The following is a 230686-nucleotide window of genomic DNA, read 5'->3' on the forward strand; positions in this document are numbered from 1 at the left end:
CCCTTGGCAGCCTGGTCAGCGGCATTGCCCATGAAATCAACACCCCCGTTGGCGTTGGATTGACCGCTGCCTCGCTTCTGGATGAGTCCATCAGCGAGCTAGAGGCTTGTTATGAGCGCGAAGACTTGGACTCCGAGACCTTCGAAAACTTCATGAGTGGCGCAAAAGAAACCATCCGGATGGTTCTGGGAAACATCGAGCGCGCTGCCGAACTGGTACGATCCTTCAAGAATATTGCCACCAACAGCTCCAGCGAAGAAATCCGCAAGGTCAATCTGAAGCAGCATATCAAGGATGTTGTTGTCAGCCTGACGCCACGAATCCGCCAGTCCGGGGTTCGCGTGGAAACGGATATTCCGGATGACATCAGCCTGTCCACACATCCGGGGCCATTGGGGCAAGTTATGACCAATCTGGTTATGAACGCCCTGACCCATGCCTTTCCCGAAAAGAAAGATGGCAACACGGTGTGGATTGCGGCCCGCCCGGAAACACCAAGGACCGGCATGACAGAGATCACCGTGTCGGATAACGGCATCGGCGTCAGCCCTGAACACCTGTCCCGACTGACCGAACCTTTCTTTACAACCAAGCGCGGCAGCGGTGGAACCGGGCTGGGGCTGCATATTGTCTACAACATTGTGACCGGAGCTCTGGGAGGGCAAATGCACTACAGCAGCCCACCCGGAGAGGGACTGTCTTTCAGGATTATCCTGCCGTCCCTGACCCCTCACGAGGAGGGCCATGTATCATGACCGGAAAATCCCCCATGCTCAGCCCCAAGTCCCCACGAAAGAAAAAGAAACAGGGGGCAGACGAGTCCACATCCACCGTTGCAAACGGCTGGCCGGTTCTGATTGTCGATGACGAGCCCGAGGTGCATCGCGTTACGGAACTGGCCCTGGCCGGATTCCGGTTCGCAGACCGCCCTCTTGAAATCATCAACGCCATGTCCGCAGCCGAGGCCCGCAAAATACTCGAATTGCGCAGCGATATCGCCGTTATCCTGCTGGATGTCGTGATGGAGACAGAGCACGCCGGCCTAGACCTGGCTCAATGGATCCGGAACGGGCTTGGCAATACCGATGTCCGGATTGTGCTGCGCACCGGACAGCCGGGACAAGCACCGGAACGGGAGGTTATCACCACCTACGACATCAATGACTACAAGGAAAAAACAGAGCTGACAGCCCGCAAGCTGCATACCCTGTTTTTTTCCTGTCTACGGTCCTGGAGAGATATCAAGACCCTGGAAGCAACCCAGCGCGGGCTTGACCTGATCCTGAACGGGGCCGGATCTCTGTTTTCCTATCAGCCGGCCAACCGGTTTGCAGAAACCGCGTTGCACCTGTTTCATGATCTTTTGCATCTACATGACACAACAGCTGAATCCCCCATGCACGGGCTGGTACTGAGCGTTCAACGCCGCACAGGGAAAATTGCCATCATGGCAGGGACGGGACGTTACAGCCCACCCCTGACCGGCCGGCTGGAAGACCTTCGCCCGGACCTGCCGGATGACCTGAAACGCCTGGAAAGCAAAATCCCGGAGAACGGTCATTTCGCCATGGATGGGACCATGGCACTGGCCAGTTTCCGCAGCTCGGTCGAGATCAAGAATATCCTGATGCTGGACGGTGTTGATGCCACGTCCATTCCCCAGCGACCCGTTCTTGATATCTTTTGCCGGACCATGGCCTATGCCATGGACAACTATAACTTGATAGATCTTGTGGAGCGTACACAGAAAGAGGTTGTCCAACGCCTGGGAGAAGCCGTGGAAACCCGGGCCATGGAAAGCAGCCAGCATGTGCGGCGTGTGGCGGAATACTCCTGGATTCTAGCACTGGCAGCAGGCATGCCGCGCCGGGATGCACAGGTTCTGCTGGCAGCCTCTCCGTTACACGATGTTGGCAAGATCGGCATTCCGGATGCCATCCTGAACAAACCCGGCAAGTTGACCGATGAAGAGTGGGAAGTCATGAAAACCCACGCCATTATTGGCGAGGACATGCTGATCCAATCTGACCTGGAAATCCTGAAATGTGCCGCCATTATCGCCGGCGGACACCACGAACGCTGGGACGGCACAGGATATCCAAGACGTCTGTCCGGGAAGATCATTCCCCTGCCCGCCCGCATTACGGCCATAGCCGATGTCTTCGACAGCCTTGCCAGTGACAGCGTGTACAAGAAGGCATGGCCACTGGAACGCATTCTACAATACTTCGAGGAGAATTCCGGAACCCAGTTTGATCCATCCCTGGTCCGTATTCTTTTCGAGAAGCTGCCGGACCTGCTGGAAGCCCGCGATCGATACCGCGACGATATTTTCTAGACGCTGCCTGTGCTTTCGACAGGAGGACCAAACCGGTCCTTGATCCGCTTGATCAGATCGTCACGCACCTGACGGTATGCATCCAGCCTCACCTCCCGCGATCCTTCAACAACAGAAGGATCAAACGTGTGCCAGAACTCCACATCACACGCCACCGTGCGGGTCAGCTCAACGGCCTTGTGCTGTGCTTCGGGCGACAGGGAAATCACCAGATCAAAGCTGTCATCATCCAGATCATCAAACGTTTTGGGGCTATGACGCGACACGTCAATACCGATTTCAGCCATGACAGCAACCGCAAAGCCATCCAGCTGGCCACAGCGAACACCGGCGGAATCAACGTATATTTTCTTTCCATACAGATGACGCAGGATGGCCGCAGCCATGGGAGAACGAATGGAGTTCATCGTGCAGACGAACAAGACAGCCGATGGATCGCTCCGCTCCACCCCTCAACTCCGCGCGTGCAGGACGCAGACCAAGGTGAACAAGCGGCGGGCCGTATCCAGGTCAATATCAATACCGGCATCGGAAAGCTGCTGGCGCAACATCGATGCTCCCTCGTTGTGGAGGCTCCGTCGCCCTGCATCAACCGCTTCGATACGCGACGGTGCAGCCGTACGGATAGCCCCGTAGTAGCTGTCGCAAACCATGAAATATTCCCGGATCACAGCCCGGAATCCTTTCAGGGACAGAAAAAACGTTTCAATTGGTACATCGCCTTCCGTCCGGACATCAAAATATAGTTTCTCTCCTTCAACGAAAAGGTGAAGACTGTACGGACCTTCATTCCCCGCACCCGACACACGGAACGTGTTGTCCTCGATCAGATCATAAATGGCGACCCGCCGCTCATGCTCGACCTCCGGCCTGCGGCTGCGAACGATTTTCTCATCCAGATAAACAGAGACAATCCTGTTCTTATCCACAGCAAGAACCGCCGGTGTCTTCACACCGTCATTTCCTGACCCCGGCATCAAGAGGCACAGCTCCCGGACAGGGTGAAATACCGTCCTGCATGAAACAATCGGCAAGCCATAGTCTCTCCCAAGAACTGCCAAGAATGGAGGTACTGGCCCGGCAAGGTTTGCCGCACCACAGCATCTTGTCAAGGCAGCACATGGAAAAGACCACGAAAGTTCTACCGGAACCGTACGTAGTACGAGATACCAAAGAACCCGAGACCCAAGGCGATGATCGCAACCAGAACAACCAGCACAATGGTCTGCAGGGCAGAAACAACAGCTCCGCCGCCGCTGTTTATGGCCGCGTTCAACTGATCCATACGTTCCTGGATAGGCTTTTGCATCGCCTTTTTCTTGCCTGGCGGCAAGGCGTTATACATCTCCTGCAGACGCTTCAATTCCTGAATATTCTCTGCACGAGACCCCAGCTTGGGCTTGGACTTGGGCTTGGCCATTAACCCCTCATCTCACCCGGCCCCGCGCCACGCGGATGCCACACACCGGCCTTTGCCGCTGCCCGACTATAGCACGCACCCCCGGGCAATAAAGGGGGGCGGGCCTTTCTGAAGCCGTGGTCTTTCCCGGTGGACGAGAATAAGACCACGACACAACACACAGTAAAGAATCAGCCACGTAAACGCTCTATATTGGCACCGCAGGCGGCAAGCTTGGCTTCCAGACGCTCGTAACCGCGGTCAAGGTGGTAAATACGGTTCACAATGGTCTCCCCTTCAGCAGCCAGACCGGCCAGAACAAGGGAAACAGAGGCCCTGAGGTCCGTGGCCATCACCGGGGCACCGGAAAGCCGGGGCATACCGCGCACAATGGCAGAAGCCCCGTGTACGTTGATTCTGGCCCCCATGCGGCACAGCTCCGGCACATGCATGAACCGGTTCTCGAAAATTGTCTCGGTAATCATTGACGCCCCGTTGGCCGTTGCCATCAGGGCCATGAACTGGGCCTGCATATCGGTGGGGAAGCCGGGATAGGGCTCGGTCATCAGATCAATGCCCCGGATCTCGGCACCATCAGCGCGGATACGAACCCCGCTCGAGGTTTCAATCACTTCAACGCCACATTCGTTCAGGGCAGAAAAGACTGCACCCAAGGCCGCAGAATTGGCACCGACCAGTTCCACATCGCCACGTGTAATGGCCGCCGCAATAGCATATGTCCCGGTTTCAATGCGATCGGGCAAAACCGAATATTCTGTCCCGTGCAGGGACGACACGCCCTCGACCCGCAAGCAATTGGTGCCAATCCCGGAAATCCTGGCACCCATCAGGGTCAGGCAATTGGCCAGATCCGCAATTTCAGGCTCCTGGGCCGCATTCATGATCACAGTCTCGCCCTCGGCCAGGCAGGCGGCCATCAAGGCATTCTCTGTTCCACCAACGGTGACAGCAGGGAACATGATGGTGCCACCGCGCAAACGGCCATTCAGGTCATCACGGATGCGGGCGTTGATATATCCCTCGTCCAGCGAAATCTCGGCCCCAAGTGCTTCCATCGCCTTCAGATGCAGGTCAACGGGCCTGGTTCCGATGGAACACCCGCCGGGCAATGAAACACGACATGCACCAAAACGCGCCAGCAACGGCCCCAGAACCAAAACGCTGGCCCGCATTTTCCGGACAAGGTCATAGGGTGCCGTCAGGCTTGTTATATCGGCAGCCTGCAACTCCAGCACACGGCCTGATGCACTGCCGAGACCGCCCTCACCCCCATTCAGGTGCATACTGGTCCCGTGCTGGGCCAGCAGGTGCGCCATGGTGGTGATATCCGCCAGATGCGGCAGGTTGGTCAGACGCAAGGTCTCCTCGGTCAGGAGTGCCGCCGCCATCAGGGGCAAGGCTGCATTCTTCGCACCACCGATCGGGATCGTTCCGCGCAGGGGCGTTCCCCCGACGATGCGGATGCGATCCATCCCTCCGCGCTGCTCCTGCCGGGGGCGCTCTACCGTCAGGCTGTCCGCTGTCGGGCGCTCTATCACAGCCGGGGCAGTGTCACGCCCTTCTGGCCCATGTACTTGCCCTTGCGGTCGCCATAGGAAGTTTCGCATTCGGGATTCCCCTTCAGGAAGATAAACTGACAAGCTCCCTCGTTGGCATATATGCGTGCGGGCAAGGGAGTGGTATTGGAAAATTCAAGCGTCACGTGGCCTTCCCATTCGGGTTCCAGAGGCGTGACGTTGACGATGATTCCGCATCGGGCATACGTTGACTTGCCAAGACAGATCACCAGCGTGTCACGTGGAATACGAAAGTATTCGACCGTACGGGCCAAGGCAAAGCTGTTGGGGGGAATAACGCAGACATCTGTCTTGCGGTTCACAAAGCTCTTGTCCGAAAATTCCTTTGGATCAACAACGGCGGAATCAACATTGGTAAAAATCTTGAACTCGTCGGCAACCCGGGCATCGTACCCATACGAAGAGACGCCATAGGAAATCACGCCATCCCGTTCCAGACGGTCGGTAAAAGGCTCGATCATACCGCGGTTACGGGCCATTTCACGAATCCAGGTATCAGGCATGACGGCCATGGGAAACAGTCTCCATCATTTGGAACCGGGGTGTTGCCCTGTGACACAACGGGGCGGAAACGGCACCTTGTAGCGCAGCACGCGCCAGACCACAACGGCGTGTTTTTGGTTTCAAGCCCGTTTTACGGGCATATCATCCCGTTTCATCCCGGGGCACGGCAGATGCTGACGGGCATGTCCCTGAATCATCATCGGAAATGGCCCGCGACCGGGTCTGCTGCTTGCGTCGCAACAGGTTCTCCCGCAGGGCCATGGCCAGACGATCCTGGCGACGATCCTTCGACGGTCGGGATCCACCGCCCTTCTCTTCCGAAACAACCGGAGTATCTGTCATCAGATAATTGCCTGTACAAAACAATCGCACATGATCCCGCTGCCAACAGGCCGGAACACTGGCACTGTGCGATGATCAGGTCATCACCGTCAACCCACTGGCCCACATTTTTATGCTTGCATGGGTCGATACGCTGTGCCATAAACCCGCCCACCCTGCGGGGTGCTCGAAAAGGCCTTGTCACAAGGTAACTTGGGCTGACAATTCAAGTCGTTGCTGCTGTAGCTCAGGGGTAGAGCACTCCCTTGGTAAGGGAGAGGTCGAGAGTTCAAATCTCTCCAGCAGCACCAGCCGGAACCCCCAGGAAAACCTGGGGGTTTTGTTTTTCCCGGACACACTGCCAGACGGTCTCGTATTGCATGCTTACCCCGTGCCTGCATGCCCCTTGATAAGGGCCGGCAAACCATGCCGCAGACACCACACATAGCACACCTCAGGATTATTTGATTTTATGATCGAACTATCTTAGGGTGATGAACGTCGGCAGGTTCCAAAAACCTGTCGATAGAGGCCCAAAAACCTCGTACATACCAAGAGCAGACAGTCGCCCATATTGCGCGGCGACTGTCTGTACGGTGACGGACTGATTCCTCGCGGTCCGTGCACGTGTATCATGGCGGGAGGGCGGCGAATAGAAAACCCGCAAGGGGAATAAGCCCGCCCGGTACCTCTGACTCTTGGCAGTGTTATTGGGTTTTTGGCCTCCCGCCACCACGTGTGTTGTCAGCGCATGCGGTGGCCGGCGTCTTCGTGCGCTGAACCGGGGACCCGGTGTGGTTTCCCCCCGATGGCCATCCTGTCTGGCTTCCTTGCTCCCCGCCGGACAGGGACATTGGGTCCCCGGTTTTTTATACGGCTCCACCCCAGACATTCCCATGGCAATACAGAGCTCCACATTCAAACTTCCCCATAAACGCGTTATATAACAAAACACTACAATGTCAGCGTGAGATAATATCGATAAAACATCATTAATTTCAGTGAAACGTTGACCACCCCACAAGCAACCCTGTATGCAAACAACAGGGAATATAACCTGTGCGTTTTCAGAAAGCGCAACAAATAAGCCTTTAATAAAATTCAGAGGGTGCCAAACATGTCCGTATTTACCGTATTCTTTTGTGGAACCGCCTCAACAAGATACGATGCCCACAATCCCAACTACCCTAACGGAGAACTGGTCTCAACACTGGCTCACAACTGCCTTGGCAGGGAATTTGCGGACTGGGTAATCATTGACGGGCCGGGAAGCGGGAATCTTCAGGAAGACCAGCTCTGGGAAGAACCCGGTGGTTACTACAACATAAAAGGAACCCTTTTTGGCGCAGGCTGGGAAGAAAATGTCGCCCATGCCGTTGCCCTGACAAAAGGAAAAGCCAACTGGAAACGCCAGCAACTGACCGAGCAGGAATACAACATCCTGAAAAAGGCCGGCATTCCGATACAGGACTCAGAAGCGGTAGGCTCCTACTTTTGGAGACGGTATGATTACGGTAACCGCACCATAACACCGCAAGAGTTACAGGAACTGATCATACGTATCTTCCGCAGAGGATCTCTGATACCGAAGCAAGTAAACTTGGTGGGATGGAGCCGGGGTGGCATCAGCTGTCACATGATGGCCAACGCCATGGCGGGCGATCCTGAACTCAAACATATTCCTGTCAACATATTCACTGTTGACCCCGTGCCAGGGACAGCAAACTTCCAGAACCACCGGACAAAAATTGGTGCCAACGTCAAGGAATACGTCGCTTTCTACGCCCGGGATGAGCGGTCCAAGGGCTTTGCCTGCGTCATTCCGGAGAGCACAGCCGACACACGCATGCATATTTTCCCCATGGCGGGCAGACATGCCACCCTGGTTGGAAATGGAGCCATCGACGGCGACGTGGGAAGACAACGGTGTCTGGAACCCGGTATCATTGTACGCCATGTTGCGGAAACGTGCCTGACCCGGTGGGGTGTTTCGCTATCCAACAAGCTTCTGTTGACGAACAAGAAGCTGGAGAATGCATACGCAGCCCTGTCAGCAGACGAGGACCTGTACATACAAATGCGTTCCAGCGTGTACACAATTCAAGAAAGCATTGGCGAGAACAAGGACCGCTACGTCTCTCACGGGAACAGGGGGCTTGCCTTCCACGATGTGCATGGCAACGCATTCTACAAAACCGATGGACTATCTGCCCGCATCGGGCCTGATAACGTTATCTCGCTGCTTGAGCAACAGCCTGCTCATGCCGGATAAAGCCATCGCATCACCACTTGGTCTGCAAAGAAAACGCCCGACAACAGGCCGTTGACCATACGTTCAGGCCAGATATCACAGGGGGACAGGGCCAAGCACCTGTCCCCTTTCTGATTAATGCCGTACCCCGGTATCGTGATCGGCGGGTACATCACACCCGGCACGGGCCAAGGCATCCAGAACAGAAACACGCGCAGCCCCGACAAGCAAAGCCGGCTCGCAATCTCCCCAACAGCGCAGCATCTCGACTTCCAGCTCTTCCAGGGCCGTCAGGATTTCTCTTCTTTTGGTTTCTTGCTGATGGTCCATGAGGCAACTTCTCCTGAAAAGTGAGAATGCTGAAAAATGCAGGGATTACGTTAGCATTTCACCCATATAGTTCTTTTTGTGTCCAGCCGTACACAAAATTAGCGACACACTAGCGTGCTATCTCATGGCCTTTGTCCTTGGTCCCGGTGTCCGGAAGTGACGCAGCACTATCCGGTGCCACATCATCTTCCACCAAGGCAGAGCACCCATACCTTTCGTCATCCAGAAGACCCTTTTCAAAACGGGCAACGAGCACAGGCACCAAAGCCTGACCGGTTACATTCGTGGCCGTACGCATCATGTCAACGACACGATCTACGGCAACGATATACCCGATAGCTTCCAGCGGCAGACCAACAGCACCCAGCGTCAGGGTCAGCATAACAATCGATGGCCCCGGAACACCCGCTGTCGCCAATGACCCCACCACACCAATGACAAAGACGGTCAACAGGGCACCAGCCGACAGCTCAACCCCCGTGTATTGGGCGATAAACAGGGTAGCAATGGCAGGAAAGATGGCCCCGCACCCATCCATTTTCATGGATGCCCCAAGGGGGACGGCAAAGCTGGCATAATCCTGCGCAACGCCCAAACGCCGCGTTGTACACGACAAGGTCAGGGGCAAGCTGGCAAAGCTGGACGCGGTCACAAACGCAACCTGCATGGCCGGGGCCACACCACGAAAGAACTTTCGCGGATCAAGGCCGTGCAGGGACAAAAGCCCGCCATACACAACAAACAAGTGGAACAGGCAAGCCACATACAGGGCAAGGATATAGTGCCCCAAGGGCAGAAGCGATTCTGCCCCTGATGTCCCCACCACCCAAGCAATCAGGCCAAATGTTCCGATTGGCGTCAGCTGCAGGACCAGACGAACAATCTGCATGACCGCCTCATTGGCCTGTGTCACGCATGAACGCAGCAGAGCAGCCCTCTCCCCCAGCACGGCAAGACTACCCCCGAAAAGGAGCGATACAAACAAGACCTGCAACACATGACCTTCAGCCATGGCTTGAAAAGGATTGGACGGCACAACAGACAACAGCACATCGACCGGCCCCGGAATAACGGGGGTACGGGCTTCACCAACCGCCAGCTGTCCGATGCCAATCCCGGGTTCCAGTAACAGGCCGGTTGCGATGCCGACCGCAGAGGCCAAGGCTGCTGTCAGAATAAAGTACAGAACCGTTTTTACCCCCAGACGCAGGGCACCACCAATGCTCCCCAATCCAGCAACGCTGGAAACGATGCTGGTCAACAGCAAGGGAACCACCAGCATCCTGATCAGGGTAATGTACACATCCCCAATCGGCTTGAACCAGACCGCCGCTTGCGGACCGGCCATATAGCCGGCAATTCCACCCGCAACAAAGCCCGCAACCACCTTCTTCCACAAAGCAACCCGCATCCACGCTGGCAACACAGGCCTCTCCTTACCTCTGAACGACACTTCCGTTGAAGATAGGGCGCGCCCCTGAATTATACAAATTTTTTGAGCTAAATTTTTTATTTAACATAGTATTTTTGTTAAATGTGGCATATCCGTTTGGCAGCCCCGCTCGCACCTATTTTTCTCTTGCGCCGGGCATCGTCCCCCTATATAAACCGCGCTCTCGATTGCGGGTGTAGCTCAGTTGGTTAGAGTGCCGGCCTGTCACGCCGGAGGTCGCGGGTTCGAGCCCCGTCACTCGCGCCATCGAGATCATGAAAGACCGACCATTCCCATGGTCGGTCTTTTTATAATGCACGGGATTATCTTTCCCGAACTATCTGCCAGAACACAAAAAAAGCTTGCCTAATCCGGTTCGCATGGCTATAAAGCACCCGCACATCACAGCGCGGGTGTAGCTCAGTTGGTTAGAGTGCCGGCCTGTCACGCCGGAGGTCGCGGGTTCGAGCCCCGTCACTCGCGCCATCAACAAAAGCCCTGAGCCACGGTTCGGGGCTTTTTTGCTATGACAGAAACCCCACTATCCACAAAATATCAGGCCTCAACCCGGATCGTACCCATCATCCCGAAGGCCTGATGCTCAATGATATGGCAGTGCACCATCCAGTCCCCGGGATTGTCGGCGACCAGAGCCACCCGCATACGCTCCTTGGGCAGCAAAAGCGCGGTATCCGTAAAATGACCGGTACGGATAGACCGGCGACTCGATGACAGCAGAGAAAAGGCCAGACCATGGACATGGATAGGGTGGAGGTGGGGCGTAAAGTTGTTCAGCTCCAGAATGTAACTGCGACCTTGCTTCAGCACAGCCAACGGCGTTCCACCACCACATACCGCAGCGCGCACCTCGGGGAAACTTTGCCCTAGCAGGACCGGCAAAGCCATTCCATCCCTTTCTTCAGGATACCGCTCTACCCAGGCCCGCTTGTTGATCGACCACAGGGCATCCTCTGCTCCACCTTCTCCAAGACCGGCATTGAAGTCCATGCGTATAACCTCTGCTCCATCAACAGAAGGCATGGACACAGGGTTGGGTGGAAGCGGAACAATCCCAGACAAGGAGCGGCGGCGCGATGTCCCCTGTGACACCAAGCGCATCATAACCCAGGGCGCGCTGGATGATACGTTGTGCAGCTCGAACACCTCCCCCGGGGTGTCGGGCATACGTACCACCACATCCATCCGCATACCGGGCCCCACCAGCTCACGCTGCAAAGGCTCGGGAACAACAAGCGGGTGGCCATCCACCGCGACCAGAACAGCTGGCGCCCCTTTCCCGACCACCTTGAAAACACGGGTCAGGTCAGCGTTGCACAGACGCAAGCGCACAAGACTACCCGAAGGTACCTGGTAATGCGGTTCCCGCTCCCAGTTTACCGTATGCCACCCCCCGAATGTACCGGCCCGTCCCGCTGCCTCGGAATCAGAGACAGGCAGCCATGCGCCCTTCTCGTCACGGCGCCAATCCCGGACCAGCAGGGGAATATCGGCATCATAGCCGGGATCATCGACTTCCCGGACAACCAGAATACCGGCCAGCCCGGCACCAATCTGGTCAAGGCTGGCATAGTGCGGATGATACCAGTACGTCCCCGCGTCAGGAGGAGCGAAACGATAGTGAAATGCCTCGCCCCTTGCAACCGGGTTCTGGGTCAGAAACGGAACGCCATCCATAGCAATGGGCAAACGAATACCATGCCAGTGAACCGTTGTTGGACGCGCCATGGCATTGTGGAAATGAACAGACAGGGTATCTCCTTGGCGTACATCCAGCACAGGAGGCAAGGCAGCCGGAGCATCCGGCGTCCGGGCATAGGACAGGACCGGAACAGGCTCTCCGCCCCCGGGTGTACCCGGCCCCTCTATGGCGTACAGAACTTCATCCCCTGATGCCGGAATGGCACGGTACAACAGACCAGCACTAACAAGACCGGCACCAACCGCACCAGCCCCAAGGAACGAACGACGGGATAACCCGGCCACAGGGACCAACCCTCCTCTTTCCTTACTTTCCGACACATAACTCTCCGGCTACAAAACCCGGGATAAAATCTGAACTTGTTTGCCAGCCAATGATAGTAATTATCATTGACAGAGGAAAGCACAAAGCGTAGCAGACCATTAAACAGTGCAGGCGTCGCCGCATTGCGCAAACCCACCCGGATATTCCCGTAAGGGACAGAGGGGATCTGATCACGATGAGAGCATTTCTTGCCACAGCAACATTCCTTGCAGCCGCAACATTGATAACAGCAGGCCCCGCCCTTGCTGCAAGCAAGGCGCAGGAAAAGGACGTGGTGTCCACCTATATCACACTTGCCCATGCCAAGTTCGAAGATGCAGAACAAACAGCCCGGGTTCTGCAGAAAGCGGTTGATGCGCTGATTGCCCACCCCGACGAGAGCAGGCTGTCTGCCGCCCGCAAGGCCTGGGTCGAGGCACGCGTTCCCTATATGCAGACCGAAGTCTATCGTTTCGGAAACCCTGCGGTTGATGACTGGGAAGGACGGGTAAATGCCTGGCCTCTGGACGAAGGGCTGATCGATTACGTTGATACCGCCAGCTATGGCGAGCATTCCGATGAGAATGCCTGGTTTCGTGCCAATGTCATTGCCAATCCGGTACTGGAGATCGGCGGGCAGACCATTGATGCCACCGTCATCAACAAGGATCTGCTGCAGAAACTACACGAAATTGACGAGATAGAGGCCAATGTGGCGACCGGTTACCACGCGGTGGAATTCCTGCTGTGGGGACAGGACCGCAACGGAACAGGCCCCGGTGCCGGCAACCGCAAGGCGACCGACTTCGACCTGAAGGCCTGCACCAACGGCAACTGCGACCGTCGTGCGGCCTATCTGAAAGCAGCAACAGATCTTCTGGTCGAGGATCTGGCCGAAATGACCGGCGCATGGGATAAAGACGGTGCCATTGCCAAGGATCTGCTGGCTTCGGAACCCAAGAAAGCCCTGACGGCCATGCTGACCGGAATGGGAAGCCTGTCCTATGGGGAACTGGCAGGGGAACGGATGAAGCTGGGCCTGATGCTGCACGATCCGGAAGAAGAGCATGATTGCTTCTCTGACAACACCCATGCCTCACACTATTATAATGCCATCGGAATCCGCAGCATCTACAACGGGTCCTACACACGCCCCGACGGGCGCACTGTATCGGGCAAGGGCCTGAAGATTCTGCTGCCACCAGCGGAACGCAAGGAACTGGGTGCAGCCTTGGACAAGAGCGTGGCAAAAATGCAGGTGCTGATGGATATGGCAGCAAAAGGTACAGCCTATGACCAGATGCTGGGCGAAAATAATCCTACCGGAAACAAGGCCGTGCAGGCTGCGGTTGACGCCTTGGTCGCCCAGACCCGCTCTATCGAGCGCGCCACGGCAGCCCTGGGCCTTGGTACCCTGGAGCTGGAAGGATCGGACAGCTTGGATGCTCCTGAAAAAGTCAGTGGCAACAGCTGATCATCCTTGATCAAAAACCGGGCCGGGTGGATGCTGCTGCACCGTCCGGCCCGTGTTGTTTGAGACCCAATGTTTCTCACAACCATTGTCCTTACCCCGTCAAAGCGATGTCTTGATGCCCCGCCGTTTGTATTCCCTGTTCACTGCCTTGGCCCTGCCTTTCCTTTGCACCGGATCAGCCCTGGCGACAGAACCGCGGCCTGACCAAGGCGAACAGGAACCACTTGATCGGCGGGCTTTTTCACGCTTTCTGCCCGGTCTTTCCGCTGACGAGAAAATGGGTGCTGCCGTTGGAAATGGCTTCTTCAAGCGGCTCTGGGTCAGCTCTCCCTCCTCGACCCAGGCATCAGATGGTCTGGGCCCCTTGTTCAACGCCCGGGCCTGTTCTGGCTGCCATGTCCGTAATGGACGCGGGCGCCCCCCCGATCCAGACAACGGATACGAGCACAGCCCATCCTTCTTCCTGCGCCTGAGCATCCCCCCCCAGACCGCACAAGACGAGCACGACAGACAAAGCGGCCGTCTCAGCGTCATCGGGGACCCGACGTATGGCACCCAGTTGCAAAGTGCCGCTGTTCCGGGGCTCAAAGCCGAAGGACGCGTTGGCGTAACATGGACCGAGGAAACCGTAACACTGGCCGGGGGAGAAAGCGTTTCCCTGCGCCGCCCGGCTTGGTCTGCCCGGGATCTTGCCTATGGCCCCTTGTCCCTGCAGATCATGCTCTCACCACGGCTGACCCCACAGCTTCCGGGGCTGGGCCTGCTGGAGGCTGTTCCCGATACAACCCTGCTGAACCTTGCCGACCCGGACGACCGGGACAACGACGAAATATCCGGACGCATCAACCGGGTATGGAGCGCACGTGAACACGCCATGCGCATTGGTCGTTTTGGCTGGAAAGCCGGCCAACCCACCCTGGATGACCAGAACCAGAGTGCCTTCAACGGTGACATTGGCCTGTCCACACCCCTGTTCCCGCAGGCTCATGGCGACTGTACCGCAGCACAACCGTCCTGCCTTGCCGCGCCCCATGGCAACAGTGCGCAGTTTGACACTCTGGAGGCCCCCAAGGCTGTGACGGATTCCGTTCTGCTGTTTGTTCGTGCCCTTGCACCCCCATCCCGGCGCAACCGCACAGATCCTGCCGTGATGGCCGGCGAACAGCTCTTCACGCAGATTGGCTGCAGCGGATGTCATCGCCCGCACCTGCGCACAGGCCCCTCGCCATACCCGTGGCTGGCGCACCAGGACATTGCCCCGTTCACGGATTTGCTGCTGCACGACATGGGCGATGATCTGGCCGACCTCCGCCCGGAAGCCCTGGCCAGCGGTCATGAATGGCGCACCCCTCCCCTGTGGGGCATTGGCATGACCAAGGCCGTCTCGGGCACAGAGGCCTATCTGCATGATGGGCGCGCCAGAACCCTGACCGAGGCTGTGCTGTGGCACGGCGGCGAAGCACGGCGGGCACGTGAAGCCTTCCGTGAACTTCCGGCCAAGGACCGGGCAGCCCTTCTGGATTTTCTCAGGTCCCTGTAACACCAGGATCATGGATACCGACCCGACATGACTGCACGCCTTGCCCTGACCGCCACCCTGCTTCTGCTCGCACTCCTGCCTGTGAGCGGACGTGCCGCTGACAGCCTGCGCCTGACAGCCGAGGCTGTTGACACCGTTATCCTTCCCGCTTTCCAAGCATTTGCCGAGGCAACCGCAGCCCTTGACCGCACACTGGACCATAGCTGTCCAGAACAAGACAGCAAATCCGCCTTTGCCACTGCATTCCTGGCCTGGCAAGGCGTGCAACATATTCGTATCGGCCCGTCACAAACAGAAAACCGACACTACCGTACCCAGTTCTGGCCTGACCCAAAAAACTTGGGGGCACGGCATGTGTCCACGCTGTTATCAGCCCCGGATACAGCCCTGACACCGGAATCCCTGTCCCGGGCCAGCATTGCGGTACAGGGATTCCCGGCACTGGAACGCCTGCTCTGGGGACATGATCCACTAACTGCACATGAATGCCGGGTTGCACAAGCAATTGGACGAAACCTGTCATCCATGGCCCAAGCCATCAGAGCGGAATGGACAGAGCCGGATGGCGGATTTCGGGCAATACTTCTGAGGCCGGGTGACAATAACACTCTGTTCCGCAACCCGGCTGAATCCTTGCGGGCCATACACGGGACACTGACCACCCTTCTTCAGGCTGCGCAGGACATGAAACTGGGCAGCCCGATGGGATCCAATCCGACAAAAGCACGCCCGGAACGAGGCGAAGCCTGGCGGGCGGACTTACCGCTACAGGCGCTTCTCGCCAATCTTGATGCAGCCCTTCAGCTTTACCAAGGCCCCGCAGGAAAAGATGGAGGACTCCGCGCCGGACTTCTGGAGCATGAAGACAGCGAAATCGTTGATATCAGCATCCTGCACGGGCTGACCGAAGCCCGCCGCCTGACGGCTGAACTGGCAACACGTCCCTGGAAAGATGTTCTTGCCGACCCTGCGGGCTATAGAACCTTGATGCTGATCAGGGCCAATATCGGTACCGCCCGCAGCATGGTGGAAACAGAAATGGCCGGCATGCTAGGGCTGGGCATCGGTTTCAATGCCCTGGACGGAGACTGACCCACCGTGGACAATCCAAACACCCCCCTTACATTATCCAGACGTTCCCTTCTATGGGGCGGCATGGGGGCCTTGGCAGCAGGCATGATCCTCCCCGCCACGTCAACACGGGCAGCCATCCATGGAACGGGAAACACTCTTCTCAGCTCTGCAAGGGATAACAGCGGACGTGATCATGCTGTGGCATGGTCCGAAGATCTTGGCATCCTATGGAAGACCCTCCTGCCCGGGCGCGCCCATGGTCCCGCCGTCTCACCAGATGGAACCCGAGCTTTTTTGCCGGCACGCCGCCCGGGGAACTGGGCCACAGCGCTGAACCTTACAAAGGGTACCATAGCCGCATCTGTAGAATGCCAACCCGGAAGACACTTCTTCGGGCATGCCGTTTATACAGCCGATGGCCGCCATATCCTGACAACCGAAAACGCCTTTGATCACGGCGAAGGCCGGATCGGCATTCGGGATGCCCACAGCTATGCCTGGATCGGGGAGTTCCCCAGCTTTGGAACCGAGCCCCATGAACTGGCCTGGATGCCGGATCAGCGGACACTGGTTGTTGCCAATGGCGGCATCCTGACCAGCCCTGAATCCGGACGAGCCAAGCTGAACCTGGGCATGACCGACCCCTCCCTGACCTATATCGACAGCAAGACCGGCACCCTTCTGGAGAAGCGAACCCTGCCGGCGGCATTGCGGGCCGTCAGCCTGCGCCATTTGGCCGTTGCCCCTGATGGAACCGTGATCGTGGCCTGCCAGTACCAGGGGGCGGCAACAGACCGTGCACCCCTTGTTCTCCTGCACAGGCGTGGACGCAACCTTGTTTTTCCGGCTCTTCCCGATGCCGTTGTCACTGGCCTGCGGCAGTATTGCGGCAGTGCCCTGTTCTCGCCGGACGGGGCCTATTACGTTGTCACCAGTCCGATAGGGGGCATTGCCATCCTGGGCACAACAAACATCCCCGGAACGGTCCGCACAATCCAGCTGCCCGATGTCTGCGGCGCCGCCGTGCTGAACGGGAACCTGGTTCTGACCAACGGCTTTGGCCAGATCATGGGCGGGGCGTTTGATGACTTTGACCCCGAACCCCGATCAGAGCCCCTGAAATGGGACAACCACGCCATCGCCTTTTCCAGCCCGTACACCTGAACACTTGCTGTTGGCACCGGTCCCGGCTAGAACCCGCCTATGGAAACTGACATCGTTATCATCGGGGCAGGTGCCGCAGGTTTAATGTGCGCCATGACAGCTGCCCGCCGGGGCCGCCGGGTTCTTGTTCTGGAACATAATGACCGTCCGGGGCGGAAAATCCTGATTTCCGGGGGCGGAAAGTGTAACTTTACCAACCGGAATGCTGGGCCGAACGGTTATCTTTCCAGCAACCCCCACTTTGCCCGCTCGGCATTGAAGCGGTATACACCGCAGGACTTTCTTGACCTGCTGGCGACCCATGCCATCCCCTGGCACGAACGGGATCACGGGCAACTGTTCTGTGATCGCTCTGCGGCTGATATCGTCAATGTTCTGGTTGAAGAGGCTGTAGCAACAGGGACCACTATCCAGTGTGGCGTCTCTGCCGGTCATGTTGTCCCGACCGGGGAGGAAGACCGGCGCTGGCTGGTGGAAACATCCGCCGGCCCTGTTCGCTGCCAGTCCGTTGTACTTGCAACGGGCGGCCTTTCCATTCCAAAGATCGGGGCCAGCAATTTTGCCCTGCGCGTGGCAGGGCAACTGGGCATCCCGGTTCTTGACCCCTATCCGGGCCTGGTACCATTGGTCTTTGGAGAAGACGACCTGGCGTTCATGCGCCCCCTGACCGGCATCGCCCTGGACGCCACAGCCACCTGTGGCAAGACCCGTTTCCGCGAAGCCCTTCTCTTCACGCATCGCGGCTTGTCTGGCCCGGTTATCCTGCAGATTTCCTCCTTCTGGAAACAGGGTGACGCAGTGCGTATCAACCTGTGCCCCGACAGGGATATACCGGCATGGCTGGCTGAACGCCGCGACAACCGCCCAAAGGCACGCCTGCATACGGTTGTCAGTGAAATCCTACCCAACAGGCTGGCGCAAAGCCTGTGCGAACGCGCCGGCATGCCCGACACCGTGATTGGGCAAACCGGCAACAAGACCTTGTCCATACTGGCAGACCAGATCCAGGCATGGACCGTCTACCCCACAGGGACCGAGGGATACCGAACCGCCGAGGTCATGGTGGGAGGTGTTGATACCAATGCCCTGTCTTCCCGGACCATGGAAGTCAAAACCAAACCCGGCCTGTACATCATCGGTGAGGCCGTCGATGTCACAGGCTGGCTTGGCGGCTATAACTTCCAGTGGGCCTGGGCCAGCGGCCATGCCTGTGGCGAATGTGCCTGAGACACAGGCTGCCAGCATAAGCCCTTGTTATGACCGCTGCAAAGGTGGCAGAAACGCGCTGACGCAAACAGGCACCAACCCGATAACCGCGCTGCGACTGCTGTGCCAGAAGGCAGACAACAGCAAAAGAGCAGCACCAATCCCGGCACTGGAAAAAGCAAACCCAAGGCCAACCGCGTCGCCGTGATCAAACAGGGATGCGAAAACATAAATAACGTATCCAAGAGCTGATACCATCAGCGCACGACGATCGACCAGAAGGGATATCAGGGCCAACACGGCATATAGCCCCATGACCAGAACAACACTCGCCAAGCCAACACTCTCCTCTCGCACCCCCAGGAAGCCAAACACCGGGTGCACCAGTAAAGGGGCAGCCAGAAGATGCAGCCAGAAAGCAACGTCCGAGCGACGGGTCTGACGGCGAATATCGGAGCTGTCCCAGCGCATTGCCAAGAAAAATACAGCCAAACCGCAGGCAAAAAGAGCAAGGTTGTCGTAGGCATCAAAGGCGGGAAGCAGACTCTTCAAAGTCGCCACACACGTCAGGACAAGACCGGCAACACCGGCTGCCACCGTGACCGGGACCCGGAAACGGACCCAATGCAGGGCTGCTGCCAAGGCTGCAACAAATCCTGCAATGCTTGCATCGGCACCACTGTCATACAGGGCCGCAAAGGCACACCCGCCCGAGCCCACGACAAACGCACCAAGCAACGCGATCGAGGGCAAAGCCATGCGGCGCTTGCGAGTAAAGAACTCCGCCAGAAGCCAAGAGACCACAGCAACAAGAGCCGGTCCAGCCCATGGTTGGAACGAAAACCCGATCCAGGCACAAGCCCCAAGCAGCAATCCACAAGCAATAACCACAAAAATATCATTGAAGCCACTGATCAGACGGAAATGCTCTTCATCCACAGCCAGCGTATTGCTGCGCTGTTCCATATACTCACGAAAAGTCGCAACCACGTCGGCAGACAAGATGCCGTCCGTCACGGCTCCATCAAGATCATCATCAGTATACATAAAGCATGAACCCTTGCGATATCATCCAGTGACGCATGCCTTACATAAGAAAGTGGCACAGGCATGACCTTGTATATCATTCATAATGGAAAGAGTATTTATAGTCAGAAGAACCCACACCAATCGGGAACACTATGAACATGCAACCAAAGCTTATAACACACATAATGGCCCCCGATAAAAGAGTCTTGTTTCTAGGATATACAAAAGAAAAAACATCCTTGATCGAAGAATTAGAGAAGGCCAATTGCGCAGTCTGGCACACCGATGATCATATTGAATGCATTAAAGATTTCGACGTTGTCATAAGTTTCGGATACAGACACATCCTCAAAAAGTCGGTCATCGAGAGTGCAAATGCCCCGATCATAAACCTACATACCTCATATCTTCCCTGGAATCGTGGCGCTCATCCTAATTTTTGGTCTTTCTTTGACTGCACGCCAAGCGGTGTATCCATTCATTTGGTTGACGAAGGAATTGATACAGGCCCCATTCTCTACCAACGTTACGTAAACTTTACCAAAGAACAAAAGACATTCTCCCAAACATACATGCAGCTCATTGTGGAAATTGAGAACCTCTTTAAAGAGAACATCCATGAAATTATACATGGTACCTATGAAGCTACCCCACAGCGCAGAAAAGGCTCTTGTCACAAAGTGGCAGACTTGCCGCCGCAGTTTCGTGGATGGGATTCCAACATCCAGGAAGAAATCAGAAGGCTGGATTCTTTAATGATCAACAGAGGTTGATAGACATGCTTGTTATATCAGGTCGGGAAGTATCGGAACATCAGCCCCCGTATGTCATTGCCGAGATTTCAGCAAACCACAATGGTTCGCTTGAACGTGCCAGACTGTCTATCGAAATGGCCGCAAAATCAGGGGCAAATGCCGTCAAAATACAAACCTATAATGCCGACACGATGACAATCGACTGCGACAAGAATGATTTTATCGTAAAGGGTGGCTTATGGAACGGGTACAAGCTGTACGACCTTTATCACGAAGCCTATACCCCCTATGAATGGCACCAGGAACTCTTCCGCTTTGCCCGTGAAATTGGGATTACGTTGTTCTCAACACCCTTCGATGAAACAGCCGTTGACTTGTTGGAATCCCTGAATACGCCGGCTTATAAAATAGCATCCTTTGAATTGACCGATTTGCCATTGATCCGCTACGTGGCAAAAAAGAAGAAACCCATGCTGATGTCTACCGGAATGGCCAGTGAGGGAGAAATAGCAGAAGCCCTGGAATGTGCCCGAAGTCATGGATGTGACTCCATTCTGCTATTCCACTGCATCAGCAGCTATCCCGCGCCTATTGAGCAAGCAAACATACGATCCATAACACAGCTGAAGAAAACGTTTGGTGTGACCGTCGGCTTATCCGACCACACGATCGGTAACATTGCAGCAACGGCTTCTGTTGCCTTGGGCGCGTCGGCTATTGAAAAACACTTTACTATCAGCAGGGCTGACAAAGGCCCGGACAGCGCGTTCTCAATAGAACCGGGCGAATTGGAGAAACTTGTAAAGGACGTCAACGAAACCTGGTCGGCCCTGGGAAAAGATGAATTGATCAGACCCAAGGCAGAGACCAACAGCAGGGTTTTCCGTCGCTCGTTGTACTTTGTTAATAATCTCAAGGCAGGAACACCCATAACACCCGGCGACGTAAGAAGGATACGCCCCGGGTATGGACTGCCGCCAAAGCATTACGATGACATCATCGGGAAGACCACATCAAGAGATGTGGAACGGGGTCAACCTGTCGGATGGGATGACATACAAAAAGATTAAACGAACCCTCACGCCCAGCCACATCCATGGGCTGACTGGGCATGACAGGGTCCTGCACCAGCCTGTCTACTCCCACTCAATCGTGCCAGGTGGCTTCGATGTGATATCGTACACAACGCGGTTCACACCCTTGACCTCGTTGATAATACGATTGGACAAACGGGACAGGAATTCATGATCAAAATGATAATAGTCTGCTGTCATACCATCCGTTGACGTGACAGCCCGCACAGCAAGGGCATAGTCATAGGTACGGCCATCACCCATAACCCCAACCGTACGCACGGGAAGCAGCACAGCAAAGGCCTGCCAGATGGCATCATACAGCCCGGCATTGCGAATTTCTTCCAGATAGATCGCATCCGCCTTGCGCAGAATATCCAGTTTTTCACGGGTAATGTCCTGCCCCGGAATACGGATAGCCAGACCCGGCCCCGGGAACGGATGGCGTCCGACCATTTCTTCCGGAAGCCCAAGTTCACGACCCAACGCACGAACCTCATCCTTGAACAGTTCGCGCAGTGGCTCCACCAGCTTCATGTTCATGCGCTCGGGCAGACCACCAACATTATGGTGAGACTTGATCGTGACGCTTGGCCCACCGGTAAAGGAAACCGACTCAATCACATCAGGATACAACGTCCCCTGGGCCAGGAACTCGGCACCCCCAATTTTGCCAGCCTCAGCCTCAAAGACATCAATGAAGGTTTTGCCAATGATCTTGCGCTTTTCCTCGGGGTCTGTCTTGCCGGACAGAAGGCCAAGGAACAGCTCCGAGGCATCCACATGCACCAGATTGATGTTGAAACGATCCCGGAAGACCCGCACCACCTGCTCGGCCTCTCCCTGACGCATCAACCCATGATCAACAAAGACACAGGTCAGCTGATCACCAATCGCCTCATGCACAATGGCGGCCACCACAGAACTGTCAACACCCCCGGACAGCCCGCAAATAACACGACCCGTCCCGACTTGGGCCCGGATACGGGCAATCTCAGTCTCGCGGAAGGACGCCATGGTCCAATGCCCGGAACAGCCGCAAATATCACGAACAAAGGTCTTCAGAAGCTGGGCCCCATGCGGGGTGTGCACGACTTCGGGATGGAACTGGACCCCATAGAAACGGCGTTCATCATCAGCAACAGCCGCAAACGGCGCTCCTTCAGAAGACGCAACAGCGCGGAACCCAGGAGCCAAGGCTGTCACCCGGTCACCGTGGCTCATCCATACCTGCTCGACCGCATCAGGAACCCACGTTCCGTCAAACAGGCGGCAATTCCCCTGCACACGTACAAAAGCCCGGCCAAATTCACGGTGGTCCGACCCTTCAACATGGCCACCCAGCTGAGCCATCATGGTCTGCTGCCCGTAACAAATCCCGAGAACAGGCAACCCCATGGAGAATAGCTCCTGCGGCGCACGCGGCGTACCCGTTCCTGTGACCGAAGCAGGTCCACCAGACAGAATAACCCCGGCAGGAGAAAAAGCCCGGATACTGTCGGCACTGACCCGATTGAACGGGTGTATTTCACAGTAAACACCAGATTCGCGCACGCGCCGGGCAATCAGCTGGGTAACCTGGGATCCGAAGTCGAGAATAAGAATACGGTCAGTCATGGGGTTCCGTACAGATACAGGGCCAGAATCGGCAGAACAGGGGCGGACCTTAGCGCAAAGCCGGCCCGGCCTCCACCATTGTTTCATTCCTGCCGTGAACACGTGGACATATTGCATGTCTGCGCGGGCATTACAGCCCCGTATCCGTTGTTCATCCCTATCCCTTAAAGGATAAAGTTGCAGGAACACCCGTTATGATCGGACAAGTATCATGTTTCTGAGAAAAGCGCGGATCGAACTCCAGCTGGGGCTTATTGTCGGTGCCATTGTCATCGGCTTCGTGCCCATGTGGGGCCTATCCCGTTGGCAGGAGCATACCATCCATGAAGCATCCGAGCGTCAAAACAACGCCAGATCAATCAGGGATGGTGTTGAGGACATACGGTACAACTTCCTGAACGCCCGACGGCGGGAGAAGGATTTCTTCCTGCGCCTGAATGAAAAAGAAGTCAGCAACCATGCCGCTATTACGGAAGAAATTCTTTCTGATTTCAAGAATCTGGAAGTGCAACTGGATCAAGAACAAGCAGCCAATGCCGCATCGGCTACTGAAAAGTTCAAGACGTACAATGCCAAGTTCCAGTCCATTGTTGAGATGTGGAAAACCGTTGGCCTGAAAGAAACAGAGGGCCTGCGGGGGGATCTTGAAAAACGTGCCATCGCGGCAGGCAGTGAAACAGCCATAAAAACCAGCGCCAGCCTGATGGCACGCTATCTGGACCTGCGACGCCTGGAAAAGGACGTCATGCTCTACAGCCGGCAAAGCGATATCGAGGAATTCCGTAAAGACGCAGCTGACCTGCTCACGGCCACAAACAACAGTGCCGTTATTGCAGACTGGCTGAAATTGTTTGATCAGTATGTTACCATCAGCAGCACCTTGGCCAAGGAAACGTCATCACTAAGCAAGCTGTTTGCCGAGGCCGAGCCTTTTCTGAATGCCCTGATTGAAAGAGCCCGCAACGATGTTGCAGCCGCACGTGCGGCCCAGGACGAAACCATGGCGACAAGCCAGCTTATATCTTCCATCACTATGCTGGTTATCCTGATAATAGTTGTTTGTATAACAATTATTGTTGCCCTGAGCATTTCCCGCCCTCTGGCTCAGATGACAACGGCCATGGAGAAAATATCAGGCGGGAACCTGAGTGTAGATATCCCGGCCGTTGGCTGGAAAAACGCCATTGGCCAAATGGCAGCGGCTCTGGTTGTTTTCCGTGACAATGCCCTGGAAGTAAAACGCCTGAATGCCATGGCTGAAAGCAGCCGTGTCCGTACGGATTCAGAGCGGCGCGCCATGATGGAAAAGCTGGCAGAAGAGTTCCAGGCCACAGCCGGTGCCATGGTTGAAACGATGGTCAGCATGATTTCCCAAATAGGAGACCAGATCCGTTCCGTAGCCAGCGATGCCAAAATGGTTCTGGAGCGGGCGGATGCATCCAGTCGCTCAGCCGGGTCTGCCAGCCACAATGTCGAGGCCGTGGCCGCAGCCACCGAAGAGCTGACCGCATCAATCGGTGCCATATCAGAGCAAGTGGAGCGTTCTGCCGAGCTGGCACACAAGGCATCAGACAGCGCCCGCATCACAATCCAGCGCGTAGAAAGTCTTTCAAGGGCTGCCGTGAGGATTGGCGAGGTTGTCAGCATGATCACTGCGATTGCTGACCAAACCAACCTGCTGGCCCTGAACGCCACAATCGAAGCCGCCCGCGCCGGCGAGGCCGGAAAAGGGTTTGCCGTGGTCGCCAATGAAGTCAAGGGCCTGGCAACCCAGACCGGCCGCGCTACCGAGGAAATTGTCCGCCAGGTAGGAGCCGTACAAGCCGCAACAGAAGAAGCCGTACAGGCCATTAACGCCATTGCCGGCAATGTGCACAATATCAACGATAATATTGCAGCCATTTCGACCGCTGTCAGCGAGCAAGGTGCCGCAACCCGCGAAATCTCGAACAACGTGATCAATGCGGTTTCGGCAACCAGCGAAGTGTCTGATAACATCCGCGAGGTGGCCAGCCTGGCCAACACAACCAGCAAGGCCACCCATACCCTTGACGGAACCATTATAGACCTGCGGAGCAAGGCCTCGGCATTGCAAGACAGCGTAACCCAGTTCCTGGGCTATGTGCGGGGCGACAAATAAGGCTATGCCCCCGACGGCTCCGCACGTTCCAGCACGGCAACGAAAAACCCGTCGGTATCGTGCTCCAGCGGATCAAGCCGTAAAAAAGGACCTGTCGCAGGGCAAGGAGCCGTGCCCACAAGGTCGGACCACAGGGTCCGGACATCCAACACACGAAAATCCGGCGAAGACGCCAGAAACCGTTCTATACGTGCCTCGTTTTCCTGAGGCAGCAGGGAACACGTGGCATAGACAACCCTCCCGCCAGACCGGACCAGACGGGATGCGCTGTCCAGAATATGCCCCTGTAGCTCATCCAGGGCCTGCACACTCTGACGATCCAGCCGCCAGCGAGCATCGGGGTTGCGACGCCAGGTCCCGGTTCCACTACAGGGAGCATCAATCAGAACCCGGTCAAAACGGCCAGCAGAGCGCTTGACCCACTTGTCCCGTTCACCGGACAAGACATGTCGGGTCACATTGTGAACCCCGGCACGCCGCAAACGGACAGCCGAACGTTCAAGGCGCCCCTGTGACACATCACAGGCAATCAGCCGCCCCTTGTTCTGCATCCCCGCAGCCATAGCCAAGGTTTTGCCACCCGCACCGGCACAAAAATCAACCACGGCCATTCCCGGACGGGCATCAACCAGCAGACCGACCAACTGCGATCCCTCGTCCTGCACTTCGACCAGACCTTCACGGAAGGTCTCGGTTGCAGGCAGGTTGGCACGCCCCTCCAGCCGAAGAGACAGCGGCGACAACAGACCGGGACGGACCGTAATACCTTCACTCTCCAGGCGGGCGATACCCTCGGCCACATCCGCTTTCAGGCTGTTGACCCGGATATCAACCGGGGCCTCGCGATTGAGCGCCTCAAGGAGCGGCATAACCCGATCACCGTAACAAGCCGCCAGGTCCGGGATGATCCATTCCGGAACCTCTCCCTGCACCCAGTCCGGCTGATCGCTGTGGGTCAGCCTTTGCCCCCGCAAAGCACGGATCAAAGCCTTTTCCCGCTCGCGCAGACGATGCGGGCAAAATTTATCCCCCGAACAGAGGAGATCCAAGTCTGACAGACTGTATCCCGCAACCAGCACACGATGGGCCAGAACCCGCAGACGCGGCGGAACATCGTTCCACTCCGGAGCCTCGCCCGGCAAACCAAGCTGGCTGTGCAACCGACGGATCCACCAGCCAACACGCGCCCATGTACGCAAAAGGCTCCACACATCATCAGCGATAAAGCGGCGATCTTTCGAGCCAATATAACGACGCGCCCGGAAAAACTCCGATGCTGTGCCATCCGCCGGACGGGGGGAGGAGACAACAGCCTCCAGAAGATCAACAGTGGCTTGTAAACGGGCAGCAGGAATCACGATTGCAATCTTTTCATACTAGGCAGGAACCAGGGACAAGCCCCCAAGAAACCGGAGCCGATGGCAACCCACCGGCTCCGGAACAAGGTATCAACAAAGAAAACCAGATACCCTTACGCCCCTACACGGTAGTTCGGCGCTTCATGGGTAATGGTCACATCATGGACATGGCTTTCACGATAGCCGGCGGTCGTAATGCGACGGAACGTACACCGCTGCTGCATTTCGGCAATGGTACGGTTCCCGGTATAACCCATGGCGGCTTTCAACCCGCCAACCAGCTGATGCAGGATATTGCCCGCCGCACCCTTGTAAGGCACACGCCCCTCGATCCCTTCGGGAACCAGCTTGAGATCATCCCGGACTTCTTCCTGGAAATAGCGGTCAGCTGATCCACGCGCCATGGCGCCAACAGACCCCATACCACGGTAGTACTTGTAGGAACGCCCCTGATACAGGACCACCTCCCCGGGAGCCTCGTCCGTTCCGGCCAGCAGGCTGCCGATCATGCAGGAGTCAGCCCCGGCAGCAACAGCCTTGGCCAGATCACCGGAGAACTTGATCCCGCCATCAGCGATCAGGGGAATGCCGTGGCTGTGGGCCACGGCACTGACCTCAAGGATGGCAGACAGCTGGGGCACACCAACACCGGCCACAACACGGGTTGTACAGATCGAACCCGGACCAATCCCGACCTTCACGGCATCAGCCCCGGCTTCTGCCAAAGCTGCCGCTGCTTCCGGGGTTGCAATATTGCCGGCAATAACCTGGGCCGCCGGATAATTCGACTTGATATCGCGAACAGCCTGAACCACCCCGGATGAATGGCCATGGGCCGTATCAACAACCAGCACATCAACCCCGGCCTCCAGAAGGGCCTCGGCACGCTTCATACCGTCACGGCCCACACCTGTTGCCGCAGCAACCCGCAACCGTCCATGATCATCCTTGCAGGCCAGCGGGTAATTCTGGGCTTTTTCCATATCGCGGACGGTCACCAGCCCCACACACCGATAGGCATCATCAACCACCAGCAACTTTTCGATCCGGTGGCGGTGCAACAGAGCCTTGGCCTCATCCTGACCAAAGCCCCCGGTCACGGTAACCAGGTTGGTATCGGTCATATAGGACGAGACCGGCTTGGACCGGTCATTGGCAAAGCGCACATCGCGGTTGGTCAGAATACCGACCAGGCGACCTGTGCCACGATCAACAACGGGGATACCGCTGATGGAAAACTGCTCCATCATCTTCAGGGCATCGGCAAGAGGCTGGTCAGGATGAATGGTCAGGGGATTGACAACCATCCCGGACTCAAACCGCTTCACACGCCGTACTTCCTCGGCCTGCTCGGCAATACCAAGGTTTTTATGGATGACGCCAATACCGCCTGCCTGAGCCATCGCAATGGCCATCGGGCTTTCCGTAACCGTATCCATAGCTGAAGACAAAAGCGGAATTCCCAAGGACACACCACGGGTCAGACGCGTGGAAACATTGGCCTGGGCAGGCAGAACATCAGAGGCTGCAGGAACCAGCAGCACATCATCAAAGGTCAGGGCTTCAGAGAAATTCATTAATTTTGCACCTTACGACCGGCAGCAGCATATTTCGGGGTGCGCGCCATCATACACAGAAAGTTTTCTGTGCCAAGCAACAGAATTGCAGCCCCGCACCCTGAAAAGTGCAACCCGGAACACCTATAGACAGCAAATCCCCTAGCCCCGGAACCCCCGGGCGACCAGATACAGCTCCGGGCTCTCCTTGCGGCTGGCCGGGGGTTTTATGTGCTTGATGCTGTCAAAGCGGGGCTTGAGAATTTTGAGCAGATCACCCGTCGCCCCACCCTGAAACACCTTGCACAGAAAGGTTCCACCGGGGGCCAGAACCTCGGCTGCAAAGTCCCAGGCGACTTCCAGCAACGCAATAATCCGCAAATGGTCTGTACGGGGATCCCCGGTTGTCGGGGCCGCCATATCGGACATAACCACATCGGCGGTCCCGCCAAGGGCGTCTTTCAGGGCCTGCGGGGCAGCCGGGTCAAGAAAATCCAAGGTAATACAGTGCGCCCCGGGGATTGGACCCCATTCCAGGATATCGATCCCGACCACGGTTCCGCCACGGGGCTGATCAGCCCGTGTCCGTTCTACCGCAACCTGGGTCCACCCACCGGGCGCAGCACCAAGATCGACCACTTTCTGACCGGGCCTCAGGAACGCCAGCTGCTGGTCCATCTCAACCAGCTTGAAGGCAGCCCGGGACTTGTAGCCCTGCTGACGCGCAGCCACCACATAAGGGTCATTCAGCTGGCGCTGGAGCCATTGCACAGACGACGTACTGCGCCCACGGGCAGACTTGACCCGTACAGACGTCATCCGTACCGATACCGCCGACCGGTTCGACGCAGACGGTACGCGACGACCGCTTTTTTTTCCTGGTGCTCGTGCCATAACAACCGAAAGATTAGTATACTTGAGAAATACACTCCATGCCAAAGTCGGCCGGAGTATTACGTACCCCCATAAGCCCCATAAGCAGCCCTTCGCGCAAGCCCCGATCTGCAATCGTCAGCGAACCACCGGGCCACAGGCTGAAAACAGCCTCCAGAATGGCACACCCGGCAATGACCAAATCAGCCCTCTGGGGGCCAATACACGGCGAATCTGCCCGTTGCCGGGCCGTCATACCTATCAACCGCTGCCCTGCATCAAGAATGGCCGCACACGATACGTCAAGCCCATCAACCAATGCGCGATCATAGCGCGTCAATCCAAGATGAAAAGCGCCCAAGGTTGTAACCGTCCCGGACGTACCCAGTACCTGAATCTGCCCAGCGCTCACACGCTCTGCAAGATTATGGTATCCACCAAAGGGCTGGACCATGGAGCGAACGCGGGCGCACACCTCCCGGTATGTGCGATACGAGAAGTCCCCCCCTCCACAGGCATCCGCAACGGTCACAACACCGAAGGGAAGAGACATGAAACCCTCAACCCGTAACCCCGATGCGCCTTGCGCAATCAAGACCAACTCGGTCGACCCACCGCCAATATCAAACAGAAAGACAGAACTGGACCCGGCAGAAAAAAGCCCCGAGCACCCGACCAAAGCCAAGCACGCCTCTTCTGCGGCGGAAATACACTCTACGGTCAAGCCCGTCTCGCGGTATACGGTCGCCAGAAATTCCAGCCCGTTTCCAGCGCGGCGGCACCCTTCTGTTGCAACATGGCGCGAACGGACCAGACCAAGCCGGCCAATCTTTTCGGCACAGCTGCGCAAGGCATCAAGCGTTCGCTCCTGCGCAGCAGCAGACAGAACTCCCGTTTCAGCCAACCCTTCCCCCAGGCGGGTTATGCGCGAAAAGGAATCCACAATCCGGAACCGCTCTCCGTCAGGACGGGCAATCAGCATACGGCAGTTGTTTGTTCCCAGGTCGATCGCCGCATACGCAGATGCCAAATCTGTCAGGCCACCACCGGAACCAGCAGAGCATCGACGCCCCTCCAACGGCGCGTTTACCGCAAGATCTGCCATACCGGCCCCTCCCATGCCTTTACCTTGTCAACCATACATACCCATATAACCATATCCCAGAGGGTTACAAACGGGGAAGCATGCTCCACGACAGCACGAATGAAAGTTAAAAAATATAATAAAGGGGGTTCACAGCATGGAAACAGAAGGATATAAGGGCGCCCGCCTGCTGGCTCTGTCGATAAAGAGTGACTAGGCTGACTGTCCTGTTGGGGGATAGTTTAATGGTAGAACAGCGGACTCTGACTCCGTTAGTCTTGGTTCGAATCCAGGTCCCCCAGCCAAAAACAAAACTCCCCGCACAGATATGCGGGGAGTTTTGTTTTCAGAACAATGGAAACAAGGGCCGGATAACACCAACCCCTGCCAAGCTATCCACCTGTCATGCCATAACCATGGACTTTGCGATATAGGAATCCACGGTCGATACAACCGTATCAATATGGCCGGAGAAGAAGTGGTCTGCCCCGGGAATGGACACATGATCCACACTGATATTCTTCTGGGCCTGTAGCTTGTCTGCCAGCTTCTTCACAGACTCAGCGGAAACAACCCTGTCAGCCGCCCCATGCACGATCAACCCGGGAGAAGGGCAAGGCGCCAAGAACGAAAAGTCATAGTGGCTGGCCGGCGGCGCAACGCTGACAAAACCTGAAATCTCCGGACGACGCATCAGAAGCTGCATCCCGATCCATGCACCAAAGGCAAAGCCTGCCACCCAACACTGCCCTGCATGCGGATTTATGGCCTGCATCCAGTCAAGGGCGGAAGCGGCGTCGGACAGCTCCCCCTGCCCACTGTCAAAAGATCCCTGCGAACGGCCTACACCACGAAAGTTGAAACGCAGGACCGAAAAGCCACGCTGGGCGAACACATGAGAGAGGTCAAAGACAATCCTCTGGTTCATCGTTCCGCCATGCTGGGGATGGGAATGCAGCACAAGCGCCACCGGGGCATTTGCGTTGCTGGAATGGTGATAGCGACCTTCCAGTCGGCCTTCAGGACCATTGAAGATGACTTCATGCATTGGCGTCTGTTTCTTCAGCAAGTTGGTTACCGGAATAAATGCGTGGAGCGAAATCGTACAGCAGGACCAGAACGAAACAAGGCGGCCCGGCGACAGTATAGCCCTGCCCGGACACAAAAAGCCATTCCCACGATACAGGGAAGAACGGAAACAAACCACGACTGACCACAATTTTATCATAAACGCAATGAAAAACACGTTTGTTCATGCCCGTGTACGACTATTTTACGTTGCACCGCCCCCAATTACTTGATCTTTCCTGTCAACTATCCTAGATTCACCACAAAAAATAAAAGGCCTTTACACAGGCTCGGAAAGCTGGAACATCCCAGATATCAGGACAGCGCAATGATTTTCAGTCGCCTGAAAGAAGACATAGATACGATCCTGGCCCACGATCCGGCAGCACGCAGCCGGCTGGAAGTGATCTTGGTTTACCCGGGCGTTCACGCCATCATTGCCTATCGTCTGGCACATCGACTCTGGAAAACAAACCTGCGCCTGCTGGCCCGCGTGGTGTCCCATCTTGCGAAAATGGTGACCGGCGTTGAAATTCACCCCGGAGCGACCATCGGACGTCGTGTTTTCATTGATCACGCAACCGGCGTGGTCATTGGAGAAACCGCTGAAATCGGTGATGACGTGACCTTGTACCAAGGCGTGACCCTGGGCGGAACATCTCTTGCCAAAGGCAAACGTCACCCCACCCTTGGCAAGGGGGTTATCGTCGGGTCGGGGGCACAGGTTCTGGGCCCGATCACCGTCGGCGACGGTGCCCGGATCGGGGCTAATGCCGTGGTGCTTGCGGATGTTCCTGCCAATGCGACTGTGGTCGGCATCCCGGCCCGACAGGTTGTTCCCCGTGCAAAGCACGAAGCTGAATTTTGTGCCTATGGTATCCCTGAACGGGATATGCCTGACCCACTCGAACGGGCCATAACAACACTGTGCGAACAGGTACGCACCCTGTCTGCCCGGATTGATACTCTGGAGAAACAGGAAGACTCAGCAACACCGACCCAGCCAGGAAGTAGTCACTCAGCCGTTGTTATTCCTACTCCCTTTGCCCAGCCCGGCCCGGCCCGGACCCCGGGTGATGACAATACCGAAGACGGCAAAGCCGCTTCAGGCCTTTAAGATCGGGAACCGAAAACCGTGAGACTGAGCACCAAAGGACGCTATGCGGTCATGGCCATGGCTGACCTGGCCAGCCAACCCGAGGGGAAGCCTGTTTCCTTGGCTGATATCGCCATACGCCAGGAAATTTCACTGTCCTATCTGGAACAGTTGTTCGGGCGGCTCCGCAAAGGCGGGCTGGTCAAAAGTGTTCGTGGACCGGGCGGTGGCTACCTGCTGGCCCGCACCGCCGGGCAAACGCGCATTTCCGATATCATCCTTGCTGTGGATGAACCCATTCAGGCCACACGCTGCACGCCGGGCAGCCCCGCTGGCTGTCACAACAACCGTGGACGCTGCCTGACCCATGACCTGTGGGAAGAGCTGGGAAACCAGATCTACCTTTACCTCAGCTCCGTTTCCCTGGAGCAAGTGATCAACCGTACGGTTCTGGGAACAAGCGGGCATCTGCCGGCAACAACCACAGCCGGAACCTGAGACAGACAAGAACAACACGACCTGCCTGAAGAATGAGCACGCAAACCGTCTATCTGGACTACAACGCAACGGCACCGGTCAGACCCCAAGCTGTGGATGCCGTAACACGAACGCTACAGCTGACCGGAAACCCGTCCTCTGTCCACAATCCAGGGCGCAAAGCCAGGGCCATTGTAGAAGATGCACGGGAGGCCGTTGCACAACTGGTCGGCGCTGTTCCGTCCCAGGTCATCTTTACATCCGGCGGAACGGAAGCCTTGGCCCTTGCCCTGCAAGGATCCCCGCCCGGCCCCCGGCTGGTCTCTTCCATAGAGCACCCCTGCGTACGGGTTGCCACACCGGAAGCCACGGACATTGCCGTAACACAGGGTGGCATTGTTGATCTGGAGCATCTGGAAAACCTGCTACGAACCATCCCTGCCCCCGCACTTGTGGCGGTTATGCTGGCAAACAATGAAACCGGCGTAATCCAGCCTGTCCGCGATGTTGTGCGGATAGCTCATGCTACCGGCGCCAAGGTTGTCTGCGATGCCGTACAGGCTGTTGGAAAGATACCCGTTGATTTCCAGAGCCTGGATGTGGACACACTGGCCCTGAGTGGCCACAAATGGGGCGGCCCTCAAGGCATTGGTGCCCTGATTACCCGCACACCGGAACAGCTTGTCCCCCTTTTCGCCGGAGGAGGACAGGAACGCGGAAAACGGGGTGGCACCCCCAATACCCCGGGTATTGCCGGGCTGGGCGCAGCTGCCGAGGCTGCCCTGAACCAGGGACAGGCCGAACGGGAGCGAATCCTCCGTCTCCGTAACAACCTGGAAAGCCGGATCGCCGCCTTGGCTCCCGGGGCGAGAATCTGGGGCCATGCGGAAAACCGCCTTCCCAATACAACCTGTGTTGAACTGAAGGGGGTCAACCAGCAACGCCAGATCATGACCCTGGACCTTGCCGGCATTGCCGTCTCTGCCGGATCGGCGTGTTCGTCCGGGAAAACAGCACCCAGCCCGGTTCTGGCCGCCATGGGGGCCAGCGAGTCGCAAGCCCGTGACACGATCCGCATCAGCCTGGGCTGGAACAGCCAGGAATCCGATATTGAAGCCTTCCTGACAGCCTGGTCTCCCCTGGCGCGGGCTGCTGCGTAGGACAACGGGGACCAACCGCCTGTTTCCTGTAAAAGGCCTTGCCCCAAAGCAGGACAGGGGCTATCCATTCCCGCACGTGTAACCATAATCTGTTATCATGGAGAGCTGTCGGCATGCCGAAGATGACCTTCCTCAGCCCTGATGGAACCCGACTCGAGGTCGAAGCCCCGGAAGGCCTGTCTGTACTGGAAATTGCCCATCGCAACGACGTTGATCTGGAAGGCGCGTGCGAAGGGTCTCTGGCATGCTCCACCTGCCATGTCATCATCGCTCCGGATTGGTTCGACCGCCTGGAGCCACCGGCAGAGGATGAGGAAGACATGCTGGACCTCGCCTTCGGGCTGACAAAGACCAGCCGGCTCGGGTGCCAGATTATCATGAAGCCGGAACTGGATGGCCTGACCGTGCACCTGCCGGCAGGAAGCCGCGGGGCAGCGGGGAGCTGACATCCCCGCACAACCCGCCCAGAACAGAACAATTTCGCCAAAAACCTCCGGATACCGTTTTTGCTATGCCGATGATGTCCCACGCCCCGATTGATCTGGATATTCCCGGCAACCCGGCTGATACACGGGTTGTTGTTGCCATGTCTGGCGGCGTTGACAGCGCGGTGGCCGCAGCCATCCTGAAGGATGCCGGTTACCAAGTCATCGGGATGACCATGCAGCTTTACGATGCCGGCATAACGGTCGGACGCACCAAGACCTGTTGCGCCGGTCAGGATATCTATGATGCGCGGCGGACGGCAGACCATCTGGGTATCCCCCACTACGTGGTGGATTACGAAGCGACGTTCATGAAAGACGTCATGTCCGCCTTTGCCGATTCCTATATTGCCGGCGAAACGCCTGTTCCCTGTGTGTTGTGCAACCAGACAGTCAAATTCCGGGATCTGGTTCAGGCCGCGCGGGATCTGGATGCCGCAGCCTTGGTGACCGGGCACTATGTCCGCCGGGTACCAACCCCGCAAGGGCCAGAGCTGTGGCGCGGCGCCGACCACGGGCGGGATCAGAGCTATTTCCTGTTTGCCACAACCAACGAACAGCTGTCATATCTGCGCTTTCCCCTGGGTGCCCTGGACAAAGATCAAACCCGCGCCATTGCCCGCAGGCACGGACTGGCTGTTTCCGAAAAGCCCGACAGCCAAGATATTTGCTTCGTCCCCGATGGCAACTATGCCCGCGTGGTGCAGGAACTACGACCGGAATCCACCATGCCCGGTAACATTGTGCACATAGATGGCACTGTCCTGGGGCAGCATGAAGGCATTATTCACTTCACGGTCGGTCAACGCCGTGGACTGGATATCGGCGGAACGGCAGAGCGGTTGTATGTTATACGCGTGGAACCAACGTCCAGACGCGTCATCGTCGGTCCACGTTCAGCACTGGGCAGGGATCGCTTTGCTCTGCGGCATGTCAACTGGATGCCCGACAAGGGAATCCTGCCCACCGAAGGAGCTGCCGTCAGCATCAAGGTGCGCAACAGCGTCCATCCCGTTTCTGCTACAATATACGGGCGCCCGGATGGATGGGCAGAGGTCATTCTGGATAACCCCGCCGATGGAGTATCCCCCGGTCAGGCCTGTGTTTTCTATATAGGGGAACGTATGGCCGGTGGCGGATGGATTGCACGAAACGCACCGTGGGAGCAGGATAGCTGAAAGCCTGATAGCTTCCTGTGCAACGCAAGAAATAGCCCAACAAAAACCCCGCCATGATCTGGCGGGGTTTTGCACATAAACACCTTGTGAAACGGGACCTATCGCTTCCACCAGCCCCGGCGGGGAGCAGCGGCAGCATCGGATTGCACAGCACCCGCCATGGCAAGCTGCTGCTGGGCAGGCTCCGTTGAAGGAGGTGCCTGACGATCATCGGTTTTCACGCTGGTCTCCTTGACAGACACTCCATCGGCATCAGCCACAGAGGTCTCAGTCTTGCGGGAAACACGACGCTTTTTGGGTTTCGGATCAGCCGCTTCCGCAACAACCAGATCGGCTTCAACAGCGACTGCTGCACGGGAACGGGATGTCCGCTTGCGAGCAGGCTTTTTCACGGGCACCGCCTCTTCTGCCCCAGAATGCTCAACCACATCCGCCACAACAGCGGCCGGAGCAGCATCAACCCGATCCAGAACAGCCACAGCATCCCCGGTCCCGGCGACAGCGTCTACTGATGCCATCAGTGACAGGTTATCAACAACAGGATCAGGTTGACCGGGATCTTCGTTCCGACGAACCCGTCTTACACGGCGCAGAGGAGACCGTACAACAGCATCGCCGGAAATGCCCTCTGTTGGTACATCCGCCTGAACAGCATTGCCGCTCGCAGGCAGCGCCACCTCCAGATGATCGCCATGATCCGCCAAGGCCGAGCCTACCACATCAACACCCTGCTCCGCGGGCCGACGGCGACGACGGCCACCACGCCGGGAACGGCGACGGCGCTTGGCATCACCCCCCTCATCATCAGGCGCATCAGCCGTAACGGCGATACCCTGAGCCTCATCAGAAGGGTCATCGCCATCAACCGCGACAACCGCATCATCAACACTCATATCCCCGGACACGGCAACATCACTGCCTGACGGCTCCACAGGCATCACAGCTCCGTCACGACGCCGACGCCGACGCCGCTTGCGCCGCTTGCGAGGATCCCCCCCTTCTCCCTCGACCGGTTCCCCGCCTTGGGAAACAACAACGGAGACAGGCTCACCCACAGCGGCGACTGGAACTTCAGCAAGCACCTCATCACCGGAAACGGGCAGATCGTCCTCTTCCTCGTCCAGATCGGGCTGAACAGAAATCGGTACAGAACGAACACCAACAGCAGGAAGCGGTACGGCAGGTTTCAGTCGCTCGATCCGACATTCTGGCGGAATCAGGCTGTCATCACCCTTCAGGAAGGCCGTCAGGGCGTAACGCTGTTCAATCTCGGTCAGAGCCGCACGCTTGTTGTTCAACACATACAAGGCAACCGGCGTTGCAACATGAACCACAACCTCGGAAGCACGACGGCGCACGCCCTCTTCCTCAATCACCCGCAGAATATGAACGGCCGCACTTTCAACAGAACGCACCATGCCCGTCCCGGCACAACGGGGACAGGGCTGGAAACTTGTTTCCATAAGGGAAGGGCGCAGACGCTGGCGTGAAAGCTCCAGAAGGCCGAACATGCTGATCCGGCCCACCTGAATACGGGCACGATCCAGCCGCAGGGCTTCTTTCAGACGCCGCTCCACCGCTACGTTGTTGCGGGGTTCTTCCATATCGATAAAGTCGATGACCACCAGACCGGCCAGATCCCGCAGCCGCAACTGACGGGCCACTTCCTCGGCCGCTTCCAAGTTCGTCTTCAGAGCCGTTTCCTCGATGTGACGTTCCCTGGTGGCACGCCCGGAATTGACATCGATGGCAACCAAGGCCTCTGTCTGGTTGATGACAACATACCCGCCAGACTTCAACTGTACTGTCGGGTTGTGCATGGCATCCAGCTGACTGTCCACCTGGAAACGGTGAAACAGCGGCATGGACGGATCGCGGTAAGGCTGAACACGACGCGCGTGGCTGGGGGTCAGGATTTTCATGAAATCCTTGGCAACGCGGTATCCGTCCTCACCTTCCACCAGCACTTCATCTATATCGGTAGAATAGATATCACGAATGGCGCGCTTGATCAGATTACCTTCCTCATGCACCAAGGCCGGGGCACAGGACTGCATGGTAATATCCCGTATCTGGACCCAGGTGCGAATAAGATATTCGTAGTCACGCTTGATTTCGGCACGGGACCGTTCCTGCCCGGCTGTACGCAAAATCACTGCCATCTGGGACGGAACATCCAGATCGCTCATGATTTCCTTCAACCGCTTGCGGTCAGCCGCGTTTGTAATCTTGCGGGAAACACCGCCCCCACGGGCCGTATTGGGCATCAGCACACAGTAACGCCCGGCCAAAGACAGGTAGGTTGTCAGCGCGGCACCCTTGTTGCCCCGCTCTTCCTTGACCACCTGCACCAGCATAATCTGGCGACGCTTGATCACTTCCTGAATTTTATAGGACTGCAACAGGGATGGACGCCGGGAACGATAGGCCGGAACATCGCTGCCTTCCTCGACGGCTCCTTCAAGCTCTTCCTGCTCTGCGGCAATGCTTTCGCGTTCGGCTTCTTCCGCTGCGCGGGCAGCCTCTTCGGCCAACAGGGCCTGACGGTCAGCAACCGGAATCTGGTAATAGTCCGGATGGATTTCACTGAAAGCCAGGAAACCATGCCGCCCGCCGCCATATTCGACAAAAGCAGCCTGCAAGGATGGCTCTACACGAATAACTTTTGCTAAGTATATGTTTCCCTTTATTTGTTTCTTTGTTGAGGTCTCGACATCAAACTGTTCGAGCCGTGTCCCATTCAAAACCACAACCCGTGTTTCTTCCGGGTGGGTCGTATCGATCAACATGCGCTTGGCCATAAGCCCTGAAACTCCGTGTCACCGCCGGCATCCCCCGAACGTGGGGCAGCCTTTGGGAAATCGTGCCGACAAGGCTTCCGGCGCCACGCATCATGTCACCAAGGACACAGCCACCACGCACCGCGCCGGCTTCCCGACCGCGGAGCGAAAAAGATAACTGTGTTACATCCATGGTGACGTGGGGCTGCACAAAAGCCTCGAATCTTTGTGGTTAATACCGTTTACCTTGGGTTAACCAACCTGCCGGATTGCTGCGGTGCGATACTCCCCCTTCACCACGAACCTTCTCTGAACCGGCTTGACCGGCCGCGTCCGTTGGTAAAGCACACACGCCACACAGCCTGTTCAGACGCTACCCCCGCCCCCTCCCGAGAATCCAGCAACGCAGGGCTTGTGAGGAGGTAAAAGAGTAATATGGCAGGAAAACTGTCCAACGCCTGTCTGGCAACGGTAACCCATCACCGATCACAATAACGGTCCGTGCCCCCGGGTACAAGATTTTGTTCAGCAATACCCCGCTATCACATCCCTTCGGCATCCGTCCGGGCATCGCAGATGCGCCGCAGCTTTGCTGTTGCAAGAAGGCTAGCACGTGGAGAAACTTGTCAAACTTGCGAAATAGCGCCATATGATCCGCACTGGATACCATACGCCAACACCATCCCGAAGCAGTGAAACGGGACAACACTCTACCCAAAGATGATTGGGACCACTAGAGAACACCTGCACACCACTGCTTGATACTTGTACACCCTGCCCTGGCTGACATTCCCTAGATACCGGATACCATGGACACGCCCAACACTCCTTCCAGAAATACACTTGCTGCTTTTGCTCCCGCCCGGGATGGCTTGGAATATCCCTGCCTGTCACGGCGGGCTATCCTGGCTGGCGCAGCCGGTCTGGCCGGGGTTGTCCTGTTCTCCAGCCACGGAGCAGGAGCGGTTGGCGCACGGAATGTACGCTTGGGCAACCACGGAACGTTTACCCGTGTTGTGATCGATGTGACCGGCGACGTCCCGTTCAGCGCCTTTTCCCTGACGAACCCGGCACGGATCATTATTGACCTTCCGGAAATTGACTGGCAGTTCGAACAGCCCACGGTTCCGGGAAAACCGGGCCTTCTGGTCAAGGCCATGCGTTATGGCCTGTTCCAACCCGGCAACTCGCGCATTGTCCTGGATCTGGCAGAACCTGCTGCCGTGAAGAATATGTTTGTCCTCCCCCCCGGGGAACAAACCAGCTGGCGTCTGGTGGTGGATCTGGCACCCGTTGACGAAGCTATGTTCCTGCGCTCTGCCGGACCAAGGAACCGAACCGGCACATTTCGCCCCAAGCATGGCCCACAGGATACGGAGCCAGCAACAACACAGGCCGACAACACTCCAACCCGCCAACCGATGACACCGGAAAAGCGCAAGGCCGCACCCTCTCCGGCCAAGCCTGTGATTGTCCTTGACCCGGGCCATGGAGGCATTGATCCCGGCGCCACCGGGGTATCCGGTATTTTCGAGAAAAACCTGACCCTGTCCACAGCGCGGGAACTCAAAGCCGCCCTGGATAAAACGGGCCGGTACACGGTACACCTGACCCGGGACCGGGATATCTTCCTGCAACTGAGAGAGCGCGTGGCCATTGCCCGCACGCACCGGGCCGACCTGTTTATTTCAATACACGCCGATGCCGGTGCCAAACCATCGATACGGGGCCTTTCCGTCTATACCCTGTCGGACAATGCCTCTGACGCCGAGGCTGCCGCCCTTGCCACATCGGAAAACAAGGCGGACATTATTGCCGGAATCGACCTGAGCCACGAGAGCAAGGAAGTCACCAACATCCTGATTGACCTAGCCCAGAGGGAGACCATGAACCTGTCATCCCGGCTGGCTGAAATTGTGATTGCCGAACTGCAGCGCGATGTCACGCTGCTGCCGCGGTCACACCGCTTTGCCGGGTTTGCTGTCCTGAAAGCACCTGATATTCCGTCATTTCTGATGGAAATGGGCTATCTGACAAACCGTGATGAAGAACGCCTGCTGCGAACCCGGGGCTACCGCAAGAAACTGGCATCAGCCATGGTCCGCGCCATAGACCGTTATTTCTCGGCCACCCAGAAAGCCTCTCTGCCATGAAACAGACACCAAACTTCGGTAGCTGGCGTGACCTTCCGCCGCTATAGTGTTCGGCTTCTCGGGCGTATAGGCATCTGCGGCAGCGGCGCCGTGAAACAAAGGTATACCCGCTCATGTCCAGGGTTCTGGTCGTTGTTTTCAGTTTGTTGCTTTTGTCCATTATTGTCGGGATCGCTGTTGTTGGCAGCGTTATGTGGCACTTTGGACGTGATCTGCCGGACTATCGGCAGCTGGCTGACTACCAGCCACCAATCACAACGCGCCTTTATGCCGGCGACGGGCGGCTGATCACTGAATATGCTGTCGAAAAACGGGTTTTTGTCCCTGTATCGGCCGTGCCTCGCCGGGTTGTCGACGCCTTCCTGTCCGCTGAAGACAAGAACTTTTACCAACACTACGGCCTGGATCTGACAGGCCTGGCCCGCGCGGTTATCGTCAATGCCCGCAATTTCGGTTCCGACAAACGCCCGGTTGGCGCCTCTACAATCACGCAACAGGTCGCCAAGAACTTTCTGCTGACCAACGAAGTATCCATAGAGCGCAAGATCAAGGAAGCCATTCTGGCCCTGCGTATCGAACAGGCCTTCTCCAAGGATCATATTCTGGAGCTGTACCTGAACGAAATCTATCTTGGCTACGGTTCCTATGGCGTAGCAGCAGCAGCCCTGAATTACTTCAACAAAACGCTGGATCAGCTCACCGTTGCCGAAGCTGCCTACCTGGCTGCTGTCCCCAAGGCCCCGAACAACTACCACCCGGTGCGCAAACACGCTGCTGCCCTGGAGCGACGCAACTGGGTCATCATGAGAATGCTGGAAGACGGCAACGTCAGTCCGGAAGAAGCCACCGCAGCCTTGGCAGACCCCCTGGAAACCAGGGACCGCGATGAAACAGAGTATGTCCGGGGTGCTGATTTCTTTGCAGAAGAAGTCCGCCGGCAAATTGTTGCCCGCTATGGCGAGAATTCCCTTTACAAGGGAGGCCTCGCCGTCCGGACAACACTGGACCCCATCTACCAGCACCTTGCTGAGAAAGCCCTTCACAACGGCCTTATTGCCTATGACCGCCGCCATGGCTGGCGGGGCGTTCTGGCAGAACTGGCCGATCCGGGTGCCTGGAAACAGGTTCTGGGCACATTCCGCCCCCCCCTTGGCACACCCGAGCATTGGGGACTGGCCGCCGTCCTGAAAGTTGAACGGGAACGGGTTGTGGTTGGCTTTGCAGATGGCAGCACCGGAACCGTTTCCTTTCAGTCCATGAAATGGACACGGGCGCAAAGCCCGGGCGCTATCGTCAAGGTTGGCGATATCATCCTGGTTGGGGAAACCAACCGGGCGCATGAATACAGTCTGGAACAAATCCCCAAGGTAGAGGGGGCCCTTGTGGCCATGGATCCCCACACCGGGCGCGTTCTGGCCATGGTGGGTGGATTTTCGTCCGAACGGTCGGAGTTCAACCGCGCCACACAAGCCCTGCGCCAGCCGGGATCGGCGTTAAAGCCATTTATCTATCTGGCTGCCCTTGAGTCGGGATTCAGCCCGTCAACCCTGATCATGGACGCCCCCTTTGTGTACGACCAGGGCCCAGGCCTGCCGCTCTGGAAACCTAAAAACTACTCTGGCCAATACTATGGCCCGACAACACTGAGGGTCGGGCTGGAGAAGTCCAGAAACCTGATGACCATCCGTCTGGCCCAGGCCACCGGCATGGACAAAGTTGCGCACACCGCTGAAATCTTCGGCATAGACCGGAAGTTCCCGCGCAATCTGGCCTCATCCCTGGGTGCCGGGGAAACCACGGTTCTGCGCCTGACAACAGCGTATGCCATGCTGGCCAACGGCGGAAAACGGATTACACCAACCCTGATCGACCGAATCCAGGATCGCAGCGGCACAACGGTATACCGGCATGACACACGTCCATGCCCGGATTGCCGTGATGTGTTCTGGACAGGACAGCCGATGCCGGAAATTCCGGATTACCGGGAACAGATCGCAGATCCACGCAGTGTGTACCAGATCGTGCATATTCTGGAAGGTGCGGTCCAATATGGTACGGCACGTCGCCTCGCGCCACTCGGGGTTCCCATGGCAGGAAAAACCGGAACCACAAATGACAGCAACGACACCTGGTTCGTCGGATTTACCCCGGATTTGGTTGTTGGCGCCTTTGTCGGGTTTGATGAACCCAAGTCACTGGGACAGCGGGAGACAGGCGCCAGTACAGCCCTGCCAATCTTCCACGATTTCATGAAAGAGGCCCTGAGAGGCAAACCGGTACGCCCCTTTGCTGTCCCACGCGGGATCCAGCTGGTCCGGGTGGATCACCGCAGCGGCCGCCTGGCCATGCCTGGTGACAGCGATGTCATCCAGGAAGCGTTCAAGGTCGGCAACAGCCCGGGATTTACCACCGGCACCGTTGTTGACGGATCGGCAGCCATGGCAGAAAACGTTGAAAGCCAGGACGATGCCGTCATTACCGACGAAGACGCCCTTCTTGGTCCTGCCGATGTGTACCGCGAACCAGCCGATAGTGCAAAACGCCCCCCACCCCGGCAGGATGGCCAACCCCGGGCCGGCGGGCTGTACTGAATGCAGGTATGCCATGCCGCAGGGTTGATACCACGGGCAAGATGCCATAAAACCCTCCTCCGTCCGGTGCAATGCCGGACACGGACATAAAAGAGAACAGGAAAGACACGAAACTATGCGCGCCGAAGCACAGGCGATGGCCGACGAGATCAAGCAGGCAATGGCCCTGCTGAGGAGGCATCTTTGACTGGGATACAGCCCACCTCCGACTGGATGAACTGAACGCCCTGGCTGAAAACCCGGCCCTGTGGGACAAACCGGCTGAAGCCCAGAAGGTGATGCAGGAACGCACCCGCCTGGAACAAGCCCTGACCAGCTTCCGCAAGCTGGAAGAGGAATTTGAGGACGCCTGCACCCTGGTCGAACTTGGCGAGGCTGAGGGTGATGAGCCAACCGTCGAGGAAGGACTGGCCGCCCTGCGCCAGGTTCACACGGAAACCGAGAAGCGCCAGCTGGAAAGCCTGCTTTCCGGTGAAGCAGACGCCAATGATGCCTATCTGGAAATCAATGCCGGGGCTGGCGGTACCGAAGCCCAGGACTGGGCCAACATCCTGATGCGCATGTATACCCGCTGGTGCGAGAAACACGGCTATACCGTCGAGATTCTGGAAGAATCGGAAGGTGAAGAAGCTGGCATCAAGTCTGTCACCCTTCAGGTCAAGGGACACAATGCCTATGGCTGGCTGAAGACCGAAAGTGGCGTGCACCGGCTGGTACGCATTTCACCGTTTGACAGCTCGGCCAGACGGCATACCTCGTTCTCGTCGGTATGGGTCTACCCGGTCGTTGATGACAACATCGAGATCGAGATTGCCGAAAGCGATTGCCGAATTGATACCTACCGGGCATCAGGTGCGGGTGGACAGCACGTCAACAGGACCGAATCCGCCGTGCGTATTACCCATATACCAACGGGTGTTGTCGTGGCCTGCCAGACACAACGGTCGCAGCACCAGAACCGCGATGCCTGCTGGAAGATGTTGAAAGCCCGCCTGTACGAGCTGGAACTCCAGAAACGCGAAGCGGCAAGCCAAGCCGAGCAAGACGCCAAGACAGACATTGGCTGGGGTCATCAGATCCGTTCATACGTGCTGCAACCCTACCAGATGGTCAAGGACCTGCGGACCAGCCTTGAAACATCCGATACCCAGGGTGTTCTGGATGGCGATCTTGATCCGTTCATGGCAGCATCACTGGCACAGAAGATCAAGGGATACGCCGACACGGCGAACAGCGGGTAGGCAATGAACAACCTGATCAACATAGCAGGGACAACACTGGGCATTGGCATTGCCCTCTATGTTCTGGTTGTTTTTGGCATGTTCGCTTTCCAGCGTCACCTTCTGTATAAACCGGAAGGAATACCGGCCCCGCCAAAGGCCAATGATGTGCCGGAAATGCGTGAAATCCTGTTCCGCACAACCGACGGACTGGCTCTTGCGGCCTGGTGGTCCCCACCCCCGTCGGAAGAAGCGGCAACCGTCATCATCTTTCATGGCAATTCGGGAAACCGGGCATGGGTAGCCCGCAAGATCCGCCTGTATCTGGATGCCGGTTTTGGCGTCATGGCACCGGACTATCGGGGATTTGGCGGAAATCCCGGCTCTCCCAGCGAAGACGGCCTGCGGATCGATGCGGTAGCGGCTCGCAACTATGTTCTGGAAGAAGGCGTGCGTGAAAATCGCCTTTTCTATCATGGTGAGTCGCTGGGAAGCGGCGTAGCAACTTGGCTTGCTACCGAACATCCGCCACGCGGACTGATTCTGGAGGCCGCCTTTACCAGTATCCCGGATGTCGCCCAAGGGATTTATCCATGGCTTCCAGCCCGTGCTGTCACTCTTGACCGCTTCACGTCACTGCGCCGTATCAGTCAGGTACGGGCACCGGTTCTGCTTCTACACGGCGAGAAAGATGAAACGGTGCCTCATACACACAGCCAGGAACTTCTGGAAGCACACCCCGGCCCCAAGCAAAGAATTACGTTCCCAGACGGCGAGCATGCCAATCTGTATGACCATGGTGCTGGCGTAATTGCCATAAGCTGGATACACGACCAACTTTATTCACGGGAGTCCGGATCCGCTGCTTCGGGCTCAGGGTCACTGCCTACGCCGGAGCACTTGTAATAACTGCGATGCGGTGTCGCGACCGAGCATTGCCAGCGCGCCGTATGGGAAAACAGAGCTGTCCGTCCGGTTCTGCGGCACTGCGCATCGGCCATGTCCTGCAGAACAGCGGAATCTTCATCCGAAACGTGGCAGATCACAATGCGATCCATGGTCGAAGCCCCAACCTGCTTGCCGGGGGCTCCAGCCTCACGTCGACTGTCAACCCATGGTGCCCCGGTACAACCGGCCACAAAGACCGCCAGCAAACATACGGAACCCAGAACCATCGCTTTCCAACACACAGACCGCACAGTATTACTCCTGCCTGTAAAAGAATGTCCTTCTTACCCCTCAAGACAAGATGGAGCAACAGGGACGCCATCTCCCCTTATTGATATTAGTTATCATTATCATAAATGATGTGGATTCCGGGTCACAACAGCCCTATAGTGAGCGTGTCCCTGTTCGGTTCTGCCTTCCCGGAGCATGCCTGATGTTTTCCGACAAAACCCTGACCCCGCGCGAAGCCGTACGCTTGTGTATTCTGGGAACTGTATACCAGAGTGCCATGCATTACGCTGATCTGGCCTCCTCTGCACGGCTTTTTATTACGCGGCTATCCGGTCCATCGCTGGAGTTGATGGGAACGTCAGTAGAGCTGCTGCGCTACGAAGGGCTGATTGAACCTCTGGATGGCAAGGGCATGGAAGACAACGCGCGTGTTGCCATAACAGAGGCCGGCCGGAATGCATTCCGTACCCTGATGACAGCCCCTCTGCGGCCTGCCAGCGATCTGTCCAAGCTTGTCACTGCACTGAAGTTCCGTTTCCTCCACCTCCTTCCCCCGAAAGATCAGCGTGAACAGGTTGATCTTCTGGTGGAAACACAGGAAACAGGCTTGGCCCGGTTGGCTGATCTACGCGATGCAACAGCCATGGATTCCGGCTACATGACACGCTGGCTGGATGAAGAAATACTGCGGGCAGAACAGAGACTGTCATGGCTACAGGGCCTGCGCGACCAGGTTGTCCCCTGAAAACACGAACAGGACACCTGCATTTTTGCGCCATAAAAAAAAACAGCGCCCACATCGGGGCGCTGCTTCGCGGAAAGACGCGGATCAGAATGCCGGAACAATCGCTCCCTTGAAGGTATCCCGGATGAAGGTGCGGATGTCCTCTGCCTGATAGGCAGCAACCAAGTCCTTGACCCAACCCTCGTCCTTGTCCTTTGACCGGACGACAACAATATTGGCGTACGGACTGCTGGCATCTTCAATCACAATGGCATCTTTCAACGGATTGAGACCCGCCTCCAAGGCATAGTTTGTGTTGATCGCTGCAATATCAACATCATCCAAGGAACGTGGAAGCTGAGCGGCATCCAGTTCTATGAATTTCAGCTTTTTCGGATTACCGGTCACATCCGCCGCACCCGGCGTCATGCCGGCAGACGGATTGACGGTTATCACGCCCTTGGCTGCCAACAGGAGCAACGCCCGACCACCATTGGATGGATCATTGGGGATAGCAACCTTTGCCCCCTCTTTAAGGTCGGACAGGGACCGCACCGTGCGCGCGTAAACACCCATTGGCTCGACAAAGTTTGTCCCGGCCACGGCCAGATCAACCCCCAGCCCCTTCTTCTGCTGTTCCAGATACGGAACATGCTGGAAGCTGTTGGCATCAAGATCACCGTTGGCCAAAGCCTGGTTGGGCAGAATATAGTCGCTGAAGGTGATAATCTTCAGGGTATGCCCTTTCGTCTTGATCAGCTCGGCCACCTTCTCGACAACCTGTTCGTGCGAGCCTGGTGTCACGCCAATACGGATCTCCTTGGCTTGGGCAAGCGAAATCAGGGTACCTGTGATAACAGCGGCCGCAGCCAGAACACCATACAAACGCATTGTAGAACCCCTTTATAATCTGCGTATCCGGTTACTGGATATTTCGTTTGTCAGCCTTGCGGGCCAACCAGTCCCCCAGTGTCTGGAGCCCCTGCACCAGAGCCACCAGGACCACCACCACGGCAATCATCACATCCGGACGGAAGCGCTGATAACCGTAACGGATTCCCAAATCCCCAAGACCACCCCCGCCAACGGCACCCACCATGGCGGAGTACCCAATCATCGCCACCAGGGCGAGGGTAATACCGTGGATCAAACCCGGCAGAGCTTCGGGGAGCAATACCTTGAACACCACCTGCAAGGGCCTTGCCCCCATTGCCTGGGCGGCTTCAACCAGACCGGCATCCACCTCGCGCACAGCCCCCTCGACAATACGGGCCAGAAAGGGCACCGCGGCGACGGTTAACGGAACAATTGCAGCCGTCGTGCCAATAGAGGTCCCCGCCACCAAGCGTGTAAACGGAATAATAGCAACGGCCAGGATGATAAAGGGCACCGACCGGGCGGCATTAACAGCCGGCCCGACCACAACCTGGAACCAGGGCATCTCGAACAGCTCACCCCGACGGCTTGTAGCCAACAGGACCCCAAGCGGAGCACCAAGCAGCACACTCAGGAACAGGGACACCGAGACCATATACAGCGTCTGCAGGGTCGCCTCCCACAAGATGCCGATCGTGGCACTATCGAGCAGCAGTTCGTGAATCGAAGGCATGGCCGTTCTCCAGGGGAATCACATTACCGTCTTCTTCCTCGTGACCATGCGCAAGCAGCAAACGGGTCACCGGGTGACGGGGGTCAGCAAAAACATCGGCAGTCGTACCGCTTTCCACCACTTCACCGTGGTCCATGACGGCAACCTTGTCACACAAAAGGCGTACCACCTCCATTTCGTGGGTGATCACCACCATGGTCAGGTTAAGACGCCGGTTGATATCTTTCAAAAGGCGCAGGATCTGGCGTGTGGTCTCCGGATCAAGGGCCGAGGTAACCTCGTCGCACAGCAGAACATGGGGCTTGCTGGCCAAGGCCCGCGCGATACCAACCCGTTGCTTCTGCCCACCGGATAGCTCCGACGGATAACGGTCACGCTTGTCCGCCAGTCCCACCAAAGGCAGCAGTGGCTCCACCGCCGCTTTTATGTCGGCGCGCGAGGCCCCCGCCAGCTCCAGCGGCAGGGCGATGTTCTGGAACACTGTGCGCGAGGACAACAGGTTGAAGTGCTGGAAAACCATCCCGACCCGACGACGAAACAGGGGAAGCTCCCTCTTGCTCAGGGCCAGGACATCGATGCCATCAACTTCCACCAAGCCGCTGGTCGGGCGCTCAAGAACATTGATCGTCCGCAACAAGGTTGATTTCCCGGCACCGGAACGGCCGATAATACCAAAGACCTCCCCTTCCCCGACGGTCAAGGTGACACCCTTCAGGGCAGCATGAGGCAAAGTGCCCTTACGGGCGGGATATACCTTGCACAAATCAATAAGACGGATCATTCAGGATCCTCCGGGCAACAAAAAAACCGCCAAGCCTTGCGGCCCGCGGCGCTTTGGGTATTCCCGTGCACTCGCTTTAGCCGCATTTATTAAGCGCCCGCAAGCTGAGAAGCAAATCGGCGCTGTACACACACGTTAGCGGAAAGAAAGCATACAATCAAGCCCTAAAAGTGCAAAATATCCGGGAGGACAAAACCGTGCGGTTGGGTCCCCGCCAAAAAGCCGGAATCCAACCGCACCCGAAAGGCAGGCAATCAGCCCAGACGCACCAATGCGTGCTTCTTTTTGCCTGCCGAAAGACGCACAGCACCATCCACCAGATCCGTCCGCGTCAGACAAAAGGCCTCGTCCCCAACGCGGGTATCATTAAGGCGAACACCCCCACCACGCACCAGACGCCGGGCCTCGCCCTTGGATGCTGCCAACCCGGTTGCAACCAGAACATCAAGGACAGAAACGCCCGCGTCCAAGGCAGAACCATCCAGCGACACCGATGGCAGATCATCACCGGCACGGCCACGTTCAAACGTTTCCTCGGCGGTACGGCGGGCCGCAACCGCTGCCTCATCACCACGGGCCAAGGCGGTAACAGCATCCGCCAGAATCTTCTTGGCCTCGTTGATTTCAGCCCCCTGCAAAGACTCAAGACGTGCAATTTCACCCAGGGGCAAATCCGTAAACAGGCGCAGGAAACGCCCGACGTCCGCATCCTCGGTGTTGCGCCAGTACTGCCAGAAGTCATAGGCCGGCAGGCGCTCCTCGTTCAGCCATACAGCACCGCTGGCTGATTTCCCCATCTTGGCACCGGATGCTGTCGTCAGAAGCGGCGAGGTCAGGCCAAACACCTCACGATACGACTCTGTACCACCCTGCACACGCCGCGTCAGTTCCACCCCGTTGACGATATTGCCCCATTGGTCGGATCCCCCCATTTGCAGGCGCACCCCTTTCCGCCGGGCCAGTTCGCAAAAGTCATACGCCTGAAGGATCATGTAGTTGAATTCCAGGAACGTTAGCGGCTGTTCCCGGTCCAGACGTAAACGGACCGAATCAAAGGACAGCATCCGGTTGATGGTGAAGTGGACACCGTACTCGCGCAGGAACGTGATGTAATCGATACCGGACAGCCAATCATTGTTGTCCACCATCATGGCGTCGGTGGCAGCATCACCAAACGTCAGATAACGGGCAAACACCTTACGAATGCCGGCCATATTTGCCGTAATCTGCTCATCGGACAGCAGGCGACGGGCTTCGTCCTTGCCAGAGGGATCACCGATACGCGTTGTACCGCCGCCCATCAGCACCACTGGCTTGTGCCCGGTCTTCTGAAGCCAGCGCAGAAGCATGATCTGGATCAGGGAACCAACGTGCAAACTGTCGGCCGTGCAGTCAAAGCCGATATAACCCGGCACGACCCCGGCGCACAGGGCATTGTCAAGGTTTGCCAGGTCGGTACACTGGTGAAAATAGCCCCGCTCGCTCACCACCCGAAGAAATTCAGAGCGGGGGGTGTAAACAGCGGTATTCATCGACAGGTTCCTTTTGTACAGCAGTCAAAACAGGGGTAGAAATCAGGTCAGGGGGCAAGCTTTAGCATACCTGCCCAGACACGACAACGGAGCCGGAACCGCAATGCTTCACCTGCCCTGCCGCGCCTTGGGACTGATGAGCGGCACGTCGCTGGACGGTGTGGATGCCGCCCTGATCGAAACCGATGGTGAGCGGGTCCACGCTTTTGGCCCTTTCCTGACCCAACCCTGGCCGGATGGTTTCCGCGATACACTGCGCGGGATTCTGGGGGAGAAAGACAACACGGAACAGGTCCGGCTTGCAGAAAAAACCTTGACCGACGTACACGCACGGGCCGTATCGGCCCTGCTGGAGAAAGCCGGGCTAAAGGCGCAGGACATCGGGATTATCGGCTTTCACGGCCAAACCATCCTGCACCGGCCCCAGCAACGACAAACCCGGCAGATCGGGGATGGTGCGCGACTGGCAGCCCTGACCGGTACACCGGTTGCCTTTGACTTCCGCAGTGCCGATGTCGCTGCCGGAGGACAGGGGGCGCCACTGGTACCGGTCTATCATCAGGCCCTGCTGGGATCTGTGGCCGATACAACGGTGGTGCTCAATATCGGCGGGGTGGCAAATGCCACGGTCATCACGCCCCATGGGCCCCTGATGGCGTTTGACACCGGGCCGGGCAATGCCCTGCTCGACGATTGGGCCCAGCGCCATACCGGCATACCGGCTGATACCGACGGTACCCTGGCCAAGGCCGGAACCGTTGACCACAAGGCCCTGGCCACCATGCTGGATGACCCATGGTTCCACAAGCCACCCCCCAAGTCCCTGGACCGGGACGATTTTTCGGGCATGATGCACCACGTTAACTCTCTGGGTGCAGCTGACGGCGCCGCAACCCTGACAGCATTCACCGTTGAAAGTGTCCACCTCGCACTGCGCTGGATGCCGACACCGCCAGCCCGATGGCTGGTCTGTGGGGGAGGACGCCACAACCCCGCGCTGATGTCCGGGCTGCGGGCAACCCTTGGGAACGTTGATCCGGTTGAAGCTGTCGGATGGAACGGCGATGCCCTGGAAGCGCAGGCTTTTGCCTTTCTGGCCGTACGCCACATCAGAGGATTGCCGCAAAGCTTCCCCGGCACAACCGGCTGCCCCCGCCCGATGACCGGAGGGCGCCTTGCCTTTGTACCGGCGCACGAGAAACCCGGCTGAGCAACAGCCCGGCCGGGTTCCCGCAACATAAAACAGGGGCCTATTCGCTACGGCGTCCGATCAGCAGGCCATAACCGGCACCGCGACTGTCCGCAGCCACACGACATGAGCCGGGCCAAGGCGGCAAGCCGCGCTCACAATGCAGGGCAGAGACCAGTGCCGGACCAGGGGCTGACGAAGAGAGTGCCATTACGGATTTCGGCAGGACATCATCCCCGCCTTTCCCCAGCACGGACGACAAGACGGCAACCGCATTCCCGGCGGCCCCGGCACCCGCCGCCGCAATACCGGAACGGAATTCGTTGACATGGTCATTGATGGCCAACGCAACCGCCAGAGGCGTATCGCCACCGGACGCAGGTGTCAGGAAGCTTCCAAAACCGGGGACCATCCGCCCGGTTCCGAACGGCTTGCGCATGGTCAACGCACAGGCCACGGCTGAGCCGGACGGATCAACCACCACAAAACCGGTACCACCGCTGTTCAGACCAGAAACGGGCGCAACGGCACGCTTGGTCCAGGCATCATGAATGCTGCCACCGGCACCGGACATCGGAGGTGTGTACAGAGTATCGTGCCCGTTCACGATAGATTCCGGGGTGACCCAGCGCGGCTTCCATGACCGCATATGCTCAAGGGTCAATGAAGCCCCGGCTCGCCTGGATGCGGCAACAAACTCACGCCCCAGGACGCCACCATACAAGTCAGCCGGATTCCGGCGCAGCCGCCCAATAAAGGCCGCCAGATCCATTTGGGTCAGATGATCGCCAGCCCGCACCGGCTCGCCGGTACCCCGGGCAAAAACCTGACGCGCTGCTGAATCGTGAACCAGACCGGCGCCATACGTGCCCAGATCAACAGCCAGCGCCCTGGAAACAGGTTCCCCGAACCGGGCCAGTTGCTCCGCCGGGCCAAGAATTTCTTCCCACCGCATACGGCCATAGCGGGCATGCAGGGCAAACAAGCCACGCGGCAGGGCTGGCACGGCTGCAGAAGACTGTCCGGGCAGGAAGTCCAGCACCTCTGTTTTGCCTTGGGCCCGGTCGTGCACCACGCAGATGCCACCCCCGCCGATACCAGCGGATGACGGCAGGGTTACAGCGAGCGAGAAACCCGCAGCAACAGCGGCATCAACCGCTGACCCGCCGGCTGTCAGCACATCACGCCCGACCAGAACAGCCCGCGGCTCATCTGCCACAATCCCGCCTGCAAAACCTTTTACATAACCCACTGTTCCGGTTTTCAGGTCACGGGCAGGATCCCAACATCCGGACAGGGCCGGAACCAGGGCTGTCATGACCATCGCCACAAACAGCCCCCGTTGACGGGGAAACATCCCCGCCCTACGCTTTGTTTCTCTTTCCGGGGTCAAGACTGTGCACATATTCTTCTCGATCACTCGCATGTTCCGATACGCTGTCCTGGCATTGTCCGCCGTGGCGGTTGTTCCGGGGAATGCCCTGGCCGGACGGGGTGGAGGCATCCTGCGGGATGCCGAAGTAGAAAGTATCATTCGTTCCTATGCCGATCCACTGTTCCGAGCCGGCGGCATTCCACCGGCCAGTGTCAGGATACGGGTGATCAATGACCCGTCGCTGAACGCCTTTGTTACATCCGGATCACGGATGTACATTCACTCCGGCCTTCTGGAACGTACCGAAAACCCGGAACAGCTGATTGGCGTCATCGCCCACGAAACAGGACATATTGCCGGAGGGCATATTGTCAACCGGATCGATGCCTTGGAAAAAGCCGGCATATCCAGCCTGGCAGCCCTGGCAGCAGGTATTGCCATCGGTGCCGTATCAGGCCGGGCGGATGCTGGGCTGGCCGTCACATCACTGGGAACCAGCGTGGCAACCCGGAACTATTTCTCTTTCTCCAGAACACAGGAAGCTTCAGCGGATGCCTTTGCCCTCAAGGTCCTGGACAAGACCGGGCAAACCGCAGAGGGGCTTCTGGAGTTCTTTCATATTCTGGAAGGTCAGGAATACCTGGCCTCGGCCAACCAGGATCCCTATGTCCGGACACACCCTCTGAACGCAGAACGCATATCTGCCGTTGCCGCTCATGTGGAGCAATCGTCTGCAACAACGCATGCACCAACGGCACAGATGGCCGCACACAAGAGAATGGTGGCCAAGATGTTTGCCTTTCTGCAAACTCAGGGCCGCACCCTGCAGAAATATCCGGAAACAGACCAATCTGTCGCGGGACGCTATGCCCGCGCCATCGCCTACTTCCGCCGTGGAAATACGGCCAAGTCCCTGCCCCTGATTGACGGCCTTCTGAAAGAGTATCCGTCCGATCCCTACTTTCATGAACTGCGCGGGCAAATGCTGGTGGAAAATGGGCGTGTTGCCGAAGGGCTGCCAAACTATCGCAAGGCTGTCTCGCTGCTGCCCAATGAACCCCTGATCGCCACAAGCTATGGCCATGCCCTGATTGAAAGTGGATCACCCGAAGCTCTGAAAGAAGCGGCACAGGTCTTGCGGACAGCCCTGGCCCGTGATCCGGAGAACAGTTTTGGCTGGAGACTTCTTGGCACAGCATGGGGACGCACCGGGAATGAAGGCCAGGCATCGTACGCCCTGGCCGAATATGCCCTGCAAACCGGTGAGCCATCGCAGGCATCCTTTCATGCCGGCAAGGCCGAAAAGCTGCTGGGGCAAAGCCATCCCCTGTGGCTGAGGCTTCAAGACATCAAGATGGAAGCCCAGAACCAGCTTGACAAGAAGTAGGCCTTTCCACTCTGCTCACGCACCGAAACACAAATCCGGAGAGCGCCCCAGTGCCCCTGTACCCGTTCCTTCGTCGCCCTGCCCTTTGCCTTATCGGCCTGATCGCCGTGGGCATTGCCTTCCCGACAACCACCTGGTCCTCTTCCCAGATCGACAGGACAGAGCTGCACCGGGAAATCCGGTCCTATCTGCTTGAACATCCGGAGGTCATTACCGAGGCCATAGACGTCTTGCGGGCACGTCAGGCAGAACAGGCAGAGACCGAACTGCGCTCCGTCCTGGAAACCCGCCGTTCCGAGCTGGTGGCCTCAACAGCCGATCCGGTTCTCGGCAACGCCAAGGGTGACGTAACAATCGTCAGCTTCTCCGATTATCAGTGCGGGTACTGCAAGCGGATGCTCAAACCCCTGATGGAGGTGCTGAAGCAAGATCCGAATGTGCGGATTGTTTTCAAGGAACTTCCCGTTCTTGGCCCGATGTCCACAAATGCGGCCGAAGCCGCTTTGGCTGCACACATACAGGGTAAATACCGGTCGTTCTATACAGCCATGATGGAGCACCGCGGCGTCTTGACCGAAGCCATCATCCGTGACACAGCGCAGAAAGCCGGGCTGGACATGAAGCGCCTTGACCGGGACATCAAGCAAAAGTCCATTGCCGGAACGCTGGAGAAGAACATTGCCCTGGCAACGGCACTGGGTATTCGCGGCACACCAGCTTTTGTCGTTGGCGACCGGATTCTACCCGGGGCCGTAGACACCAACACGCTCATGACGGCCATAAAAAGTGCCCGGGAAGCATCCTGATCACGTACTTCTGATCGCACATGGCTTGCGGGCCCCGTGGACATATCCTGTATCATCGTTCTTCAGGGCACATCTTATCCCGTAACCGGCCCGGATTCGGGCCCTTGCCTGTCGGGGAACGATGAACATACGCCACGCAAGATTCGAAATTGGCCAGATTGTCCGGCACAGGATCTTCCCGTTCCGCGGGGTGGTTTATGATGTAGACCCGATTTTCTCCAACACCGAGGAATGGTGGCTGGCCATACCGGAGGAGGTGCGCCCTCCGAAAGACCAGCCCTTCTACCATCTTCTGGCAGAAAATACCGAAGGCCCCTATCACGCATACGTTTCCGAACAAAGCCTGATCGAGGACAACAGCGGTGACCCCGTTGAACACCCGGACGTTGACAGCCACTTTGTCTGCCTGCGTGACGGACACTATGTTCCGCGCCATGGAACCCCGAATTGACTGTTTCTGCTTGACCCCGGCCCGGAACGCTCTATGGTCCGGTTCGCCAGATGGCCGGATGGTCGCCCCTTGCCACCTTTGATGATGGCGGGGGGAGGAAAGTCCGGGCTCCACGGAAAAACGGTGCCGGATAACGTCCGGCGGGGGCGACCCCAGGGACAGTGCCACAGAAAGCAGACCGCTGCGGCCTTGGCAGCAGCAAGGGTGAAAGGGTGCGGCAAGAGCGCACCGCGCCCCTGGTAACAGGGGCGGCATGGTAAACCCCACCGGGAGCAAGACCAAGTAGGGACGGCAGCCGCACCAAGCGGCAGGCACTTTTCCGGGCCGCCGTCCGGGTCGGTCGCACCAGGTGTCCGGTAACGGGCATCGCAGATGAATGACCATCCAGCGCACAGACCGTGCGTGGACAGAACCCGGCTTACAGGCCATCTGGCACTTCCCCCCTGCCGTTCAGGCGCATAATCCACAAAAAGAAACCCTTGCGCGATAAAATGCGTCGCGACAAAACCTGTACGCTCATGAAAAAGGTCAGCGTTCGTGCGGGATGCGGCCTTTTATTCCCCGGTGGCCAAATCCCGTTATCACAGGGTAGGTGTCGTTGACACCCATGTGATCCCATGACATACCATGACATACCATAATTGCTTCCCGCCCAGCACGGACTCCGGCCACCGGCTTCACTGTCGCTCAGGGCGTATCCAAGGCGGAAAGCGTTGCTCTTGACACACCTGCGGTGCTGGTCACACCGCCCAACCATGGGAAGGCCCGGGAAGCGATGTCGCTTTTCGTTTCCACGATCATCAACAAGATTGACCGGAAGGGACGGGTGTCTGTTCCGGCACTCTGGCGATCGTCCCTGACAGGGCAAGGTTTTGCCGGTGTTGTCTGCTACCCGTCGTTCACGACATCCTGCTTGGATGGCATGGGCATGGATCGCCTTGAAAAGATTGCCTCCAGCCTGGATCGGCTGGATATTTTCTCACCTGAACAGGATGAAATGGCCCAGCTTGTTTTTGCATCTGCACGCCAGCTCGCCTTCGATACCGAAGGCCGGATCATGGTCCCCGAGGATTTGCTCGAACATGCGGGGCTGTCGACTGAGGCTGCTTTTGTTGGTCGGGGGCGCACATTCCAGATTTGGGAACCATCCGCCCTGAAGAAGGCCGAAGCCGAAATCCGGCGCCGGGCAGCGGAACGCCGCCCGTCCCTGCACCTTGGCAGCGGGGACTGAACCATGACAACAGAAACAGCCCTGCATATCCCGGTTATGCTGACCGAAGTCCTGGATGGCTTGCAGGTACACCGTGGCGGAACATACGTTGACGGCACATTCGGTGCCGGTGGTTACAGTCAAGCCATTCTGGAGGCTTCAAGCGATACATGCGTTGTCGCCATCGACCGCGACCCCGAAGCCGCACCGCGCGCAGAGGATCTGGCCTCCCGCTATCCCGGCCGCTTCCTGTTCCTCCCCGGCCGCTTTGGTGACATGGCCTCCCTGCTGCAACAAGCCGGCGTTGGCCTTGTCGATGGTGTCACCCTGGATGTCGGGGTCTCGTCCATGCAGATCGATACCCCGGGGCGAGGGTTCTCTTTCATGCGCGAGGGTCCCCTGGACATGCGGATGGAAAAGGCCGGTCTGTCTGCTGCAGACATAGTCAATACTTTTGAGGAAGAGGATATTGCCTCGATCCTGTATCGCCTTGGCGAAGAGCGGCATTCGCGCCGCATCGCACGGGCCATTGTACGGGAACGCCACAACGGCCCACTGCAGACAACCCGCCAACTGGCCGAGATTGTCCGCTCTGTCGTGCACAAGGGCAAGGATACGATAGACCCGGCAACGCGGACATTTCAGGGACTGCGCATCTTCGTCAATGATGAAATCGGTGAACTGCGCCGCGGTCTGGAAGGGGCACAGTCCATACTGGCCCCCGGCGGACGACTGGCTATTGTGTCCTTTCACTCCCTGGAAGACCGCGAGGTGAAGGCCTTCCTGTCAGAACGCTCTGCAAAAAGCGTCTCACGGTTGTTACCAGGCGAAATACCACCCCCACCCGCAACCTTTGTCGGGTCAGGACGCAAGGCCGTACAGTGCTCGGCTGCCGAGGCACAACGGAATCCCCGGGCCCGCTCCGCAAAGCTGAGAGTGGATACCCGAACCAATAGCCCCGCACAGGATGGTGCAGCATGATCCGCGGCACCACGGCACTATGGGTTTTTCTTGTGCTGGCCGTCAGTGTCGGCATGTTTCTGATGAAATTCCAGGTCCAGAACCTGGAAGACCGACTGGCCGGACTCAACCGGGATATCCACAAGACGCACAACGAGATTCGCGTTCTGTCTGCCGAATGGGCTTATCTGAACGATCCGGCCCGTATTGCGGACCTTGCGTCGCGCCTGCTGGGCCTTGGTATCCTGGATGGACAGGCCATGGCCCAGATTACCGACCTGCCGCTGCAACAGCCCGAAAATCCTGCACACCGGGGAACCTTCTCCCCGACACTGGCCAACCATTCCAGTCCGGACGTGACACCATCACATACACCACGGTCCCGGGCTTCCTCCAGAACAGGGAAGCCATAGCATGATGGCCCGCCTGTTCCCGCATCGTCGGAAGGCCGCACCTTTTCTGTACCCGGGGGAAGAGCTTGTTCCATCCGCCGGCGTTGACCGGAAGGGAACCCACGTGGTCCTGGAAGGAGAAGTCAAACAAGCCTTGGAAACCGGGCGCGTCCGCATGCTGGTTACAGCCAGCCTGTTTGCTCTGGCTTTCTGCGGAATCAGTGTCCGGCTGTTCGACGTCATGGTCCTGGGGGCTGTTGACCACCCAATCTCGCACAGGGCCAGGGCCGTGGCGAGAACCGATGTTATTACGCACACGCGCGCAGACATTGTGGACCGGAACGGGCTTCTTCTTGCCACAAACCTGCCAACCGTCAATCTATATGCCGACAGCCAGAAACTGATCAACCCGGCCGAGGCGGCAGACAAACTGGTTGCTGTTCTGCCTCACCTGAACCGACACGACGTATTCAACCGTCTGACATCTGGTCGGCGCTTTGTCTATCTTGACCGGAACCTGACGCCACGCCAGCAGCAAAGCGTCAATTCCGAAGGTATTCCCGGGCTCTTCTTCGAGAATGCCGAGCGGCGCGCCTATTTGCAGGGTTCATTGTTCAGCCACGTCCTTGGCGCCACAGACCCCGACAACAACGGCATTGCCGGAACCGAACTGACCTTCAACGAAGCCCTGCGCCAGAACCCCTCCATCCCGCTGCGCCTGACCGTGGATGCCAGGGTCCAGCATGCCGTCCGCCACACTCTGTTGCGCAACATGGAAAAGTTCAGCGCCACAGCGGCAAGTGCCGTGATCATGGACGTACGCAGCGGAGAAATCGTGTCGCTGGTTTCACTGCCTGACTACCAGCCTGAAAACTTCGGGGCATCTGATGCCAATGCCCGCTTCAACCGGGTCACGTTGGGCGTTTATGAAATGGGCTCCATCTTCAAGCTGTTAAACACGGCCATGGCCCTGGAATCCGGTCAGATCCGCCTGCAGGACAGTTACGACACGATCAATCCGCTGAAAGTGGCACGCTTTACCATACGCGATGTACATCGTGAAAACCGCCGGCTGAATGTCGCCGAAATTCTGACCCGCTCGTCCAATATCGGTTCGGCACGGATGGCCATGCAGCTGGGAACCGAATTCCAGAAGAAATTCCTTGGCAGGCTGGGCATTCTTGATGCAGCCCGTATCGAACTTCCTGAAACGGGCCACCCGCTGTACCCTCAGCCATGGCGGGACATCAATACCATGACCATATCGTTCGGCCATGGCATTGCGGTCACGCCGATCAGCATGATCAGGGGGCTGGCTCCCTTGGTCAATGGCGGCTACATGGTTCAGCCCACCCTGCTGCCACGCGATGCCGGTGATCCGCAACCGCAGAAAGTCCTGCGCACGGAAACCTCCCTGGCCCTGCGCAAACTGATGCGGACCGTCATTACGGATGGCACGGCCCGCAAGGCCGAAGTTCCCGGCTATATGGTCGGTGGCAAGGGAGGAACAGCCGAAAAGATCTCTGCATCCGGTGGATACAACCGCAAAAACAACATGAACAGCTTTGCCGGTGCCTTTCCCATGGATGATCCACGCTATGCGCTGGTTGTCACACTGGACGAGCCAAAAGGACTGAAGTCCACATGGGGCTTTGCAACATCGGGATGGAATGTTGTTCCAACAGCCGGCGAGATCATTGCTGAAATTGGCCCCATTCTTGGTATACAGCCCCGTGTCAATGGCCAACCGATTGAAGTCAGGGCCATGAAAGCTGCCCAGGCCCGGGTGGCCAGAACAGCGGTTGTGGAAGAGGAAGGTATTGATGTTGCTCGGTGACTTGGCAGAAAAAGCTGGCATACAGAAGCCGGATGAAAGGGCTTGCCGGACAGACATCCTTGGCATTACGGCCGACTCGCGGCTTGTAAAAGGCGGTTTCCTGTTTGCTGCCATGCCCGGAACCCGGTCCAACGGGCAGGATTTTATTGCCGATGCCCTTCAACGGGGGGCCGTGGCGATTCTTGCCGCACACGGCACCGCCGCACCTCGTGAAGCATCCCGCATTCCTGTTCTTGGAACCGACAACCCCCGGCGCGATCTGGCTCGGCTGGCCTCTGCCTTCTATGCACGCCAGCCCGAAACAACAACCGCTGTCACCGGAACAAACGGGAAGACATCAACGGCTGTCTTTTTCCGCCAGATCATGACCCTTCTGGGCAAAAGGGCGGCCAGCTTGGGTACGCTGGGGCTGACCGGTCCTGACTTTGACTGTACAGAAGGCATGACTACCCCTGACCCGGTCAGCCTGCATCGCCTTCTGGCCATGGCGGCGGATCGGTCCTGCTCTCTCCTGTGCCTGGAAGCATCCAGCCATGGGCTGGATCAGTTCCGCCTGGATGCCGTGCGACTCAAGGCCGCCGCTTTTACCAACCTGTCCCGCGACCATCTGGACTATCACGGATCGATGGAAGCCTATCGGGCCGCAAAGACACGCCTTTTTACTGAGGTACTGGAGCCCGGTGGCCTTGCTGTCCTGAATGCAGACAGTCCGGAATTTGGTGCCTTGGATGCCGCAACCCGTAACGCCGGACGCAGAGTCTGGAGTTATGGCAGAAACGGGCATGAAATCCGCTTGCTTGAAAACCGGGCCAGCCCACGCGGACAAGCCCTGTCGCTGGATGTCCTGGGTAACAGGATGGATGTTGACCTGCCCCTGACCGGGCATTTCCAGGCGATGAATAGTCTTGCTGCACTTGGGTTGGTCCTGGCCTGCGATCGCTCCATCACACCGGCAGCAGCGGTGGCTACACTCCCCCGCCTGACCGGGGTGCCGGGACGGCTGGAATATGTAGGCAGCTGCGCTGATACAGCCACTGTATATGTGGACTACGCCCACACACCGGATTCCCTGGAACAGGCCATACTGGCCCTGAGGCCCCACACACAAGGGAGATTGATCGTTCTGTTCGGGTGCGGTGGTGACCGTGACCCCGGCAAACGCCCCCTGATGGGTGAGGTCGTACATCGCCTGGCCGATGGTGTCATCCTGACAGATGACAACCCGCGCACCGAAGACCCGGTCACCATCCGGGCTGCCGCACGAACCGGGTGCCCGGACGCTGTTGAAATCGGTGATCGCGGCGAAGCAATCCGCACCGGCATTGCCATGCTGCGTGCAGGCGACGTGCTGTTGCTGGCAGGCAAGGGGCATGAAAGCGGGCAAACCATCGGCGCAATCACGCTTCCTTTTGATGACCGCCACATTGCCCGGGAAGCCCTGAAAGCCCGCATGCTACAGGAGATGACACCATGACCCTATGGACATCATCGGACATTGCCAAGGCCGCCGACGGCAAGAGCAGCGGAACATTCCCGGTCACGGGCCTGTCGATTGACAGCCGGACAACAGCACCCGGTGATCTGTTCATCGCCCTGAAAGGCCCCAACTCTGATGGACATAACTGGGTAAGGCAGGCTCTTGAATCCGGTGCGGCCGGCGCCTTGGTCCACAAAGCGGTACCAGACGTCAATCCAGACCAGCTGATTATGGTCTCCGATACCTTTACGGCTCTGCATGCCTTGGGGCAGGAAGCACGGAACCGTTTTGGTGGCCGCGTGATCGGCGTGACAGGCAGTGTCGGCAAAACATCAACCAAAGACATGCTGGCGCACATCCTGGGCAATTTCGGTCCCACACATGCCGCCTTCGGGAGTTTCAACAACCACTGGGGTGTTCCGGTTACCTTGGCACGGATGCCTGCCGATGCACGCTACAGCATCGTCGAGATGGGGATGAACCATGCCGGCGAACTCCGCGTCCTGACAGCCCTCTCCCGGCCCGACATTGCCGTAATCACCTGGGTATCGGATGCCCATCTGGAATTCTTCCGTGATGTCTCTGAAATTGCTGACGCCAAGGCCGAAATTCTGGAAGGCGTACAGACTGGCGGCACAGCCATCCTGCCCCGCGACAATCCGTTCTACGAACGCCTGGAAACGCGGGCGCGGGATCTGAACCTGAACATCCTGACCTTCGGACAACACGGCGAGGCTGATGTGCGTCTTCTGGACCTGGTGATCGGGGCAGAGCAGACCGAGGTCTCTGTACGGCTTGACCGGGAAGGACTGAATTATACCATCGGGGCACCGGGTGCACACTGGGCCCGCAACAGCCTGGCCGCTCTTGCTGTTGTCCATGCGTTGGGGCTGGATACGACGCAGGCCGCACGCACACTGGCAACGCTGGTCCCCTCACAGGGACGGGGTCGGACCCGGATCATCCCCCTGCCCGATGAGCGTGGGTGTATCACGCTGATCGATGAAAGTTACAACGCCAATCCGGCATCGGTCCGTGCCGCTCTTGATGCTCTTGCCGTTGCAAAACCCGGACCGGGCGGACGACGCATTGCCGCACTGGGGGACATGCGCGAACTGGGCCCAACCGGTCCGGAACGGCACGCCGCCCTGGCAAAGGAAATTGTGGAACTGGGGATAGAGCAGGTGTATACCGCTGGACCCCTGATGATGAACCTGCATGAAGCCCTTCCCCCCCCGATCAAGGCCGCCCATGCCGTTGACAGTGCAACGCTGGCGTCGTTGATTGCCCCGGCCCTGAAAAATGGCGACGTTCTGATGGTCAAGGGATCATTCAGCACCCGGATGGGGCATCTTGTCTCCTTTCTGGAGGCCATGACCGACAGTGTAAGCGAAGCGACCTGACCGGAAACCCCCGCCCGTTTCCTCTTGCTACCCAAGGATCACAAGAAGACCACACGATGCTCTATTATCTATCCCAGCTGTCCGGCGATCTCAGTATTCTCAACCTGTTCCGGTATCTTACGTTCCGGGCCGGGGGCGCTGTGCTGACAGCCCTGCTTGTGGCCTTTGTCTTCGGGCCGGCTATCATCCGCTGGCTGAAGCACAAACAGAAGCAAGGGCAACCGATCAGGGAGCTGGGACCGGAAAGTCATCTCCTGACCAAAAAAGGGACGCCGACCATGGGCGGGATGATGATCCTGCTGGGATGCACGGTCTCTACCCTGCTGTGGGCGGATCTGGCCAATTCCTATGTCTGGGCTGTCCTGCTGGTCACCATCGGCTATGGCCTGGTTGGCATGATCGATGACCTTCTGAAAGTCACCAAGCGAAACACAAAGGGCGTTCCGGGCAAGATAAAACTGGTCGCACAATGTGCTGTCGGCGGGGTGGCAACATGGTGGATCATGTCGATCACAGACCCATCCATTGCATCGGCACTGACCATTCCATTCTTCAAGAATGTGCTGATCCAGATGGGTTGGTTCTATCTTCCTTTTGGCATGGTTGTCATTGTCGGCTCGTCAAATGCCGTTAACCTGACCGACGGGCTGGATGGGCTTGCAACGGTCCCGGTCATGATAGCCGCCGGCGTCTTTGCGTTGATCGCCTATTTCGTGGGATCAAACCTGTACGCAACCTATCTGGGGATCCAGCACATTCCCGGATCGGGCGAACTGTCGGTCTTTCTGGCCGCCCTTATCGGTGCATGCCTGGGATTCCTGTGGTTCAATGCTCCGCCCGCGATGGTTTTCATGGGTGATACCGGGTCCCTGGCCCTTGGTGGCGCACTTGGCAGCGTGGCTGTCGTGACCCGCCATGAGATTGTCCTTGCCTTGGTGGGGGGGCTGTTTGTGCTGGAAACCGTTTCTGTCATTGTCCAGGTTGTCAGCTTCAAGCTGACAGGGAAGCGGGTCTTCCGGATGGCTCCCTTGCACCATCACTTCGAGAAAAAAGGCTGGGCCGAGCCAACCATCGTGGTCCGGTTCTGGATTATTGCCACTATTCTGGCCATTCTGGGCCTGTCTACCCTCAAACTGAGATAAGGAAGCCGGCGAATGCACCCAGCGCTGCATTACCTGAAAAGTCGCGTCGCCATCCTGGGACTGGGCAAGTCCGGGCTGTCAGCGGCGCGTGCTCTACAGGCTGTCGGAGCAACGGTGCTGGCGTGGGATGACAATCCCGAATCCCGCAACAAAGCCGCACGCATGGGTATTTCCATTGCCGAGCCATCAGAGAAAAACTGGGTTGGCCTGAAATCCGTTATCTGGAGTCCGGGTATTCCAAGTGTCCTGCCCTCTCCCCACCCGGCGGCACTGCTGGCACGCCGCATGGGCATTCCCCTGGTGTGCGACGTTGATCTTTTGTGCGAGGCACGAACAGACGCCTTTGTCATTGCCATCACCGGTACAAACGGAAAATCCACAACCACGGCCCTGATTGGTCATATCCTGGAACAGGCTGGGCTTCCCGTTGCTGTTGGTGGCAACATCGGGGTTCCGGCCATGGACCTGCCAGACATGGACTGGCGGGGAACCTACGTCCTGGAACTTTCAAGCTATCAGCTGGAGTTGATGCCGCACCTGAAGGCAAACGTGGCCGTATGGCTGAATATCAGCCCCGATCATCTGGATCGCCATGGCGACATGGATGGTTACGTCCGTGCCAAGACAAGGATCTTTGCTGATCAGCCCGCCCATGCCACCAGCATTATCGGCGTTGATGACCCCGACAGCGCCCGCATTTACGAAACGGTATCACGGCACGCCCTGCATAATGTCATTCCCGTACGTACGGGACGGGCGGTCACCGGTGGTATCTTTGTTGCCGACGGCATCCTGTTCGATGCCAGCGAAGGCACGCCCGTTGAAATCTGTGACCTGCGTCCGCTGAAGCGCCTACCGGGGATCCACAACGGACAGAATATTGCCTGCGCTTTTGCCGCAGCCAGGGCACGGGGTGTTGCCGTCCCCGTTATCATAGAAGCGCTGCGCACCTTCCCCGGCCTTCCACACAGGCTGGAGCTGGTCGAGGACATAGAGGGCGTACCCTTCATCAACGACAGCAAGGCAACCAATGCCGAAGCCACAGCCCGCGCCTTGGCCTGCTACGACCGTGTTCTGTGGATCGCCGGCGGGCAGGCAAAAGAAGGCGGCATTCAGGCCCTGCGCCCACTGTTTCCACGCATTCGCCATGCCTTTCTGATTGGAGAGGCTCAAGACCTGCTTGCACAGGAGCTGGGGCAGGATGTGCCCTGGACCAAGTGCTCCGACCTACAGAATGCGGTTGAACGTGCAGACGAAATTGCCGACCACGGCGATGTGGTCCTGTTCTCCCCGGCCTGCGCATCCTTTGACCAGTTCCGGAACTTCGAGCACCGGGGCGAGGTCTTCCGCCGGATTGTTCAGGAACTGGCCGAAGAAGAGTCCGAGGACGTACCCGAAGGAGAAGAGGCAACATGACCCTTCTTCAGTTCACCCGTACCGACACATCGATTATCGGCCGTTGGTGGTGGACCGTGGACAGGGTTTTGTTAACGGTTACACTGCTGCTGGTCATCATCGGGGCTATCCTGCTGATGGCAGCCGGACCGGCCGCCGCAGGACGCATCCATGCCGAACCGTTCCACTTTGTCCGGCGCCAGTTTGTATTCCTTCCCCTGGCCGTGGGCCTTATGTTTGCGGTGTCGCTGCTTTCGCCGCGCTGGGTCCGTCGTGTGGCCCTCGCGGGCTTTCTTGCATCGGTGGCCCTGATGATCGTGGCACCGTTCAGCGGGGTGGAAATCAAGGGCGCAACACGCTGGATCCATCTGGGTGGCCTGTCGATCCAGCCGTCCGAGTTTCTCAAGCCAACCTTTGCCATCGTTGCCGGGTGGATGTTTGCCGAAGGCCGAACATCCGAAGCGTTTCCAGGGTTCCGGGTTGCCAGTGCCCTGTTCCTTGTTGTTGTCGGCCTGCTGTTGATCCAGCCTGATTTCGGGCAAGCTATGGTTGTCACCGCCATGTGGAGCACACAATTTTTCCTGGCCGGGCTGTCCTTGTTCTGGGTTTTCCTGCTGGTTGCGGTCAGTCTTGGCGGGGCGGCAGGGGCCTATTTGATCTTTCCGCACGTACAAAGCCGCGTTGACCGGTTCCTGAATCCGGACGGCGGGGATACCTACCAGATCGAGAAAGCACTTCAGGCCTTTCGCAACGGTGGTATTTTTGGCCGTGGCCCCGGGGAAGGACGGGTCAAGGAGCAGCTTCCGGATTCCCACACAGACTTTATCTTTGCTGTTGCCGGGGAAGAATTCGGGGTTCTGTTGTGCCTGTTGATCGTGGGACTGTTCGCGGTTCTCGTACTACGTGCCATGAGCCGAACCCTGCAGGGCAACAGCCTCTTTGTCCTGATCTCTGTCGGCGGGCTGGCCGTTCAGTTTGGCCTTCAGGCCATTATCAACATGGCTTCCAGCCTGCATATGATGCCAACAAAAGGGATGACCATGCCTTTTGTGTCCTACGGGGGGTCATCCATGCTGGGATTGGCCTTGGGGATGGGCATGGTTCTGGCACTGACCCGACGCCATCTTGCCCTTGGCCCGGGGGGAATACTGCCATGAATGGACAGGTAACATCCCGTGGGCACATTGTGCTTGCGGCCGGGGGCACAGGCGGGCACGTGTTCCCGGCCGAGGCGCTGGCTACAGAACTGTCAAAGCGGGGTTGGTCCCTGACCTTGATCACCGACCAACGCGGGTGCGCCTATGGGGGAACTCTGGGGCAGGTCGAAACATTCGGGGTGTCATCGGCCCAGGTTCTGGGGCAAAGCCCCCTGGCCCGCATCGCCGCCCTTGCTGCTCTGCTGCGTGGAACCTGGCAAGCCCGGCGCATCCTGCAGCAAATACGCCCCAAGGCCGTTGTCGGGTTTGGCGGCTATGCATCGGTTCCAGCCATAGCTGCAGGCACACAGCTTGGTATCCCGGTTCTGATTCACGAGCAAAATGCCGTTCTGGGGCGGGCCAACCGCCTGTTTGCAAAACGGGTTCAGGCTGTTGCCACTGTTTATGACGCGATCCGCTTCCTGCCACCACAGGTTCCGGCAATCCGTGTTGGCATGCCGGTCCGGAGTGGCATACAGGACATTGCAGGAACCCCCTATATACCACCGGGCCCCGATGGCCCCGTTGAACTTCTGGTCTTGGGTGGCAGCCAGGGCGCTCGCATCCTGACCGATGTTGTTCCCGCAGCCCTTGCCTCCCTGCCCGATGCCATACGCACGCGCATTACCGTCAGCCATCAGGCAAGGCCTGAAGATCTGGAGCGTGCCCGCCATGACTATGGCCGTGCCGGCATTGCGGCAACGGTCAACTCTTTCTTTGATGATGTGCCTGAACGTCTGGCACGCGCACACCTGCTGATCGCGCGCGCCGGTGCCTCGACCGTTGCCGAGGTAACCGTCGCCGGCCGGCCTTCTGTTCTGATCCCCTATGGCGCGGCAGCCGATGATCACCAAACGGCAAATGCACGGGCTGTAGAAATCGCCGGTGGCGCGACGGTCATACCCCAGGATTCCTTTACACCCTCGACCCTGACCCATACCCTTGTGCATCTTCTGTCCGCCCCCGAGCATCTGGCTGCCATGGCACGGCACGCCGGCGCGTGGTCCATACCGGATGCTGTTGTCCGCCTGGGCGATGCGGTCGAGAACCTTGCCTGTACCCCGGAGACTGCCTGACCATGCGTGCGATTCCCCTTGATATTGGCCCCCTTCACTTCACCGGCATCGGCGGCATCGGCATGTCCGGTATTGCCGAGATCATGCATAACCTGGGATACGCTGTTCAGGGATCGGATGTTGCCGAGAATGCAAACGTTCAAAGACTGCGGGCGATGAATATCCCGATTTCCATCGGTCACGATGCCGCAAATCTGGGGGATGCAAAGGTTGTTGTCGTCTCTTCGGCGATCCAGCCTGCCAATCCGGAAATCGAAGCCGCACGCACACGCCATCTTCCAATCGTACGCCGCGCTGAAATGCTGGCCGAACTGATGCGCCTGAAGTGGGCCATTGCTGTTGGCGGCACACACGGCAAAACCACAACCACCAGCCTGATTGCCGCCTTGCTGGACACAGCCGCCATGGATCCAACCGTGATCAACGGCGGTATCATCAATGTCTGGGGTACGAATGCCCGCTTGGGCACGGGTGACTGGATGGTTGTAGAGGCTGATGAATCTGATGGCACCTTTACCAAGCTGCCCGCAACGATTTGCGTGGTGACCAACATCGACCCCGAGCATATGGACCACTATGGCCGTTTCGAACGGCTTCAGGACGCGTTCCACACCTTTGTCACCAACATCCCGTTTTATGGCTTTGCCGCCCTGTGCATTGATCACCCGGAGGTGCAGACCCTGATCGCCCGGGTGGCAGACCGGCGCATTGTAACCTATGGCTTCAGCCCGCAGGCCGAGATACAGGGGATCAATGTTGAGGGCGGTGTCAACGGGGCCCGCTTTGATGCCGTGGTAAGAAATGGCGATCCTCACGCATCACGTACGATCGAGAATATCCGCCTTCCCATGTTCGGGGAGCACAATGTGCAAAATGCCCTGGCAACTGTTGCTGTCGGGGTGCGCATGGGGCTGACGGATGACATCATCCGCCGGGCCTTGGTCACGTTCGGTGGCGTCAAACGCCGGTTTACGCGTACAGGCGAAAGTGACGGGGTCACCGTCATTGATGACTACGGACACCATCCGGTGGAAATTGCTGCCGTTCTGAAGGCCGCACGCCAGGCAACACGTGGACGTGTGATTGCTGTGGTGCAGCCGCATCGCTATTCACGCCTGAGGGACTTGTTCGAAGGATTCTGCACCTGCTTCAATGAAGCAGAGGAAGTCATTGTCGCCGACGTCTATGCAGCCGGAGAGGCACCCATCGAAGGCGTTGACCGCATGGCTCTGGTCAACGGCCTGCGCGATCACGGACACCGCAGCGTCCATGCCCTTGAAGGACCAGAACATCTGGCATCGCTGGTCAAGTCCCTGACCGCACCGGGCGATCTTGTTGTATGCCTTGGGGCCGGCAATATTACAACGTGGGCACAGGCCCTACCCCGCGAACTTGATGCCCTGTCCACCTCGGCCGGGAAAGTAACAGCCTGATGACGGAAAGCGCACGAACCATGACCCGAACAGCCGGAACCCATCTGCTGGAGCGCCTGCGCCCCCTGATGGACGGGGTTCGCGGACAGCTTCGTGCCGATTACGATCTGTCACGGGTTACATGGTTCCAGGTTGGTGGCTTGGCCGATATTGTTTTCAAGCCTGAGGATGATGCGGATCTGGCGCATTTCCTGTCCGTGCTGCCAGACGATGTTCCCGTAACCGTTATCGGTGTCGGCTCCAACCTTCTTGTACGGGATGGCGGCATTCCGGGGGTCACCATCCGGTTGGGACGGGGATTTTCCGCTGTCGTATCCAGCGAGGAGCACATCCTGAAGGCCGGCGCGGCAGCCTTGGATGTTCATGTTGCCCGCTTTGCGGCCACACAGGGTTTGTCCGGTCTGGAATTCCTGAGCGGTATCCCCGGAACCCTTGGCGGTGCCCTGCGCATGAATGCCGGGGCCTATGGATGCGAAATGGCCGATATCCTGCTGTCCGCCACCGCCATCGACCGCAGCGGGCACTCTCACACCTTGGACCGGGAGGCCATGGGACTGTCCTATCGCCACTGCGCGGTTCCGGATACCTGGATCTTTACCCATGCCACACTCCGGGGAACACCGGGCTCCAGCCAGGCCATCCAGTCGCGGATGGACGAGATCGCGCAATCCCGCGAAGACACACAGCCAGTCCGGACCCGAACCGGCGGCTCCACATTTGCCAACCCGGACGGCCACAAGGCATGGGAATTGATTGATCGCGCCGGCTGCCGTGGCTTGCGCCATGGCGGGGCACAGGTCTCGGAGAAACACTGCAATTTCCTGATCAATACCGGCAGTGCCACGGCACGTGACCTCGAAGAACTGGGAGACATTGTCAGGCATAAGGTCTGGACCAGGTTCGGTGTGGAACTGCGTTGGGAAATTCGTCGTATTGGGGTCGAAAAACGGACGCCTGCCGGAGACAGATCATGAACCTGGACTTCACCAGCACAACAGCCGCACAACCTGTCAATGCCGCAGCCGTCGAAGAGGTTACACGGCTGCGCGCAAACCGGCGCCACAGGAAGGTGACTGTCCTGATGGGGGGTTTCTCGGCAGAGCGGGAGGTTTCTCTCAGCTCGGGAGCTGCCGCTGTCAGGGCCCTGGAAAGTGTTGGTTATGCCGTGCAGGCGGTGGACGTCTCACGCAATGTCGGGGCCTTGCTGCATCATCTGGAACAAACCAGCCCGGATGTTGTGTTCAATGCCCTGCACGGGCGTTACGGCGAGGATGGCTGCATCCAGGGCATGCTGAATGTTCTTGGCGTGCCCTACACCCACTCGGGTTTGATGGCCAGTGCCTTGGCCATGGACAAGCCAATGGCAAAGAAATTGTGTGCCAGTGCCGGCATCGCCGTCGCACGGGAAAAGATTGTCACGCGGGAGGACTTGATCGCGGGCGATCCCATTCCGGTTCCCTATGTTGTCAAACCGCACAACGAAGGTTCATCAGTCGGTGTTGCAATCATCACCGACACAAAAACCCCACGGCCTTTTGCCACCCACTGGCCTTATGGCGAACGCGTCATGGCAGAAGAGTTCATCCCCGGGCGTGAACTGACAACAGCCGTCATGGGGCACCATGCCCTGGGGGTTACCGAGATCACAACCAGCCACAGTTTCTATGACTACGATGCCAAGTACGCGGCGGGTGGGTCTGCGCATACCTTGCCCGCCAACCTGCCTGCCGATATATACGCCGAAGTACAGCGTCTTGCTGTCGTGGCCCATCATATCCTGGGATGCCGGGGCGTATCGCGCGCGGATTTCAGGTATGATGGAAAACGGCTGGTGATTCTGGAGGTCAATACCCAACCCGGTATGACACCCACATCACTGGTGCCAGAGCAGGCTGCCCTGTCCGGGATTTCGTTTCCCGACCTCTGCGCCTGGATGGTGGAGAATGCGCAATGCGACACATGACCATGGCCATCCCCTTTCTGATCTCCCTACCCGGTACCCGGGCCCGAAAATGGCTGGCAGCAGGTACCATGACCACGGCCTTGGTCATGGCGGCCTGGATGTCTGGTGCCATCGCATGGACGCAGAACATGTTGCGCGATGTAACGCTGGACGGCCTGATGGATATAAGCGCAGACGCCGGCATAAAGCTGCGCCAGATTACCGTAACCGGACGGGGGCGCACAGACCCGGATGACCTGCTCGGTGCCGTGGACCTGCCGCGGGGTGCGCCGCTTCTGGAGCTGGATCCGGCAACCGTCCGGACACGGCTTGAACAGTTGCCATGGGTCCGGCTGGCGACTGTTGAACGGCACCTGCCCGATGAACTCCACATCACGCTGGTGGAAAAAACACCCATTGCCCTGTGGCAGAACGGAAGTGATTTCCGGATGGTCGATGCAGACGGCAGCGTCATCGGCCCCATGTTGCCGGAATACAGCCATCTGCCCCTGATTGCCGGTCGGGGTGCGCCCGATGCTGTCAGCGACCTGTTGACCCTTTTGTCCGCAGAACCCGATATCATGCAGCGGGTCCGGGCAGCGGTCCGGGTTGGATCCCGGCGCTGGGATTTGTGGATTGATGCTGTCGGCGAGGGAGGCACAGAAGTCAAGCTGCCTGAATTTGATACCGGCACGGCCCTGTCGCGACTGGCTGCCATGGACCGTGAGCAGAAACTTCTGGAACGTGGGCTGGAAATGATCGACCTGCGTGTCCTGGATCGTATGATCGTACGTGCCGCACCAACCACGCAGACACGCAGCACACCTGCGGGCAAGGGGCGTACCCGGCCCCCCGCACTGCCGGCAACCGGTCCGGCACGGAATGCCTGACGTTACTAAAACAAAAAAACAGATAAACACATAACAGAGTGCACGGAGACTACAGTATATAATGGCAAGAAACCGCCAACGTAATGATCCTGTTACTGCTCTTGACGTGGGCACGACAAAAGTTGCCTGCTTTGTTGCAACAGCGGATGAAAATGGTGACCTGCGGGTGCTGGGCGTGGGGCATCATCGGTCACGCGGTATGCGCAACGGACAGGTTGCGGATATGGCCCAGCTGGAAGAATCTGTCCGCGCTGCGGTTGATGCAGCTGAACAAACAGCCGGCGTCCGCGTTGGGGATGTTTGCATCAATGTCACTGGCGGAGGCCTGCACTGCCGCAATGTGGATGCAGAGGTCTCTGTTGCCGGTCACGCCATCCGCGACAACGATGTACGCCGCATCCTGGAACAGGGGCACCAGTTCCTTTTGGCCGAAGGTGGCGACCGGGAGCTGATCCACTGCATCCCGACGGGTTACACCATTGACGGGACCGACGGCATTGTTGATCCACGCGGCATGTATGGCGATCGCCTGGGCGTGCGCATTCACATGGTTGCTGCGGGTGGCGGTGCCCTGCGTAACCTGGCCAATGTCATCGATCGTTGTCATCTGCGCATTGAAAGCCGCACGGCAAGTGCCCATGCCTCTGCTGTGGCCTGCACCGTGGATGACGAAAAAGAGATGGGCGTAACCGTCATCGACATGGGCGGCGGGACAACAAGCATCTCTGTATTTCTGGATGGACACCCTGTCTTTGCCGATGTCGTACCGGTTGGCGGGCATCATGTCACCAATGACATCGCCCGTGGCCTGTCAACACCGGCCGGAATGGCAGAGCGCCTGAAAACCGTCTGGGGCACGGTTCACAGCGCACCGGCCGATGCACGGGAACTGCTGAAGGTTCCGCAAGTCGGCGAAGACGAAGACGCAGGCGCCCAGGAAATTCCGCGCTCCGAACTGGTCCGTATCATCAGACCCCGGATCGAGGAAACATTTGAACTGGTCCGCGCACGGCTGTCCACGGCAGGAATGCTGCATGCAGCAGGTCGACGGGTCGTGCTGACAGGTGGTGCAAGCCAGTTGCAGGGACTGCGTGAAATGGCCGAGCTGGTGCTTGACAAACAGGTGCGCCTTGGACGGCCGCGACGGATCCGGGGGGTCCCCGAGAACGCTCTTGGTCCCGCATTTTCCGCCTGTGCCGGATTGCTGCGTTACGCCATACGCGACCAGGCATTCCGGACCGCACCCGCCGATGCCGACATGGCCGGATTGGTGGAAAGAAACGCGCGCCCCAGTCGCGGAATCGGTCGTGTCTTTGGATGGCTGAAAGAAAATCTTTAGGAAAAAGCGCCGGGCCTCTTCCAACGTGGCTCAGGATTATGTACCAAGGAATGTCAAGATACGTAAAACAGAAACCTGACATAATGTAGCGGGATCAAGAACGGTATCAGTACCGCATCCGCACTTTCGTCAAAGGCACTGAACAGAAGCAGAAGCGATCAAGCCCGGAGGCCCACGATATGATAAACCTCACTGTTCCACAACAGGGTGAGCCCCTGCTCAAACCCCACATCACGGTTGTTGGCGTTGGTGGTGCCGGCGGCAACGCGGTCAACAACATGATTGCAGACAATCTGCAAGGTGTTGACTTTGTCGTTTCCAATACAGATGCACAAGCCCTGACCATGGCGCGGACCAACCGCCGCATTCAGTTGGGGGAAACCACGACCCAGGGACTGGGAGCCGGTGCACGTCCGGAAGTGGGACGGGCTGCCGCCGAAGAAACGGTCGAGCAGATCGCTGCAGAAATCCAGGGATCGAACATGGTGTTCATCACCGCCGGCATGGGCGGTGGGACCGGAACCGGTGCTGCACCCGTCATTGCCAGGGTAGCCCGCGAGATGGGCATTCTGACCGTTGGTGTCGTGACCAAGCCGTTCCAGTTCGAAGGCGCCAACCGCATGCGGCTTGCCGAAAGCGGTATCGAAGATCTGTCGCAGTACGTTGATACCCTGATCATCATCCCGAACCAGAACCTGTTCCGGGTTGCCAACGAGAAAACCACTTTTGCCGATGCATTCAAGATGGCAGACAACGTTCTTCACCAGGGCGTGCGCTCCATCACCGACCTGATGATCCTGCCTGGCCTGATCAACCTTGACTTTGCCGACGTGCGCACCGTCATGAGCGACATGGGGCGTGCCATGATGGGAACCGGCGAAGCCACAGGGGAGCGGCGCGCACTGGACGCCGCCGAGGCTGCCATTGCCAACCCCCTGCTGGAAGATACCTGCATGAAGGGGGCACGGGGTGTTCTGATCAACATCACAACCGGCATGGACGTGACCCTGTTCGAAGTTGATGAAGCCGCAAACCGCATCCGCGACGAAGTGGAAGGTGAAGCGCATATCATCTTCGGCTCGTGCTTTGATCCAAGCATGGAAGGCACCATGCGTGTTTCTGTTGTTGCGACAGGCATCAACAGCGAAGCGGCCTGCCTGCCTCAAGCCGCACCAATGCGGCCGGCTGTCCAGCAACAGCCGCAGCCCCAGATGGTTCAGGTTGTGCAGGCTCCCCGTGTTCCGGAACCTGCGCCTGTTCATGCCCCACCCGCCTTTGCCGCACCGGCTCATGCCAACCCTGCAGCGGTCCAATCACCGATACCGGTTCCGGTGCAGGCAGCCCAGACGACAGCGCAACCTTCGTATCAGGCCATGCCCGCACAGGTTTCTGTCAGTGCAACAGCCCAGATGCCACCCAGAAGAGAGGCCGATACCTTTATTCCTGCACAGTCCGCAAGCCATGACCCCTTGGCGTATCAGATGCCACAGCAGCATGGCTATACCTCTGGTGCGGCGGCTCATGCCCAAGCTGCGGCGGTAGCTCCGGCTGCGGCGGTGGAACCCGTTCTATATGCAGAAGAGCGTACAGCCCCGGCCAGCGCACCACGCAACAACCTGTTTGCCCGGCTCAGCCGCCTGGCACATCGGGATGAAATGGCCCCGGCCGAAGCCCATGTCGAGGCTCACCCGGCGGCAGCTGCCCCTGTAGCAGCACAGGCCATGCCGGTAACCCGGCGTGAGGAAGATGAGCTGGAAATTCCGGCGTTCCTGCGCCGCCAGGCCAACTAGTGGCTTTTGTGCTGGATTGCTTCACCCACAAAAGGCCCGGTGCATAGTACCGTTTGCCTGATGTGGCAGAAACGTGCCAACCTGACAGGGAGAGCTTCGGCTCTCCCCTTTTTTCATATATTTGGCAACGCGTTATGCAGGACTAGACTGCACGCTTGAGAAGAAGAATACACGCACTGCAATCAAAATATCCCGCCCCGGGGCGCCCGGGATGAAACATTTCGCAACAATCATTGATTTGCCCTGTTGTCTCCGGGTTGCTAAGCCTTTACCGGTTAAAAAGTTTGATGGCCCGCCTCTATAGGCCGGATGCACTTTGTATCTTGTTCAGATTGTGCCCTGTGGAATCGGATTGTACTGATGATGTTTGATGGACTGGCTGACACCTCTGTTGCCCCCCATGCGGTTGACACCAAGCGGGTGTCCCGTCGTGCCGGAGGGAAAGGGGCCGTCTCGTCGTCATCCCTGTTGCGACAGAGAACACTCAAAAGTACCATATCCTGCACAGGTATCGGGCTGCACAGCGGCATCAAGACCCGCATAACGCTGGCACCTGCCGCCCCGGATACGGGTATCGTTTTCCGCCGCACGGATATCGCAGGCAGCGCAGCCGTAATCCCTGCAAACAGCGATCATGTCCGGGATTCCCGCCTGTGCACGGTTATCGGTGACACTGCAGGCAATACCGTGGCAACGATTGAACACCTGATGGCCGCACTGGTCGCCATGCAGGTAGACAACGTGGAAATCCAGATCAATGGCCCGGAAGTACCGGCAATGGATGGTAGCGCCGCCCCCTTTGTCTTCCTGACAGAATGCGCCGGGATCGTGGAGCAGGATGCCCCGCGCCGGGCCATACGGGTTCTCAAGCCTGTAAGCGTCAGCGCACATGGGGCCGAAGCATCCCTGCACCCGGGGCGAGGCTTCAGCATCGACTTTACCGTTGATTTCCCTGCAGCGGCCATTGGGCGTCAGTCCTGCTCGCTGGACGTAACAAAAACATCTTTCAAGGCTGCCCTGTCACGCGCCCGTACGTTCTGCCTGATCGAAGATCTGCCGAAAATGCGTGACATGGGGCTGGCGCTGGGTGGGTCCCTGGACAACGCCGTTGTGGTCAACGGGGCCGATGTCCTGAACGATGGTGGTCTGCGTTACGGCAACGAGTTCGCCCGTCACAAAGCTCTTGATGCCATCGGTGACCTGGCCCTTGCCGGCCGGCCCCTGCTGGGTCATTACAGCGGCCTGAAGTCCAGCCACGCACTGAACACTGGCTTGGTCAAAGCCCTTCTGGCTGATCCTTCAGCATGGGAAGAGATTGCCATGACAGAAGAAGATCTTGTGCCCAACCGCACCCCTCTCTTCGCAGCCTCAGCCTGATCTCATGCTTTAAGGTTGTTGCCTCTGAAAAAACACGGCTCCTCTGGGACCGTGTTTTTTTGTGCTGGCGCCCGCGGCCAAGTTCTTCCAGAATTCTAGGCAGGCTAGAAGCCAAGGAAACCAGAAAAGACCATGCCGAGGATTATTCCAGTACTGTGCGGCCTTGCCGTACTTCTTCTTGTCCTGGTCTGGACAGAACAACAGGTGCGTGCCGCAGCTCCGGTCTCGCTGGACGGGATTTGGAAAGCCAGCAACCGGCCCGATGTCCTGTGGGTGGAGGCACCCTATTACACGGTCTATCAGATGACCGGCCCCACAACCCTGATCCGCAAGCGGGGTATGGTTGATGACCTGCGCCGCGATGCTTCCGTTATTTCACGGCAGGGCGCCGATGAGCTGATGATCACCAAGGGGGGGGATCTGGTTCCCGTACGTTACCAGCTGGCTGATGATGATACCGTGCGCCGTATCAAGGACCGATCAGTGATGGAGCCGGCACGGGGAACAACCCTGACTCCTGATCTCAATACCATGGTCTTCTTGATGCTGCTGGCCAATTCCAACCGTTCCGAGGAAAGCCCCAACCTGAAGGAACAGGCCGCAGCCATTCTGGAAAACCTGCCCACAGCCAGCATACATGGTTCGGAACTTTTTACCCGCCTGTGCACAGCCTTGGTCGAAAGCGGCGACGACCTGGGCACCATGGTCCGCCCTGACGGGGTACTCTGTGAAGCTGCCCCGTCATCAGCGGGCACGATGCTGAGCCTGTGGAAACAAGCGGGGGGTGCATCCGGTGATACAAGTGATGCAACCAGCCTGGAAGCCTTGCGCGGGGCGTTTATTGCCCATATGAACCGCACCATGCTGGGCGGAAAGGCTGTCTTCAGTGCCCGGGGACGCATTGTAAGGGGAAAACTGGACGATGGATCGGCCTGGCTTGGGGTTCTTGACCTGGAAGGCTTGTCCGAGGAATCAGGGGCCGTTAGAAACACGCAGGTCCTGATCAATGCCCTGAGCGAAGCCCTTGATGATCTGAAAACAGCACCAAGACTGGTTTTGGACCTACGCTTCTCCACCGGAGGAGGATTGTCGACGGGACTGGAACTGGCCAGCCGCTTTACAGATGCCACGCGTGTTGCGTTTCTGGTTGCCCCGGCAAGCCCGCAGGCCGGACTAACCGATGCAGAGGAAATTTACGTAACACCCAGCCTGCGCAGCAGCTGGTCCGCGCCCGTCGCCGTCCTGATCAGCGACCTGACAGCAGGAGCCGCCGAAGCCGCTGTTCTGGCCATGCATGATGTCCCTGGAATTACCCTTGTCGGGGACAACACCCGTGGCGAGCTGGCCGAATCCCATGACTGGGTTCTTCCCAACAACTGGCGTGGCACCCTCAGCGCAACCCGCTTCCTGGCCAGCGACGGCACGGCCTATCAAAAGACCGGCATTCCTCCCGCCGTCAGAACATCGCCGGGCAGCGCCGATACCTTCCTTGATGACCTGGTAGCCGATATCAACCTGGCAATAACACAAATCCCGGCCCTGCCCCGCTAAACAAACGGGTTGGTTGCGGGCGTCGTGTTTCTTCGTCATGGCACAGAGTATCTCTTGCCCCGCAGCCGGACCTGCGTGATATAGTCTGCCGACCTTCAAGACAGGGTGAACCGGATTATACCATGCTTCTGCTGCCCAACCCGCAGACACTCCGTTATCTTCTCCGCCACATGGCCACCGTCTCTGTGGTTGCGCTGCTTGCCGCCTGCGCCGGAGACAAGGACCAGGAATACGTGGAACGCCCGGTCGGCGAGCTTTATGGCAAGGCGATCGAGGAACTCAACGACCGCAACTACGTTGAAGCCGCCCGGGCTTTTGATGAAGTGGAGCGTCAGCACCCGTATTCGACGTGGGCTACAAAGGCCCAGTTGATGTCAGCCTATGCGTATTACGAAGATGCAAAGTACGATGATGCCATCATTGCCTTGGACCGCTTCATCCAGCTGCATCCCGGCAATGTCGATACGCCATACGCCTATTACCTGAAGTCCCTGTGCTATTACGAACAGATTAGCGATGTCGGTCGTGACCAGAAAATGACTGATATGGCCCGCTCTGCCCTGGAAGATGTCGTCAACCGTTTCCCCGGCACATCCTATGCCCGGGATGCGCGCCTGAAACTGGATCTGACCCTGGATCACCTGGCCGGCAAGGAAATGGAGGTCGGGCGCTGGTATCTGCGGCATCAGAAATACCTGGCCGCCATAAACCGGTTTCTGGTTGTCATCAACCAGTATGATCGGACATCCCATGCCCCGGAAGCCCTGTACCGCCTGACCGAATCCTATACGGTGCTTGGCCTGAAGGATGAAGCCAAAAAGACAGCCGCTGTGCTGGGGCACAACTATCCTGGCAGTGACTGGTACGACGACGCCTATGACCTGGTCGAGCGTGGCGAGACAAATCCCGAGGCCAACAACGCAGCCCTCGAGGAAGGCAGTGAAGGCTGGTGGGACAGCATCACCAACATCTTCTGAGAACGGCGGCCCCTGTCTCCGTATGAACACAAGGAGAGCATCCTCTCATGCTTGTACGGCTGTCCATTCGTGACGTTGTTCTGATCGAACGTCTTGACCTGACGTTCGGAGCTGGCCTTGGCGTGCTGACCGGTGAAACCGGGGCAGGCAAGTCAATCCTGCTGGACAGCCTGGGGCTGGCGCTGGGGGAACGGGGTGACAGCGCATTGGTCCGTAATGGAAGCGATCAGCTGTCAGTCACGGCCGCGTTCGACCTTCCCGCTGCCCATCCCGCCCTGCTTCTGGCCCGTGAACAAGGGCTGGACAGCCCGGACGGTGAGGAGCTGGTCCTGCGTCGCACCGTGTCACGGGACGGTCGGTCCCGGGCCTTTGTCAACGACCAGTCCGCCAGCATCGGCCTGTTGCGCCAGCTCGGACGGGCCCTGACGGAAATCCACGGCCAATTCGATGCCCATGGCCTTCTGGATCCGTCAACCCACCGGGGTGCGCTTGATGAATGGGCGGGCACAGGCCAAGCCCGCCGGATATGCCAGCAGGCTTGGCAAAGCTGGAACACAGCCCGCACCAACCGCCTCCGGATACAGGAAGGGCTGGACGCCGCCCGACGGGAAGAGGATATCCTGCGCCACCACGCGGAGGAACTGGCTGCCGTTGCCCCCAAGGCCGATGAAGAAAACAGCCTGGCCGAACAACGACAGTTGTTGATGAACCGCGAGAAGCTGGCAGAAGGTCTGGAAACAGCCTTGCGGTCCCTTGCGGCGGGTGGAAGCGGGGTCGATGCCCTCTTGCGGTCTGTCTCACGGCAACTGGAACGCTTGGCCCCCATGGCCGGGGAGGTCTTTCACCCCGTTATCGAATGCCTGGACCGGGCCGCTCTCGAAACGACTGAGGCCCACGCGACGCTTGAGCGGATCAGCAGCGCCCTGGATCTGGATCCCGGACAGCTGGAATATCTGGAAGACAGGCTGTTCACACTGCGCAGCCTAGCACGCAAGCACCATTGCCGGGTTGATGATCTGCCTGCTGTGCTGGAATCTCTGCATCAGAAGTTGCGTGCCCTTGATGACGGGGGGGCTGATGTGGCGCAATGGGAGGCTGAAGAACGGCGTGCACGCGAGGCGTACCAGCATGCCGCACAAACCCTGTCGAACGTGCGTGTCAAGGCCGCCGGACAGCTGGACAAGAAGGTTGCCGCAGAACTCCCCCCGCTGAAACTGGATCGTGCCCGCTTTGTGACGCGGGTTGAGGAACTGCCCGAAAACCGCTGGGGGCCGGACGGAACGGATCTTGTCACCTTTGAAGTGGCGACCAATCCAGGGGCAACTCCTGGTCCGATCGGGCGCATTGCCTCCGGGGGTGAACTGTCACGCTTCATGCTGGCCCTGAAGGTTGTTCTGGCCCGTTCGTCCACCATCCCCACGCTTGTGTTTGACGAGGTGGATACCGGTATCGGCGGTGCCACCGCGGCCGCTGTAGGGGAACGACTGGCCCGGCTGGCGGCCGATGTCCAAGTTCTGGTTGTCACCCATTCCCCCCAGGTCGCCGCACAGGGAACCCACCACTGGCGTGTGGTCAAGACAGTCCGGGGCGGAAAGACAACAACCGGGGTCGAACTTCTTGACGAAACAGCACGGCGCGAGGAAATTGCCCGCATGTTGGCTGGCGAAACCATAACCGAACAGGCACGTGCCGCCGCCGACAGCCTGATGCATTCCATCTGATCCGGACCGTGTGGATGAAAGAAATTGCTGCCCTTTCCCGACAGGAAGCTGTCGCGGAGATCGAAGCCCTGTCGGTCGAACTGCAACGACACGACACCCTGTATCACCGCGATGACGCCCCGGTTATCAGTGATGCGGATTATGACGCCCTGAAACGGCGCCTTCTGGCTTTGGAAGAACAGTTTCCCGATCTGCGCCGTCCCGACAGCCCGTCGCTGCGGGTCGGGGCTCCGGCTGCAACCGGCTTTGGCAAGGTGCGGCACAAAGTCCCCATGCTGTCTCTCGACAATGCTTTTGATGCAGAGGAAACCGCCGAGTTCGTGGCCCGGGCCCGCCGCTTCCTGTCCCTGCCTGAAGACACCGTCCTGGATATCCTGGCCGAGCCCAAGATCGATGGGCTGAGTTTCTCTGCGCGTTACGAAGATGGTGTTTTCGTTCGTGCCGCAACCCGCGGCGACGGACAGGAAGGAGAGGACATCACAGCCAACCTTGCAACCGTTGCTGACCTGCCGGCACGGCTGAAGACATCCACCCCGCCCCGCATTCTTGAGGTCAGGGGCGAAGTGTACATGCGCCGCGATGATTTTGCGGCACTCAACAGCCGGCATAGTGCGCGTGGTGGCAAGGTCTTTGCCAATCCCCGCAATGCAGCCGCCGGGTCCCTGCGTCAGCTGGATGCCAAGATCACGGCATCGCGCCCGCTACGCCTGTTCTGCTATGCGTGGGGAGAGCTTGACAGTTTCACGCCGGAAACCCACAAGGGCTGGCTGGACCAGCTTCAGGCCTGGGGGCTGCCTGTCAATCCGGAACACCGCCTGTGCCAAACGCTGGGGGATGTAGAACGCTTCGCAGCCGATATCTACGCACGGCGGGCCGATCTTCCCTATGACATCGATGGGCTGGTGCTGAAAGTCAACGACGTCGCACTACAGAAACGGCTGGGCTTTGTTGCCCGTGCACCCCGGTGGGCCATTGCCCGCAAGTTTCCTTCGGAACAGGCGCAGACACGGCTGCGGTCCATTGAAATACAGGTCGGACGGACCGGGGTTCTGACGCCGGTTGCTCATCTGGAGCCTGTCACGGTTGGCGGCGTGGTTGTCAGCCGGGCGACCCTGCACAACGAAGACGAAATCCGCCGGCTGGATGTGCGCGTCGGCGACCTGGTCACCCTGCAGAGAGCTGGTGACGTGATCCCCCAGATCCTCGGGGTTATAACCGGGCAACGCCCTGCAAACAGCACCCCGTTTGTGTTTCCCCATACATGCCCGGAATGCGGGGCTACCGCGACCCGCGAAGACGGCACCGTCGCCTGGCGCTGTACAGGCGGCCTGACCTGCCCGACCCAGGCAACCGAGCGCCTGAAACACTTTGTTTCCCGCAATGCCTTTGATATCGAGGGGCTGGGCGGGAAGCACATCGAGGCATTCTTTGCCGATGCCCTGATCCGCACACCGCAGGATATTTTCACTCTGGAAGCACGCGACAAGGCAAGCCTGTCCAAACTGAAGAACCGCAACGGCTGGGGCCCGGCCAGTGCCGAGAGACTGTTTGATTCCATCAATGCCCGCCGCACCATTACCCTGGACCGTTTCCTGTTTGCCCTTGGCATCCCACAGGTTGGACAGGCCACCGCCCGCCTTCTGGCCCGTCACTATGGATCTTTGGGCAATCTGCTGGATACCCTGGACGCAATCCCCGAACCGGATGAAGACGTTCGCCTCAGCGAGGCATGGCTCACCCTGACCGGTATTGGAACCATTGGCCCAGCCGTTGCTCAGGAACTTCTGGCTTTTGCGCGGGAACCCCACAACCGCGATGTGCTGCGGGCCCTGCAGGCTGAAATTACCATTTCGCCTGTCGAGGAACCGGATACAACCCACTCCGCGATTGCCGGCAAGACTATCGTTTTCACAGGAACCCTGACCCGGATGGGACGGGCCGAAGCCAAGGCCAAGGCCTTGGCACTGGGGGCAAAGGTCGCAGGATCGGTGTCATCAAAGACTGATCTGGTTGTTGCCGGGCCAGGGGCGGGATCAAAACTGAAGCAGGCCGAGGCGCTGGGGGTCACCGTCATGGATGAGGACAGCTTTTTTGACCTTGTTTCCAACATGACCTGATGCCACACGAGACGATCGTTTCCCTGCTCTCTGGCCCGGGCAACGGAAACCTGCCAGAATTCACCTGCTTTCCCTGTCCCTGCTTGCGGATTATGCCCTGATGAATGCCTCGCCCCTTCCCTGGATGACACTGGCCGACTGGCTTGGTCTGGCCAGCTTCTTTGCCTTATGGACAGGTTATACAATCTTTGCCGATATCAGCCCGGCACGGCATCGATCGATTGCAACCTTGATGGCCAGCAGACGGCGGGCTTGGTTCATGGAAGCCACGCGACGGGATTTGCGCATTGTTGATGCCAATATTCTGGGCAACCTGCTGCAGGGCGTCAGCTTCTTCTCCTCCACCACGATCTTTGTTATCGGGGGCTTGATGGCCATGCTGGGGGTTACAGAAACCGTGGCCCATGCCATCGGGCGCCTTCCGTTTGCCGAAAATGGAAGCATCGATGCCTTGGAAAGCAAGATCTGCTTTCTTCTCGCCATTTTTGTATACGCATTTTTCAAGTTCAGCTGGGCATTTCGGCTTGCCAACTACTGCTCCATTACAGTAGGTGCACTGGGCCCGGCAGCGGATGCTGACAGTGAACGCTCCCGCTGTATTGCAGAAACGGCTGCGGTCCTGTCCTCGCGCTCGGGACATCACTTCAATCGTGGCCTGCGGGCTTACTTTTTCGCACTGGGAGCGTTGGGTTGGATGGTCAACCCCTTCCTTCTGACGGCCGTAACCGCCGGGGTTGTCGTAACCCTGTACCGTCGGGAGTTTCACTCCCTGGCCCTGCAATCCCTGTCGCACCTGAACGCGATCGATCCGGCACCTCCGACAAGGCCCGGCCAATAATCACGCCGCAGCCCCAGGGTGGGTGATATTCCCGCCCCGGAACGCGTACATCAATGACGGGAAGAACGGTGTCCGCTACGCACCTTTGCTTCAACCACAGCACGGTGGCGCAGGGCGGCAGCAGCCAGAACAGCGATACACAGAGAAGCCCCAAAGATGGCTATAAATGATGTCATAGGCCCTGCCCCCGTCCTGAATAATGACGATGACTCTATAGTGAGGAGACCCGCACGGGGCCGCAAGGGAGCCGTAGGAACCATAGGCTCTTTTTTCCGGACGGGAATATTCATAAAGCCCTTGATTGTATCTACAGACACAAGAAACCTCATGGCTGCTGGCCAGGGCCCCGGCTTTCACAGACCTTGGGCACGGCACGCAAACAACATTGCACGCAGAGCTACCGGATACCCTTACCGCACCGGATTACCCCGAACGGCGAATCCACCCTGCCGGGCAACACGAGGGAGGAACCTCCTCTCCTGGAAAAAAGTCTTCCACGCGCTGTAGTTCTCCAATCCCAATAATAAACGCCCACACTCCCCCCAAAGCCAAGGCGATGAAAGACGCAAAACCGGAGCCGATTGCCCAACGTCTGCAAGAATCACCACGCTCAAAGAATTCACCCGTATAAGCTGATTGCGAAATATAGGACAGAAATCCACAGAGCAGTGAAAGAGTGAACCCAGCAGAAAAACAAATCAGGGGTCCGGAGTACAGCCTGAGCGTAGCCCCACTCTTGAAGGTAACAAGCGCAGCAATTGCCGCCAAATTCCCTGTAATCAGCCCATGAATAATCGTTACACCATAGTGGACTGTGGCACCCAAGCTGGCAGCGGCCAGCGCAATTCGCTCTTGCTTATCGTACACGCCGCTCATCTGTTAGCGCCCCCCTGAACACACAAAGAAAATGCCTCTATTAGGGATAATGGAAAAAGAATAAACAATCTTTGATAATCATTGACATCAGACAGGGATGTGAAAATTTCCGATAAATATAAGTATGTTATGTTGATATAATGGAGCGAACCGATGCTCTTCACTACTCAAACGGCAGTTGGTCCTTATTTCGCAATAAAAAAGACCTCAGCACATCGTAATATGTGAAGAGGTCTTCTGAATTTGGTAGCGGAGGAGGGATTTGAACCCCCGACCCCAGGATTATGATTCCCGTGCTCTAACCAGCTGAGCTACTCCGCCATCGCGCTGGGAGCGCTGTGTTTATCTGTTCTCCCATTTTGTGTCAAGCTGGATCTTCAACAATATATTCACCACCGCACAATCACGGATCATGGACAAATGGCGGCCAAAACAGCATGGTTTGGTCGCCTTGTTGTTTATACCGGATCCTTGCCACAATGCCTGCCCGCTGCCTTCTGCTGATACCGCTAGCCCCTTCTATAGGATTTATTGCCCCGAAAGGCCTGTGGATTCTGCTGATGCTGACAGCACTGTGGGGTTTGTGGCACATGCGCCCCTCGATCAGGGAACTGTGGTCATATAACCCTTGGCTCTGGTCGCTCTTCCTTACCGGGCTGGCACTTTCCCCCCTGTCCCTGATACCGGGCCACAGCGCTGTCGTCGCCCTGCGTCTTTTGCTGCTGACCCTGTGCGGCACCGTGATCGCCATGGCAATGATGAAACTGGACACACGCCAGCGCGGCACACTCGCGCTGGTAACATTGGGGATGGCAACAGGGATCGGTGCCCTGGCTCTGCTGGATATGCAGACAGCCGGCATGCTGAGCATCCCATGGCGCAAAGCGGTACATATCGATGCCTTGGTTGTGGGTGTTCCCTACAGCCGTGGGGCAGCTTTTCTGGCACTGCTTCTGCTCCCTTGCGCATTTGCCAGCTGGCAGGGGGGATGGCGGTACAGCAGCATAACCATCACATTCCTCGCACTCGCTGTTCTCAGCCAACACTCCAGTGAAACAGCCATAGGGGCTGTTCTTCTGGGTGGAACCGCGGCAGCAATGATCCGCGTCCTGCCTGCCTTATGGCGGTTGGTGCCTGCTGTTCTGGCAAGCGGCCTGCTGCTCATGCCCCTTCTGGCCCCATCCCAGAACAGCCCAGCCTATTGTTTCTTCGTTGAACAGGTACCATCCATGGCCCACCGCATGATGATCTGGACGTTCACAACAGGGAAAATCCAAGAACAGCCACTCATCGGATATGGCTTGGAGGCAGAGCGCGTCATCGAAGGGGGAAATAACACCATAGCCATGACCCGGTGTCATGATGGGGCAACGCTTGGCCATCTTGAAGCCATGCCACTGCACCCGCACAATGGTCCTCTTCATATCTGGCTTGATCTGGGACTTTTCGGGGCCGTTCTGGCTGCGGCAGCACTTTTCTTTGCCCTGCACCGCATTCCCCCTGGAACGCCACGGGTAGCGGCCACAGGTGGAGCCGTTACCGCCTTTGTCATTGCATCGCTGGGCTATGGGCTATGGCAAACGTGGTTTGTGTGCGCCCTGTGGATTGCCCTGTTGTTCCTGATCCCCTTGCAACAGGAAAACCGCACGGCCCCGGAAGAAGGGAATCTTGATACAGCTGCGGCATCATGAGACCCTTTCGGGGGGAAATTTGGGGGTGGGCCTGTCTGAATGTCAACGGTTCTGGTTGCAACACCGTCCAACGCCGCACTGTGGGCAGACCTGCTGCAACGGGCCTGCCCCGGAAGAACCATCTCCTGCTATGACAAGACAGCCCCGCTTGCCCGGTCAACCGATGACCTGATCCTCTGGAAGCCAGATAAAGACCTTTTTGACAATGTTGTGGTGAGACGCTCCATCTTTTGTCTTGGAGCCGGCGTAGACGCCATTCTGGCGCTCCCCAACCTGCCCCGCACCGTTGACCTTTTCCGCCTGGTTGATACCGGCATGGCACCACAGATGGCAGCATGGTGCAGTTACGCCGTGCTTCACTTCTTCCGTGACATGGATGCCTATCAGGACAGCCAAAGGGAAAAGAGGTGGCACCCGTTGCCATACCGGGCACCCGCAGACTTTCCGGTTGGCATTCTGGGGGCCGGTACATTGGGAACAGCGGTTGCCCTAGCCCTGTCCGGGTTTGGCATCCCCGTGACCGGCTGGCGTCGCACTGCCTCCGGACAGGTAACCGATTTTCCCTGTGTGTATGGCCCGGAAGGACTGCACACCCTTCTTGCCAGCAGTATGGCCGTCATTTGCTTGCTGCCCCTGACACCAAAAACCCGAAGCCTGATCGATGCCGGCTTCCTGGAACGCATGCGCCAAGGTTCCGTCTTGATCAACGCATCACGCGGGGATCTGGTCGTGGAAAAGGATCTGCTCAACGCGCTGGAACAAGGACATCTGCGCGGTGCTTTTCTGGATGTAACCGCACCTGAACCACCGCCCCTTGATTCACCCCTGTGGCATCACCCCGGCATCCGGCTGACACCGCACAGCGCAGCTGCAACCATACCCGAAACGGCTGTCGCGCAAATAGCCGCTGCACTGGAACAGCTTGACCGGGGTGAGCGGCCAGCCGGGTACGTTGATCCCGATCAGGGATACTGACGATCAGCGGAACACGACCCTGTCGTGGCTCAGCCACAGTATAGCCCCACTGTCAGTTCTCACCTGATGATACAGCGCACCTGCTTTACGCATCCCGGGATCAGACACAAGCACATGCCGGGAATCAAGTGGACCGCTGACAATGGTTCTGGGGTGCAGAATGCGGCACCCTGGGCCAGTGACAACCCGACTGGCTTCTGCATGCTGATGCATGCCCAATGCGGCATGATAACGGCGCAGAAGCTCGGGGCTGATACAGGCATACCCCTGCTGGCGAACCATCCCCTGTCCGGACTCCAACACAGGCGATGACGAAAGCCCCGCATCAATAAGGGTGGCAAGAGCACGTACAGGCGCCGCATCATCCCCGTCACCAGCCCGATAATAGTTTGCCAATGTCAGAAGATCACGGGGAACAAAGCCAAGCGACTGGTATACACGTGACCCGTTGCCATCGCCCAAACGGTCCAGGCGTTGTTTCCACTCGCTGAAACGGCAGCATGCATCAAAACCAACCCGGTGAAATTCCGGATCATGCCGGAATGTCTGCAGCTCGCCGTACAGCGCCTTCAATGCAGCACCATGATCTGCTTCTATCGGTGAATCCGGAAACCCCGTACGGCCAGTACTCGCAGATGCAGACGTATCATGATCAAAATACCGGGGGAGAAACAGCGCGCACAGGATAACAAGGCATGCAAACAGGGAGGTCCGGACAACACGTCGTCGTACTGTCGGACCAAAGCGTACGCACGACCGCATCGCCGCACAGGCCATGGCAACAAACAGAATAAGGGACAGGACAAACGTGATTTCCTGCATGGTTTCCACCTTGTCCGGAAGCACAACGCTGACAAGTCCGGATTGCAGGATACATTGTCCTCCCTATACTAGGATTCAGGACAGAGAAGAACAAAACTCCGGCAAAACACATACGACTAAAATCGTACAAAGAGCACGTAATAAGCCATACACGTTGCATGCTGACATATGACCATCCGGAAAGATAGTCTTTACAAAAAGTCCCCGGGATTTCCCCGGGGACATAACCATTTCTTACACGACAGCCAGGTCAGAATTGCATTTATGCAAACTCTGGAGCCGGAATAGCAAACAAACCACCGGTTATCAACGTATAGTCTGTCACGTCAGATGGCATAAGGTGCACAATTCCCATCATGGTGATGGCCATTTCATGCGTCTGGACATCACCATCCACATCCCCGTACAGGATCAATCCACTTCCATCCTGTGCACGCTGATACCAGAGGGAATGGGCTGTCGGCGTCTGCCCGGAGAAACCGAACAGCTGCTCTCCCGGCTGCAGGATGTTGGCATCAATATTCATCAAACAGACACGGTCACCATCCGCGCGGCTGAAATCAACAATGATGTCGCCGAATGTCTCGTCCAGGGACCAATACTGGAACGCATCCGATGACTCTCCACCGGTCAGGGTATCGGCTCCCTGCCCACCTGTCAGATAGTCAATGCCATCTCCGCCCTTCAGGCGATCGTTCCCGTCTCCTCCCACCAAGGTATCGGAACCATCCCGCCCGACAAGAAGGTCATCACCACCGCGACCATGAATCCTGTCATCCTCCGAACCACCAAACAGCAGATTGGCATTGTCTGTGCCCAGAACGACATTGCTCACGCCATCTTTGCCGACAAATGTACTGATGCCTGCAAAATCAGGCGTCTCCAGATCTGCATGTATTGTACCGTTCTGAGAAGACAAGAATGTCAGAGCCGAATCAAGCATATCAGCCCCAAGCCCGGATGAAGAGGCATTACGCACACGGACAGCCTCCTGCAGAATCGCCGCAGGAGGTAACAATGCTGGCAAAACATCTGGCTGGCCCAAGTCTGCAGGGGGCACCGTGTCTCCGGGCAACAAAACATCTTTGCGCACCACGTTATCGACACCATTCAGCCGGACCTGAAGCTCATGTGTTGATGCATCGCCATCCCCGTCAACAGACAGCAGAAGATCACCCCCATCACGAGTAAACCAGGCTGAATACGGAGTTGCCACCTCGCCTGCAAAGTCAAGCCGTGGCGCCAACCCGGAAAGATCAATGCGATCACCCTCCTCACGATTGAAATCACGGACGGTATCTCCAGGTACGGGGTCAATCGCTGAAAAAACAAACAGATCGGCACCGGGGCCACCAATCAAAATGTCTGCACCGATCCCACCATCCAGAACATCATCACCAAAGCCACCCGAGAGAGCATCATCACCAAAGCCACCACGCAGCACATTCGGCCCCGCATCGCCAAGCAAAACATCGTTACCCATGCCCCCGGTCACATTCTCGACATTGCGTATGATATCGCCCGGCACACCACCAATCCAGACTGCGCTGCTGTCATGGCCATGCAACTCAACCCACAAAGACGGGAACTGCCCTTTGTAAAGAACCGTATCTCTACCCTCTCCTCCATCCAAAATCCGGTTCCCGCCCAGACCAGCGAGGACATCGTCCCCTGGTCCGCCATACACGCGACTGTTCCCGGATGCGACCAAACGGTTATCGGCAGCATCTCCGATCACAGTACCTAATACAGGAGACATCAATGTAATATTTTTGACATCCTCCATACCAGACACCGTCAAGTCGACAACCAGTTCAGGGCCGCCAACAGCCGGCTGCATGTGCATCACACGACCGCTCTGACGAACGACAAGATCAGAGCCAGGATCTTTCTCTGGCTGTAGGAACTCAATGCTACACAAGCCATTTACGCCTTCCTGGATCACGTCGCGAACTTGGCCCAGAACGCGCCCGGCCTCACGGCCGAAATCCGGAATCTCCACCTTCTTGATCGCGTCAACGCTATCTTGGATCACATCACTAACCTGATCCAGAACGCGCCCGGCCTCACGGCCGACATCCGGAATCTCCACCTTCTTGATCGCGTCAACGCTATCCTGGATCACATCGACAATATGATCCAAGGCATCCCGACGAGCTTCTTTGTCTTTGAAAAATCGAGACCATTTGATCTTCATGGCAGATTCCTTCCTGCACCTTGATAACTATGAATCATAAGTGCGCTTTTTTCTCCATAAATATCAACCTTAGATATTTTCTTCTCTATACAAACAATCTTTAATAAATCGGCGAAACCACCGTAGAACCAAAAGCCACGGATACTACACAAGATCGGCCAGAAGCCCTTGGTCGAAGGAGAGAGGAGACATGCCCTGCAAGAAAATATTAATTTCACAGCTGTTGAAATCTCCATCAACATCACCCTCCAGCCAGAGTGGCTTGCCGGCACCACTGACCGTATACCACAAGGCATGGGGCGCAGGTTTCTCACCGGAAAGAACGAAGGGCTGCTCACCGGGCCTGTCCTTATCTGCATCACCCAGCAAGGCGATCTTCAACTCCATAGAGACACGCGTTTTCTCGGCTACAGAGCGATCAAGGGGTACGCCGTGCCCCTCGAATGCGTTCGATGCAAAGACATACATGCCCGCTTTCTGATGATCCGCCAGCGCAGAGAGAAGCGTAACGGACTCAGAAGACATTGCTTCGGCATGGCTGTAGAAGCAAGCTGAACCATAATGATCAACGATCAGAAAAAGGGGGGACGAAACCGTTTCCGGCATTTCGATAAACCCCTGAACCTCTGGTCCGGACTCCGGATCTTTCAAAGGGTAAAAAATATCATTCATGAACAGGTTGACTTCCTGGGTCTCCACATTCCCGTCCGTATCCCCCCTGAGGGCGATAATCCCGTTTGATTCATCCAGCCACAGGGACCAGGGAAAAGAATCAGAGCCACTGAAAAATAACCCCTCCCCCGTACCAGAAAGATGGAAGACCTGACCGTCATCAGTATGAAAGTCTGTTACGATATCGTCGCCGTCATACCCCTCTGTCACATAAGACAGCTGGTCCGGTACAGACGTATGCAGCGTAAGATCCAGCATGGTGTCGGCAAAGCCCTCAATATCCATCGGGCCTGCGGCATGAACAAACGAGCGTTGTACATCATATGTCACGATATTCCCCCCTTCATACGGTTTCTGACCGCAACCGCATCTCCCCCTGCATCATCCAGAACAAGAATGCGGGGTGACAGCCAACGGTGCAAAACGAAACCGAAGATAACAATCTTCAGGGGCTAGGCAATCCCATATTGAAAGATAACATCGGAGGGCTGTAGTTCGGTTACGCCCCGCAGAACGATCTGTATTTCCTGCGTGTCCACATGCCCGTCCGTATCCCCCAGAAGGGTCAAATCCTTGCGATCATCGGAAACGCAGTACCACAGGGCATTGGCCCCCGGCTCTGTTCCGTGAAAGGACAAGGGCAAGGGGTGCTCGGAATCGGGCTTGAATCCATCCTGAACAGACGCCGGCAAAAGGGTGTCCGCAAACACAAACTGAATAACATCCCCCTGATCGTGACTGAAATCTGTGATGATATCCCCCCGGGTTTCAGACGCGCTGCTGTACAAGAAACGGTCAGCACCCGAACCACCGGTCAACAGGTCAGCACCCGAACCGCCGGCCAGCGTATCACGACCCGGGCCACCATCCAGAACATCTGGTCCGCCACGACCACGCAACCAGTCATCACCATCCATCCCCTGCAACCGATTGGGACGCCTGTCCCCGGCCAAACTGTCCGGAGCATGCCCCCCGATCACACCCGATGCATACCGGACTGTTGATACCTGCTCTCCCCCAACGAAGACAGGGGTGGGAGCACTCTCCTCCAACGAAACAACAACAGATCTGTCGGCACCGCTATAATCCAGCACCTTGTTCTTGGAAGAATATCTCCATGTTACTTCGGCAGCGGCCAAAGGGCTTGGCAAGGAACGCATGGTGCCTCACATGATAGTCGAGGGAAGATCGCGAGCAGACGCTACACCCCTTGATTGTATTTACGCAAGTACCAAGCTGGCTGGGAACAACCAACCCCTTGGGCACAGGCTTCTTTATTTGGCCGCAAAGAAATGAATTCAGTACAAACAAAGAGAACCCCCCGGAATCTACGACACCATAGATTCCGGGGGACCTGTTTAGACAAAAGATACTGGGGCGCGCCTTATACCCAGTATTCAAACACAAAGTCTGAACTCTGAAGGCTTGTCACACCTTGCAGGGTCATGGAGATTTCGTGCGTGGCAACCTGACCGTCCGTATCACCAAACAGATGCAGGTCCTTGCCATTTTCGGCAATCTGGTACCACAGGGAATGAGGCGCCTCCGCTGTCCCGTTCAGGGGCATGGGCATGGGTTGCTCGGGATCAGGCACATACCCCGGCTTCGGGTGGTTATGGGCATACTGCTCTTCTTCCGTAAAAATGAAATTGATGATATCGCCCTGGCCATGATTGAAGTCGGTAATCACATCTCCTTGGGTATCGGATGCTCTCCAGTACACAAATTTGTCGGCACCCGGACCACCCGTAATGGTATCAGCGCCTTTTCCTCCGATCAGAAAGTCATTGCCCGAACCACCGGCCAAGGTGTCATCACCTTTGCCACCACTTAGCAGATCATCGCCACCAAGCCCGACCAGAACATTGTTATGGCTATCACCGTGAATGTTGTCTGGCGCCGACCCACCGATAACATTACGGACTCCATCCACCCACACAGAGGGATTCTGCCCTTGCACTGCGGCATAGGACTGCTCCATCGAAACAACAACCGACCTGTTCTCACCGGCATAATCAACTGTATCCTGTGTATTCAGGCCATACATATTCCGGATCATAAATGAACTCATTGGAGAAACTCCCAAAGTAGAGTGGACAATGACAGGATCACAAAGACCTGCCGGCAGGACGCAGACCACCGCTCTGATTTGCGGCACAACGCCACATCAGGGATGATTTGCGGAAAAGTGGGAAAAATCAGGACAATGCCCGAAGTAACTCTCAGGTATAGTAGGTAAAATAAACGTCAGAGTCCTGAATGTGGGTAACACCCTGAAGGGTTACCTCAATCTCATGCGTTGACATATCGCCGTCACTATCCCCATAAAGCACCACATCCCGCCCGTTCCCGAACAGCGTGTATCACAAGCTATTGGGGGCCGGCGTGGCCCCAGTTCAGGAGTAGAGACGTTAGCCTTTCCGGATCCTGGACATATCCGGGTTGTGACGCCGCATAACTGACCGAATCATCAAACGAAAAATCGATCCGGTCTCGCGAAGATCCCCCAATAACACTCTTGTCGTAGCCGATGGATCCAATGCGCTCACCACCAACAATGATGGGCGATACAATACCAAACCCCTTGATCTGTACAAAAATGGGCTGATCTTGGTTGCTGAGATCGCGGGTTCCCTCCATGAGGACAGGCCGCTTGTCACGGGCCACATCACCTTCCGCGTTCAGCCCGGCTGCCCCGGAATGTTCTACTGATGCCGTCATCGTCAACATCCTTCCACGCAAGACACAAAACATCCATAACGAACCGTACATAGACAATCACACTCAGAGATAGAGTCAAGGTAATTTTGACAATTAAAATCATGTAATTATTCATTAAAAAGACAAAAATATGTGCATCTGCCATGGCAATGCAGGCCCGGTATCAAACAAAAAAGCAGGGCCCCGCAAAGAGCCCTGCACCAAGTCCCCCCAGCAAAGGAAACAGCACGCAGATCCTTATTTCATGCAACAAAATCATATGGATAAAGAGATGACACACCGGGAATGGACAACGTCACCTCCCACGTCTCAACATCACCATCACTATCACCTATCAGAACCACGCCATCTTCATTATCAACCAAGTGATACCAAAAAGAATGAGGCGTGGCTGTCACACCAGAGAACTCAAAAGGCTGCCATCCGGTGCGATCAGGATTCGCATCAAAACGGTGGTACAGCCAAATCCGGTCTCCTTGCGCACGATTGAAATCCGTTATCGTATCGCCGCGCATATCCCACAGGCGGAAGTAACCAAACATATCAGCACCAAGACCACCGGTCAGGGTATCTGCCCCTTGCCCTCCGAAAAGGGAATCATGCCCTGCTCCCCCATCAAGGATATCCTCACCATCTCCTCCATACAGGGTATCATTCCCACCCTCACCACGCAGCACATCCCTGCCGCCCTGGCCGTGAAGCCAGTTATCCCGATTATCTCCGGTCAGCTGGTCATTTCCTGACCCAGCCTGTATCTGCTCGATATTACGCAAGCTGTCCTCAACGAGGCCCCCAATACGAACATGAGCATGTGTCGATCCGTTCAGGGTCACGACAACATCGCCCGTCCGGTTGCTGTACAGCACGCGATCAACCCCGACGCCCCCATCCAGAACATCACGGTCGGGACCCCCATCCAGAACATCATCGCCGGAACCGCCAAACAAAAAGTCACGGCCGGCCCCACCAGACAACTGATTATCACGGTCGTTCCCGATCAGATGATCATGCCCCGCACCCGTGACAATATTCTCAACACTGCGCAGAAGGTCTTCGTGCATCCCGTTGACATGGGCGAGGCCATCACCGGAATCATTCAACAGGATATAAACAGAGGCCGCACCACGCCGGGTATACAACGCCGTATCATCACCGACTCCCCCGTCCAGGACGTCGTTACCCTCACCACCGTCCAGCAGGTCATTCCCCTCCCGCCCCATCAGGACATCATTTCCCCCATTGCCCCAGAACATATTATGGCGGGCGTCCCCAACCAAGACATCGTGACCGTCACCACCTTCAACGTACTCGATATGGCGGAGCGTATCTTCAGCAACACCCCCGACGTAAACAACCGTGTCCGCGCTGTTATCAAGGCTGACAACCACGGCCTCGTTTTTCTCCCGGTAGATTGCCGTATCGCGTCCCCCTTCACCGCCATCGATCAGATCTTTTCCCTCGCCACCGTGCAGATGATCATTCCCGCCTCGCCCACGCAGCGTGTCATCTCCCTTTCCCCCACACAGGTAGTTGGGTTCATCATCGCCCACCAGAGCATCAGCCCCATCACCGCCTTCCAGACTCTCGATATTCTTCAGCGTATCTTCCGGCCGCCCCCCAACGAAGACAACGCTCTCCAGCGGCCCCATCAGGACAGCCAGAACAGGTTCCTGCCTGTCACTGTAAGACGCTGTATCGTACGGCCCCGATCCACCATCAAGCCGATCTGCTCCTGTGCCGCCACGTAAAATATCATGGGACAGCGGACTTCCGATCAGAAGGTCATCACCATGACCACCGACCAGATCCACGGCATGGTGAATCTGGTGGCTGGCATCCAGAACATTGGAAAAGTGCAAAGCCCCATCAACGGTCGAGATGGACGCCATGGATGCATCACGCCAGTCCACAGAAACGGGGGACGATGCCTCAGCAAGATTCAAATGACCATTGCCGGCTGTCAGAACCAGACCAAGATCATCGGCCGATATACTTTTCACATCCAGCAAGCGGTAGCGGGCTTCAACGGTGCGCAGGTCTCCGTCGGCATCAATAAAAATATCAAGGTTGTTCGCGTCACGTGAAAACCAGACCCCATACCGGAATGGATCTTGCCCGCTGAACACCAATACGGAAGAAAAAGGAGACAACATAGATCTCAGGGCCTGCAGGGCATCAAGCCCATTTCCTGACACATCCGCGTTCTCCCTTAACACGACATGGACAGAACGTTCTTGATCAAGAGTACGCATGGCACCCCCCTCCCAAAAGAAAAGAGATGAAACCATAAGGTTAAAATGGTTGCAGGTCCATCATCATCCCGCAATATAATATAAGCATATATTATACATGCACATTATACTGAATCAGTTATTGCGGCGTAATATATGTGAATACCCAATAAAATTCATAATGCTCAAAATATTATTATAAAATTATATTTACTGGAGAACATCCTGCACGGCGACAACAAGGTCAAACTCCGCAGGATTCTGGATACCATCAGCATCCATCAAACGAACCGCAAAACGCAGAAGGGTCCGGCAGGCCAAGACATCAGCAGCAAGGGAACGCAGTGCGCTGTCGACAGCCTCACGCTCCGGGCGCAAGCGCCGGATCCATCCGGCAAGCACGGAACAGCTGTTGCTGGACAGTTCTCCCCCGCCCACTTCTATCACGTTGGCTGCATAATCAAGCATAACACCGACCTCGGCATCGTCCATCAAGCCATCCGCATGGGCAAGGCCGGCCAAGACCGTCAGACCATCCCTCAGCACTTTTCCAGAGGGACCGAAGGCAATCGCGCCTAAAAAAGACAGCGTCGACGCATGTGGATCCTGCACCGAGGAGACCGGCACCGTTACATCCACCCCCAATTCCGTAAAGAGGAAAAGGGCAGGGTTATCGTGAATAACGCCGTCCATATCCACGACACACCGTATACGGTCACACACAAACGTCCTGAGCGCCCGCCTTTCGTGACAGAAGGCTTTCCAGACAACACGCCCCCCGTCATACACCGAGACCCGGCGCAGCGTAATGCGACGGCTTGTCTCTTGCTCCTTGGCATCAACGTAATCAATTGCAACAGCAACGCCCACCAGCTCGATATGCCGAACGCCCTCTCCCAATACGCTGGACACCATGGCGGCATCATCGTGCACATCAACTGGACATTGGACCAGAAAGCCCGGAACAGACGGTGCATCATCCGCAGTGCGGCGCACATGGCAACGGACATCATCAAGGCTCTGCATCTGCTCCTCCCACGATATAATGTCAACTGATGTAATAAATCTCTTGATTGCATCAATCAAGGCAAACAATTCATGAGTGAAATCCAGTGCGCAGGCACTCTTCGTCAAACAAAACGGCAAGACCGGGAAACAAACAAAAAAACCGACCTGAAAGGCCGGGTTTTTTTGTATTGGTGGGTGCACAAGGACTCGAACCTTGGACCCGCTGATTAAGAGTCAGCTGCTCTACCAACTGAGCTATGCACCCAATAGACTGTTTTTACGGAAGAACCGTGAAAACCTCCCCCTGTCGGAGAGGGGCGTTTTATAGCCCTCACCCTATGGGATGACAAGAGAAAAATACGTCCCTGCCATTCACGCGCTCTATCAGCCAGACCCTACCCATCATCAAAGGCCCCGCCGCGACCAATGTGAACATCGCGGTGCACATGCACACTCATCAAAATACCAAATCCCAGCATCAGGGTAATCATGGCCGTACCGCCATAGGAAATGAGGGGCAAGGGCACACCGACCACCGGAATCAGCCCCATCACCATGGCAGTGTTGATGAAAATGTATAAGAAGAAGTTGCACACAATGCCTATGGCCACCAGCCGCCCGAACTGGTGGCGGCAACGCAGGGCAATGGCATATCCATAGGCAATAACCAGAATATAAAGGCCCAGAAGCCCTATACCGCCCAGCATGCCGAACTCTTCACCCAGCATGGTAAAGATGAAGTCTGTCTGATGCTCGGGCAAAAAGTTCAAATGGCTCTGGGTTCCCTGCATATACCCCTTTCCCAGCACCCCCCCGGAGCCCAAGGCTATCTTGGACTGGGTAATGTGATAACCCGCCCCGAGTGGATCACGCGAAGGATCCAGAAACGTCAGGACGCGGTTTTTCTGGTAATCGCGCAACATGCTCCAGGCAACAGGAATAAAGGCCACCCCTGATACACCGCCAACAATAAAGATCCAGATCCGTACCCCGGCCGCAAACAAAAGCGCAACCGCGCCCATCATCAGCAACAGGGCGGTCCCCAGATCGGGTTGCTTGAGAACCAGAACCACCGGCGCCGCAACGATCAGCACCGGGGGCACAAGAAAGGTCAGGCTGCGCACCTCATCGTGATCAGCGCCATGGAAATACCGGGCCAGACACAGAATAACCGCAATCTTCATAATTTCCGAAGGCTGGATCTGGAAGACCCCCAGATCAATCCAGCGCTGTGCCCCCATACCGATCTCGCCGCGCACCTCCACCCCGACCAGCAGGATCAGACCAACAGCATACGCTACATAGGCATAACGCATGAACTGGCGAATATCGATCACCGCGCAAGCCAGAAGGAACAACAACCCAACTCCGAAGCGGACAATCTGCCGATCCGCCCAAGGCGACCAATCGCCCCCCGCAGCTGAATACAGCATCATGAAACCAACAGAAGCCAGCAGGACAAGCAGCAGGATCAGGGACCAGCTGACATGCCACAGCTTTTCGCCTACAGGCATGTCGCCACGCCGGCGGCGCGTACCGGAAAGACCAAGGGACATCAGCCGCCCCTCCCGTTCTGGGTTTCAACATCAAGCGAGGGCATCTCGTCCGGTTCAACCGGGAACGATTCCTCGGGAACCGATGTGGCCTGTGCGGTTACGGGCTGTGCGGAACGCGCCGGATCCAGGCGCAGGGTTTCCGCCATGACCGAACGGGCAATCGGAGCCGCCGTGGCAGCCCCCCCACCGCCATGTTCAATAACAACGGCCACAGCATAACGGGGCGTGGACACCGGTGCATAACAGACAAACAGCGCGTGATCGCGGCGTTCCCATGGCAGATGCTCATTCTTGATCACACCGGTTTCCCGCTCTGCCCGCGAAATGCGCCGCACCTGGGCTGTCCCCGTCTTGCCTGCCATTTCCCCAAGATCCGATGGCAGCCTGGCCCGGCGTGCGGTTCCCCCATCAGCATTCACAGCCTCCCACATCGCCCTCTGAACCAACTGCATATGGGCCGCCGGAATACCCATATCCGGCCCCGGCGTCGGCACACGCGGCACCAAACTGCCCTGACTGTTCACCGTGACCCGCGACAGGGTTGGATGAACAGCCAATCCCCCGTTGGCAATACGGGCCGTCATCATCGCAAGCTGGAGAGGTGTTGCGGTTATATACCCTTGGCCGATGGCAGCCACCACACTCTCGCCCGGATGCCAGACATCCCCCATAACGGCCTGTTTCCAGCCACGGTCCGGTATCAGACCGGGTTTCTCCCCCGGCAGGTCAATACCGGTCAGGGTTCCAAGACCAAAGCGACGGGCCATGTCGGCAATACGGTCGATCCCCAGACGACGCCCCACTTCATAGAAATACACGTCACAGGAATGACGAACAGACCCGACCATATCAACATGGCCATGCCCCTGCTTGCGCCAACAATGAAACTTGGCCGTACCCAAGGTAAAGCTTCCCGGACAGTACACCGTCTGCTCAGGGCGAATGACACCGGCTTCCAGGGCTGCCAGCAAGACAACCATCTTGAAGACGGACCCCGGAGCATACTGACCGGCAATGGGCTTGTTTGCCAAAGGCCCCTTGGGATTACCGGTCAAGGCTTTCCATTCTTCAGCCGTAAGTCCCCGGCTGAACGCATTGGGGTCATAGCCTGGCTGTGATGCCAAGGCCAGAAGCTCTCCGGTCATGACATCCATCACAACGACCGTTCCGCTTTCATCCCCGATCGCCTTGCAGGCAAAATCCTGAATCCTGGAGTCGATGCTCAGGGCCAGTTCTGACCCGGTCTGGCCATCAACCCGCGCCAGTTCACGGATAACACGGCCAACCGCGTTTACCTCCACCTGCAAGGTACCGCCTGTTCCGCGCAGGGCACGATCAAACTGGCGTTCGAGTCCGGCCTTTCCAATCCGGAAGCCGGGCAGATCAAGCAAAGGATCCTCGGAGCCGACAAGATCCTCTTCCGAGACAGCCGCAACATAGCCCAGGACATGCGAGGCCTCGGCACCAAAAGGGTAGTAACGCGCCAAACCTTCGTCAATGAAAACGCCGGGCAAGTCCGGCGCATTGACCTGGATCCGGGCCATTTCCTCCCAAGTCAGGTTTTCACGAACCGGCACCGGCACAAACCGGCGCTTGCGGCGTACTTCGCGCAGAACCCTTGTCTTGTCACCCTCACCCAATGGAACAATCCGACCGAAACGTTCCAGGGTTCCGGCCAGGTCCGGTGTTTGTTCAGAAATGATCAGGGCGCGGAAGTTCTGCTGGTTCACGGCCATGGGCACGCCGAACCGATCAACAATCTGGCCACGGGGAGGAGGAAGCAAACGCAGGTTGATGCGGTTTTCTTCGGCCAGGGTGGCATATTTCTCGGCCTCGACCACCTGAAGAAAATACATCCGCCCGACCAGGGTTGCCAGAAGAGCGGCCTTGCCAGCCCCCAGAACAGCAATCCGGCGCGTAAACAGCCGGGTCAGATCCTGTTCCCTGCGCGCTCCGCCCAGTGTACTTACAGCCACTCAGACCTCCCGCAGAAAAGCCATCTGCAGTCGCCCGAAAATCCATGCGACCAGAGGATAAAAGGTGACGGTCATGAAGAACGTTGCCAGCGCCAGAGGCGGATCAGACACCATACCTTGGGCAAGACCGGAAAGGGCCCACCGCACAACCGTGGCAAAAGCCGCAACCACCAGAAAAGCCCACCACGTTACGATAAAAGACCGATTGCGGAAGAAGCGTTCCTGGGTCAGCACGATCATCAGCGACAGCATCAGGGTCAGCGAACCAACCCCCAGAGGCGTTGCGCCCAGAATATCCTCCAGAAGGCCAACAAAGAAAGCCGTGCCGTATCCGGTGATATCCGACCTCTGGACACCCCAGTAATAAATACCGACCAAGGTCAACATCGGCGATATACTGGCAAAACCCGGCACATGCGTGGGCGTGGCCTCAACCAGCATCAGGGCAAGACACAGAAAAAACGGCAACTGGTGCCGGGCAAATATATCCAGCCTTTGCAACAGGGATGGCTGCATGTCGCTCCTCCGCGCCCCTCAGCGGTTCTTTTCTGTCCGGGATTGCCCTGCCGCACCATCAATGGACGGCGATGCAAGGTCACTGATGACATCGGATACACCATAGTCAACCACCCGGACATATTCCAGACGGTCACGCTGGTAATAAGGCTTGATGCGGATCTCGCCATCGTTGACAGATGCCACAACACCCACCGGCAAACCCGGCGGAAAAACACCGGCCACGCCTGATGTGGCCACACGATCACCAGGCACCACCGCCATCTGCCCGCGGGAAAACATCAACCGCGGCCGGTCGGTATTATCGCCAGCCAGTATGGCGCGCTGCCGGGCATTGCCGATCGCAACGGGAATCCGGCTGTTGATATCAGTCAGAAGCAAAACGCGCGAAGCACGCCGCCCTGTTTCGATCACACGACCGACCAATCCCTCACCGGAAACAACGGCATGACCCTTTGACACGAGCTCACGGGCACCGGCCGTCACCAGGACAGAATGCGCAAAAGCACCGCCGGTATCAGCCACAACGCGCGCGGATACAAATGTTGCCTGGGGACCAGGAACAAAATGCATCAGCTGGCGCAGGGATTCGTTCTCTGTCTCCAACACCCGGGCTGCTGTCTGCCAGCGCAACAACCGCGCATTCTCGTCGCGCAAGCGGGCGTTTTCTTCCCGAATGGCCGCCAACTCGCGGATATTGGCAGTCACGGCCGTGATAAAAGACGCAGGCTGGGACATCACGTCCATAACCGGAACCAAGGCATCGGCTACCCAGATCCTGACACTGCGGACAGCAACCGTATCCGCCTTGCCAACAAGCATCAGGGCAAACGACAGGATCACCAGAACGACAAAGGCAAAACGCCCGAACAAGGTGCGCAAATGGCTCAGCCGTGTTGACGTCGGCGCAGATTGCTTCACGTTCGGTCAGCCCCTGTTTGTGTTGCCGGCAGACTGTGGAAGTATAGCACAGCTTCCCGGAATAGCACGACCAGAGCGCTCAGTACATCGACGTCAACACATTGCGCAGCTTCTTCAGCTCCTCCAGGGCCCGTCCTGTTCCCAAGGCAACACACGACAAGGGATCATCGGCAATGGAAACCGGCAGCCCGGTGGACACACGCAACACGTAGTCCAGATTCTTCAGGAGGGCACCACCGCCGGTCAGGACAATACCCTTTTCAACGATGTCAGCAGCCAGTTCCGGGGCGGTATGTTCCAGCGCAACCTTGACGGCCTCCACAATATTGGCAACAGGTTCCGCAAGGCTTTCCGCAATTTGCCGCTCCGAAATGACCAGCTCTTTCGGGACACCGTTCATCAGGTCACGCCCCTTGATCTCGATGGTACGCCCCTCACCCTCATAAGGGGGGCAGGCACACCCAATATCTTTCTTGATGCGCTCTGCCGATCCTTCGCCAACAAGCAGATTATGATTGCGCCGGATGTAAGCGATGATCGCCTCGTCCATTTTGTCGCCACCGACACGAACGCTGCGGGCATAGACGATTCCACCCAGTGACAGCACGGCCACTTCTGTGGTTCCGCCACCGATGTCAACCACCATTGATCCGGTTGGCTCGGTCACGGGAAGCCCTGCACCGATCGCAGCAGCCATCGGCTCCTCGATCAGATAGACCCTGCGGGCACCAGCGGCTTCGGCTGATTCCTGGATTGCGCGTCGCTCGACAGCCGTTGACCCGGATGGAACGCAGATGATGACCATCGGGCTGGCAAAAGAACGACGGTTATGCACCTTGCGGATGAAGTGCTTGATCATCTCCTCGGCGACTTCAAAGTCGGCAATGACACCATCGCGCAAGGGGCGTATGGCCTGGATATTGCCCGGCGTGCGGCCCAGCATCTGCTTGGCCTCGTCCCCGACGGCCAGAACCTGCTTCTTGCCCTTAACCTCGGCGATGGCAACCACCGACGGTTCGTTCAGAACGATACCGCGCCCCTTGACGTACACCAGTGTGTTGGCGGTACCAAGATCAATAGCCATATCGGCGGAGAGCCAGCCGGTCATCCTAGAAAGCATCTTGCCTCACTCGTCCTAAACGGGGTCGTTGCCTGGCGCCGGAAACGGCGGAACAATCTTTTGTATCGACTATCCGGGAACGCCCGTACCCAACGGCGGGGCCTGCTTTTCCCGAACATTTGCGACATTGCTGCACACACTGTTGCGCATCGCTGCCGCATCACCGCTGCCTGTTCGCTCAAACAACAGGTGACCGTGTGTTTATCTTCTGCCGCACGGTGAAGTTCAAGGGGAAACGATGCAGCGGATCATTCTTTTTCTCGCTTTCCACACCAATATCCTCCACAGTGCCGCTCTATATAGGCTGAACAAACCTGTTCACACGTTATCATGCTCCAGGTTTTCGCTGCTGCCGATGCTGCACAGGGATCCGACACCCTTTTGACAAATATGACTTAATACCATGCCCCGGTTTATCACATGACTGTCTTGTCTATCACACTTGCCCTGCGTCATACCCTCCAGGCGACAGCCCACGTTCCAAACCTTCTGGCGCACCTGATGCTGCCGGCGCTGGCTGTCGCAATCCTGTCCGCTGGAATGCGGTTCAGTTTCGAACAGGAACACCCGGCGCTTGTAATCCCAAGCCTCCTGGAACTGTGGCTGGGGATCACACTCAGCGCCAACATGGCTCGCCTGGCTGTCCTAGGGCCCGATGACCTGACAAATCCCGGTCGTGCGGCTTGGCATCTGGGCAGACGGGAACTGGTGGTTCTGGTGATGAACATGTTGGTTGCCGCTCCCTTCTTCGTCAGCCTGGCTGTATTTGGAGCCATAGGAGCAGGGTCAACCAATGCAGGCCCCGCGATGGGCGTGCTCTTCGCCTTGGCTGTCGCTGGCGGTGCATGGGTTGCCCTGCGTCTCAGCCTGGCACCGGTTGCGGCTGCGCTGGATCTTCCGGCCCCGGCCAAAGTCAGCTGGCGCACATCGGATGGCATAGTCCTGAAGCTGTTTCTGCTGGGACTGGCCTGTACGCCCGTACATCTGCCATGGTTTCTTCTTCAGGTCACGGCACCGGACTCAGTCCTGGCTGGAATGCTGGCCGGTATCCTGCAGGTCATAGCCATGACATTCAGCTGGTTGGCCTTGGGGTTTGCCTTCCGGCAGGCCCGGGAAATGCAGACAGATCCCACCACATCCTAGACCCGGAGCATCGGCATTACCTTCGCAGCATTGTGGTTGATGCCATCTGCAAATGAATCTTCTTTTGATCGCTTTTGCTGCTTGAAAAGAATGACATTCAGGCCTAGAAACAACCCTGAATGAGAGGTATGGGGACTTTTCACTCTTCCATTGCCTGCAACACCTTGGCTGTAGCCTGATACAAGGCTGCGGCACCGTTGTCGTGAAGGATTGCATCATGCCGACACTGTCCGTATTCCGTGCGTTCTGCCAAGCCTTTCACACTATCAAAGACAACCCGGTTCTTGTGCTGCGCCTGATGATTCCGGTTGTTGTTGTGCAAACTATGTCTTTTATGCTCGGCATAGAGCCCTTGACATGGCTCGACGTCACCATAACCGCAACGGTAATGTGGCTTGCCGGGACGTTGAGCGTCAACATCATAACCCTAGCTGTCGCCGGCCCTGATGCCCTGCCCAATCCGGAACGGGCAGCATGGATTCCGGGCGTACTGGCACTCAAGGTCCTGGTTACACAGATTGCCCTGCTTCTGTTTACCTGGCTTGCTGTTGAAGGAATACTGATCGGCATATCCACGCTCGCATCACCTTTTATTATTTCACATTTCCTGGCTCCTGACTGGCCATGGATTATAGGCGGCACAGCCATTGGCATATTCATGGGGGGCTCCGCTATTTTTGTGGGCTTTCTCATGTTCCGGGCACGCCTGCGGCTGATCTTTGCGCCTGTCACCATGGCGTTGAGGCTTTCCGCGCCTCTGGATACAAGCCGCCATGCAGCACATGGTATTATCGGAAAGCTGTTCCTTTTGCTGTGCCTGGCCGGTGCGCTTCTGTACTTGCCCATCGTGCTTATTGTGCGACTGTATATCACAGATGCACTGGAATTACCGGCCTCATGGTCAGCCGCTTATCTTGTCCATCAGACAACCGAGTTCATTCAAACCCTTAATGTCAGTATGCTTCACGTCTATAATCTACAGTTAGTGATGCTTGTGATGTGGATTTTTACATCTGCGGCAATGGCCTGTGCCTTCCGGCAGGTCCGGGACCGGGATGCACAGGCGACATCCTGACAGCATGGCGTGTGCCTCGGGCATGCGCCTGGGACCTTAAATACCATCACAAGGGGGCCTGTTTTGGGGCACAAGACCATACTCAGCCTGGCGGGAATTTATCTCGTTATTTTCATCGACAGCCTGGGGGCCAGCCTGATCATCCCGATGCTGACACCCATAGCCCACGACCCGGATATCGGGTTGATGGCCTCCGGGACAGAACAGTACCGCAATATCATGTACGGCGTGGCTCTGGGGGCCTTTTCCTTGGCCATGTTTTTTGGCTCCCCCTTGCTTGGTTCGCTGTCAGACAGCCTGGGGCGCAAAAAGACCCTGCTGATCTGCCTTGCCGGGCTGGCTGCCAGCTATAGCTTGATGACCTTTGCCATCATGCTGAAAAGCGTGTGGTTGTTCATTGGTGGGCGGCTGGTCGGTGGGTTTTTCTCCGGCAGCCTGCCGGTTGCCCAGGCCGCCATTATTGATGTCACTGAACCGGATCACCGCGCCCGCTTTATTGGCTACATCATGTTTGCAGTCTCCCTGGGGTATGTGATCGGCCCGCTGGTCGGCGGCTGGCTGAGCAATCCGGATATTGCAGACGGGTTCAGCCTGACAACACCGTTTGTGTTTGTTGCCATCCTGTCCGTGATCAACCTGCTGGCCCTGATGCTGGCCTTCAAGGACAGAGGCGGCACAAGACCCGACCGCGTACCGTACCAAAACCCGGTTCGTACCCTTGCCGACGCCTTCCGTTCCGACAGCGCCCGCACCTGCTGTATCCTGCTGCTGTTCATGCTGGTGGGGTGGAACACCTTTTTCCAGTTCATCGGCCTGTTTGTCACCCTGGAGCGGAACTTTGACCCACAGACGGTCAGCCATCTGGTTGCCTGGGCCGGTTTCGGCCTGGCCGTGTCCTTTCTGGTTCTGGTGGGCCTGGCCCTGAAATACATGAAGCCTGCAAACATGGTCTCACTGGCCCTGTTCCTCATGGCCCTGTGTATCGGGGGAGCTCTGTTTGTCTCCCACCCCTATGCACAGTATGCTCTGGCCATCATCGGGGCCTGTGGCTTCGGCCTGTCCTACAGCGGGCTGATGGCACGCCTGTCCGCCAGTGTCGATGCAGACCGGCAAGGCTCCATCATGGGGTTGGCTGCGGCGATTGCGGCCTTCAGTGCCGGCTTCTCGGCGTTCTCTTTCGGGGCCATGGCCAATATCAGCCCCGGCGCCCCCCTTGCAGCGGCACTGGCTTGCGTTGTACTGGCCCTGTTGCTGAGCTGCCGGCCATCGCTGGACCCTGCGGCAACCCTCCAGAGCCAACCGTAAGTCCGCCCCGGGTTACAGCCCGGCCAACAGACCTGCAGCCTGCTCGCACCACTGTCGGGGATCCTCCCCCGACAGGCGCAGGGTTGCCGGCAGTTGATGACGGAACCAGGTGACCTGCCGCTTGGCAAAGTTGCGGGTTGCCTGTTGGGCTGCATCAATTGCGGCTTCTTCCGACATTACCCCATGCAGCAAGGCCCGCAGTTCCGGCACACCCAGTGCCTTCAGGACCAAGGCATCGGCAGGCAGCCCCATGGCATCCAGGGCCTGCACCTCGTCGCACGCCCCCTGTTCCAGCATCTGCACAAAACGCAGGTCACAGCGCTGGTAGAGCCACGGACGTGCCGGATCCAGAATGATGGTCAGGACATCCGCATCAACAACCGGCACCGGCGGTTCTTTCTGCCATGCGGTGATGGACCGTCCGGTTGCCTCCAGAACCTCCAGCGCCCGGATCTGTCTCTGGGTATCCCCCACCGACAGACGGGCCGCTGTCACAGGATCCCGCTCTGTCAGCAGGGCATGAAAGGCAATATTCCCGATGTCGTCCATCAGCGCCCGGGCCTGCACCCGCACATCCCATGGAACATCCGGTATCGGCGACAACCCATGCACCAGGGCACGCAGGTACAAACCCGTTCCGCCGGTGACAACCGGCAGGATACCCTGCTCCCGGCATCGGGCAATATCCTGCGCCGCCATATCGGCCCAGCGCGCTGCCGAACACACTTCGTCCCCACCAAGCACACCATACAGGCTGTGGGGAACGCTTTGCTCCTCTTCCACAGTCGGGCGGGCCGTAACCACGCGCAGTTCGCGGTACACCTGCATGGAATCCGCATTGATGACACAACCACCAAAGCGATGGGCCAGATCCAGGGCCAAGGCAGACTTGCCGCTGGCTGTTGGCCCGGCTACCACCACCACGGCCCTGTCACGCTGCACAGAGCCCAATGCATCAATTACCCTTGCCAACTGTCTTTCCTGCCCCGTAATACCTGTATCCGGATGATACACCGGGGCAAACCCCCGGCTTCCGCGCCTGCATTCTGACCGCCTGTTCTCTTCCTTGCAAGGGCTGCCAAAAATGGATTGCGTACTGACACTCATCGCCCCCGAAGCCGGTCAGTTGAGCCCGGACATGGTAGACACCGCGCGCGCCGCCCTGCGCAGCCGCCATGCCGAAACCGGGCGCCCGGAATGGCTGGCAAAGGAAGAAGCGTGCGACATTCCCTTTGGCGCCATCGACCCCAGCCTGGCCGATGCCGCTGTTCGCCACGTCCTGCAGGGGTACCAGCTTGACTGCATCAGCCAGCGCACGGAACACCGCAGCAAGATGCTTCTGGTCGCCGACATGGACTCCACCATCATTACCGGGGAAACGCTGGATGATCTGGCCGCCTTTGCCGGTGTCCAAGACAGGATCACGGCTATCACGGCCAAAGCCATGCGGGGCGAACTGGACTTCGAGGCCGCACTGGAGGAACGCGTGACCATGCTGCGCGGCCTGCCGGTCAGCACGCTGGAACAGACATGGCAGGCCATCACCCTGACCCCGGGTGCCCGCACACTGGTACAAACCATGCGGGCCCACGGGGCCTATTGCCTTCTGGCTTCGGGGGGATTTACGTTCTTCACAGAACGGGTTGCCCGGACCTGTGGCTTTGACGAACACCAGGGCAATACCCTAGATCTGGACGGGCAAGCCCTGGCCGGAACCGTCGCGTACCCGATCCTGAATCAGGGAACCAAGCTCCGCCTGCTGATGGAACGCGCCGGCGCACGGCACATCCCCCTCAGCGCCACCGCAGCAATCGGGGATGGTGCCAACGACATTCCCATGCTGAAAGCCGCCGGCCTTGGCATTGCCTGGCGGGCAAAGCCCCTGGTCCACAGCAGCACAGCGTTCCGGCTGGATTACTGCGACCTGACCGGGCTGTTGTATGCCCAAGGGTATCGCAAAGACCAAATACAGGAAAACAGCAACCCCGGTTGCGAAGCGACCCTCACTGATATAGCGTGACAGGTGGGATTGAACAGGGAACCGGGGGGCGACCGCATATCCATGAAAGCCGGGATACTCATCGTTGAAGATGATCCCCTGATGGCGGAACGCTATGCCGGTGATCTTGCGGCATGGGAAACACGTGTGGCTGCAACTGGCAGGCTGGCCATGGATATCCTGTCACAATCACCGCCGGATGCCGTGGTTCTGGATGTCAATCTTCCGGATATGAACGGGCTTGAAATCCTGCGCCATATCCGCAGCAACGGCATGCCATGCGGCGTCGTGGTTGTAACGTCACAGGCCTCGGTTCGTCTGGCTGTCGAGGCTCTCCAGGCTGGTGCCGATGACTTCCTTGTCAAACCCTTCCCACCTGAACGCCTGCAGGTCACGGTCGGCAATGTCATTGCCAAACAAAAGCTCAGCACAAAGGTCGAGCAGCTGACCGAACAGCTCCAGCCTGAACCACCGGGGCAATGGGGTGGATTTATCGGGTCATCGGCCGCCATCCGGGGCGTATACCGGATGATCGAAGCCGCAGCCCCGTCACGCGCCACCGTCTTTATCACCGGCGAAAGCGGCACCGGCAAGGAACTCTGCGCAGAAGCCATTCACAGGGCCAGCCCACGCCGCAACGGGCCGTTTGTGGCTGTCAACTGCGCCGCCATCCCCCGGGACCTGATGGAAAGCGAGCTGTTCGGCCACCTGAAAGGATCCTTTACCGGGGCCATCGCCACCCGGGACGGTGCCGCAAGCCAGGCTGACGGCGGCACACTGTTCCTGGACGAAATCGGGGAAATGGACATCAACCTTCAGGGAAAGCTGTTGCGCTTTCTCCAGACAGGAATGGTCCAGAAGGTCGGGGCCGACAAGGCGCAAAAAGTTGACATTCGTGTTATCTGTGCCACCAACCGCGACCCCCTGAAAGAAGTGGAGGAAGGACGGTTCCGCGAGGACCTGTACTATCGGCTGCACGTGATTCCGATCCACTTGCCTCCCCTGCGGGAACGGGACGGCGATGCACTGGAAATTGCCCAGGCCCTGCTGCTGCGCCTGGCGGCCGAAGAAAACAAACCCTTCCGCCGCATTGCCCGCCCGGCCGCTCTGGCGATTGCCGGACATGACTGGCCCGGGAACGTGCGACAGCTGGAAAACGTTTTGCGCAGCGCCATTGTCCTGCATACGGGGGAAGACCTGACCCTGGACATGCTCCCCGAGCAGCTACAGGCTGAAGCAAAGGCAAACCCCGGACCAGCCGCCCTGGCCATTCTGGGCAATACGGTTGCCGCCACATCCAATGCCCTGAAAGCAGCAATCCTGCATAATCACGATGCGGGCCAGCCTGATACAGGCAATGGCCCGGGTCATCTGAAGCCCTTGTGGCTGATCGAGAAAGAAGCAATTGAATCCGCAATCAATGTGTGCGGGGGCAACATCCCACGCGCCGCAGCGCTGCTGGAAATCAGCCCGTCCACCATTTATCGCAAAAAGATCAGCTGGGCCGAGAAACAACCGAATTAAGGGGATAAATACCCTGGGCCTACCCCTTACAACACCTTCTGCGGCTCAGGGGCAGAAACAGGATCGTGCAGCGGAAGGGTAAAATGGACGGTACTGTCCTGCCCATCTGGATCCAGACCACCTGAGGGATCAATCCACAAGCGGCCGCCATAGTTTTCAACGATACGTCGGCACAGCGACAGCCCGATACCACCGGCTGTCGCCACAGGGCGGGTGTCATCGCCATGCGGAGCCACATCATGATGCGTACTGATCGGCGCAGCATGCCCGTTGTAGGCAACAATACACTCACAGAAAGCCCCGGCCGGCACAACACGGATCACGATTTTCAGCGCATGCTGCGGATCCCGGCTGTCGAGAATATGAAACAACATATTACGGAACAACCCGGCCACAGGCTCGGGATGTGCAGCAACCGACGGCAAGCGGCCATCAACGGACAGCACGGCACCATACTCCTCAAGAACAGGACCAAGCCCCCTGGAAACCCGGGCAACCACATCCCATAGAGGGACAGGCTCGCACGCGCCGCCGCAGCCGATCCGGGAATAGTCGAGAAGCTCTGCAATCATGCGCTCCATACGCCGCCCACCCTCAACAACACGCCCCATGTCTCTGCGGAATGACTCATCAAGCAGATCACCGGCCCTGTGGCCAATCTGCTGCAGGCCATTGACCATCGCACGCAAAGGATCCTGCAAGTCATGGGCAATGCTGTGGGCAAACTGTTCCAGTTCGCGGTTTGAACGTTCCAGATCATCGATCAACAAACGCAAGCGATTCTCATAATGCTTGCGATCCGTAATGTCTGCCAAGCCAACCAAGGCAATGGCACGACCATCCAGCATACCGGTACGGGCGGATACCAAGGCCCAGAACGGTGGCGCGGCAACACGGCGGAACTGCATGTCCAGACGCTCCACCACGTCATTGTTGCGTAAACGGGACAACACATCCGAGACCGCTTCGTGACTGATCCACAAATCCTCGGCCATCACACCGGATAATCCATCGCACCGTACTCCGAAGAGATCAGCAGCAGCCGCATTGACACGGGAGACAAGACCAGAAGTCAGGTCAACCAGCATGAAAGGGGCGGGCGAAATATCCAGAAGATATTCCAGCTGCTGTCGGCCACGCAGGGCATTCTGCTCGCTGTCCTTCAAATTCCCCAGGGCACAGGACAAACGCTGAACCGCCTCGCCAATCACCTGGAATTCTTTCAGCAATGCCGGTTCCTGCGTGGGAAGAGGATCGCCGCTGTAAATCACATCCAGGGCTTCACGGGCGCGAACAGCCGGACGCACGACATGCCGTAGCAACAAAAGCCCGCCCACAAGGATCAGAACCAAGGCTCCACACACCAGGACAGAGCCCATGATGATGCCCTGCCATCCAGCCTCGACAATCGCCGCGGCACTGTTCCGGACCGTGTTTGCAGCCGTCCTGGACAGATTTGCCGTCATATGCTCCAGCGACATACGGGTCTGGCTGGCCTCCTTGTCAGCCTGAACCAGGACCGCCAGCTGTTCGCGGCGCAGATCAACCACCGACAGGATGTCCTGCAGCAAAGCGTCGGCAATTTCAGGACATTCCAGACATGGAGAAGACTCTTTGTAGAGAGCAAGCAGACGGTTGCGGGCGGCAGAAATATGAACCTGAAGAGCTTGCAGCCGGTCAATGTCCTGCTCGGCCTCCACACGGGCCAACAACGACTGCAGTTCCAGCATGATCTGTGACCAGAGGGCATTGACAGGGCGGACAGGAATGATGACTTCATCCAGCCGCACCTGAATACCAGCCCGTTGCGCCGCCAATGTATCAGCCAGGTCACGCAGATAGGCACTGCGCCGAATAGCAGACAGCGCTGCATCCAGACAGGACATGCTGTCCATACCGGCAAGGGGAGCAAAGCGGACAGCCGTTCTTTCTGCCGTCAGCAAAGCCTTGTCGCGGCGGACAGGATCATTGGTTCCCAGAACCACTTCAGCCGTTCTGGCCAGTTCCGCAGCCAGGACAGCCAGTGTCTGTTGCCCCAGAACTTCCGGAATAATACGCCCTTCTGTTTCTTCGGCCAGGGATATGGTACGGCTGAAGGCCAGAAGAATGGCCAGCGACGCACCGGCAACCGTCACCAGCATCACAATACTGGCAACCATAACAACGGAACGAAGGCTCATCCCCTTCAGGGGAAAGGCAGGCGAAGCCGAAGACGGGAACATGTCACACCCTGCTTACGGGGTACAGCCAAACTCCGGGCACCCTGTCAACAAACAGGCCCGGAACTGACTTGAATTGTTGCACTTTATCAGCTTCTTGCTCATCCTTCCACAGTCCATACCGCAACAGCCACATGGAGTTTGCAGGCGCTGCCGGGTCTCCGGACCCATCATTGACACAAGCCCCGGCATGCAACACCAACGGCCATAATGATCGCGTCAGGAACAGGTGCACAATGACACAACAGCCCGAAAACCTGCGAAACACGATAGGGAAAAAGGGAGTCATCCTTGCTGTGATGGTTGTGGTCATGGCAAGCCACGGCGCGGCGTACGCACGCAACCTGTCGGGAAAAACCCTGCGCATTGCCCTGGCTTCAGAAATCATATCGGCAGACCCGCACCGCCATGTCTACACGCCTGATATCCTGCTGCTCTCACATATCTACGATACCCTGGTCGCACAAGATCAAGATGAACGCCTTGCTCCGTCCCTGGCCGTAAAGTGGGCACAGCCAACACCGAATACATGGGATTTCACCCTCAAGAAAGACGCCAGGTTTCACGATGGGTCACCCTTGCGGGCGCATGACGTGGCATCATCTATCCAACGGGCCCGGTCGGTGCGCGACAGCCCGGTATCCTTCGGCGATTACCTGTCTGCCATTGTACGGACAGAAATCCTGTCCCCCCATGTCCTGCGCATTCATACAACAGATCCCATTCCCGACCTTCCATACCGGCTGAGCATTCTGAAGATCATACCAACCAAGGCTGTTCTGGCCAGCCGGGCCGACTTTGACCAACTGCTGCAGAAAACAGGAAGCGGACCCTACCAACTTCAGCAATTCGATCGCCAGAAACAGGAAATCATCCTGCGGGCTTCCAGCAACTACCATGGACCGCCACCACGGTGGGATACCGTTGTCCTGCGCGTCATACCCGATGATGCCCTTCGGGTTACCGCCCTGATTGCCGGGCATGTTGATATTATCGAACAACTTCCTCCTGCTGATGCAAGCCGTTTGGTCCGTAATCCAGCCTATACGGTTACCAGCCTGAAACCCGACCAACTCCTGTTTCTGGCCCCTGATACCCGCAAGCGCCACAGCCCGTTTGTCCTGGAAACGGGAAAGCGTCAAACCAACAAGAACCCGATGCATGACCCACGGGTTCGACGGGCCATTTCGCTGGCAATTGACCGGCAGGCTTTGACAGAAGACAGTCTGTGCGGCTTTGCAGAGCCAACCGACAGCCCCCTGCTCTCTTCCATACGTCCGACACACCTTCGCCCAGAGCCGGAACGGGCAAGAAAGCTCCTGCGCGACGCGGGTTGGGAAGGCGGCTTCACGGTTACCCTGCATATACCGGAAGACCGCTATGCATCCGCGCTTGAAATTGCCAATACGGTGGCCCTGCAACTCAGCCGGATCGGAGTAACGGTTGTCATAGAACCCGTTGATCCGGAACTATTCTACCGGGCCGCCGGAAATGGGGAGTATTCGTTGATGCTGCTGGGAATAGCCCTGGATATCCGGACTCCCATGCATCCTCTCTCGTCGCTTCTGGGCAGCACACAAAAGATGAACCGCACAGGGTGGCAAAATGCACGCATGGACAGACTTCTGGCAGCGGCTGCAGAAATGGAGAATGCCGGAGAAAGGGGCGCGCGAGAAAGGGGCGCGCGACTGGCAGAAATACAGGCCATCCTTGATGCAGAGGCACCTATCATGCCCCTGTATCGACAGGTTCCGCTTTATGCCATGCGCGCGCACCTGAGCATGAACAACACCGAACCAAGAGGCAACCTGGCCGACACGATCACACCGTTACCCTCTCCATCCCGCACGGTCAGTGACGCGGGGCATTGATCTGCGACAGGATCATCCGGCGCACCTCGGATACAGACCCCAGAACATCTTGGGCCCGCACCATGAGATCCGCCAACTTCGGCGTTGTCGTTTTGCCGGGAGACCCGACACCGCGTGCCACCTCGGCATACAGCTCGTCCAGCTGGCCACCCGGATCCTTGATCTGCGAGGCGTCCTCGTCCAGGGCCTTGTACAGCAGAACCACCGACATGGCCGCCGTCGCCCGACTGGTCAGGGTAGACAGGTCACGGGTCAGCCCGATACGGGCTTCCGGCGGCAAGGAAGCGCTTTCTTTTTTCTGCTGGTCCGAATCGGTGATCCAAGACCGGGTATCTTCCAGAAGCCCCAGAAGGTCATGGAAGACTCCGTCAACAAAGGCGGATTCATTCTGTCGTTCTGCGCTCAAGGTCTCTCTCCGGGAAACAAGCCCCAGGCACAAGGCCGGAATGCAGGGATCATCACACAGAGGCAGGGCGCCGACAATCATCCCGGCACAGACCAGAATACCGGCGCAGCACCAAAGCAGACCACCATCATGCCGAAGAACCAGATAAAACAACAGGCTGGAAGCCACCATCCACGACACAGACCAACATCACCCTGGAAGGCAGGCCTGAAAACGTCGTTTCTGCACAGACACCAGGCCGTACAGGATCCGATTCTATAGCCCCTGCGCAGCGCCGGCATTCTGCAGAAAGTCCTTCAGCACCGGATCCGATGGATCTTCCAGCACAATCATCAACCGGCAAATCTGGTCACCACGTCCGCTTCCGGAACCGGAACGGACAATCCCCTTCCCCTTCAGACGCAACTGGGTTCCTGTGTTGGAGCCGGGCGGAATCACAAGCTGCACAAGCCCATCAACCGTCGGCACCGTCACGCGCGCACCCAAAACAGCTTGGGACAGAGATACCGGAATATCGGCCAGCACGTTCAGACCATCTCGACGGAACAGAGGATGATCCTGCACGGTCACCTCCACCAGGGCATCGCCGGGCTGACCATCGCCGGTTCCCGGCAGTCCCATGTCTTTCAGACGCAAAACAGCGCCTGTCTCGCAGCCTGCAGGAACCTTCACATCCAGCGCCCTGCCCGAAGCCAGGGTGATACGCTTGACCCCGCCAAGAGCCGCTTCCTCGAACGTTACAGACAGCGTATAGCGCACATCGGATCCGGGCCGCGATGCGCCACGGTGCTGATACCCGGTCCGGCGCAACAGATCGGCAAACAGGTCATCGTCAGAGGCTCCATCGTCCCCATGCCCGTATCCCCATGGCGACCGTCCGGCTGTCCCCCTGGCATGGCGGAAAGAAGAGACCCGCTCGCTGCCATCGGCATTGATCTCGCCCCGGTCAAAACGGGCACGGCGCCGTGGATCCGATAACAGGTCATAGGCCGCCGTAACATCGCGGAAACGTTCCCCGGCCCCGTCATCGCAAGGGTTGCAGTCGGGGTGCACCGTGCGGGCCAAGGCACGGTATGCCTTCTTGATCTCGGCACTTGTTGCCGTTCGGGGTACCCCCAAAACAACATAGGGATTCTGCATGCACCATAACTCCGTAAAACCGGAAAGCGGCAGGCCCGGATTCCGGAAGCCGTCACAGCCTGCCCATACACGCCCACCCTTTATAGTGGGAGCAGGCTGACAGAACCGCAAGCCCTGCACAAGAACCCGGACAATACAAACCCATCCATTGCATACATCCTGTTTTTCTGGGAACCAGACACAACAGGCGTTATTGTGGGGACCCGCAGCATGCCCAGCAGGATTGCCCCCACCATGAGCAGCATCTCCCTTGACGAGAACGCCGACCCCATCGTCCAGTTCGGCCAGTGGCTGAAAGCCGCGGAAGCATCCGAACCCAACGACCCGAATGCCATGAACTTGGCCACGTGCAATGCACAGGGCTACCCGTCCTCACGTATGGTCCTGCTCAAGTCTTTCGACCACCAGGGTTTTGTGTTCTACACCAACCGGGAAAGCCACAAGGGTACAGACCTGCAGGAAAACCCCCGCGCGGCCCTGTGCCTGCACTGGAAATCCCTGCGGGTGCAAATCCGTGTGGAAGGGCGCGTGGAAACCGTCAGCGAGGCCGAGGCCGATGCCTATTTCGCCTCCCGCCCGCGGGATTCGCGGATCGGGGCTTGGGCTTCTTCACAGTCCCGCCCGCTTGGCAGCCGTTTCGAGCTGGAAAAACGCATCGCGACATATGGCCTCAAATTCGGCTTCGGAGACATACCCCGCCCCCCCTACTGGTCAGGATTCCGGGTTGTGCCGGCGCAGATTGAATTCTGGCGCGACCGCCCGTTCCGCCTGCACGACCGCATCGTGTACACAGCCGAAAGCGACGGAACATGGACAACCAAACGCCTGTATCCATAACCGGACCATCCTGCCTGCGACCAACCTCGCTTGGCGGGCCTTTCCCTGCATGATAGGACTGGGGCCACAGCCAAATCCCGCAAGGTTGCGAGGCTGGCTCTGTGGCCCGTTCCCCGGCACCACGCCACAACAGACCGGGACCACGCCACCCACCCTGGCCATCAATGGAAAACCCCGTTTCCGTCCACACCAGACACACCATGCCCCCCATGGAAATACCATGACAGACAACACAGCACCCCCGGAAACCTCCACCTCTGTCAGCCCGGAGCAGGCCGCACACCTGATGCGCGGCGTGACTGCTCTGGCAACCGGGATGGCGGTTCTGATGGTTGCCATCAAGTTTGCCGCCTGGTGGATGTCGGATTCGGTTGCCCTTCTGTCCAGCCTGATCGATTCGGGCCTGGACTTTGCCGCATCCCTGATCACCATGCTGGCTGTCCGCAAATCCCTTGTGCCGCCGGATGCCGATCACCGCTTCGGGCACGGCAAGGCTGAACCCCTGGCAGCCCTGGCCCAGTCTGTGTTTGTCGGCATATCGGCTGTCCTTCTGGGGATAGAGGCCGTATCGCGCGTGATCACCCCTGAACCGGTACAGCATGAAACAACCGGCATTGCCGTCATGCTGGTCTGTATTGTCCTGACCCTGGGCCTTGTCGCCGCACAGAAACGGGTTGTCAGGCTGACCGGGTCGGTTGCCGTATCGGCCGACAGCCTGCACTACTCCGGGGATTTGATGATCAATCTGGGGGTCATTGTCGCCCTGCTGGCATCCTCACAGATGGGCTGGACGTGGGCTGATCCCCTGTGCGCGCTGATCGTGGCCGGCGTGCTGGTCTACAGCATTGTCCGCATTACGGCCCATGCCCTGGACAACCTGATGGACCGGGAACTGCCCGATGCCGATCGCGAACGGATCCTGGCCCTGGCCGCGCGTGATCCACGGGTCATCGATGCCCATGACCTGAGAACCCGGCGTTCCGGGCTCCAGACCTTTATCCTGTTACACCTGACCCTGCCACGGGACATGACCCTGGGCAGCGCCCACGATATCTGCGAGTCCGTGGCAACATCCATACGCCAGGCCTATCCGGGAGCCGAGGTGACGATTCATCAGGACCCCGGCGGACTGATTGAAGAGCGCCTGGATGACCGGATCCGCTAGGACACCGGTACCAACACGCCAGCGCAACCAATTCCAGCGTACGCCATGCAGGTCCTTTGACGTCCACAACAACTGGTGTAGGATGCCGCCCTTCTGCCTGCTGGCAGAGCCACTTGTTGTCTCACCGCTGCTAAGAGGTCCTGATGAATGTTCCCGCGCCGCTGATGGCCAATAAAAAAGGCCTGGTCATGGGCGTTGCCAACGATCGCTCCATTGCCTGGGGGATCGCCCGCGCCTGTGCAGCCCACGGGGCTGAACTTGCCTTTACCTTTCAGGGGGAAGCCCTGGAGAAACGTGTGCGCCCCCTGGCCGCCGGAGTTGGCAGTTCCCTGGTTCTGCCCTGCGATGTTACCAATGCCGACAGCCTGGAAGCCTGCTTTTCCACCCTTGAAAAGGAATGGGGGCAACTGGACTTTGTCATCCACGCCATCGCCTTTTCCGACAAGGAAGAGCTGAAAGGCCCCTATTACAACACCAGTCTGGACAACTTCCTGAACTGTATGCACGTTTCGGTCTATTCCTTCACCGAGGTGGCCCGGCGTGCCCGTCCGCTGATGAAAAACGGCGGCTCCCTGCTGACCTTGTCCTATTACGGTGCCGAACAGGTGATGCCGCACTACAACGTCATGGGCGTGGCCAAAGCCGCCCTGGAAGCCAGCGTCCGCTATCTTGCCGTTGACCTGGGCGGCGAAAAGATCCGCGTCAACGCCATATCCGCTGGCCCGATCAAGACCCTGGCCGCCAGCGGCATCGGTGATTTCCGCCTCATCCTGCGCTGGAATGAACTGAACGCCCCGCTGCGAACCAATGTTTCGATTGACGATGTCGGTCATTCCGGCCTGTACCTGCTGTCCGACCTGTCCTCGGGCGTGACCGGGGAAATTCATCATGTCGATGCAGGCTATCACACGGTTGGCATGCTCAACCCGGCCAGCGCCGGCGATCTGTCAGACCTGCTCGGCCAGTTCCGGAAGGACTGAGACACGTGGCCGGCAACAGCTTTGGAACCATGTTCCGGTTCACGACATTCGGTGAAAGCCATGGGCCGGCCTTGGGGTGTGTGGTGGATGGCGTTCCCCCCCGCATCCCCCTGTCCGAAGAGGACATCCAGACATGGATGGACCAGCGGAAACCCGGCACAAGCCGTTTTGTAACCCAGCGGCGGGAGCCTGATACAGTCAAGATCCTGTCCGGCGTGTTCGACGGGCAGACAACCGGAACGCCCATCGGGCTTCTGGTGGAGAATGTCGACCAGCGTTCCCGGGATTATGGGGATATCGCCAACCAGTTCCGCCCCGGGCATGCTGACCTGACTTACCAGCTGAAGTATGGCATCAGGGATTATCGCGGTGGCGGACGTTCATCAGCGCGTGAAACGGCAATGCGGGTGGCTGCCGGTGCCATTGCCCGCAAGGTTCTGGACCACCTTGTCCCCCACGGGATTTCCATACGCGGCGCCATGGTGCAAATGGGCCCTCACCGGATTGACCGCAACCGCTGGAACTGGAACACGGTGGGGCAAAACCCCTTCTTCTGCCCCGATGCCGTTGCCGCAGCGGAATGGGAAAGCAGGCTGGAAGAAGTCCGCAAGGCGGGTTCATCCTGCGGTGCCATTATCGAGGTCATTGCCGAGAACGTTCCGGCCGGGCTGGGGGAACCCGTCTATGACAAGCTGGATGCCGACCTGGCCCGGGCCATGATGTCCATCAACGCGGTCAAAGGGGTGGAAATCGGCGACGGCTTCGCGGCGGCAGCCCTGTCCGGGGAAGACAATGCCGACGAGATGCGGCAGGCCGACAAGGGGAGTATCGCATTCCTGTCCAATCATGCCGGTGGCATTCTGGGCGGCATTTCCAGTGGTCAACCGATTGTCGTGCGTCTGGCCGTAAAGCCGACATCCTCCATCCTGACCCCCAGACGCAGCGTGGACCAAGACGGACAGGACATCACCATCCGCACAACCGGACGGCATGACCCCTGCGTCGGCATTCGCGCCGTTCCTGTGGCTGAAGCCATGATGGCCGTCACGCTGGCCGATCACCTGCTGCGTCATCGCGGGCAGTGCAGTAATATCCTTTAAGCTGCCATCTGGTGGACAAGAGCATAACCCTCGACGGGCGGGTACAATGTCGCACAGCCATTAATCAGGTCAGGAACAGATTCTGACTGGCTTGCCTGCCGTGCTCTTTCAACCAGCTCGTAATCAGGGCCCTCAGACGCACACCACCGAAGCTGGGAAAGTGACCACCGTGCACAACACGTACCGGCAAGGACAAAAGACGCTCCAAGGATACGGCGTACTCATCCAAGCTGGAATGCGGCGCGTCTTCGACCAAGGGACCATCGTAGATAATATCGCCGGAAAAAAGCACACCCGTCCGGGCCTCCCATAAAGCAATCCCGCCCGGAGAATGGCCCGGCGTATGGAGAACCTCGAACACACGTCCGCCGACCTCAATCTCCTCCCCGTCTTCCAGAAGACGAGTTGCCGGTGCAGAACAAACCTCATAGCCCGCAGCTGAAAAGGAGCCAGGAGGAAAAACATCAAACATGGCATCACATACATAAGGCTCAGCAAGGGTTTCCGCTCGTGACGGGTTTGCAAGGACATGCGCTTCGGCCCGATGCACAGCCCGACAGTCAAATTCATGATGACAGCCGATATGATCAAAGTGTGTATGACTGGCAACGGCAAGAAGGGGCCGCTCGGTCACCAGAGGAACCCAGGTACGTAGACTGACTACCCCCATTCCACTGTCAACCAGAAGATCAGCCCCTTCTCCCCGCACATGCCAGCAATTACAACGGTAGAAAGGCTTTATAAAAGGCTCGTCTATAAGGGAAATCCCGTCATCCAGAGACGTGACACGCCACCACTCTTCCGGCTTTGCCTGCAAACGCTCCATACTGATCCCCCTCCGTCTTCAAACAAGCACTGTTCCTATCGGACATACTCTAACGGGCGTCTGCCCTTTCCTTGCCCCGACTGATCTTGCGCCAGCGGACAACGTTGCGGTTATGCTCGTCGAGGGTCTCGGCAAAGACATGCCCGCCCGTACCGTCAGCGACAAAGTACAGGTCCTTTGTCTGTGCCGGCGCCAGAACGGCTGCAATGGACTCCCGCCCCGGGTTGGCAATGGGGCCAGCCGGAAGCCCCGGACGGGTATAGGTGTTCCACGGGTGATCCTGCTCCAGATCCTTGCGCAGCAGTGCCCTGTCCAAACTGCCATCATCCGGGCTGAGACCATAGATGACCGTTGGATCAGACTGAAGAGGCATTCCCAGACGCAACCGGTTGATAAAAACCGCAGCAACCCGCGGGCGTTCCCCGGGAACGGCAGTTTCCTTCTCGACAACAGACGCCAGGATCAACGCCTGCCGCCGGTCCTTCAGCGGAAGCCCCTCTACCCGCTGTGACCACAATGCCTCAAGGGTATCGTCCATCGCCCCCATCATACGGCGCACCACCGCATCGCGGCTGTCCCCACGCATAACCTGCCATGTTTCCGGCAACAGGGCGCCTTCTCCCGGAGAAACCGTCAGCTCTCCGTCAAGAACAGCCATATCGCGCACACGATTCAACACTTCTGCGGTCGTCAAGCCTTCCGGAATGGTCAAAGGATAACGAACCATGCCCGTTCCGGCAGCCAGCTGATCAAGAACAGCCGCCATCGATGCTCCGGCAGGAATGGCATACTCGCCGGCCTTCAGCGATGCACTGCGCCCGTCGAGCCGGGCTGACAGCAGGAAGATCTCGGTATCCAGGCGCCCGGGCAACAGCCCTGCCCCGTGCAGACGTTCCGCAATACCGGCCAAACCCGATCCACGGGGAATCAGGACCACAACATCCTGCTCATGCAAGCCCGGCTCTTCGTAACGCTGGTGAACCCGGAAAGCAAAGATGCCCGCGCAGACCACCAACACACCGGCACACAGAAAAAATAATTTCCCCAGAAACCGCACGACACCCATCCCGAAAGCCCAACCAACCCTATACCAGAATCAAAGAACCGCCGCAGCCCATGCCCCGGCGGTTCCTTCTTGTCAATAACCGGAAAACCCGGATCAAACAGCCCCGATCACCAAGGAGGCATTGGTCCCGCCAAACCCGAAGGAGTTTGACATCGCCACCCTGATCGAACGTTGCTTGGCCTGATTGGGCACCAGATCAACATCACACCCGTCCAGCGGATCATTCAGGTTCAATGTCGGCGGACAGACCTGATTCTGCAAGGCCTTGACGGTGTAAATTGCCTCAACGGCACCGGCAGCCCCCAACAAGTGACCGATAGAGGATTTGGTCGACGACATGGACAGGGCCCGTGCCTGTTCACCAAACAAACGTTTCACCGCCCCCAGCTCGATTTCATCACCCAGCGGGGTTGATGTACCATGGGCATTAATATAATCCACACTCGAGACATCCAGGCGGGCATCACGCAACGCGTTGCGCATGGCGCGGAAAGCACCGTTTCCATCCTCGGCCGGAGCCGTAATGTGGTAGGCATCACCGGACATGCCGTACCCCAGAACCTCGGCATAAATCTTCGCACCGCGCCGGCGGGCGTGCTCATACTCTTCCAGAACCAGAACCCCGGCCCCTTCACCCATCACAAAGCCGTCACGCCCCTTGTCCCAAGGACGGGATGCTGTTTCCGGCGTATCATTGTAACCAGTGGACAGGGCCCTGGCAGAGGCAAAACCAGCAATCCCCAAACGGCACACTGCAGCCTCGGCACCACCGGCAATCATGACATCGGCATCACCATACTTGATAATACGCGACGCATCACCAATGGCATGGGCACCGGTTGAACAGGCCGTCACCACGGCATGGTTCGGTCCCCTGAATCCATAACGGATCGACACATGCCCGGAGACCAGGTTGATAAGGGAAGACGGAATAAAGAACGGGCTGATCTTGCGCGGACCGCTGTTGGCAAGGGTCATGGCCGACTCTGAAATACTCGGCAACCCGCCGATACCAGACCCGATAATCACCCCGGTCCGTTCGCGCTCTTCCTCGTCGGAAGGCATCCACCCGGAATCTTCGACAGCTTCGATTGCGGCCGCAAGGCCGTAGACGATAAAGTCGTCCATACGGCGCCGCTCCTTGGCTGTAGCTACCGCATCGGGGTCGAAGCGCCACGGATGGCTTTCCTCTACCGGCACCTGGCCGGCAATGCGGGCCGGCAGATCGCCAACGTCAAAACGCTCGATAGCCCGAACGCCCGACACGCCCTTCAGAATCTGCTCCCAGTTTCCCCGGACACCGCTACCCAGCGGGGTAACCATACCCAGCCCGGTAATGACCACTCGCCTCATAACACACTGTTTCCGTTATTGTTCCCGAAAAACGGTAACAAATCCGCAGGCTCCGGGTATGGCCCCACACCGTGGAAACCACCCCAAAGCCGGCAGACTTGCGCCGTAAAATCAGGCCGCGTTGGCCTCGATGAAGGAAATGGCATCCTTCACGGTCTGGATCTTTTCGGCTGCATCATCAGGGATTTCGACGCCGAATTCTTCCTCGAATGCCATGACCAGCTCGACGGTATCCAAGCTGTCGGCACCCAGATCGTTGATGAAGCTGGCGGTTTCGGTCACCTTTTCGGCCTCTACGCTCAGCTGTTCGATCACAATCTTCTTCACGCGCTCGGCGACGTTGCTCATTCGTCTGTTCCTCGGTTTCAGTTTTTGGCCGCTTCGGGAACACAGGATCCGAAGCTGGCCCGATTTGAACTTAATAACGCATCCGGTCAAGTAAAATCCGGGCACCAGCCCCGATCTTCGTCACCAGATCCGGCTGCAAGCGTTCTGACCTAACACAGGACAGAACACAATACCAGACCCGCAGAACACCAATACAGTGCCCTGACGGGAATCCCTGTCAGATCATGGCCATGCCACCGTTGACATGCAGGGTCTGGCCTGTCACGTACCCCGCCTCGCGCGAGGCGAGGTAGACGACAGCCGCTGCAATATCATCTGCAGAACCCATATGACCAGCAGGAATGCCCGCGTTCAGCTTTTCCTTGTGGGCTTCGGGCAGACCTTCCGTCATTGCCGTGGCGATGAAACCCGGGGCTACGCAGTTGACGGTAATCCCGCGTGAGGCAACCTCGGCCGCCAGACTTTTCGACATCCCGATCAGGCCGGCTTTCGAGGCCGCATAGTTGCACTGCCCCGGATTCCCCGTCACGCCGACAATCGAGGTCACAGAAACGATACGTCCAAAACGGCGCTTCATCATGCCCTTCAGGCAGGAACGGGCCAGCTGGAACGAGCTGGTCAGGTTGACACGCAGCACCGAATCCCAGTCTTCATCCTTGAGACGCAGGGCCAGGTTATCACGGGTCAAGCCGGCGTTGTTAACCAGGATATCCACCTTGCCCATAGCCGCTTCGGCTGCGGGCACCAAGGCGGCAACCGAATCCGGATCCGACAGGTTTGCCGGTGTTACGAACGCCCGCTCTCCCAGCTCGGCTGCCACCTGCTCCAACGCGTCACGGCGCGTTCCGGACAGGGCGACAAGAGCCCCCCGGGCGTGCAGGGCACGGGCCACAGCCCCGCCAATGCCACCCGAAGCCCCGGTAATCAGGGCACAGGCACCGCTCAAATCAAACATGGCACGGCCCTTTTCCTTGTCCGATTCCCCGGCGCAAAATCCGACAGATGCATCAGGCGACAGATGTGGTGAAGAAAGCATCGATATCCTCCGGTGTGTTCAGAGCCTGCGCAGACATGTCACGGTCAATGCGCCGGGCCAGCCCTGTCAGGACCTTGCCGGCACCACATTCAACCAGGTCCGTCACGCCCTGCTCTTTCATATACAAAACACTTTCGCGCCAACGCACTGCACCGGTGACCTGCTCGACCAGAAGGCGCCGGATTGTGTCCGGGTCCTGCACTGCAGCCGCGGTCACATTGGCCACAACCGGCACCACAGGCGGTGCGATGGCAACAGACGCCAGAGCCTCGGCCATGGCATCGGCCGCAGGCTGCATCAGGGCGCAGTGGAAAGGCGCCGACACCGGCAACACGACCGGCCGCCTGGCACCACGGCTCACAGCAATCGCAATGGCCTGTTCAACTGCCGCACGGCTCCCCGATATCACGACCTGCCCCGGCGCATTGTCGTTGGCGGCTTGGCACACCCCCCCGTCACGGGCAGCCTCGGCCGCAATGGCGCGGGCTTCCTCAAGATCGAGACCCAACAGGGCGGCCATGGCACCTTCCCCGACCGGAACCGCCTGCTGCATGGCCCGTCCCCGAATCCGCAACAACCGGGCTGTATCCGTTATGCTCAGAGCGCCCGCTGCACACAGGGCCGCGTATTCACCCAAGGAATGCCCGGCAACGAATGAAGCAGCCGTTGCCAGATCAAGGCCCCGGCTTTCCAGAATCCGGACAACCGCCATTGAAACGGCCATCAGGGCTGGCTGGGCATTTTCGGTCAGGGTCAGCGCGTCGCCCGGCCCCTCGGCCATCAGGGCAGACAGATTCTGGCCCAAGGCGTCATCAACTTCCTGATAAACCGCCCGGGCAACCGGAAACGCATCCCCCAGCGCACGCCCCATACCAACGGCCTGTGACCCCTGGCCGGGAAAAACAAATGCACGTAACATCCGTAGTACTGACCTTTGTTCCGGACATGAATTGAAAGAACGCGGCGAAGGTGATGACCCCGGACGCCGATGTCAAGTCATACCGTCATGCAGCATTCACCAAGCGCTGGAAAACAAACAGAAAGCGTTCACCCGCCCCCGAATACCCGGAAACAGCTGTCCAAACAGCCCGGTTTTGCTTGCCTGCCGGGCAAAATGGCGTATAGTGCCGCCCTTCGTTACTCCTTGCCGGATGGTCCGGCTATGCTCGCATCCCCCAAGATACGGGGTGCGGGAAGAGAATCCAGAAGGGGTTCATATAATGCCTTTGTACGAAAGCGTGCTTATCGCCCGCCAAGATATCTCCACCCAGCAGGTGGAAACCTTGGCCGATGAGCTTTCCGGCATTGTCACCGAACGCGGTGGCAAAATTGCCAAAAAAGAATTCTGGGGCCTGCGCAGCCTGGCTTACCGGGTCAACAAGAACCGCAAGGGTCACTACGTCCTGCTGCACATCGATGCACCGGCCGATGCTGTCCTGGAAATGGAACGCGTCATGCGTCTCAATGAAGATGTGCTGCGCTACATGACCCTGCGCGTTGATGCCCTGGAGGAAGGTCCTTCGGCCATCCTGCAGCAGAAGGGAGAGCGCGAGCAGCGTGGCCCCCGTGGTCCGCGTGGCCCCCGTGAAGGCGGCTTCCGCAACGACCGTGGCCCGCGTGAAGACCGCGGCCCCCGTGAAGGCGGCTTCCGCAATGACCGCAACGACCGTGCCGAGGGAGTCAACTGATGGCTGCGCCCCGTCGTCCGTTTTTCCGCCGCCGCAAGACCTGCCCCTTCTCGGGCAATGGTGCGCCGACGATTGACTACAAGGACATCAAGCTCCTGCAGCGCTACGTTTCCGAGCGCGGCAAGATTGTTCCGTCCCGCATCACTGCGGTTTCGGCCAAGAAGCAGCGCGAGCTGGCCCGCGCCATCAAGCGCGCCCGCTTCATGGCCCTGCTGCCTTACGTCGTGAAGTAAGGGAGTACGGTCCATGGAACTGATTCTGCTTGAACGCATCGAAAAGCTTGGCCAGATGGGCGATGTTGTCCGGGTCAAGTCTGGATATGCCCGCAACTTCCTGCTGCCGCAGCGCAAGGCTCTGCGCGCAAACAAGGACAACATGGCCTACTTCGAGCGCCAGCGCGCAGAGATCGAGGCTGTCAACCTGAAGCGTCGCGATGAAGCCGCAGCCGTTGCCGCAAAGATGGACGGCGTCCGCGTCGTCCTGATCCGTCAGGCATCCGAAGGCGGGCACCTTTATGGTTCCGTCGCCGCGCGTGACATCCAGGAAGCCCTGCGCGAAGCCGGCTACAAGGTCGAGCGTCGCCAGGTTGTCCTGAACACGCCGCTGAAGAGCTTGGGAAGCTATACGGTGCCTGTCAGCCTGCATCCGGAAGTATCGGTGGATGTGGCGGTTGTAATTGCCCGTTCCGCTGCCGAGGCAGAAGAACAGCAGAAGGCAGCCAGCGAAGAGCAGGTTGTCCCGGCTGAAGAGATCTTCGAGGACAGCGTCTTGGAAGAAGGCGAAGAAACAGAGGCCTGAGCCACCTGGCCCAAGCACCTGTTGCCATGAAAACCGCCCCGGACCGGGGCGGTTTTTTCATGCAACAACGTTACCCCATCACGACTGACAGACACATATCCGGGACAGGAACGGAACCTGTGCGCACATCCCGCCAGACAGGTTCTGTTTTCGCCAAAGAAGAGCTTTGGCGCGGATGAAAAGCCGGTGTATTCTCCGCCCCATGAACAGTTATTCCGCCTCGACCTCTGCACCGGACGCCCCGGACCGGGATTCCGTCCTTCGCGTGCCACCGCACAATATCGAAGCCGAGCAGGCCCTGCTTGGCGCGATCTTCCAGTCCAACCGCGCCTATGAACGGGTCAGCGAATTCCTGACACCCGACCATTTCAGCAACGTCCTGCATGCGCGCATCTACGCAACATGCGGACGCCTGATCGAACAGGGGCACATTGCCAACCCACTGACCCTGAAGGCGTATCTGGAGCAGGACCCCCTTCTGCAGGACGCCGGCGGCCCACAGTACCTGGCGCAGCTGGCCAATGCCGTGGTCACCATTGTCAACGCGGCGGATTACGGGCGCCTGATCCATGATCTGGCGCTGCGTCGGGAATTGATCGATCTAGGCCAGACCATGGTCAACGATGCGTTTGTGGTGGATTTCGAACGCACCGCCATGAACCAGATCGAAGGCGCGGAACAGAAACTCTATGACCTGGCCACCACCGGCCATCAGGAGGGAGGATTCCAGGAATTCCGGCTGGCGCTCAACACGGCGGTCAGCATGGCAGAGGCCGCCCACCGCCGTGAGGGGCAGCTGTCCGGTGTTCCAACGGCCCTGACCGATCTGGACAAGAAGCTGGGCGGGCTGCACCCGTCCGACCTTCTGATCCTGGCCGGGCGTCCGTCGATGGGGAAAACCGCCCTGGCCACCAACATCGCATTCAACGCCGCCCGCCTGTACAAGGAGCGCGTGGATGCCTCCGGCAACCGCGAGGTTGTTGACGGGGCCAAGGTAGCCTTCTTTTCGCTGGAAATGTCTGCCGAACAGCTGGCCACCCGTCTTCTGGCACAGGAAGCGGAGATCAGTTCCCACAAGATCCGCACCGGGGAACTGTCGAAGGAAGATTTCAAGCGCATGGTGCAGATCAGCCAGGAACTGCACACCCTGCCCCTTTACATTGATGACACACCGGCGCTGTCGGTCTCGGCCGTGCGCACGCGCTGTCGGCGACTGGCCCGCCAGCATGGCCTGGGCCTGGTGGTGATTGACTATCTGCAACTTCTGTCCGGAACACCCGGGGTCCGCAGTGAGAACCGGGTCAACGAGGTTTCAGCCATCACCCGCGGCCTGAAGGCATTGGCCAAGGAGCTGAACGTGCCGGTCATTGCCCTGTCCCAGCTTTCCCGTGCGGTGGAACAGCGAGACGACAAACGGCCACAACTGTCGGACCTGCGTGAATCAGGCTCTATCGAGCAAGATGCCGACGTGGTGATGTTCGTCTACCGCGAGGAATATTACCTGTCCCGTGCCGAACCGGCCCGGAAGGGTGATGAAAACGAAGACCGTTTCCAGGAACGCCACCGGGTATGGATGGAGCGATGCGAAAAAGCCCACAACGTGGCCGAAGTCATTGTTGCCAAGCAGCGTCACGGCCCCATCGGCACCGTGAACCTGTACTTCGACGGCAACTATACAAAATTCGGTAATTACATTGCCCCGGACCACCTGCCCCATGACCGTCATTGAACAGGAGCGGATCCGCACCGGTGGCCTGCTGACCATCGATGTCTCTGCCGTGGTCCGGAACTGGGACACCATGCGCCGGCGCATGGGAAACGGGCGTGACTGCGGGGCCGTGGTCAAGGCGGACTGTTACGGGCTGGGTGCAACACAGATTGCCCCTGCCCTTGCCCGCAGGGGATGCCGGGTGTTCTTTGTCGCCATGCCCGGAGAAGGGATCGCCCTGCGCCGGGTTCTGCCCGATCCAGATGTGGCCATTCATGTCCTGACCGGCCCCCTGGACGACGGAACCGAACTGACGGCTCACCACCTGACCCCGGTTCTGAACACGCCTGAACAGCTGGCGGACTGGCAAACGCATGCCCCCGGCAGGCCATTTACATTGCATGTGGATACCGGCATGAACCGGCTTGGCATGCCCTTGTCTGCTTTCATGGCCCTGCCTGACTCCTGCACCCCTGCTGTTGTCATGTCACACCTGGCCTGCGCCGACGAGCCGGGGCACCCCCTCAATGCCCTGCAACAGGACCGCTTTGCCACCGCACGGGCACGGTTTCCGGGTGCGGTGGCGTCCTTGTCCAATTCGGCCGGCATGTTCCGTGGGGATGATTTCCTGTTCGACCTCGGGCGCCCGGGCATTGCCCTGTACGGGGGCAACCCGGTCCCCGGACAATCCAACCCGATGCACCCGGTGGTACGCCTTGACCTTCGGGTTCTCCAGGTCCGGGAAATTGACACTGCAGGAACGGTTGGCTATGGTGCAACCCGCCCGGTAACCCCGGGTATGCGCTTGGCGATCGTGGCTGCCGGCTATGCCGACGGGCTGCTGCGCACCTTGGGAGACCAGGGGAGCGGGACAATACACGGGGCTAGGGTCCCGATCCTGGGGCGGGTTTCCATGGACCTGATCACGTTTGATATTTCGGCCCTCCCCGCCGGCTCTGTCCACCCCGGGGATTATGTGACCGTGCTGGACGCACACCACGGCATCGACAGCCTGGCCGCCGAAGCCGGCACGCTGGGCTATGAAATCCTGACCGGACTGTCCGGTCGCTACACACGCACCTGGACCGGAAGCTGACCTGATGAACACGTCCCCCCATGTGGATGCTGCCCTTGATTTCATGGCCCTGGTCGGGCGCGTGTTCCTGGGCTTTGTGGAGCGGGCCGGACGGCTGTCGGTCTTTACCGGGGTTGTGCTGTTCCATTGCCTTACCCCGCCGCTTTACATGCGGTCCCTGGTGCGCCAGATGGTGGAGATCGGGTACTATTCCCTGCCCGTGGTCGGCCTGACAACCCTGTTTTCCGGTATGGTGCTGGCCCTGCAAAGCTATACCGGGTTTGCCCGCTTTTCGGCTGAAAGCGCCGTGGCCACCGTTGTCGTGATTTCCATGACACGGGAGCTGGGGCCGGTTCTGGCCGGGCTGATGGTGGCCGGTCGCGTCGGTGCCTCGATGGCGGCCGAACTGGGAACAATGCGCGTCACCGAACAGATTGACGCCCTGTCCACCCTGTCCACGAACCCGTTCCGTTATCTGGTTGTACCCCGCGTCTTGGCTGCCACCCTGATGCTGCCGCTGCTGGTTCTGGTCGGTGATATTATCGGGGTGTTCGGCGGTTATATGATCGGGACGTGGAAGCTTGGCTTCAACCCGGCCATCTATATCCAGCGGACCTGGGAATACATGCAGGCCATGGATGTCATATCCGGGCTGGTCAAGGCCGGCGTATTCGGATTCCTCATTTCCCTGACCGGCTGCTACAACGGATACCACTCCGACCGCGGGGCACAGGGGGTGGGACAGGCCACCCGCAACGCCGTGGTTTCAGCCTCGATCCTGATCCTGATCTTCAATTACATGATTACGGAGTTGTTCTTCACCCAATGACCACACCCATGGCAGACAACCCGCCCAAGATCAGCCTGACCGATGTCAGCAAATCTTTTGGAAGCAAGACGGTTCTCAACGGCGTCACGCTGGATGTCATGCGTGGCGAGAACGTGGTTGTCATCGGGGGATCGGGAACGGGGAAGTCTGTCCTGCTGAAGTGCATCCTTGGCCTGATGAAACCGGACAGGGGGTCCATCCGTGTTGACGGGGCGGAAATGACACGCCTTGGCTCACGCGCCCGCGACCGCATGGCCCGCAAATTCGGCATGCTGTTCCAGGGGGCGGCCCTGTTTGATTCCCTGCCGGTCTGGGAAAATGTGGCTTTTGGACTGATCCAGGGCGGACAGATGGACAGGGCACGGGCACGGGACCGGGCGCTGGAAAAACTGGCCCAGGTCGGCCTGGGGGAGGATGTGGCCGATCTTCATCCGTCAGAGCTGTCCGGCGGCATGCAAAAGCGTGTCGGACTGGCCCGCGCCATTGCCGGGGAACCGGAAATCATCTTCTTCGATGAACCCACAACCGGGCTGGACCCGATCATGGCTGATGTGATCAACGACCTGATCATCAAGTGCGTGCGGGAACTGGGGGCAACCGCTGTCACCATCACCCACGACATGACCTCGGCACGCAAAATCGCCGACCGCATTGCCATGTTGTACCAGGGGCGGATGATCTGGACCGGCACCGCCGCCCAGGTGTTTGAATCCGGGAATCCCTTTGTGGACCAGTTTGTGCACGGTCGCGCCGAAGGGCCGATCCAGATGACGGTCAGGGCCTGATCCCGTGGCCCGGGCCGCCAGCCAGTTTTCCTGCCAAAGCTGCGGCAGTGTATTCCCCCGCTGGGCCGGCCGTTGTGACGGGTGCGGGGAATGGAATACCCTGGTGGAGGAAAACCGCCCCGGCACGGGACCAAAGGCCATAGCCGGCGCAAAGCCGGGGCGCCGGATCGACCTGGTCGGCCTGGAAGGACAAAGCAAGATCCCCCCGCGCATGCCTACCGGTATTGCCGAACTGGACCGGGTTTGCGGGGGTGGCCTGGTCCCCGGGTCAGCCCTTCTGGTCGGGGGCGATCCCGGTATCGGCAAGTCAACCCTTTTGCTGCAAGCTGCGGCGGCACTGGCTGGAACCGGGCTGAAGGTTGCCTATATCTCCGGCGAGGAAGCCGTTGATCAGGTCCGTCTGCGCGCCGCCCGTCTGGGTCTGTCGCGGGCCACCGTCGGGCTGGCATCGGCCACCAATGTCGGGGACATTGTTGCCACGCTGGAAGAGAATGATCGCCCGCAGGTGGTGGTGATTGACTCCATCCAGACCATGTACCTGGACACCCTGGATTCAGCCCCGGGCAGCGTGGCCCAGGTCCGTGCCTGCTCGCACGAATTGATCCGCCTGGCCAAACGGCGCGGCTTTGCCCTGTTCCTGGTCGGACACGTTACCAAAGAAGGAGCCTTGGCCGGACCACGGGTGATGGAACACATGGTTGATACCGTCCTGTATTTCGAAGGCGAACGCGGGCATCATTTCCGCATTTTGCGGGCCGTGAAGAATCGCTTTGGCGCCACAGACGAAATCGGCGTGTTCGAGATGACCGACACCGGCCTGGGGGAAGTTCTCAACCCCTCGGCGCTGTTCCTGGCCGAACGGCGTGGAAATATCTCGGGCAGCTGCGTGTTTGCCGGCATAGAGGGCACCCGCCCGGTGCTGGTGGAAATACAGGCCCTGGTCTCCTCGTCCGGGGGGGGATCACCCCGCCGGGCCGTGGTCGGGTGGGACAGCAGCCGCCTGTCCATGATCATGGCGGTACTGGAGGCACGTTGCGGTCTTGCCCTGGGATCAAATGACGTATATCTGAATGTTGCCGGGGGGTTGCGGATCGGTGAACCCGCCGCAGACCTGGCCGTTGCAGCCGCCCTGGTGTCGGCAGCCTGTGGCACACCGGTTCCGGCAGACCTTGCCGTTTTCGGTGAAGTCGGCCTGTCCGGGGAAATCCGGGCGGTAACCCAGGGGGAAGCCCGCCTGAAGGAAGCCGCCAAGCTTGGCTTTGCCGAGGCGCTGTCTCCGCGCCGGCGCCAGAAACCCGGCGCACGCGGGGGAACCGGCCCTGTGGATGGCATGGCCGTACGGGAAATAGGGCACTTGCAGGACCTGGTTGCCCTGTTCCCTGCAAAGGCCCTGCGCAAGCAGGACTGTGACGCGGAAGCCTGAGACTACAAAACAGCCGGATATCTGTCCGGCACTGCCCGGGGATTACCATGATGGACTCTGTGCCCTTGACCTTTCTGGATCTTGTTGTCCTGGCCGTGGTGCTGGTTTCCGCCGCCCTGGCCTTTTTCCGGGGCTTTGTGCACGAGGTGCTGGCCATTGCCGCCTGGGTCGGGGCCGGATTTGCCGCCATGTACGGGTTTCCGCTGGCGCGTCCCTTTGCCCGCGATGCCATTCCCCTGCCCTGGGCCGCCGACGGGGCCGCCGCCGTTGGCCTGTTTCTGGTGGCCCTTGTCACCTTGTCGCTTCTGACCAAGGCCCTGTCCGGCCAGGTTCAGGGCAGCCGCCTGAACTCTCTTGACCGCTCGCTTGGCTTTCTGTTCGGCCTGGCCCGGGGTGTTGTCGTCATGGCCTTCGCCTTTATGGTCCTGTCATGGGTTTATCCAACAGTAGAAGGACGGCCACAGTGGATCTCCGGCGCCCGGACCCTGCCACTGGTCGAGGCCGGTACCGAAGCCCTGCGATCCCTGATCCCCGACCATCTGAAAACAGAGGAAGCCCGGGCCCGTGGCCTGACACGCCAGACGCAGGAAGACGTACGCCGGGCTATAGAGGCCAAGGCCCTGTACGACAAACTGTCCCGCCCGACCCCGGGCGCAACACCCGGATCACCGGACCCATCCCTTGCCCCCGCGCTGCAGCCGGGGTATGACAGCGCAGCCAACAGCAGCCTGGACCAGTTGTTCCAGGACGAAGCATCCCGGCAGCCCCCCGACGAGAGGCCCTGATGGTCAAATTTCCTGCGTTTCCGTTTCCTCTGAATAGCCCGGATGATGACAAGCCACAGGAAGAGTGCGGTGTTTTCGGTATCTTTTCCGACCCCGACGCCGCCGCGCACACGGCTCTCGGCCTGCACGCCCTGCAACACCGGGGCCAGGAAGCGGCGGGGGTTGTATCCTGCGACGGAGAGAACTTCCACACCCACAAGGGACTGGGGCACGTCCACCGGGTCTTCCGGCCCGAAGCCGGGGTACCGGGTCTGCCGGGAAGCATGGCCATTGGTCACGTGCGTTACTCCACGTCGGGCGATACGGCCCTGCGCAATGTCCAGCCCCTGTACGCCGACCTGGCCTGCGGCGGCATTGCCCTTGCCCACAACGGCAACCTGACCAATGCGCTGACCCTGCGCCACCAGCTGGTCCAGCAGGGCTGTATCTTCCAGTCCACCAGCGATACCGAGGTGATCATCCAGCTGATGGCCCGGTCACGCAAGGCTTCGGTGGAAGACCGCCTGATCGATGCCCTGTCCCAGGTGGAAGGGGCCTTCTCCCTTGTGGTCATGACCGCCGATACCCTGATCGGGGTGCGGGATCCACACGGTTTCCGCCCCCTGGTGCTGGGCAGCCATGGCGATGCCACCCTGTTTGCCTCTGAAACCTGCGCCCTGGATATCATCAGCGCCGAATACGTGCGGGATATCGAACCCGGGGAAATGGTGGTGATCAACCGCACCGGCCTGCGGTCGATGCGGCCTTTCCCCACGGTCGGACGGCGGTTCTGTATTTTCGAATATATCTACTTTGCCCGTCCGGATTCGGTCTGCGAAGGGCTGAGTGTCTATGACATGCGCAAGAAAATTGGCATGGAACTGGCGCGGGAAGCCCCGGTTGTGGCCGATGTCGTGGTGCCCGTTCCCGATTCCGGCATTCCGGCCGCCCTGGGATATGCCCAGGAAAGCGGCATCCCCTTCGAACTGGGGATCATCCGCAACCACTACGTCGGGCGAACCTTTATCCAGCCAACCCAGAAAACCCGCGATATCGGCGTACGGCGCAAACACAACGCCAACCGCCTGTATCTGGAAGGCAAGCGGGTGGTCCTGGTTGATGACAGCATCGTGCGCGGCACCACCTCCACCAAGATCGTGGACATGGTCCGCCAGGCCGGCGCCGCCGAGGTACACCTGCGGATCTCATCCCCTCCAACGGCTCATCCGTGCTATTTCGGGATTGATACACCGGAACGGGAAAAACTGCTGGCCGCGCGCTTTGATGTTCCGGGCATGGCCCGCATCCTGGGGGTGGACAGCCTGGCCTTTATTTCGGTCGATGGTCTGTACCGTGCCGCCGGCCAGCCCGGGCGGGACAATCATAACCCCGGTTTCTGCGACGCCTGCTTTACCGGCGACTATGCATCGAAGCTGACCGATCTGGCCACCCCGGATACCCTGCGGGTGGTATCCCGCCTGAACGAACACCGCCGTAGCATCTGACTGCACAAGGATCTGAACAGCCGTGAGCAAACGACTGGAAGGGCGGATTGCCCTGGTAACCGGGGCCTCCCGCGGGATCGGGCGTGCCCTTGCCCACCACCTGGCTACCGAAGGTGCCACCGTTGTGGCCGTTGCCCGCACACAGGGAGCTCTGGAAGAGCTGGACGATGAAGTCCATGCCGCGTGTGGAACCCGCCTGGTTCTGGTACCCGAAGATCTGCGCAAAACCGACCGGATCGACCAGATAGCCGCCGCCCTGTACCAAAGGTTCGGACGGCTGGACATTCTGGTCGGCAATGCCGGGCTTCTGGGGCAGCTGGGGCCGGTCGGGCACATCAAGCCCAAGACGTTCGACGATGTGATGAACACCAATCTGCGCGTCAACTGGGAGCTGATCCGTTATATGGATCCGCTGCTGCGTCTTTCCGATGCCGGGCGGGCGGTGTTTGTAACCAGCTCGGTCGCGCGGGCACCACGGGCCTACTGGGGTCCCTATGCCGCATCGAAGGCCGCACTGGAGGTTCTGGTCAGAACCTGGGCGGAAGAGGTCAGGCAAACCCCGCTACGGGTCAACCTGTATGACCCGGGCGGCACCCGCACCCGGATGCGGGAACAGGCGTTCCCGGGGGAGGATCCGCAAACCCTGCCCCCGCCAGAAGTTCATGCCGTACCCGTTCTGGATCTTGTGGCCGCAGACTGCCCGCACCATGGGGCAACCATCACGTACCGGGAACAGGTGGCAACGCCTCTCTGAACCGCCTGCCCTAGAACAGGAAAACAGCCCCGACCCCCAGGGCCAGAACAAACATCCCACCCCAGAACAGCGGGTAGAAGTGGGTGTCGATCACCGTTCTGGCCCGGGTACCGTACATGCGGAACAGCCAGGCCACAAACAGGAAACGGGCCCCACGGGTCAGGGCGCAGGCCAGAACAAAAGCCGGCAGGTTCATCTGCGCCACACCGCCGGCAATCGTGACCAGCTTGAAGGGAATGGGCGTCAAGCCCTTTGCCACAATAATCCAGGCGCCCCATTCGGCAAAGCCGTCACGAAACACGGCAAAGGCATCCTGCAGGCGATAGGCCTCGATAATCGGGCGCCCGACCAGCTCGTACAGACCGGCCCCGATCGCATAGCCAAACAGCCCCCCCAGAACAGACATAAGGGTGCACCACAGGGCCGCCCGTATGGCCCGATCCGGCCTGGACAGGGCCACCGCCATCAGGATGGGATCCGGGGGAACCGGAAAAAACGACGCCTCGGCAAAGGAAACCAACCCCAGAATCGGGATGGCCCGGGGGCCCTCCGCCACGCGCAGGGTCCAGTCATACAGGCGACGAATCAGCCCCTTGCGGACAGGCGGGGATGCAACAGGAACCGTTTCGGACAATCTGGACACAATCATCAAACCCAAGCGAAGAGAAACAGGCCGCCAGATTGCCTGTCCCGGCACAAAAATACAGCCTTTTTTCCGGCAGTCCCGTCCACAATCCACCGCCCCATCGACCCCGAAAGTCATGACCAGGCAGAATACCCTTCAGGGCACCGGACAGAAATATCTTGATGATTCATCATCCTGCCCTGAAGCTGACAGGGTAGACCCGTGCGGTGCCCTGTTCCGGCGCTCCGGGCCTTTGTTGCGTCATCCCTGTACAGACCTGCCCCCCTGTCTTTCCCATACGGATGCGGAGTGCACCCCATGACGAAACGCTTTCTTCCAGTTTTTTTTGCGGCTCTTCTGCCCCTTACCGCAACAGCAGCCCCCCTGACCTTCAATACCGAGGACTGGTTTCCCTACAACTACACCAAAAACGGAAAGGTTGTCGGATCATCGACCGAACTGATCAAGCTGATCGGCAAGAATGCCGACGTTGAGTACGAAATTGTGCTCGGCCCGTGGAACAAGTCCTACACCGAGGCCCTGAACCTTCCCGGCAAGTGTGTTTATACCACCGCTGTCACCGATGAAAGAAAGCCCCTGTTCAAATGGGTGTACCCCATCGATACAACCCGGCTGATCATCTACAAGCTCAAGGGCAAACCTCTGACCGCATCGTCCCTGGATGATCTCAAGGGCAAGAAAATCGGCAGCTATACCGATGATGCCGCGGCTGAATTCCTGAAGAGCAAGGGGTTTACCGTGGATGAAGCCCCGGCAGACAACGTCAATCCGAAAAAACTGGTGACCGGACGCATCGATGCCTGGATCACAACCGATACGTCCGGCCTGAAGCTGGCCAAGGAAGCCGGCGTGGAGGTTGAGGAAGTCATGGTTGCCCACGAGCATCCACTGGGGCTGGCCTGCAACAAGTCGGTCGAGGATGCCGTGATCGCCAAAATGCAGAAAGCACTGGATGACCTGATTGCATCTGGCGAAGCTGACAAGATCCGGCAAAGCAAGTTCCAGATGCAAGAGTAGACAGTATGCCCGGCCCCGGATCCTTTTGCAGCCATGCCGGTGCCCTTGTGGCCTGTTTTATGGCTCTCGCCCCGGTCCCGGCCGGGGCCGGGGCCGGGCGACTTGTGTTCAATACTGAAGAATCGCCTCCGTTCAACTACTTCCAGGACGGGAAAGTTGTCGGGACATCCGTCGATATTATACGACGGATCGCCAAGGATGCCGATGTTGCCTATGACATCATCGTCGGCCCCTGGAAAAAGAGTTACAACAATGCCCTGACCCAAGATGGGCATTGCGTGTTCTCAACAAAATTTACCGAAGCCCGGGAACCTCTTTTCAAATGGGTCATGCCGATCGAAATCAGCAAATCCGTGATCTACAAGCGCAAGGGCGATCCCTTCAAGGCCCTGTCCCTGGAAGACCTGCGCGGCAAGAAGGTCGGATCGTACAGCAATGACATCTGGATCGCTTACCTGCGCGATGCCAACATCGAGGTCGAGGAAGCCAACAGCGATTACGTCAACATGAACAAACTGAAGACAGGGCGTATAGACCTGTGGGCCGGCGGCGAAGGCGACGAACAGGTTGCCCGTGAGGCCGGTATAGAGGTCGAGGAAGCGCTGGTCTTTGCTGAAAATGTCATCGGGCTGGCGTGTAACAAACAGATTGATGACCATATCATCGAGCGGTTGCAGGAGGCTCTTGACCAGCTTAACGCATCCGGAGAGGCTGAAGAGATACGCCGGTCCCGATACCAAACGCCTGTCCCGTGATTTTGGACCTGTAACAAGGGGAACTGTTACAATGCCGGAATGCCGTGGCCCTGTCCTTTTCCTCAGTCTGGTGCTTGCGTGTGCACCAGCCGGTGCACAGCCGCTTGTGTTCAACACAGAAGAATGGGCACCCTACAACTATATGGAAAACGGGCGGGTTGCAGGCACATCCACCGACATTGTCCGCCTGATCGCCAGGAACGCAGACATTGATTATGAAACCGTTCTGGGGCCATGGAACCGGTCCTATAACACCGCCCTGAACCACCCGGGAAACTGCGTGTTCTCCACCGTCATCACCGACGAACGCAAACCCCTGTTCAAATGGGTCGCCCCCATAGAAAGAACCCGCCTGGTCTTGTTCAAGCTGCGCGGAAACAGCCTCACAGCCACATCCTTGTCCGACGTGAAAAATATGAAGATCGGCAGCTACAAGGGATCGGTCGAGGTCGAGTATCTGGAAGCGCGCGGCCTGACCGTGGAAGAAGCGCCGGCTGATTATGTCAATGCCAGCAAACTGAAAAGTGGGCGCATCGATTTGTGGGCAACAGCCGATACATCGGTTCGTCAGGCCCGTGAAGCCGGAGTGGAGATAGAACCAGCCCTGGTCTTCAGCGAGAATGATCTGGGGCTGGCCTGCAACCTGGCCACCGATGATGCCGTTATTGCCAAGCTACAAGCTGCGCTGGATGCCATCAACGCCTCCGGCGAGGCCGACAAAATACGCCAGTCCAAATTCTGAAACAATCCGACCGGTTCACAGGGGATACCACCATGAAGTCATTTTCTGCCATTGCCCTTCTGGCCACCCTTGTCATCGGACCGGCGGTAAAACCCGGTACAGCCATGGCCCAGGGGCAAACACTGATCTTCAACACCGAAGAATGGTTTCCCTATAATTACGCCAAGGGCGACAGCGTGGTCGGCACAGCAACCGAGCTGGTCAAACGCATCGCCAGCAAGGCCGGTATTCCCTATACGATTACGCTCGGTCCGTGGAACCGCTCCTATAACAACGCGCTGACGCTTCCCAATCATTGTGTGTATTCCACCAATATCACCGAGGAACGCCGGTCCCTGTTCAAATGGGTCGCCCCCATCGAGAATGCCCGCTGGGTTGTCTACAAGAAAAAGGGAAGCCCGATAGAAGCCAGATCCCTGGAAGACCTGCGCAACCGCGTGTTTGGCGGCTATCTGGGGGATGCCATTGCCACCTATCTGAAAAACCATGACTTCAAGGTGGAGGAAGCCGCCAGCGATCACATCAATCCCCGCAAGCTGGAAGCCGGACGCATTGATGTGTGGGCCACCTACGATGCCTCGGGCATGAAACTGGCCCAGGACAGCGAAGTCGAGATCGAACTGGTGCTTCCGATCCGCGACAACGAACTGGGGCTGGCATGCAACAAAATGGTCGACGACAGCGCCATTATGGCCATGCAAAAAGTCCTGAACGAGCTCAATGCATCCGGCGAAGCCGATGCCATCCGCAAATCCAGGCTCTGATCCCGGGCGACAGCACAAGGACAAGACGTCATGGCCAGCTTTCGCGTTCCTGTCATCCTTGTTCTGGCGCTGACCACCCATGCTGCCAGATCAGAACCCCTGATCTTCAATACAGAAGACTATTACCCGTACAATTATCTGGAAAATGGCAAGATTACCGGAACATCAACGCGTATCGTCGCCTTGATGGCAGAAAAAGCCGGTGTTTCGTACCGCCTGGTCACTGGTCCTTGGCAGCAGTCTTTCAGCAATGCCCTGAGCCAGAACAACAATTGTGTCTTTTCAGCGATCTTCAGCGAAGAACGGAAAGATCTTTTCAAATGGGTCCTGCCCATAGACACCATGCGGATGGTCATCTACAAGCTGAAGGACAGCCCGCTGACCGCCAAAACCCTTGATGATCTCAAGGATCACACTATTGGCGGGTACAGCGGCGATGCCTCGGCATCCTATCTGAAGCTGCGCGGCTTCCGGGTCGATGAAACCACAACAGACAGCCTGAACCCCATGCGCCTGCGCACCAAGCGGATCGATGCCTGGGCCACATCAGACTTTCTTGGCCCCAAGTTGTCCAGGGAAGCCGGCGTGGAGGTTGAACCCCTTCTTGTTGTCAGCGAACGCGCCATGGGGTTGGCCTGCAACAAGTCAATTGATGACGTTACTATAAAAAAACTTCAGGATTCACTGGATGAAATGAATAAAAATGGTGAACTTGAAAAAATAAGGAGCGATAAAAAGTAGAAAAACGATACAAAAACTAAATACATATGAATGCATATTACAGATAAGATATTGACCTTGGATAAAAATTAGTAGTTTAATCATCCGGCGCGTGGCGAGTAGAATTTCTGTGATTAAGCCCATCAAAAACGGGGAGTGTCCTGATGTTCAAACGCTTTTTGCCTGCTCTTGCCCTGCTCCTGGCACCGGGTGTGGCTGCAGCCCAGACCTTGACCTTCAATACTGAAGAATGGTTCCCCTACAACTATGCCAAGGATGGCAAGGTTGCCGGCACGTCCACCCAGATTGTGGAACGGGCCGCACAGGCTGCCCAGGTCCCCTATACCATTGCTCTCGGGCCATGGAACCGGGCCTATAACACAGCCCTGACGCAGAAAGACAACTGCGTTTATTCGACCACCGTCACGGACGAGCGCAAGCCCCTGTTCAAGTGGGTCACGCCCGTGGAAACCGTGAAGTGGGTGGTTTACAAGGCCAAGGGCAACGCCCTGACGGCTGCATCCATGAATGATCTGAAAGGCAAGAAGATCGGCGGCTATGTCGGGGACGCCGTGGCCAACTACATGAAGAGCCAGGGCTTCACTGTTGACGAAGCCCCCGGCGATGATGCCAACCCGAAAAAGCTGCAGGCCGGGCGTATCGACGCATGGGCCACAACCGATATTTCGGGGATCAAGCTGGCCAAGGACGCCGGCGTGGAAATCGAAAAAGTGATCGACATCCGCGAGAATGTTATGGGTCTTGCCTGTAACAAGGAAATCGACGATGCCACGATCGCCAAGCTTCAGGCTGCGCTGGATACCCTCAATTCATCCGGGGAAGCCGAAAAGATCCGTCAGTCCAAGTTCTGATCCTTACCCCTGCTGTATACCGTGGGAACACTGATTTCCCCGGTGTACAGCGGGGATCCTGCCTTCAGGCATAGGTGAGAGAGGCAAGGAGCACCTTATGCGCATACGCCCTGTGCTTGCCGTGCTTGCGTGCGCGATGCTGCCAGAGCAGGCCTCGTCGGCAACACCGATCCTGACCCTCAATACCGAAGAATGGTATCCGTTCAGCTATACCAAAGAACACAAGTCCTCTGGTACAGCTGTCGAGATTGTGCGCCTGATCATGAAACAGGCGGGCATCAGCTACCAGATTGTCAATGGCCCATGGAACCGTTCGTACAACACGGCCCTTGTCAAACCCGAAAATTGCGTCTTCCCGACCCAGATCACAAAAGACCGCAAGCCCCTGTTCAAGTGGGTCAGCCCGATCGAAACAAACCGGTGGGTGGTCTACAGGAAAAAAGGCAGCCCGCTGCAAGCCAAGACCCTTGATGACCTGAAAGGCAAGATCATTGGCGGCTATATCGGCGATGCTATTGCCGTACACCTGAAAGGCAGGGGCTTCTCGGTTGAAGAAGCAACAGCAGACCATTTCAATGTCAAGAAGCTGGAATCCGGTAAAATTGATGCCTGGGCAACAACCCAGATTTCCGGCATGAAGCTGGCTAAGGATGGCGGCCTGGAGATCGAACAGGTTCTGGAGATCCGCGAAAATACCTTGGCACTGGCCTGCAACCGCACACTGGACGATGCCCTCGTCTCCAAGCTTCAGGCTGCCCTTGATGCCCTGGAAGCTTCGGGGGAGGCCGAAAAAATCCGCCAGTCCAAGTTCCTGGACTAAACCAGCCCGCACACCCCCGCACCGGAATCAAAAAGGCAGGGAACCTGTCCCCGCCTTTCTGCACACCCCTCACATCATGGATCACGACTGTCCAGTGGCTCCGGCCCAGCTTGGGTACCTTCATTCCGGGTTTTCCAGATAGAAAGCAGGACCGATCCCCCGATAATGCCGACAATCAGGGACAAGGCGACCCAGGTTGGCATCTTGTAGAAATCGACCATCAGCATCTTCACACCGACCACGACCAGCAACAGCGCCAGGCCATATTTGAGATACCGGAACCGGGGCAACAACCCGGCCAGGGCAAAATACAGGGACCGCAACCCCAGAATGGCAAAGACGTTGGAGGTAAAGACAATAAAGGGATCTGTGGTAATGGCAAAAATCGCCGGAATGCTGTCTACGGCAAAGACCACATCCACCGCCTCGACCGCCAGCAAAGCCAGGAACAAGGGTGTCGCATGGCGGACGCCATCAATGGTGACAAAGAAGTTGTGACCATGAAAATCCTGGGTCACCCGGAAAAAACGCCGGGCCAGACGCACCAGCCATATTTTCTCCGGCGCCGGCTCGGCATCTGCGGCTACCACCATCTTGATCCCGGTGAACACCAGGAACGCGCCAAACAGGTACAGAATCCAGTGGAATTCCCGGACCAGCGCTGTTCCGGCCAGAATCATGCCCGCGCGCATCACCAGCGCACCAATAATCCCCCAGAACAAAACCCGGTGCTGGTAACGGGGCGGAACAGCAAAAGCCGTAAACACCAGCGCAATCACAAAGATATTGTCGATGGAAAGGCTCAGCTCGATCAGATACCCGGTCAGGAACTCCATCCCGGAGGTCGATCCCCGAAAATACCAGACCCCCGCCCCGAAGCTCATCGCCAGCACAAAATAAAACAAGCACATCAAAAGGGACTGGCGCAGGGACACAACCTCGTCCCGGCGGTTCAACACCCCGAGATCAAGCGCCAGAAGCCCAAGCACAAAGACGGCAAAGCCACCCCAGGCCAAAACGGTCAAATCCATGGACACGCTCCGGATACACAAGCGCGCCGCGTTCGCGCAAACTGAAACGGGGATCCGACATCACGGTGACGCCTCAACCGCCAGAGGGGCCCGGATCCAGGCACACAGAGGCCCAACTATCAGGAAAACAGCCCTTTACGTCAAGGCTCTCCCCCATTCTTCACCATAATTGTAAAAACAATGCGCTTTCTTGTTCACGTTCACGTTCGTTTCGGTTAGTGTCCGCAACACTTTTCCTGGACCAGCCCCGGATTGCTTCACGATGACCATACCGTCACCGCAGGATGTCGTTCTTGCATTTCTCGCCGATCCCGCCACACACAATGGACAGGCGGTTGAAAGAATAGACACCCACATATCAACGGTGTTCCTGTCCGGCGACCGGGCCTGGAAGGTCAAAAAGGCCGTGACCCTGCCTTTCCTGGACTTTGCGACCTGCGCCATGCGTCATGATGCCTGCCAGGCCGAGGTATCCCTGAACCGCCGCACCGCGCCGGACCTGTACCTGGATGTCGTTCCCGTCACCCGCAACGGCAACGGGGAGCTGATGCTGGGAGGGATCGGGGAACCCGTGGAATGGGTCATTGAAATGCGGCGATTCCCCCAGGACATGCTGCTGTCTGCCGTTGCCCGGCGCGAGGGGGGGCTGTCCTACAACATGCTGCTGGATATGGCCGAAGCCATTTCCCGGTTCCACAGCAATGCCGAAATTTTCCCGGGCCGATTCGGCTCCAAGGGGGTTATGTCAATCCTGGACCGGAACCACAAGGCGACCACGCCTCACTGTGAGAGCGGAACCGGGACGCCCGTTCTGGACCCGGATTCCGTCAGCGACCTGTTCGGGCAGCTGATGGCAGAGGTTCGCCAGCTGTCCCCCCTGCTTGATGCGCGCAGCCATTCCGGTCAGGTCCGTCGTTGCCATGGCGACCTGCACCTGGGGAACATCTGCCTGTCCGAGAACAAGCCGATGCTGTTTGACTGCATCGAATTCAACGAGCTGTTTTCGACCATCGATGTCCTGTACGACCTTGCCTTCCTGATGATGGACCTGCTGCACTGCGGGTACAAACCGGAAGCCTCCATCCTGCTGAACGCCTATCTGGAATGGCGCAATGACCTGGATGGTCTGGCCGCCCTTCCCCTGTTCATCGCCATCCGGGCGCAGATCCGCAGCTTTATATCGGCCTCCATGGCCCCTCATCAAAGCAACCCTGTTGCCATGCAGGAACAGGCCCGCATCTATCACCGGGAAGCCCTGACAGCCCTGCAACGCCCCACGCCGATGATTATCGCCGTCGGTGGATTGTCCGGTTCCGGAAAATCCCGTTGCGCCCGTCACCTTGCCCCGCACCTGGGCGGCGCCTTTGGCGGGATCGTGTTGCGGACCGACGTGATCCGCAAGCGCATCCTTGACCACGACCCCTATGAACACCTGCCGCCGTCTGCCTATACCGGGGAAATGTCCCGCAAGACCTACGACACCCTGTACGATGACTGCCGCCGCGTTATCGCCGATGGCCTGCCCGTTCTTGCCGACGCCGTTTTTGCCAAGCAGGAAGAACGGGAACGGATTGAAGAGTTGGCCCACGAGCTTGGGGTTCCATTTATCGGCCTGTGGCTGGAAGCAGATCCTGAAATCGCCGCAACCCGCATTGAAAACCGCAAGCGGACCCCGTCTGATGCCACCGTTGAAGTTCTGCACAAACAGCTGGCATGGAATGTGGGTGAGGTGCGCTGGACACGCATCAACAGTTCCGGCAGCAAGGAAGTGACTGATGCCATCGCACTGGATGCCGTACGGGCTAGCACAGCAGAATCCACCCAACTGCGCAAGAAGGCATGATGATCATGAATGCGCCAATCACCGATCAGGCTGAATGCCCCTGCGGGTCCACGGCCACATACGGCACATGCTGCGGTCCTTTCCATGCCGGGACCACGTTGCCGCCGACACCAGAAGCCCTGATGCGGTCACGCTATGCGGCCTTTGTTGCGCATAACGTTGATTATATTGAACAAACCCTGTCCCCGGAAAGCCGCGTGGATTTCAACCGGGACCATGTGCAGGCCTGGGCGATGGAAAGCGAGTGGCTTGGCCTTTCCATCCTGTCTTCCGAGGGCGGGACAGAACCGGGGGACACAACCGGCTTTGTTGAATTCGTGGCCCGCTTCAAGGTGGGTGACAAGGACTATGCCCACCATGAATCCAGCCGGTTCGAGAAAATTGACGGACGCTGGATGTACGTTGACGGCAACACCGGACCACGAACGGTACGCCTGAAAACCCCCAAGGCAGGACGGAATGATCCATGTCCCTGTGGATCAGGCAAGAAATTCAAAAAATGCTGTAACGCCTGATAGCCTTTAGCTCCTTCAATCCTTTGGGCTTTTCTGGAGCCGGGAACTGGTTCATACTCCCCCGCATGCCATAGGGGAGGAGGCAGCCACACGCACACCTCTCCCGCTACGAAGGGAGCCTGTACAGATGTCCAGTTTACGCATCCTGCAAGCGGTTATTCCAGATACCGAGGGCGGCATTTCAACGCTTGAAACAGCACTGCTTGTTGCAAGGGATTTTGCCGCCCACGTCCAGGTTCTCCACGTGCGCCCTGATCCGGCACAGGCCGTGCCCTTGGTGGGTGAAGCCATGTCGGGCGCCATGGTCGATGAAATGATCCGCCTGTGTGAAACCCGCGGCCGCGAGCAGTCCAACCGGGTGCATGCCCTGTTTGACAGCCTTGTAACCCGCTACAGCCTTCCCATTGTCGAAGAACCACCGGGACCGCCGTCGGTCTCGATCTCCTTCCGCGAGGAAACAGGCTCCGAAGACAGCATCGCAACACGCCTGGGACGTTTGTGCGATCTGGTCATTGCCGGGCGCCCGACCGGAGAGGAAGACCCGTGGCTGGAGGCAACCCTGAACGCCGTACTGATGGACAGCGTGCGCCCCTTGCTGGTTGCCCCGCGTACCCCGGTGCGCCAACTGGGAAAATCTGTCGCCATTGCCTGGAATAACAGCCCGGAAGCGGTGCGGGCCATCCATGCCTCGTTGCCTTTCCTGCTGAAGGCCGAAACCATCACCGTGCTGGTTGCCGATGAAGGCCATGCCGATGCTGCAACACGGGACCTGGAACACTGGCTTAGCTGGCATGGGCTTGCCATCAAGACCCGCCAGATCAAACCCACCGGGTTAACCGGAAATGCCGTCGGCGGTGCCCTGCTGGAAGCGGCAAGCCAGGAACAGGCCGACCTTCTGGTCATGGGCGCCTTTACCCACTCCCGACTACGCCAATTGATCCTGGGCGGCGTCACACGCCATGTCCTGGATCATGCCACTATTCCCCTGCTGCTGTGTCATTGAGCGCACGGTACGCAGGAACAGACCCAGGATACAGACGTGTCATGACTCCGCGACCATCACGCATGCTGAAAACCGTGTGGATCGCCCTTGTGACCTGTCTTGTCCTGGGATCAACGGCAAGCGCCCTGTTCCTGCGGGATGCGTTGCGCGAACAAAAAGCAGCACAGGACGCCATGATCGCCCGCAACATTGAAGCCGGCGCACGCGTTATGGAACTGGAACAGCAGGTTGCGGAACTGGTAGCCCGGGTCCATGAACTGGCGGAATATAATGCCAACCTGAACCAGCGGCTTGACGCCACCTATGCCCCGACCGAGGTCAGGGGCATGGCAGACTTTCCGGTCCTGCGCGGCATGGCCCGCCACGGCGACACGGTGGAAAGCTTCGCCCGGCGCGAAGGCACAAACCCCGATGTCATTCTTGCCCTGAACCCATGGCTGCGGGGCCGCCGGGAACCCATGGTCGACTACCAGACCGTCTGGATCCCCAAGGTACCCCGCTCCTGACAGCCGTCAGCCAGGCACCCCGGATCGCGGTGCCGGCCGACAGATTGCCTTGTTCAGGACAGGCTGGCGCAGAAACGCTGGATCCGGGTGCAGGCTTCGGTCAGCGCCTGTTCCGACGTGGCGTAGGAAATACGGAAATACGGGGACAGGCCAAACGCCTCACCCTGCACAGCGGCCACGCCCTCGGCTTCCAGCAGTTCAGTCACGAAATCACTGTCGCTGGAAATGGTACGCCCGGACGGAGCCTTCTTGCCCATCACCCCGGCACAGGACGGATACACATAAAACGCCCCTTCCGGAGTCAGGCAGGTCAGCCCCTTTGCCGCGTTCAACATCCGGACCACCAGATCCCGACGGGCACGGAAAGCCTCGCGCCAGGCCGGGAAGAAATCCATCGGCTGCGACAGCGCCGCAGCGGCGGCAGCCTGGGAAATGGAGCTGGTGTGCGTGCTGCTCTGGGACTGCACCATGTTGATCGCCTTGATCAGCGACAAAGGCCCGCCGGCATAGCCAACCCGCCAGCCGGTCATGGCAAAGGACTTGGACACACCGTTCATGGTCAGCGTACGGTCGATCAGCTTTGGTTCAACCTGGGCAATGGTGGCAAAGCGGAAACCGTCGTAGACCAGATGCTCGTACATGTCGTCGGTCATCACCCACACATGCGGATGCTTCAGCAGAACATCGGCCAGGGCGCGCAGGTCATCAGCGGAATAAGCCGCCCCGGTCGGGTTGCTGGGGCTGTTGAGGATCAGCCATTTGGTTTTCGGGGTAATGGCCTTTTCAAGTGCCGCAGGTGTCAGCTTGAAACCATCAGCCTCACCACACTCGACAAACACCGGAGTTCCACCGGCCAGAAGGGTAATATCCGGATAGGATACCCAGTACGGGGCCGGAATAATCACTTCGTCACCGGCATCCACGGTCGCCATGATGGCGTTGTAGATGACCTGCTTGCCACCACATCCCACCGTGATCTGCTCCGGCGTATAGGTCAGCCCATTCTCGCGGTGGAACTTTTCCACAATCGCCTTACGCAGGACCAGCGTGCCGGCAACCGGAGTGTACTTGGTCTCGCCACGGTCCATGGCCGCCTTTGCTGCCGCCTTGACGTGATCCGGGGTGTCAAAGTCCGGCTCTCCGGCGCCAAGACCAATCACATCACGCCCGGCCGCTTTCAGGTCTGCGGCTTTCTGGGTCACGGCAATGGTCGGGGAAGGTTTGATGGCAGACAGGCGGCTGGCAAGAATGGACATGGTGGGCCTCTGTGGATAAAGCACCCCGGAACGGGGGCAGTGACAACAGCACGGTCGGAACACCGCGCAGGCTGCACCCTATCCAACACGGGACACGGGTGCAACCGCTCACGCTTGCCTGACCCACAGCGGTGACATGTAAAAAAGGCAGGCCCCCCGATGGAACCTGCCTTTTCAGCGTCATCAATCCGTACGCAGGATCAGCCAACAATCTCCGACTGGGAGAAGAAGAATGCAATCTCGGCGGCGGCATTTTCCGGGCTGTCGGAACCGTGGACCGAGTTGGCCTCGATCGACTCGGCAAAATCAGCCCGAATGGTGCCGGGGTCAGCATTGGCCGGGTTGGTGGCGCCCATGATCTCGCGGTTTTTCAGGACGGCGTTTTCACCTTCCAGAACCTGAACCACCACCGGGCCGGACATCATGAAGGACACCAGATCCGGGAAGAAGGACCGCTCGCGGTGCACGGCATAAAAACCTTCGGCCTGGTCACGGGTCAGACGCAGACGCTTCTGGGCAACAATACGCAGACCGGAATCCTCGAACCGGGCATTGATCTTGCCGGTCAGGTTGCGACGGGTAGCATCGGGCTTGATAATGGACAGGGTACGTTCAACAGTCATGATCAGCATGTTCCTTGAAAGGCACGGGGCCCTTTCGGAAAGGGGGACATCCCCGCCCGACAGGCATAAGGAAGACAAACAGCGCCCGCCCCGGGATCCGGAAGGCAGGCACAAAACTTTCGCCGGGGTTATACCTGCAAAGCCCTGCCCTGACAACCAACTGTTTTGCACCGGCACACAAGGACCATTTTGCATCCACTCCGGATGTATGCTAGACGAACGCCCATGCTGCACCTGAATTCCGTCCTGTTTCGCCTTGGCGGCCGCGTCCTTCTGGACGGCGCCTCGGCCCACATCCCTGCCGGAGCCCGGGTTGGCCTGGTTGGCCGCAACGGCACCGGCAAATCCACCCTGATCAAGCTGATCACCGGCGACCTTGCCCCCGACGGGGGTGAAATCCGCACCCGCTCCCGGGCCAGGATCGGCTATCTGCGTCAGGAAGCCTCGGAAAGCACCGGATTGCTGATCGATACCGTGCTGGCCGCCGATACCGAGCGTTCGGCCCTGCTGCAACGCCTGGAACAGGATCCCCCGCCCGGGGAGCTGGCCGATATCCACGAACGCCTGAATGCCATCGATGCCCACAGCGCCCCGGCGCGGGCTGCACGCATTTTGTCCGGGCTTGGCTTTCCCGCCACCGACCATGAACGCCCGGTGCAGGACTATTCCGGCGGCTGGCGCATGCGCGTGGCCCTGGCTGCCGTCCTGTTCTCCCGCCCCGACCTGCTGCTGCTGGACGAGCCGACCAACCACCTGGATCTGGAAGCCACGCTGTGGCTGCAGAGCTATCTGGCCCAGTGGCCCGGCACCCTGGTGGTTATCTCACATGACCGCGACCTGCTGAACCAGGTGCCAAACCGGATCCTTCACCTGGAAAACCGGATCCTGACCAGCTACGGCGGCAACTACGACACGTTTGAAAAGACACGGCGCGAGAAACTGGACCTGCAAGTCAAGGGGAACGCCAAACTTCTGGAACAGCGCAAGAAGATGGAAGGCTTCATCGCCCGCTTCCGCGCCAAGGCCAGCAAGGCCCGCCAGGCCCAGAGCCGCATGAAAATGCTGGAAAAAATGGATCTTCCGGTCAGCGTGGTCGAAGAACGCACCATTGTGCTGGACTTCCCCGATCCGGAACCCCTGCCCCCGCCCATGATCGCCATCAATGACGCCAGCGTCGGTTATGGCGGAAAGACCGTTCTGCGCGACATCTCCCTGCGCCTGGACATGGACGATCGTATTGCGCTGCTGGGCGCCAACGGGAACGGAAAATCCACCCTGGCCAAACTGCTGACCGGACGGCTGGATCCCATGTCGGGCACCGTGCAGCGGTCTTCAAAACTGCGCATCGGCTATTTCGCCCAGCACCAGACCGATGAACTGAATCCCGAGGATACCCCGCTTGGCCACATGACCCGCGCCATGACCCCCAAAGGCGGCTCTGCCCCGCCGGAAAGCCGGGTCCGCGCCTTTCTTGGCCGGTTCGGGTTTGGCGTTGACCATGCCACAACACGGGTGGCCAAGCTTTCCGGCGGCGAGAAGGCCCGCCTGCTGATCGCGCTGATGTGCCGGGAACAGCCGCACCTGATCGTGCTGGACGAACCCACCAACCACCTGGACATTGATACCCGCGATTCCCTGATGTCGGCACTCAACGCCTTTGGCGGGGCCGTGGTACTGATCGCCCACGACACCCACCTGGTCGAGGCCTGTGCCGACCGGCTGTGGCTGGTGGCCGATGGCCAGGTCCAGCCCTTTGACGGCGACATGGCAGATTACCGGCAGTGGTTGCTGGACCGCGCGCGCGATGACCGCCGGGGCAGCACCGGCAAGACCGGGAATGACGACGCGGACAAGACCCGGACCGGCTCGGCGACCAACCGCCGCGAGGACCGGCGCCTGGCCGCGCAGATCCGCGCCCGCCTGGCCCCCTTGCGCCAGCGTGTGGAACGGTGCGAACAACAGGTCACGCGCCTGAATGCCCGCCGGGATGATCTGGAAGCAAAGCTGGCTGACCCGGCCCTGTACAGCGGACCGGATGACAAGGTCGCCGCCCTGCGCATGGAACTGGGGGCTGTTGGCCGCGACATTCAGGTGGCCGAAGAGCGATGGCTGAAGGCCGTGGAGGAACTGGAAAAGGCCAGCGCCCGCGAACAGGCCTAGCGCACCAAGGCACCTTACCCTTTCAGCGGTTGTTCACACCCCGGCGTTGGCGCTGGCCTTTTCCACCCAGCGCCCGTCGGCGGATTGCTGCCAGTACCGCAGCGCGTGCCCCTCTTCCCGTCGCTGGCGCCAGCGTTCCCGTGCCTGGGCAACCGAAGCCTCGTCCAGCCCGTTGAACAGGTCGAACACCCGCTCCATGCCCTCGACCAAGGTACTGTCACTGCCATCGCACAGAAACAGGTAACCGGCCCCGTTGGCATTGTCCTGCGGATCCTCGGTCAGCCACACCGGCTGCTCTTCGGCATATCCGTCCCGGCGGGATCCATGCGGCAGCCATCCGTCGCGGTCATTCCACAAAGCCTGCACCAGATCTTCCACCCGCTCCTCTGATCCGGCCACCACCAGGGCCCGTTCCCCGGTTTGCAGGACACGGGTCAGCAGGCGTGGCAGAACCTCTTCCAGACGGGATCGTTGCAGGTGATAAAAATCAATACGGGCCATTATACACCAACGGGGTCATGCAGATCAGGGAACAGTGCCGCCCCGGCGGGCCACAGGCAAGAAAAACACGCACCCCGGCCAACAAGACAGGACCATCAGGATGCAGGTGTATCCGGAGAAGGAGGGGATACAACAGCCCGGCACCGGAACCATTCAAGGATATACACCCTGACCGCACTGGACAAATTGCCGCCCGCAGTATGACTGCGCGCAGAATCAATTTCCGAAACCATGGCATTGATACTCAGGCCGCGGGTTGTAGCAATGGAACGCAACGCATCCCAGAACACATCTTCCAGCGATACCGATGTAGGGTGTCCGGCAATACGGACACTGCGCTTGATAACCGTACTGCCACCACCATTCCGCCCGGGCGGAACAGCGGGCGCATTGGCCGGAATACTCTGGGGCCCGGTCATGACTGCCTCCCTCTTCGGGGCTGGACCATACCGGCCCCGCCAGCATCCTATTTATACATTCATTTTCCACAGGAGCAACAGGCACGTAAACATGTGAACATCCTGTTCTACGGTAAATAGTTACCATTCTCCGGCAGCATGGCAACAAAACCTGCCACAGCCCCGGCAGCCCGGCACAGGTGTTCTTCTGCCCGGTAACCAGACGATACCCTGGGGCGAAGATCATGATCACCGTCACACATCCAGAGAATGTCCAGGCTTGATGGCAACCGCAGCGTATCAACCAACACCCTGCCCCCCAGAGGATCCCGTGTGCCCTGAACAATCAACCCCGGGACTGAAAGGTTTTCCAGCGGCGCACATCGCTTTTCCACCCGTCCCGGCTTCCGGGCCGGATGAAAGGGATAGCCCAGGGCCACCACACCGTCAGCCCCGACCTCGGCTGCGATCATAACCGCCATGCGCCCGCCCATCGATTTGCCCCCGATTGCCAGACAGGGCGGACGAAACAAGGCCCGCGCCTGCGCCACGGTCTCGGCCCAAGTCTGCAACAGAACCGGCTCCCGGTCCGGCGGGCGCCGCCCCCCATGCCCCGCACGGCGTGCTGCCATATAGGGAAACTCGAACCGCAGCACGGCCACCCCTGCTTCCGACACCAGCCGGGCCACAGTATTCATGAAAGGGCTGTCCATGGGAGCACCGGCCCCGTGCGCCAGAATCAGCAGCGGAACCGACAACGGCACACCGCAAGGACCGGCCGGGCCATCAAACATCCAGCCCCGCGCCACCGCCATGGCCCCGGCAGACGAAACCATCATGCCAGCGCTACCTTGCGGAAAAGTCTGCCGAACGGACCTGCACCCAACACGACGCCGGAACCTCCCTCAAAGCTGGCGGAAAAAGTCATTGCCCTTGTCATCAACAATGATAAAGGCCGGGAAGTTTTCCACCTCGATCTTCCACACGGCTTCCATGCCCAGCTCGGGATACTCCAGAACCTCTACCTTGCGGATGGACTGCACCGCCAGCTGGGCTGCCGCACCGCCGATCGACCCCAGATAAAAGCCGCCATGCTTCTTGCAGGCTTCCTTGACCGCCGCGCTGCGATTGCCCTTGGCCAGCATGACCATGGAACCGCCGTGCGACTGGAACAGGTCCACATACGCATCCATGCGCCCGGCTGTTGTCGGACCGAACGACCCGGAGGCATACCCGTCCGGCGTCTTGGACGGACCGGCATAATACACCGGATGATTCTTGATGTAGTCCGGCAACCCCTTGCCGGCATCCAGGCGTTCCTTCAGCTTGGCATGGGCAATATCACGCGCCACCACCATGGTTCCGGTCAGGCTGACGCGGGTCTTGATCGGGTAGCGCGACAGGGTGGCGCGGATCTGCTCCATCGGCTGGTTCAGGTTGATCTGCACCACTTCGCCAGACAGCTTGTCCTCGCGCACGTCGGGCATATAACGGGCCGGGTCGGTCTCCAGCGCTTCCAGGAACACACCGTCACGGGTGATCTTGCCCAGCATCTGCCGGTCGGCCGAACACGATACCCCCAGCCCGACCGGGCAACTGGCACCGTGGCGCGGCAAACGGATCACCCGCACGTCATGGCAGAAGTACTTGCCGCCGAACTGGGCCCCGATCCCCAGCGTGCGAGTAATCTCCAGCACCTGCTGCTCCATTTCGATATCCCGGAACGCCTGGCCAAACTTGCCACCCGATGTCGGCAAACCGTCCAGATACCGGGCTGATGCCAGCTTGACTGTTTTCAGGGTCATCTCCGCCGATGTGCCACCTATGACCAGTGCCAGGTGATAGGGCGGACAGGCCGAAGTTCCCAGCTTGACCACGGACTCCGACACAAACTTGCGCAGGCTGTCCGGGTTGAGCAGCGCCTTGGTTTCCTGGAACAGGAATGTCTTGTTCGCCGATCCGCCCCCTTTGGCCATCACCATGAACTTGTAGGCGGCCCCTTCGGTCGCATACAGGTCAATCTGGGCCGGCAGGTTGTTGCCGGTGTTCGACTCCTCGAACATCGACAGCGGTGTCAGCTGTGAATACCGCAAATTCAGGCGGGTATAGGCATCGGCAATACCCTGCGAGATATACAGGGCATCATCAACCCCGGTCCAGATCCGTTGTCCCTTCTTGCCCATGACAATCGCCGTGCCGGTGTCCTGGCACATCGGCAGAACCCCGCCGGCGGCAATATTGGCATTCTTCAGCAACTCCAGCGCAACAAAGCGATCGTTGGGCGATGCCTCGCTGTCGTCAACAATTGCCCGCAACTGCGCCAGATGCCCGGGGCGCAACAGGTGAGAAATATCGCGGATTGCCTCGGCCGAAAGCTGAACCAGGGCCTGTGGATCAACCACCACCATCTCCTGCCCGGCAAAGGACTCGGTCCGGACATAGTCGCCGTCCAGACGACGCCAAGGGGTTGTATCCTCTCCCAAGGGGAAGATTTCGGCAAAAGCGGCATCAATCATGGTGGTTTCCCTGCATAACAAGCAGCCCGGCCCGGCTGGTTGCGGCAGGGCGCGGGCAGAACTCTCCCGTTGGCCGGGTATAGATCGAAACGTCCGGCCCGTCCAGACAAGGACCCGGCGAAAACCGGATCTGGCACCCCCCTGGACCTGCCAGCCCGCCCGGACCCGGCCTCCCTGATACAACAGGACCATCCCCCCGGCATGGCCACACAGAAAACGGGCACCTGCCAGAGGTGCCCGTACACGGTCATAAATGGCAACAACCATGCCTATTTGCGGCGAAAAGCGTCCAGAGCCACAACATTGCTGCCATCCGAAGGGCCGGTGGAGTCATCGCTCGGGGCTTCATCGGTATTCCGGGCAACGGGCTTGCCATCGCCGTATTCCGGATCATCGTACCCGTCGTCGTCCTCGCTCCCGTCATCCTCCATATCCACATCCACATCAAGCCCGCCACGAAACTGCAGGCCAAAACGGGCATAGGGATCGGCAAAGGCGGTCACAGCCGCAAACGGCACCCGCAAATGCTCCGTTTGTCCGGAAAACGACAGGTCAACCGAAAACATCACGTCATCAACTGTCAGGTTCCAGAACTGGTGCTGCAGGACAATGGTCATTTCTTCCGGATAGCGCGCCCGCAAACGGGAAGACATCACAACCCCGTCGGCATCGGTCTGGAACGTAATGTAAAAATGATGCCCGCCGGGCAAACCCTGGTCGCGCGCCCCCCTCAGTACATCGCGCAACACCGTGCGCAACGCCTGCTCAACCAGATCTTCGTAGGAAATGTGGATCTCGCTCAAACTATAAACTCCCGGCACTGCAGATCCGGCCCCGTCAGGTAACCAAAGTGGGGGGCTTCTGTTGCCCGGTGCCCCCCGGACCGCGCTTACCGGCAATTAAGCGGCAGCGGCAAGTTCAACGTTGTCGTTGGCACTTGTAGAGTTCAGCCCGATAACGGCGGATACTATACCGGGCACAGCCTAGGCCTTTACTACGCGCGTCGATCCTGTTTCGTCCCCACAGATCCACCCCGCCCGGCAGGGAGGAGTTATGGTGGAGACGCCGGGTACCGCCCCCGGGTCCGCTACGCCTATTCCGCAAAGGGTTTAGCGCCATAGCCGGGCAAGCCCGGCAAGTACAAGACTATAGGGTCTTGCCCTGTGCATGCAAGCGAAACCGCACAGATATTCTGCCCTTGCGCCACAAAGGCAGAATACGCTTTATAGACCCTGTCATCCGTCGCAACACCGAGGCCACAATTCCCATGCAGCAGTACCATGACCTGATGCGGCTCGTTCTGGAAACTGGCCACCGCAAGGCCGATCGCACCGGAACAGGCACCCTGTCCCTGTTCGGGCACCAGATGCGCTTTGACCTGGAAGACGGTTTCCCCCTTCTCACCACCAAGAAACTGCACCTGAAGTCCATTGCCTACGAGTTGCTGTGGTTCCTGCGCGGGGATACCAACATCGCCTGGCTGAAGGAACACGGCGTTTCCATCTGGGATGAATGGGCCGATGAAAACGGCAACCTCGGCCCGGTCTATGGGGCGCAGTGGCGGTCGTGGCCGGCCCCGACACCAGACAGCCCGGACCGGACCCTGGACCAGATCCGTACCGTGGTGGACAGCCTGCGCACCAACCCGGATTCGCGGCGCCACATTGTTTCGGCCTGGAATCCGGCGCAGGTGGACTCCATGGCCCTTCCCCCGTGCCATTGCCTGTTCCAGTTCCACGTGGCCGAAGGCCGCCTGTCCTGCCAGCTGTACCAGCGCTCTGCCGACATTTTTCTCGGGGTGCCGTTCAATATCGCCTCTTATGCCCTGCTGACCCTGATGATGGCGCAGGTCACCGGCCTCCAGCCCGGGGAGTTTATCCACACCCTGGGGGATGCGCATCTGTACCTCAACCATCTGGACCAAGCCCGTGAACAGCTGACCCGCAAGCCCATGGCCCTGCCTCGGATGACTCTCAACCCGGCCGTAACCGACCTGTTCGCGTTCCGGTACGAAGATTTCACCCTGGAAGGCTACAACGCCCATCCCCACATCAAGGCCCCGGTTGCAGTATGACAAAAACCACTACCCCGGCCACAGCACGCCCCCTGGTCTCGCTGATTGTTGCCGTCGCCCGCAACGGGGTGATCGGCTACAACAACGCCCTGCCGTGGGAACTGCCCGATGACCTGCAGTATTTCCGCCGTATGACCATGGGAAAACCGGTTCTGATGGGGCGCAAGACCTTCCTGTCCCTGGGCCGCCCCCTGCCCGGACGAACCAACATCGTCCTGACCCGCGACCCGTCCTGGAGCGCCGACGGTGTTCTGACCGCAGGCTCGCTGGATCAGGCCATCGACCTTGCCGCCCGTGACCCGCTGGGACAGGAAAGCGGAGAAATCATGATTATCGGCGGGGCAGAGCTCTACGCGCGGACCTTGGATCAGGCCGACCGGATCTACAAAACCGATGTCTATATGGACCCAAAGGGCGATGCCTTCTTTCCCGCGCTGGACCCGGCACTCTGGCATGAAACCAGCTGCCAGGAAGGAGCACCGGCACCCGATGGCACCCGGACCCACACCTTCCGGGTCTTTGAGGCACGGCGACCGGACCAGAACAACTGATTGCCCGCCCCGGCCTCACGCATATTCCGGCAAGCCCAGCATGCGACGGGTTTCAGCCACACTGGCCGGACGGCAACCATAATCCGTGCACCGTGCCACCGCCCGCCGCACCAGCTGGCCATTGCTTTCGGCCAGGGCATGGCGGGTCAGGCGGACATTATCCTCCAGGCCGGTCCGGATATGCCCGCCCAAGGACAGGGCCCAGTCCATCACCAGATCCTGATGCGACCCAAGCCCGGATGCCATCCACGAGGCGTCCGGGAACAGGTCCCGGATTTCCGCCACCATGAAATCCAGCACCTGACGCCGGGCCGGCAGGGCGGCCTGCCCCCCCAGAACAATGTGAAAGTGCGGACGTTCAGGCAAAAGCCCCTGCCCGATCAAAGCGGCTGTGGCATAAAGCATCGACAGGTCAAACAGCTCTAGGGTCGGCTTGATCCCCAGGCGCACCACCGCCTGCCCCAGTTCATGCACCACAGCGGGCGGGTTGAGATAGACGCCGCCGGGCATATTGAAAGATCCCGGGGCCAGCGCCACCATTTCCGGGCGCAAGGGCAGCATCGCCAGCCGCTGGGACGGAGCACCGTCCACGCCGCCGGTCGACAGCTCCACCACCATCCCCGGGCAATAACGGGCCACGCCATCCATGACGAAAGCAAAGCGGTCGGGGTCAAAACTCGGGTTCTCGTCGTCATCGCGCACATGCAGGTGCAGCAGCGTGGCGCCGGACTCAAACGCGTCCTGCGCACTTTCCACCTGCTCGGCCGGGGCAACTGGCACCGCCGGATTATCCGCCTTGCGCGGACGTGACCCGGTAATGGCACAACACACAACAACAGGACGACTCATGAAACCCCATTTCCCCGGATATACCACGCCACAGGCACATACGCGCCTCCCGGCGTCCCCGGTATCGTCATCAGAATCCGGCTGTACCCCTGTCCTGCAGCAAACAGAAGGGTATGCTAAAACGTTTGTTGTCGCCCAAGGGCAACGCCACGTCAAGCCCAACCGGATGCACACAGGCCTTGCGGCGGAACCGGACCATTGACCCGGGCCACGGGTTTCGCTACAGAGCAGCCTCCCTGCTTCCCGGATATGGTTCCCTTGCATGCGCCTGATTCTTGCCCCCATGGAAGGGCTGACCGATCCGCCGGCACGCCGCCTTCTGACCGCGACCGGGGCCTTTGAACGGGCCGTGTGCGAATTTGTCCGGGTCTCCCGCGGCCTGTTGCCACCTCATGTCTGGTACCGCCTGTGCCCGGAGCTGCTGACCGGGGGCAGAACCGAATCCGGCACCCCGGTCTATGTCCAGATCATGGGGCCGGAACCCGCCGTGACCGCCGAAAACGCAGCCTTTGTCGCCAGCCTGGGAGCACCGGGAATTGACCTGAACTTCGGCTGCCCGTCAAAAACCGTCAACCGCCGCGCCGCCGGGGCCAGCCTGCTGCGCACGCCCGACCGCATCGCCGCCATTGTCGCCGCTACCCGGAAGGCCGTTCCGGACCACATCCCGGTCACCGCCAAGGTCCGCCTGGGTTACGAGGACACCAGCCAGCATCTGGAGATCGCCCTAGCCGCCCGCGACGGCGGTGCCAACGAGCTGGTCGTGCACGCCCGGACCAAGGCCGACGGCTATCGCCCGCCGGCCCACTGGCCCCTTCTGGACGGCATCCGCCAGGCCGTGGATATCCCTGTCATTGCCAACGGTGAAATCTGGACCCCGCAAGACTGGCAGGAATGCGCCCGGGCTTCAGGGTGCGAGGCCGCCATGCTGGGGCGCGGTGCCATTGCCCGTCCGGATCTGGCCCTGCGTTTGAAAACCGGGGCCCCGCCATGGCCGTGGGAACGGGTCTGCGCCCTGCTGCTGCACTATGACAGCCTGCTGGCATCACAGGATGGCTGCACACCGGCTATCCGTGGCGGGCGCCTGAAGCAATGGCTGACCTTTATCGCCAGGCACGCCGGCCACGACTGGCACCAGGCCAAACCCCTGTTCGAGCGTATCCGACCGGAACGGGATATCACCACCATCCGGGCCATGCTGGAAGACCGGGAGCCGGCGCAATCCACCCCCTGAAACGCAAAAAGAACCCCCCGCTTCCCGAAATATCAGGAAGCGGGGGGCAAAAGACTTCAACCCGGACCGTGGTGACGGTCAGGCCGGGCCGGGCCAACATTCAGCGCCAGAAGATCCACCAGACGCCGCAGGGCACCAACCCGGCGGTCATCGTCCAGACCCGGTGTCAGCGCCGCCACGGCCGAGGCCAACGTCACCACCGAGCTGACCAGGTGCCACAGGCCACCAAGATTTTCCACGATCCAGTCCAAAACCCTTACTCCACGATTGTATAAAAAATATGCTCGCCAATTTCCGCCGACGGAATGCGGGACCACGCCCAGCGCGGGTGCACCGAACGGGCGTGATAACAGGTGGCGCCGCCGGTCGGATCCTCCAGAACACCGGCCACCGCCCGCCGTGCAATGCGCACACAGACAGCCAGGCACGGATCACCGGGCACAACGACCATGGCATCCGGACATCCCCCCGACAGGCTGGACCAACAGGAGAACTGGTCCGGCTTCAGACAGACATCCGGGATGGTCCGCCCCCACCACACCGCCCGCCCGGCGCGGGCATGACGGACCCGGTTCACCACCACCGCCGCCACCGCTTCCTTTCCACGCACACTTTCCCCCCTGGCTTCCCCCCACAGGGTACGGGCCAGAATATCGACCGGCTTACCGGAAGCCGGTGACAGCGTTACCCGCTCCACGGTGCCGCCCCCCGCCCCAAGGACCGGACCTGAACCGCATCCAGCTTCAGCTCGATACGCTCCAGATGCGCCCGCAGGCGGTTTTCCACATCCTTCAGGGTCGCCATGGACACATGGGTGCGGGCAACCTCCAGCTTGTAGTCGGCCAAGGCCTCCCGCACGGCCCCGGTTCGCGTTTCCGTGTCCTGACGTGTCCGCCACAACAACCAGAGCAGCCCACCCAGCGCCGGCAGCTCCACCGCTGTTACCCACCACATCAGATCCACCGTCCAGGGTATGGACATGCTTCTTTCTCCTCGGGAAAATAGGTTGGTCAGAACGCACGGAGCCCTGTGCGCCCATACTCTTCAGACAGAAAAATCGGTGCAGGCCGTCCATGCAGCCCCCCCGCGCTGCCAGACCGGAGACGGATCGGCAGGGCCAGGCACACCATGGCGACGCAACCGGACTGGCTCAGCCAGCAGACACGCGGCCACGGCATCCAGGCCATCGTCGTGACCACGCCCATCGGGCCGCCAGTCCCGCAGCTCGGTGATGAAGGGGGTCTGCAACACACTGCGATGCGCTTTCAGGCGACCGGCGGCCAGCGGCGCATCCAGTGCCTCCAGGATACGTTCTGCCTTTGAACGGTGGCTGGTGTATTCCAGAACCGCCACCGGCAGATTGTCGTCGGCCAGAACCTTGCGCAGCAGGGACGGCAGGAACCGCCCCAGCCCGTTGATCTCCACCCGGATCGCCGGCAGGTGCAGGTCACGCACAAACGCTGCCACATGACGGCACTGCCAGGTTGCCACATCATCCCGGCTCCCCGCCGGTGCTGCCGGCAGCCAGCAGATACGGTGCAGCCAGTACGTGCCATCCCCGTCGCAGAACAAGGCCGCCACCACACTGCCGTCCCGCCGGCCATCAGACCCGGCACCAAAGGCCGGATCCCAGCAACAGGCCACCGAAACCATCCGCACCCCGCCAATCGTCAGCAGGCTCTCTCCGTTGCCCTGGATCAGGCGCAGATCGCCGTCGTAAACACGCAGCAGGTCCGGATCCAGACGGCCGTCCTCGCTGTTGACCGGCAACAGCTGCATCTGGCTGGCAAATTTTCTGGGGCCTGTCCGCTGGCGCAACGCCTCGATCGCAGCAGAGGGGAAACGCTCCGGCCAAGCCGGCACACCGTCCGCATCCACCAGCGGAATCTCAAGACGCTCAAAACCGTCCAGGAACGGCCCGGCGTCCGGATCCTCCGGCGAGGCCGTTGCCGCATACACACTGTCCGCTGCATGCGGGGTACCGATGTAAAGCTGCATGCCCCCCGGCACGATCACATAGTCCAGCTCGCGCAGGCGGGCCCGCAAATCCGACCGCCGGACCGCCGATGTGCAGGTGTTGGGCACCTCCACATCGTCACACACCACCAGATCAGCCCGGGCCCCGGTAATATTGGCCCCGATCCCGCGGGCCAGCATTGATGGGTCACGCCACTCCGCCTGGCGGGCCACGGTAAATTCATCCGCCGCCCATTGGTCACGCGATGACGGCAGCAACCCCGGTGTCATCACGTGACGCTCGATAATCCGTTTGACATTGCGGGCCATCTTGCGGGCCAACCCGTGCTCGGCCGCCACCACCAGAATGCGGGTTTCCGGAACCCGGTACAGGACCCAGGCGCAAAACAGGCCAACCAGGGTGGATTTGCCGGAATTACGAAAGGACATCAAAAGGGCGTTGCGCTGCACCGGGCTGGACCAGCGTTGCTCCAGCCACCCGGCCATACGGTGATGGTGTGCCGGCGTCCCCAGATTCATCGCCGTGTTCCAGGCCACGACAAAGGCGGGAAAGCTTTCGCCCCCGCCAGCAGGATACTCTTGCATTTCACACTCCCGGAAAAAAGAACCGGGGCCGTCAGGATCGGGTCATCACCATCAGGTGGTCATCGCTCAGGCGCTCGGGAAACAAGGCAAAACGGCGCACCCAGCCATACAGGAACCGCGTTGGCCCGTTCCGCAGCTGACACCCCAGCGCCAGCGCGGTGCATGTCCAGGGCTTGCCAACCCGGGACATCTGGAACACAACCCCGTCCTGCACGGCCACAATGCCCCGGTCACTCCAGCCCAGCGCGAAACGCAGCGGCACCCCCTCACGGACCGGAATGCCGCTTTTGCTTTTCCCGCCAAAACCCGAGGCAATACTGCCCAAATTGACCGATATGCCTTCCTCATACGTATCAACCGATGCTTCCACGACCTTTCCGGGCTCCGCACTGGAAAACAAGACTTGGGGATCAGGGTGCTCCGGCCCCGGAACCACCTCGATGTACAAACTCCCCACAGCCTCATCAAGGCGGATCCCGATGTCGTCAACCTTCAGGACATCCGCCTCACGGAAAGCCCCTTGCGGGCCGTCAACAATTGCCGAGGTCGCAACCCGCCCGGTTTCGCACTGCATCCAGTCCACGACAACAGCATCATAGGCCTGTGCAATCCGGATCCCTGGCTGTATCGGACCGGCCTCCGCCACACAGTGCACGCGGGTCATCCCGGTGGCGGCCAGCCGGTCGGTAATATCCACCCACGTTGTCCCGCCATCACAGGTCAGCGAAATGGCCCCCGTTCCCTTCACCCGCCCGATCCACAGACTGAACACACACGGCCCACTGGCTTCCAGACGGCTGGTCAGCAGTATCCCATCCGCCGCCGATGCCTCCAGCACCCGGGCCGTAGCCGGTGCCGTACCGTCAAAGATCTTGATACGGGTTGCCGTGCACTGCGACAAAAGGTTTGCCGTGTCCATACCCAACAGGTTTTTTGCCGGCCCTTCGACATGCCAGCCCAGATAGGTCTGCCCGTCAGGACTGAAATCATCACGCACGGCATCAGCCGCCGCAGACACAACACGTCCGGTCCGGTCAACCCGGGTTGCCGAATAGGCCTGCTGCACCTTCAGCAGATAGGGCACCCGGTCGGGCACCGCCCGCATATACACCGACGGCACCAAAGGCCCGAACCGCTCCGATGCCGACAGCTGGCTGCCCTGAACCGAAGCCGAGGCCACACTGCCGTACAGACGGTCATGCAAACGCTGCAACACCCGCTGCGCCCAGACCGACTCATCCGACAGCCAGGAGGCCTGCCCCCCGACCAGATCAGCGGTCTTCCAGCTGTCCTCGTCCTTTGACGCACCACCGGGCGTCAACGCCCCCGTACTGCCGGTCGTCGCAGATGCCACCTTTGGCAGGACCGTGTCCGGCGGCGAACCAGCCCGCAGCTCCTCCACAGCCCGCACCAGACGGGCAAAACTGTCCGGCCCATTGACCAGGCGCCGCCCGTCCTCCGACCACCCGATAATCTGCCCCGGCTGCGGGACAGGCAGAACCGGACGCACCGGAGCCTCCACATCAACCGGCAGCACAACCGACCGGTCTATCTGTTCTTCCAGCTGCTGCATCAGCACCAGATGATGCTCCAGCTCCATACGCAGCGCCTGGCCTGATACCTGACCACGGGCCATGATCTCGGCCTTGCGGGCAATCAGCAAATGACGCTTCAGGACAATGACACTGCCCTGGGCCGGCGGCGTGACAAAGGAAATACTGCCCCCGTTTTCCCGCCCCAGGCCGGTGACATAATACCCCTCGTGGCACACCTCTCCATCGACCCACACCTGCAGGTCATCCGGCGTAAAAATCCGGAAATGAAACGGATAGGTCCCGGTTATGCCGTCCCCCGTGTAACGATGAAACCGTCTTTCATATCTTTGTGCTTTCACGGATGCCTGCCCCCACAAAATACCGAATTCCACAACAAAACCACCTCAGGCGGGGTCTTCACCGCCCTGCGGAGAAAATGAAATATGCGGCCTGAGCAACGCCCTTTCCTCCCGCTGCCTCTTTGCTGTTTCCTGCACAATGCGGGACTGGATAGCCGCCCGTCCGTCAATGCGTTCAATGGCACGATTGGCGTCTTCGGACAGGCTGTCGGTCAGGGCCTGAAACGATGCAGACTCCATCCCGCCGGGCGACAGGGCCGCACGGGCCCGACGCGTTGCCAGCTCGCGGTCCAACTTGCGCTGCTGGCGCAGTACATCATCCTGCTGACGCAGTGCAATCATCTCCCGGCGTGCAGTCTCCTCTGGATCAGGGACAACAAAATCCGGTTCGGGCCGCGAAACCACGGGCACCGTACGCGGTGCCTCGCTGTCCCGCGCCCTGCGGCGCGGCGCATCCCCGAATGAAGACCCGCCCCGGGCACGGATAAAAGGTTCTATGGTCTGGAAACCGGCCACGGCTTTCTCCTCGCTGCAATCAGGCTCATAAAAAAACCGGCTTCTCAGCCGGCAGAACGAAGATCGGTCAGAACCGAAAGAATGGTGCAGGGCGCGGGCGTGTCCTGCTCGATACGCCACAAGGGCCGTGGATGCCCGGTGCGCCAGCCCAGCGCCCGCACCGCAACCTCGCACACCGCCTTGTCGTCCTCTGCATCCCCGTGAAAGGACAACGGCACGGCCGCGCAGAAATCAACCGGAACCGGGCCGGAACCGGTATCCACAACCAGATGCCCGGTCCCCAGAACCCGGAACGAAGCCCGGATCAGGCGGATGCTGCGCCCGTATACCCCTCCGCCTGCCCCTGCAACAGCGGGCGGTAACGGCTCCACAACATGGGCAAACGGCAGTCCGACATCGGGCGACCGCAGGGGATGCGACAAATGAACCCACCCCCGACGCACGGTCGCTGGCACAAAGCCCTGATCCGCACCCGCCACATACACCTGCTTGTTGTCCAGCGCCACCAGCCCGCCCAGCGATGCGACGGCACCGCGGGTTTCCCTTTTCTGGGCACAGTCGGTAAAGGCGGTCTCGTCCAGACACTCCAGACACACCACCGCCCCACGACGGACCAGAAGACAGGTCAACCCGCCACAGACCCGCACCGACAAAATGTCCCCGTCGGTTTCCTGGACACTCCAGGCGGTGATCTGCTCGCGGCGATAGTTGGTGACGGTTGCCATGGTCCCGGCACCCATCACCATATGCAGCAGACGCCAGCGCGGGTCATAGTCCATGTCCACCGGGTCCTCCACCCGGTGCGAAGCCATCAGCGACAGATCCTGGGCCTGATAGGCCTGCTCGCTGTCGGAAAACAGGAAGGCCCGCAGCTCCCGCCCGCCGGCAGCCACAAAGACCGTGGCCCCGTCCACATCACAGGGCGGAATGGACCGGGATGCCAGGCTGCCGATCCCGGTCTGCCGACGAACCAGGATACTGGCCGGACTCAGGGGTTCCCCCAGCACCATCCACTCTGCCCCGGTGGTAAACACCTGCAGGTGGCGGCCCGGAAACACATGGCGGATGGCGTTGACCTGATCCGAGAGGATCGGCATGTGCAACGCATCGTCATCCAGCCCCTGGCCGGGGTCAAAGTTGAAAAAATCCCCCACCCGCGACAGCCACAAGTGATGCGGCAAATCCCGCGCCCCCCCGATCACCAGACGGTTCTGGTGAAACGTCACCGAAACCGGCCACCCCCGTGCTTCGGAAAAGACCGCTTCCACCCAGTCGGTGCTGTATGCTGCCGAAGACAGGGTTCCCTCGATCCGCGCCTTCATTTTTTGCGCCGTTACCAAGGACAGTAACTTCACCGGCACCCCGTGCAAACGGATCCACCCGCCAACATGCGCCGGGGTAAAGAACGGCTTGTCGGCATGCAGGTGCACCTCTCCCGTCACACCACCATCCGTGCGCAAGGCAACATCAAGCGGTGCGAACCGGGCAAACGGCACCTTGGGAACGCCCCCCGGCCCGGTTTCAAAAACCCACGGCGTCACCGACCAAGAATCCTCTGCATGGCAGACAATCTTGTGCGGCGGCACCAGCGGATGAACCACCAGCAGGGTATCGCTGCTCTGGCTCCAGTTGATCGCGGCCAGATGCTCCAGCGTCCACGGGGTTTCCAGCTCCTGGATATACTGGACCTCCTGCCCCGATGGCAGCGGCCTGAACACCGTCATCTTCCGGTCGGTCAACACCAGCATAAAGACCAGCGCCGTGTTGAACTCGAAAGACAGAAGACGACCCGGACCCGGCACAACAGCCAGCCACCGCAAACCGGGTCGACGGGTTATGCCCCCGGTCGGACGCACCAAGACATTGCGCAGACACGCCGCGCCATTGTCCCACAAACGCAGGTCCACCCGCCCCAGCAGATCGGGGGCCAGCTCTCCGGCGGTGAAATTGGACTTGATATGACCATGCCCGCTCATCGCCTCACATCCAGAAGAATGCTGCTGCCCACACGCTTTGGCGTATCCTCGCTGGAATCAACCGCCCGCGCCCGCCGGAACTCCTGCTCGGCCGCCTGCCACAGGTGATCCGCCCGCCCCGCACTTTCGGTCAGGGGCAAACAGAACGCCGCCGCCAGACGCAAGACCAGGGCATTGACAAAAAAAGCCGGGAACACACTCTCCGGAACGGCGGCAATGTAATGCAGGACAACCGGCGAAGCGTCACACTCCACCTGACGCCCCACAATGCGGTACGCCACCCCCCGGTCCTGCCCGATGCGCCCGACCGACAAAACCCGCAGACACGCCACCGGCAAAGGTGCCGTAAAGGCATACCCCGAACATGATACAGACGGCATGACCGGCACCACTTCAGTGGTCAGGGCAAAATTCCACGGATGCACCGACAGAAAGGCATCGCGGACCATGTCATAGAAATGGCGCGCCACCTCGGCCACCGGAGTTGGATCTTCCAGAGACGAAACCGGCAAGGCGCCGATCATCAACAGTGCGCGGTTACAGATGTCAATCCTGTCCAGGGCCATGCCTGCTTCCTTTCACCAACACCACAGACAACGAACCGCACAGGCTTCAGACGTCCGGCCCGGCAGGATCCCCGGTACCGGAAAACGCATCCAGAACAGCCTGCGGGGTCTGCCCCATATTCGGCCAGCCCTTCCCGGGACGACGGGTGTTGTAGTCCTTCAACCATGCCGCAAAGGCGATCTGCACCGCTTCCAGCGTCCCGAAAGGCCGCTCCCGGATCCGGGGCAGGAAGAACTCCTCACGCACAGTGTCGCGAAACCGCTCGACAAAACTGCCACGCCGGGACGGCAGGGACTCAACCGTCTGATGCCCGATCCCCACCAGATCCAGGTACGTCTGGTACAGGTGCCCGGCCCCGCCGACAAATTCCCGCCCGGTATCGGTTCGCACGACCCGGACAGGCCAGCCATAACGGCGGAAGAACGGCAGCGCCGTATTGTGCAGGACCGCTGTCGCCGCTTCCGGACGGCGGCTGTCATGCAGGAATCCGAAGGCATAGGACGAAAAGGTGTCCACCACGGCATGCAGGTACACCTTGCTTCCGCGTCCGGGACAAAAGACAAAGAAGCTATCCGCGTCCAGAACCTCACCCGGGGCCTGTGAGACCGGCGACAACTCGCGGAAGCACGGGTTCATGCGTTCCACAAATGCGGTCTGTTCCGCACTCAGGACCAGCGTACCCGCAGCCCATTGCTGTTCCAGGGCCAACCAGCGGTCCACCGCACCGCCCAAGCCATTGTCACCCAGAACACGCTGGACCAACGCGGCGGACAGGGCCATGCCCTCATCGGCCAAGGCTGCAGACAGGCGGACCTGCCCCCACGCCGGGTGCTCAAGGGCCAAGGCCAGAACACGTTCAACCACCGCCAACGGGATCAAACGCCGCCCGCTACGACGGGACTCCCTCATCACCGCATGATCCTGGAGTCCATCAAAGCCACTCTGGCGGAATTGCTCGGCCAGGCGGGAGAAACACTCCCCCCCACCTGATTTCCGGCGGCGGATACCGGCCACATCAGCCAGCATACGCCCCAGATCGGCAACATCCATCACTCCGGCAGAAGACCCTGTTCCAGGTCCCGCACCGGAACTGTCAAACACTGTATTCATCATCTCTCTCACTGCGTAATAGGGGAGACATCACCGTGAACCGGCGGTCAGGACAAGGCCGTGACAGTCACCCCTGAACTGCCCGCATCCTGGACCCGGTACAGGGTCACAGTGCGGGTGTTTTCATCATCCAGGTTAACCACCATCAGGTCCCCCTTGCGCAGCATGTCCGCCACGCTGTTGAAATACCCGGTCGCCAGGGTGGTATCTTTCGTCCGGTAATGCCACTGGGTAAAGCCATTGGCATACGAGAGAACAGACAGGTTGCAACGTTCAAAAGCCATGGCGGCATTCCTTTGTCCTGCAATGGTGCAATCGTGGCGGCAATCCTCATGTTTCCAGGCATGGCATGGAAACAATGCCCCGGGTATCAATCAAGGCTGCCCCCTGACTCATCATGTTGTTGACAAAATGGGCAGCCCGGTCGCCGTGCCAGGAAATATCCGTCACCACATCAGAGCCAACAGCATGCCCGACCGCCGTACGGTGATACCAGAAACAGCTGCGCACTTTCCCTTCAGACAAGGGCAGACCGGTATGAGGCATCCACAAACTGCCCAGCCACCGCTTGGCCTGTGTACCCTGCCACGGCAACGCGTCGGGCCCTATATAATCCGAACGCGCAAATTCAGAAATCTTCAGAAGTTCAGACCATTGCTTCCAGCCGACAATCACAAACCGCTCGCCGTCATCGGGTACATCGGCATTGCCCAGTTGCTCGAAGGCGGCCAGGGCCTTTTCCCGCGTCATCCCGGTTGTACCGTCCAGCGCCGACACGGTTGCCTTGGCCATCTCGGCCAGAATCAACTCGTCGGTCTTGCGCCCCAGGGCACCGGCCCCCGCCTTTACCAGAACGGCCCGCTCGTCCAGGCTGGTCTTCAGCTCGTCCAGGCGGTCCACCCAATCCCCGGCATAATAATCCTGAAGGATACATTCCACCGGGGTATGGTCCATGTTCATGACCGGAACCATGCCATGGCGCGCCTTGGTCGAGGCCGTGCCCTTGCCAACCTTCTGGAAAACGGTCGAACTCCCCCTTATTCCTCCCTTGCTGCGCACCGTCGGGCGCAGGCGGGACCCGTACTGCTGATAGGCCAGATGCACATCGGCCTGAAAATGCTTGATAAAAGACTTGTCGACAGAGACTGACATAAAAGCTCCTTATGGTTGAAAAACGACAACGGGGAGCAGGACACGACCCGGCGGAAAAACAAACACCCGAAAACCGTCATTTGTGTTGCACCGCCGCCCGGGGCTCGTATCCTTGGGACGGTGTGGCCATTGGTTCGTCCACATCTGCCCGGCAACGGTCCCGGATTGTGCCGCGCAGACCCCAGTCAACCCCGTGGCAGACGAGGCAACGACGTGTCTACAGAAGCAGCCACAGAAGCAGCCGCAGAAATCCCGGCCGATGCACCGGTTGTTGTCGAGCACCGCCTTGAAGGCCGGGCCGGCGAAATGTTCACCCAGTGCGAAACCGCCCTGCAGGCCTTTGTCAAACTGCGTGAACTGTCCGAAGACATGCGGATTCTGTCACTGAATGCCGAACTGGCCGCCGGCCGGGCCGGAACCGCCGGCGTGGCCGTACGAGCCCTGACCCAGTACACCCGCCAGCTGGTCAGCCAGCTGAACCGGGTTCAGGAAGACATGAACACCCTGCAGGCCCGGGCCGAAGAACTGGTTGCGTCCAACAACGGCAAGGCTGAAGGAGGCGGGGAAGAGGGTGAGGAAAACGCCAGCTCAATGCCCGCGTACGAGCTGTCGGACCGGGAAAAGGAAGATCAGGAACAAAGCGTGATCTCCACTATCAGCGACCATGCCAAGCAGATTTCTGTCCATGCCCAGACCATCCGGCGTATCGCCGAGCAATCCAACGGCATTGCCACCAACATTGCTATCGAGGCCGCTGGTGCCGGACGCTACGAGCCAGAATTCCGGACCGTTGCAAACACCATGAAACGCTATATCGCCGATTTGCGGGCGATGGTGGACGACTCCGAACGGGCGGTCAAACAGGTCCTGGAATCCGGGGAACGCCTCAACAACGCCCGCAAGGCGAACTGAACGACCGCCTCCCTAACCGGGATACAGGCGCCGGAACCCCTCGCTCACACGGCGGACCAGCGCCGGGTCGCGGTCGCGCCAATAGCGGGGATCACGCATCAGACTCCGGATATCGTCTTCCGATGCCGCCACACCCGCCCCGCCGGACCGGCCCAGACCCGGTTCCGGAGAGGTCATCATCCGGTGCAGGGCAATCACCCCTTCTGCCGTTCGTGACAGGGTCTCCAGAACATCCGCCGACAGATTCGCCCGCCCCCAGGCCATAACCTGACGCTGAATCTCGTGCCAACGGTCCTCCCCCCCGAAATGCTGGACCAAGCGCGTCTTCTGGCACTCCGCCTCAAAGGATTCAGCCATCTGCTCCAGAACCGGGATCACCTTCTCAAGCGCCAGGTCATAGACCAGCTGCGCCTGCTCGCCGGTAAAGCCACACCGGTGCAAACGGGCGTTCACATCAGGATCCGGCTCCAGCAACGGGTGATGGCAGGTAATGCAATAATCCTCCGGCTTATCCGGCACCCCGCGCAAACGGTCAAGGGCCCGGCGCCCGTCAAACCCGGATTCAGGCCCCAAATCCCTTTTGCCGGTCCGCAGGCGGGCCTCCAGGTCCCGGCACACCTGCACCAGGGCTTCAATTTCGGCATCCGCCGCACCACTGCGGGAAACAGCCGGACGTTCCGCCGCCAAAGCCGGAGGGACACCACCCCCGACAGAAACAGCGGTACTGGGTGTATCAGATGAATGGATCATTCCGTCCTCTCGTTACTGCATGTCTTCCGGTACAACGGAACCACTCCGCCGCCGCGATCAATCAAGGCCAGCAACCAGGCAACCAGGGCCCTTTGTCCTTCCAGGTGACGCAGCGCTGCATCCGGCAACGCCGGCCCGGCTGTCCGGTGCAGGGTCATCCCGACCAAGGCCTCCAGCACACACTGCCCGTCCACACCGGCAAAACACCGCGCCGCCGCCGTGGCCAGCCCGGTTGCCTGCTCCGGGTCGGGGACAACACCGTGCCCCGGCCCCGGAAACAGCCAGGCATCGCGCCCGGTGTCTTGCGTCATGTGCCGTCTCCTTCACCTGCATCCGTCGAACCGGAACCCCCATCCGAAACCGGCTGTACCGGCACCGGAAGCGGTGAGGCCAGCAGATCCGCCGGCACCCCCAGCGCCCGGCCCAGCCAACGTGCGGCTGCGGCCGGATCAACCACCGCCATGCCTTCCGGCCCCAGACGCCGCAGGCTGTCCAGCCACATCAGCGCGTTGCGGGCATCATCCCGGGCCTGCTGACGGGCCACCGGGGCACTGTAGCGCAGGTCCACCAGACGCCCGTCCACCCGCAGATCCGGTATTTCCCCGCGCCGCCGCAGGATGGAGACCGCCCGCATGACCAGCGGCGTCAGCAGTTCAGTCTGCAAACGCCCATAGGTCGCGCCCAGGATACGGGCCATCTGGGTGGATCGCTCCAGAACCTCGGTCGCGGTCATCCGCGGGCTGTTGACCTGCCCCAGACGATCAGCCAGCAACGCATGGCGGATCCGCGCCCGCAGGTCATCCAGAACCAGCTGGCTGACATCAAACCGCCCCGGGGTGGCCAACGGCGTCAATCCACTGGATCCCGGTGCCTTGGGAATGATCGACCCCGGCAACAACGAAATATTCGCCGGGTTCAACACCCCGTCATCCTCGGCCATCCAGATCCCGGTCACTGCAATTGATGCATTGCGCAGCACCAGCTCCACCACCTTGTTGGCCGTCTTGATATCGGGCAGCGCCTTCATCACCGGCGACCGCCCGTATGCCTCCCCCGGTGCTTTCAGCCAGCGGAAACACACAAACGGTGACGCCGGAAACATTCCGTCACGCAGCACAACAGTCTGCTCCCTGGACCAATGCAAACCCGATGGCAGCAACAGCGCCGTATACCGGTACCCGTTCGGTACAGGCTCGGACGCTTCCAGAACCTCCACCAGCGGGTCGCCGCTGTCATCGCCCCCCGGGCGCACATCCGGCACATCGGCATCCGGGAACCGGTGCCGCACATGGGACAACGGCATCGCGGCATGGCGATACACCACATCCAGTCGCCCCGAAGGCCCTTCGTCCAGGGTCAGCTCCGTCATCGGGATTGCCGAAAAACGAAAGGCGCTGATCTCGCCCGGCGGGGCTTCCTCGAACAGCAAGGCCGCCGTACCAATTGTCACCAGATCCAGGAAACACTGGTGCAGCTCCACCGCAAAGGTCGAGCGGTCGAAATGCAGACGCAGTGTCTCGGCCACATCTTCCAGCAGCGGTGCCAGAGACGCCCGCCCCACCTCGTCCAGCCCGACGCCACCCTCCAGACCGAACCACCGGGTCCAGGGCGGCGTCAGCTCGGCCAGCAAGCTTGCGGCCAGCTGGTCCACGGCATCGGGCGCCGTCCCGTCAAACAGACGGTCCGTGCGCTTTCCCCCGACCGGAGACCCGAACAGACCGGTCCGCTGGGGCAAGGCAAATTCATAACATTCCTGCCAGTGCGCCTCCCACAGACGGCGACGCTCCAGCGCCCGCTGATAACGGGCCAGAAGACCTTCGGCACCACCGTGCCCAGGTTCCGGGTCCATCTTGAAACGAATCTCCAGGGAACGCCCCATGCCCTATTCCCCCAGCAGCGAACGACGGCCCGACAGCGCCAAACCACCATCCCCCCGGTCCCGCGATGTACCGGACAGGGTTTCAGTCCAGTATCCGGACAACAGAGGCAAATACCGGGGCCGGACCGGGCGTGGACGCGCCGCCTCAACCGATTCCCGGGATGGCTTTGCCGGCGCGGATACGACAGGCGCGGATGGAACACTCCTCCCGCCTGCCGGCTCTGTCGGAGCAGAAACAGGAGGTAGTGGTGGTGGAGCGGAAACGACAGGAGCAATACGGATCTCGGGCATTGGCAAACCGCGCAGCCCGGATGAACCGGACATATGCGATGACAGCAAGGCCGACCCGGCATGAGACGGACCAAAACGGCGCATGGCCAGCATCATGGCTGCATTGGTGGACGGCGTAAAACTGGCCATCAAATCCCCCCTGTTCACACAATCCAGAAACACAACACGCCAACGCCAAAAACCCGCCTGCCGGAACGACAGGCGGGTTTCCCCCGTCAGCAATCCGGTACGGTGGATACACCTCCGGCGTTGACAGGGATTGGTATACAGAAAAGCGCCCCAAAAGTCAAGAATATTTTCCTATTAAAGGTCTTTTTTCTCATTCAACAATGCACTGTACAGCTGCCAAGGGGTCAGAACCCAGGGCCAGCGACGCCCCAGAATGCGCTTCACCGCCTCCACGCAACTAAAGACACGCACCGGCGCCAAACGGTGCGGCGGCACACCGCGCCGCGTAACAACCGGCTTATAGCCCCCCGCTGCCATCACCTGCGCCACATCCAGGGCTGGACACACCGGATCAACAGGCATCACGATCACTTCGGTACAGTGCGCCATGGGATTGATCACAACCCAGCCCCCACGGCCGGCATCACAGACCGCGACCAGACAGTGCCGGAAACCCGGGCGCAACATTTTGAGAAAGGACACATCCGCCACACCGGAAAAGCCAACAACGGCATCAGGCTCTCCGGTCATCACCCGACAATCCCCTTGCGCCGCAATGGCTCTTCCAGAAGGGTCAGCCCCTCTTCCCACCACCGGGCGGCCTGCCGCTCTTCCTCCAGGCGGGCATCCGGCGGAGCCAAAGCACGCCCGTAACAGGCCAGAACCATGGCCTGACGGGCTCCCAGCACATTCTGTCGCCGTAACCCGGCCGCCACACGGTACACATCATCGGGATCACAGGGCCGCGCCGTATCACCGGCATCCGCCACAAAACGTGCCCCCTCGTCACGGGCCAGCTGGCACCGCCAGAACCACAACCAAGCCTCCTCCGCACTCATGAACGGACAACTTTCTCGTATACTCAGAGGGCGCGGCGCCTTTCGCCTTGTTGCCATCAGGTCGTCTCCACGTTAAGACACTATCAAGAAGCACCCCATGGTCTAGGAATATAATCCTTGCTCGTCAAGGGCGAGCTTACACAGTGTGTTCCCGATAACTGGAGAGCAGAACGCATGCTTACCCATCACGCCCTGTGGACAGCCCTTGACCGCCTGGCCGAAGATCACGGACTGTCCCCATCGGCACTGGCAAAAAAAGCAGGCCTGGACCCGACCACGTTCAACCCGTCCAAACGGTTTGGCCGCGACGGCAAACCCCGCTGGCCAACGACAGAAAGCCTGTCCAAGGTCTTGCAGGCCACCGATACACGCCCGGAACATTTCCTGCAGCAGGCTGCTGAAGCCATGGCGGAACCGCCCCCACCCCCTCAGCCCATCCTGCCCCTGGTCAGCCAGAATCAGGCCCGCAACGGGCTGGATGCGGCCGGAAACACCCCAAATGGCACCCAGGACGCCATCGCCTTTCCTGATCTCAGGGATCCGGACGCCTGGGCGCTGGAAATCCAAGGTGATGCCTGCCTGCCGGTCTATCGCGACGGCGACCGGCTGATCCTGTCCCCCAACACAACCGCAAGGCGCGGTGATCGTGTTGCCATCTATACCAGAGACAAGATTCTAGTCATTGGCGCGTTAACAAGAACAACAGCAACCCGCATGGTCATCCAGCCCTTCGGGGCCGGCAGCACGGACCAGGCCATAGACCAGACAGACATCGCCTGGTCGGCACGAATCCTCTGGGCCAGCCAATAAAGACATCCCCGAAAAATCGATACAAACACCACCCCTCACACGGTACGGTATATTTATTGGCAGGAATACAGCGCAACCTGTATGCTAACAGGCGAGGAAACAGGTTTGTCTCAAGACAAACCACAAGGAATACGAGCGCGCTTATGTCAACACAATCAACCCAACCCGGCATTTCTCTTGTTTTCGTTGATGGCACCTGGCACACCGGCAACCCCATGATCATGGGACCGGGTACCCAGTCTGTATGGATGGGAAGCACGGCCTTCGACGGAGCACGCTACTACGAAGGTGTGGTGCCGGACCTGAAAGCCCACTGTGAACGGGTTGTTCAGTCTGCCCGCATCCTGGGGCTGAATCCAACCCTTGGCGGGGCGGATATCGCGGCCCTGGCCCGGGAGGGCATCACCCGCAGCGGCGGAAAGAAGGCCCTGTACATCAAACCCATGTTCTGGTGCGACAACGGCTTTCTGATCCCTGATGCCAGCTCCACCCGCTTTGCCCTGCACCTGTTTGAAATCGCCATGCCTCCTGCAAGCCAGGGCTTCAGCGCCACCCAGTCCCCCTTTCGCCGGCCGACACCCGATGCCGCGCCCACCGCAGCCAAGGCCGCCTGCCTGTACCCGAATGTCAGCCGGGCCCTCAGCGATGCACATCAACGCGGCTTTGATACCGCGGTCATGCTCGACAACCACGGGAACGTGGCGGAATTTGCCGCCGCCAACCTGTTTCTGGTCAAGGATGGCATCATCCGCACCCCGGTTCCGAACGGAAGCTTCCTCAACGGGTTGACACGACAGCGCGTTATTGCCCTGCTACAGGCCGATGGCACCCTGGTGGAAGAAACAACGCTGTCCTACGATGACCTGATGCAGGCCGACGAGATCTTTGCCACCGGCAACTTCTCCAAGGTATCGCCCTGCATCCAGATCGAAGGGCGCCCCCTTCCACACGGCCACGTAACCCAGTGGGTGCAGCAGCTGTACAGGAACTTTGCCTTCGGGCACGCCAGCATCGCCGCCTGAGGAACACCCCGGCCTGCCCTTACCTACTCGGTCGGGGGGCAGGCCGGGACAGGTCCCAGAAAGTCCGACACCTCACGCACCGCATCGGCCAGACCAAGACGGCGCACCTCTGTCCCCGGTGGAAACGCCCCGTGCAAACGCGATGGCAACAGCGGATCCAGCAGGACAAACACACCCCGGTCATCCGCCCGTCGCACCAACCTTCCAAAGGCCTGCTTCAGACGCAGCCGGGTCAAGCGGTCATCCCAGTCGCGCCCGCCAAAGGCCTTGCGCCGCACCCGGTGCAGGATATCCGGGCGGGGCCAGGGAACCCGGTCAAACACCACCAGACGCAGGGCACGCCCCGGCACATCCATGCCATCGCGCAGCGCATCCGTCCCCAAAAGGCACGAAGGTTCGTCGGCACGAAACAGGTCAACCAGCGTGGCCGTATCCATCCCGCTCACATGCTGGGCGTACAGCGGAATGGCATGTTCGGCCATTGCCGGCATAATGCGTTCGTACACGGCGCGCAACCGGGATACCGCCGTAAACAGACCCAGACCACCCCCGCCGGACGCCAGGAACAGCGACCGGAACGCCGCTGCCACCCGCGCCGCATCGTCACGACGCACATCGGTCACCACCAGCACCCGGGTCTGGCCGGCATAGTCAAACGGAGACGCTACCGCCGCCCGCACCGCCGGCAACGAAAGGTGCGCGGCACCAGTGCGGGCCTCAGCAGCCTTCCAGTCCACAGCCGGATCACCGGATCCATCGCGCAACGTTGCCGAAGCCACCAGCACGCCATGGGCCGCATCCTGCAACACCTGGGCAAAGGGCAATGTGGGGTCGATCCAGTGCCGGCGCATGCCAACATCAAAATCCCGCCCGTCCAGCCGTTCCACGGCGAACCAGTCCACACATGTCTCCGGCACCCGGGTTTGCAGGCTGTCCAGCATGGCACGCCAGGCAGACAGATGCCGTAGCACCCGGCGCTCCAGAGACCGGATCAATCCCTCCATCCGCAAACGCACCGATGCATCCAGCTCTGCTGCATCTGCATCCAGACGCATGGCCAGCGCCTTCATCAGGTCCTGGACCGGACGGGACAGGGTTTCCAAGGCACGCTCCAGCTCTGCCGCAGCCGCAGTCAAACCGGGGACCGGCGGCTCGACATCCGCTTCCAGGGAATACGGGTACCCGCCTTCCTGCGACCGGGCATACACCTGCTGCCGCACCCGGTGCAGAAACCGCTCCGCCGGGCCATGCGGGCTGTCCGATCCCAGACGGTTCATCCATCCCGGCCCGGGCAGACAGCGGGCCCCGTGCAGGATCGCATCCAGCGCATCCTGTGCGGCGGGATCATCCTGCACGCATTCTTCGGCACGGCGTTGCAGCCCACGGGCACGGGACCGGGTGCCCTCTTCCGCCCCCAGAATCCAGCGCCGCAGTTCCGCTGTTTCCAGCGCCCCCAGATGAGCCGAAAAGGCACCATCGGCCGCCTCGAACACATGGTGGCCTTCGTCAAACACATAACGAACCGGCAGCCCGCCCCCGGGATCCCCCCCTGACGCCGCAGAGCCGTTGCCCAGCATCCGCATCACCAAGGCATGGTTGGCCACCACAATGCGCGCCCGGCGGGCCTTGCGCACCGATCGTTCGACAAAACAACGGTTGTAATGCGGGCAGGCGGTAAAGACACACTCCCCCCGGCGGTCAGTCAGGCCCGCTACGGTGGAACGCCCCAGAATATCCACCAGCCATCCCGGAAAATCACCGCCGATCATGGCCCCGTCACGGGTTGCCAAAGCCCAGCGCGCCACCAGCCCCAGGGCAACCGCCCGGGCCGGGTTGACCGACAGGCGACCGGCGGCTTCCTCCAGATTCAACAGACACAGGTAATTCTCGCGCCCCTTGCGGACCACAACATGGCGCGCCTTCTCGCGCGGGTCAGGGTACAGGCGCGCCAGTTCATCCTCCAGCTGGCGCTGCAAGTTGCGGGTATAGGTGGACAACCATACCGCACCGCCATTTTTCTCGGCCCACAGGCTGGCCGGAGCGACATAGCCCAAGGTCTTGCCCACACCGGTTCCGGCCTCGGCCAGCACGAACCGAGGTTCCCCCTCGGCATCACGGGGCTCGAACGCCTCGCAGCACGCCGAGGCAAAATCCGCCTGCTGCGGCCGGTCCTCGGCAGCGCCGCCCAGAATCTGTGCCAGCCGGGCACGCGCCTCGGTCGGGCTGACCGGCAAACAGGAGGAAGACGGTTCGGGCGCATGCTCGGAAATCTCCGGCAGGCTTTCCCACACCCGGAACCCCGCAGCCACCACTCGGCTGTGCGGCGGGTCGCCGGTTTCACCAAGGGCATGCAACACACAGCGGGCCCACGGCCACCCCGCCCGCAGCAACCCCCAGGCCAGCGCGCGTGCCTGGGGCCGTGACGTGCGCGACAGGGCGGACAGATCCCGCAGCAGGGCCACCACAACCGCCGACAGGGCCGTTGCTTCCTGCTCCGGGCCAGCGGGCAAGGCAACATGACAGGCCGCAGCAAGCCCGGCTACTGTCGGCAGGCAAAAGACCGCCGGCCGCACGAAAGCGTACAGTTCCAGAACATCACAGGCCGGGAAAGACACACAGCCCAAACGCGCCGCCACCGCCGGCGCATGGCACACCAGCGGAGGAGCCGAAGACGCAAGCCAGCGGACAGCCGCCGCCCGGTCCAGGGTCAGGATCTCTCCATCGGGCGTCAACACAACCGCCGACACCGCACCGGCAACAAGCACCGGGGCATCGGGCAGCAAAAGCTCAAGCGTATCAGGGTGTCCGCACGTCATGGAGGGGACCATAACGCGCCCGCAGACATCCGTCACCTGCCCATCACACGGCACCCCGCAGAAAGCGCGGCGATCATCCCCCCCCGGACCTGGCCATGCCGGCCAGGGACTGCACAAGACGGAAAACGGCTTTTTTCTGCTCCGCCGTCAGCGCGGACAGCCAGGCCAGAAGACGCAACTGATCACCATCCAGCGGATAGTCGGCGGGGGCCACGCACCCTTCAAGGCCATCAAAGAAAGCCTGGACCGGCACATCCAGACAACAGCCGATACGAAACAGACGGGATGCCGGAATGCGGTCCACCGCACGTTCGTATTTGTGGATCTGCTGCGGCGACACGCCAGCAACCTGCCCCAGGGAAGACAGCGTCAACAAACGCAGTTCGCGGAACTGCCGCAGGGATTGCCCCAGATGGCTGTCAACAGGGTCCGCCGCCCCACAATCAAAACCAACCGTCACAAACACCCCCCCCGCACACGGCACAGCACACAAACACACAGCCTGTTGCCAAGGCCAGAAATAAACCCTGACGCTATGCTCTAATTACCACAAACACGCTATGGTGTACGCAAAAAAAGAACGTACAAGAACATATAATACAACACGTTGTGATATGGCTGACATCATGCAATCGGCATAGTCTGGTTTTATCAGCGATACGCTGACATCAAGGCAGGATACGTGCGCATATCCAAACGCCCCGGGCATGCAAAAAAACACCCCGTGCAGAACGCGGGGTGCTTTTTGAACTCGATGGCTCCGGCGGTAGGATTCGAACCTACGACAACCCGATTAACAGTCGGGGGCTCTACCGCTGAGCTACGCCGGAACACGCTGTCGAGGCCGGGTTTTTAGCAGTATCGCCCGCATATGGCAAGGCTGTTTTCACACACCCGGCCTTATACCGCCAACCGCAGGGCGCCCGCGCTGAAGCCCGACCACTCCCGGCTCAACCGGCCGGATCGCTGCGACAGGGTGGTGGACACCTCCAGCAAGGACCCTGCTTCGGATCGCGTGGCCTGGGTTGCTTCGGACAGGGCGTCCAGATCCTCGGCTGCCTGGATCATCCGGGTGGATGTCTGCTGGATCCTGTCTGCAATCACCCCCGTGGCGCGGGACTGGTCAACCATCGATGACGTCAGGTCACCAACCAGCCCGTTGACACCGGAAATCAGGCGGCTGACGCGGATCATGGCATTGGCCACGTCCTGGCTGACATCGGCCACAGCGGCAACCCGCACCCGCACATCCTCGGTGGCGGCGGCGGTCTGACGGGCCAGCTTTTTCACCTCGTTGGCAACGACGGCGAACCCCCGGCCGGCGGCTCCGGCCCGGGCGGCCTCGACCGTGGCGTTCAGGGCCAGGATGTTGGTCTGCTCCGCAATGTCGGTGATCAGGTCCACCACACCGTCAATTTCCTTTGCCACCCGCGCCAGACCAGACACGGCACGCATGCTGTCCTCGGCCATTTCCACGCCGTTGATGGTCAGGGTATTGGCACTGGACAAACGCTCGATCATGTCGGCACTGGAACGGGACAAATCCTCGGCCGAACAGGCCAAACTGGTCACAAAGTCCGAAACCTGGCTGACCGCACCATTGACCATGTCGATACCACTGGCTGCGCGGCAGGCAATGGTATCCAGCTTGCGGGCGGCCTCCTGCACCACACCGGCATCCCCGACCACACCTTCCATGCTGGTCTCGAACACCTCGGCCATCCGCCGGCTGGAGGTTACAATGCTCCAGGTCAGCATGGCCGCTGTCATCTGGCCGTAATGGTCCAGAACCGGAAACACGGACAGGGCCACCAGCTCGTTCCCCAGATGAACCTCGCCCGTCCACGGCAACTGACCGGGATCGGCCACCAGCTCCGACAGCCAGCCCGGCTGCGGGTGGAACAGATCGACCGAAAGCCCCTCCAGACTGTCTGTCCCCGGGGGTAAACCATTCAGGGAGGGTGCAATCTGTTCCAGGGCGTTGCGGGTGGCGGCATTGATCCAGCTGATGCGGCCATCCTGGGGGCTGACCGTTACAATATTGACCGGCATCGCTTCCAGCATCTGCCCCAGGGCAAAGGCACGGGTTGCCGTATGGCGCAACACCTTCAGGGCTGCGGCAATGGCGCCAATTTCATCCCGCCGCTGGAAATCCGGCACCGGGGTTTCCACATCGCCTTCGGCAAGACGCTGGATAGACCGGCGCAGGGTCACCAGCGGAAGCGACAGCGAATTCACGGCATACCGGTTGGCCGCATACCAGGCCGCACCGAAAAACAGGGCCAGGATCAACAGGCTGATGGACAGGATGACAACCGACCCCTGAATTCGTTCGTTCAGAATGGTATCAAGGCCCCACAAGGCCCGGCGGCGCATATCCTCGAACGCGTCCAGCGCGGCCAGAAGAACCGCCTGATGCTCCTGGCCGGAAACACCGCCCTGCCCGCGACCAACGCTGGCCAATGCCGTATCCACAGCCCCGGAAACACGGGTGGACAGCGCCGGCATCATGGCGGCAACCGCCTCCTCCTCCGCTGTTTCCATAACCGTGGCATACCCACTTTCCAGTGCTGACAGGTGCCCCCCCATCACGGCACCGGCACGGATGATATCAAGCCCGATATCGCCGGATGCCGATGCCTCCAGCACGTACCCGGCCATATCCGCCACCCCGGTAATCATCTTCGGCAAGCGTGTGACCAGGGAATCCATCAGGTAATAGCTGGACAGCTCCGGATCCAGGATCAGGTTGGAATGATCCCCGGCCTGCGCAACCGCAGACTCCAGCCCCGCGATCATGTCGCGCGCCCGCTCGGGGCCGGGTACCGCTGCAAAATCAGTCCACAGCCGCTCCACAATCGCGTGGGGGCCCCGCATGTCCAGAAGATCGGCCTGCTCCCGTACCGATTCCAGCCCCGCCGCAACGCGGGCCACGGTTCCCGCATCCGGATTCGTGGCAGTCACCATGTAACGGGCCGTAGCAATCTGGGCGTCTAGGAGCGGGGTGATATAGGCTGTCCCCACCGTTTCCTTGCGGGCGAAGCTGATGGCCTCGTTCTCGTGCCAGACCAGAACCGCCACCGACGCCAAGGCCGGCACCAGAAACAGGGCCAGAACCAGCTGGATCTGGTGCTTGACCGACAAAAAACGCAGCGAGGACATGGGAAACACCCCTTGATCGTTTGACGGGCAGAAAAACACTCAAAGGTAAAGTGACACGGTACAGCAGGGGGCCAGAATGCTGCAAGGTACGTTGACGGATCACCCCTGCGGCCCTAGGGTGCAGATCAACGCATGCAGGCGATTCGCATTGCGTACAGACCCTTTCGTCCATCAACAGCCCGTAACGGATCTGACACATCATGTCACACTCTCTTGCCCATTTTGCCCGCGAGTCCTCGGCCTGGCCCTTTCAGGAAGCCCGCGACCTGCTGGACAAACGGCTGAACGGCAAGGTGCCGGACAAGGGCTATGTGCTGTTTGAAACCGGCTATGGCCCCTCTGGCCTGCCGCATATTGGCACCTTTGGCGAAGTGGCGCGGACCTCGTGGGTCCGCCGGGCCTTTGAAATTCTGGCGCCCGACATCCCGACCCGCCTGTTCGCCTTTTCCGACGACATGGATGCCCTGCGCAAGGTCCCGGACAACATCCCCAACAAGGACAGGGTGCGCGAACACCTGGGCAAGCCGCTGACCCGCATTCCCGACCCGTTCGGAACCCACGAAAGCTTCGGGCACCACAACAACGCCCGCCTGCGCGGGTTCCTGGACAGCTTTGGCTTTGATTATGAATTCAAGTCCGCCACCGAGATGTACACCGGCGGTCATTTTGACGACGCCCTGCGCGGGGTTCTGGAACACTATGATGCCATCATGGCCGTCATGCTGCCCACCCTGGGCGCCGAACGTCAGGCCACCTACAGCCCGTTTCTGCCGGTCTGCCCGCGCACCGGGGTGGTGCTGCAGGTTCCGGTCATCCACCGCGACGTGGATGCCGGCACCATCGTCTATCAGGACCCACAAACCGGGGAAAAGGTAGAGGTACCGGTCACCGGCGGGGCATGCAAACTGCAGTGGAAGCCCGACTGGGGCATGCGCTGGCACGCGCTGGGCGTGGACTATGAAATGTCGGGCAAGGACCTGATTCCTTCGGTGGACCTGGCCGGGAAGATCTGCCGCATCCTTGGCAGCACACCGCCGAAGAACCTGTCCTATGAACTGTTCCTGGACGAAAACGGGCAAAAGATTTCCAAGTCGAAGGGCAACGGCCTGTCGGTGGAAGACTGGCTGAAATACGCCCCCGAAGAATCCCTAGCCCTGTTCATGTACCAGAAGCCAAAGGCGGCCAAGCGCCTGTACTTCGATGTGATCCCCCGTGCGGTGGACGACTATGTCGCCCATGTCGCCGCCTTTGCGGAACAGGACCCGGTCGCCCGCCTGACCAACCCGGCCTGGCACATCCACAACGGGGAACCGGGAACCGACAAAACCCCGCTGACCTTCGGCATCCTGCTGAACCTGGTCGGGGTGGCCAACACCGATGACCCGGCCGTGCTGTGGCATTACATCCGCAACTATGCCCCGGGCGCGTCTCCGGAAACAATGCCGTTCCTGGACCGGCTGGTGCGCCACGCCATTGTCTACTACAACGACTTTGTCCGCCCGACCAAGCAGTACCGCATCGCCAACAGTGCCGACAAAACCGCCCTGGCCGACCTGCGCCAGGCGCTGAAAGCCGCACCGGCCGATGCGTCCGGCGAAGACCTGCAGAACATTGTCTATGCCATCGGCAAGCAGCACGGCGAAACCTATCCCGGCCTGCGCGACTGGTTCCGGGCCCAGTATGAAATCCTGCTGGGTCAGGAACAGGGGCCGCGCATGGGCAGCTTCTTTGCCCTGTACGGGCTGGACCGCTCCATTGCCCTGCTGGACCGCGCCATCGCCGGGGAAGACCTGAAAATAACGGCAGAACTGGACGCCTGAACCTGAAAACCGCATGCCGCCCGGGACTTTTCTCTGGTCACCGGGCGGCCCCGGCGCTACAACCGGCTGACCCCTTGTGTTACCTGCGCGTGTGTGATGACTGAACCAAGCTGCCCGGACCTGTCTGTTGTTGTGCCTGTCCACAACGAAGCCGACAACATCCTGCCCCTGATCGAAGAAATCGCCGCCGCCCTGGATGGCGTGGTGCCGTTCGAGATTGTCTATGTCGATGACGGATCAAACGACGCCACCGCGCACCGCCTGGCCGAGGCCCGCGCCCGGTTTCCGGCCCTGCGCTGCGTGCGCCACCGTACCGCCTGCGGGCAAAGTCAGGCGATTTATACAGGGGTTCTGGCGGCCCGTGGCACCTGGATTGCCACCCTGGACGGCGATGGACAGAACGACCCGGCCGACATTCCGGCCTTGCTGACCCGCCTGCGGGATGAAGAGAAACGCACCGGCCTGGATGCCGCACGCCTGCTGATCGCCGGACACCGGCAAAAACGGCAGGACAATGAACTGCGCCGTCTGTCCTCGCGCATTGGAAACGGCGTGCGGGCGTGGCTGCTGAACGACGGAACCCCCGACACCGGGTGTGGCCTGAAGCTGTTTGCCCGGTCCCTGTTCCTGAAATTCCCGCGCTTTGACCACATGCACCGCTACCTGCCGGCGCTGACCCTGCGTGAAGGTGGGCTGGTTGTCAGCGTTCCTGTCAACCACCGCCCGCGCGAACGGGGTATGTCAAAGTACGGGGTCTGGAACCGGCTGTGGGTCAGCCTGTTCGACCTGGTCGGGGTGATGTGGCTGCAACGCCGGGCCCGCAACCCGGTTCTTGAACAGCAGGACTGAGCCGGGGTTCCATGTCCCTGTCTCCCGAAACACTGCTGCACGACGACGCCGAGGAAACCCTGCGGCGCAGCAACCCGCTCAAAGCCCTGTTCAAGGGGCTTGTGATGATCGCAACCCTTGCCGCCATTGGCTTTGGCGCCCGGGAATTCGGGCTGACCGAGGCCTTGGACACCCACTGGCTGGATCATCAGATTGTCGGACAGGGCCTGAACGGGGAGCTTCTGTTTGTTGCCGTGGGCACCTTGGTCGCTGCCATCGGGGTACCCCGCCAGATTGTTGCCTTTGGCGGCGGCTATGCCTTCGGGTTTGTCGAAGGGGGCCTGCTGGCCCTGCTGGCACAGACCATGGGTTGCGCCACGGCGTTCTTTTATGCCCGGATTCTGGGGCGCTCCGTCATCCGTCGCCTGTTCGCCCGCCGGATCGAACGCATCGACGCCCTGCTGGGGCACCACCCGTTCACCATGACCCTGCTGGTGCGACTCCTGCCCGTGGGATCAAACCTGTTGACCAACCTGGCCGCCGGCGTCACGGCGCTGGCCCCGTCACGCTTTCTGGGCGGAACAGCGGTCGGCTACATTCCGCAAACCGTTGTTTTTGCCCTTCTGGGTGCCGGGATACAGGTGGATGCAACCACCCAGGTTGCCCTGTCCACAGCCCTGTTCATCGCGTCCGGACTTCTGGGAATCGGCCTGTACAAACGGCTGAAAAACCGGCTGCGCTGACACGCCATTCATCCGCATCCCATAACAACCCTGACGCTAACACCCCCCTTGACAGAAAAGGCGGTCCGTATTACCTCTGTCAGCACTCTCCGGGGGGGAGTGCCAACAGAAACCTCGGGCTCCCCTGACCTGGTGAGATGTTCAACTGGGAAACGCTCGTTCTGGAGGAACCCAATGAAATTTCGTCCGTTGCATGACCGCGTTGTCGTAAAGCGCGTTGACTCCGAAGAAAAGACAGCCGGCGGGATCATCATCCCCGACACCGCCAAGGAAAAGCCAATGCAGGGCCAGATCATTGCTGTTGGCCCCGGTGCCCGTGGCGAAGACGGCAAGCTGGTTGCCCTTGACCTGAAGGCCGGCGACAAGGTCCTGTTCGGCAAGTGGTCCGGCACAGAAGTGAAGATCGAAGGCGAAGATCTCCTGATCATGAAGGAAGCAGACGTCATGGGCGTGATCGAAGCCTGAGGCTTCGCTCTTTCCCTGTCGCCTTTCACCATATCTTTACCTAGAGGATAAAAAACTATGGCTGCCAAGGACGTTAAGTTTTCCACCGATGCCCGCGACCGCCTGCTGCGCGGCGTGGATATCATGGCCAATGCCGTGAAAGTCACCCTGGGTCCCAAGGGCCGTAACGTCATCATCGACAAGTCCTTCGGTGCTCCGCGCATCACGAAGGACGGCGTTTCTGTCGCCAAGGAAATCGAACTGAAAGACAAGTTCGAGAACATGGGCGCCCAGATGCTGCGCGAAGTGGCTTCCAAGACCGCCGATCTGGCCGGTGACGGCACCACCACTGCAACCGTTCTGGCCCAGTCCATCGTCCGCGAAGGCGTGAAGGCTGTTGCCGCCGGCATGAACCCGATGGACCTGAAGCGCGGCATTGACCTGGCTGTCAACGCTGTCGTCGAGGACATCAAGACCCGCAGCAAGAAGATCACCACCTCTGAAGAAGTGGCCCAGGTCGGCACCATTTCCGCCAACGGCGAAAAAGAAATCGGTGACATGATTGCCAAGGCCATGGACAAGGTCGGCAAGGAAGGCGTTATCACCGTCGAGGAAGCCAAGGGCCTGACCACCGAACTGGACGTGGTTGAAGGCATGCAGTTCGACCGTGGCTACCTGTCCCCGTACTTCGTCACCAATGGCGAAAAGATGGTGGCAGAGCTGGAATCCCCGCTGATCCTGCTGCACGAAAAGAAGCTGTCCACCCTGCAGCCGCTGCTGCCGGTTCTGGAAGCTGTTGTGCAGTCCGGCAAGCCGCTGATGATCGTGGCCGAAGACATCGAAGGCGAAGCCCTGGCCACCCTGGTGGTCAACAAGCTGCGTGGCGGCCTGAAGGTTGCTGCTGTCAAGGCTCCGGGCTTCGGCGACCGCCGCAAGGCCATGCTGGAAGACATCGCCACCCTGACCGGTGGTACGGTGATTTCCGAAGACCTCGGCATCAAGCTGGAAAACGTCACCGTGCAAATGCTGGGCACCGCCAAGCGCGTGACCATCTCCAAGGAAGAAACCACCATCGTTGACGGTGCAGGCTCCAAGGACGAGATCGAAAAGCGCTGCAAGCAGATCCGTGCGCAGATCGAGGAAACAACCTCCGACTACGACCGTGAAAAGCTGCAGGAACGTCTGGCCAAACTTTCCGGCGGCGTTGCCGTGATCCGCGTCGGCGGTGGTTCCGAAGTGGAAGTGAAAGAGCGCAAGGACCGCGTTGACGATGCCCTGCACGCCACCCGCGCTGCCGTGGAAGAAGGCACGGTTGCCGGCGGTGGCGTTGCCCTGCTGTACTCCACCCGCGCCCTGGCATCCCTGAAGGGTGTGAACGAAGACCAGAACGTTGGTATCGAAATCGTTCGCCGCGCCCTGCAGGCTCCGGTGCGTCAGATTGCCGAAAACGCCGGTACCGACGGTGCCGTTGTTGCTGGCAAGCTGCTGGAGCAGAAGGACGTCAACTTCGGCTTCAACGCCCAGACCGGCGAATACGTGGACATGATCAAGGCTGGCATCATCGACCCGACCAAGGTTGTGCGTGCAGCTCTGCAGGACGCCGCTTCGGTGACCGGCCTGCTGATCACCACCGAAGCCATGGTTGCCGAAATTCCTGAAAAGAAGGAAGCCCCGATGGGCGGCGGCATGGGCGGTATGGGCGGTATGGGTGACATGGGCTTCTAAGCCTTTCTCTTCCTGCCCTTGTGGTATGTCAAAGGAAAAGGTCGCACCTTCGGGTGCGGCCTTTTTCCATTCCGGGACAGGGCACGGAAGCAGACCCTCAGAACCCCGTCAGAACGCGATGGATCAAGAGACCTGCGATGGCCAGCATTGTCACCCCGACAAAGGCATCCAGAAAACGCCAGGCTACGGGACGCGCAAACCATGGGGCCAGCCAGCGTGCACCAAACCCCAGGGACACAAACCAGACCATACTGGCCGCACAGGCCCCGGCGATAAACCAGACCTGCAACGGCGACGGATGCTGGGCACCGATGCTTCCCACCAGCAGCACCGTGTCCAGGTACACATGGGGGTTCAGGAACGTAAAGGCCGCCGCCTGGGCCAAAGCAGCCCCCCGCCCCAGCCCGGACTCGCCTGTATCGGCCCTGAGGGCCTGCGACAGCCGGGCCCGGCGCAAGGCCTGCCACCCATAGACCAGCAGGAAGGCAGAACCGGCCAGAGCCAGCGCATGCGCCAGCGCGGGGCGATTCCCCAAGGCTTCGGCCATGCCCATCACACCAGCCGTAATCAAAACGGCATCGGCCGTTGCACAGAACAGCACCACGCTGCCCATATGCTCGCGCCGGAGACCCTGGCGCAACACAAAGGCATTTTGCGCCCCGATCGCGACAATCAACCCCAGGCTCAGGGCCAGCCCCTGGGTAAAGGCCGGCATGGAAAAGGAAAGGAATCCCACAACACACTCTCAGTCAAAATCAGGTTACGACGGCCTGACCTTGCCCGGCGCGGGTAATAAAGGCAAAATCACTTTTCTTTATCCAGTTAAGGAAAACTAATCTTATGCTGGACTATGCCGCTCTTTCTGTCATGGCAACCGTTATCAGGGAAGGAAGCTTCGAGCGGGCCGCACGCATCCTGCACGTCACACCGTCGGCCATTTCGCAGCGCGTCCGACAGCTGGAGGAACGTGTGGGCTGCGCCCTGGTGATCCGCGATCAGCCGTGCCGGGCAACCGATGCCGGCCGGCGTCTGTGCCAGCACATGGACCGGGTGCGTCTTCTGGAACAGGATCTTCAGGACACGCTGCCGGCCTTGGCGCCCGAAGGTGTGACCCGGGTTGCATTGCCTGTTGCGGTCAATGCCGACAGTCTGGCGACCTGGCTGGCTCCTCCCCTGGCAGCCTTTGCCGCACAGGCCCCGGTGCTGATGGATATTGCCGTGGATGATCAGGACCACACCATGGAATGGCTGCGCAACGGATCGGTTCTGGCCGCCGTCACCGCCTCTGCCCGGCCGGCCGCCGGCTGCAACAGCCAGCCCCTTGGAGCCATGCGCTACCGTGCGGCCGCCAGCCCGGCTTTTATCCGGCATTATTTTGCCGATGGCGTGGGATCAGGAAGCCTGGCCCGTGCCCCCAGCCTGGTGTTCAATACCAAGGACGAGCTGCAGGCACGCTGGGCCCGGCGCCTGTGCCACCGGAACGTTGACCTGCCCCGGCACACGCTGCCCTCGCCGCAGGGCTTTGCAACCGCCGCCATGGCCGGCATGGGCTGGGGGTTGCATCCACAGGCGCTGATTGCCGGACATCTTGAGGATGGCTCCTTGGTAGAGCTGATACCCGATACCCCACTGGATGTACCGCTGCACTGGCAACAGGCCCGGGCGGCGTCAACCATTCTGGATGACCTGACCCGCCACATTATGGCCGCGGCACGGACGGCCCTGCTTCCACCCTGAAAGGGTTTTAAGGGCCTGCATGCACAAAGGCCCGACTTGTTATGGCCGGGCCTTTGGAAAACAGGGTTATGGGCAGGCGACCGGGTTCGGACTTTCTCCCCGAGGCCACCAGCAAAGATTGAGGACAAGGGACAAAACCGGAAAAATGGCTAAATCTAACCAAACCGTCTCCTCCCCGGCCTGGCTTTATCCTCAAACAGCGCCTTCATAGCAGCCCTGACAATCCCTGCAGAAAGACACACATGAAACATTGCATGACCCAGAACGGGTTAGCTGAATGCTGTAGCTCAGTGATTCGATTTTGAATCGCTGGCAGGCACACCGCAACGGACGGACCACGGTTCCTCAATCTGGGCAACCAGGTGCGCTACCGGTTGCAGGCTATCATGGCGTTTGAGGAAGCCACGCTGCACGGATTAACCAGGACCACCAAAGGCTGCGCCATCAGACAAAACACACCCACGTCGTTCACGTTCAGGGCCACGTCCGGAGCGTTGAGCTTTGCCTCGAAATCGGCCAAAGGTATTACCCCCCGTGGGCTTTCATGATGCGAGGGTGTACAGTGGGCTTGGGATTATCGCCGCTCAGAAACTCCTCGTAGAGCCTTTCGCCAGGGTGCAACGGTTTCGATGTTGCTCTCACAGGGTTCTTGCTCGTTCTTCACTTAGCCCCGAGAGTTCCACCATGCGTCGCGCCAGGTCCATGATCTTCACGGGTTGGCCCATGACCGGCACGAACACAGCACAGCGTCCAGAAAGCCGACGACCGCGCCCATAGCGCAGCTCAGGCCTTTGTGCATGGCGTCTGTCCGGCTCTGAGAGCAGCACAAGATCGGGGGGTACTGATGGACTTCTCCCACCTGAACAGTGCCATCGCTGGACCAACCATCAATCATCAGGTATTCGACATCGGGATGCTTCTGGCTGGCCACCGAGCGCACGGTTATAACAAAAAAAGGCAATGACGAATATCTTCATCCACCCAAGCTCGAGCGACGGCAGATTCCACGCAAGACATAGCCGAGTTTCCCGTAGCCCAAGGTTAGAAACAACCGTCTTGCCTGATAAAGGCGTCTTGTCCAGACGGACGGCTCTCGACCACCAAGAATGGTAGAGAATTCCTCCATAAAGCCCGACTGGCTGCTGCTGGTCTTTGTGGCATCGTGGTAACGGAGTGCGCCCCAATAGGATGGAACATGTCGCCCATGATCGGCATACTGTAGCACGCGCAAGAACCACTCGTAATCGAAGCAGTAGTGCAGGGTCTCATCCAGCCAACCAACCCGATCATGGAGGCAACGCCGCCAAAACGCAGCCTGGTTTGTAAGCACCATACCTTCGGCCAGAAGGGATGTGTATGTAGGGCGCACGTAGCATATGTTTCTGATAAGTTGATCATTCTCATCGATAAGCTGCATGTCGCCAATGATCAAGCCGGCACTCGGCCATTGACGAGCAGCTTCAGCAAGCTGCGCAAAAGCCCCTGGAAAATACACATCGTCCGAATTCTGCCAGCCAACCCAGTCCCCGGTTGCACGTTGTAACCCCTTGTTGATGGCATGCGATTGTCCCCGATCCGGTTCACTCACCCACCAAGCCAAATGATCCGCATACTTTCGGATGATCTCGACACTGCCATCCGTCGAGCCACCATCGACGATAATGTACTCAAGATTAGGATATCCCTGATCAAGCACGGAGCAGATAGTTCGTTCGAGGAATACAGCCTGATTGAAACTGGGCGTAACAACAGTAATACGTGGCAATTCATGCACGACTTGGCTCCCCGCCAGCGTTTGCGCGCAGACTGGCAGCAATACCCACGACCAGCCAAGCACCCGCAGCCATCAGGTAGGTGCCATAGAACTGGTCTGAAACCAGAAAGAGAACAAACAAACCAGCAACAAAAACATGCGCAGGCTCGATCCTGGCCTGCCTGGTTAACAGCAGAGACTGCAGAATCTGTCCTGCAGTCAGAAGAAAAAGACCGATCTGCAAACCACCGCCAATCAACCCTAACTCTGCGAAGCCTTGCAGGATCGTGCTGTGTGGGTACCAACCGGGCCCTGTGCAAGAGAAATCGCCGAAACGGGCGACACCAACACCCCAAAACTGATTCTGCATAAACATCGCCCAAGCTTCACGATACATCACCCAACGCATCGCCACAGAATCAATACCATCCTTGAAAGGTTGACAACTCGCCTCACCAAGAATAGGACCAAAATCCGTTGCTGTAATCGGCACAGGCACAGGCACAGGCACAGGCAGAACTAAAGCATAGAAAGCGGATACAGGCAGGAAAAACAATGCAAGCATGGCAATAGCAAGCACATAGGCTAACAGGCCCATGCGCTGCGCCAATGGTCGGTCACCCGCCGCCAAGGACACAACGGCCACAGCTGCCATCCCCCCAAGTAACCAGGCGCGCCCCATTATCCCAACCAATACAACAGTCACACACCCAATGATCGCCAGCAGAACCAACCGTCGCAAGCGCTCGTCCTTATTTGCCTGATGACCGAGGGTAAGTACACGCACGCAAAGCGCCAACAACGCTGCGGCCAACAATCCACTCACTATTAGCGGACCATGATCAAGGCCAAAGACCGGTAAGCGCCATGGACGTTCAACAACAGTCAGACGATCAAGCAATAGCAGAGGTAAAAGCGCCAGACACAATAACAGGGTTATGCGAGAGAGCAGCTCCATGTCTCTCAACATCATCAAACGCCCAAGCACATAAGGCATCATCATCATGAAGGGGATAAAACGGATATATTTCGACACACTACCGTGTTCATCCAGCCCCGGAAAAATAAATCCGCTTACAAGGACGGCAAGAACAAAGCCTGCAAAACCAACGTCAATGGCGTTAAGCCTCTTGAGCAATCCGATGCGATCGCGCAGAATCAGCAAGCACCATCCAGCTGAAAACAAATAAAACGCTACAGTTACCGACCTTGACCACGGCAAGGACAGAAAGTGAGCCAAGGCCATGACGAACATCAGGCCAAAAAGCAAAAAAGCGGCTGGATATGCTGGACTCATAGCCTGAAGAACAAACCGTCCCACTGCAGGGTACGACCATTGGCCGGGTTGACGAATGCCGGTTCGAGCGACCACAGCACAAAACCTGCACTCTCCAACCGGTCAACATACTCGCGCCAAAGATGCTGCCCTTCATACAGGGGAAGAAGCGACAGCTCCATCAGGATACCCCTCACCTTCGGTAAGGAAGCCATTGCACCATCAAGAACTTGCCACTCGCAGCCTTGTGTATCGATCTTCAAGAGCGGCGCACGCGACCCTCCAAGACAGGCATTCGCTACAGAATCAAAAGTGATCAGAGGAACCCGCTCACGCCCAATGTATGCTGACTGCGGTGCAGCCGCACTGTGAGAAGCCAACATCGGGAGGATCGAGCTACTGACTGAATTCCCCGAGATATTGATATCGATCTCATCCTGACGATCACCCACCGCACAGCGTGAATGGACTGACCAAGCTGAGTCATCCCTGCTTGCTGCCAACAATTGAGAATGTGCAGAGGTCAAAGGCTCGAAAGATAAAATTTGCCGTGCGTAACCGCCGGAGCGCAGTTCCTTTGCGAACTGCCCCTCATTGGCGCCGATGTCGATAACCAGATCAATATCGAATGCTCGCAGAGCAGCCATGAGGCGAGCCAATGGCGACGCTGTGGGATGGTAGCGATGCGCCTCGATTCCCAATCCATGCAAGAGTTTCTTTATTTTCTGTTTTGGAAGATTCAACATAACGGATTCCACACTCAACTTATCTTTTCGGCTTGCTACTTCATTTCGGTCGATTGTAGCTCATACTGGATCATCTCTCTGATAACATCCCTCATTTTCTTTTGGGCCGACCAGCCCAAAAGACGCTGCGCCTTCCGTGCATTACCGCAGTTGTAGCGAATCTCGGATGGACGGAAAATACGGGGATCCTGAAACACATGCTGCCGCCAATCCAACCCCAATTGCGCAAAGGTCACCGCAACGAACTCTTCCAGGGAGTTTACCTCCCCCGTAGCAATAACAAAATCTTCCGGCTGGTCAATCTGCAACATTCTCCACATCGCGTCTACATATTCAGGGCCCCATCCCCAGTCACGCTGAATTGCCATATCCCCGAGTGTCAAATTCTCTTCAACGCCTTGGGAAATGCGCACCGCCGCCGAAACAATCTTCCGCGTTACAAAACGAGTTGGCCGCAGTGGCGATTCATGATTGAACAAGATTCCGGTACAGGCATAGAGCCCGTAAGCAGAACGATAGTTGTCTACCAACCAGTGAGCTGTCGCTTTGGCCACTGCATAGGGGCTACGCGGATGGAAATGTGCATTTTCGTCAGCGGCCCCGGCCCCAATATCGCCAAAGCATTCGCTGGATCCCGCATTATAGAACCGAACCGGTTTACCGAGAAATCTGATGACCTCAAGTAAATTGACAGTGCCCGTCGCGATACTTTCGAGCGTTTCCGCAGGCTGTTCAAAAGACAGACCTACTGAGCTTTATCCTGACAAATTGTAGATTTCGTCAGGTTCGCTCTGGCTGATTGCCTGCAACGCACTCCTGAAGTCGTTGGCTGCCATCGACACCGTCTTAATACGGTGAAAGATTCCAGGACGCGACAGGTTGGCGAACGAAGATACCTGTGCATCACGCGATGTGCCCCAGACCTCGTAACCCTTATCAAGGAGAAACTGCGCAAGACAGGCCCCATCCTGCCCGGATACACCGCATATCAAAGCACGTCTCATGTTCCGCACTTTAAAAAAGTTTCCGATACACGCACAGCGTTTCCTCGGCGCAGCGATCCCAAGAGAAAGAACCAAGGCGAACGCGACCCTTCTCAATCAGCGTCTTGCTATAGCTTTCTGAACTCACTACGCGTTCAATGGCTTCCCGCATCGAAACAACATCTACCGGGTCGAAATACTCGCCCGCATCTCCCACCACCTCGGGAATGGAACTGGTCATCCCGCAGACGACAGGGCAATCGTGCGACATCGCTTCAAGGGGAGGGATTCCGAAGCCTTCGTATAGCGAGGGATACACAAACGCACTCGCCCGTGCATAAAGCCGGGACAACAACTGATCGCTCCCGCCCAACTGGATAATATGGCCGTTAGTCATACCCAATCGCGCCACCCTTTCGTGTTCCTCCGCACTAAATGCGCCCCCGCCAAAGCAGACCAAATTGAACCCAGCGCGAAGCTGAGGGGATGAGGCATACGCCTCCAGCAAGCGGAAAAAATTCTTGTACCCCCCGCGATTCCCCACATAAAGAAGAAACGGCTTGTCTGTTGCGGGTCCCTCACCGACGAGGTCCCCTTTCCCCCCTGTCATCAGGCCGAAACCATGGTGAATGACAGAGGTCTTTTCCGGAGGCAAGCCCAGAAGTTCGATGGCATCTCGTCGTGTCGACTCTGAAATACAGATCACATGGTCTGCCCTTCTTGCCGCCACGGCCTTATACCGGCTTGTCTTGTCACCGAGCGGGAAATCCGACGGGAATCGCTCGTGGATCATATCATGAATGGTCAGCACACGGCGTGCCCGGCGCGGCCCGAGCGAATACGGGAAGTAATAGGTCTCATGGATGACATCCGGAGACTGTGTGCGAAGCATTAAATCCCCTAGAGCAAGGCTCATACCACGAAGAAACAGCCGAGGGTAGACTGATGTAAATCGCCCAGCTCCGGGACCTCGAAACCCCGTTACGATACCCGGCGAAAGATTTTGCAAATAGGAATTGATATATAGCGGGGCTGCAATTGATACATCAAGCCCCGGAGCCTGGGCCAACCGGGATGCAATCTCGCAGAAGTAGCGAGATACACCACCATATGTCTGCGCGCAGAATATCTGCGAATCATATGCAATTTTCATTTGTTCAGCGTTTCTAATTCAGCCAATTTTCTGAAGCATGAGTTGATGGTCGCTTAGCGTTTTCGACCCCAACCTTCTGCGTATCCACCAAGGCGCAATGCGGGAAACCCCGCGCCCCGTCACGAAACGAAGAATCAACTCATCAATTTGATGCTCCGAGAATATGTGAATCCCGTTCGCGCTGGAAAACCGGAGCCCCAACCGCTTCCCAAGTATTTCCAGAGTGCGGCGCTGGAAAAATCCGATATGTTGGCCGGTAGCAAACGCGTAGTACCACCACGACCCAGGAGCAGGTGGATCGCCCGCATACAGTTCAGTTGTAAAAATCAGTGTCCGGGCACCAGAAAACGCCAAGGTTTCCTTGATGAAGGTGGCCGGATCTGTCAGATGTTCAAACACCTCAATTGCCGTGACCGCATTGCATGGACCCATTTCTGGTTTGTACTCAAAGCCTTGGGCCAAGTGGTTGTCGCAGTACTTGTCCGCCCAATAAAAATCAAACCCAAAGTCCCGCATCAAGCGGGTCAGCATCCCGTAGCCGCCAGCAGAGTCAAGGTACAGTCCCTTTCCTCTCTCACGCACTAACCAGTAAAGTACTCCTGACAGCTTGCTGGCGATAGCGAGATTGCGCATCACCAACCCTGTATCAGCAACCGCAATTGCGCTTGAGTACGCCTCATTCAGCCAGTATGGATCCTTGGCACGCAGGAATCCGCATAGAGCGCAAAGTTCGTAATTAGCCTGATACTTACCAAGGACCTGCTCTGAAAAACAGAGCCTCATCTCCCCTGAACAGATAGGACAAGCATCACTGTGGCCACTGTGAATTCCAACAGTCATCTGAACAGCCCTGCGAGCTTGTTTCGAATACGCTTTACCAAGGGAATCCGGAAGCATTTTTTTTCACTAAAGGCATCTGCCTGCATGTTTCTGATCACACCGACAGGATGGATCAGTGGAAAGGTAAGAGCATGGCTTGGCAGGTTAGCCAGTTCACTGTCCCCCGTGGTATGCGTGGCACTCGTATCGAAACCGATATTTGTGATCAGATTAACAGTCGGCAGTATCGTAGAACGACCTTCTACCCAATTGGCAAATACCCACTGGTAATCCCAAGTGTCGATCTCGCCACGATATACACGCTCGAAAATCTTGCCCCAGAACACTGCTTCTCGCTCATTTCCCACAATGTCCGCCAACCAACCCTCATCCCGTATACCCGGCCACTTGGCCATGGTCACATCATAGCTGGAGGCCCAGCGATCACGCCAACCAGCCCACCCCCAAATATGGACATACTTTGAGAAATAATAGCTGTCGTCATTACGCCGTCGGCCAAACTGAAAGTTATCACCACTGATCATGCCGATACGCTGATCGTGACGGTAACGTTCTAGAAGTTCCTGGCAATACCGGAAGAAGGTAGGGTGAGGCAAGCAATCATCTTCAAGGATGATGGCTTCTTCGACCTGCTCAAAAACCCAGTCAATTCCGCTGGACACGCGCTTTTTGCAGCCAAGGTTGACATCGGAGAAGTTGGTAAGTACCTCGCAATCCCAATCGACCCGTTGAATGATAGCTCTTGCGGCAGCCACTTTTTCCGCTTCACCTTGCCGACTGGCCCTCGGGCCATCGCCCACAACCAGAAGCATCGGCGGCTTGGCCTTGGCGATCTCTGCAAATACTCGTTCTGTACTGTCCGGACGATTGAAAATGATGAAGCCAACGGCTGTTGTCAGTTTGAAATCATGCATTCAGGAGCTTCCGAAAATAGGCGATAGTTTCTTTCAACCCATCCTCCAGAACTACTTTAGGCTGCCATCCCAACTTGGATTTAGCCAAGGTTATATCTGGCTGTCGCTGTTTTGGGTCATCTTGCGGCAAAGGCAAATAAAGAAGTTTCGACCTGCCGCCAACCAGCTTGATCACTAATTCTGCCAACTCCAGCATTGTGAACTCGCCCGGGTTGCCCAAATTGACCGGGCCAAAAAAGCCGGTCTCAGTGGACATCATGTTTATAAAGCCTTCAATCAGGTCATCGACATAACAAAATGAACGGGTTTGTTGTCCGTCGCCATAGATGGTGATGTCTTCACCACTCAAGGCTTGCACAATAAAATTGCTAACAACGCGCCCATCATTGGGGTGCATACGTGGCCCGTATGTGTTAAAAATGCGTACCACCTTAATATCTAAATTATGCTGTCGCTGGTAATCGAAAAAGAGCGTCTCGGCACAGCGTTTGCCCTCGTCATAACAGGATCGCGGCCCGATAGGATTTACTCTGCCCCAATAACTTTCCGGCTGAGGATGAACTTCCGGATCGCCATAAACCTCACTGGTCGATGCCTGAAGAATTCGTGCCCCGGTGCGCTTGGCCAAACCCAACATGTTGATAGCTCCATGCACACTGGTCTTGGTAGTCTGCACAGGATCATGCTGGTAATGAACTGGGCTGGCCGGGCATGCCAGATTATAAATCTGATCAACCTCTACATACAAAGGGAATGTCACGTCATGGCGCAACAACTCGAAATGCGGATTCTGCTGCAGATGTAAGACGTTATTTCTGGTGCCGGTAAAGAAGTTATCCAAACAAATGATGTCATGGCCTTCTTTCAGCAAACGATCGCAGAGGTGGGAGCCAAGAAAACCCGCACCACCTGTCACCAATATATTCCCAAGATTATTCATGATTTTCATATCTATAAAAGTCTGGCTTCTGAGGATCCACGGGCTGGCTCAGCAGATTGATCCACTGCGCTGTCTCTTGGATATGGAAAGTGTGTTCAACCATTGGCTTTACGATGAACACATCGCCCGCAATGAAATCGCGCGACGCATGCTCCCAGGTGCAGTCGCCAATGTCGCCACCAACGGGGCGTCGAAATGTGACATGGACCCGACCAGACAGAATTACGAAGCATTCCAACGTTGACTTGTGATAGTGGCGCCCGCGCACCGCGCCAATATCGGACGAAATCAGATTCATCTCCCGCCAGTTGCCGACGTTGATCAAGCCTGAAATGGAGCCGCGCGCATCGGTATGTTCGAAAAAACGCGGGAGGATACTGAACAAGGTGCTCAAAAAACATTCTCCAAGTCTTTCCAATCGGACGCGCAGCCGAGAGATGTCATACCATCAGGCAACAATGACAGATCAGCCTGAAAAGTACTCGCCACAAGGTCGGCCGTACCCGCTTGCAGCCGGGATACCGGTACCCCCTTCAATTCAGCCAGACGCACGCCGAACTCATAGCGAGACATCCGACAGCCATCACTGAGATGCGCCAACGTCATGTCATTGCATGTGCCGGGCACCGCGCGGCACTGCACGAAATCACGCACATGCGAACACAAACGGCCAATCGAGGTGGGAGAAAAATAGGTGTTATCGAACAGGGTCAAGGTAGTCCCTGTCCGTATCTCGCTCTCGAACCAGCGGAAGAAGCCGCCTCTGCGCCCCATCACCGCTGACACGCGCAAGATCTGCCCCGGCAACCCGGACGCCTGAAGCAGGCGCTCGGCCAATAACTTGCTGAGACCGTAAACAGTGGCTGGTCCGACTCGCGCGTCTCGGCCATACGAACCATGGCAGCCACCGAAAACATAGTCAGTCGATACGTACAGCGTCACCGGACGCAAGCCGTTTACAGCGCACGCGTCGATATAGTGGCGAATTGCCCCAACATTTAGGTCCATCGCATGGGCTGGCTCCCGTTCGCAGCGATCCACGTCCTTCGTGCCGGCAAGGAAGATCACCACCCTCGGCCTTACATCGCTGAGCAGCGCCGTCATCGATGCACGATCGCGGATGTCGACTACATGCAGGCCGGATACGGCGCGGCGATGAGCCGTTCCGCTTAGCCGCACTTCAGGCACGTCACCCAGATGGTCGAACAGGTAGCCGCCGATAAAACCGCTGGCACCGATGATCAGAACATCATCCGCCATTGATCGTCTTCATCACGGTCTCTTGGCCACCGTCGTACTTGCGGAAGTCATGCAGCACCGCCTCGGCGTCGCCGGCCTTAAGCTCTTTGTACATCTCTGTACCGGGGAAGGGCGAGCAGTGCGACAGCTGATAACTGCGACGCATGTTATCGACAGTAAAGCCCAAACCATGAATGATCTCCATGTCCAGCTGATGCGCTTCTTCGCTCTGTCCAGGCATGTCGCGCATCATCGTGATGTGCAGCATCAGATTAGGGTACTTGGTACAGAGGCGCTCCAGCGTACCACGGAAGTCCTTGCGCTCGATGCCCTTCTTCACGCGGGCAAGCACCTGCAAGTCGAAGGTCTCGATCCCGAAGCGCATGCCCACGCAGCCCGAGTCCACCATCTTCTCGTAGAGCCAGTCAGGCGAGATATCAAGGCGACCCATCATCGTCCAGGGCAGGCCGATTTCCTTTAGCAGGTCGCACAGGCGGCTGATCCGCTCGGTGCCCATGTTGAAGGTGTCGTCATCGAAGAAAATGCTGCGATAACCGTACAGCGCAACGGCCTCACGGATTTCGGCGGCAATCCGTTCCGGGTCGCGCAGCGACACTTTCTTCTGGAACATGGCCTGCGGCCACACGCAGAAAGTGCATTTAAACGGGCAACCCTTGCTACCATAGATCTGCAACTGAGGTCGCGCGGTCGGCATGCTCGGGTCATAGTAGTTCAATGCGGCCGGATAGTCGCGGAAGGGAAAGGGGATCGTGTCGAGGTCGGTGACAACCTGCCCCTCGTACACACCAGGGCGCAACTCACGGACCAGCTTCTGTGCGCCGTAGATGTACTCGCCACGCAGGATGTACTTGATCTCCGGGTAATCGCGCTGCACCTGGCTGACGATCTCATTCTCGGTGAAATGTGGACCGGCGACGGCCAGATCGGCGATCTTGGCCAGCTTGCGCGCCATCCACAGGTCGATGTCGACGGTCGGGGTAGAACATTCCTGTACGATCAGATCAGGCTTCCAGTCGCTGACGCGCTTCAGAAAGCGCTCGTAGCTGTACTCCTCGTCGGACACGGCATCGATGATATTTACCTGATGGCCATCCGCGGCGACAAGGGAGGCCGCATAGCCCATGAAGAACGGATAGTGTGGCCCTCCGTGGGGAACGTCCATCGTCCATGGCCAGCGCGATCCGGCGCGCACCCCGTAGCGGATTCCCCGACCGATGCCAAGCCTGCGCCACAGGAAGCGGATCCCCGGGATCTTGCGCAGCCAAGGATACAGCGGCACTCCATCCAATTTAAAGTCATTCTCCGCGGACGATTTCTCGCTCCGGATCACAGGGGGATTGACGAATAAGACACGCATTTAAAGCTCCTGCAAATACATCAAAAGTTTGTCAGCTGTGGCCTCTATCGAAAAGTTCTGCCGCACGAATGCACCACCCGCGCGGGCCATCCGCTGCCGCTCTTCATCGTGTGCCAAGTAATGGCGGATTTGCGTGCGCAGTTGGTCGTACCCATCAGTAAAAACAATGTAGTCGCCCAACAGGCGCTGCGCCGCAGGCACCCGATCAGAGACTAGGAATCCGTCGCAGGCCAAGACCTCAAGAGTACGCAGCGTAATCACATCCCAGTCCACACAGTCCTGAATCGTACAGTTCAGGTTGATCTTGCTGCTGCTGTAGAGGACGGGCACCTGTCCTTGCAGGATTTTGCCCCGACTGAGACGCTCAAAGCGCTTTTTATAGCGCGGCAGCAGATAGTTCTTCCAGATCCGGAACCGGGCTCGAGGGACATACCAATTGCCGAACAGGCCGAAGTCAAAGTCGGCTGCGGGCTCAAGATAGGCTTCGCTGCGTTCGGTACCCTTGATGTCGTTCCCGACATAGGCAACCTCAAAGGCCAGCGCCGGATCAACAGGCTGCGGCCGGAAGGTCGTCACATCAACGCCGAAGGGCAGGAAGATGCCTTGGTAACCCTCGCCCTGATGCAGGTCCAGCAACTTTTGCGAAATGAAGGCATAACCATCGTAGCCATGATTACGCAACGCGGCCAGCTTGCGATCACAGCCTTCGCCATAGGCATTTTGCAAATAGAGAAGGGACTTCGCCGCCCATTCCGAGCAAGGGGCATTGTCGTTCATGTACACCATCGCGTCAAGCCTGCCCTCGGGCGGCCTGTTCGGGGCATAGACTTGCACATCAAGCTCGGAGTCCAGTTTACGCAGCGCCTGCGCCAGACTGTTCGCATACAGTTCATCGCCCAGCACATTGCCCAGCTTGCTCTGCAAGCTGCCCAGGTTCCAAGTCAGATAAAAACCGATTCTCCGCATGCCCATTACCGGATCCGCTTGTACACTGCGTCCAGATCATTGGCGCCGATACGCTCAATCTCGACGAAATGCCGGGCCAAGGCCACACGACCGCCGTTCCCGTAAAAGTCTTCGGGGGCGGCGTCAATATGCGTGAGCTGTCCGCGCCAGGGCGCCCGCAGGATCAGAAGGCCACCGAGCGCGACCCGCGGCACTAGATCCTCGATGAATACCTGCGAGGGATTTTCCAGATGTTCGAGCACATCGATGCACATCACCAGATCGAAGGCCGCTTCTCCGCTCAAGCCGGCCAGGTCGATGCTGCGTACCCGCGGCAGGTGATGGCGCTCGACGCGGAATTGTATGAACTGGCGGACCATATCCTGCAGCTCAACAAGGACGAACTCAGTTCTGCCGGCGCTAAGCATTGCGTGTGCCAAGGTCACGGATGCGGTGCCGCAGCCGTAGTCAAGTACGCGGCGAGCTGCCACGACATGGGGCCGAACCGCAAAGTAGATATCGGCTGACAGGAACTGGTTGAACACGTTTGCGCAAAGGTTCGCACGACCGTTGTCGCCGTTCCAAGAGCAGTAAAAATCCATCAAGTCCCGCTTGTTATGGAACAAGGCTTCCTCGATCTGCGGCCACGCTTCCATCAGTTGCCAGAACTGGTCGTTACCAATGCCGAGGAAGGCCTCCAGATCTGCTTTAGCCTGCGCATAGTCCCGCAACAAGGCACCGATATCAGCCATCGGTCGGTTGCGCCTGCGCAGCAGTGCAGCAAGCTTGGCGATACGGAAGCGGACGCTGGCCAGACGGCGGTAGAAGTTCTCAGATAGCATTACGAATTCCAAATCTGAGTGTGATCGCATCGAAGAAGATACTCGCCACACGACGGTCGAAGAACAGGCTTATGATCACCGTCGGCATCAGCATTGAAATCAGCGCGGCATAGACCGCACCCTGCAGGCCGAAGCGTTGAATCAGCACATAATTGAACAGTAAGGATGACACGCTCCCGATCAGGGTTCCGTACATCGAGATAGCGGTCTTGCCGTACAGCACATACCAGTGACTGAAGACGGTGCTGATACTGATCAACGGAAGCAGAAAGATGTAGATGCGGGCAATGCTTACCGATTCCGCATAGGATGGCCCCAGGAGAATTTTTATAATCCACGGCAATCCAACGGAGAAGACCGCGGCAATCGCCAAACTCCCATAGAAAGAGGCCGCCATCGCCTGGAGCAGCCGTTGCCGATAGCAATCTTCGTTCGCAGCATGCAGTGAAACCAGCGTGGGATAGATCAACAGAAACACCACATTGGGCAACAGGTAGAACAGCTCGCAGAGCTGAACTGCAACGGAGTAGATGCCGACGGATCGGTTGTCGAGAAACAAGCCGATCATGACGCGATCAACGCGCATGTAGATGCTGATCAGCACCCCGGTCAGTAACAAGCTTTTGCCCTCCAACAGATAGCTGCGGATACAACCCCAATCTGCTACGCGGAGGGCGAGCGGCTGACCTTCTTTTGTGCGGTAGAATATATGGAAGAACAGGCCTGCTACCATGGCTTCAACGCCAACGGCAACCGCCAAAACCATCACGTCTGCATCTGTAACAACCGCCATGATTCGCACCAATGCGCCGATCACAAAAGCTAGGCTGCGCGCCGTCGCTCCGGTTCGGACCTGGCCTTGGGACTGATACCAGCCGTCGATCACAAATGCAGACTGGAAGATCGTGGAAAGCGCCGCCAGCAGCACGAGAACCAAAAGGCCATGATCTCCCGGCCGAGCAATAGTGGCCATGGCCAGTGCACCACCCATGCTCACGAGGGCCGCGAGCAGACGCAGCACATGCATGCTGGCAAGGACAACGCGTGCCGATGCCTTGTCCTTCACTACATCGCGGATCAACAGTACATCGAGGCTGGCCGCCGCAATCGGGGTCCACAGCGCAACAATGGCCATCGCATAGTTGAACTCGCCCAAGAGGGCGGGACCGTAATGGCGCGCTATCCAGAGGCTGAGCAGCGCGCCCGCGGCTACGCGCAAGACCTGGTCGAACAGCAGCCACCCCGAATTGTATAGCGGCCGACGCCAAGGGCTATCGACGACGGACAAGCGACAAAACCGCACGAATGATTGAATACTCATTTCCTGCACATGTGCTGCTGCATGTCCTGGTACGCGAGTCTTATACCGTCCTCAAGGCCCACTGTCGGCCGCCACCCCATTGCAAGCAAGCGCGCTGAATCCATCAGCTTGCGCGGGGGACCATCCGGTTTGTCGCGATCAAAGACGATCTCGCCCTGGTAGCCGATGACACCAGACACCATCTGCGCCAGTTCAGCGATGGTCACATCTGATCCAAAGCCAACGTTGATCAACGACATCTGCGGCTCGACTTGCGCATTATATTCGGCAGCTTCCAGATTCATCACAAAGACGCTGGCATTGGCCATATCGTCAACGTACAGGAATTCACGTCGCGGTTTACCACTACCCCAAATGACTACCTGTGGCGCGTCCGCCACCTTGGCTTCGTGAAAGCGGCGGATCAGCGCTGGCACCACGTGGCTGTTCTCGTGGTGATAGTTGTCGCCAGGGCCATACAGGTTGGTGGGCATCACACTACGATAATCGCGACCGTACTGGCGGTTGTAGCTCTCGCACAGCTTGATGCCGGCGATCTTGGCGATCGCATAGGGTTCGTTGGTTGGCTCGAGTGAGCCGGTGAGCAAAGCTGATTCGGCCATCGGTTGCGGCACCAGCCTTGGATAGATGCAGCTCGAGCCAAGAAAAAGTAACTTTTGCACATTGTTGCGATGCGCAGCGTGGATCACATTTGCCTGCACCATCAGGTTCTCGTAGATGAACTCGGCAGGGAAGATATTGTTGGCGTGTATGCCACCAACCTTGGCAGCGGCCAGATACACCTGCGTGGGACGCTCGCGCGCAAAGAATGCCTCAACCTCTCCTTGGTTGATCAGATCCAATTCGTCGTGGGTGCGGGTGAGAATCTGCGATGACTCAACACCTCGAGTACGCAGGGCGCGGATGATTGCACTACCAACCATGCCGCGGTGGCCAGCAACGTAGATTTTTTCGTCCATGAAGCTCACTTCTCTTTACTGACCTGCACGCTGAATCCATGGCGCTTCAGCAGTGCATACTGCCGGGCTTGCTCCAAATCGCTCGAGATCATTTCCGAGACCATCTGGTCCAGAGTGATCTGAGGAATCCAGCCCAGTTCCTCTTTGGCTAAAGTCGGATCACCGAGGAGCGTATCCACTTCAGCTGGACGGAAATAGTGCGGATCAACGCGCACGATCACATCTCCGGGCTTCAACGCACATGCCAAGTCGCCAGCCACAGCAGCAACTACGCCAACCTCATCGACACCGCGCCCCTCGAAGCGGAGCGTAACGCCCAAGTGAGCGGCACTTTTCTCGATAAACTGGCGAACGCTGTACTGAACGCCGGTAGCGATCACATAATCCTTCGGCTCTTCTTGTTGCAGCATCATCCATTGCATGCGCACATAGTCCTGGGCATGTCCCCAGTCGCGCAGCGAGTCCATGTTCCCCATATACAGACATTTCTCGAGCCCTTGCGCGATATTGCACAGGCCGCGCGTGATCTTGCGGGTGACAAAAGTTTCGCCACGGCGCGGACTCTCATGATTAAACAGGATGCCGTTGCAGGCATACATGCCATAGGCCTCGCGATAGTTCACTGTGATCCAATACGCATAGAGCTTGGCGACCCCATAGGGGCTACGCGGGTAGAACGGCGTGCTCTCTTTCTGAGGAGTTTCCTGCACCAATCCGTACAACTCACTCGTAGATGCCTGATAGAAGCGAGTCTTCTTCTCAAGACCAAGAATGCGGATCGCCTCAAGCAGACGAAGCGTACCGATCGCATCTACGTCCGCAGTGTATTCCGGACTCTCAAAACTCACGGCAACATGACTCATGGCACCGAGATTATACACCTCATCCGGTTGAGTTTCCTGAATAATTCGGATGAGGTTACTGGTATCCGTTAAATCACCGTAATGAAGCTTGAATCGGACATCGTCAATATGTGGGTCTTGGTAAATATGATCTATGCGCTGAGTATTGAACGAACTGCTACGCCTCTTGATACCATGAACGACATAACCTTTCTCCAGCAGAAGTTCAGCAAGGTAAGAACCATCCTGCCCGGAAACTCCTGTAATAAGCGCGACTTTGTGCTTTTTACTCACAGCTCTTCCTTAAAATAAATTTAAAAGAAATTAAATGTGCCTGCTATGCAATTTGGAATCATGAGCTAATTCGCCCATATATATCTTCGAATCGAACGATGTCATCTTCACCCAGGTAACTGCCGGATTGCACCTCAATGATTTCCAGCGGAATCGTTCCGGGGTTGGCCAACCGATGCACTTCACCCACTGGAATGTAGGCGGACTGGTTCTCAGTGAGCAGAAGCACCTTGTCTCCGTTGGTAATCTCGGCCGTGCCTTTGACCACAATCCAGTGCTCGGCACGGTGATGGTGTTTTTGAAGGCTGAGACTGGTACCAGGCTTGACCTGTATGCGTTTGACCTTGAAGCGCTCACCTTCGTCAACGCTGTCATACCAGCCCCATGGGCGGTGGACCTTGCGGTGCAGGGTGTGCTCTTCGCGCTTTTGCTGCTGAAGGGCATTAACTATGTGCTTGACGTCTTGGCCGCGCGACTGGTCGGCCACCAGCACAGCATCGGGCGTTTCCACCACCACCAAACCCTGAACACCAACCAAGGCCACCAAGCGACTGGTGCCATGTACCAAGGTATTGTGGCAGTCAGCGGCCAACACATCGCCCACATAGACATTGCCGTTTGAATCCTTGGGCAACACGTTCCACACGGCATCCCAAGCGCCCAGATCGCTCCAGCCGGCATCAAGCCGGGCCATGCGGATGGGGAATCGACTTCCCGGACAGCGCTCCATGACAGCATAGTCAATGGAGTCGCTGGGTATAGCGGCAAACTCGGCCGTACCGGGGCGAACAAATGCTGAATCACTGCTCCGCTGGTCCCAAGCGGCACGGGTGGTGGCCGCAATGTCGGGCCGGAAACTTTCAATGGCCTGAAGCCACACAGATGCCTTAAGCACGAACATGCCAGCATTCCAGTAGTAGCCGCCTTCTGCCAAGTACTGAACAGCGGTGGCTTCATCGGGTTTTTCGACAAACCGCTCGACAACCAAGGTAGGTGCGGACTCAACAACAGCCCGGATATAGCCGTAGCCGGTTTCGGGGCGAGCAGGCGTGACGCCCAAGATCACGATGGTGCCCTCTGCCGCTTGGCGTATGGCATCAAGCATGGTGCTGTTGAAGGCCCCAGCATCTGCTACAGTCTGGTCTGCCGACGTGACGACCAGCACAGGGTCGTCACCGTTTTCTACAGCGGCAAGCGCAGCAAGCGTAAGGGCGGGCGCGGTGTTTCTGCCGACGGGTTCCAGCAGGACTGCATCTGGGGTAATGTCGATTTCGCGCAGCTGCTCAAGCGCAAGAAAACGATGCTCTTCGTTGGTGACAACCAAAGGAGCGTAAACGTCGACGTCCTCACACGAAAGAGCCATCACGCGTTTTGCCGCATCCTGGAAGAGGCTTTCCTCGCCTGACAGGCAAAGAAACTGCTTGGGGAAGCCCGCACGCGAAAGAGGCCAGAGCCGAGTGCCTGAGCCACCACAAAGAATAACCGGTTTAATCAAGTCAGTCATAGCCGAACAAATCGCGTTTATGGATTTTTCCCGAAACACCTTCAAAATCAGACGATTGCCGATTTACGGTGCTTATATTCACTTCGTTTTTAAAAGCGAACCAAGTCATTAACTACGCAGAGCAAAAATAACAAGCCTCATTTAGCGTCAGATCATGAACAACTACCTCAATGCCTGCGATCTTGATCCGCTTCATGATGCACAGGATACCGAAGGCATGGAAGTTGCAGGAACCGCCCCCACTATCAGGTGATAGACGCCGACCATCTTGAGCTGACAACGAATAACTTCGTCGGCAACGATGTCCTTGCACGCTGTAACCAGCCCCAAGGATGACGAGGATGAAGCTCTACGGCACATCACGGCAGTTGACTGACAACAACTTGGCATCCTTAGAGCAGGCAGCAGCCAAAACTGGAGTTGTTACAGTGAGCGCCAATACGCGGTTCGATGCAGACGCTGTCGATGGAAAGGCCGACGTAACCCGTGCCAAAAATGGAAACCTTCACCCCGGGCCGCCCTTCACGGAATTCACTTCGGCTTTCCAAGGCTCCAACCCCGATTGAAGCACCTCACATTCTACCACCCTACGCTTCAAAGACCCCGGCTGGCGTGAGCAAACAGGCATAACGCCGCGTGCTCTTGCCTTGGCTGAATTCTTCAGCTTGGCCTCACTTTCTTCACCAGAACCTGAAAGCAGACATTGTTCGCGCCAAGCCTTACACACAAGCCCCTGGCCGGAGCAAGCTGAACTGACCTAGAGCTCCCGAAGCAAACAGGGAAGGACCACGAACCGGGCTTATCCTTGAAAACCAGCCTATTCCTGCAATAGGGACACGAATATCAGGGAATTTTTACACGCTACCGCCATCCCGCTTCACGAACAACACGCGCAGACGGCAGATTTCAGCATGTGGGTCCGGAGCAAAAAAGCGACAAGGACATACCACCTTATGCAAGGGCATGCACCGTGCCACACCACCCTGACTTTGAGCAAGGATTTTCTGCCAAAGAAGCAATCTCAAGGCCGGTCTGTCAGCTTGCCTTGCGCAGGCTGGCCGGGACTAAGGTCCACCCGCCCTTGCTTGAAAGGGAACTCCAGCACCATGATCCTACGCCTACCATAAGCCACCCGGCGGATTCCATCAATGCCGACAGACGGCGCCTCCTGCGCACGTGGTGCTGCGGCCAAACTTTCAGCCACCTTGGCTCAAGCGAATGAAAATGAACAGGTATTGTGGAAATCAGGGGCTCGCCCGTCACCATCAAAGCGCCTTGGCAGAGCTTTTCGGATGGAAGAGTGGAATGATCGCACTGACCAACCCCATCACCGGAGGTCTTTACAAGACCCCCTTTATCCCGCATGGGCTGAGTATGGACGAATATACGAGTCGACCACAACATTTATAGGTTGTATTTTTTATCAGCATCTTACCCCCTAGGGTGCGATGCCGCAGTGAATCTGTCTTGTTAAATCTACACCCTTGCACCAAGGCACCCTCCCCGGATGGCTCTTTTAATCAGCCATAGACCTCCAGTTGCTACTGCACCACCTTTTCCATTCTTTCTGCGCTCACCACCAATTCGAAATGCTCGAGGATTTCGGACTCATGACGGGTAATGTGGCTTTTGACGACGTCATTGCCAAGCCGCTTGGTCAAGTAGCCCTTGGCGAGTACCAGATTACCCGTAGTGTTCTTAGGCGTCCTTGGTACTGGGCCTGACTGATTTCCTTATTCGAACTTGACGATCTGCTCAATGGACGCACATTGACTGTCGTGCTCGGTCGGTTTGAAATCGGCGCGCAGCCCTTTGATTGACATAACCCCGCAGGCGTAACATCTGCGGACTTCGGGCCGTTCCGGGCCAGACAGAAACAGAGAGAGGAATTATCTGCAGAGAACACCATATGGCCAGAATCCAGGTCGGCAGACAGGCAAACTGTCGAAGTCCACAACCCTACCCAGCGTTCCGCGGGTGTTCGCGAGGCCTGACGGAAGCATACAAGAAAAACCCCAACCGTTCCCGGTCGGGGTTTCAATATTGGTGGTGGGACACTCGCCCGCCACCGACAGCAGCATGAACGTGCGCAAAACAGGCTGCACGTACCCTTGCGAGCTGATACGAAAAGTTTGACCCTTCCGCACCCTACCGCAAAACCCGCTTGGTTCGATCACTTTTCGACGGTCGAGACTGGATACCAATCTTCACCCTTGTCCAACCGGGGCCACATCATCCATTTACAGCCAAGCCCCCTGACCACCTGCAGAACTTACCACTTTCCCGAAACAGAGCATTCATGAACTCCCCATCCAACACAAAGAGTTCAGCATGACCACCACCCACTTCGATCAACTACAACTTGCCGCACGCTGGGGCCTGTCACACAAAACACTCGAGCGCTGGCGCGTCATGGCATCGGACCCAAGTTCATCCGACTGCCAGGCAAGGTCATCTACCATCTGTGCGACATCGAAGTCTACGAAGACGCGTGCCTCGTTTCGTCGACTGCTGCATTCTGCAAGCACACAAAGTTTTCCGATCATCCAGTCGCACCAGAGCCCCCACTGCAACCAAGTCCAGCCGCTCCGCGATAAATACACCGATACTGCGTGGATAGCTCATGCCGCAAGGATGAAGATAAATCGATAGAATCGTCCCCCCAGACTTGCCCGGAGTGAGTGTCAGCGCAAACGCCACCAAGTAGATCGAGATTACGAAGAATCGGCACCTTGCGCCCCAAAGCAACGATGAAGGGATGCCAGCATGAAAACTGAAGGAGATCGCTCAGGAGGGAGAGCACCTCTACCTGCGCCCAAAGCGCACCCGGGATCACCGATACCGCAGCACCAAATGCTTCCCAATCCGCCAGGGTCGCCATTCCGACGTACAGCACCACCGCCACCACAATGGCCAACGAAATGGACCGAACTGGAATGCGGCTCGCGGTAGCTGGGTTTATCCCCGGGGCATCGGCCCTCCGTGATTCATCCATCAGGTCAAAATCGTGTTTACTGCAGCGGCAACCGCGATACCCACGGCAATGCCGGCGGCAATTTCCAATCGGGTGTGACCCATGCGTTCGCGCAGTGCCTGATGGTCAGCTACCCCAGCCACCAATTTGTTGATGGCCACCGCGTGCTTGCCCACCTGCCGGCGCAGGCTGTTGGCATCGAGCATCACGATAAAGGCCAGCGTAATGGCGACGCCGAAGGCGGGGTGTCCGATACCCTCCTTGAGGACAATGAGCGCAGCCATGCTGCTGACGATCGCGCTGTGATTGCTGGGCAACCCACCGTAGCCGATGAGGCCGAACGCCAGCTGCTTTGCCTTGATGCTGTTGATGATGAACTTCGAAACTCCGGCGACGAGCCAAGCCAGAAATGGAGTCAGGGCGTAAGAGAAGTCCATGATTACCCCTGCACTGGCCACAAAGCCCAGCCGCAGGCAGCCACCCACAGCACCACGGTAAGCAACAACTGCCAGTCGGCCAGGAGCGCGTCGGTGGGCGACTCACCGCCATCAAGGGCTTCCACCACGAACCAGTAACGAAACAGGCCGAACAACACCAATGGAACCGTGATGACCAACTCAGGCTTGGAGGACATCACGAACATGCTGTAGAACAGCAGCGCCCCGGTTGCGGACATCTCAGCGTAGCGGTCCACCAATGAAACGGAGTACTTCTCGAGCACCTTACGGCCCTCCGTGCCGCTTTGGCTGAGCTCCTGGCGGCGTTTAACAGCGGCCAGGTACAGAGCCAGGCACAGTGTCGTGATGAACATCCATGAGGACACGGGCACGTCCAGTGCCATAGCACCGGCGTAGACGCGCAGGACAAAACCAATGGCGATGGTGAAGATATCGACCACGGGCTGGTGCTTGAGCACGAACGTGTAGGCTAGGTTCAGCACCAGATAGGCCGCGATGACCATCACCACCCTTGGAGCGACGAACCAGCCCCACACCAGCACGGCATAGAGGCACGCGAGGAGGACCAGCGCAGCGGGCACCGAGACAATCCCGGCCGCCAAGGGACGAGTCTTGGACTTCTTGGGGTGACGACGGTCGCGCTCGATGTCGTGCATGTCGTTGATGATGTAGGTCACCGAAGATCCGACGAAGAACAGCAGCACGGCAAACAGAGCGTGACTGACGGCATCAACATGCAGAAACGCACCGGAAAACATCAGTGGCGCCAGAACAAAACCATTCTTGACCCACTGCTTTGGCCGCATCAGCTTGAGTAACCCCAGTATCTGCGCTAGAGGCGAGCGGGTCATTACGGTATCATGCACTATTTATGAACCTCGGTGATATGATTGAATGTTTGCTTCGACAAAGCTCACTGTTTATTATGCCATTTTTGCATTAATCGCAACCGCAGCAAACATTGGCGCTCAGGATCTTGCCATCCGTACCTACAGCGGTGACTTCAGCGTTCTGGCCTCGGTCGTCGTGGGCACAGGCATTGGGCTTATCGTCAAGTACATCCTCGACAAACGCTATATCTTCCGCTTCCGGACGCGCAGCGTCGCCCACGACACACAGACCTTTGCCCTCTACACCGTCATGGGCTTGGCCACGACCGTGATCTTCTGGGGCTTCGAATTCGGCTTCCACCATATCTTCGAGACCAAGGAAATGCGCTACTTCGGCGGCGTTATTGGTCTTGCAATCGGCTACCTGACCAAGTACCACCTCGATAAGCGTTATGTCTTCCGCACAGAGGCCGTATGAAGCCGGTTACTTCTTGGGGGCGTTTGAGCGCCGATCCTCATCATGTCGTCGATCTGAATAACCCCTCCAGGGTTAAGGCGCTGGTTTGCCACGTGGCTTACTCGGGCGTTGCCCATGGCATGGGACGCAGCTACGGTGACGTCTGCCTGAATCCGGAAGGCACGCTCTGGGTCACGACCGGACTCGACCACTTCGTCGCTTTCGACGACAGCACTGGCCGCCTGGTGTGTGAGGCTGGCGTGCTACTGCGGGACATTCAGCGACTGGTCATCCCTCGCGGCTGGATTCTGCCCGTAACGCCGGGGACCCAGTTGGTGACCGTTGGGGGTGCGATCGCCAACGATGTCCACGGCAAGAACCATCACGTACTGGGTTCTTTTGGCGATCACGTCCAGAACCTTACTCTCATCCGGACCGATGGCGAGGTCATCCAGTGCGGGCCGCATGATCGAGCTGATTGGTTCGCTGCAACGGTGGGAGGATTGGGCCTGACGGGTGTGATCACCCAAGTGGAGCTCCAGTTGCGCCGTGTGGCCGGCCCGTGGCTGGACACTGAGACCGTTCCTTATGCCAACCTGGACGAGTTCTTCCGGCTCGCGGATGACTCCGAGGCCGACTGGGAGCACACGGTGTCCTGGATCGACTGCATTACCGGGGGCGGTGGGCGCGGTTTGTTCATGCGCGGCAACCCTACCGATGTCGGAGAACGCCCGGCACCCCAGGGACGTAAGCTGACCATGCCCATCGTGCCGCCCGTTTCCCTGGTCAATCGGCTTTCGCTGCGCCCCTTCAACATGGCCTACTACCATCTCAAGAAGTGGCGGGCTGGGCGGGCCATTACGCACTACGAACCATTTTTCTATCCGCTCGACAACCTGCTCGAGTGGAACCGGATATACGGCCCGAAGGGCTTCTTCCAGTACCAGAGTGTGGTGCCACGGGAAGTCGGGCAAGACGCCGTTCAGGCCATGCTCAAAGAAATCGCTCGCTCTGGCGATGGTTCATTCCTTGCAGTCCTGAAGACCTTTGGCAACCGCCAGCCGGTTGGGATGCTGAGTTTTCCTCAGCCCGGGGTCACGCTGGCGCTGGACTTTCCGAATCACGGGGAGCGCACGCACAAACTATTCGAGCGCCTGGATGCCATCGTGCGTGAAGCCGAGGGCCGCATCTATCTGGCCAAGGACGCGCGAATGCCCAGAGAACTCTTCGAAGTAGGCTATCCGCGCCTGGCCGAATTCATGAAATACAGGGACCCGGGCATCAGTTCCGGTCTCTCACGCCGTTTGATGGGAAGTTGAATGAACAACAAGAAAAGAATCGTCATTATTGGAGCCACCTCGGCGATCGCCGAGCACTGCGCCAGGCTATGGCTGGAGAAGCAGCCGACCGATCTCACTCTCCTAGGGCGGGATGCACAGCGTATTGAGCGGGTTGCAACTGACTTGAAAGTCCGTAGTCCTCAATCCGAAATTCGGATCGTCCAGGCAGAATTTTTAGACCCGGAAGCTATTAAGGCTACGGTCGAAGATATTGTTCAGTCAGGCGATGTGGATGTTGTGCTGATCGCACACGGCTCACTGCCAGATCAAGCCGACTGCCAAGACGACCTGACTGCATGCCGGAAAGCGCTGGATATCAATGGCATCTCACCAGTGCTCTATGCGGAGGCCTTCGCCAAATGGATGGCAAAAGCCAACCACGGCACCATTGCCCTGATCGGCTCTGTGGCTGGTGATCGAGGGCGCAAATCCAACTATGTCTATAGCGCTGCAAAAGGGTTGGTTACGCGATATACCCAGGGCCTGCAGCACCGTTTTGCGGGCACAGGGGTTAGGGTGGTGCTGATCAAGCCTGGTCCGACTGACACCCCCATGACTGCCCACTTAAAGGGTAAGGGTGCCAAACTCGCGCCCGTCGAAGTCGTAGCAAAACAGATTGTTGAAGGCGTAGAAGCAGGCAAGCCGATTATCTACGCACCTAGGAAGTGGTGCTTAATCATGATGATAATAAGACACCTACCATCGGCCATTTTTAATAAGATGGACATCTAAGATGAATACATTTCAAATTGATTTAAAGAAAATACCTATCGCATCAGCGATCTTTATTATTTTGCTATTGTCTGTACGTCTCTTATTTTTCTTTAACTCTCCGCAAGACAGGCTCATTGGAATCATTCCGGATGACGCTTTTTATTATATTCAGATGGCATCTCATCGCGCAGAAGAAGGGGTTTGGACATTTGATGGCACTTCGCCTGCAACCGGGTTTCATTTCCTATACGGTTACTTTTTGGTATTTATTTTTAAGCTCTACCCGGAGATAAACTGGACCAGCATATATTTGATTGTTGGCGCCATTTCCTGCTTAACAATTTCCGCCTCAGTATATTTTCTAGTAAAAACCGCAACTGAGATTTACGGTAAAGCCGCAGCCCTCGCTGCAATACTGCCATTTCTCAGTTTCCCGATAATTATGCAAAGCACAGTCATGATGGAATCATGGCTAGTGATTTTGCTCTCATCGCTTACGGTATTTTTCGTTGCCAAACAGGAAGAGGCATCCCCAAAATTTTTGTTTGCATTATTTCTTGTCGGCTTGCTGGGATCGCTATCACGCACTGACTACGGAATGCTGCCAGGATTTTTATTCTGCACGATATTTTTAGCTGAAAAATTTAAAATAACACCAACTGTAGTTAGAAGCTTCGCAATCCTGATGGGTGCGCTTATCGGCGTTTGTGTGGTTTTGATTCAAAATTACTTTATTTCCGGACAGCTTGCTCAAGCAAGTGCACAAACCAAGCTCTTTTGGTCGTCAGTTGCAGGCCACAGCATTTTCGCTCCATTGCAACTCGTTCTTTCGATATCATTTCCCACCTTTGATTTTATTGAGCGGCAGAGCAAAATTATTTTGCTGTTGGCATCCTTTTTGGCTGTGACGTACTCCTCCATAAAATCAATTAAGCTAGCCAACGAAGAGAACAAATCATTGCCAGCTGCATTGTTAATAGGATGTGCCCTGACAGTGGTCGGTTACATCTTTTTTTACAGACACAACAGCGGCGCATTGCAGCCGTGGTATTCTTCAAATTTTATAGCCCCAATATCAATCACAATGACCGCCGTATTTCATTATTTATTTGGGAGACGAGCTTTTATTACATTCCCTTTTGTTTTCTTAGTATACTTATTATCTGGATCAAAGGATATTTTAGCTATACCGTGGCTACATCAGGCAGGCATGATGAATGCGGGGCTTTACGTTCGAACGCTAGATGGAAGCTCGACATTCGCCGCGTGGAACGCTGGCATAATAAGTTACTTTTCAGAAAAGCCCCTAGTGAATATCGATGGCCTAACTAACGACGAAGTTCTGCCTTACATCAAAAGCAATAAATTAATGGACTATTTAAAACTAAAAAAAATCGACTATGTCGTTGACTACAAAGAAATGCTAGATAACAAAAATCTACGCCTGCGAGGCGGATATGATGATGAGAGAGTTTTTCGTTGTCTTGTCCCAATAGAGCCAGTCGACGGCGGTAGCAGTGGCTGGGGTAGTTCAAAATTGATGTTATTCAAAGTTGATGCTGCATGTCTTTAAAGAACCCACATAATTAGTACTGGAATATGTGAGAGCCTCTGTATTTCGGCGCGCCATTAGCCAGGGTAATCTTTTCCCTGAAGCCCACACCCATTTCCTCAGCTCGGTAGGGGCGCTATCATGCTCACCACCGTTCACTCTCCGCCTCAGCGTCGAGCGGCTGTAGCGCCCCGGCGCCGAGGTTGGGGGTGAAGGAGACCAGAGCATCGAACTGCCCGTCCATCCGGCGCCTCGGGGCTGCCACGCCTGCCCGCTGCCGAGTTGGAAGCCACCGTGTTTGATCAGGCACGATCGATCTTGCGCTCACCAGACTTATTGACTGACATCCTGCCGCACGCGGTCAAGCAGGACCCGACACCAAAGTGACGGTCACCATAACGCGCATCGATGCAATCTGGTATCAGTTGTTCCCGGCCAAGCAGACCCAAATTTTCAAATTTCTGATCGAGAAGGTGATCGTTTCGCCCACCGATCTTGAGGTCCGGCTGCGCCCGAGCGGCATCGAGCGACTGGTCCCTGAATTGCGGCCGGAGCCAGCCAACGAAGCAGCGGAGGTGGCAGCATGAAGGAGGTGCGTATCGAAAAAACCGGCCAACCCGATGTAGTCAGCGCCAGCGATGGTCGGCAGACAGGCCAAACTGTCGAAGTCCACAACCCTACCCAGCGTTCCGCGCGTGTTCGCGGGGTCTGGCGGGAGCAGATAAGAAAAAACCCCAACCGAGAGTGGTTGGGGTTTGAATATTGGTGGAGCTGAGCGGGATCGAACCGCTGGCCTCGTCATTGCGAACGACGCGCTCTCCCAACTGAGCTACAGCCCCGTTATACAAAAGGGATGCGGATAATCTCCGGAACCCCCTTGACTGTCAAGACCGTTTCTGGCCCTGCACCGACAGCCGGATGGCTATGTCTGTTTCCCTTGCACCGCAGGGGGCATCCCGCTAGGGTAGGGCCGTGTTTCACGGTTTGGCCGACAGGTAATAACTCCATGCAGGCTGTCAGTGGTTTTTTTCAGGTTCTGGATGCGATCCTGAGCTTTTATGAGTGGATCGTGATTGCTTCGGTCATCCTCAGCTGGCTGTTTGCGTTCAATGTCCTGAACTACAGCAACGGCGCGGTGCGGACCATCAGTGATATTGTCCACCGCCTGACCGAACCGGTCCTGGAACAGATCCGCCGGGTTGTTCCGATCATGGGCAACCTGGATTTGTCGCCGCTGGTTCTATTTTTCGCCATTATGCTGGTCCGGGCCTCTGTTCTCCCGGGTCTGCACGAGCTGGTTCTCCGTGCCCTGTTCTGATGCCCCGGATCATTCTCTTTTGCTCAAGTCCACGGCCGATGGAATCCGGCTGGTGGTGCGCCTGACCCCGAAAGCCGGGGCCAATGCCATCCGGTCCCGCGCCCTGGAAGCGGACGGAACGCCGGTGCTGAAAGTGTCAGTCACCGCCGTTCCGGAAAACGGCAAGGCCAACACGGCCCTGATTGCCCTGCTGGCCAAGGCGTGGAAACTGCCGAAAAGCACCTTTTCCATTGTTTCCGGCACGACGGACCGCCGCAAGACCGTACAGATTTCCGGGGACCCTGCCATTCTGATCCCCCACATTACCGGGATATTACCACCATGACTGATCCTTCTGCCCGTTTGATCGACGGCAAGGCCTTTGCCGCATCCCTGCGCCAGTCCATCGCGACCGAGGTTGGCCGCCTGAAAGACCGCCTTGGCACCGTGCCGGGACTGGCGGTTCTGATGGTTGGCGAGGATCCGGCCAGCGATGTCTATGTCCGCAACAAGGCGCGCCAAACCGCAGAATGCGGCATGAAATCGGTGGAACGCCGCTTTGATACCTCGCTGACAGAAGCCGCCCTGCTGGAAGAAATCGCCCGCCTGAACGATGATCCGACCATTCACGGCATTCTGGTCCAGCTTCCCCTGCCGGCGCATATCAATGCCGACCGCGTTATTGCCGCCATCCGCCCGGACAAGGATGTGGACGGGTTTCACCCGGTCAACGCCGGGCTGCTGGCCACCGGTGGCAAGGGGCTGATACCGTGCACCCCGCTCGGCTGCCTGCTTTTGCTGCGCGATGTGCTGAGGGACATGACCGGCCTGCAAGCCGTGGTGGTCGGGCGGTCCAACATTGTCGGCAAGCCGATGGCCCAGCTTCTGCTGCAGGAAAGCTGCACCGTGACCGTGGCCCATTCCCGCACCCGTGACCTGCCCGCCATCTGCCGCCAGGCCGATATTCTGGTGGCAGCCGTCGGGCGTCCGGCCATGATCCGCGGCGACTGGATCAAGCCCGGGGCCACGGTTATCGATGTCGGGATCAACCGCATTGCGGCAGAGGGCGGCAAGACCCGCCTGACCGGCGATGTTGCCTTTGACGAGGCAGCCCGCGTTGCCGGGGCTATCACCCCGGTGCCCGGCGGGGTCGGGCCGATGACCATTGCCTGCCTGTTGCGCAACACGCTGACCGCGTTCGCCCGCATCAACAACCAGGACTGACGCCGGAAGACAAGTATTCGGAGGGGGAAGCCCTACCCCTCTTCGGGGTCTGGCGACGGCGGACGCAGAAAGGCCAGAAGGGCGGCGCGGTCCAACCGGCACCCGCTGTGAAGCCATTCCCCCTGAAGTCGCGCCAGCTCCCGGCCAAGAAGTGGCCCGGACCGGTATCCATTGGCCAAAAGATCCCGGCCTTTCAGGGGGAATGACGGAACGGGCAGCGACAGGGCCAGATCCAGGGCACGTTGCCACGAAGCGCTGCGCCGGGGACACAGCCTGTGCTCTCCGTCGCGCTCAGAGGACCACACCAGAAGGATCATGTCCACCACCGTCTTTCGCCCCAGCCTGAAAAGAGCTGGAAGAAGAAGGGGTTCACCTCCATCCGGGTCGGGGCAAGGCGTGATATCGGACAAAACGGACAGGCGTTGCATCTGATGCGATGACAGGCGCAGACGACGGGCCACCTGCATGGCGGTGTGTGGATCGGTGTGCAGAACCGCAGCCAACCGACGCACGGGATCGGGCTCAACGCCATCCATCACCAGTCCGCGTGTTTCCAGAAACACCAGCTGACGCAACCGCCCGAACGCAACCGCCTCAGGCAGAATCTGTTCCAGAACCCGGGCCCCGCGCATCAGCAATAGAACATCCGGACAGGCCTGTGTTTCCAGGATACCGATCAATTCATCACGGATGCGTTCGGCCGACAGCTCCTTCAGATGCGGGGCCAGAGCCTGACAGGATGACAGCGCCCCCACACTGGCCGGGGGGCGGCCAAAGCGCGCATAGAAGCGGAAAAACCGCAGGATCCGCAGCCAGTCTTCGGCAATACGCTGCATCGGGCGGCCCACAAACACCACCCGGCCATGTGACAGATGCTCAAGACCGTCAAAGTAATCATAGACCGCACCGTCCGGGGTTGCCGACAGGGCATTGATGGTAAAATCACGCCGGGCCGCATCGGCCATCCAGCAGGACGACCATTTCACAACGGCATGCCGGCCATCCGTTTCCACATCTTCCCGCAGGGTGGTGATTTCAAAACTGTGGTCTCCCACCCGGGCGGTCACGGTACCGTGTTGCAGCCCGGTGGGTATACAGCGCAGGCCGGCTTGTTCCAGCAGACGGATCACCGTATCGGGCGGATCGGGGGTGGCCAGGTCAATATCCCGCGGCATGACCCCAAGCAGGGCATCACGCACACAGCCACCGACAAAGCGCACGGTGGATCCTTCGGCCTGAAGGGCATCCACAACCGCCCTGGTTTCCGGCCACGACAGCCAGGGGACAGGCCCCAGTTGACCCCACGGAGGACGTTCCCGGCGTGACCAGACCCGACGGGGTTCCTCCGGAGCGGACGCGGTCATTTCGCCCCGAACCCGCCGGGGACAATCCGCCCGTCCACCAGCTTTGGCGGTGTATAGGCATCACCGGGCTGGCCGGCTGGCTCGATCAGGGCCACAACGACCAGCGACAGGATGACCAGGATAAAACCTGCCAGAACGGCCACAAACCAGGCTCCCTTCTCAAGCGGCGGCACCGCACCGCCATGACGTTCCACCCAGCGGGCCCGCACCCGGACCCAAAGCACAAGGACAACCAAAGGCACCAGGAACGGCAACAAAACCGTGACCATGAACTGGACCATTACACACTATCACCTTTTCCCGATCCTGGATCCACGGCCCCACCGTTGAGAACGCGTGACAGGTTGACCAACATGCCCGCCGTTGCCCCCCATATATAATAGTCATTCCACGACAGGGAATAAAAAAGGCGGCTCTGTCCGTTGACAACGATCTGATTTTGCCTGTGATTGCGGGGATCCAGGACAAAGTCCAGCGGAACCTCGAACACCTCGGCCACCTCGCCCGGGTCTGGATCCAGACCCAGCGGCGGCGAAAGCAGACCCACCACCGGTGTCACCCGGAAACCGGTCACGGTGCGATAGTCATCCAGACGGCCAACCACATCAACGCCGCGACGGTCCAGCCCGGTTTCCTCGGCGGTTTCACGCAGGGCACAGTCCACGGCATCCTTGTCCCTGGCCTCCAGCCGTCCACCGGGAAAAGCGATCTGCCCGGCGTGATGGTCCAGATGATCGGTGCGGCGGGTCAGCAGAATCGTACAGGCCGACGGATGGCACACCAGCGGAACCAGAACCGCCGCCGGGCACAGCGTATCACCACCAGAAAGAGGATCCGCATCCTCATCGGAAGACAGACCGGTCCCGTACCCCTTCTCCAGCATGGTTGCCAGCCGGTCACGTGAAAAAATCATGGTCCGGTTTGTCCCAGCGGAAAGAAAGACCCGCAGCTCCACACCCCGACCGTATCGGGACCGGCACCGCCCGGAGCGGCTTTTTGTGATGATGCCGCGACGGTCACGCACAGCGCCAGATCGACCATACGGTAATACACAGGGCGGCTCAGGCGTGCCTCCAGCCCTTTCCTGATGTAGATATAAGGCAGGGGGCATCCTGTCGCACGGTCGCGCGCCATACGCAGGGGATGGGCATCATCAAGCACCACAACGTCATCGACGTTGGTATGCAGGCTGATGACCTGATCCGGGCCGGGATGGGCAACGGTCATGTCCACGGCAACAAAGGGAACATCGGCCACGCTGACGGTGCCGCGCTCTGCCGGGGTGACAAGCCAGTAAGTACCGGATGCATCGCGCGACAGGACCGAGGCAAACAGGCGGACCAGTTCCGGACGACGAATGGGGGAGCCAAGATAAAACCAGTCGCCATTGCGGTCGATCGACAGACCAAGATCACCGCAGCTGTCAGGCACCAGACTGCGCAGTACGGCATCGGCAGGTTCAGCATCGTGATCGTGGTGGCCCATGGGCCCTGTCCCCTCGTTGTCCAGCCCGGACGGCGCATTATACCAGGAAAGCGTGGAGAAGGCATTATGAACAAAACGAATTCGTCCTTTCCTGGTTCTGACACCCCTCCGCCCCTGTCCACCGAACGACAGGACCAGCTGATGGATCTGGTATCCCGCGCACACCGAGCCGTGGCATCGGTTATCTTTGGCCAGGACCAGGTGATCAATGAAAGCCTGGTAACACTTCTGGCCGGGGGCCATGTGCTGCTGGTCGGGGTACCGGGGCTGGCCAAAACCCGCCTGGTACAAGCCATGGGGCAGGTTCTGGGCTTGGAAACACGGCGGATCCAGTTTACGCCCGACCTGATGCCGGCCGACATCTTGGGCTCGGAAATCCTGGACACCGCACCAGAAGGGCACCGCTGGTTCCGCTTTGTACCCGGGCCGGTGTTTACACAGCTTTTGATGGCCGACGAGGTCAACCGCGCCGGGCCACGCACCCAGTCCGCACTGCTGCAGGCCATGCAGGAACATGAAGTGTCCATTGCCGGGCAGACCCACCGGCTGCCGGCTCCGTTTCATGTGCTGGCAACGCAGAACCCGATCGAGCAGGAAGGAACCTATCCCCTGCCCGAAGCCCAGCTGGACCGCTTCATGATGCAGGTGGACGTCGGGTACCCCGACCTGGATGCCGAGCGCCAGATGCTGATGGCAACCACGGGCACCACCACCACACACCTGCACCCGGTCATGACCGCCGAAGACCTGATGGCCGCGCAGGACTTGGTGCGGAGAATGCCGGTTGGAACACGGGTGGTGGAATCCATTCTGGCCCTGGTGCGAAACGGACGACCGGAAAGCAGCAATCTGGACATGGTACGCCGCGCCGTGGCTTGGGGACCCGGGCCACGGGCCAGCCAGGCGCTGACCATGGCAGTGCGGGCACGCGCCCTGCTGGACGGGCGGCTTGCACCATCGGAAGCTGACGTGACCGCCCTGGCTGCTCCGGTCCTGCGGCATCGCATGGCGCTGACCTTTGCCGCACGGGCCGACGGCATCACCGTGGACGCGGTTATCCGTGCCCTGGTCGCGGATCTGGAAACACCGGCAGCCGCAGCCTGAACGGGGGGAAGACCGTGAAACCAGGGGCACTGTCACTGTATCACCGGGCGGAAGGACTGGCGGCAAACCTGCCTCCGCTGCTGCTGAAAGCCGAACAGGCCGCCGCCACCCTGCGCGGAGGCAACCACAGACGACGGGCCGCCGGCTACGGGGATTCATTCTGGCAGTTCCGCCCCTGGGAGAACGGGGATACCACCTCGGCCATCGACTGGCGCCAGAGTGCCCGGCGGGACAACCTGCATATCCGCCAGCAGGAACAGGTCTCGGCACGCAGCCTGTGGTTCTGGTGTGCCGATGGCCCGTCGATGGCCTGGCATTCATCCCCCCATCTTCCGGAAAAGCGCGACCATGCCCGGCTGCTGGTCCTGACCCTGGCCTGTCTGGGACTCTGGGCGGGGGAACAGGTTGCCCTTCTGTCCCCGCGCATGCCCCCCGGCAGCGGACGCCCGGCCCTGATCCGCATGGCAACACATCTGGAAACACCGGCGCCGGAAACAGACCGAACCCTGCCCGCTCCGGACCCAGGGACATTGCGCCACAGCCTGGTGATCCTGGTCGGCGATTTCCTGGACCCGCCCGACACCCTGGAACACACCCTGCGCACCTGGACCGGAGCCGGCATTCGCGGTCATCTGGTCCAGGTTCTGGACCCAGCCGAGGAAAACCTGCCCTTTGACGGGCAAATCCGCTTCTTCCAGCCCGGGCAGGTGGGCACACCGGGCCTTCTGGTATCCCGGGTCCGGGATATCCGCGAGGCCTACTGCCGCCGTCTGGAGGCACACCGCCGCCACCTGGAAACCATTGCCATGCAGTTCGGGTGGACCTTCAGCCTGCACCATACCGACCGCTCGCTGGAACCGGTCCTGCTGGGCCTGCACAGCCGTCTGGGAACACACCGGATGACAGGCGGGCCATGCTGACAGGAACTCTGAGCATCCTGAACCCGTGGATACTGGCCGGGCTGGCCATCCTTCCGGCTGTGTGGTGGTTGTTGCGCATCACCCCGCCGCCGGAACGGCACATGACCTTTCCGCCGCTGCGCCTGCTGGCCGACATGTACCCGAGCACCATTACCCCGGCCCGCACGCCGTTGTGGATCCTGCTGCTGCGGGTGCTGATCCTGGCCCTGGTCCTGGCCGGGCTGGCCGGCCCGGTCATGGATGCACGCCTGCCGGCAGAAAGCCGCCGGCCGCTGTTGGTTGTGGTTGATACCGGCTGGGCCGCCGCAGCCGGATGGCAGGACCGGACCCGTGCCCTGAACACCGTTCTGGATGATGCCGCATCCCTGTCGCGTCCGGTTCAGGTTGTGGCCACCACCCTGCGCCCGGGGGAATCGTATCCGGCGGCGTCCCCTCCTGGCTCTGCCGCAGATGCCCGGGCGTGGCTGCGCCGGATGGCACCGGCACCCCATCATCCCGACTACGCGGCGTTTGCAGCATGGCTGAACCGTCCCGGTACGGTTCCCGATGCGGTGGAAACCCTGTGGCTGAGTGATGGCCTGGAGCATCCGGAACAGGACGAAGCCGCCATGCTGTTGCAGCAGCGCGGTCCGGTAACCGTTCTGCTGGCACCGCCAACACGGACCGCTGTTCTGCTGCGTCCGCCGGAACGCACGGCAACGGGCATTGAGCTGACCGCCCGACGCCCGGATGACGGACAGCTGCCCCCACGCACCCTGGTGGCCAGAGGTCTGGACCGGAACGGCACCGTGCGGGTTTCCCGGCCACTGACCCTGACAGCCGGAACAACGGAAGCAACCATCACCCTGGACTTGGAGCCGGACCTGATCCCGCTTGTCACCCGCCTGGACATCACCGATCCCGGCGGGATCCCGCTTGGAGCCGGGGCAGTCCAGCTGACCGACGACCGCTGGCAACGCCTGCCGGCCGGGGTGGTCACGCGGGGAGACAACAGCCTGCCTCTGCTGTCGGGGTCGTGGTATGCCGAACGGGCGCTGGCCGGATCGCTGACCGTGTATACGGGGTCGGTGACAACACTGCTGGCACGCCGGCTTTCAACGGTGGTCATACCGGGTGGCACCATTCCGGACAGCGAAGTGGAACCCCTGTCGCAATGGGTGGATCATGGCGGGGTTCTGATCCGGTTTGCCGATACGGCCCTGGCCGAACGGGGTGATACGGCGCTGCTGCCGGTCTCGCTGCGCACCGGGGGACGCTTCATGGGCAAAGGACTGAGCTGGCAGGAGCCATTGGCCCTGGCCCCCTTCGACAGCACCAGTCCCCTGTCCGGGTTGACCGTGCCAGACGGCATTACGGTTTCCACCCAACTGATGGCCCACCCCGGCCCGGAAACGGAAAGCCGGACCTGGGCCCGCCTGCGTGACGGAACCCCCCTGATCACCGGGCTGCGATCCGGGGCGGGATGGATTGTACTGATCCACACATCGGCCAACACAGACTGGACCACCCTGCCCTTGTCCGGCCTGTTCCCGGTCCTGCTGGATCGTCTGGCCGGACTGGGGGCCGGCACCGCCGAAGCGGCAGCCCGTGACACCCCCCTGCCGCCGTGGCAGGTGCTGGATGGTTACGGGCAACCTGTCACCCCGGGCGCAGGGGTCAAGCCGCTTCCCGCCGCAACCGAGACACCCGGAACCCGCATCACAGTCGGGCCGGAGCATCCGCCCGGGTGGTACGGCATCCCCGGCAACCGGCAAGCCTTGTCCCTGGCGACCCGCACAACCGCGATGGACGCACGCACCCGCTGGCCAGATGGCATCCGCGTACAAACGGCCGGAGAAACCGCAGCCACCCGCATGGCATCCGGGCTTGGCCCGCTGCTGCTGGGCATGGCCCTGGCCCTGCTGCTGGCAGACAGCCTGATCCATGCCCTGCCCGCCGTGCGATCATGCCTGTTGCAGGGTCTGCGCCGGACAGGGGCCATGCTGGCCTTGATGGTCCTGCTTCCGCTTGTCTCTGCAACACGGGCTGACGCTGCCGACAATCCCGACATAACCGATGCCCTGGACACACGCCTGGCCTGGGTTGCCACCGGCGATGTCGATATCGACATCCTGACTGAATCCGGACTGCAGCGTCTGACCGGGGCACTGGCCCTGCGCACCTCGGCCGAGCTGGCCAAGCCACGCCGGATCAACCCGCACACCGATACCCTGGAATTCTATCCCCTTATCTACTGGCCGGTCGGACCCGGTGCAGTGGGGGTTCCGACACAAACGCGGGACCGTGTCGCGCGCTATCTGGAACGGGGTGGGCTGCTTGTTCTGGACGGACGCCACCCTGACAACGCCGCCGCCCTGCGAACAGTGATGGCATCGCTGGACCTGCCTCCCCTGCGGCGCATGCCCGAAGACCATGTCCTGACCCGCAGCTTTTACCTGTTGCCAAACCTGCCCGGACGCATTGCCGGTGCCGATGTGTGGATCGGGGAACAGGCCGCCCGTGGCGAAGGGGTTTCGCCGGTTATCGCCGGCAGTGCCGACTGGGCCGGGGCCTGGGCTTCTGATCGCCGGGGACGCCCGGTCCTGCCGATGGTGCCGCCGGGGGAACGTGGGCGGGAGCTGGCCCTGCGCAGCGGCATCAACATAGTGATGTACGCCCTGACCGGTGACTACAAGGCCGATCAGGTGCATCTGCCGGCCATTCTGGAAAGGTTGACCCAATGATACCGGTCAACGGCATGGCGAGCCTGTCCCTGGAACCGCTGCTGCCCCTGTGGCTGACCGGCGGGGCATTTGTGGTCATGCTGGCCCTGACCCTGCCCGGCCTGATCGTATCGGGCCGCCGGGAGTTCTGGCGCTTTCTGCCGGCCTGTGTGGTGTGCGCTGTTCTGGCCGGGCCGGTCCTGGTGCATGAAACACGGGAACCGGTGGATGACATTGTGCTGCTGGTCCTGGACGACAGCGACAGCATGCAGCACGGGCAACGCATTGCCCTGCGGGATTCCACCGTGGAAATGCTTCAGGCCCGGATCGGCCAGCATGCCCATGTCCGGACACACACCGTCATGGTCAACAGCCAGGGACAGAACGGGACGCGGCTGACGGGGGCGGTGGAACAGGCTGTGGCCGGGCTGGCCGGCCAGCCGGTTGCCGCAGTTGTACTGGTAACCGACGGGCAGGTGCACGACATGCCATCAGACCCGGACGCGGTACAGGCGCTGGCAAGCCGGATCAAGGCCCCGGTTCACACCCTTCTGACCGGAGCCCCGGGGGAGAAAGACCGGCGGATCCACATCGACTCCGCCCCGGACTTCGGCCTGATCGGACGGGAAGCCACCATCAGCGTTACCATTTCAGAATACGACACCGGCGTTGCAGAACGGTCCTCGCCCATTCCCCTGACGGTACGCATCAACAACAACCCGCCACAGGTGCGGATGGTGATCCCCGGGCGCAAACAGGATCTTGCCATTCCGCTGACCCATGCAGGACAAACCGTTGTCGGCCTGTCTGTTCCGCCCCTTGAAGGCGAACCCGACACCACCAACAACCGGACCGCCCTGGCAATCAACGGCATTCGCGATCGTGTCCGCATCCTGCTGGTCTCGGGCGAGCCGGCAATCGGGGAACGCGCCTGGCGCCGGCTGCTGAAGGCCGACCCCGGCATTGACCTGGTGCACTTTACCATCCTGCGTCCTCCGGCCAAAGACGACGGCACCCCCCTGCACGAGCTGGCGCTGATCACATTCCCGGTCCGGGAACTGTTCGAGGAACGGCTGGCTGACTTCGACCTGGTTATTTTTGATCGCTACACCCGTCGATCCCTGGTACCGGGACTGTTTCTGGAACGCCTGTCAGCCTATGTCCGCAATGGAGGGGCCTTGCTGCTATCGGCTGGACCTGAGTTTGCCGGAGCCGGCAGCCTGGCGGAATCACCCCTGACCAGCGTTATTCCGGCCCAGCCAACCGGGCGCACAGTGCGCTCGCGCTTTGTGCCGGACCTGGACCCGGTCGGATTCCGCCACCCGGTTACGGCCGGCCTGCCGGATTCCGGAACGCAGGGCCAGCCTCCATCATGGGGGGCCTGGCTGCAGTATGTTGAAGCCAGCCCGACCCGGGGAACAACCCTGATGCGGGCCCCGCGGGAGGCCCCCCTGCTGGTTCTGGAACGCGTGGAAAAAGGCCGCAGCGCAGTCATTCTGTCCGATACCCTGTGGCTGTGGGCCCGGGGCTGGGACGGTGGCGGGCCACAGACCGAGCTGCTGCGCCGGCTGGTCAACTGGCTGCTGGCAGAACCCGCGCTGGAAGAAGAAACCCTGCATGCGACCATCGCCGCCGATACCGGCATCATGACAATAACACGGCGCAGCCTGTCCGACCCACCAGCAGACCGGCGCGGGGTTACCATCACCGACCCGGACGGAAACCAGCTCACGGCCACCTTGCACACGGTCGCGCCGGGACGGGAACAGGTACAGACAGAAGCAACCAAGCCCGGAATCTGGTCTGTTGACGATGGAAGCCGCCGCATTGTCACCGCATCGGGAACCGGCACCAGCCCGGAGCGTGCCTCCCTGATTACCACCGACCGCATGCTGGCCCCCTTGAGTCAGGCAGCCGGAGGCAGCGTCATCTGGCTGGCGCAGGACGGCGTGCCACAACTGCGCAGCATCGACCCCGACGCAAGGCGCCATAGCGGTTCGTCCTGGATTGGCATACGCCGCAACGAAGCCCATATCAGCAGCGGCGTGCATACGACCCCGTTGCTACCGGCTGGTGTGGCCGCAATACTTATTCTGGGAACACTGGTTCTGGCATGGTGGCGGGAGGGGCGCTAACCCGGCGCACGGGCTCCCCCAAGAGCGCCATGACAATCCGGTCCGGCGCAGCTTTGGCTTCCGACTTCAGCCGGGCCATGGTTTCGGCCAGATGATCACAGCAACGCCCCCCAGCCCCCTGCGGAATATGCACAATCGCCGCCGAAGCAGACAGCAACGGAAAATGCTGCCGGGCCCCGCTTCTGTCGCATGCTACAATGTAGCCGTTGCGGCGGGCATCCGGATCATAAAAACTTTCGACATCTCGACGAAAACACGTGGTCAGGTCGCGCACGCGCTCCAGAACCGTTTCAGAGCTGATGTTACGAAACCCGGCAACAAAATCATCGCCACCAATGTGGCCAACGAACACATCATCGCGACGCAGATCGCGCACCAGAAGATTGGCAAACAGGACAATCGCCCGGTCCCCCTGCCGGAATCCATAGGTGTCATTGAACGGCTTGAATCCATCAAAGTCAAAGTAAACAATACACCAGGAAGACTGACTGTCTTCCATCACCCGGGCCATGTATGCATTAATCAGCGTATTGCCGGGCAGACGGGTCAGCGGGTTCTGGTCCCGCGCCACGGCCAGGTTCTTCTCGTTCAGAAGCCGCAGCAGGGAACGGGCTGACAGAAAGCCGGCATAGCATCCGTCGGCAGTAATGATGATACCCTCTGAATCCTCGTCAGCCGAAAAAATCTCCAGGATCTTCTCGGCACTGGTCCGGATATCGGCCACAGGACAGGGCCAGAGAAAGTCACGCAGTTGACGGGCATAACCCTTGTTCGACAACAGCTCCTTGCCAAAGGGCGCGTACACATAATTTTTCAGGGTCTGTTCGCGCACCAAGCCCAGCGGCTCTCCGTCGCAGGACACCACCGGAAAGAACGTGTGGGTGCTGTCAAGACGGAACCGCTCCAGAACATCAGCCAGCTGCGCATCTTCCGGGATCGGGGGAACACGGGTGATGCGGGCCCGAACCAGATCTTGGTCCGTTTCCGCATGCCGGCGGTCACGGGCGTTGATATCCCGCGCACGGGAAAGCACCTGCTCCATATCAGGACGACAGCAGGGATCGGACTCTCCACCGAACAGAGGGCCCTGAACCAAATCAAGACCAGCTTCGCGGCAGGCCAGATATTCCTGCTCGGTCTCGACACCCCGGGCCATGACCCGAACCCCCAGAAGATGGGAAAGGTTGACCATGTGTCCCAGAAAAATGCGGCGACGGCTGCTGCTCAGGCCGCCGGTAATGAAGAAACGGTCAAGCTGGATGTAATCCGGATTGGCCAGGAACAGAAGCAGGAGACCGGACGACCCGGTACCAAAATGGCTGATGGCAACCCTGCCGGCTACAGCACGTAGGGCATTCAAACCCTCCATCGCCTCATCGCAAACACGGACCGGTCCATGGGCTTCCAGCGCCAGAACCACACGACCGCGCTCGACCCCGCAGGCTTCCATCAACACGCCCAATCGCCGGGCCAGACGATCCGAACACCCCAGCACACGCACATCCATGCTGACAAAGAGCCGGTGTTCTTCCCATCGGGGACACTGCACAAACGCATGCAGGGCCAGCCGGAATACCTCGGCCGTAACATCAGACAAAACCCCGGCAGCCGCGGCCTGAACGAAAAGTGGCTGAAGACCTTGCGCGGAATGCGTGTCGTCGTTGCCATCGACCAGGACAGCCTCGTACCCGATACAGCGTGCACTGTGCAGGCTGACAACCGGCAGCAGAGCCACGCGCATGCCCTGTACCTGCCTGATCACCTGTTCACTGGTACTGGATAGCAAAACGGACAGATTCCTTTTTATTTTCTGTTCCGGGGCAACCGGAGAGCACAACCATTATGCGTTAATATGCCGCATATATACGCGGAAGGGGCAGTTCACCAGCAACGCGCCACAAATGCAAGATGTTTTGTCCACCGTATCCTGTTTCTCAGGCCTCGACCTTGTCATGAGCAGGAGAGACCATTTTCAGCAAGGCCTGCACCACATTATCGACTGCGTTACCAACCCGCTCGACCGTAGCTTCAAACATGTCATCCGGCGTCGTCACCACACGGTTTCCGGGATCCAGGGCAATAACATCCACCTTTACAGGGTTTTCTGTATCCTCCTGCCTCTGCTCAACAGCATTGCTCTCGACAACCGCCAAGTCCACACCCTGTCCCAGAATCCTTGACAGGACAGCCGGAGGCATACACAGCGCCCCGATGGGCAGGCCAGCAGCATGCGCATCACGGATACAACGCCCTACATCAGGGTCAACCGGGATATCAGCTCCCTGGGTGGAAAAAGTGGGCAAATCAGTTACTACACCGAAAACACCAGGGAACATAACCGCATCATAGTCAGCAGCCTGGAATTCGGACAGCGACGTGACCGAACCCCGGGCAATGCGGGCAGATTCCATCTGGACGCTACGCCCCACGACCGGCACGGCCCTCTCCTCTTCCGTTTCTTTCACATCGGGGGCAAAGCAACGAGGGATGGCACCATGGCGGACGAGGGTCAGAAGGGTCAGCACCGGCTCGTGGGTTCCAACCCCGTCACGCACACCACAACCGGACAGGACAACCGCAACACGGGGGGCAGACATACCATGAAATCCTTTTCTGCGTGGGGTTCTCAAGACGGGGGAAGCAGACTACCCTGTGGACACGAATGTTTCCACCCTTGCCGAACAGGATACCCGCCACAATGACCCGGGCCATGGATGCCTATCATTCCCTGGAAAAACAGTTTGCCCGCCTTGCCGCCCTGCAGGAAGCCGAAGGGCTTCTGCACTGGGATTCATCGGTCATGATGCCCGAGGGGGGCGGGGCAGACCGTGGCGAACAGCTGGCAACTCTGGCCGCCCTGGCGCACGACCTGATCACCGCTCCGCATGTAGGGGATCTGATCGAACAGGCGGACGGGGCCGATCTGGACCCGTGGCAGGCCGCAAATCTGAAAGAAATGCGCCGGACCCGGGCGCATGCCACCGCGGTCCCCGGTGATCTGGTCGAAGCCACCAGCCGTGCCGTTTCATCCTGCGAGGGAATCTGGCGCCAGGCACGGGCAAAGTCTGATTTTGCCGCGGTTCGCCCGGCACTGGAACAGGTGGTGGCCCTGACCCGGCACAGCGCACAGGCCAAGGCCGAAGCCCTGGACTGCACCGTTTATGACGCCCTGCTTGACCAGTTTGAACCCGGCGGATCCTGCGCCGCAATCGACCCACTGTTTGCCGATCTTGAATCGTTCCTGCCTCCCTTCCTGGATGCGGTGCTGGACCATCAGGGAGACGTTGCGGATATCCCGCCCGGCCCCTATGACCAGACAGCCCAGGAAACACTGGGGCGCACGATCATGCAGGCCATGGGGTTTGATTTCCAGCACGGACGGCTGGACGTATCGGCGCATCCCTTCTGTGGTGGAACGCCGGGGGATGTGCGCATTACTACCCGTTATGACACCGGGGACTATTCCAGCGCCCTGATGGGCGTGATCCATGAAACCGGGCACGGTCTGTATGAACGGGGCCTGCCGTCAGCATGGCGGCGGCAGCCGGTGGGGCTGGCCCGTGGCATGAGTGTGCACGAGAGCCAGTCGCTGCTGATGGAAATGCAGGCCGGACGATCGCGGGATTTTTTCAGTTTCC

At 58.9% G+C, this 230686-nt stretch carries 216 protein-coding genes, 8 tRNA genes, 2 other RNA genes and 2 pseudogenes (2 of these 228 only partly in view); 114 read left to right on the forward strand and 114 right to left on the reverse strand.

Features of this window, described 5'->3' with window-relative positions:
• Both HEQ60_RS02590 and HEQ60_RS02595 read left to right on the forward strand, forming a co-directional pair.
• Nucleotides 1-755: the final stretch of an ATP-binding protein gene (locus tag HEQ60_RS02590; protein WP_168069230.1), read on the forward strand. The gene continues 1099 nt to the left of window position 1, outside the view; only the last 755 of its 1854 coding nucleotides appear in the window; its start codon lies beyond the left edge, outside the window; the stop codon is at nt 753-755.
• Nucleotides 752-2338, forward strand: coding sequence for an HD domain-containing phosphohydrolase (locus HEQ60_RS02595; RefSeq protein WP_168069232.1), 1587 nt, complete (start codon nt 752-754; stop codon nt 2336-2338). Before HEQ60_RS02590 ends, HEQ60_RS02595 begins: the two co-directional genes overlap by 4 nt.
• On the opposite strand, the gene HEQ60_RS02600 is transcribed toward HEQ60_RS02595, so the two are convergent.
• The 6 genes from HEQ60_RS02600 to HEQ60_RS02625 form a co-directional block, all read right to left on the reverse strand.
• The gene (locus HEQ60_RS02600; protein WP_168069234.1) at nt 2335-2787 is read right to left on the reverse strand and encodes a low molecular weight phosphatase family protein; all 453 of its coding nucleotides are present in this window, start codon (nt 2785-2787) and stop codon (nt 2335-2337) included. The genes HEQ60_RS02595 and HEQ60_RS02600 overlap by 4 nt on opposite strands.
• A 3-nt stretch (nt 2788-2790) precedes the next feature.
• Nucleotides 2791-3315 carry a UPF0262 family protein gene (locus HEQ60_RS02605; RefSeq protein WP_168019619.1) on the reverse strand — a complete coding sequence of 175 codons (525 nt, stop codon included), beginning with the start codon at nt 3313-3315 and terminating at the stop codon, nt 2791-2793.
• A gap of 164 nt (nt 3316-3479) precedes the next feature.
• On the reverse strand, nt 3480-3758 hold the full coding sequence (locus tag HEQ60_RS02610) for a hypothetical protein (protein ID WP_168019621.1): 279 nt from the start codon (nt 3756-3758) through the stop codon (nt 3480-3482).
• Between the two features lie 170 nt (nt 3759-3928).
• Nucleotides 3929-5230 (reverse strand): UDP-N-acetylglucosamine 1-carboxyvinyltransferase, encoded by a 1302-nt coding sequence (murA, locus tag HEQ60_RS02615; protein WP_168069632.1) that lies wholly within the window; start codon nt 5228-5230, stop codon nt 3929-3931.
• Between the two features lie 62 nt (nt 5231-5292).
• The gene (dcd, locus tag HEQ60_RS02620; protein ID WP_066134997.1) at nt 5293-5847 is read right to left on the reverse strand and encodes a dCTP deaminase; all 555 of its coding nucleotides are present in this window, start codon (nt 5845-5847) and stop codon (nt 5293-5295) included.
• A gap of 133 nt (nt 5848-5980) precedes the next feature.
• Nucleotides 5981-6181 (reverse strand): hypothetical protein, encoded by a 201-nt coding sequence (locus HEQ60_RS02625; RefSeq protein WP_168019623.1) that lies wholly within the window; start codon nt 6179-6181, stop codon nt 5981-5983.
• A 215-nt stretch (nt 6182-6396) separates the two neighbouring features.
• On the opposite strand from HEQ60_RS02625, the gene HEQ60_RS02630 reads away from it, so the two are divergent.
• Together HEQ60_RS02630 and HEQ60_RS02635 are read left to right on the forward strand one after the other, a co-directional pair.
• A tRNA-Thr gene (locus HEQ60_RS02630) sits at nt 6397-6471 on the forward strand.
• An 806-nt stretch (nt 6472-7277) separates the two neighbouring features.
• Nucleotides 7278-8432 carry a hypothetical protein gene (locus HEQ60_RS02635; RefSeq protein WP_168069236.1) on the forward strand — a complete coding sequence of 385 codons (1155 nt, stop codon included), beginning with the start codon at nt 7278-7280 and terminating at the stop codon, nt 8430-8432.
• Nucleotides 8433-8546: 114 nt separating this feature from the next.
• On the opposite strand, the gene HEQ60_RS02640 is transcribed toward HEQ60_RS02635, so the two are convergent.
• Nucleotides 8547-8741: a hypothetical protein gene (locus HEQ60_RS02640; RefSeq protein WP_066134887.1), complete on the reverse strand. Its 195-nt coding sequence runs from the start codon at nt 8739-8741 to the stop codon at nt 8547-8549.
• Nucleotides 8742-8850: 109 nt separating this feature from the next.
• Nucleotides 8851-10167: a dicarboxylate/amino acid:cation symporter gene (locus HEQ60_RS02645; RefSeq protein WP_168069238.1), complete on the reverse strand. Its 1317-nt coding sequence runs from the start codon at nt 10165-10167 to the stop codon at nt 8851-8853.
• Nucleotides 10168-10363: 196 nt separating this feature from the next.
• Between HEQ60_RS02645 and HEQ60_RS02650 the strand changes: the two genes are divergently transcribed.
• Nucleotides 10364-10440: transfer RNA gene (locus tag HEQ60_RS02650), tRNA-Asp, on the forward strand.
• Nucleotides 10441-10582: 142 nt separating this feature from the next.
• A tRNA-Asp gene (locus tag HEQ60_RS02655) sits at nt 10583-10659 on the forward strand.
• Nucleotides 10660-10728: 69 nt separating this feature from the next.
• Here the strand turns inward: HEQ60_RS02655 and HEQ60_RS02660 are convergent.
• Nucleotides 10729-12213, reverse strand: a complete 1485-nt coding sequence (locus HEQ60_RS02660) for a multicopper oxidase family protein (protein ID WP_168069240.1) — start codon at nt 12211-12213, stop codon at nt 10729-10731.
• Between the two features lie 179 nt (nt 12214-12392).
• Between HEQ60_RS02660 and HEQ60_RS02665 the strand changes: the two genes are divergently transcribed.
• The 5 genes from HEQ60_RS02665 (at nt 12393) to HEQ60_RS02685 (ending at nt 18675) form a co-directional block, all read left to right on the forward strand.
• Complete coding sequence (locus HEQ60_RS02665; protein WP_168069242.1) at nt 12393-13670, forward strand: imelysin family protein; 1278 nt, start codon at nt 12393-12395, stop codon at nt 13668-13670.
• Nucleotides 13671-13785: 115 nt separating this feature from the next.
• Nucleotides 13786-15210, forward strand: a complete 1425-nt coding sequence (locus HEQ60_RS02670) for a di-heme oxidoredictase family protein (protein ID WP_168069244.1) — start codon at nt 13786-13788, stop codon at nt 15208-15210.
• Nucleotides 15211-15237: 27 nt separating this feature from the next.
• Nucleotides 15238-16302 carry an imelysin family protein gene (locus tag HEQ60_RS02675; protein ID WP_168069246.1) on the forward strand — a complete coding sequence of 355 codons (1065 nt, stop codon included), beginning with the start codon at nt 15238-15240 and terminating at the stop codon, nt 16300-16302.
• A 6-nt stretch (nt 16303-16308) separates the two neighbouring features.
• Complete coding sequence (locus HEQ60_RS02680; RefSeq protein WP_168069248.1) at nt 16309-17448, forward strand: DUF1513 domain-containing protein; 1140 nt, start codon at nt 16309-16311, stop codon at nt 17446-17448.
• A gap of 39 nt (nt 17449-17487) precedes the next feature.
• Nucleotides 17488-18675, forward strand: a complete 1188-nt coding sequence (locus HEQ60_RS02685; RefSeq protein WP_168069252.1) for an NAD(P)/FAD-dependent oxidoreductase — start codon at nt 17488-17490, stop codon at nt 18673-18675.
• Between the two features lie 27 nt (nt 18676-18702).
• Here HEQ60_RS02685 and HEQ60_RS02690 read toward each other — a convergent pair whose 3' ends face one another.
• Entirely contained in the window at nt 18703-19701 is a 999-nt protein-coding gene (locus HEQ60_RS02690; RefSeq protein ID WP_168069254.1) for a hypothetical protein, read from the reverse strand.
• A gap of 140 nt (nt 19702-19841) precedes the next feature.
• On the opposite strand from HEQ60_RS02690, the gene HEQ60_RS02695 reads away from it, so the two are divergent.
• Entirely contained in the window at nt 19842-20456 is a 615-nt protein-coding gene (locus tag HEQ60_RS02695; protein WP_209315378.1) for a formyltransferase family protein, read from the forward strand.
• 5 nt (nt 20457-20461) lie between these two features.
• Nucleotides 20462-21508 (forward strand): pseudaminic acid synthase, encoded by a 1047-nt coding sequence (pseI, locus tag HEQ60_RS02700; RefSeq protein WP_209315379.1) that lies wholly within the window; start codon nt 20462-20464, stop codon nt 21506-21508.
• Nucleotides 21509-21574: 66 nt separating this feature from the next.
• Here pseI and guaA read toward each other — a convergent pair whose 3' ends face one another.
• Nucleotides 21575-23128, reverse strand: a complete 1554-nt coding sequence (gene guaA / locus HEQ60_RS02705; RefSeq protein WP_168069259.1) for a glutamine-hydrolyzing GMP synthase — start codon at nt 23126-23128, stop codon at nt 21575-21577.
• 211 nt (nt 23129-23339) lie between these two features.
• On the opposite strand from guaA, the gene HEQ60_RS02710 reads away from it, so the two are divergent.
• Nucleotides 23340-25268: a methyl-accepting chemotaxis protein gene (locus tag HEQ60_RS02710; RefSeq protein ID WP_168069261.1), complete on the forward strand. Its 1929-nt coding sequence runs from the start codon at nt 23340-23342 to the stop codon at nt 25266-25268.
• A 2-nt stretch (nt 25269-25270) separates the two neighbouring features.
• On the opposite strand, the gene HEQ60_RS02715 is transcribed toward HEQ60_RS02710, so the two are convergent.
• From HEQ60_RS02715 to HEQ60_RS02730, 4 genes are all read right to left on the reverse strand, one after another.
• The gene (locus HEQ60_RS02715) at nt 25271-26626 is read right to left on the reverse strand and encodes an RsmB/NOP family class I SAM-dependent RNA methyltransferase (RefSeq protein WP_168069263.1); all 1356 of its coding nucleotides are present in this window, start codon (nt 26624-26626) and stop codon (nt 25271-25273) included.
• A gap of 113 nt (nt 26627-26739) precedes the next feature.
• Nucleotides 26740-28203 carry an IMP dehydrogenase gene (gene guaB / locus HEQ60_RS02720; RefSeq protein ID WP_168069265.1) on the reverse strand — a complete coding sequence of 488 codons (1464 nt, stop codon included), beginning with the start codon at nt 28201-28203 and terminating at the stop codon, nt 26740-26742.
• Between the two features lie 141 nt (nt 28204-28344).
• A complete protein-coding gene (locus HEQ60_RS02725) occupies nt 28345-29076 on the reverse strand; it encodes an RlmE family RNA methyltransferase (RefSeq protein WP_416046625.1) in 732 nt (243 codons plus the stop codon).
• 13 nt (nt 29077-29089) lie between these two features.
• Nucleotides 29090-30160, reverse strand: coding sequence for a Ppx/GppA phosphatase family protein (locus HEQ60_RS02730; RefSeq protein WP_168069269.1), 1071 nt, complete (start codon nt 30158-30160; stop codon nt 29090-29092).
• Between the two features lie 210 nt (nt 30161-30370).
• On the opposite strand from HEQ60_RS02730, the gene HEQ60_RS02735 reads away from it, so the two are divergent.
• Nucleotides 30371-30444: transfer RNA gene (locus HEQ60_RS02735), tRNA-Gln, on the forward strand.
• Nucleotides 30445-30542: 98 nt separating this feature from the next.
• Here the strand turns inward: HEQ60_RS02735 and HEQ60_RS02740 are convergent.
• Together HEQ60_RS02740 and HEQ60_RS02745 are read right to left on the reverse strand one after the other, a co-directional pair.
• Nucleotides 30543-31187, reverse strand: coding sequence for an alpha/beta hydrolase (locus HEQ60_RS02740; protein ID WP_168069271.1), 645 nt, complete (start codon nt 31185-31187; stop codon nt 30543-30545).
• Complete coding sequence (locus HEQ60_RS02745) at nt 31180-31395, reverse strand: hypothetical protein (RefSeq protein ID WP_168069273.1); 216 nt, start codon at nt 31393-31395, stop codon at nt 31180-31182. The genes HEQ60_RS02740 and HEQ60_RS02745 overlap by 8 nt, the downstream gene beginning before the upstream one ends.
• 140 nt (nt 31396-31535) lie before the next feature.
• On the opposite strand from HEQ60_RS02745, the gene cysE reads away from it, so the two are divergent.
• From cysE to mnmA, 5 genes are all read left to right on the forward strand, one after another.
• The gene (gene cysE, locus HEQ60_RS02750) at nt 31536-32324 is read left to right on the forward strand and encodes a serine O-acetyltransferase (RefSeq protein WP_168069275.1); all 789 of its coding nucleotides are present in this window, start codon (nt 31536-31538) and stop codon (nt 32322-32324) included.
• A gap of 18 nt (nt 32325-32342) precedes the next feature.
• Nucleotides 32343-32801 carry an Rrf2 family transcriptional regulator gene (locus tag HEQ60_RS02755; RefSeq protein WP_168069277.1) on the forward strand — a complete coding sequence of 153 codons (459 nt, stop codon included), beginning with the start codon at nt 32343-32345 and terminating at the stop codon, nt 32799-32801.
• 32 nt (nt 32802-32833) lie between these two features.
• The gene (locus HEQ60_RS02760; RefSeq protein ID WP_168069280.1) at nt 32834-33940 is read left to right on the forward strand and encodes a cysteine desulfurase family protein; all 1107 of its coding nucleotides are present in this window, start codon (nt 32834-32836) and stop codon (nt 33938-33940) included.
• Between the two features lie 113 nt (nt 33941-34053).
• Entirely contained in the window at nt 34054-34386 is a 333-nt protein-coding gene (locus HEQ60_RS02765; protein WP_066134838.1) for a ferredoxin family 2Fe-2S iron-sulfur cluster binding protein, read from the forward strand.
• 65 nt (nt 34387-34451) lie between these two features.
• Entirely contained in the window at nt 34452-35603 is a 1152-nt protein-coding gene (mnmA, locus tag HEQ60_RS02770; protein ID WP_245183725.1) for a tRNA 2-thiouridine(34) synthase MnmA, read from the forward strand.
• A 98-nt stretch (nt 35604-35701) separates the two neighbouring features.
• Here mnmA and HEQ60_RS02775 read toward each other — a convergent pair whose 3' ends face one another.
• Nucleotides 35702-38404: an Rne/Rng family ribonuclease gene (locus HEQ60_RS02775; RefSeq protein WP_168069282.1), complete on the reverse strand. Its 2703-nt coding sequence runs from the start codon at nt 38402-38404 to the stop codon at nt 35702-35704.
• 788 nt (nt 38405-39192) lie between these two features.
• Here HEQ60_RS02775 and HEQ60_RS02780 point away from each other — a divergent pair.
• From HEQ60_RS02780 to HEQ60_RS02795, 4 genes are all read left to right on the forward strand, one after another.
• Nucleotides 39193-40536, forward strand: coding sequence for an N-acetylmuramoyl-L-alanine amidase (locus tag HEQ60_RS02780; RefSeq protein ID WP_168069285.1), 1344 nt, complete (start codon nt 39193-39195; stop codon nt 40534-40536).
• Nucleotides 40537-40649: 113 nt separating this feature from the next.
• Nucleotides 40650-43127, forward strand: a complete 2478-nt coding sequence (locus tag HEQ60_RS02785) for a penicillin-binding protein 1A (RefSeq protein ID WP_168069287.1) — start codon at nt 40650-40652, stop codon at nt 43125-43127.
• Nucleotides 43128-43242: 115 nt separating this feature from the next.
• Nucleotides 43243-44368, forward strand: a protein-coding gene (gene prfB, locus HEQ60_RS02790) for a peptide chain release factor 2 (protein WP_168069289.1) whose coding sequence is annotated in 2 segments (ribosomal slippage) — nt 43243-43311 and nt 43313-44368 — 1125 coding nt in all. Because the reading frame shifts where the segments join, the coding sequence is not laid out codon by codon here.
• A gap of 3 nt (nt 44369-44371) precedes the next feature.
• Complete coding sequence (locus tag HEQ60_RS02795) at nt 44372-45253, forward strand: alpha/beta hydrolase (protein ID WP_168069291.1); 882 nt, start codon at nt 44372-44374, stop codon at nt 45251-45253.
• On the opposite strand, the gene HEQ60_RS02800 is transcribed toward HEQ60_RS02795, so the two are convergent.
• Nucleotides 45187-45546, reverse strand: a complete 360-nt coding sequence (locus HEQ60_RS02800; RefSeq protein ID WP_168069294.1) for a hypothetical protein — start codon at nt 45544-45546, stop codon at nt 45187-45189. The two genes, HEQ60_RS02795 and HEQ60_RS02800, sit on opposite strands and share 67 nt — an antisense overlap.
• Before the next feature lie 182 nt (nt 45547-45728).
• Between HEQ60_RS02800 and HEQ60_RS02805 the strand changes: the two genes are divergently transcribed.
• Nucleotides 45729-46271, forward strand: coding sequence for a hypothetical protein (locus HEQ60_RS02805; RefSeq protein WP_168069296.1), 543 nt, complete (start codon nt 45729-45731; stop codon nt 46269-46271).
• A gap of 84 nt (nt 46272-46355) precedes the next feature.
• On the opposite strand, the gene HEQ60_RS02810 is transcribed toward HEQ60_RS02805, so the two are convergent.
• From HEQ60_RS02810 to tyrS, 4 genes and pseudogenes are all read right to left on the reverse strand, one after another.
• On the reverse strand, nt 46356-47141 hold the full coding sequence (locus HEQ60_RS02810) for a MetQ/NlpA family ABC transporter substrate-binding protein (protein ID WP_168069298.1): 786 nt from the start codon (nt 47139-47141) through the stop codon (nt 46356-46358).
• A 31-nt stretch (nt 47142-47172) separates the two neighbouring features.
• Nucleotides 47173-47859: a methionine ABC transporter permease gene (locus HEQ60_RS02815; RefSeq protein WP_168069300.1), complete on the reverse strand. Its 687-nt coding sequence runs from the start codon at nt 47857-47859 to the stop codon at nt 47173-47175.
• Nucleotides 47860-47920: 61 nt separating this feature from the next.
• A pseudogene (locus tag HEQ60_RS02820) lies at nt 47921-48640 on the reverse strand (methionine ABC transporter ATP-binding protein); the annotation flags it as partial.
• 254 nt (nt 48641-48894) lie between these two features.
• Nucleotides 48895-50172, reverse strand: a complete 1278-nt coding sequence (gene tyrS, locus HEQ60_RS02825) for a tyrosine--tRNA ligase (RefSeq protein ID WP_168069304.1) — start codon at nt 50170-50172, stop codon at nt 48895-48897.
• A 103-nt stretch (nt 50173-50275) separates the two neighbouring features.
• On the opposite strand from tyrS, the gene HEQ60_RS02830 reads away from it, so the two are divergent.
• Nucleotides 50276-51382 carry an anhydro-N-acetylmuramic acid kinase gene (locus tag HEQ60_RS02830; RefSeq protein ID WP_168069306.1) on the forward strand — a complete coding sequence of 369 codons (1107 nt, stop codon included), beginning with the start codon at nt 50276-50278 and terminating at the stop codon, nt 51380-51382.
• Between the two features lie 40 nt (nt 51383-51422).
• On the opposite strand, the gene HEQ60_RS02835 is transcribed toward HEQ60_RS02830, so the two are convergent.
• On the reverse strand, nt 51423-52685 hold the full coding sequence (locus HEQ60_RS02835) for a gamma-glutamyltransferase (RefSeq protein WP_245183741.1): 1263 nt from the start codon (nt 52683-52685) through the stop codon (nt 51423-51425).
• Nucleotides 52686-52785: 100 nt separating this feature from the next.
• Here HEQ60_RS02835 and HEQ60_RS02840 point away from each other — a divergent pair, with 100 nt between their 5' ends.
• From HEQ60_RS02840 to HEQ60_RS02965, 26 genes are all read left to right on the forward strand, one after another.
• Nucleotides 52786-54123 (forward strand): M48 family metalloprotease, encoded by a 1338-nt coding sequence (locus HEQ60_RS02840; RefSeq protein ID WP_168069310.1) that lies wholly within the window; start codon nt 52786-52788, stop codon nt 54121-54123.
• A 50-nt stretch (nt 54124-54173) separates the two neighbouring features.
• Complete coding sequence (locus HEQ60_RS02845) at nt 54174-54929, forward strand: DsbA family protein (RefSeq protein ID WP_168069312.1); 756 nt, start codon at nt 54174-54176, stop codon at nt 54927-54929.
• A 121-nt stretch (nt 54930-55050) separates the two neighbouring features.
• A complete protein-coding gene (hspQ, locus tag HEQ60_RS02850) occupies nt 55051-55380 on the forward strand; it encodes a heat shock protein HspQ (protein ID WP_066134807.1) in 330 nt (109 codons plus the stop codon).
• Nucleotides 55381-55426: 46 nt separating this feature from the next.
• An RNA gene (rnpB, locus tag HEQ60_RS02855) (RNase P RNA component class A) lies at nt 55427-55817 on the forward strand.
• Between the two features lie 338 nt (nt 55818-56155).
• Nucleotides 56156-56611, forward strand: coding sequence for a division/cell wall cluster transcriptional repressor MraZ (mraZ, locus tag HEQ60_RS02860; protein ID WP_168069314.1), 456 nt, complete (start codon nt 56156-56158; stop codon nt 56609-56611).
• A gap of 3 nt (nt 56612-56614) precedes the next feature.
• The gene (gene rsmH, locus HEQ60_RS02865; RefSeq protein ID WP_168069316.1) at nt 56615-57571 is read left to right on the forward strand and encodes a 16S rRNA (cytosine(1402)-N(4))-methyltransferase RsmH; all 957 of its coding nucleotides are present in this window, start codon (nt 56615-56617) and stop codon (nt 57569-57571) included.
• Nucleotides 57568-57963, forward strand: coding sequence for a hypothetical protein (locus HEQ60_RS02870; RefSeq protein ID WP_168069318.1), 396 nt, complete (start codon nt 57568-57570; stop codon nt 57961-57963). Before rsmH ends, HEQ60_RS02870 begins: the two co-directional genes overlap by 4 nt.
• A gap of 1 nt (nt 57964) precedes the next feature.
• Nucleotides 57965-59779: a peptidoglycan D,D-transpeptidase FtsI family protein gene (locus tag HEQ60_RS02875; protein WP_245183726.1), complete on the forward strand. Its 1815-nt coding sequence runs from the start codon at nt 57965-57967 to the stop codon at nt 59777-59779.
• Complete coding sequence (locus HEQ60_RS02880; protein ID WP_168069320.1) at nt 59766-61253, forward strand: UDP-N-acetylmuramoyl-L-alanyl-D-glutamate--2,6-diaminopimelate ligase; 1488 nt, start codon at nt 59766-59768, stop codon at nt 61251-61253. The genes HEQ60_RS02875 and HEQ60_RS02880 overlap by 14 nt, the downstream gene beginning before the upstream one ends.
• A complete protein-coding gene (locus tag HEQ60_RS02885; RefSeq protein WP_168069322.1) occupies nt 61250-62659 on the forward strand; it encodes a UDP-N-acetylmuramoyl-tripeptide--D-alanyl-D-alanine ligase in 1410 nt (469 codons plus the stop codon). The genes HEQ60_RS02880 and HEQ60_RS02885 overlap by 4 nt, the downstream gene beginning before the upstream one ends.
• Nucleotides 62660-62715: 56 nt before the next feature.
• Nucleotides 62716-63801 (forward strand): phospho-N-acetylmuramoyl-pentapeptide-transferase, encoded by a 1086-nt coding sequence (gene mraY / locus HEQ60_RS02890; protein ID WP_066134785.1) that lies wholly within the window; start codon nt 62716-62718, stop codon nt 63799-63801.
• A gap of 12 nt (nt 63802-63813) precedes the next feature.
• Nucleotides 63814-65217, forward strand: coding sequence for a UDP-N-acetylmuramoyl-L-alanine--D-glutamate ligase (murD, locus tag HEQ60_RS02895; RefSeq protein ID WP_168069324.1), 1404 nt, complete (start codon nt 63814-63816; stop codon nt 65215-65217).
• Nucleotides 65214-66353 (forward strand): FtsW/RodA/SpoVE family cell cycle protein, encoded by a 1140-nt coding sequence (locus HEQ60_RS02900; protein WP_168069326.1) that lies wholly within the window; start codon nt 65214-65216, stop codon nt 66351-66353. The genes murD and HEQ60_RS02900 overlap by 4 nt, the downstream gene beginning before the upstream one ends.
• Nucleotides 66350-67468 carry an undecaprenyldiphospho-muramoylpentapeptide beta-N-acetylglucosaminyltransferase gene (gene murG / locus HEQ60_RS02905; RefSeq protein ID WP_168069328.1) on the forward strand — a complete coding sequence of 373 codons (1119 nt, stop codon included), beginning with the start codon at nt 66350-66352 and terminating at the stop codon, nt 67466-67468. The genes HEQ60_RS02900 and murG overlap by 4 nt, the downstream gene beginning before the upstream one ends.
• A 2-nt stretch (nt 67469-67470) precedes the next feature.
• Nucleotides 67471-68901 carry a UDP-N-acetylmuramate--L-alanine ligase gene (gene murC / locus HEQ60_RS02910; protein ID WP_168069330.1) on the forward strand — a complete coding sequence of 477 codons (1431 nt, stop codon included), beginning with the start codon at nt 67471-67473 and terminating at the stop codon, nt 68899-68901.
• Nucleotides 68902-68921: 20 nt separating this feature from the next.
• Complete coding sequence (gene murB / locus HEQ60_RS02915) at nt 68922-69875, forward strand: UDP-N-acetylmuramate dehydrogenase (RefSeq protein ID WP_416046627.1); 954 nt, start codon at nt 68922-68924, stop codon at nt 69873-69875.
• Nucleotides 69872-70864: a D-alanine--D-alanine ligase gene (locus HEQ60_RS02920; protein ID WP_168069334.1), complete on the forward strand. Its 993-nt coding sequence runs from the start codon at nt 69872-69874 to the stop codon at nt 70862-70864. Before murB ends, HEQ60_RS02920 begins: the two co-directional genes overlap by 4 nt.
• Nucleotides 70852-71733 (forward strand): cell division protein FtsQ/DivIB, encoded by an 882-nt coding sequence (locus HEQ60_RS02925; protein WP_168069336.1) that lies wholly within the window; start codon nt 70852-70854, stop codon nt 71731-71733. Before HEQ60_RS02920 ends, HEQ60_RS02925 begins: the two co-directional genes overlap by 13 nt.
• 61 nt (nt 71734-71794) lie before the next feature.
• Nucleotides 71795-73072 carry a cell division protein FtsA gene (gene ftsA, locus HEQ60_RS02930; protein ID WP_168069338.1) on the forward strand — a complete coding sequence of 426 codons (1278 nt, stop codon included), beginning with the start codon at nt 71795-71797 and terminating at the stop codon, nt 73070-73072.
• Between the two features lie 179 nt (nt 73073-73251).
• Nucleotides 73252-74862, forward strand: a complete 1611-nt coding sequence (ftsZ, locus tag HEQ60_RS02935; protein WP_168069340.1) for a cell division protein FtsZ — start codon at nt 73252-73254, stop codon at nt 74860-74862.
• 360 nt (nt 74863-75222) lie between these two features.
• Nucleotides 75223-76239 carry a UDP-3-O-acyl-N-acetylglucosamine deacetylase gene (lpxC, locus tag HEQ60_RS02940; RefSeq protein WP_245183727.1) on the forward strand — a complete coding sequence of 339 codons (1017 nt, stop codon included), beginning with the start codon at nt 75223-75225 and terminating at the stop codon, nt 76237-76239.
• Between the two features lie 132 nt (nt 76240-76371).
• Nucleotides 76372-77790, forward strand: coding sequence for a S41 family peptidase (locus HEQ60_RS02945; RefSeq protein WP_168069342.1), 1419 nt, complete (start codon nt 76372-76374; stop codon nt 77788-77790).
• Between the two features lie 122 nt (nt 77791-77912).
• Nucleotides 77913-78767 carry an outer membrane protein assembly factor BamD gene (locus HEQ60_RS02950; RefSeq protein ID WP_168069344.1) on the forward strand — a complete coding sequence of 285 codons (855 nt, stop codon included), beginning with the start codon at nt 77913-77915 and terminating at the stop codon, nt 78765-78767.
• 47 nt (nt 78768-78814) lie between these two features.
• Nucleotides 78815-80488 carry a DNA repair protein RecN gene (recN, locus tag HEQ60_RS02955; protein ID WP_168069346.1) on the forward strand — a complete coding sequence of 558 codons (1674 nt, stop codon included), beginning with the start codon at nt 78815-78817 and terminating at the stop codon, nt 80486-80488.
• 14 nt (nt 80489-80502) lie between these two features.
• Nucleotides 80503-82605: an NAD-dependent DNA ligase LigA gene (gene ligA, locus HEQ60_RS02960; protein ID WP_168069348.1), complete on the forward strand. Its 2103-nt coding sequence runs from the start codon at nt 80503-80505 to the stop codon at nt 82603-82605.
• A gap of 100 nt (nt 82606-82705) precedes the next feature.
• On the forward strand, nt 82706-83443 hold the full coding sequence (locus HEQ60_RS02965; RefSeq protein WP_168069350.1) for a DUF599 domain-containing protein: 738 nt from the start codon (nt 82706-82708) through the stop codon (nt 83441-83443).
• A 50-nt stretch (nt 83444-83493) separates the two neighbouring features.
• Here HEQ60_RS02965 and HEQ60_RS10770 read toward each other — a convergent pair whose 3' ends face one another.
• The 3 genes from HEQ60_RS10770 to HEQ60_RS02975 form a co-directional block, all read right to left on the reverse strand.
• Entirely contained in the window at nt 83494-83619 is a 126-nt protein-coding gene (locus HEQ60_RS10770; protein WP_280842038.1) for a hypothetical protein, read from the reverse strand.
• Nucleotides 83620-83866: 247 nt separating this feature from the next.
• On the reverse strand, nt 83867-84319 hold the full coding sequence (locus HEQ60_RS02970) for a hypothetical protein (protein ID WP_168069352.1): 453 nt from the start codon (nt 84317-84319) through the stop codon (nt 83867-83869).
• 244 nt (nt 84320-84563) lie between these two features.
• A tRNA-Met gene (locus HEQ60_RS02975) sits at nt 84564-84640 on the reverse strand.
• Between the two features lie 158 nt (nt 84641-84798).
• On the opposite strand from HEQ60_RS02975, the gene HEQ60_RS02980 reads away from it, so the two are divergent.
• Together HEQ60_RS02980 and HEQ60_RS02985 are read left to right on the forward strand one after the other, a co-directional pair.
• The gene (locus HEQ60_RS02980) at nt 84799-86010 is read left to right on the forward strand and encodes an O-antigen ligase family protein (protein ID WP_168069354.1); all 1212 of its coding nucleotides are present in this window, start codon (nt 84799-84801) and stop codon (nt 86008-86010) included.
• Between the two features lie 39 nt (nt 86011-86049).
• Nucleotides 86050-86985, forward strand: a complete 936-nt coding sequence (locus HEQ60_RS02985) for a 2-hydroxyacid dehydrogenase (RefSeq protein WP_168069356.1) — start codon at nt 86050-86052, stop codon at nt 86983-86985.
• A 3-nt stretch (nt 86986-86988) separates the two neighbouring features.
• Here HEQ60_RS02985 and HEQ60_RS02990 read toward each other — a convergent pair whose 3' ends face one another.
• The 14 genes from HEQ60_RS02990 to HEQ60_RS03055 all read right to left on the reverse strand — a co-directional run bounded on the left by HEQ60_RS02990 (nt 86989) and on the right by HEQ60_RS03055 (nt 102725).
• Entirely contained in the window at nt 86989-87807 is an 819-nt protein-coding gene (locus HEQ60_RS02990) for a hypothetical protein (protein WP_168069358.1), read from the reverse strand.
• A gap of 262 nt (nt 87808-88069) precedes the next feature.
• Nucleotides 88070-90004 (reverse strand): M10 family metallopeptidase C-terminal domain-containing protein, encoded by a 1935-nt coding sequence (locus HEQ60_RS02995; RefSeq protein ID WP_168069360.1) that lies wholly within the window; start codon nt 90002-90004, stop codon nt 88070-88072.
• Between the two features lie 144 nt (nt 90005-90148).
• Complete coding sequence (locus HEQ60_RS03000; RefSeq protein WP_168069362.1) at nt 90149-91006, reverse strand: hypothetical protein; 858 nt, start codon at nt 91004-91006, stop codon at nt 90149-90151.
• A gap of 122 nt (nt 91007-91128) precedes the next feature.
• On the reverse strand, nt 91129-91836 hold the full coding sequence (locus HEQ60_RS10775) for a hypothetical protein (protein ID WP_168069364.1): 708 nt from the start codon (nt 91834-91836) through the stop codon (nt 91129-91131).
• Nucleotides 91837-92060: 224 nt separating this feature from the next.
• The gene (locus tag HEQ60_RS10780; RefSeq protein WP_168069366.1) at nt 92061-92747 is read right to left on the reverse strand and encodes a hypothetical protein; all 687 of its coding nucleotides are present in this window, start codon (nt 92745-92747) and stop codon (nt 92061-92063) included.
• A gap of 299 nt (nt 92748-93046) precedes the next feature.
• Nucleotides 93047-93397, reverse strand: coding sequence for a hypothetical protein (locus HEQ60_RS03015; protein WP_168069368.1), 351 nt, complete (start codon nt 93395-93397; stop codon nt 93047-93049).
• A gap of 242 nt (nt 93398-93639) precedes the next feature.
• On the reverse strand, nt 93640-95649 hold the full coding sequence (locus HEQ60_RS10785) for a calcium-binding protein (RefSeq protein WP_168069370.1): 2010 nt from the start codon (nt 95647-95649) through the stop codon (nt 93640-93642).
• Nucleotides 95650-95838: 189 nt separating this feature from the next.
• Nucleotides 95839-96762: a hypothetical protein gene (locus HEQ60_RS03025; RefSeq protein WP_168069372.1), complete on the reverse strand. Its 924-nt coding sequence runs from the start codon at nt 96760-96762 to the stop codon at nt 95839-95841.
• A 63-nt stretch (nt 96763-96825) separates the two neighbouring features.
• A tRNA-Lys gene (locus HEQ60_RS03030) sits at nt 96826-96901 on the reverse strand.
• Nucleotides 96902-97031: 130 nt separating this feature from the next.
• Nucleotides 97032-98192, reverse strand: a complete 1161-nt coding sequence (rodA, locus tag HEQ60_RS03035) for a rod shape-determining protein RodA (RefSeq protein WP_168069374.1) — start codon at nt 98190-98192, stop codon at nt 97032-97034.
• Nucleotides 98192-100168: a penicillin-binding protein 2 gene (gene mrdA / locus HEQ60_RS03040; RefSeq protein ID WP_322099176.1), complete on the reverse strand. Its 1977-nt coding sequence runs from the start codon at nt 100166-100168 to the stop codon at nt 98192-98194. The genes rodA and mrdA overlap by 1 nt, the downstream gene beginning before the upstream one ends.
• On the reverse strand, nt 100169-100684 hold the full coding sequence (gene mreD, locus HEQ60_RS03045; protein WP_245183728.1) for a rod shape-determining protein MreD: 516 nt from the start codon (nt 100682-100684) through the stop codon (nt 100169-100171).
• 18 nt (nt 100685-100702) lie between these two features.
• Entirely contained in the window at nt 100703-101605 is a 903-nt protein-coding gene (gene mreC, locus HEQ60_RS03050) for a rod shape-determining protein MreC (RefSeq protein WP_168069376.1), read from the reverse strand.
• A 79-nt stretch (nt 101606-101684) separates the two neighbouring features.
• On the reverse strand, nt 101685-102725 hold the full coding sequence (locus HEQ60_RS03055) for a rod shape-determining protein (protein ID WP_066134692.1): 1041 nt from the start codon (nt 102723-102725) through the stop codon (nt 101685-101687).
• A 420-nt stretch (nt 102726-103145) separates the two neighbouring features.
• On the opposite strand from HEQ60_RS03055, the gene HEQ60_RS03060 reads away from it, so the two are divergent.
• The 3 genes from HEQ60_RS03060 (at nt 103146) to HEQ60_RS03070 (ending at nt 106248) form a co-directional block, all read left to right on the forward strand.
• A complete protein-coding gene (locus HEQ60_RS03060) occupies nt 103146-103868 on the forward strand; it encodes a hypothetical protein (RefSeq protein ID WP_168069378.1) in 723 nt (240 codons plus the stop codon).
• A gap of 217 nt (nt 103869-104085) precedes the next feature.
• On the forward strand, nt 104086-104943 hold the full coding sequence (locus HEQ60_RS03065) for a hypothetical protein (RefSeq protein WP_168069380.1): 858 nt from the start codon (nt 104086-104088) through the stop codon (nt 104941-104943).
• 63 nt (nt 104944-105006) lie between these two features.
• Nucleotides 105007-106248 carry an MFS transporter gene (locus tag HEQ60_RS03070; RefSeq protein ID WP_168069382.1) on the forward strand — a complete coding sequence of 414 codons (1242 nt, stop codon included), beginning with the start codon at nt 105007-105009 and terminating at the stop codon, nt 106246-106248.
• Between the two features lie 12 nt (nt 106249-106260).
• Here the strand turns inward: HEQ60_RS03070 and miaA are convergent, their stop codons facing one another.
• Complete coding sequence (gene miaA / locus HEQ60_RS03075) at nt 106261-107220, reverse strand: tRNA (adenosine(37)-N6)-dimethylallyltransferase MiaA (RefSeq protein ID WP_245183729.1); 960 nt, start codon at nt 107218-107220, stop codon at nt 106261-106263.
• 112 nt (nt 107221-107332) lie between these two features.
• Between miaA and serB the strand changes: the two genes are divergently transcribed.
• On the forward strand, nt 107333-108268 hold the full coding sequence (gene serB, locus HEQ60_RS03080; protein WP_168069386.1) for a phosphoserine phosphatase SerB: 936 nt from the start codon (nt 107333-107335) through the stop codon (nt 108266-108268).
• A 42-nt stretch (nt 108269-108310) separates the two neighbouring features.
• Nucleotides 108311-109771, forward strand: a complete 1461-nt coding sequence (locus tag HEQ60_RS03085) for a sigma-54-dependent transcriptional regulator (protein ID WP_168069388.1) — start codon at nt 108311-108313, stop codon at nt 109769-109771.
• A 26-nt stretch (nt 109772-109797) separates the two neighbouring features.
• On the opposite strand, the gene HEQ60_RS03090 is transcribed toward HEQ60_RS03085, so the two are convergent.
• A complete protein-coding gene (locus HEQ60_RS03090) occupies nt 109798-111993 on the reverse strand; it encodes a sensor histidine kinase (protein ID WP_168069390.1) in 2196 nt (731 codons plus the stop codon).
• Nucleotides 111994-112226: 233 nt separating this feature from the next.
• Between HEQ60_RS03090 and HEQ60_RS03095 the strand changes: the two genes are divergently transcribed.
• Nucleotides 112227-113861: an ABC transporter substrate-binding protein gene (locus HEQ60_RS03095; protein ID WP_168069392.1), complete on the forward strand. Its 1635-nt coding sequence runs from the start codon at nt 112227-112229 to the stop codon at nt 113859-113861.
• On the opposite strand, the gene HEQ60_RS03100 is transcribed toward HEQ60_RS03095, so the two are convergent.
• A complete protein-coding gene (locus tag HEQ60_RS03100; protein ID WP_168069394.1) occupies nt 113842-114447 on the reverse strand; it encodes a hypothetical protein in 606 nt (201 codons plus the stop codon). The genes HEQ60_RS03095 and HEQ60_RS03100 overlap by 20 nt on opposite strands.
• Before the next feature lie 75 nt (nt 114448-114522).
• Nucleotides 114523-115407 (reverse strand): DnaJ C-terminal domain-containing protein, encoded by an 885-nt coding sequence (locus HEQ60_RS03105; RefSeq protein ID WP_168069396.1) that lies wholly within the window; start codon nt 115405-115407, stop codon nt 114523-114525.
• A gap of 234 nt (nt 115408-115641) precedes the next feature.
• Here HEQ60_RS03105 and pdxH point away from each other — a divergent pair, with 234 nt between their 5' ends.
• The 4 genes from pdxH (at nt 115642) to aroC (ending at nt 119489) form a co-directional block, all read left to right on the forward strand.
• Entirely contained in the window at nt 115642-116244 is a 603-nt protein-coding gene (gene pdxH / locus HEQ60_RS03110; protein ID WP_168069398.1) for a pyridoxamine 5'-phosphate oxidase, read from the forward strand.
• A gap of 220 nt (nt 116245-116464) precedes the next feature.
• Nucleotides 116465-117409, forward strand: coding sequence for a cation diffusion facilitator family transporter (locus HEQ60_RS03115; protein ID WP_168069400.1), 945 nt, complete (start codon nt 116465-116467; stop codon nt 117407-117409).
• A gap of 143 nt (nt 117410-117552) precedes the next feature.
• Nucleotides 117553-118389: an enoyl-ACP reductase FabI gene (fabI, locus tag HEQ60_RS03120; RefSeq protein ID WP_066134658.1), complete on the forward strand. Its 837-nt coding sequence runs from the start codon at nt 117553-117555 to the stop codon at nt 118387-118389.
• Between the two features lie 5 nt (nt 118390-118394).
• The gene (gene aroC, locus HEQ60_RS03125) at nt 118395-119489 is read left to right on the forward strand and encodes a chorismate synthase (protein ID WP_168069409.1); all 1095 of its coding nucleotides are present in this window, start codon (nt 118395-118397) and stop codon (nt 119487-119489) included.
• Between the two features lie 64 nt (nt 119490-119553).
• Here the strand turns inward: aroC and HEQ60_RS03130 are convergent, their stop codons facing one another.
• The 6 genes from HEQ60_RS03130 to fabD all read right to left on the reverse strand — a co-directional run bounded on the left by HEQ60_RS03130 (nt 119554) and on the right by fabD (nt 125037).
• Nucleotides 119554-120315, reverse strand: coding sequence for an MBL fold metallo-hydrolase (locus HEQ60_RS03130; RefSeq protein WP_168069410.1), 762 nt, complete (start codon nt 120313-120315; stop codon nt 119554-119556).
• A gap of 49 nt (nt 120316-120364) precedes the next feature.
• The gene (gene mltG / locus HEQ60_RS03135) at nt 120365-121372 is read right to left on the reverse strand and encodes an endolytic transglycosylase MltG (protein WP_322099281.1); all 1008 of its coding nucleotides are present in this window, start codon (nt 121370-121372) and stop codon (nt 120365-120367) included.
• Between the two features lie 102 nt (nt 121373-121474).
• Nucleotides 121475-122734, reverse strand: a complete 1260-nt coding sequence (gene fabF / locus HEQ60_RS03140; RefSeq protein ID WP_168069412.1) for a beta-ketoacyl-ACP synthase II — start codon at nt 122732-122734, stop codon at nt 121475-121477.
• 111 nt (nt 122735-122845) lie between these two features.
• Complete coding sequence (locus HEQ60_RS03145) at nt 122846-123082, reverse strand: acyl carrier protein (protein WP_066134645.1); 237 nt, start codon at nt 123080-123082, stop codon at nt 122846-122848.
• Between the two features lie 217 nt (nt 123083-123299).
• Nucleotides 123300-124037 carry a 3-oxoacyl-[acyl-carrier-protein] reductase gene (fabG, locus tag HEQ60_RS03150; protein ID WP_168069644.1) on the reverse strand — a complete coding sequence of 246 codons (738 nt, stop codon included), beginning with the start codon at nt 124035-124037 and terminating at the stop codon, nt 123300-123302.
• Nucleotides 124038-124089: 52 nt separating this feature from the next.
• Entirely contained in the window at nt 124090-125037 is a 948-nt protein-coding gene (gene fabD, locus HEQ60_RS03155) for an ACP S-malonyltransferase (protein WP_168069413.1), read from the reverse strand.
• Nucleotides 125038-125338: 301 nt separating this feature from the next.
• Between fabD and rpsF the strand changes: the two genes are divergently transcribed.
• The 11 genes from rpsF (at nt 125339) to HEQ60_RS03210 (ending at nt 135447) form a co-directional block, all read left to right on the forward strand.
• Nucleotides 125339-125806: a 30S ribosomal protein S6 gene (gene rpsF / locus HEQ60_RS03160; RefSeq protein WP_168019758.1), complete on the forward strand. Its 468-nt coding sequence runs from the start codon at nt 125339-125341 to the stop codon at nt 125804-125806.
• Complete coding sequence (gene rpsR / locus HEQ60_RS03165; RefSeq protein WP_168069646.1) at nt 125803-126039, forward strand: 30S ribosomal protein S18; 237 nt, start codon at nt 125803-125805, stop codon at nt 126037-126039. The genes rpsF and rpsR overlap by 4 nt, the downstream gene beginning before the upstream one ends.
• Before the next feature lie 13 nt (nt 126040-126052).
• A complete protein-coding gene (gene rplI / locus HEQ60_RS03170; protein ID WP_168069415.1) occupies nt 126053-126604 on the forward strand; it encodes a 50S ribosomal protein L9 in 552 nt (183 codons plus the stop codon).
• 202 nt (nt 126605-126806) lie between these two features.
• Nucleotides 126807-128333: a replicative DNA helicase gene (locus HEQ60_RS03175; RefSeq protein ID WP_168069417.1), complete on the forward strand. Its 1527-nt coding sequence runs from the start codon at nt 126807-126809 to the stop codon at nt 128331-128333.
• Entirely contained in the window at nt 128320-129408 is a 1089-nt protein-coding gene (alr, locus tag HEQ60_RS03180) for an alanine racemase (RefSeq protein WP_168069420.1), read from the forward strand. The genes HEQ60_RS03175 and alr overlap by 14 nt, the downstream gene beginning before the upstream one ends.
• Nucleotides 129409-129412: 4 nt before the next feature.
• Complete coding sequence (locus HEQ60_RS03185) at nt 129413-130216, forward strand: MlaE family ABC transporter permease (RefSeq protein WP_168069423.1); 804 nt, start codon at nt 129413-129415, stop codon at nt 130214-130216.
• On the forward strand, nt 130213-131001 hold the full coding sequence (locus tag HEQ60_RS03190; protein WP_245183730.1) for an ABC transporter ATP-binding protein: 789 nt from the start codon (nt 130213-130215) through the stop codon (nt 130999-131001). Before HEQ60_RS03185 ends, HEQ60_RS03190 begins: the two co-directional genes overlap by 4 nt.
• A 4-nt stretch (nt 131002-131005) precedes the next feature.
• Nucleotides 131006-132424, forward strand: coding sequence for a DNA repair protein RadA (radA, locus tag HEQ60_RS03195; protein WP_168069426.1), 1419 nt, complete (start codon nt 131006-131008; stop codon nt 132422-132424).
• Nucleotides 132425-132471: 47 nt separating this feature from the next.
• Complete coding sequence (locus HEQ60_RS03200) at nt 132472-133209, forward strand: CvpA family protein (RefSeq protein ID WP_168069428.1); 738 nt, start codon at nt 132472-132474, stop codon at nt 133207-133209.
• Nucleotides 133209-134693 (forward strand): amidophosphoribosyltransferase, encoded by a 1485-nt coding sequence (gene purF / locus HEQ60_RS03205; RefSeq protein ID WP_168069432.1) that lies wholly within the window; start codon nt 133209-133211, stop codon nt 134691-134693. The genes HEQ60_RS03200 and purF overlap by 1 nt, the downstream gene beginning before the upstream one ends.
• Before the next feature lie 22 nt (nt 134694-134715).
• Nucleotides 134716-135447 (forward strand): SDR family NAD(P)-dependent oxidoreductase, encoded by a 732-nt coding sequence (locus HEQ60_RS03210; RefSeq protein ID WP_168069440.1) that lies wholly within the window; start codon nt 134716-134718, stop codon nt 135445-135447.
• 10 nt (nt 135448-135457) lie between these two features.
• Here the strand turns inward: HEQ60_RS03210 and HEQ60_RS03215 are convergent, their stop codons facing one another.
• Nucleotides 135458-136210 carry a YqaA family protein gene (locus HEQ60_RS03215; protein ID WP_245183731.1) on the reverse strand — a complete coding sequence of 251 codons (753 nt, stop codon included), beginning with the start codon at nt 136208-136210 and terminating at the stop codon, nt 135458-135460.
• A 180-nt stretch (nt 136211-136390) separates the two neighbouring features.
• On the opposite strand from HEQ60_RS03215, the gene HEQ60_RS03220 reads away from it, so the two are divergent.
• From HEQ60_RS03220 to HEQ60_RS03250, 7 genes are all read left to right on the forward strand, one after another.
• Nucleotides 136391-137110, forward strand: a complete 720-nt coding sequence (locus HEQ60_RS03220) for a substrate-binding periplasmic protein (RefSeq protein WP_168069441.1) — start codon at nt 136391-136393, stop codon at nt 137108-137110.
• Nucleotides 137111-137115: 5 nt separating this feature from the next.
• Nucleotides 137116-137865 (forward strand): substrate-binding periplasmic protein, encoded by a 750-nt coding sequence (locus tag HEQ60_RS03225; protein WP_168069442.1) that lies wholly within the window; start codon nt 137116-137118, stop codon nt 137863-137865.
• Nucleotides 137866-137896: 31 nt separating this feature from the next.
• On the forward strand, nt 137897-138607 hold the full coding sequence (locus tag HEQ60_RS03230; RefSeq protein ID WP_168069443.1) for a substrate-binding periplasmic protein: 711 nt from the start codon (nt 137897-137899) through the stop codon (nt 138605-138607).
• A gap of 32 nt (nt 138608-138639) precedes the next feature.
• On the forward strand, nt 138640-139371 hold the full coding sequence (locus tag HEQ60_RS03235; RefSeq protein ID WP_168069444.1) for a substrate-binding periplasmic protein: 732 nt from the start codon (nt 138640-138642) through the stop codon (nt 139369-139371).
• 30 nt (nt 139372-139401) lie between these two features.
• Nucleotides 139402-140112 carry a substrate-binding periplasmic protein gene (locus HEQ60_RS03240; protein ID WP_168069445.1) on the forward strand — a complete coding sequence of 237 codons (711 nt, stop codon included), beginning with the start codon at nt 139402-139404 and terminating at the stop codon, nt 140110-140112.
• A gap of 143 nt (nt 140113-140255) precedes the next feature.
• Nucleotides 140256-140963, forward strand: coding sequence for a substrate-binding periplasmic protein (locus HEQ60_RS03245; RefSeq protein WP_168069446.1), 708 nt, complete (start codon nt 140256-140258; stop codon nt 140961-140963).
• Between the two features lie 97 nt (nt 140964-141060).
• A complete protein-coding gene (locus tag HEQ60_RS03250) occupies nt 141061-141783 on the forward strand; it encodes a substrate-binding periplasmic protein (protein WP_168069449.1) in 723 nt (240 codons plus the stop codon).
• Between the two features lie 74 nt (nt 141784-141857).
• Here HEQ60_RS03250 and HEQ60_RS03255 read toward each other — a convergent pair whose 3' ends face one another.
• On the reverse strand, nt 141858-142814 hold the full coding sequence (locus HEQ60_RS03255; protein WP_168069451.1) for a TerC family protein: 957 nt from the start codon (nt 142812-142814) through the stop codon (nt 141858-141860).
• 262 nt (nt 142815-143076) lie between these two features.
• Here HEQ60_RS03255 and HEQ60_RS03260 point away from each other — a divergent pair, with 262 nt between their 5' ends.
• The 4 genes from HEQ60_RS03260 (at nt 143077) to HEQ60_RS03275 (ending at nt 146681) form a co-directional block, all read left to right on the forward strand.
• Nucleotides 143077-144657, forward strand: a complete 1581-nt coding sequence (locus HEQ60_RS03260; RefSeq protein WP_168069453.1) for an AAA family ATPase — start codon at nt 143077-143079, stop codon at nt 144655-144657.
• Entirely contained in the window at nt 144654-145172 is a 519-nt protein-coding gene (locus tag HEQ60_RS03265) for a YchJ family protein (RefSeq protein ID WP_245183732.1), read from the forward strand. The genes HEQ60_RS03260 and HEQ60_RS03265 overlap by 4 nt, the downstream gene beginning before the upstream one ends.
• 127 nt (nt 145173-145299) lie before the next feature.
• Nucleotides 145300-146175: a universal stress protein gene (locus HEQ60_RS03270; protein WP_168069455.1), complete on the forward strand. Its 876-nt coding sequence runs from the start codon at nt 145300-145302 to the stop codon at nt 146173-146175.
• Between the two features lie 41 nt (nt 146176-146216).
• Entirely contained in the window at nt 146217-146681 is a 465-nt protein-coding gene (locus HEQ60_RS03275; RefSeq protein ID WP_168069457.1) for a hypothetical protein, read from the forward strand.
• A 53-nt stretch (nt 146682-146734) separates the two neighbouring features.
• Here the strand turns inward: HEQ60_RS03275 and HEQ60_RS03280 are convergent, their stop codons facing one another.
• Complete coding sequence (locus HEQ60_RS03280; protein ID WP_168069459.1) at nt 146735-147937, reverse strand: pyridoxal phosphate-dependent aminotransferase; 1203 nt, start codon at nt 147935-147937, stop codon at nt 146735-146737.
• Nucleotides 147938-148137: 200 nt separating this feature from the next.
• Nucleotides 148138-148560 carry a nucleoside-diphosphate kinase gene (gene ndk, locus HEQ60_RS03285; protein ID WP_066136653.1) on the reverse strand — a complete coding sequence of 141 codons (423 nt, stop codon included), beginning with the start codon at nt 148558-148560 and terminating at the stop codon, nt 148138-148140.
• A gap of 225 nt (nt 148561-148785) precedes the next feature.
• Between ndk and HEQ60_RS03290 the strand changes: the two genes are divergently transcribed.
• On the forward strand, nt 148786-150720 hold the full coding sequence (locus HEQ60_RS03290; RefSeq protein ID WP_168069461.1) for an ABC-F family ATP-binding cassette domain-containing protein: 1935 nt from the start codon (nt 148786-148788) through the stop codon (nt 150718-150720).
• A 33-nt stretch (nt 150721-150753) separates the two neighbouring features.
• Here the strand turns inward: HEQ60_RS03290 and HEQ60_RS03295 are convergent, their stop codons facing one another.
• The 6 genes from HEQ60_RS03295 to ssrA form a co-directional block, all read right to left on the reverse strand.
• Nucleotides 150754-151221, reverse strand: coding sequence for a DNA polymerase III subunit chi (locus HEQ60_RS03295; protein WP_168069463.1), 468 nt, complete (start codon nt 151219-151221; stop codon nt 150754-150756).
• A 95-nt stretch (nt 151222-151316) separates the two neighbouring features.
• Complete coding sequence (locus HEQ60_RS10600) at nt 151317-151640, reverse strand: ribbon-helix-helix domain-containing protein (RefSeq protein WP_168069465.1); 324 nt, start codon at nt 151638-151640, stop codon at nt 151317-151319.
• Between the two features lie 107 nt (nt 151641-151747).
• Nucleotides 151748-152458, reverse strand: a complete 711-nt coding sequence (locus HEQ60_RS03305) for an alpha/beta family hydrolase (protein ID WP_168069467.1) — start codon at nt 152456-152458, stop codon at nt 151748-151750.
• Between the two features lie 66 nt (nt 152459-152524).
• Nucleotides 152525-154135 (reverse strand): fumarate hydratase, encoded by a 1611-nt coding sequence (locus HEQ60_RS03310; RefSeq protein ID WP_168069656.1) that lies wholly within the window; start codon nt 154133-154135, stop codon nt 152525-152527.
• Nucleotides 154136-154404: 269 nt separating this feature from the next.
• Nucleotides 154405-154938 (reverse strand): SspB family protein, encoded by a 534-nt coding sequence (locus tag HEQ60_RS03315; protein WP_168069469.1) that lies wholly within the window; start codon nt 154936-154938, stop codon nt 154405-154407.
• A gap of 46 nt (nt 154939-154984) precedes the next feature.
• Nucleotides 154985-155312: a transfer-messenger RNA gene (ssrA, locus tag HEQ60_RS03320) on the reverse strand.
• Between the two features lie 90 nt (nt 155313-155402).
• On the opposite strand from ssrA, the gene HEQ60_RS03325 reads away from it, so the two are divergent.
• Nucleotides 155403-156209: a thymidylate synthase gene (locus HEQ60_RS03325; RefSeq protein WP_168069659.1), complete on the forward strand. Its 807-nt coding sequence runs from the start codon at nt 155403-155405 to the stop codon at nt 156207-156209.
• Nucleotides 156206-156760 (forward strand): dihydrofolate reductase, encoded by a 555-nt coding sequence (locus HEQ60_RS03330; RefSeq protein WP_168069471.1) that lies wholly within the window; start codon nt 156206-156208, stop codon nt 156758-156760. Before HEQ60_RS03325 ends, HEQ60_RS03330 begins: the two co-directional genes overlap by 4 nt.
• Nucleotides 156761-156775: 15 nt before the next feature.
• Here the strand turns inward: HEQ60_RS03330 and HEQ60_RS03335 are convergent, their stop codons facing one another.
• Nucleotides 156776-157609 (reverse strand): 3-keto-5-aminohexanoate cleavage protein, encoded by an 834-nt coding sequence (locus HEQ60_RS03335; RefSeq protein WP_168069473.1) that lies wholly within the window; start codon nt 157607-157609, stop codon nt 156776-156778.
• Between the two features lie 262 nt (nt 157610-157871).
• Here HEQ60_RS03335 and HEQ60_RS03340 point away from each other — a divergent pair, with 262 nt between their 5' ends.
• The gene (locus HEQ60_RS03340; protein WP_168069475.1) at nt 157872-158840 is read left to right on the forward strand and encodes a tRNA dihydrouridine synthase; all 969 of its coding nucleotides are present in this window, start codon (nt 157872-157874) and stop codon (nt 158838-158840) included.
• A 56-nt stretch (nt 158841-158896) separates the two neighbouring features.
• Here HEQ60_RS03340 and HEQ60_RS03345 read toward each other — a convergent pair whose 3' ends face one another.
• The 11 genes from HEQ60_RS03345 to HEQ60_RS03395 form a co-directional block, all read right to left on the reverse strand.
• Nucleotides 158897-159079, reverse strand: a complete 183-nt coding sequence (locus HEQ60_RS03345) for a hypothetical protein (RefSeq protein ID WP_322099282.1) — start codon at nt 159077-159079, stop codon at nt 158897-158899.
• Between the two features lie 17 nt (nt 159080-159096).
• Complete coding sequence (locus HEQ60_RS03350; protein WP_168069479.1) at nt 159097-159537, reverse strand: cell wall hydrolase; 441 nt, start codon at nt 159535-159537, stop codon at nt 159097-159099.
• A complete protein-coding gene (locus tag HEQ60_RS03355; protein ID WP_167804925.1) occupies nt 159525-159821 on the reverse strand; it encodes a hypothetical protein in 297 nt (98 codons plus the stop codon). The genes HEQ60_RS03350 and HEQ60_RS03355 overlap by 13 nt, the downstream gene beginning before the upstream one ends.
• A gap of 63 nt (nt 159822-159884) precedes the next feature.
• Nucleotides 159885-161402 (reverse strand): phage terminase large subunit, encoded by a 1518-nt coding sequence (terL, locus tag HEQ60_RS03360; protein WP_168069481.1) that lies wholly within the window; start codon nt 161400-161402, stop codon nt 159885-159887.
• Nucleotides 161403-161433: 31 nt separating this feature from the next.
• Nucleotides 161434-163296: a phage head spike fiber domain-containing protein gene (locus HEQ60_RS03365; RefSeq protein WP_168069483.1), complete on the reverse strand. Its 1863-nt coding sequence runs from the start codon at nt 163294-163296 to the stop codon at nt 161434-161436.
• A 45-nt stretch (nt 163297-163341) separates the two neighbouring features.
• Nucleotides 163342-163812 carry a hypothetical protein gene (locus HEQ60_RS03370; RefSeq protein WP_168069485.1) on the reverse strand — a complete coding sequence of 157 codons (471 nt, stop codon included), beginning with the start codon at nt 163810-163812 and terminating at the stop codon, nt 163342-163344.
• Nucleotides 163813-163856: 44 nt separating this feature from the next.
• Nucleotides 163857-165788 (reverse strand): hypothetical protein, encoded by a 1932-nt coding sequence (locus HEQ60_RS03375; RefSeq protein WP_168069487.1) that lies wholly within the window; start codon nt 165786-165788, stop codon nt 163857-163859.
• Nucleotides 165785-166354 carry a hypothetical protein gene (locus tag HEQ60_RS03380; RefSeq protein ID WP_168069489.1) on the reverse strand — a complete coding sequence of 190 codons (570 nt, stop codon included), beginning with the start codon at nt 166352-166354 and terminating at the stop codon, nt 165785-165787. The genes HEQ60_RS03375 and HEQ60_RS03380 overlap by 4 nt, the downstream gene beginning before the upstream one ends.
• Nucleotides 166355-166400: 46 nt before the next feature.
• A complete protein-coding gene (locus tag HEQ60_RS03385; protein ID WP_168069491.1) occupies nt 166401-167468 on the reverse strand; it encodes a DDE-type integrase/transposase/recombinase in 1068 nt (355 codons plus the stop codon).
• A 44-nt stretch (nt 167469-167512) separates the two neighbouring features.
• Nucleotides 167513-167749, reverse strand: a complete 237-nt coding sequence (locus HEQ60_RS03390; RefSeq protein ID WP_168069493.1) for a hypothetical protein — start codon at nt 167747-167749, stop codon at nt 167513-167515.
• Nucleotides 167750-167795: 46 nt separating this feature from the next.
• Nucleotides 167796-168617, reverse strand: a complete 822-nt coding sequence (locus HEQ60_RS03395) for a phage capsid protein (protein ID WP_066134517.1) — start codon at nt 168615-168617, stop codon at nt 167796-167798.
• A gap of 129 nt (nt 168618-168746) precedes the next feature.
• Here HEQ60_RS03395 and HEQ60_RS03400 point away from each other — a divergent pair, with 129 nt between their 5' ends.
• Nucleotides 168747-169529: a chemotaxis protein gene (locus tag HEQ60_RS03400; protein ID WP_209315380.1), complete on the forward strand. Its 783-nt coding sequence runs from the start codon at nt 168747-168749 to the stop codon at nt 169527-169529.
• A gap of 12 nt (nt 169530-169541) precedes the next feature.
• Here HEQ60_RS03400 and HEQ60_RS03405 read toward each other — a convergent pair whose 3' ends face one another.
• The 6 genes from HEQ60_RS03405 to HEQ60_RS03430 all read right to left on the reverse strand — a co-directional run bounded on the left by HEQ60_RS03405 (nt 169542) and on the right by HEQ60_RS03430 (nt 173513).
• The gene (locus HEQ60_RS03405; protein ID WP_168069497.1) at nt 169542-170279 is read right to left on the reverse strand and encodes a capsid assembly protein; all 738 of its coding nucleotides are present in this window, start codon (nt 170277-170279) and stop codon (nt 169542-169544) included.
• Complete coding sequence (locus HEQ60_RS03410) at nt 170276-170590, reverse strand: hypothetical protein (RefSeq protein ID WP_209315381.1); 315 nt, start codon at nt 170588-170590, stop codon at nt 170276-170278. The genes HEQ60_RS03405 and HEQ60_RS03410 overlap by 4 nt, the downstream gene beginning before the upstream one ends.
• The gene (locus tag HEQ60_RS03415) at nt 170587-172158 is read right to left on the reverse strand and encodes a portal protein (RefSeq protein ID WP_245183733.1); all 1572 of its coding nucleotides are present in this window, start codon (nt 172156-172158) and stop codon (nt 170587-170589) included. The genes HEQ60_RS03410 and HEQ60_RS03415 overlap by 4 nt, the downstream gene beginning before the upstream one ends.
• Before the next feature lie 3 nt (nt 172159-172161).
• Entirely contained in the window at nt 172162-172578 is a 417-nt protein-coding gene (locus tag HEQ60_RS03420; RefSeq protein WP_168069499.1) for a hypothetical protein, read from the reverse strand.
• A 174-nt stretch (nt 172579-172752) separates the two neighbouring features.
• On the reverse strand, nt 172753-173148 hold the full coding sequence (locus tag HEQ60_RS03425) for a hypothetical protein (protein ID WP_168069502.1): 396 nt from the start codon (nt 173146-173148) through the stop codon (nt 172753-172755).
• The gene (locus HEQ60_RS03430) at nt 173148-173513 is read right to left on the reverse strand and encodes a hypothetical protein (RefSeq protein WP_168069504.1); all 366 of its coding nucleotides are present in this window, start codon (nt 173511-173513) and stop codon (nt 173148-173150) included. Before HEQ60_RS03430 ends, HEQ60_RS03425 begins: the two co-directional genes overlap by 1 nt.
• Nucleotides 173514-173630: 117 nt before the next feature.
• Between HEQ60_RS03430 and HEQ60_RS03435 the strand changes: the two genes are divergently transcribed.
• Nucleotides 173631-174266, forward strand: a complete 636-nt coding sequence (locus HEQ60_RS03435; RefSeq protein ID WP_168069506.1) for a S24 family peptidase — start codon at nt 173631-173633, stop codon at nt 174264-174266.
• A gap of 143 nt (nt 174267-174409) precedes the next feature.
• Nucleotides 174410-175288 (forward strand): branched-chain amino acid aminotransferase, encoded by an 879-nt coding sequence (locus tag HEQ60_RS03440; RefSeq protein WP_168069508.1) that lies wholly within the window; start codon nt 174410-174412, stop codon nt 175286-175288.
• A 23-nt stretch (nt 175289-175311) separates the two neighbouring features.
• Here the strand turns inward: HEQ60_RS03440 and HEQ60_RS03445 are convergent, their stop codons facing one another.
• The 4 genes from HEQ60_RS03445 to HEQ60_RS03460 all read right to left on the reverse strand — a co-directional run bounded on the left by HEQ60_RS03445 (nt 175312) and on the right by HEQ60_RS03460 (nt 181266).
• A complete protein-coding gene (locus tag HEQ60_RS03445) occupies nt 175312-178104 on the reverse strand; it encodes an ATP-dependent DNA helicase (RefSeq protein ID WP_168069510.1) in 2793 nt (930 codons plus the stop codon).
• 73 nt (nt 178105-178177) lie between these two features.
• Complete coding sequence (locus HEQ60_RS03450; RefSeq protein WP_168069512.1) at nt 178178-178564, reverse strand: helix-turn-helix domain-containing protein; 387 nt, start codon at nt 178562-178564, stop codon at nt 178178-178180.
• 295 nt (nt 178565-178859) lie between these two features.
• A tRNA-Asn gene (locus tag HEQ60_RS03455) sits at nt 178860-178934 on the reverse strand.
• Between the two features lie 70 nt (nt 178935-179004).
• Complete coding sequence (locus HEQ60_RS03460; protein ID WP_168069514.1) at nt 179005-181266, reverse strand: HAMP domain-containing methyl-accepting chemotaxis protein; 2262 nt, start codon at nt 181264-181266, stop codon at nt 179005-179007.
• Nucleotides 181267-181466: 200 nt separating this feature from the next.
• Here HEQ60_RS03460 and HEQ60_RS03465 point away from each other — a divergent pair, with 200 nt between their 5' ends.
• The 5 genes from HEQ60_RS03465 (at nt 181467) to groL (ending at nt 186826) form a co-directional block, all read left to right on the forward strand.
• Nucleotides 181467-183086, forward strand: coding sequence for a lysine--tRNA ligase (locus HEQ60_RS03465; protein WP_168069516.1), 1620 nt, complete (start codon nt 181467-181469; stop codon nt 183084-183086).
• Between the two features lie 96 nt (nt 183087-183182).
• Nucleotides 183183-183935 carry a glycosyltransferase family 2 protein gene (locus HEQ60_RS03470; RefSeq protein ID WP_168069518.1) on the forward strand — a complete coding sequence of 251 codons (753 nt, stop codon included), beginning with the start codon at nt 183183-183185 and terminating at the stop codon, nt 183933-183935.
• A gap of 11 nt (nt 183936-183946) precedes the next feature.
• The gene (locus tag HEQ60_RS03475) at nt 183947-184657 is read left to right on the forward strand and encodes a TVP38/TMEM64 family protein (RefSeq protein ID WP_168069521.1); all 711 of its coding nucleotides are present in this window, start codon (nt 183947-183949) and stop codon (nt 184655-184657) included.
• 174 nt (nt 184658-184831) lie between these two features.
• Nucleotides 184832-185122: a co-chaperone GroES gene (groES, locus tag HEQ60_RS03480; protein WP_066134482.1), complete on the forward strand. Its 291-nt coding sequence runs from the start codon at nt 184832-184834 to the stop codon at nt 185120-185122.
• A 57-nt stretch (nt 185123-185179) separates the two neighbouring features.
• Nucleotides 185180-186826 (forward strand): chaperonin GroEL, encoded by a 1647-nt coding sequence (gene groL, locus HEQ60_RS03485; RefSeq protein WP_168020280.1) that lies wholly within the window; start codon nt 185180-185182, stop codon nt 186824-186826.
• 97 nt (nt 186827-186923) lie between these two features.
• Here groL and HEQ60_RS03490 read toward each other — a convergent pair whose 3' ends face one another.
• Entirely contained in the window at nt 186924-187562 is a 639-nt protein-coding gene (locus HEQ60_RS03490) for a LysE/ArgO family amino acid transporter (protein ID WP_322099283.1), read from the reverse strand.
• A gap of 104 nt (nt 187563-187666) precedes the next feature.
• Between HEQ60_RS03490 and HEQ60_RS03495 the strand changes: the two genes are divergently transcribed.
• Nucleotides 187667-188563, forward strand: coding sequence for a LysR family transcriptional regulator ArgP (locus HEQ60_RS03495; protein ID WP_168069523.1), 897 nt, complete (start codon nt 187667-187669; stop codon nt 188561-188563).
• A gap of 638 nt (nt 188564-189201) precedes the next feature.
• On the opposite strand, the gene HEQ60_RS10945 is transcribed toward HEQ60_RS03495, so the two are convergent.
• From HEQ60_RS10945 to HEQ60_RS03590, 19 genes and pseudogenes are all read right to left on the reverse strand, one after another.
• Entirely contained in the window at nt 189202-189288 is an 87-nt protein-coding gene (locus HEQ60_RS10945; RefSeq protein WP_416046628.1) for a hypothetical protein, read from the reverse strand.
• Nucleotides 189273-189524 (reverse strand): glycosyltransferase, encoded by a 252-nt coding sequence (locus HEQ60_RS03505; protein ID WP_168069525.1) that lies wholly within the window; start codon nt 189522-189524, stop codon nt 189273-189275. The genes HEQ60_RS10945 and HEQ60_RS03505 overlap by 16 nt, the downstream gene beginning before the upstream one ends.
• A gap of 12 nt (nt 189525-189536) precedes the next feature.
• Nucleotides 189537-190337, reverse strand: a complete 801-nt coding sequence (locus tag HEQ60_RS03510) for a glycosyltransferase family 2 protein (protein ID WP_168069526.1) — start codon at nt 190335-190337, stop codon at nt 189537-189539.
• Entirely contained in the window at nt 190330-191613 is a 1284-nt protein-coding gene (locus tag HEQ60_RS03515) for a hypothetical protein (RefSeq protein ID WP_168069527.1), read from the reverse strand. The genes HEQ60_RS03510 and HEQ60_RS03515 overlap by 8 nt, the downstream gene beginning before the upstream one ends.
• The gene (locus tag HEQ60_RS03520) at nt 191610-192338 is read right to left on the reverse strand and encodes an FkbM family methyltransferase (RefSeq protein WP_168069528.1); all 729 of its coding nucleotides are present in this window, start codon (nt 192336-192338) and stop codon (nt 191610-191612) included. The genes HEQ60_RS03515 and HEQ60_RS03520 overlap by 4 nt, the downstream gene beginning before the upstream one ends.
• Nucleotides 192339-192373: 35 nt before the next feature.
• Nucleotides 192374-193342, reverse strand: a pseudogene (locus tag HEQ60_RS03525) (GDP-mannose 4,6-dehydratase).
• Nucleotides 193343-193352: 10 nt separating this feature from the next.
• Entirely contained in the window at nt 193353-194474 is a 1122-nt protein-coding gene (locus HEQ60_RS03530; protein ID WP_168069529.1) for a glycosyltransferase family 4 protein, read from the reverse strand.
• Nucleotides 194475-194492: 18 nt separating this feature from the next.
• Nucleotides 194493-195314 carry a class I SAM-dependent methyltransferase gene (locus HEQ60_RS03535; RefSeq protein ID WP_209315383.1) on the reverse strand — a complete coding sequence of 274 codons (822 nt, stop codon included), beginning with the start codon at nt 195312-195314 and terminating at the stop codon, nt 194493-194495.
• Complete coding sequence (locus tag HEQ60_RS03540) at nt 195311-196228, reverse strand: N-acetyl-alpha-D-glucosaminyl L-malate synthase BshA (protein WP_168069530.1); 918 nt, start codon at nt 196226-196228, stop codon at nt 195311-195313. The genes HEQ60_RS03535 and HEQ60_RS03540 overlap by 4 nt, the downstream gene beginning before the upstream one ends.
• A complete protein-coding gene (locus tag HEQ60_RS03545; protein WP_245183734.1) occupies nt 196221-197177 on the reverse strand; it encodes a UDP-glucuronic acid decarboxylase family protein in 957 nt (318 codons plus the stop codon). Before HEQ60_RS03545 ends, HEQ60_RS03540 begins: the two co-directional genes overlap by 8 nt.
• Nucleotides 197161-197562, reverse strand: a complete 402-nt coding sequence (locus HEQ60_RS03550; protein ID WP_168069531.1) for a cupin domain-containing protein — start codon at nt 197560-197562, stop codon at nt 197161-197163. Before HEQ60_RS03550 ends, HEQ60_RS03545 begins: the two co-directional genes overlap by 17 nt.
• Nucleotides 197559-198428, reverse strand: coding sequence for an SDR family oxidoreductase (locus HEQ60_RS03555; RefSeq protein WP_168069532.1), 870 nt, complete (start codon nt 198426-198428; stop codon nt 197559-197561). Before HEQ60_RS03555 ends, HEQ60_RS03550 begins: the two co-directional genes overlap by 4 nt.
• Complete coding sequence (locus tag HEQ60_RS03560; RefSeq protein ID WP_168069534.1) at nt 198418-199785, reverse strand: B12-binding domain-containing radical SAM protein; 1368 nt, start codon at nt 199783-199785, stop codon at nt 198418-198420. Before HEQ60_RS03560 ends, HEQ60_RS03555 begins: the two co-directional genes overlap by 11 nt.
• Nucleotides 199786-200757: a glycosyltransferase gene (locus HEQ60_RS03565; RefSeq protein ID WP_168069536.1), complete on the reverse strand. Its 972-nt coding sequence runs from the start codon at nt 200755-200757 to the stop codon at nt 199786-199788. It lies immediately after the preceding gene.
• Complete coding sequence (locus HEQ60_RS03570; protein WP_168069538.1) at nt 200757-201572, reverse strand: class I SAM-dependent methyltransferase; 816 nt, start codon at nt 201570-201572, stop codon at nt 200757-200759. The genes HEQ60_RS03565 and HEQ60_RS03570 overlap by 1 nt, the downstream gene beginning before the upstream one ends.
• Nucleotides 201562-202893, reverse strand: coding sequence for a flippase (locus HEQ60_RS03575; protein ID WP_168069540.1), 1332 nt, complete (start codon nt 202891-202893; stop codon nt 201562-201564). Before HEQ60_RS03575 ends, HEQ60_RS03570 begins: the two co-directional genes overlap by 11 nt.
• A complete protein-coding gene (fcl, locus tag HEQ60_RS03580; protein WP_168069542.1) occupies nt 202890-203852 on the reverse strand; it encodes a GDP-L-fucose synthase in 963 nt (320 codons plus the stop codon). Before fcl ends, HEQ60_RS03575 begins: the two co-directional genes overlap by 4 nt.
• 5 nt (nt 203853-203857) lie before the next feature.
• Nucleotides 203858-204988 carry a GDP-mannose 4,6-dehydratase gene (gmd, locus tag HEQ60_RS03585; RefSeq protein ID WP_168069544.1) on the reverse strand — a complete coding sequence of 377 codons (1131 nt, stop codon included), beginning with the start codon at nt 204986-204988 and terminating at the stop codon, nt 203858-203860.
• 58 nt (nt 204989-205046) lie between these two features.
• Entirely contained in the window at nt 205047-206492 is a 1446-nt protein-coding gene (locus tag HEQ60_RS03590) for a mannose-1-phosphate guanylyltransferase/mannose-6-phosphate isomerase (RefSeq protein ID WP_168069546.1), read from the reverse strand.
• A gap of 341 nt (nt 206493-206833) precedes the next feature.
• Between HEQ60_RS03590 and HEQ60_RS03595 the strand changes: the two genes are divergently transcribed.
• Nucleotides 206834-207058 carry a hypothetical protein gene (locus tag HEQ60_RS03595; RefSeq protein ID WP_168069547.1) on the forward strand — a complete coding sequence of 75 codons (225 nt, stop codon included), beginning with the start codon at nt 206834-206836 and terminating at the stop codon, nt 207056-207058.
• A 1976-nt stretch (nt 207059-209034) separates the two neighbouring features.
• Here the strand turns inward: HEQ60_RS03595 and HEQ60_RS03605 are convergent.
• The 3 genes from HEQ60_RS03605 to HEQ60_RS03615 are packed head-to-tail and all read right to left on the reverse strand — an operon-like array spanning nt 209035 to nt 210775.
• Entirely contained in the window at nt 209035-209487 is a 453-nt protein-coding gene (locus HEQ60_RS03605; RefSeq protein WP_168069168.1) for a hypothetical protein, read from the reverse strand.
• Nucleotides 209487-209903: a divergent PAP2 family protein gene (locus HEQ60_RS03610; RefSeq protein ID WP_168069548.1), complete on the reverse strand. Its 417-nt coding sequence runs from the start codon at nt 209901-209903 to the stop codon at nt 209487-209489. The genes HEQ60_RS03605 and HEQ60_RS03610 overlap by 1 nt, the downstream gene beginning before the upstream one ends.
• A gap of 2 nt (nt 209904-209905) precedes the next feature.
• Nucleotides 209906-210775, reverse strand: a complete 870-nt coding sequence (locus HEQ60_RS03615) for a decaprenyl-phosphate phosphoribosyltransferase (protein WP_168069549.1) — start codon at nt 210773-210775, stop codon at nt 209906-209908.
• Nucleotides 210776-210818: 43 nt separating this feature from the next.
• Here HEQ60_RS03615 and HEQ60_RS03620 point away from each other — a divergent pair, with 43 nt between their 5' ends.
• The 4 genes from HEQ60_RS03620 to HEQ60_RS03635 are packed head-to-tail and all read left to right on the forward strand — an operon-like array spanning nt 210819 to nt 214838.
• Nucleotides 210819-211232: a GtrA family protein gene (locus HEQ60_RS03620; protein ID WP_168069550.1), complete on the forward strand. Its 414-nt coding sequence runs from the start codon at nt 210819-210821 to the stop codon at nt 211230-211232.
• Nucleotides 211229-212530, forward strand: a complete 1302-nt coding sequence (locus HEQ60_RS03625; RefSeq protein WP_168069551.1) for an FAD-binding oxidoreductase — start codon at nt 211229-211231, stop codon at nt 212528-212530. The genes HEQ60_RS03620 and HEQ60_RS03625 overlap by 4 nt, the downstream gene beginning before the upstream one ends.
• Nucleotides 212531-213283, forward strand: coding sequence for an SDR family NAD(P)-dependent oxidoreductase (locus HEQ60_RS03630; protein WP_168069552.1), 753 nt, complete (start codon nt 212531-212533; stop codon nt 213281-213283).
• A gap of 1 nt (nt 213284) precedes the next feature.
• Nucleotides 213285-214838 (forward strand): hypothetical protein, encoded by a 1554-nt coding sequence (locus HEQ60_RS03635; protein WP_168069553.1) that lies wholly within the window; start codon nt 213285-213287, stop codon nt 214836-214838.
• Here HEQ60_RS03635 and HEQ60_RS10950 read toward each other — a convergent pair.
• Nucleotides 214809-215045 carry a glycoside hydrolase family protein gene (locus tag HEQ60_RS10950; RefSeq protein ID WP_416046626.1) on the reverse strand — a complete coding sequence of 79 codons (237 nt, stop codon included), beginning with the start codon at nt 215043-215045 and terminating at the stop codon, nt 214809-214811. The two genes, HEQ60_RS03635 and HEQ60_RS10950, sit on opposite strands and share 30 nt — an antisense overlap.
• A gap of 155 nt (nt 215046-215200) precedes the next feature.
• Between HEQ60_RS10950 and HEQ60_RS10470 the strand changes: the two genes are divergently transcribed.
• Both HEQ60_RS10470 and HEQ60_RS03645 read left to right on the forward strand, forming a co-directional pair.
• A complete protein-coding gene (locus tag HEQ60_RS10470; RefSeq protein WP_209315384.1) occupies nt 215201-215404 on the forward strand; it encodes a hypothetical protein in 204 nt (67 codons plus the stop codon).
• Complete coding sequence (locus HEQ60_RS03645) at nt 215401-215592, forward strand: hypothetical protein (protein ID WP_168069555.1); 192 nt, start codon at nt 215401-215403, stop codon at nt 215590-215592. The genes HEQ60_RS10470 and HEQ60_RS03645 overlap by 4 nt, the downstream gene beginning before the upstream one ends.
• Here the strand turns inward: HEQ60_RS03645 and HEQ60_RS03650 are convergent.
• Nucleotides 215581-215656: transfer RNA gene (locus HEQ60_RS03650), tRNA-Ala, on the reverse strand. The genes HEQ60_RS03645 and HEQ60_RS03650 overlap by 12 nt on opposite strands.
• A gap of 167 nt (nt 215657-215823) precedes the next feature.
• On the opposite strand from HEQ60_RS03650, the gene HEQ60_RS03655 reads away from it, so the two are divergent.
• Genes HEQ60_RS03655 through folD form a run of 3 tightly spaced genes read left to right on the forward strand, consistent with a single transcriptional unit; the run spans nt 215824 to nt 217338 of the window.
• Nucleotides 215824-216135, forward strand: coding sequence for a YggT family protein (locus HEQ60_RS03655; protein WP_066134435.1), 312 nt, complete (start codon nt 215824-215826; stop codon nt 216133-216135).
• Nucleotides 216122-216460, forward strand: coding sequence for a DUF167 family protein (locus HEQ60_RS03660; RefSeq protein ID WP_322099284.1), 339 nt, complete (start codon nt 216122-216124; stop codon nt 216458-216460). The genes HEQ60_RS03655 and HEQ60_RS03660 overlap by 14 nt, the downstream gene beginning before the upstream one ends.
• Nucleotides 216457-217338 carry a bifunctional methylenetetrahydrofolate dehydrogenase/methenyltetrahydrofolate cyclohydrolase FolD gene (gene folD / locus HEQ60_RS03665; RefSeq protein ID WP_168069557.1) on the forward strand — a complete coding sequence of 294 codons (882 nt, stop codon included), beginning with the start codon at nt 216457-216459 and terminating at the stop codon, nt 217336-217338. Before HEQ60_RS03660 ends, folD begins: the two co-directional genes overlap by 4 nt.
• 32 nt (nt 217339-217370) lie before the next feature.
• Here folD and HEQ60_RS03670 read toward each other — a convergent pair whose 3' ends face one another.
• From HEQ60_RS03670 to HEQ60_RS03685, 4 genes are read right to left on the reverse strand one after another with little or no spacing between them, the layout of a single operon-like run.
• Nucleotides 217371-218702, reverse strand: a complete 1332-nt coding sequence (locus HEQ60_RS03670) for a CCA tRNA nucleotidyltransferase (protein ID WP_168069559.1) — start codon at nt 218700-218702, stop codon at nt 217371-217373.
• Nucleotides 218699-218983, reverse strand: a complete 285-nt coding sequence (locus HEQ60_RS03675) for a DUF6111 family protein (RefSeq protein ID WP_168069561.1) — start codon at nt 218981-218983, stop codon at nt 218699-218701. The genes HEQ60_RS03670 and HEQ60_RS03675 overlap by 4 nt, the downstream gene beginning before the upstream one ends.
• Nucleotides 218983-219615 (reverse strand): CoA pyrophosphatase, encoded by a 633-nt coding sequence (locus tag HEQ60_RS03680; RefSeq protein ID WP_168069563.1) that lies wholly within the window; start codon nt 219613-219615, stop codon nt 218983-218985. Before HEQ60_RS03680 ends, HEQ60_RS03675 begins: the two co-directional genes overlap by 1 nt.
• A complete protein-coding gene (locus HEQ60_RS03685) occupies nt 219612-220187 on the reverse strand; it encodes a DUF1285 domain-containing protein (protein ID WP_066134417.1) in 576 nt (191 codons plus the stop codon). The genes HEQ60_RS03680 and HEQ60_RS03685 overlap by 4 nt, the downstream gene beginning before the upstream one ends.
• A 141-nt stretch (nt 220188-220328) precedes the next feature.
• Between HEQ60_RS03685 and HEQ60_RS03690 the strand changes: the two genes are divergently transcribed.
• The 4 genes from HEQ60_RS03690 to HEQ60_RS03705 are packed head-to-tail and all read left to right on the forward strand — an operon-like array spanning nt 220329 to nt 227048.
• On the forward strand, nt 220329-221291 hold the full coding sequence (locus HEQ60_RS03690; protein WP_245183750.1) for an AAA family ATPase: 963 nt from the start codon (nt 220329-220331) through the stop codon (nt 221289-221291).
• 14 nt (nt 221292-221305) lie between these two features.
• A complete protein-coding gene (locus HEQ60_RS03695) occupies nt 221306-222211 on the forward strand; it encodes a DUF58 domain-containing protein (protein WP_168069567.1) in 906 nt (301 codons plus the stop codon).
• Nucleotides 222205-224934, forward strand: a complete 2730-nt coding sequence (locus tag HEQ60_RS03700; protein ID WP_168069569.1) for a DUF4159 domain-containing protein — start codon at nt 222205-222207, stop codon at nt 224932-224934. Before HEQ60_RS03695 ends, HEQ60_RS03700 begins: the two co-directional genes overlap by 7 nt.
• Nucleotides 224931-227048: a hypothetical protein gene (locus HEQ60_RS03705; RefSeq protein WP_168069571.1), complete on the forward strand. Its 2118-nt coding sequence runs from the start codon at nt 224931-224933 to the stop codon at nt 227046-227048. Before HEQ60_RS03700 ends, HEQ60_RS03705 begins: the two co-directional genes overlap by 4 nt.
• Here the strand turns inward: HEQ60_RS03705 and HEQ60_RS03710 are convergent.
• Complete coding sequence (locus tag HEQ60_RS03710) at nt 227002-228789, reverse strand: bifunctional diguanylate cyclase/phosphodiesterase (RefSeq protein WP_168069573.1); 1788 nt, start codon at nt 228787-228789, stop codon at nt 227002-227004. The genes HEQ60_RS03705 and HEQ60_RS03710 overlap by 47 nt on opposite strands.
• A gap of 193 nt (nt 228790-228982) precedes the next feature.
• On the reverse strand, nt 228983-229645 hold the full coding sequence (locus tag HEQ60_RS03715) for an isoprenoid biosynthesis protein ElbB (protein WP_168069575.1): 663 nt from the start codon (nt 229643-229645) through the stop codon (nt 228983-228985).
• Nucleotides 229646-229746: 101 nt separating this feature from the next.
• On the opposite strand from HEQ60_RS03715, the gene HEQ60_RS03720 reads away from it, so the two are divergent.
• Nucleotides 229747-230686 carry the 5' portion of a carboxypeptidase M32 gene (locus HEQ60_RS03720; protein WP_168069577.1) on the forward strand. 551 nt of this gene lie beyond the right edge of the window, so only the first 940 of its 1491 coding nucleotides appear in the window; its start codon is at nt 229747-229749; its stop codon lies off the right edge, out of view.

Origin of the sequence: Haematospirillum sp. H1815, assembly GCF_012102705.1 — a bacterium.
GTDB lineage: Bacteria > Pseudomonadota > Alphaproteobacteria > Rhodospirillales > Rhodospirillaceae > Haematospirillum.

Coding starts and splice junctions, on each gene's coding strand:
- HEQ60_RS02785 (WP_168069287.1), top strand. CDS start 40,650: ATGTCCAGGGTTCTGGTCGTTGTTTTCAGTTTGTTGCTTTTGTCCATT.
- HEQ60_RS02945 (WP_168069342.1), top strand. CDS start 76,372: ATGCCGAGGATTATTCCAGTACTGTGCGGCCTTGCCGTACTTCTTCTT.
- HEQ60_RS03675 (WP_168069561.1), bottom strand. CDS start 218,983: ATGGTCCAGTTCATGGTCACGGTTTTGTTGCCGTTCCTGGTGCCTTTG.
- dcd (WP_066134997.1), bottom strand. CDS start 5,847: ATGGCCGTCATGCCTGATACCTGGATTCGTGAAATGGCCCGTAACCGC.
- HEQ60_RS03715 (WP_168069575.1), bottom strand. CDS start 229,645: ATGTCTGCCCCCCGTGTTGCGGTTGTCCTGTCCGGTTGTGGTGTGCGT.
- HEQ60_RS02760 (WP_168069280.1), top strand. CDS start 32,834: ATGAGCACGCAAACCGTCTATCTGGACTACAACGCAACGGCACCGGTC.
- HEQ60_RS02950 (WP_168069344.1), top strand. CDS start 77,913: ATGCTTCTGCTGCCCAACCCGCAGACACTCCGTTATCTTCTCCGCCAC.
- pseI (WP_209315379.1), top strand. CDS start 20,462: ATGCTTGTTATATCAGGTCGGGAAGTATCGGAACATCAGCCCCCGTAT.
- rpsF (WP_168019758.1), top strand. CDS start 125,339: ATGCCTTTGTACGAAAGCGTGCTTATCGCCCGCCAAGATATCTCCACC.
- cysE (WP_168069275.1), top strand. CDS start 31,536: ATGATTTTCAGTCGCCTGAAAGAAGACATAGATACGATCCTGGCCCAC.
- HEQ60_RS03270 (WP_168069455.1), top strand. CDS start 145,300: ATGTCCAGTTTACGCATCCTGCAAGCGGTTATTCCAGATACCGAGGGC.
- HEQ60_RS03700 (WP_168069569.1), top strand. CDS start 222,205: ATGCTGACAGGAACTCTGAGCATCCTGAACCCGTGGATACTGGCCGGG.
- HEQ60_RS02775 (WP_168069282.1), bottom strand. CDS start 38,404: ATGGCCAAGCGCATGTTGATCGATACGACCCACCCGGAAGAAACACGG.
- HEQ60_RS03280 (WP_168069459.1), bottom strand. CDS start 147,937: ATGTCCATTCTTGCCAGCCGCCTGTCTGCCATCAAACCTTCCCCGACC.
- HEQ60_RS02805 (WP_168069296.1), top strand. CDS start 45,729: ATGTTTTCCGACAAAACCCTGACCCCGCGCGAAGCCGTACGCTTGTGT.
- HEQ60_RS03605 (WP_168069168.1), bottom strand. CDS start 209,487: ATGGATGAATCACGGAGGGCCGATGCCCCGGGGATAAACCCAGCTACC.
- HEQ60_RS02985 (WP_168069356.1), top strand. CDS start 86,050: ATGTCAACGGTTCTGGTTGCAACACCGTCCAACGCCGCACTGTGGGCA.
- HEQ60_RS03575 (WP_168069540.1), bottom strand. CDS start 202,893: ATGAGTATTCAATCATTCGTGCGGTTTTGTCGCTTGTCCGTCGTCGAT.
- HEQ60_RS03570 (WP_168069538.1), bottom strand. CDS start 201,572: ATGCTATCTGAGAACTTCTACCGCCGTCTGGCCAGCGTCCGCTTCCGT.
- HEQ60_RS03390 (WP_168069493.1), bottom strand. CDS start 167,749: ATGGCTTTTGAACGTTGCAACCTGTCTGTTCTCTCGTATGCCAATGGC.
- HEQ60_RS03380 (WP_168069489.1), bottom strand. CDS start 166,354: ATGGCCCTGGACAGGATTGACATCTGTAACCGCGCACTGTTGATGATC.
- HEQ60_RS03440 (WP_168069508.1), top strand. CDS start 174,410: ATGTCAACACAATCAACCCAACCCGGCATTTCTCTTGTTTTCGTTGAT.
- HEQ60_RS03240 (WP_168069445.1), top strand. CDS start 139,402: ATGGCCAGCTTTCGCGTTCCTGTCATCCTTGTTCTGGCGCTGACCACC.
- HEQ60_RS03105 (WP_168069396.1), bottom strand. CDS start 115,407: ATGCAGAATCCCTATGTTGTTTTGGGGGTACCCCGAACGGCAACAAGT.
- HEQ60_RS03310 (WP_168069656.1), bottom strand. CDS start 154,135: ATGATTGATGCCGCTTTTGCCGAAATCTTCCCCTTGGGAGAGGATACA.
- HEQ60_RS10785 (WP_168069370.1), bottom strand. CDS start 95,649: ATGCGTACTCTTGATCAAGAACGTTCTGTCCATGTCGTGTTAAGGGAG.
- HEQ60_RS03145 (WP_066134645.1), bottom strand. CDS start 123,082: ATGAGCAACGTCGCCGAGCGCGTGAAGAAGATTGTGATCGAACAGCTG.
- HEQ60_RS03465 (WP_168069516.1), top strand. CDS start 181,467: ATGTCACACTCTCTTGCCCATTTTGCCCGCGAGTCCTCGGCCTGGCCC.
- HEQ60_RS03460 (WP_168069514.1), bottom strand. CDS start 181,266: ATGTCCTCGCTGCGTTTTTTGTCGGTCAAGCACCAGATCCAGCTGGTT.
- HEQ60_RS02830 (WP_168069306.1), top strand. CDS start 50,276: ATGCTTCACCTGCCCTGCCGCGCCTTGGGACTGATGAGCGGCACGTCG.
- fcl (WP_168069542.1), bottom strand. CDS start 203,852: ATGGACGAAAAAATCTACGTTGCTGGCCACCGCGGCATGGTTGGTAGT.
- guaB (WP_168069265.1), bottom strand. CDS start 28,203: ATGAATTTCTCTGAAGCCCTGACCTTTGATGATGTGCTGCTGGTTCCT.
- HEQ60_RS03015 (WP_168069368.1), bottom strand. CDS start 93,397: ATGACGGCATCAGTAGAACATTCCGGGGCAGCCGGGCTGAACGCGGAA.
- HEQ60_RS02730 (WP_168069269.1), bottom strand. CDS start 30,160: ATGGCAGATCTTGCGGTAAACGCGCCGTTGGAGGGGCGTCGATGCTCT.
- HEQ60_RS03415 (WP_245183733.1), bottom strand. CDS start 172,158: ATGGGGCGTTCCCTGGAGATTCGTTTCAAGATGGACCCGGAACCTGGG.
- murD (WP_168069324.1), top strand. CDS start 63,814: ATGCACCCAGCGCTGCATTACCTGAAAAGTCGCGTCGCCATCCTGGGA.
- HEQ60_RS03200 (WP_168069428.1), top strand. CDS start 132,472: ATGATGGACTCTGTGCCCTTGACCTTTCTGGATCTTGTTGTCCTGGCC.
- HEQ60_RS03275 (WP_168069457.1), top strand. CDS start 146,217: ATGACTCCGCGACCATCACGCATGCTGAAAACCGTGTGGATCGCCCTT.
- HEQ60_RS03565 (WP_168069536.1), bottom strand. CDS start 200,757: ATGGGCATGCGGAGAATCGGTTTTTATCTGACTTGGAACCTGGGCAGC.
- HEQ60_RS02725 (WP_416046625.1), bottom strand. CDS start 29,076: ATGGCACGAGCACCAGGAAAAAAAAGCGGTCGTCGCGTACCGTCTGCG.
- HEQ60_RS03090 (WP_168069390.1), bottom strand. CDS start 111,993: ATGTTCCCGTCTTCGGCTTCGCCTGCCTTTCCCCTGAAGGGGATGAGC.
- tyrS (WP_168069304.1), bottom strand. CDS start 50,172: ATGAATACCGCTGTTTACACCCCCCGCTCTGAATTTCTTCGGGTGGTG.
- HEQ60_RS02685 (WP_168069252.1), top strand. CDS start 17,488: ATGGAAACTGACATCGTTATCATCGGGGCAGGTGCCGCAGGTTTAATG.
- HEQ60_RS02640 (WP_066134887.1), bottom strand. CDS start 8,741: ATGGACCATCAGCAAGAAACCAAAAGAAGAGAAATCCTGACGGCCCTG.
- HEQ60_RS03335 (WP_168069473.1), bottom strand. CDS start 157,609: ATGAGTCGTCCTGTTGTTGTGTGTTGTGCCATTACCGGGTCACGTCCG.
- HEQ60_RS03330 (WP_168069471.1), top strand. CDS start 156,206: ATGACAAAAACCACTACCCCGGCCACAGCACGCCCCCTGGTCTCGCTG.
- HEQ60_RS03215 (WP_245183731.1), bottom strand. CDS start 136,210: ATGACTTTCGGGGTCGATGGGGCGGTGGATTGTGGACGGGACTGCCGG.
- HEQ60_RS03545 (WP_245183734.1), bottom strand. CDS start 197,177: ATGAAAATCATGAATAATCTTGGGAATATATTGGTGACAGGTGGTGCG.
- murB (WP_416046627.1), top strand. CDS start 68,922: ATGACCCGAACAGCCGGAACCCATCTGCTGGAGCGCCTGCGCCCCCTG.
- HEQ60_RS03095 (WP_168069392.1), top strand. CDS start 112,227: ATGACACAACAGCCCGAAAACCTGCGAAACACGATAGGGAAAAAGGGA.
- HEQ60_RS02920 (WP_168069334.1), top strand. CDS start 69,872: ATGAACCTGGACTTCACCAGCACAACAGCCGCACAACCTGTCAATGCC.
- HEQ60_RS02835 (WP_245183741.1), bottom strand. CDS start 52,685: ATGGTCATGACAGCCCTGGTTCCGGCCCTGTCCGGATGTTGGGATCCT.
- HEQ60_RS03630 (WP_168069552.1), top strand. CDS start 212,531: ATGAACAACAAGAAAAGAATCGTCATTATTGGAGCCACCTCGGCGATC.
- HEQ60_RS02695 (WP_209315378.1), top strand. CDS start 19,842: ATGCAACCAAAGCTTATAACACACATAATGGCCCCCGATAAAAGAGTC.
- HEQ60_RS02670 (WP_168069244.1), top strand. CDS start 13,786: ATGCCCCGCCGTTTGTATTCCCTGTTCACTGCCTTGGCCCTGCCTTTC.
- HEQ60_RS03130 (WP_168069410.1), bottom strand. CDS start 120,315: ATGGAGCGTTTGCAGGCAAAGCCGGAAGAGTGGTGGCGTGTCACGTCT.
- recN (WP_168069346.1), top strand. CDS start 78,815: ATGCTTGTACGGCTGTCCATTCGTGACGTTGTTCTGATCGAACGTCTT.
- alr (WP_168069420.1), top strand. CDS start 128,320: ATGACCGTCATTGAACAGGAGCGGATCCGCACCGGTGGCCTGCTGACC.
- HEQ60_RS02840 (WP_168069310.1), top strand. CDS start 52,786: ATGTTCCGATACGCTGTCCTGGCATTGTCCGCCGTGGCGGTTGTTCCG.
- HEQ60_RS02635 (WP_168069236.1), top strand. CDS start 7,278: ATGTCCGTATTTACCGTATTCTTTTGTGGAACCGCCTCAACAAGATAC.
- HEQ60_RS02780 (WP_168069285.1), top strand. CDS start 39,193: ATGGACACGCCCAACACTCCTTCCAGAAATACACTTGCTGCTTTTGCT.
- HEQ60_RS02795 (WP_168069291.1), top strand. CDS start 44,372: ATGAACAACCTGATCAACATAGCAGGGACAACACTGGGCATTGGCATT.
- HEQ60_RS03375 (WP_168069487.1), bottom strand. CDS start 165,788: ATGAGCGGGCATGGTCATATCAAGTCCAATTTCACCGCCGGAGAGCTG.
- mraZ (WP_168069314.1), top strand. CDS start 56,156: ATGTCGCTTTTCGTTTCCACGATCATCAACAAGATTGACCGGAAGGGA.
- HEQ60_RS03305 (WP_168069467.1), bottom strand. CDS start 152,458: ATGATGGTTTCGTCTGCCGGGGCCATGGCGGTGGCGCGGGGCTGGATG.
- HEQ60_RS03560 (WP_168069534.1), bottom strand. CDS start 199,785: ATGCGTGTCTTATTCGTCAATCCCCCTGTGATCCGGAGCGAGAAATCG.
- mreD (WP_245183728.1), bottom strand. CDS start 100,684: ATGCAGCCATCCCTGTTGCAAAGGCTGGATATATTTGCCCGGCACCAG.
- HEQ60_RS03535 (WP_209315383.1), bottom strand. CDS start 195,314: ATGACTGTTGGAATTCACAGTGGCCACAGTGATGCTTGTCCTATCTGT.
- HEQ60_RS03635 (WP_168069553.1), top strand. CDS start 213,285: ATGAATACATTTCAAATTGATTTAAAGAAAATACCTATCGCATCAGCG.
- ftsA (WP_168069338.1), top strand. CDS start 71,795: ATGGCAAGAAACCGCCAACGTAATGATCCTGTTACTGCTCTTGACGTG.
- HEQ60_RS03230 (WP_168069443.1), top strand. CDS start 137,897: ATGCCGGAATGCCGTGGCCCTGTCCTTTTCCTCAGTCTGGTGCTTGCG.
- ndk (WP_066136653.1), bottom strand. CDS start 148,560: ATGACTGTTGAACGTACCCTGTCCATTATCAAGCCCGATGCTACCCGT.
- HEQ60_RS02665 (WP_168069242.1), top strand. CDS start 12,393: ATGAGAGCATTTCTTGCCACAGCAACATTCCTTGCAGCCGCAACATTG.
- HEQ60_RS03290 (WP_168069461.1), top strand. CDS start 148,786: ATGCTGCACCTGAATTCCGTCCTGTTTCGCCTTGGCGGCCGCGTCCTT.
- HEQ60_RS03475 (WP_168069521.1), top strand. CDS start 183,947: ATGTCCCTGTCTCCCGAAACACTGCTGCACGACGACGCCGAGGAAACC.
- HEQ60_RS03470 (WP_168069518.1), top strand. CDS start 183,183: ATGACTGAACCAAGCTGCCCGGACCTGTCTGTTGTTGTGCCTGTCCAC.
- folD (WP_168069557.1), top strand. CDS start 216,457: ATGACTGATCCTTCTGCCCGTTTGATCGACGGCAAGGCCTTTGCCGCA.
- HEQ60_RS03185 (WP_168069423.1), top strand. CDS start 129,413: ATGAACACGTCCCCCCATGTGGATGCTGCCCTTGATTTCATGGCCCTG.
- HEQ60_RS02885 (WP_168069322.1), top strand. CDS start 61,250: ATGACCCTATGGACATCATCGGACATTGCCAAGGCCGCCGACGGCAAG.
- HEQ60_RS03690 (WP_245183750.1), top strand. CDS start 220,329: ATGGATCTGGTATCCCGCGCACACCGAGCCGTGGCATCGGTTATCTTT.
- HEQ60_RS03445 (WP_168069510.1), bottom strand. CDS start 178,104: ATGACGTGCGGACACCCTGATACGCTTGAGCTTTTGCTGCCCGATGCC.
- HEQ60_RS02745 (WP_168069273.1), bottom strand. CDS start 31,395: ATGAACAAACGTGTTTTTCATTGCGTTTATGATAAAATTGTGGTCAGT.
- mnmA (WP_245183725.1), top strand. CDS start 34,452: ATGCCGATGATGTCCCACGCCCCGATTGATCTGGATATTCCCGGCAAC.
- HEQ60_RS02610 (WP_168019621.1), bottom strand. CDS start 3,758: ATGGCCAAGCCCAAGTCCAAGCCCAAGCTGGGGTCTCGTGCAGAGAAT.
- HEQ60_RS03385 (WP_168069491.1), bottom strand. CDS start 167,468: ATGATGAATACAGTGTTTGACAGTTCCGGTGCGGGACCTGGAACAGGG.
- HEQ60_RS02625 (WP_168019623.1), bottom strand. CDS start 6,181: ATGACAGATACTCCGGTTGTTTCGGAAGAGAAGGGCGGTGGATCCCGA.
- HEQ60_RS03405 (WP_168069497.1), bottom strand. CDS start 170,279: ATGATCCATTCATCTGATACACCCAGTACCGCTGTTTCTGTCGGGGGT.
- HEQ60_RS02675 (WP_168069246.1), top strand. CDS start 15,238: ATGACTGCACGCCTTGCCCTGACCGCCACCCTGCTTCTGCTCGCACTC.
- HEQ60_RS02605 (WP_168019619.1), bottom strand. CDS start 3,315: ATGCCGGGGTCAGGAAATGACGGTGTGAAGACACCGGCGGTTCTTGCT.
- HEQ60_RS03115 (WP_168069400.1), top strand. CDS start 116,465: ATGACAGACAACACAGCACCCCCGGAAACCTCCACCTCTGTCAGCCCG.
- HEQ60_RS03595 (WP_168069547.1), top strand. CDS start 206,834: ATGAAGCTCTACGGCACATCACGGCAGTTGACTGACAACAACTTGGCA.
- rplI (WP_168069415.1), top strand. CDS start 126,053: ATGGAACTGATTCTGCTTGAACGCATCGAAAAGCTTGGCCAGATGGGC.
- HEQ60_RS03590 (WP_168069546.1), bottom strand. CDS start 206,492: ATGACTGACTTGATTAAACCGGTTATTCTTTGTGGTGGCTCAGGCACT.
- HEQ60_RS02875 (WP_245183726.1), top strand. CDS start 57,965: ATGATGGCCCGCCTGTTCCCGCATCGTCGGAAGGCCGCACCTTTTCTG.
- HEQ60_RS03355 (WP_167804925.1), bottom strand. CDS start 159,821: ATGTCCATACCCTGGACGGTGGATCTGATGTGGTGGGTAACAGCGGTG.
- HEQ60_RS02810 (WP_168069298.1), bottom strand. CDS start 47,141: ATGCGTTTGTATGGTGTTCTGGCTGCGGCCGCTGTTATCACAGGTACC.
- HEQ60_RS03655 (WP_066134435.1), top strand. CDS start 215,824: ATGCAGGCTGTCAGTGGTTTTTTTCAGGTTCTGGATGCGATCCTGAGC.
- HEQ60_RS02980 (WP_168069354.1), top strand. CDS start 84,799: ATGCCTGCCCGCTGCCTTCTGCTGATACCGCTAGCCCCTTCTATAGGA.
- HEQ60_RS03190 (WP_245183730.1), top strand. CDS start 130,213: ATGACCACACCCATGGCAGACAACCCGCCCAAGATCAGCCTGACCGAT.
- murC (WP_168069330.1), top strand. CDS start 67,471: ATGCGTGCGATTCCCCTTGATATTGGCCCCCTTCACTTCACCGGCATC.
- HEQ60_RS02900 (WP_168069326.1), top strand. CDS start 65,214: ATGACCCTTCTTCAGTTCACCCGTACCGACACATCGATTATCGGCCGT.
- HEQ60_RS03705 (WP_168069571.1), top strand. CDS start 224,931: ATGATACCGGTCAACGGCATGGCGAGCCTGTCCCTGGAACCGCTGCTG.
- HEQ60_RS03085 (WP_168069388.1), top strand. CDS start 108,311: ATGAAAGCCGGGATACTCATCGTTGAAGATGATCCCCTGATGGCGGAA.
- HEQ60_RS03620 (WP_168069550.1), top strand. CDS start 210,819: ATGTTTGCTTCGACAAAGCTCACTGTTTATTATGCCATTTTTGCATTA.
- HEQ60_RS03060 (WP_168069378.1), top strand. CDS start 103,146: ATGACTGTCTTGTCTATCACACTTGCCCTGCGTCATACCCTCCAGGCG.
- lpxC (WP_245183727.1), top strand. CDS start 75,223: ATGATGTTTGATGGACTGGCTGACACCTCTGTTGCCCCCCATGCGGTT.
- HEQ60_RS03265 (WP_245183732.1), top strand. CDS start 144,654: ATGATGATCATGAATGCGCCAATCACCGATCAGGCTGAATGCCCCTGC.
- HEQ60_RS03670 (WP_168069559.1), bottom strand. CDS start 218,702: ATGACCGCGTCCGCTCCGGAGGAACCCCGTCGGGTCTGGTCACGCCGG.
- HEQ60_RS10945 (WP_416046628.1), bottom strand. CDS start 189,288: ATGGGCCAACCCGTGAAGATCATGGACCTGGCGCGACGCATGGTGGAA.
- fabD (WP_168069413.1), bottom strand. CDS start 125,037: ATGTTACGTGCATTTGTTTTTCCCGGCCAGGGGTCACAGGCCGTTGGT.
- HEQ60_RS03540 (WP_168069530.1), bottom strand. CDS start 196,228: ATGCATGATTTCAAACTGACAACAGCCGTTGGCTTCATCATTTTCAAT.
- HEQ60_RS03530 (WP_168069529.1), bottom strand. CDS start 194,474: ATGAAAATTGCATATGATTCGCAGATATTCTGCGCGCAGACATATGGT.
- pdxH (WP_168069398.1), top strand. CDS start 115,642: ATGAGCAGCATCTCCCTTGACGAGAACGCCGACCCCATCGTCCAGTTC.
- HEQ60_RS03340 (WP_168069475.1), top strand. CDS start 157,872: ATGCGCCTGATTCTTGCCCCCATGGAAGGGCTGACCGATCCGCCGGCA.
- HEQ60_RS03255 (WP_168069451.1), bottom strand. CDS start 142,814: ATGGATTTGACCGTTTTGGCCTGGGGTGGCTTTGCCGTCTTTGTGCTT.
- mraY (WP_066134785.1), top strand. CDS start 62,716: ATGCTCTATTATCTATCCCAGCTGTCCGGCGATCTCAGTATTCTCAAC.
- HEQ60_RS03410 (WP_209315381.1), bottom strand. CDS start 170,590: ATGACGCAAGACACCGGGCGCGATGCCTGGCTGTTTCCGGGGCCGGGG.
- murG (WP_168069328.1), top strand. CDS start 66,350: ATGAATGGACAGGTAACATCCCGTGGGCACATTGTGCTTGCGGCCGGG.
- HEQ60_RS02870 (WP_168069318.1), top strand. CDS start 57,568: ATGATCCGCGGCACCACGGCACTATGGGTTTTTCTTGTGCTGGCCGTC.
- HEQ60_RS03710 (WP_168069573.1), bottom strand. CDS start 228,789: ATGCGCGTGGCTCTGCTGCCGGTTGTCAGCCTGCACAGTGCACGCTGT.
- HEQ60_RS02765 (WP_066134838.1), top strand. CDS start 34,054: ATGCCGAAGATGACCTTCCTCAGCCCTGATGGAACCCGACTCGAGGTC.
- HEQ60_RS03520 (WP_168069528.1), bottom strand. CDS start 192,338: ATGTTGAATCTTCCAAAACAGAAAATAAAGAAACTCTTGCATGGATTG.
- fabF (WP_168069412.1), bottom strand. CDS start 122,734: ATGAGGCGAGTGGTCATTACCGGGCTGGGTATGGTTACCCCGCTGGGT.
- guaA (WP_168069259.1), bottom strand. CDS start 23,128: ATGACTGACCGTATTCTTATTCTCGACTTCGGATCCCAGGTTACCCAG.
- HEQ60_RS03225 (WP_168069442.1), top strand. CDS start 137,116: ATGCCCGGCCCCGGATCCTTTTGCAGCCATGCCGGTGCCCTTGTGGCC.
- fabI (WP_066134658.1), top strand. CDS start 117,553: ATGAATGTTCCCGCGCCGCTGATGGCCAATAAAAAAGGCCTGGTCATG.
- ftsZ (WP_168069340.1), top strand. CDS start 73,252: ATGATAAACCTCACTGTTCCACAACAGGGTGAGCCCCTGCTCAAACCC.
- groL (WP_168020280.1), top strand. CDS start 185,180: ATGGCTGCCAAGGACGTTAAGTTTTCCACCGATGCCCGCGACCGCCTG.
- HEQ60_RS10950 (WP_416046626.1), bottom strand. CDS start 215,045: ATGCTCTGGTCTCCTTCACCCCCAACCTCGGCGCCGGGGCGCTACAGC.
- HEQ60_RS03625 (WP_168069551.1), top strand. CDS start 211,229: ATGAAGCCGGTTACTTCTTGGGGGCGTTTGAGCGCCGATCCTCATCAT.
- HEQ60_RS10780 (WP_168069366.1), bottom strand. CDS start 92,747: ATGAGTTCATTTATGATCCGGAATATGTATGGCCTGAATACACAGGAT.
- HEQ60_RS03325 (WP_168069659.1), top strand. CDS start 155,403: ATGCAGCAGTACCATGACCTGATGCGGCTCGTTCTGGAAACTGGCCAC.
- HEQ60_RS02595 (WP_168069232.1), top strand. CDS start 752: ATGACCGGAAAATCCCCCATGCTCAGCCCCAAGTCCCCACGAAAGAAA.
- HEQ60_RS03685 (WP_066134417.1), bottom strand. CDS start 220,187: ATGGGCCACCACGATCACGATGCTGAACCTGCCGATGCCGTACTGCGC.
- HEQ60_RS02880 (WP_168069320.1), top strand. CDS start 59,766: ATGTTGCTCGGTGACTTGGCAGAAAAAGCTGGCATACAGAAGCCGGAT.
- HEQ60_RS03235 (WP_168069444.1), top strand. CDS start 138,640: ATGAAGTCATTTTCTGCCATTGCCCTTCTGGCCACCCTTGTCATCGGA.
- HEQ60_RS10770 (WP_280842038.1), bottom strand. CDS start 83,619: ATGACATCATTTATAGCCATCTTTGGGGCTTCTCTGTGTATCGCTGTT.
- HEQ60_RS10775 (WP_168069364.1), bottom strand. CDS start 91,836: ATGCGTTCCTTGCCAAGCCCTTTGGCCGCTGCCGAAGTAACATGGAGA.
- hspQ (WP_066134807.1), top strand. CDS start 55,051: ATGAACATACGCCACGCAAGATTCGAAATTGGCCAGATTGTCCGGCAC.
- HEQ60_RS03680 (WP_168069563.1), bottom strand. CDS start 219,615: ATGATTTTTTCACGTGACCGGCTGGCAACCATGCTGGAGAAGGGGTAC.
- HEQ60_RS02970 (WP_168069352.1), bottom strand. CDS start 84,319: ATGAGCGGCGTGTACGATAAGCAAGAGCGAATTGCGCTGGCCGCTGCC.
- terL (WP_168069481.1), bottom strand. CDS start 161,402: ATGCAAGAGTATCCTGCTGGCGGGGGCGAAAGCTTTCCCGCCTTTGTC.
- HEQ60_RS03425 (WP_168069502.1), bottom strand. CDS start 173,148: ATGACCGGAGAGCCTGATGCCGTTGTTGGCTTTTCCGGTGTGGCGGAT.
- HEQ60_RS03615 (WP_168069549.1), bottom strand. CDS start 210,775: ATGACCCGCTCGCCTCTAGCGCAGATACTGGGGTTACTCAAGCTGATG.
- HEQ60_RS03065 (WP_168069380.1), top strand. CDS start 104,086: ATGCCGACACTGTCCGTATTCCGTGCGTTCTGCCAAGCCTTTCACACT.
- ligA (WP_168069348.1), top strand. CDS start 80,503: ATGAAAGAAATTGCTGCCCTTTCCCGACAGGAAGCTGTCGCGGAGATC.
- HEQ60_RS02990 (WP_168069358.1), bottom strand. CDS start 87,807: ATGCAGGAAATCACGTTTGTCCTGTCCCTTATTCTGTTTGTTGCCATG.
- HEQ60_RS02965 (WP_168069350.1), top strand. CDS start 82,706: ATGAATGCCTCGCCCCTTCCCTGGATGACACTGGCCGACTGGCTTGGT.
- murA (WP_168069632.1), bottom strand. CDS start 5,230: ATGGATCGCATCCGCATCGTCGGGGGAACGCCCCTGCGCGGAACGATC.
- HEQ60_RS02740 (WP_168069271.1), bottom strand. CDS start 31,187: ATGCATGAAGTCATCTTCAATGGTCCTGAAGGCCGACTGGAAGGTCGC.
- purF (WP_168069432.1), top strand. CDS start 133,209: ATGGTCAAATTTCCTGCGTTTCCGTTTCCTCTGAATAGCCCGGATGAT.
- HEQ60_RS02995 (WP_168069360.1), bottom strand. CDS start 90,004: ATGAAGATCAAATGGTCTCGATTTTTCAAAGACAAAGAAGCTCGTCGG.
- HEQ60_RS03435 (WP_168069506.1), top strand. CDS start 173,631: ATGCTTACCCATCACGCCCTGTGGACAGCCCTTGACCGCCTGGCCGAA.
- HEQ60_RS03295 (WP_168069463.1), bottom strand. CDS start 151,221: ATGGCCCGTATTGATTTTTATCACCTGCAACGATCCCGTCTGGAAGAG.
- HEQ60_RS03495 (WP_168069523.1), top strand. CDS start 187,667: ATGCTGGACTATGCCGCTCTTTCTGTCATGGCAACCGTTATCAGGGAA.
- HEQ60_RS03250 (WP_168069449.1), top strand. CDS start 141,061: ATGCGCATACGCCCTGTGCTTGCCGTGCTTGCGTGCGCGATGCTGCCA.
- HEQ60_RS03260 (WP_168069453.1), top strand. CDS start 143,077: ATGACCATACCGTCACCGCAGGATGTCGTTCTTGCATTTCTCGCCGAT.
- HEQ60_RS03420 (WP_168069499.1), bottom strand. CDS start 172,578: ATGGCCAGTTTTACGCCGTCCACCAATGCAGCCATGATGCTGGCCATG.
- HEQ60_RS03395 (WP_066134517.1), bottom strand. CDS start 168,617: ATGTCAGTCTCTGTCGACAAGTCTTTTATCAAGCATTTTCAGGCCGAT.
- HEQ60_RS02710 (WP_168069261.1), top strand. CDS start 23,340: ATGTTTCTGAGAAAAGCGCGGATCGAACTCCAGCTGGGGCTTATTGTC.
- HEQ60_RS03645 (WP_168069555.1), top strand. CDS start 215,401: ATGAAGGAGGTGCGTATCGAAAAAACCGGCCAACCCGATGTAGTCAGC.
- rodA (WP_168069374.1), bottom strand. CDS start 98,192: ATGTCCCTTGGTCTTTCCGGTACGCGCCGCCGGCGTGGCGACATGCCT.
- HEQ60_RS03175 (WP_168069417.1), top strand. CDS start 126,807: ATGAACAGTTATTCCGCCTCGACCTCTGCACCGGACGCCCCGGACCGG.
- HEQ60_RS03610 (WP_168069548.1), bottom strand. CDS start 209,903: ATGGACTTCTCTTACGCCCTGACTCCATTTCTGGCTTGGCTCGTCGCC.
- HEQ60_RS03515 (WP_168069527.1), bottom strand. CDS start 191,613: ATGAGTCCAGCATATCCAGCCGCTTTTTTGCTTTTTGGCCTGATGTTC.
- HEQ60_RS10600 (WP_168069465.1), bottom strand. CDS start 151,640: ATGACCGGGCCCCAGAGTATTCCGGCCAATGCGCCCGCTGTTCCGCCC.
- HEQ60_RS03055 (WP_066134692.1), bottom strand. CDS start 102,725: ATGCTTTCTAGGATGACCGGCTGGCTCTCCGCCGATATGGCTATTGAT.
- serB (WP_168069386.1), top strand. CDS start 107,333: ATGGATTGCGTACTGACACTCATCGCCCCCGAAGCCGGTCAGTTGAGC.
- fabG (WP_168069644.1), bottom strand. CDS start 124,037: ATGTTTGATTTGAGCGGTGCCTGTGCCCTGATTACCGGGGCTTCGGGT.
- rsmH (WP_168069316.1), top strand. CDS start 56,615: ATGACAACAGAAACAGCCCTGCATATCCCGGTTATGCTGACCGAAGTC.
- HEQ60_RS03220 (WP_168069441.1), top strand. CDS start 136,391: ATGACGAAACGCTTTCTTCCAGTTTTTTTTGCGGCTCTTCTGCCCCTT.
- HEQ60_RS03555 (WP_168069532.1), bottom strand. CDS start 198,428: ATGGCGGATGATGTTCTGATCATCGGTGCCAGCGGTTTTATCGGCGGC.
- HEQ60_RS03245 (WP_168069446.1), top strand. CDS start 140,256: ATGTTCAAACGCTTTTTGCCTGCTCTTGCCCTGCTCCTGGCACCGGGT.
- HEQ60_RS03430 (WP_168069504.1), bottom strand. CDS start 173,513: ATGGCAACAAGGCGAAAGGCGCCGCGCCCTCTGAGTATACGAGAAAGT.
- groES (WP_066134482.1), top strand. CDS start 184,832: ATGAAATTTCGTCCGTTGCATGACCGCGTTGTCGTAAAGCGCGTTGAC.
- HEQ60_RS02925 (WP_168069336.1), top strand. CDS start 70,852: ATGCGACACATGACCATGGCCATCCCCTTTCTGATCTCCCTACCCGGT.
- HEQ60_RS02690 (WP_168069254.1), bottom strand. CDS start 19,701: ATGTATACTGATGATGATCTTGATGGAGCCGTGACGGACGGCATCTTG.
- HEQ60_RS02815 (WP_168069300.1), bottom strand. CDS start 47,859: ATGCCTTCGATTCACGAACTGCTGCTCGATAGTGCCACGATCGGCATC.